The sequence below is a fragment of the Pseudomonas canadensis genome, from assembly GCF_000503215.1.
In the GTDB taxonomy this organism is placed as follows: domain Bacteria; phylum Pseudomonadota; class Gammaproteobacteria; order Pseudomonadales; family Pseudomonadaceae; genus Aquipseudomonas; species Aquipseudomonas canadensis.
The window spans coordinates 346,030-572,944 of sequence record NZ_AYTD01000011.1 but is presented as its reverse complement, the minus strand read 5'-3'; the positions used below and the strand labels follow the sequence as shown (position 1 = coordinate 572,944).

At 60.9% G+C, this 226,915-nt stretch carries 210 protein-coding genes, 2 tRNA genes, 5 pseudogenes and 1 riboswitch (2 of these 218 running past the window's edge); of the genes and pseudogenes, 89 read left to right on the top strand and 128 right to left on the bottom strand.

The genetic code is table 11. The features are described 5' to 3' along the window. The 5 genes from U367_RS0107750 to U367_RS0107730 all read right to left on the bottom strand — a co-directional run. Positions 1 to 118, bottom strand: the start of a protein-coding gene (locus U367_RS0107750; protein ID WP_028616424.1) for a hypothetical protein. The gene continues 839 nt to the left of window position 1, outside the view; the window shows 118 of its 957 coding nt (coding positions 1-118); it begins with the start codon at positions 116 to 118; its stop codon lies off the left edge, out of view. Positions 119 to 128: 10 nt separating this feature from the next. After that, the gene (locus U367_RS0107745) at positions 129 to 872 is read right to left on the bottom strand and encodes a hypothetical protein (protein ID WP_028616423.1); all 744 of its coding nucleotides are present in this window, start codon (positions 870 to 872) and stop codon (positions 129 to 131) included. A gap of 138 nt (positions 873 to 1,010) precedes the next feature. Beyond that, positions 1,011 to 1,232, bottom strand: a complete 222-nt coding sequence (locus U367_RS0107740) for a hypothetical protein (protein ID WP_028616422.1) — start codon at positions 1,230 to 1,232, stop codon at positions 1,011 to 1,013. A 41-nt stretch (positions 1,233 to 1,273) separates the two neighbouring features. After that, a complete protein-coding gene (locus U367_RS0107735) occupies positions 1,274 to 1,627 on the bottom strand; it encodes a thioredoxin family protein (RefSeq protein ID WP_028616421.1) in 354 nt (117 codons plus the stop codon). 75 nt (positions 1,628 to 1,702) lie between these two features. Beyond that, positions 1,703 to 1,951 carry a hypothetical protein gene (locus U367_RS0107730; RefSeq protein ID WP_028616420.1) on the bottom strand — a complete coding sequence of 83 codons (249 nt, stop codon included), beginning with the start codon at positions 1,949 to 1,951 and terminating at the stop codon, positions 1,703 to 1,705. Between the two features lie 332 nt (positions 1,952 to 2,283). Here U367_RS0107730 and U367_RS0107725 point away from each other — a divergent pair, with 332 nt between their 5' ends. From U367_RS0107725 to U367_RS0107690, 8 genes are all read left to right on the top strand, one after another. After that, on the top strand, positions 2,284 to 3,132 hold the full coding sequence (locus U367_RS0107725) for a transporter substrate-binding domain-containing protein (protein WP_028616419.1): 849 nt from the start codon (positions 2,284 to 2,286) through the stop codon (positions 3,130 to 3,132). A 51-nt stretch (positions 3,133 to 3,183) separates the two neighbouring features. Next, the gene (locus U367_RS0107720; RefSeq protein WP_028616418.1) at positions 3,184 to 3,846 is read left to right on the top strand and encodes an amino acid ABC transporter permease; all 663 of its coding nucleotides are present in this window, start codon (positions 3,184 to 3,186) and stop codon (positions 3,844 to 3,846) included. An 11-nt stretch (positions 3,847 to 3,857) separates the two neighbouring features. After that, complete coding sequence (locus U367_RS0107715) at positions 3,858 to 4,520, top strand: amino acid ABC transporter permease (protein ID WP_016976586.1); 663 nt, start codon at positions 3,858 to 3,860, stop codon at positions 4,518 to 4,520. Next, positions 4,517 to 5,299, top strand: a complete 783-nt coding sequence (locus U367_RS0107710) for an amino acid ABC transporter ATP-binding protein (RefSeq protein ID WP_016976585.1) — start codon at positions 4,517 to 4,519, stop codon at positions 5,297 to 5,299. Before U367_RS0107715 ends, U367_RS0107710 begins: the two co-directional genes overlap by 4 nt. Before the next feature lie 15 nt (positions 5,300 to 5,314). Then, a complete protein-coding gene (locus tag U367_RS0107705) occupies positions 5,315 to 5,704 on the top strand; it encodes a RidA family protein (protein WP_010210958.1) in 390 nt (129 codons plus the stop codon). A gap of 151 nt (positions 5,705 to 5,855) precedes the next feature. Beyond that, positions 5,856 to 6,620: an IclR family transcriptional regulator gene (locus U367_RS0107700; RefSeq protein WP_016976583.1), complete on the top strand. Its 765-nt coding sequence runs from the start codon at positions 5,856 to 5,858 to the stop codon at positions 6,618 to 6,620. A 9-nt stretch (positions 6,621 to 6,629) separates the two neighbouring features. Further along, positions 6,630 to 7,838 carry an amino acid deaminase gene (locus tag U367_RS0107695; protein WP_028616417.1) on the top strand — a complete coding sequence of 403 codons (1,209 nt, stop codon included), beginning with the start codon at positions 6,630 to 6,632 and terminating at the stop codon, positions 7,836 to 7,838. Positions 7,839 to 7,949: 111 nt separating this feature from the next. Further along, the gene (locus U367_RS0107690) at positions 7,950 to 8,858 is read left to right on the top strand and encodes a sugar kinase (RefSeq protein WP_028616416.1); all 909 of its coding nucleotides are present in this window, start codon (positions 7,950 to 7,952) and stop codon (positions 8,856 to 8,858) included. A gap of 49 nt (positions 8,859 to 8,907) precedes the next feature. Here U367_RS0107690 and U367_RS0107685 read toward each other — a convergent pair whose 3' ends face one another. The 18 genes from U367_RS0107685 to gloB form a co-directional block, all read right to left on the bottom strand. Then, complete coding sequence (locus tag U367_RS0107685; protein WP_003174397.1) at positions 8,908 to 9,183, bottom strand: peptidylprolyl isomerase; 276 nt, start codon at positions 9,181 to 9,183, stop codon at positions 8,908 to 8,910. 45 nt (positions 9,184 to 9,228) lie between these two features. Next, complete coding sequence (locus U367_RS0107680) at positions 9,229 to 11,724, bottom strand: hybrid sensor histidine kinase/response regulator (protein WP_028616415.1); 2,496 nt, start codon at positions 11,722 to 11,724, stop codon at positions 9,229 to 9,231. 135 nt (positions 11,725 to 11,859) lie between these two features. Beyond that, the gene (locus U367_RS0107675; RefSeq protein ID WP_028616414.1) at positions 11,860 to 13,818 is read right to left on the bottom strand and encodes an acetoacetate--CoA ligase; all 1,959 of its coding nucleotides are present in this window, start codon (positions 13,816 to 13,818) and stop codon (positions 11,860 to 11,862) included. Between the two features lie 13 nt (positions 13,819 to 13,831). Continuing rightward, complete coding sequence (locus U367_RS0107670; protein WP_028616413.1) at positions 13,832 to 14,605, bottom strand: 3-hydroxybutyrate dehydrogenase; 774 nt, start codon at positions 14,603 to 14,605, stop codon at positions 13,832 to 13,834. Positions 14,606 to 14,612: 7 nt separating this feature from the next. Further along, positions 14,613 to 16,004 (bottom strand): GntP family permease, encoded by a 1,392-nt coding sequence (locus U367_RS0107665; RefSeq protein WP_028616412.1) that lies wholly within the window; start codon positions 16,002 to 16,004, stop codon positions 14,613 to 14,615. Between the two features lie 285 nt (positions 16,005 to 16,289). Continuing rightward, the gene (locus U367_RS0107660) at positions 16,290 to 17,699 is read right to left on the bottom strand and encodes a sigma-54 interaction domain-containing protein (RefSeq protein ID WP_028616411.1); all 1,410 of its coding nucleotides are present in this window, start codon (positions 17,697 to 17,699) and stop codon (positions 16,290 to 16,292) included. A gap of 59 nt (positions 17,700 to 17,758) precedes the next feature. Then, positions 17,759 to 19,330: an ABC transporter ATP-binding protein gene (locus tag U367_RS0107655; RefSeq protein WP_028616410.1), complete on the bottom strand. Its 1,572-nt coding sequence runs from the start codon at positions 19,328 to 19,330 to the stop codon at positions 17,759 to 17,761. 10 nt (positions 19,331 to 19,340) lie between these two features. Continuing rightward, complete coding sequence (locus U367_RS0107650; protein WP_028616409.1) at positions 19,341 to 20,363, bottom strand: ABC transporter permease; 1,023 nt, start codon at positions 20,361 to 20,363, stop codon at positions 19,341 to 19,343. Next, the gene (locus U367_RS0107645; protein WP_016976573.1) at positions 20,363 to 21,424 is read right to left on the bottom strand and encodes a microcin C ABC transporter permease YejB; all 1,062 of its coding nucleotides are present in this window, start codon (positions 21,422 to 21,424) and stop codon (positions 20,363 to 20,365) included. Before U367_RS0107645 ends, U367_RS0107650 begins: the two co-directional genes overlap by 1 nt. Then, positions 21,424 to 23,283: an extracellular solute-binding protein gene (locus U367_RS0107640; protein ID WP_028616408.1), complete on the bottom strand. Its 1,860-nt coding sequence runs from the start codon at positions 23,281 to 23,283 to the stop codon at positions 21,424 to 21,426. Before U367_RS0107640 ends, U367_RS0107645 begins: the two co-directional genes overlap by 1 nt. Positions 23,284 to 23,413: 130 nt before the next feature. Beyond that, the gene (locus tag U367_RS0107635) at positions 23,414 to 23,695 is read right to left on the bottom strand and encodes a peptidylprolyl isomerase (RefSeq protein ID WP_010210937.1); all 282 of its coding nucleotides are present in this window, start codon (positions 23,693 to 23,695) and stop codon (positions 23,414 to 23,416) included. A gap of 539 nt (positions 23,696 to 24,234) precedes the next feature. After that, positions 24,235 to 25,839 (bottom strand): ABC transporter ATP-binding protein, encoded by a 1,605-nt coding sequence (locus U367_RS0107625; protein WP_028616406.1) that lies wholly within the window; start codon positions 25,837 to 25,839, stop codon positions 24,235 to 24,237. Between the two features lies 1 nt (position 25,840). Then, positions 25,841 to 26,860, bottom strand: a complete 1,020-nt coding sequence (locus U367_RS0107620) for an ABC transporter permease (RefSeq protein WP_012723835.1) — start codon at positions 26,858 to 26,860, stop codon at positions 25,841 to 25,843. Between the two features lies 1 nt (position 26,861). Then, positions 26,862 to 27,938, bottom strand: coding sequence for a microcin C ABC transporter permease YejB (locus tag U367_RS0107615; RefSeq protein ID WP_016979726.1), 1,077 nt, complete (start codon positions 27,936 to 27,938; stop codon positions 26,862 to 26,864). Continuing rightward, positions 27,939 to 29,777 carry an extracellular solute-binding protein gene (locus U367_RS0107610; RefSeq protein WP_028616405.1) on the bottom strand — a complete coding sequence of 613 codons (1,839 nt, stop codon included), beginning with the start codon at positions 29,775 to 29,777 and terminating at the stop codon, positions 27,939 to 27,941. Beyond that, positions 29,774 to 31,603: an extracellular solute-binding protein gene (locus U367_RS0107605; protein ID WP_028616404.1), complete on the bottom strand. Its 1,830-nt coding sequence runs from the start codon at positions 31,601 to 31,603 to the stop codon at positions 29,774 to 29,776. The genes U367_RS0107610 and U367_RS0107605 overlap by 4 nt, the downstream gene beginning before the upstream one ends. Positions 31,604 to 31,897: 294 nt before the next feature. Next, a complete protein-coding gene (locus U367_RS0107600) occupies positions 31,898 to 33,313 on the bottom strand; it encodes a lytic transglycosylase domain-containing protein (protein ID WP_016979723.1) in 1,416 nt (471 codons plus the stop codon). A 98-nt stretch (positions 33,314 to 33,411) separates the two neighbouring features. After that, entirely contained in the window at positions 33,412 to 34,179 is a 768-nt protein-coding gene (gloB, locus tag U367_RS0107595) for a hydroxyacylglutathione hydrolase (protein WP_028616403.1), read from the bottom strand. Positions 34,180 to 34,244: 65 nt separating this feature from the next. On the opposite strand from gloB, the gene U367_RS0107590 reads away from it, so the two are divergent. The 5 genes from U367_RS0107590 (at position 34,245) to U367_RS0107570 (ending at position 39,328) form a co-directional block, all read left to right on the top strand. Next, positions 34,245 to 35,003 (top strand): methyltransferase domain-containing protein, encoded by a 759-nt coding sequence (locus tag U367_RS0107590; protein WP_028616402.1) that lies wholly within the window; start codon positions 34,245 to 34,247, stop codon positions 35,001 to 35,003. 30 nt (positions 35,004 to 35,033) lie between these two features. Then, positions 35,034 to 35,486, top strand: a complete 453-nt coding sequence (gene rnhA / locus U367_RS0107585; protein WP_010210917.1) for a ribonuclease HI — start codon at positions 35,034 to 35,036, stop codon at positions 35,484 to 35,486. A 70-nt stretch (positions 35,487 to 35,556) separates the two neighbouring features. Then, positions 35,557 to 36,297, top strand: a complete 741-nt coding sequence (dnaQ, locus tag U367_RS0107580) for a DNA polymerase III subunit epsilon (protein WP_162834923.1) — start codon at positions 35,557 to 35,559, stop codon at positions 36,295 to 36,297. A gap of 185 nt (positions 36,298 to 36,482) precedes the next feature. Continuing rightward, positions 36,483 to 38,738, top strand: a complete 2,256-nt coding sequence (locus U367_RS0107575) for an Orn/Lys/Arg family decarboxylase (protein WP_028616400.1) — start codon at positions 36,483 to 36,485, stop codon at positions 38,736 to 38,738. Positions 38,739 to 38,746: 8 nt separating this feature from the next. After that, positions 38,747 to 39,328, top strand: a complete 582-nt coding sequence (locus U367_RS0107570) for a GNAT family N-acetyltransferase (RefSeq protein WP_073860002.1) — start codon at positions 38,747 to 38,749, stop codon at positions 39,326 to 39,328. Here the strand turns inward: U367_RS0107570 and U367_RS0107565 are convergent. Beyond that, the gene (locus U367_RS0107565) at positions 39,325 to 40,218 is read right to left on the bottom strand and encodes a LysR substrate-binding domain-containing protein (protein WP_028616398.1); all 894 of its coding nucleotides are present in this window, start codon (positions 40,216 to 40,218) and stop codon (positions 39,325 to 39,327) included. The genes U367_RS0107570 and U367_RS0107565 overlap by 4 nt on opposite strands. Positions 40,219 to 40,327: 109 nt before the next feature. Here U367_RS0107565 and U367_RS0107560 point away from each other — a divergent pair, with 109 nt between their 5' ends. Next, positions 40,328 to 40,672, top strand: coding sequence for a hypothetical protein (locus tag U367_RS0107560; RefSeq protein ID WP_028616397.1), 345 nt, complete (start codon positions 40,328 to 40,330; stop codon positions 40,670 to 40,672). 61 nt (positions 40,673 to 40,733) lie between these two features. On the opposite strand, the gene U367_RS0107555 is transcribed toward U367_RS0107560, so the two are convergent. Next, positions 40,734 to 40,970, bottom strand: a complete 237-nt coding sequence (locus tag U367_RS0107555) for a hypothetical protein (protein WP_016979714.1) — start codon at positions 40,968 to 40,970, stop codon at positions 40,734 to 40,736. Positions 40,971 to 41,197: 227 nt separating this feature from the next. On the opposite strand from U367_RS0107555, the gene U367_RS0107550 reads away from it, so the two are divergent. Beyond that, positions 41,198 to 41,755, top strand: a complete 558-nt coding sequence (locus U367_RS0107550) for an NADPH-dependent FMN reductase (protein WP_028616396.1) — start codon at positions 41,198 to 41,200, stop codon at positions 41,753 to 41,755. A gap of 114 nt (positions 41,756 to 41,869) precedes the next feature. On the opposite strand, the gene poxB is transcribed toward U367_RS0107550, so the two are convergent. Both poxB and U367_RS0107540 read right to left on the bottom strand, forming a co-directional pair. After that, positions 41,870 to 43,594 carry a ubiquinone-dependent pyruvate dehydrogenase gene (gene poxB, locus U367_RS0107545; RefSeq protein ID WP_032864146.1) on the bottom strand — a complete coding sequence of 575 codons (1,725 nt, stop codon included), beginning with the start codon at positions 43,592 to 43,594 and terminating at the stop codon, positions 41,870 to 41,872. Between the two features lie 77 nt (positions 43,595 to 43,671). Then, the gene (locus U367_RS0107540; protein ID WP_028616394.1) at positions 43,672 to 44,904 is read right to left on the bottom strand and encodes an NADH:flavin oxidoreductase/NADH oxidase family protein; all 1,233 of its coding nucleotides are present in this window, start codon (positions 44,902 to 44,904) and stop codon (positions 43,672 to 43,674) included. A gap of 72 nt (positions 44,905 to 44,976) precedes the next feature. On the opposite strand from U367_RS0107540, the gene U367_RS0107535 reads away from it, so the two are divergent. Further along, a complete protein-coding gene (locus tag U367_RS0107535) occupies positions 44,977 to 45,381 on the top strand; it encodes a MerR family transcriptional regulator (protein ID WP_028616393.1) in 405 nt (134 codons plus the stop codon). Between the two features lie 100 nt (positions 45,382 to 45,481). Here the strand turns inward: U367_RS0107535 and U367_RS0107530 are convergent, their stop codons facing one another. From U367_RS0107530 to metH, 4 genes and pseudogenes are all read right to left on the bottom strand, one after another. Continuing rightward, positions 45,482 to 45,979, bottom strand: a complete 498-nt coding sequence (locus U367_RS0107530; protein WP_028616392.1) for a DUF934 domain-containing protein — start codon at positions 45,977 to 45,979, stop codon at positions 45,482 to 45,484. Then, positions 45,963 to 47,621 (bottom strand): nitrite/sulfite reductase, encoded by a 1,659-nt coding sequence (locus U367_RS0107525; RefSeq protein ID WP_016979706.1) that lies wholly within the window; start codon positions 47,619 to 47,621, stop codon positions 45,963 to 45,965. The genes U367_RS0107530 and U367_RS0107525 overlap by 17 nt, the downstream gene beginning before the upstream one ends. Before the next feature lie 404 nt (positions 47,622 to 48,025). Beyond that, positions 48,026 to 48,235: a DUF2970 domain-containing protein gene (locus tag U367_RS0107515; RefSeq protein WP_028616391.1), complete on the bottom strand. Its 210-nt coding sequence runs from the start codon at positions 48,233 to 48,235 to the stop codon at positions 48,026 to 48,028. Between the two features lie 52 nt (positions 48,236 to 48,287). After that, positions 48,288 to 51,994 (bottom strand): annotated as a pseudogene (gene metH, locus U367_RS01000000129940) (methionine synthase). Positions 51,995 to 52,160: 166 nt separating this feature from the next. Between metH and U367_RS0107505 the strand changes: the two are divergent. Together U367_RS0107505 and nfuA are read left to right on the top strand one after the other, a co-directional pair. Further along, positions 52,161 to 54,452, top strand: coding sequence for a fatty acid cis/trans isomerase (locus U367_RS0107505; RefSeq protein ID WP_028616390.1), 2,292 nt, complete (start codon positions 52,161 to 52,163; stop codon positions 54,450 to 54,452). Between the two features lie 634 nt (positions 54,453 to 55,086). Continuing rightward, positions 55,087 to 55,671 (top strand): Fe-S biogenesis protein NfuA, encoded by a 585-nt coding sequence (gene nfuA, locus U367_RS0107500; protein WP_003190728.1) that lies wholly within the window; start codon positions 55,087 to 55,089, stop codon positions 55,669 to 55,671. Positions 55,672 to 55,863: 192 nt separating this feature from the next. Here nfuA and cobM read toward each other — a convergent pair whose 3' ends face one another. From cobM to acnB, 5 genes are all read right to left on the bottom strand, one after another. Beyond that, positions 55,864 to 56,610, bottom strand: coding sequence for a precorrin-4 C(11)-methyltransferase (gene cobM / locus U367_RS0107495; RefSeq protein ID WP_028616389.1), 747 nt, complete (start codon positions 56,608 to 56,610; stop codon positions 55,864 to 55,866). Positions 56,611 to 56,680: 70 nt separating this feature from the next. Continuing rightward, positions 56,681 to 57,073, bottom strand: a complete 393-nt coding sequence (locus tag U367_RS0107490) for a cobalamin biosynthesis protein (RefSeq protein ID WP_028616388.1) — start codon at positions 57,071 to 57,073, stop codon at positions 56,681 to 56,683. Further along, positions 57,070 to 57,774 carry a CbtA family protein gene (locus U367_RS0107485; RefSeq protein ID WP_028616387.1) on the bottom strand — a complete coding sequence of 235 codons (705 nt, stop codon included), beginning with the start codon at positions 57,772 to 57,774 and terminating at the stop codon, positions 57,070 to 57,072. Before U367_RS0107485 ends, U367_RS0107490 begins: the two co-directional genes overlap by 4 nt. 11 nt (positions 57,775 to 57,785) lie before the next feature. Further along, entirely contained in the window at positions 57,786 to 57,974 is a 189-nt protein-coding gene (locus tag U367_RS0107480) for a CbtB domain-containing protein (protein WP_012723860.1), read from the bottom strand. Between the two features lie 96 nt (positions 57,975 to 58,070). Continuing rightward, a riboswitch (cobalamin riboswitch) is annotated at positions 58,071 to 58,275 on the bottom strand. Between the two features lie 1,513 nt (positions 58,276 to 59,788). Next, entirely contained in the window at positions 59,789 to 62,398 is a 2,610-nt protein-coding gene (acnB, locus tag U367_RS0107465; protein ID WP_028616386.1) for a bifunctional aconitate hydratase 2/2-methylisocitrate dehydratase, read from the bottom strand. Between the two features lie 397 nt (positions 62,399 to 62,795). Between acnB and U367_RS0107460 the strand changes: the two genes are divergently transcribed. Continuing rightward, positions 62,796 to 63,266 carry a DUF1289 domain-containing protein gene (locus U367_RS0107460; protein WP_016979484.1) on the top strand — a complete coding sequence of 157 codons (471 nt, stop codon included), beginning with the start codon at positions 62,796 to 62,798 and terminating at the stop codon, positions 63,264 to 63,266. 3 nt (positions 63,267 to 63,269) lie between these two features. Here U367_RS0107460 and U367_RS0107455 read toward each other — a convergent pair whose 3' ends face one another. Beyond that, positions 63,270 to 64,133 (bottom strand): universal stress protein, encoded by an 864-nt coding sequence (locus tag U367_RS0107455; protein ID WP_028616385.1) that lies wholly within the window; start codon positions 64,131 to 64,133, stop codon positions 63,270 to 63,272. Between the two features lie 156 nt (positions 64,134 to 64,289). On the opposite strand from U367_RS0107455, the gene miaE reads away from it, so the two are divergent. Beyond that, complete coding sequence (miaE, locus tag U367_RS0107450) at positions 64,290 to 64,892, top strand: tRNA-(ms[2]io[6]A)-hydroxylase (protein WP_016979482.1); 603 nt, start codon at positions 64,290 to 64,292, stop codon at positions 64,890 to 64,892. On the opposite strand, the gene U367_RS0107445 is transcribed toward miaE, so the two are convergent. Further along, positions 64,848 to 66,047 (bottom strand): MFS transporter, encoded by a 1,200-nt coding sequence (locus U367_RS0107445; RefSeq protein WP_028616384.1) that lies wholly within the window; start codon positions 66,045 to 66,047, stop codon positions 64,848 to 64,850. The genes miaE and U367_RS0107445 overlap by 45 nt on opposite strands. A gap of 157 nt (positions 66,048 to 66,204) precedes the next feature. Between U367_RS0107445 and U367_RS0107440 the strand changes: the two genes are divergently transcribed. Beyond that, a complete protein-coding gene (locus U367_RS0107440; RefSeq protein WP_028616383.1) occupies positions 66,205 to 66,912 on the top strand; it encodes a winged helix-turn-helix domain-containing protein in 708 nt (235 codons plus the stop codon). Further along, positions 66,913 to 68,190, top strand: a complete 1,278-nt coding sequence (locus tag U367_RS0107435) for an ATP-binding protein (protein WP_028616382.1) — start codon at positions 66,913 to 66,915, stop codon at positions 68,188 to 68,190. It abuts the gene before it with no gap. A 200-nt stretch (positions 68,191 to 68,390) separates the two neighbouring features. Here the strand turns inward: U367_RS0107435 and U367_RS0107430 are convergent, their stop codons facing one another. From U367_RS0107430 to U367_RS0107415, 4 genes are all read right to left on the bottom strand, one after another. Further along, positions 68,391 to 69,194, bottom strand: coding sequence for a MipA/OmpV family protein (locus tag U367_RS0107430; protein WP_028616381.1), 804 nt, complete (start codon positions 69,192 to 69,194; stop codon positions 68,391 to 68,393). A gap of 5 nt (positions 69,195 to 69,199) precedes the next feature. Continuing rightward, positions 69,200 to 71,014 (bottom strand): serine hydrolase domain-containing protein, encoded by a 1,815-nt coding sequence (locus tag U367_RS0107425; protein ID WP_028616380.1) that lies wholly within the window; start codon positions 71,012 to 71,014, stop codon positions 69,200 to 69,202. Positions 71,015 to 71,108: 94 nt separating this feature from the next. Beyond that, the gene (locus tag U367_RS0107420; RefSeq protein ID WP_028616379.1) at positions 71,109 to 71,597 is read right to left on the bottom strand and encodes a GFA family protein; all 489 of its coding nucleotides are present in this window, start codon (positions 71,595 to 71,597) and stop codon (positions 71,109 to 71,111) included. Positions 71,598 to 71,630: 33 nt separating this feature from the next. Next, the gene (locus U367_RS0107415) at positions 71,631 to 72,521 is read right to left on the bottom strand and encodes a LysR family transcriptional regulator (RefSeq protein WP_028616378.1); all 891 of its coding nucleotides are present in this window, start codon (positions 72,519 to 72,521) and stop codon (positions 71,631 to 71,633) included. 131 nt (positions 72,522 to 72,652) lie between these two features. Here U367_RS0107415 and U367_RS0107410 point away from each other — a divergent pair, with 131 nt between their 5' ends. From U367_RS0107410 to dctM, 8 genes are all read left to right on the top strand, one after another. Beyond that, entirely contained in the window at positions 72,653 to 73,471 is an 819-nt protein-coding gene (locus U367_RS0107410; protein WP_028616377.1) for an FAS1-like dehydratase domain-containing protein, read from the top strand. A gap of 28 nt (positions 73,472 to 73,499) precedes the next feature. Next, entirely contained in the window at positions 73,500 to 74,663 is a 1,164-nt protein-coding gene (locus U367_RS0107405; RefSeq protein WP_028616376.1) for an acyl-CoA dehydrogenase family protein, read from the top strand. A gap of 10 nt (positions 74,664 to 74,673) precedes the next feature. Beyond that, the gene (locus U367_RS0107400) at positions 74,674 to 76,023 is read left to right on the top strand and encodes an MmgE/PrpD family protein (RefSeq protein ID WP_028616375.1); all 1,350 of its coding nucleotides are present in this window, start codon (positions 74,674 to 74,676) and stop codon (positions 76,021 to 76,023) included. A gap of 9 nt (positions 76,024 to 76,032) precedes the next feature. Further along, positions 76,033 to 77,226, top strand: coding sequence for a CaiB/BaiF CoA transferase family protein (locus U367_RS0107395; RefSeq protein WP_028616374.1), 1,194 nt, complete (start codon positions 76,033 to 76,035; stop codon positions 77,224 to 77,226). A 123-nt stretch (positions 77,227 to 77,349) separates the two neighbouring features. Further along, positions 77,350 to 78,165 carry an HpcH/HpaI aldolase/citrate lyase family protein gene (locus U367_RS0107390; protein WP_028616373.1) on the top strand — a complete coding sequence of 272 codons (816 nt, stop codon included), beginning with the start codon at positions 77,350 to 77,352 and terminating at the stop codon, positions 78,163 to 78,165. 102 nt (positions 78,166 to 78,267) lie between these two features. Then, positions 78,268 to 79,251 (top strand): TRAP transporter substrate-binding protein, encoded by a 984-nt coding sequence (locus tag U367_RS0107385; protein ID WP_028616372.1) that lies wholly within the window; start codon positions 78,268 to 78,270, stop codon positions 79,249 to 79,251. Between the two features lie 175 nt (positions 79,252 to 79,426). Beyond that, the gene (locus tag U367_RS0107380) at positions 79,427 to 80,059 is read left to right on the top strand and encodes a TRAP transporter small permease (RefSeq protein ID WP_028616371.1); all 633 of its coding nucleotides are present in this window, start codon (positions 79,427 to 79,429) and stop codon (positions 80,057 to 80,059) included. Further along, entirely contained in the window at positions 80,059 to 81,339 is a 1,281-nt protein-coding gene (gene dctM / locus U367_RS0107375) for a C4-dicarboxylate TRAP transporter large permease protein DctM (protein ID WP_028616370.1), read from the top strand. The genes U367_RS0107380 and dctM overlap by 1 nt, the downstream gene beginning before the upstream one ends. A 109-nt stretch (positions 81,340 to 81,448) precedes the next feature. On the opposite strand, the gene ampC is transcribed toward dctM, so the two are convergent. Then, complete coding sequence (ampC, locus tag U367_RS0107370; RefSeq protein ID WP_028616369.1) at positions 81,449 to 82,603, bottom strand: class C beta-lactamase; 1,155 nt, start codon at positions 82,601 to 82,603, stop codon at positions 81,449 to 81,451. Between the two features lie 128 nt (positions 82,604 to 82,731). Here ampC and U367_RS0107365 point away from each other — a divergent pair, with 128 nt between their 5' ends. Continuing rightward, the gene (locus U367_RS0107365; protein WP_028616368.1) at positions 82,732 to 83,607 is read left to right on the top strand and encodes a LysR family transcriptional regulator; all 876 of its coding nucleotides are present in this window, start codon (positions 82,732 to 82,734) and stop codon (positions 83,605 to 83,607) included. Here the strand turns inward: U367_RS0107365 and yghX are convergent. Both yghX and U367_RS0107355 read right to left on the bottom strand, forming a co-directional pair. Beyond that, positions 83,604 to 84,491: a YghX family hydrolase gene (gene yghX / locus U367_RS0107360; RefSeq protein ID WP_028616367.1), complete on the bottom strand. Its 888-nt coding sequence runs from the start codon at positions 84,489 to 84,491 to the stop codon at positions 83,604 to 83,606. The two genes, U367_RS0107365 and yghX, sit on opposite strands and share 4 nt — an antisense overlap. A gap of 43 nt (positions 84,492 to 84,534) precedes the next feature. Further along, positions 84,535 to 85,029: a PaaI family thioesterase gene (locus tag U367_RS0107355; protein WP_028616366.1), complete on the bottom strand. Its 495-nt coding sequence runs from the start codon at positions 85,027 to 85,029 to the stop codon at positions 84,535 to 84,537. Between the two features lie 135 nt (positions 85,030 to 85,164). Here U367_RS0107355 and U367_RS0107350 point away from each other — a divergent pair, with 135 nt between their 5' ends. Continuing rightward, a complete protein-coding gene (locus U367_RS0107350) occupies positions 85,165 to 85,719 on the top strand; it encodes a YceI family protein (protein WP_028616365.1) in 555 nt (184 codons plus the stop codon). Here the strand turns inward: U367_RS0107350 and U367_RS0107345 are convergent. Continuing rightward, positions 85,716 to 86,606, bottom strand: a complete 891-nt coding sequence (locus U367_RS0107345; RefSeq protein ID WP_028616364.1) for a DMT family transporter — start codon at positions 86,604 to 86,606, stop codon at positions 85,716 to 85,718. The genes U367_RS0107350 and U367_RS0107345 overlap by 4 nt on opposite strands. A gap of 90 nt (positions 86,607 to 86,696) precedes the next feature. Here U367_RS0107345 and U367_RS0107340 point away from each other — a divergent pair, with 90 nt between their 5' ends. Beyond that, entirely contained in the window at positions 86,697 to 88,022 is a 1,326-nt protein-coding gene (locus tag U367_RS0107340; protein WP_028616363.1) for an aminotransferase-like domain-containing protein, read from the top strand. A 28-nt stretch (positions 88,023 to 88,050) separates the two neighbouring features. Here the strand turns inward: U367_RS0107340 and U367_RS0107335 are convergent, their stop codons facing one another. After that, entirely contained in the window at positions 88,051 to 88,482 is a 432-nt protein-coding gene (locus U367_RS0107335; RefSeq protein ID WP_016979456.1) for a nuclear transport factor 2 family protein, read from the bottom strand. Positions 88,483 to 88,729: 247 nt separating this feature from the next. Between U367_RS0107335 and U367_RS0107330 the strand changes: the two genes are divergently transcribed. Together U367_RS0107330 and U367_RS0107325 are read left to right on the top strand one after the other, a co-directional pair. Beyond that, positions 88,730 to 88,948, top strand: coding sequence for a DUF6434 domain-containing protein (locus U367_RS0107330; protein ID WP_028616362.1), 219 nt, complete (start codon positions 88,730 to 88,732; stop codon positions 88,946 to 88,948). Continuing rightward, positions 88,945 to 89,418, top strand: a complete 474-nt coding sequence (locus U367_RS0107325; protein WP_028616361.1) for a RidA family protein — start codon at positions 88,945 to 88,947, stop codon at positions 89,416 to 89,418. Before U367_RS0107330 ends, U367_RS0107325 begins: the two co-directional genes overlap by 4 nt. A 117-nt stretch (positions 89,419 to 89,535) precedes the next feature. Here the strand turns inward: U367_RS0107325 and U367_RS0107320 are convergent, their stop codons facing one another. Next, positions 89,536 to 91,245, bottom strand: coding sequence for an amidase (locus tag U367_RS0107320; RefSeq protein WP_028616360.1), 1,710 nt, complete (start codon positions 91,243 to 91,245; stop codon positions 89,536 to 89,538). A 53-nt stretch (positions 91,246 to 91,298) separates the two neighbouring features. Then, the gene (locus U367_RS0107315) at positions 91,299 to 92,087 is read right to left on the bottom strand and encodes a helix-turn-helix domain-containing protein (protein ID WP_028616359.1); all 789 of its coding nucleotides are present in this window, start codon (positions 92,085 to 92,087) and stop codon (positions 91,299 to 91,301) included. A gap of 83 nt (positions 92,088 to 92,170) precedes the next feature. Here U367_RS0107315 and U367_RS0107310 point away from each other — a divergent pair, with 83 nt between their 5' ends. Next, on the top strand, positions 92,171 to 92,476 hold the full coding sequence (locus tag U367_RS0107310) for a DUF2834 domain-containing protein (protein WP_028616358.1): 306 nt from the start codon (positions 92,171 to 92,173) through the stop codon (positions 92,474 to 92,476). Continuing rightward, positions 92,469 to 92,903 carry an MAPEG family protein gene (locus U367_RS0107305; protein WP_028616357.1) on the top strand — a complete coding sequence of 145 codons (435 nt, stop codon included), beginning with the start codon at positions 92,469 to 92,471 and terminating at the stop codon, positions 92,901 to 92,903. The genes U367_RS0107310 and U367_RS0107305 overlap by 8 nt, the downstream gene beginning before the upstream one ends. On the opposite strand, the gene U367_RS0107300 is transcribed toward U367_RS0107305, so the two are convergent. The 3 genes from U367_RS0107300 to U367_RS0107290 form a co-directional block, all read right to left on the bottom strand. Beyond that, positions 92,900 to 94,066 (bottom strand): GGDEF domain-containing protein, encoded by a 1,167-nt coding sequence (locus U367_RS0107300; protein ID WP_028616356.1) that lies wholly within the window; start codon positions 94,064 to 94,066, stop codon positions 92,900 to 92,902. The two genes, U367_RS0107305 and U367_RS0107300, sit on opposite strands and share 4 nt — an antisense overlap. A 101-nt stretch (positions 94,067 to 94,167) precedes the next feature. Beyond that, positions 94,168 to 95,292: a sensor histidine kinase gene (locus tag U367_RS0107295; protein ID WP_028616355.1), complete on the bottom strand. Its 1,125-nt coding sequence runs from the start codon at positions 95,290 to 95,292 to the stop codon at positions 94,168 to 94,170. Between the two features lie 114 nt (positions 95,293 to 95,406). Then, entirely contained in the window at positions 95,407 to 96,618 is a 1,212-nt protein-coding gene (locus U367_RS0107290) for an MFS transporter (protein ID WP_028616354.1), read from the bottom strand. A gap of 98 nt (positions 96,619 to 96,716) precedes the next feature. On the opposite strand from U367_RS0107290, the gene U367_RS0107285 reads away from it, so the two are divergent. Then, positions 96,717 to 97,538, top strand: coding sequence for an AraC family transcriptional regulator (locus tag U367_RS0107285; protein ID WP_028616353.1), 822 nt, complete (start codon positions 96,717 to 96,719; stop codon positions 97,536 to 97,538). On the opposite strand, the gene U367_RS0107280 is transcribed toward U367_RS0107285, so the two are convergent. Genes U367_RS0107280 through U367_RS0107270 form a run of 3 tightly spaced genes read right to left on the bottom strand, consistent with a single transcriptional unit; the run spans position 97,531 to position 102,373 of the window. Then, positions 97,531 to 100,113, bottom strand: a complete 2,583-nt coding sequence (locus tag U367_RS0107280) for a bifunctional diguanylate cyclase/phosphodiesterase (protein WP_028616352.1) — start codon at positions 100,111 to 100,113, stop codon at positions 97,531 to 97,533. The genes U367_RS0107285 and U367_RS0107280 overlap by 8 nt on opposite strands. Before the next feature lie 26 nt (positions 100,114 to 100,139). Further along, positions 100,140 to 101,312 (bottom strand): MFS transporter, encoded by a 1,173-nt coding sequence (locus U367_RS01000000129935; RefSeq protein WP_050587846.1) that lies wholly within the window; start codon positions 101,310 to 101,312, stop codon positions 100,140 to 100,142. Between the two features lie 38 nt (positions 101,313 to 101,350). Further along, a complete protein-coding gene (locus U367_RS0107270; protein WP_028616351.1) occupies positions 101,351 to 102,373 on the bottom strand; it encodes an alpha/beta hydrolase in 1,023 nt (340 codons plus the stop codon). 166 nt (positions 102,374 to 102,539) lie between these two features. On the opposite strand from U367_RS0107270, the gene U367_RS0107265 reads away from it, so the two are divergent. Beyond that, positions 102,540 to 103,460, top strand: a complete 921-nt coding sequence (locus U367_RS0107265; protein ID WP_028616350.1) for an AraC family transcriptional regulator — start codon at positions 102,540 to 102,542, stop codon at positions 103,458 to 103,460. Here U367_RS0107265 and U367_RS0107260 read toward each other — a convergent pair. Further along, a complete protein-coding gene (locus U367_RS0107260) occupies positions 103,438 to 103,941 on the bottom strand; it encodes a GAF domain-containing protein (protein ID WP_028616349.1) in 504 nt (167 codons plus the stop codon). The two genes, U367_RS0107265 and U367_RS0107260, sit on opposite strands and share 23 nt — an antisense overlap. 50 nt (positions 103,942 to 103,991) lie before the next feature. Further along, positions 103,992 to 105,494, bottom strand: a complete 1,503-nt coding sequence (proP, locus tag U367_RS0107255; protein ID WP_028616348.1) for a glycine betaine/L-proline transporter ProP — start codon at positions 105,492 to 105,494, stop codon at positions 103,992 to 103,994. Positions 105,495 to 105,801: 307 nt separating this feature from the next. Between proP and U367_RS0107250 the strand changes: the two genes are divergently transcribed. Continuing rightward, complete coding sequence (locus U367_RS0107250; RefSeq protein WP_028616347.1) at positions 105,802 to 106,332, top strand: GNAT family N-acetyltransferase; 531 nt, start codon at positions 105,802 to 105,804, stop codon at positions 106,330 to 106,332. 143 nt (positions 106,333 to 106,475) lie between these two features. Continuing rightward, positions 106,476 to 107,879 (top strand): MFS transporter, encoded by a 1,404-nt coding sequence (locus U367_RS0107245; RefSeq protein WP_028616346.1) that lies wholly within the window; start codon positions 106,476 to 106,478, stop codon positions 107,877 to 107,879. Between the two features lie 37 nt (positions 107,880 to 107,916). On the opposite strand, the gene U367_RS0107240 is transcribed toward U367_RS0107245, so the two are convergent. The 4 genes from U367_RS0107240 to U367_RS0107225 form a co-directional block, all read right to left on the bottom strand. After that, complete coding sequence (locus tag U367_RS0107240; protein WP_028616345.1) at positions 107,917 to 108,837, bottom strand: bifunctional helix-turn-helix transcriptional regulator/GNAT family N-acetyltransferase; 921 nt, start codon at positions 108,835 to 108,837, stop codon at positions 107,917 to 107,919. 70 nt (positions 108,838 to 108,907) lie between these two features. Beyond that, complete coding sequence (locus tag U367_RS0107235; RefSeq protein WP_028616344.1) at positions 108,908 to 110,200, bottom strand: PQQ-dependent sugar dehydrogenase; 1,293 nt, start codon at positions 110,198 to 110,200, stop codon at positions 108,908 to 108,910. Beyond that, on the bottom strand, positions 110,197 to 110,622 hold the full coding sequence (locus tag U367_RS0107230) for a DUF2231 domain-containing protein (protein ID WP_028616343.1): 426 nt from the start codon (positions 110,620 to 110,622) through the stop codon (positions 110,197 to 110,199). The genes U367_RS0107235 and U367_RS0107230 overlap by 4 nt, the downstream gene beginning before the upstream one ends. Before the next feature lie 87 nt (positions 110,623 to 110,709). Next, a complete protein-coding gene (locus U367_RS0107225) occupies positions 110,710 to 111,033 on the bottom strand; it encodes a hypothetical protein (protein WP_028616342.1) in 324 nt (107 codons plus the stop codon). A 250-nt stretch (positions 111,034 to 111,283) separates the two neighbouring features. Between U367_RS0107225 and U367_RS0107215 the strand changes: the two genes are divergently transcribed. The 4 genes and pseudogenes from U367_RS0107215 to U367_RS1000000131960 form a co-directional block, all read left to right on the top strand. Beyond that, positions 111,284 to 112,312, top strand: coding sequence for a UV damage endonuclease UvsE (locus U367_RS0107215; protein WP_028616341.1), 1,029 nt, complete (start codon positions 111,284 to 111,286; stop codon positions 112,310 to 112,312). Between the two features lie 48 nt (positions 112,313 to 112,360). Next, positions 112,361 to 112,840: an AAA family ATPase gene (locus U367_RS0107210; protein WP_028616340.1), complete on the top strand. Its 480-nt coding sequence runs from the start codon at positions 112,361 to 112,363 to the stop codon at positions 112,838 to 112,840. After that, positions 112,837 to 113,631: a nucleotidyltransferase domain-containing protein gene (locus U367_RS0107205; RefSeq protein ID WP_028616339.1), complete on the top strand. Its 795-nt coding sequence runs from the start codon at positions 112,837 to 112,839 to the stop codon at positions 113,629 to 113,631. The genes U367_RS0107210 and U367_RS0107205 overlap by 4 nt, the downstream gene beginning before the upstream one ends. A 403-nt stretch (positions 113,632 to 114,034) precedes the next feature. Beyond that, a pseudogene (locus tag U367_RS1000000131960) lies at positions 114,035 to 114,283 on the top strand (LysR family transcriptional regulator); the annotation flags it as partial. Here the strand turns inward: U367_RS1000000131960 and U367_RS1000000132320 are convergent. Beyond that, positions 114,184 to 114,387: a hypothetical protein gene (locus U367_RS1000000132320; RefSeq protein ID WP_028616338.1), complete on the bottom strand. Its 204-nt coding sequence runs from the start codon at positions 114,385 to 114,387 to the stop codon at positions 114,184 to 114,186. The pseudogene U367_RS1000000131960 and the gene U367_RS1000000132320 sit on opposite strands and share 100 nt — an antisense overlap. A 30-nt stretch (positions 114,388 to 114,417) precedes the next feature. Between U367_RS1000000132320 and U367_RS1000000132315 the strand changes: the two genes are divergently transcribed. After that, positions 114,418 to 114,570 carry a hypothetical protein gene (locus tag U367_RS1000000132315; protein ID WP_162531429.1) on the top strand — a complete coding sequence of 51 codons (153 nt, stop codon included), beginning with the start codon at positions 114,418 to 114,420 and terminating at the stop codon, positions 114,568 to 114,570. Here the strand turns inward: U367_RS1000000132315 and U367_RS1000000132700 are convergent. The 3 genes and pseudogenes from U367_RS1000000132700 to U367_RS0107185 form a co-directional block, all read right to left on the bottom strand. After that, a complete protein-coding gene (locus U367_RS1000000132700; RefSeq protein ID WP_371857077.1) occupies positions 114,560 to 115,327 on the bottom strand; it encodes a methyl-accepting chemotaxis protein in 768 nt (255 codons plus the stop codon). The genes U367_RS1000000132315 and U367_RS1000000132700 overlap by 11 nt on opposite strands. A gap of 87 nt (positions 115,328 to 115,414) precedes the next feature. After that, positions 115,415 to 116,416 (bottom strand): annotated as a pseudogene (locus U367_RS1000000132695) (cache domain-containing protein); the annotation flags it as partial. 232 nt (positions 116,417 to 116,648) lie between these two features. Continuing rightward, the gene (locus U367_RS0107185; protein ID WP_028616336.1) at positions 116,649 to 120,623 is read right to left on the bottom strand and encodes a bifunctional nitrate reductase/sulfite reductase flavoprotein subunit alpha; all 3,975 of its coding nucleotides are present in this window, start codon (positions 120,621 to 120,623) and stop codon (positions 116,649 to 116,651) included. 518 nt (positions 120,624 to 121,141) lie between these two features. Here U367_RS0107185 and nirB point away from each other — a divergent pair. The 4 genes from nirB to U367_RS0107165 all read left to right on the top strand — a co-directional run bounded on the left by nirB (position 121,142) and on the right by U367_RS0107165 (position 126,154). Beyond that, positions 121,142 to 123,682 (top strand): nitrite reductase large subunit NirB, encoded by a 2,541-nt coding sequence (gene nirB, locus U367_RS0107180; RefSeq protein WP_028616335.1) that lies wholly within the window; start codon positions 121,142 to 121,144, stop codon positions 123,680 to 123,682. Then, positions 123,682 to 124,044, top strand: a complete 363-nt coding sequence (gene nirD, locus U367_RS0107175; protein WP_028616334.1) for a nitrite reductase small subunit NirD — start codon at positions 123,682 to 123,684, stop codon at positions 124,042 to 124,044. The genes nirB and nirD overlap by 1 nt, the downstream gene beginning before the upstream one ends. Before the next feature lie 256 nt (positions 124,045 to 124,300). Beyond that, a complete protein-coding gene (locus tag U367_RS0107170) occupies positions 124,301 to 124,744 on the top strand; it encodes an HIT family protein (RefSeq protein ID WP_028616333.1) in 444 nt (147 codons plus the stop codon). A 78-nt stretch (positions 124,745 to 124,822) separates the two neighbouring features. Continuing rightward, complete coding sequence (locus tag U367_RS0107165; RefSeq protein ID WP_028616332.1) at positions 124,823 to 126,154, top strand: HEPN domain-containing protein; 1,332 nt, start codon at positions 124,823 to 124,825, stop codon at positions 126,152 to 126,154. Between the two features lie 16 nt (positions 126,155 to 126,170). Here U367_RS0107165 and U367_RS0107160 read toward each other — a convergent pair whose 3' ends face one another. Continuing rightward, the gene (locus tag U367_RS0107160) at positions 126,171 to 126,734 is read right to left on the bottom strand and encodes a cysteine hydrolase family protein (protein WP_028616331.1); all 564 of its coding nucleotides are present in this window, start codon (positions 126,732 to 126,734) and stop codon (positions 126,171 to 126,173) included. Between the two features lie 102 nt (positions 126,735 to 126,836). Between U367_RS0107160 and U367_RS0107155 the strand changes: the two genes are divergently transcribed. Beyond that, positions 126,837 to 127,358 (top strand): GNAT family N-acetyltransferase, encoded by a 522-nt coding sequence (locus U367_RS0107155; RefSeq protein WP_028616330.1) that lies wholly within the window; start codon positions 126,837 to 126,839, stop codon positions 127,356 to 127,358. Here the strand turns inward: U367_RS0107155 and U367_RS0107150 are convergent. Next, the gene (locus tag U367_RS0107150; protein WP_028616329.1) at positions 127,312 to 127,977 is read right to left on the bottom strand and encodes a TetR family transcriptional regulator; all 666 of its coding nucleotides are present in this window, start codon (positions 127,975 to 127,977) and stop codon (positions 127,312 to 127,314) included. The genes U367_RS0107155 and U367_RS0107150 overlap by 47 nt on opposite strands. A gap of 111 nt (positions 127,978 to 128,088) precedes the next feature. Between U367_RS0107150 and U367_RS0107145 the strand changes: the two genes are divergently transcribed. Continuing rightward, on the top strand, positions 128,089 to 128,745 hold the full coding sequence (locus U367_RS0107145) for an O-methyltransferase (protein ID WP_028616328.1): 657 nt from the start codon (positions 128,089 to 128,091) through the stop codon (positions 128,743 to 128,745). 8 nt (positions 128,746 to 128,753) lie between these two features. Here U367_RS0107145 and U367_RS0107140 read toward each other — a convergent pair whose 3' ends face one another. The 3 genes and pseudogenes from U367_RS0107140 to U367_RS1000000132895 form a co-directional block, all read right to left on the bottom strand. Then, the gene (locus U367_RS0107140; RefSeq protein ID WP_028616327.1) at positions 128,754 to 129,041 is read right to left on the bottom strand and encodes a hypothetical protein; all 288 of its coding nucleotides are present in this window, start codon (positions 129,039 to 129,041) and stop codon (positions 128,754 to 128,756) included. 234 nt (positions 129,042 to 129,275) lie between these two features. Continuing rightward, a pseudogene (locus U367_RS1000000132900) lies at positions 129,276 to 130,220 on the bottom strand (methyl-accepting chemotaxis protein); the annotation flags it as partial. A 348-nt stretch (positions 130,221 to 130,568) separates the two neighbouring features. Beyond that, positions 130,569 to 130,841, bottom strand: a pseudogene (locus U367_RS1000000132895) (PAS domain-containing protein); the annotation flags it as partial. A gap of 162 nt (positions 130,842 to 131,003) precedes the next feature. Between U367_RS1000000132895 and U367_RS0107130 the strand changes: the two are divergent. Continuing rightward, a complete protein-coding gene (locus tag U367_RS0107130; RefSeq protein WP_028616325.1) occupies positions 131,004 to 133,202 on the top strand; it encodes an OsmC domain/YcaO domain-containing protein in 2,199 nt (732 codons plus the stop codon). Between the two features lie 264 nt (positions 133,203 to 133,466). Here U367_RS0107130 and U367_RS0107125 read toward each other — a convergent pair whose 3' ends face one another. The 4 genes from U367_RS0107125 to U367_RS0107110 form a co-directional block, all read right to left on the bottom strand. Then, entirely contained in the window at positions 133,467 to 134,633 is a 1,167-nt protein-coding gene (locus U367_RS0107125; protein ID WP_028616324.1) for a cystathionine gamma-synthase, read from the bottom strand. Further along, positions 134,630 to 136,006: a pyridoxal-phosphate dependent enzyme gene (locus tag U367_RS0107120; protein WP_028616323.1), complete on the bottom strand. Its 1,377-nt coding sequence runs from the start codon at positions 136,004 to 136,006 to the stop codon at positions 134,630 to 134,632. The genes U367_RS0107125 and U367_RS0107120 overlap by 4 nt, the downstream gene beginning before the upstream one ends. Positions 136,007 to 136,122: 116 nt before the next feature. Beyond that, on the bottom strand, positions 136,123 to 136,986 hold the full coding sequence (dapA, locus tag U367_RS0107115; protein WP_028616322.1) for a 4-hydroxy-tetrahydrodipicolinate synthase: 864 nt from the start codon (positions 136,984 to 136,986) through the stop codon (positions 136,123 to 136,125). 292 nt (positions 136,987 to 137,278) lie between these two features. After that, positions 137,279 to 138,670: a hypothetical protein gene (locus tag U367_RS0107110; protein ID WP_028616321.1), complete on the bottom strand. Its 1,392-nt coding sequence runs from the start codon at positions 138,668 to 138,670 to the stop codon at positions 137,279 to 137,281. A 208-nt stretch (positions 138,671 to 138,878) separates the two neighbouring features. Between U367_RS0107110 and U367_RS0107105 the strand changes: the two genes are divergently transcribed. Beyond that, the gene (locus U367_RS0107105) at positions 138,879 to 139,775 is read left to right on the top strand and encodes an SGNH/GDSL hydrolase family protein (protein ID WP_028616320.1); all 897 of its coding nucleotides are present in this window, start codon (positions 138,879 to 138,881) and stop codon (positions 139,773 to 139,775) included. Here U367_RS0107105 and U367_RS0107100 read toward each other — a convergent pair. The 6 genes from U367_RS0107100 to U367_RS0107075 form a co-directional block, all read right to left on the bottom strand. Then, a complete protein-coding gene (locus tag U367_RS0107100) occupies positions 139,772 to 140,254 on the bottom strand; it encodes a VOC family protein (RefSeq protein WP_028616319.1) in 483 nt (160 codons plus the stop codon). The genes U367_RS0107105 and U367_RS0107100 overlap by 4 nt on opposite strands. 77 nt (positions 140,255 to 140,331) lie before the next feature. Continuing rightward, positions 140,332 to 141,051, bottom strand: a complete 720-nt coding sequence (locus tag U367_RS0107095; protein WP_028616318.1) for an SDR family NAD(P)-dependent oxidoreductase — start codon at positions 141,049 to 141,051, stop codon at positions 140,332 to 140,334. Between the two features lie 29 nt (positions 141,052 to 141,080). Then, positions 141,081 to 141,701: a LysE family translocator gene (locus U367_RS0107090; RefSeq protein WP_028616317.1), complete on the bottom strand. Its 621-nt coding sequence runs from the start codon at positions 141,699 to 141,701 to the stop codon at positions 141,081 to 141,083. 66 nt (positions 141,702 to 141,767) lie between these two features. Then, the gene (locus tag U367_RS0107085) at positions 141,768 to 142,316 is read right to left on the bottom strand and encodes an ATP-binding protein (RefSeq protein ID WP_028616316.1); all 549 of its coding nucleotides are present in this window, start codon (positions 142,314 to 142,316) and stop codon (positions 141,768 to 141,770) included. An 83-nt stretch (positions 142,317 to 142,399) separates the two neighbouring features. Next, the gene (locus tag U367_RS0107080) at positions 142,400 to 143,038 is read right to left on the bottom strand and encodes a hypothetical protein (RefSeq protein WP_028616315.1); all 639 of its coding nucleotides are present in this window, start codon (positions 143,036 to 143,038) and stop codon (positions 142,400 to 142,402) included. Between the two features lie 77 nt (positions 143,039 to 143,115). Next, positions 143,116 to 143,472 carry a VOC family protein gene (locus tag U367_RS0107075; protein ID WP_028616314.1) on the bottom strand — a complete coding sequence of 119 codons (357 nt, stop codon included), beginning with the start codon at positions 143,470 to 143,472 and terminating at the stop codon, positions 143,116 to 143,118. Positions 143,473 to 143,588: 116 nt separating this feature from the next. Between U367_RS0107075 and U367_RS0107070 the strand changes: the two genes are divergently transcribed. Continuing rightward, complete coding sequence (locus tag U367_RS0107070; protein ID WP_028616313.1) at positions 143,589 to 144,362, top strand: NAD(P)-binding domain-containing protein; 774 nt, start codon at positions 143,589 to 143,591, stop codon at positions 144,360 to 144,362. On the opposite strand, the gene U367_RS0107065 is transcribed toward U367_RS0107070, so the two are convergent. Beyond that, positions 144,357 to 145,250 carry a LysR family transcriptional regulator gene (locus U367_RS0107065; protein WP_028616312.1) on the bottom strand — a complete coding sequence of 298 codons (894 nt, stop codon included), beginning with the start codon at positions 145,248 to 145,250 and terminating at the stop codon, positions 144,357 to 144,359. The genes U367_RS0107070 and U367_RS0107065 overlap by 6 nt on opposite strands. A 94-nt stretch (positions 145,251 to 145,344) precedes the next feature. On the opposite strand from U367_RS0107065, the gene U367_RS0107060 reads away from it, so the two are divergent. Continuing rightward, entirely contained in the window at positions 145,345 to 146,511 is a 1,167-nt protein-coding gene (locus tag U367_RS0107060; RefSeq protein ID WP_028616311.1) for an MFS transporter, read from the top strand. A 19-nt stretch (positions 146,512 to 146,530) separates the two neighbouring features. Here U367_RS0107060 and U367_RS0107055 read toward each other — a convergent pair whose 3' ends face one another. Both U367_RS0107055 and U367_RS0107050 read right to left on the bottom strand, forming a co-directional pair. Continuing rightward, positions 146,531 to 146,983, bottom strand: a complete 453-nt coding sequence (locus U367_RS0107055; protein ID WP_028616310.1) for a thiol-disulfide oxidoreductase DCC family protein — start codon at positions 146,981 to 146,983, stop codon at positions 146,531 to 146,533. Between the two features lie 34 nt (positions 146,984 to 147,017). Next, a complete protein-coding gene (locus tag U367_RS0107050; RefSeq protein ID WP_028616309.1) occupies positions 147,018 to 148,364 on the bottom strand; it encodes an MFS transporter in 1,347 nt (448 codons plus the stop codon). 245 nt (positions 148,365 to 148,609) lie between these two features. Here U367_RS0107050 and U367_RS0107045 point away from each other — a divergent pair, with 245 nt between their 5' ends. Then, positions 148,610 to 149,275, top strand: coding sequence for a TIGR02466 family protein (locus tag U367_RS0107045; protein WP_028616308.1), 666 nt, complete (start codon positions 148,610 to 148,612; stop codon positions 149,273 to 149,275). Here the strand turns inward: U367_RS0107045 and pdxR are convergent. After that, complete coding sequence (gene pdxR / locus U367_RS0107040) at positions 149,259 to 150,734, bottom strand: MocR-like pyridoxine biosynthesis transcription factor PdxR (protein WP_028616307.1); 1,476 nt, start codon at positions 150,732 to 150,734, stop codon at positions 149,259 to 149,261. The two genes, U367_RS0107045 and pdxR, sit on opposite strands and share 17 nt — an antisense overlap. An 85-nt stretch (positions 150,735 to 150,819) precedes the next feature. On the opposite strand from pdxR, the gene U367_RS0107035 reads away from it, so the two are divergent. Then, positions 150,820 to 151,584: a sulfite exporter TauE/SafE family protein gene (locus U367_RS0107035; protein ID WP_028616306.1), complete on the top strand. Its 765-nt coding sequence runs from the start codon at positions 150,820 to 150,822 to the stop codon at positions 151,582 to 151,584. Here the strand turns inward: U367_RS0107035 and U367_RS1000000132565 are convergent. From U367_RS1000000132565 to U367_RS0107020, 3 genes are all read right to left on the bottom strand, one after another. Beyond that, positions 151,581 to 153,074 carry a methyl-accepting chemotaxis protein gene (locus U367_RS1000000132565; protein ID WP_028616305.1) on the bottom strand — a complete coding sequence of 498 codons (1,494 nt, stop codon included), beginning with the start codon at positions 153,072 to 153,074 and terminating at the stop codon, positions 151,581 to 151,583. The two genes, U367_RS0107035 and U367_RS1000000132565, sit on opposite strands and share 4 nt — an antisense overlap. A 166-nt stretch (positions 153,075 to 153,240) precedes the next feature. After that, entirely contained in the window at positions 153,241 to 155,394 is a 2,154-nt protein-coding gene (locus U367_RS0107025) for a TonB-dependent siderophore receptor (RefSeq protein ID WP_028616304.1), read from the bottom strand. 183 nt (positions 155,395 to 155,577) lie between these two features. Next, positions 155,578 to 156,069 (bottom strand): Lrp/AsnC family transcriptional regulator, encoded by a 492-nt coding sequence (locus U367_RS0107020; RefSeq protein WP_028616303.1) that lies wholly within the window; start codon positions 156,067 to 156,069, stop codon positions 155,578 to 155,580. 121 nt (positions 156,070 to 156,190) lie between these two features. Between U367_RS0107020 and U367_RS0107015 the strand changes: the two genes are divergently transcribed. Both U367_RS0107015 and U367_RS0107010 read left to right on the top strand, forming a co-directional pair. Beyond that, positions 156,191 to 157,225, top strand: coding sequence for a histone deacetylase family protein (locus tag U367_RS0107015; RefSeq protein ID WP_028616302.1), 1,035 nt, complete (start codon positions 156,191 to 156,193; stop codon positions 157,223 to 157,225). Between the two features lie 58 nt (positions 157,226 to 157,283). After that, positions 157,284 to 158,711, top strand: a complete 1,428-nt coding sequence (locus tag U367_RS0107010; RefSeq protein ID WP_028616301.1) for an amino acid permease — start codon at positions 157,284 to 157,286, stop codon at positions 158,709 to 158,711. On the opposite strand, the gene U367_RS0107005 is transcribed toward U367_RS0107010, so the two are convergent. The 19 genes from U367_RS0107005 to U367_RS0106915 form a co-directional block, all read right to left on the bottom strand. Beyond that, entirely contained in the window at positions 158,689 to 159,723 is a 1,035-nt protein-coding gene (locus tag U367_RS0107005) for an alpha/beta fold hydrolase (RefSeq protein ID WP_028616300.1), read from the bottom strand. The two genes, U367_RS0107010 and U367_RS0107005, sit on opposite strands and share 23 nt — an antisense overlap. A gap of 204 nt (positions 159,724 to 159,927) precedes the next feature. After that, entirely contained in the window at positions 159,928 to 160,689 is a 762-nt protein-coding gene (locus tag U367_RS0107000) for a PIG-L deacetylase family protein (RefSeq protein ID WP_028616299.1), read from the bottom strand. 179 nt (positions 160,690 to 160,868) lie between these two features. Beyond that, positions 160,869 to 161,528, bottom strand: a complete 660-nt coding sequence (locus U367_RS0106995) for a glycosyltransferase (protein WP_028616298.1) — start codon at positions 161,526 to 161,528, stop codon at positions 160,869 to 160,871. Next, positions 161,525 to 162,124 carry an SAM-dependent methyltransferase gene (locus U367_RS01000000129925; protein ID WP_032864145.1) on the bottom strand — a complete coding sequence of 200 codons (600 nt, stop codon included), beginning with the start codon at positions 162,122 to 162,124 and terminating at the stop codon, positions 161,525 to 161,527. The genes U367_RS0106995 and U367_RS01000000129925 overlap by 4 nt, the downstream gene beginning before the upstream one ends. Continuing rightward, on the bottom strand, positions 162,121 to 162,879 hold the full coding sequence (locus tag U367_RS0106985; RefSeq protein WP_028616297.1) for a PIG-L deacetylase family protein: 759 nt from the start codon (positions 162,877 to 162,879) through the stop codon (positions 162,121 to 162,123). Before U367_RS0106985 ends, U367_RS01000000129925 begins: the two co-directional genes overlap by 4 nt. Continuing rightward, complete coding sequence (locus U367_RS0106980; protein ID WP_028616296.1) at positions 162,876 to 163,874, bottom strand: acyl-CoA dehydrogenase family protein; 999 nt, start codon at positions 163,872 to 163,874, stop codon at positions 162,876 to 162,878. The genes U367_RS0106985 and U367_RS0106980 overlap by 4 nt, the downstream gene beginning before the upstream one ends. Position 163,875: 1 nt before the next feature. Next, the gene (gene glgX, locus U367_RS0106975; protein WP_028616295.1) at positions 163,876 to 166,035 is read right to left on the bottom strand and encodes a glycogen debranching protein GlgX; all 2,160 of its coding nucleotides are present in this window, start codon (positions 166,033 to 166,035) and stop codon (positions 163,876 to 163,878) included. 119 nt (positions 166,036 to 166,154) lie between these two features. Then, positions 166,155 to 166,427 (bottom strand): DUF2934 domain-containing protein, encoded by a 273-nt coding sequence (locus tag U367_RS0106970; protein WP_028616294.1) that lies wholly within the window; start codon positions 166,425 to 166,427, stop codon positions 166,155 to 166,157. A gap of 24 nt (positions 166,428 to 166,451) precedes the next feature. Continuing rightward, entirely contained in the window at positions 166,452 to 169,187 is a 2,736-nt protein-coding gene (locus U367_RS0106965) for a malto-oligosyltrehalose synthase (RefSeq protein ID WP_028616293.1), read from the bottom strand. Continuing rightward, positions 169,184 to 171,268 (bottom strand): 4-alpha-glucanotransferase, encoded by a 2,085-nt coding sequence (gene malQ / locus U367_RS0106960; protein WP_028616292.1) that lies wholly within the window; start codon positions 171,266 to 171,268, stop codon positions 169,184 to 169,186. The genes U367_RS0106965 and malQ overlap by 4 nt, the downstream gene beginning before the upstream one ends. Continuing rightward, positions 171,265 to 173,010, bottom strand: coding sequence for a malto-oligosyltrehalose trehalohydrolase (treZ, locus tag U367_RS0106955; RefSeq protein ID WP_028616291.1), 1,746 nt, complete (start codon positions 173,008 to 173,010; stop codon positions 171,265 to 171,267). The genes malQ and treZ overlap by 4 nt, the downstream gene beginning before the upstream one ends. 20 nt (positions 173,011 to 173,030) lie before the next feature. Further along, complete coding sequence (gene glgA, locus U367_RS0106950; RefSeq protein WP_073860001.1) at positions 173,031 to 174,584, bottom strand: glycogen synthase GlgA; 1,554 nt, start codon at positions 174,582 to 174,584, stop codon at positions 173,031 to 173,033. 503 nt (positions 174,585 to 175,087) lie between these two features. Beyond that, positions 175,088 to 176,041: a D-2-hydroxyacid dehydrogenase family protein gene (locus tag U367_RS0106945; RefSeq protein ID WP_028616289.1), complete on the bottom strand. Its 954-nt coding sequence runs from the start codon at positions 176,039 to 176,041 to the stop codon at positions 175,088 to 175,090. Between the two features lie 26 nt (positions 176,042 to 176,067). Then, positions 176,068 to 177,069 (bottom strand): alpha/beta fold hydrolase, encoded by a 1,002-nt coding sequence (locus U367_RS0106940; RefSeq protein WP_028616288.1) that lies wholly within the window; start codon positions 177,067 to 177,069, stop codon positions 176,068 to 176,070. A gap of 44 nt (positions 177,070 to 177,113) precedes the next feature. Further along, positions 177,114 to 177,557 (bottom strand): YqaA family protein, encoded by a 444-nt coding sequence (locus tag U367_RS0106935; RefSeq protein ID WP_028616287.1) that lies wholly within the window; start codon positions 177,555 to 177,557, stop codon positions 177,114 to 177,116. Next, positions 177,554 to 178,000 (bottom strand): DUF411 domain-containing protein, encoded by a 447-nt coding sequence (locus U367_RS0106930; RefSeq protein WP_028616286.1) that lies wholly within the window; start codon positions 177,998 to 178,000, stop codon positions 177,554 to 177,556. The genes U367_RS0106935 and U367_RS0106930 overlap by 4 nt, the downstream gene beginning before the upstream one ends. A gap of 97 nt (positions 178,001 to 178,097) precedes the next feature. Next, positions 178,098 to 178,556: an SRPBCC family protein gene (locus U367_RS0106925; RefSeq protein ID WP_028616285.1), complete on the bottom strand. Its 459-nt coding sequence runs from the start codon at positions 178,554 to 178,556 to the stop codon at positions 178,098 to 178,100. A gap of 81 nt (positions 178,557 to 178,637) precedes the next feature. Continuing rightward, positions 178,638 to 180,632, bottom strand: coding sequence for a methyl-accepting chemotaxis protein (locus U367_RS0106920; RefSeq protein ID WP_028616284.1), 1,995 nt, complete (start codon positions 180,630 to 180,632; stop codon positions 178,638 to 178,640). A gap of 132 nt (positions 180,633 to 180,764) precedes the next feature. Further along, on the bottom strand, positions 180,765 to 181,760 hold the full coding sequence (locus U367_RS0106915; RefSeq protein WP_028616283.1) for an aldo/keto reductase: 996 nt from the start codon (positions 181,758 to 181,760) through the stop codon (positions 180,765 to 180,767). A gap of 118 nt (positions 181,761 to 181,878) precedes the next feature. Here U367_RS0106915 and U367_RS0106910 point away from each other — a divergent pair, with 118 nt between their 5' ends. After that, positions 181,879 to 182,790, top strand: a complete 912-nt coding sequence (locus U367_RS0106910; protein WP_028616282.1) for a LysR family transcriptional regulator — start codon at positions 181,879 to 181,881, stop codon at positions 182,788 to 182,790. On the opposite strand, the gene U367_RS0106905 is transcribed toward U367_RS0106910, so the two are convergent. Next, on the bottom strand, positions 182,787 to 183,692 hold the full coding sequence (locus U367_RS0106905; protein ID WP_028616281.1) for an AraC family transcriptional regulator: 906 nt from the start codon (positions 183,690 to 183,692) through the stop codon (positions 182,787 to 182,789). The genes U367_RS0106910 and U367_RS0106905 overlap by 4 nt on opposite strands. A 102-nt stretch (positions 183,693 to 183,794) precedes the next feature. On the opposite strand from U367_RS0106905, the gene U367_RS0106900 reads away from it, so the two are divergent. The 6 genes from U367_RS0106900 (at position 183,795) to U367_RS0106875 (ending at position 188,494) form a co-directional block, all read left to right on the top strand. Beyond that, positions 183,795 to 184,355 carry a carboxymuconolactone decarboxylase family protein gene (locus U367_RS0106900; protein ID WP_028616280.1) on the top strand — a complete coding sequence of 187 codons (561 nt, stop codon included), beginning with the start codon at positions 183,795 to 183,797 and terminating at the stop codon, positions 184,353 to 184,355. A gap of 33 nt (positions 184,356 to 184,388) precedes the next feature. Further along, positions 184,389 to 185,450, top strand: coding sequence for an acyl-CoA dehydrogenase family protein (locus tag U367_RS0106895; RefSeq protein WP_028616279.1), 1,062 nt, complete (start codon positions 184,389 to 184,391; stop codon positions 185,448 to 185,450). After that, positions 185,447 to 186,250 carry an ABC transporter ATP-binding protein gene (locus U367_RS0106890; protein ID WP_028616278.1) on the top strand — a complete coding sequence of 268 codons (804 nt, stop codon included), beginning with the start codon at positions 185,447 to 185,449 and terminating at the stop codon, positions 186,248 to 186,250. The genes U367_RS0106895 and U367_RS0106890 overlap by 4 nt, the downstream gene beginning before the upstream one ends. Then, on the top strand, positions 186,237 to 187,436 hold the full coding sequence (locus U367_RS0106885; protein WP_028616277.1) for an ABC transporter substrate-binding protein: 1,200 nt from the start codon (positions 186,237 to 186,239) through the stop codon (positions 187,434 to 187,436). The genes U367_RS0106890 and U367_RS0106885 overlap by 14 nt, the downstream gene beginning before the upstream one ends. Positions 187,437 to 187,447: 11 nt before the next feature. Beyond that, the gene (locus U367_RS0106880; protein ID WP_372514809.1) at positions 187,448 to 188,194 is read left to right on the top strand and encodes an ABC transporter permease; all 747 of its coding nucleotides are present in this window, start codon (positions 187,448 to 187,450) and stop codon (positions 188,192 to 188,194) included. A 111-nt stretch (positions 188,195 to 188,305) separates the two neighbouring features. Continuing rightward, positions 188,306 to 188,494, top strand: a complete 189-nt coding sequence (locus U367_RS0106875; RefSeq protein WP_010210250.1) for a hypothetical protein — start codon at positions 188,306 to 188,308, stop codon at positions 188,492 to 188,494. 6 nt (positions 188,495 to 188,500) lie between these two features. On the opposite strand, the gene U367_RS0106870 is transcribed toward U367_RS0106875, so the two are convergent. After that, complete coding sequence (locus tag U367_RS0106870; RefSeq protein WP_028616275.1) at positions 188,501 to 188,881, bottom strand: hypothetical protein; 381 nt, start codon at positions 188,879 to 188,881, stop codon at positions 188,501 to 188,503. Positions 188,882 to 189,118: 237 nt separating this feature from the next. Here U367_RS0106870 and pvdQ point away from each other — a divergent pair, with 237 nt between their 5' ends. The 3 genes from pvdQ to U367_RS0106855 all read left to right on the top strand — a co-directional run bounded on the left by pvdQ (position 189,119) and on the right by U367_RS0106855 (position 192,096). After that, positions 189,119 to 191,404: a bifunctional acylase PvdQ gene (gene pvdQ / locus U367_RS0106865; RefSeq protein ID WP_028616274.1), complete on the top strand. Its 2,286-nt coding sequence runs from the start codon at positions 189,119 to 189,121 to the stop codon at positions 191,402 to 191,404. A gap of 212 nt (positions 191,405 to 191,616) precedes the next feature. Beyond that, positions 191,617 to 191,690 (top strand) — tRNA-Cys (locus U367_RS0106860). 208 nt (positions 191,691 to 191,898) lie between these two features. Next, positions 191,899 to 192,096, top strand: a complete 198-nt coding sequence (locus U367_RS0106855; RefSeq protein ID WP_028616273.1) for a hypothetical protein — start codon at positions 191,899 to 191,901, stop codon at positions 192,094 to 192,096. Between the two features lie 38 nt (positions 192,097 to 192,134). Here U367_RS0106855 and U367_RS0106850 read toward each other — a convergent pair whose 3' ends face one another. The 6 genes from U367_RS0106850 to gcvA all read right to left on the bottom strand — a co-directional run bounded on the left by U367_RS0106850 (position 192,135) and on the right by gcvA (position 196,215). Further along, on the bottom strand, positions 192,135 to 192,389 hold the full coding sequence (locus tag U367_RS0106850; protein WP_028616272.1) for a hypothetical protein: 255 nt from the start codon (positions 192,387 to 192,389) through the stop codon (positions 192,135 to 192,137). Further along, positions 192,390 to 192,920, bottom strand: a complete 531-nt coding sequence (locus U367_RS0106845; RefSeq protein WP_028616271.1) for a GNAT family N-acetyltransferase — start codon at positions 192,918 to 192,920, stop codon at positions 192,390 to 192,392. A gap of 52 nt (positions 192,921 to 192,972) precedes the next feature. Then, entirely contained in the window at positions 192,973 to 193,515 is a 543-nt protein-coding gene (locus U367_RS1000000130455) for a hypothetical protein (protein WP_050587844.1), read from the bottom strand. Positions 193,516 to 193,615: 100 nt separating this feature from the next. Further along, complete coding sequence (locus U367_RS0106835; RefSeq protein WP_028616270.1) at positions 193,616 to 194,377, bottom strand: SDR family oxidoreductase; 762 nt, start codon at positions 194,375 to 194,377, stop codon at positions 193,616 to 193,618. A 29-nt stretch (positions 194,378 to 194,406) separates the two neighbouring features. After that, entirely contained in the window at positions 194,407 to 195,234 is an 828-nt protein-coding gene (locus U367_RS0106830) for a DMT family transporter (protein ID WP_028616269.1), read from the bottom strand. Between the two features lie 75 nt (positions 195,235 to 195,309). Then, positions 195,310 to 196,215, bottom strand: coding sequence for a transcriptional regulator GcvA (gene gcvA, locus U367_RS0106825; RefSeq protein ID WP_028616268.1), 906 nt, complete (start codon positions 196,213 to 196,215; stop codon positions 195,310 to 195,312). A gap of 209 nt (positions 196,216 to 196,424) precedes the next feature. Between gcvA and U367_RS0106820 the strand changes: the two genes are divergently transcribed. The 4 genes from U367_RS0106820 (at position 196,425) to U367_RS0106800 (ending at position 199,378) form a co-directional block, all read left to right on the top strand. Continuing rightward, the gene (locus U367_RS0106820; protein ID WP_028616267.1) at positions 196,425 to 196,889 is read left to right on the top strand and encodes a hypothetical protein; all 465 of its coding nucleotides are present in this window, start codon (positions 196,425 to 196,427) and stop codon (positions 196,887 to 196,889) included. Between the two features lie 123 nt (positions 196,890 to 197,012). Continuing rightward, positions 197,013 to 197,174: a hypothetical protein gene (locus U367_RS1000000132035; protein WP_162834921.1), complete on the top strand. Its 162-nt coding sequence runs from the start codon at positions 197,013 to 197,015 to the stop codon at positions 197,172 to 197,174. A gap of 268 nt (positions 197,175 to 197,442) precedes the next feature. Next, entirely contained in the window at positions 197,443 to 198,051 is a 609-nt protein-coding gene (locus U367_RS0106810) for a LysE family translocator (RefSeq protein ID WP_028616266.1), read from the top strand. 319 nt (positions 198,052 to 198,370) lie between these two features. Then, the gene (locus tag U367_RS0106800; RefSeq protein ID WP_073860000.1) at positions 198,371 to 199,378 is read left to right on the top strand and encodes a GlxA family transcriptional regulator; all 1,008 of its coding nucleotides are present in this window, start codon (positions 198,371 to 198,373) and stop codon (positions 199,376 to 199,378) included. A 180-nt stretch (positions 199,379 to 199,558) separates the two neighbouring features. Here U367_RS0106800 and U367_RS0106795 read toward each other — a convergent pair whose 3' ends face one another. From U367_RS0106795 to U367_RS0106775, 5 genes are read right to left on the bottom strand one after another with little or no spacing between them, the layout of a single operon-like run. Continuing rightward, a complete protein-coding gene (locus tag U367_RS0106795; protein WP_028616264.1) occupies positions 199,559 to 200,797 on the bottom strand; it encodes an NAD(P)/FAD-dependent oxidoreductase in 1,239 nt (412 codons plus the stop codon). Positions 200,798 to 200,800: 3 nt separating this feature from the next. Further along, entirely contained in the window at positions 200,801 to 202,372 is a 1,572-nt protein-coding gene (locus tag U367_RS0106790; RefSeq protein ID WP_028616263.1) for an aldehyde dehydrogenase (NADP(+)), read from the bottom strand. 60 nt (positions 202,373 to 202,432) lie between these two features. After that, entirely contained in the window at positions 202,433 to 203,380 is a 948-nt protein-coding gene (locus tag U367_RS0106785; protein ID WP_028616262.1) for a dihydrodipicolinate synthase family protein, read from the bottom strand. 42 nt (positions 203,381 to 203,422) lie between these two features. Continuing rightward, positions 203,423 to 204,349, bottom strand: a complete 927-nt coding sequence (locus tag U367_RS0106780) for a 4-hydroxyproline epimerase (protein WP_028616261.1) — start codon at positions 204,347 to 204,349, stop codon at positions 203,423 to 203,425. A 14-nt stretch (positions 204,350 to 204,363) separates the two neighbouring features. Then, positions 204,364 to 205,983, bottom strand: coding sequence for an APC family permease (locus tag U367_RS0106775; RefSeq protein WP_028616260.1), 1,620 nt, complete (start codon positions 205,981 to 205,983; stop codon positions 204,364 to 204,366). Between the two features lie 186 nt (positions 205,984 to 206,169). Here U367_RS0106775 and U367_RS0106770 point away from each other — a divergent pair, with 186 nt between their 5' ends. Continuing rightward, positions 206,170 to 206,928: an AraC family transcriptional regulator gene (locus U367_RS0106770; protein WP_028616259.1), complete on the top strand. Its 759-nt coding sequence runs from the start codon at positions 206,170 to 206,172 to the stop codon at positions 206,926 to 206,928. A gap of 87 nt (positions 206,929 to 207,015) precedes the next feature. After that, entirely contained in the window at positions 207,016 to 209,079 is a 2,064-nt protein-coding gene (gene treS, locus U367_RS0106765) for a maltose alpha-D-glucosyltransferase (protein WP_028616258.1), read from the top strand. A gap of 15 nt (positions 209,080 to 209,094) precedes the next feature. On the opposite strand, the gene ppk2 is transcribed toward treS, so the two are convergent. Further along, on the bottom strand, positions 209,095 to 210,012 hold the full coding sequence (gene ppk2, locus U367_RS0106760; protein WP_028616257.1) for a polyphosphate kinase 2: 918 nt from the start codon (positions 210,010 to 210,012) through the stop codon (positions 209,095 to 209,097). 184 nt (positions 210,013 to 210,196) lie between these two features. Between ppk2 and pstS the strand changes: the two genes are divergently transcribed. The 6 genes from pstS to U367_RS0106730 all read left to right on the top strand — a co-directional run bounded on the left by pstS (position 210,197) and on the right by U367_RS0106730 (position 215,311). Beyond that, positions 210,197 to 211,225: a phosphate ABC transporter substrate-binding protein PstS gene (gene pstS / locus U367_RS0106755; RefSeq protein WP_016978033.1), complete on the top strand. Its 1,029-nt coding sequence runs from the start codon at positions 210,197 to 210,199 to the stop codon at positions 211,223 to 211,225. Between the two features lie 73 nt (positions 211,226 to 211,298). After that, positions 211,299 to 212,264 carry a phosphate ABC transporter permease subunit PstC gene (gene pstC / locus U367_RS0106750; RefSeq protein ID WP_016978032.1) on the top strand — a complete coding sequence of 322 codons (966 nt, stop codon included), beginning with the start codon at positions 211,299 to 211,301 and terminating at the stop codon, positions 212,262 to 212,264. After that, positions 212,264 to 213,157: a phosphate ABC transporter permease PstA gene (pstA, locus tag U367_RS0106745; protein ID WP_028616256.1), complete on the top strand. Its 894-nt coding sequence runs from the start codon at positions 212,264 to 212,266 to the stop codon at positions 213,155 to 213,157. The genes pstC and pstA overlap by 1 nt, the downstream gene beginning before the upstream one ends. Before the next feature lie 76 nt (positions 213,158 to 213,233). Continuing rightward, entirely contained in the window at positions 213,234 to 213,995 is a 762-nt protein-coding gene (gene pstB / locus U367_RS01000000129915) for a phosphate ABC transporter ATP-binding protein PstB (protein ID WP_010210300.1), read from the top strand. Between the two features lie 27 nt (positions 213,996 to 214,022). After that, positions 214,023 to 214,721, top strand: a complete 699-nt coding sequence (locus U367_RS0106735; RefSeq protein WP_028616255.1) for a hypothetical protein — start codon at positions 214,023 to 214,025, stop codon at positions 214,719 to 214,721. Then, positions 214,721 to 215,311 (top strand): hypothetical protein, encoded by a 591-nt coding sequence (locus U367_RS0106730; protein WP_028616254.1) that lies wholly within the window; start codon positions 214,721 to 214,723, stop codon positions 215,309 to 215,311. The genes U367_RS0106735 and U367_RS0106730 overlap by 1 nt, the downstream gene beginning before the upstream one ends. A 39-nt stretch (positions 215,312 to 215,350) precedes the next feature. On the opposite strand, the gene U367_RS0106725 is transcribed toward U367_RS0106730, so the two are convergent. Further along, positions 215,351 to 215,956 (bottom strand): cysteine hydrolase, encoded by a 606-nt coding sequence (locus U367_RS0106725; protein WP_028616253.1) that lies wholly within the window; start codon positions 215,954 to 215,956, stop codon positions 215,351 to 215,353. A gap of 340 nt (positions 215,957 to 216,296) precedes the next feature. Here U367_RS0106725 and U367_RS0106720 point away from each other — a divergent pair. From U367_RS0106720 to U367_RS0106710, 3 genes are all read left to right on the top strand, one after another. After that, positions 216,297 to 216,383 (top strand) — tRNA-Leu (locus U367_RS0106720). A 287-nt stretch (positions 216,384 to 216,670) separates the two neighbouring features. After that, positions 216,671 to 217,030, top strand: a complete 360-nt coding sequence (locus U367_RS0106715; protein WP_050587842.1) for a hypothetical protein — start codon at positions 216,671 to 216,673, stop codon at positions 217,028 to 217,030. Positions 217,031 to 217,211: 181 nt separating this feature from the next. After that, positions 217,212 to 217,883, top strand: coding sequence for a DsbA family oxidoreductase (locus tag U367_RS0106710; protein ID WP_028616251.1), 672 nt, complete (start codon positions 217,212 to 217,214; stop codon positions 217,881 to 217,883). On the opposite strand, the gene U367_RS0106705 is transcribed toward U367_RS0106710, so the two are convergent. Beyond that, positions 217,861 to 218,142, bottom strand: a complete 282-nt coding sequence (locus tag U367_RS0106705; RefSeq protein WP_028616250.1) for a hypothetical protein — start codon at positions 218,140 to 218,142, stop codon at positions 217,861 to 217,863. The two genes, U367_RS0106710 and U367_RS0106705, sit on opposite strands and share 23 nt — an antisense overlap. 197 nt (positions 218,143 to 218,339) lie before the next feature. Between U367_RS0106705 and U367_RS0106700 the strand changes: the two genes are divergently transcribed. Next, on the top strand, positions 218,340 to 218,813 hold the full coding sequence (locus U367_RS0106700; RefSeq protein ID WP_028616249.1) for a GFA family protein: 474 nt from the start codon (positions 218,340 to 218,342) through the stop codon (positions 218,811 to 218,813). Here U367_RS0106700 and U367_RS0106695 read toward each other — a convergent pair. Next, positions 218,785 to 219,312, bottom strand: a complete 528-nt coding sequence (locus tag U367_RS0106695; RefSeq protein WP_028616248.1) for a DinB family protein — start codon at positions 219,310 to 219,312, stop codon at positions 218,785 to 218,787. The two genes, U367_RS0106700 and U367_RS0106695, sit on opposite strands and share 29 nt — an antisense overlap. 125 nt (positions 219,313 to 219,437) lie before the next feature. Here U367_RS0106695 and U367_RS0106690 point away from each other — a divergent pair, with 125 nt between their 5' ends. Next, complete coding sequence (locus U367_RS0106690) at positions 219,438 to 220,127, top strand: tellurite resistance TerB family protein (RefSeq protein ID WP_028616247.1); 690 nt, start codon at positions 219,438 to 219,440, stop codon at positions 220,125 to 220,127. Here the strand turns inward: U367_RS0106690 and U367_RS0106685 are convergent. The 4 genes from U367_RS0106685 to U367_RS0106670 all read right to left on the bottom strand — a co-directional run bounded on the left by U367_RS0106685 (position 220,124) and on the right by U367_RS0106670 (position 224,620). Then, positions 220,124 to 220,945 (bottom strand): hypothetical protein, encoded by an 822-nt coding sequence (locus U367_RS0106685; protein WP_028616246.1) that lies wholly within the window; start codon positions 220,943 to 220,945, stop codon positions 220,124 to 220,126. The two genes, U367_RS0106690 and U367_RS0106685, sit on opposite strands and share 4 nt — an antisense overlap. An 18-nt stretch (positions 220,946 to 220,963) precedes the next feature. Continuing rightward, positions 220,964 to 221,311: a DUF2493 domain-containing protein gene (locus tag U367_RS0106680; RefSeq protein WP_028616245.1), complete on the bottom strand. Its 348-nt coding sequence runs from the start codon at positions 221,309 to 221,311 to the stop codon at positions 220,964 to 220,966. Positions 221,312 to 221,376: 65 nt separating this feature from the next. Next, positions 221,377 to 224,091, bottom strand: a complete 2,715-nt coding sequence (gene mgtA / locus U367_RS0106675) for a magnesium-translocating P-type ATPase (RefSeq protein ID WP_028616244.1) — start codon at positions 224,089 to 224,091, stop codon at positions 221,377 to 221,379. Between the two features lie 235 nt (positions 224,092 to 224,326). Beyond that, positions 224,327 to 224,620 carry a hypothetical protein gene (locus U367_RS0106670; protein ID WP_016975784.1) on the bottom strand — a complete coding sequence of 98 codons (294 nt, stop codon included), beginning with the start codon at positions 224,618 to 224,620 and terminating at the stop codon, positions 224,327 to 224,329. A 431-nt stretch (positions 224,621 to 225,051) separates the two neighbouring features. On the opposite strand from U367_RS0106670, the gene U367_RS0106665 reads away from it, so the two are divergent. Both U367_RS0106665 and U367_RS0106660 read left to right on the top strand, forming a co-directional pair. Further along, the gene (locus tag U367_RS0106665) at positions 225,052 to 225,318 is read left to right on the top strand and encodes a metal-sensing transcriptional repressor (protein WP_028616243.1); all 267 of its coding nucleotides are present in this window, start codon (positions 225,052 to 225,054) and stop codon (positions 225,316 to 225,318) included. Between the two features lie 19 nt (positions 225,319 to 225,337). After that, positions 225,338 to 226,645, top strand: a complete 1,308-nt coding sequence (locus U367_RS0106660) for an MFS transporter (protein WP_028616242.1) — start codon at positions 225,338 to 225,340, stop codon at positions 226,643 to 226,645. Here U367_RS0106660 and U367_RS0106655 read toward each other — a convergent pair whose 3' ends face one another. Further along, a protein-coding gene (locus tag U367_RS0106655; protein WP_028616241.1) for a LysE family transporter crosses the window boundary here: on the bottom strand, positions 226,646 to 226,915 show its 3' end. Its footprint extends 342 nt past the window's final position; only the last 270 of its 612 coding nucleotides appear in the window; the start codon falls outside the window, past its right edge; it ends in the stop codon at positions 226,646 to 226,648.

The window sequence follows — 226,915 nt, the reverse complement described above, 5'->3', positions numbered from 1 at the left end:
CTGAAATCAGTGTCTGCTGTTTTTCGCGGTGATGGATCCACTGAATATCGCGAAATGCCAGAATCAACGTATCTTCCCAGGGCTGGTCAGTATTCTCTGTTGCAGTAGCAGTGCTCATATCCATCCCCTCAGTTAACCGCCACGCCACTGAATTTCACCACGTTATCCTCACCCTTGAGGCTGCGAAACCTGATCTTGAGTGCCGGGATGCTCTCCAGCTTCCCGCGCACGGGCTGGAACACCATCGTCACTCGGGTCGGCACATTGCGTACCAGCGCAAATGCGTTCCACTGGTCAGACTTAGATTGGCCGACCTGCAGTTGCTCGACATCCAGGGAGCCGCCGGTTTTTTCAAATAGGGTGCTTTGCTTAAGGTCGCGCATTTCGCGGTCGACATTGGTGTTGGTCAGTTCCAGCAGGCAGCTCGGTGCCTGGCCAATCTGCTCACACTCCAGCAGTTCGATGCGTACACCGTCGACCAGCTCTATACGCTTGCCAAACAGGTTGGCGCCGTCATTTTCAGTCATCAGCTTTTGCGATTGGGCAAATTCGAAAGTGGGTTTGGCGTACTCACTGCCCAAAATGAAAAAACCGCCGGCGAGCAATACGGCCAGGATCACCGAAAGCGTGCCTTTTATCGCATCCGGCAGGCGACGCGCCTGCCAGCCAATAGACAGTGCCGCGAGGAACAGGAACACGCTGATCACCAGAATCAAGTTTTTCCAGTTGAGAAAGCCAAAGCCGAACACGCTGGGATCGGGAAACACATAGGTGATCAGCGCCCACATGGCGCCCAGCGTTGCGCTGATACCGGCCATGACTTTGGTGATTGCAGCATTGAGGCGTTTTTGCGGAAGCAGAGGAGTGTCCATACGCAGAAGAAAATCCATCGAGGCGGTAGAGGTGGTGCCGAACATTAACTCAATGAAGGCATTGAGCTATTATCCAGTAAGTGGCCGCCCGGTAAAGCATTTCGATGCGCTGTCTATCACGCACGGGGCGTGATCGGTTTATGCGGGCGTGTGAAACGTAAGCGTTGTCAGAATCACCCCGCTGGGGTGCAGATCCGTCGACAAGCCTTCGATTAGCGGACGGGTGCCCAATGTGATGATCGCGATGTAGATCAGCAGGCAGAATGACTTGAGTCGCTCGAAATCATGCTGGGCGAGCTCAAGTTGCAAGGTGGGTGACGGGCGTTTCTCCAAGACTTCAGCTTCAATGGTCTTGAACATTGCCGACCTGGTGGCTGAGACTAATTTGAGCAGCTTAGACGCTAGGTCGTACCGTGCAAGAGGGGACGCTGGACGTAGCGGTCGAAAAGCTCTTCCACAGTTTTTTCCTGATCTTTAATGGGGTAGAAACCCTCGATAATTTCCATCAGTTCGCCCATGACGTAAACCAACAAGGTGGGCGTGCCCTTGACATGGGGGTGTTGCGGAGTGTTTGCGCAGTCCAGCACCAGGCTCACGATATCGGGATGCCTGGCAGCAATCCGTTCGAACAATGGGCCGGTGTCTGCGCACGCAGGGCAGCGAGCTGAAACGAACAATAGAAACACGGGGTGGGAGGTACTCAGTACCTTTTCATATTCCTCGGCGTTGGTAATGGTTGCGGTGGCAATTCCCATGATAGTGGTCCTCCTGGACAGTGCGAGTGTCTGCCCACGCTAAGTCGAGGAATCACTGCCGTCTACTGTCAACCTTCACAGGTCGCTATCGCGCTCCAGGCGTTCCCGCGCCTTGCGCGCCTGGCTTGCGCATTTCTTGTATTCAAGGTTGTCCCTCGAAGCCTTTGCCTGGCGGTAGCCGTGGTGGTTCTGGCTGGTGTAGTTGGTGCTCAGGGCTGCGTTGAGCTTGCGCAGTTCTTCCTTGCATTCGCGGCGGTCGTTACTGGCCCAAGCACTGCCGGCCACCAGAAAGGAAAGCAAGACCAGGGTGAGGCGGAACTTCATCAGGGCGGAGTCCTTGTCGGAATGAATGTGCCAAGGCTAGCCCAGCGTGGGGATTTTTCAACGCGCCAGACGCACTGCAACGGTGCGCGGTAACGCCGTCGTAGCGCACGCAACTGGGTCTGTCACCGCTGTGTGGGGCCTTGGGTAGCAAAGTGATTTCAGGTGCTGGCTTAACGCCTTATTGCACATCATCTTTTATCTAGTTGATTTAACACAGATTTATCCATGTCGTTTTTTTCTGTTGCCGCGTGTGGCACACTTTCTGCTGTCTATTCCGTTGTTACATACTAAGTTCCGGTATAGCGGAATACACAACTCCTGGAGTGCTTGTCATGCATCACCGACCTTCCGTGTTTAAAGCGTGTGTTTTTCTCTTCGCCGCATCGGCTTCCCTCGCAAGCATCGTGCAGGCGGCGGACAGCAAGCTCGATGATGTGCTCAAGCGTGGGCACTTGATCGTGGGTACAGGCAGTACCAATGCGCCGTGGCACTTCCAGGGAGCGGATGGCAAGTTGCAAGGGTTTGATATCGACATCGGCCGCATAGTGGCCAAGGGCTTGTTCAATGACCCAAGCAAGGTCGAGTTCGTGGTGCAGTCGTCTGACGCCCGGATTCCCAACCTGCTGACCGACAAGGTCGACATGAGTTGCCAGTTCATTACCGTCACCGCCAGCCGTGCCCAGCAGGTCGCGTTCACCCTGCCGTACTACCGCGAAGGCGTGGGCCTGCTGCTGCCGAACAACAGCAAGTACAAAGAGATTGAAGACCTGCAGGCTGGCGGCGACGGCGTCACCGTGGCTGTGCTGCAAAACGTGTATGCCGAAGAGCTGGTGCACCAGGCGTTGCCCAAGGCCAAGGTCGACCAATACGACAGCGTCGACCTGATGTATCAGGCCGTGAACTCCGGTCGCGCCGATGCCGCCGCCACCGACCAGTCCTCGGTCAAATACCTGATGGTGCAGAACCCAGGCCGCTACCGCAGCCCGACGTACGCCTGGAGCCCGCAGACCTATGCGTGCGCCGTCAAGCGTGGCGACCAGGACTGGCTGAACTTCGTCAACACCGCGCTGCATGAAGCCATGACCGGTGTCGAGTTCCCGACCTACAAGGCCTCGTTCAAGCAATGGTTCGGTGTCGACCTGCCGGAACCCGCGATCGGCTTCCCGGTTGAGTTCAAGTAAATCGAAAACCTGGGGCGTCGCTGACGGCGCCCCAATCAGGTACTGCTGACCATGAACTATCAGTTGAACTTTGCCGCCGTGTGGCGCGACTTCCCCAGCTTGCTGGCGGGGCTCGGCCTGGGCCTTGAGCTGGCGCTGCTGTCGATTGCCATCGGCTGTGTGATCGGCCTGATGATGGCGTTTGCCATGCTCTCCAAGCACCGTGCGTTGCGGATCTTCGCCTCGGTGTACGTGACGGTGGTGCGCAATACGCCGATCCTTGTGTTGATCCTGTTGATCTACTTTGCGTTGCCCAGTCTCGGGATCCGTCTGGACAAGATCCCGTCGTTCATCATCACCTTGTCGCTGTACGCGGGTGCCTACTTGACCGAAGTGTTCCGCGCCGGGCTGTTGAACATTCCCAAGGGCCTGCGGGAAGCCGGGTTGGCTATCGGTCTGGGCGAATGGCGTATCCGCGCCTACATCACCGTACCGGTGATGCTGCGCAATGTGCTGCCCGCGCTGTCGAACAATTTCATTTCGCTGTTCAAGGACACCTCGCTCGCCGCTGCTATCGCGGTGCCGGAGCTGACCTATTACGCCCGCAAGATCAACGTCGAAAGCTACCGGGTTATTGAAACCTGGATGGTCACGACGGCGCTCTACGTGGCTGCCTGTTACCTCATTGCCATGCTGCTCCGTTACCTGGAACAGCGTCTGGCGATCCGTCGTTAAGCGAGGTTTCCATGTACGAATCCCCCAGCTGGCTGCATGAGTTGTGGATCGCCCGGGATACCCTCTGGGCGGGCTTTCAAGCCAGTGTTTATGTGTCTGCGTTGGCGATTATCTTTGGCACCCTGATCGGCATTGTCGCCGGGTTGATCCTGACCTACGGCAAGTTCTGGATGCGTGCACCGTTTCGTCTGTATGTCGACCTGATCCGTGGCACGCCGGTGTTCGTGCTGGTGCTGGCGTGTTTCTACATGCTGCCGGCGCTCGGTTGGCAGATCACCGCGTTCCAGGCCGGTGCGGTCGGGTTGACGCTGTTCTGCGGTTCTCACGTCTCCGAGATCGTGCGCGGCGCGCTGCAAGCCATTCCCCGTGGGCAACTGGAAGCGGGCAAGGCCATCGGCCTGACGTTCTACCAGTCCCTGGGCTATGTGCTGCTGCCCCAGGCGCTGCGCCAGATTTTGCCGACCTGGGTCAATTCCTCCACGGAAATCGTCAAGGCCTCGACCTTGCTCTCGGTGATCGGCGTGGCCGAGTTGCTGCTCAGTACCCAGCAAGTGATCGCGCGCACCTTCATGACCCTGGAGTTCTACCTGTTCGCAGGCTTTATGTTCTTTGTCATCAACTACGCCATCGAGTTATTCGGGCGCTACATTGAAAAGCGGGTGGCCTTGCCATGAACCAACCTCACACCAACCAACCGCTGCTGAACATCCGTGGCCTGCGTAAGCAATACGGCCAGGTGGAAGTGCTCAAGGGCGTTGACCTGTCCATGCAGCGCGGCAACGTGGTGACCTTGATCGGCTCCAGCGGCTCGGGCAAGACCACACTGTTGCGTTGCGTCAACCTGCTGGAAGAGTTCCAGGGCGGCCAAATCACCTTGGATGGCGAGTCCATCGGTTACAGCGAAATCGCCGGCAAGCGCGTGCGCCACCCTGAGCGCGTCATTGCGCAGCACCGTGCGATGACGGGCATGGCGTTCCAGCAATTCAACCTTTTCCCCCATTTGACTGCGTTGCAGAACGTTACCCTCGGCTTGCTCAAGGTCAAGAAAATGGGCAAGGACGAAGCCGTTGCGCTGGCGGAAAAATGGCTGGACCGCGTAGGACTTCTAGAGCGTCGCAACCACTTCCCCGGCCAACTGTCCGGCGGCCAGCAACAGCGTGTGGCGATTGCCCGCGCCATTGCCATGAACCCCAGCCTGATGCTGTTCGACGAAGTCACCTCGGCCCTCGACCCCGAGTTGGTGGGCGAAGTGCTCAGCGTGATCAAGGGCCTGGCGGAGGAGGGCATGACCATGTTGCTGGTCACCCACGAAATGCGCTTTGCCTATGAAGTCTCGGACAAGATCGTTTTCATGAACCAGGGCCGCATTGAAGAACAGGGCACCTCGAAGGACATCTTCGAACGCCCGCAATCGCCGCGCCTGGCGGAATTTCTCAAGAACATTCGTTTTTAATCAGGAGCCTTTTTTATGAGCATTACTCGTTACGGTGCCGGTAGCACAGCCGGCGGTGGCCAACCCCGTCCGTTCGCCCGTGCGGTGGAAGCCGATGGTTGGTTGTACGTCTCAGGCCAGGTGCCTGCGGTGGACGGCGAAATCATCACTGGGGGCATCATCGAACAGACCCGTCAGACCATGCGCAACGTGGTGGCGATCCTCGAAGAAGCGGGTTACGAATTGAAGGATGTCGTGCGCGTCGGCGTGTGGCTGGAAGACCCGCGGGACTTCTGGAGCTTCAACAAAGTGTTCGGCGAATACTTCACCCCGGAACACGCTCCGGCGCGGGCCTGCGTGCAGGCCAATATGATGGTCGATTGCAAGGTCGAGATCGATTGCGTGGCGTACAAGAAAAAAGGCTAAATTGCCCGCCGCTTTCTCTCTAGGAGCGAGCTTGCTCGCGAAGATCGTCAACGATGACGCGCGTAGTCTGGATGAATGCGTTGTCCTTGGGTTTTTCGCGAGCAAGCTCGCTCCTACAGGGGCCTCAACCAACTTGGGACAGATGATTGCCATGACCGAAGACACCATCAAACGCCGCGCCAAAGGCCTGGACCGTGCATTCGATATCCTCGATTTCCTCAAGGAAATCGGCCAGCCCCTGCGCCCGAATGATATTGCCAGCGGCATCGGCAGCCCCAAGTCCACTGTCTATGAACTGGTTGCGTCGCTGCTTGAGCGGCGCATCCTGGAAACGGTGGGCAAGGACGGTCACGTCTACCTCGGCCGCCAGCTGTATTTTCTCGGCCAGGCGCACCTGCGCCATTTCGACCTGACCCGCGAGGCCGATCACGCCTTGCAGGAAATCGTCAGCCAGACCCACGAAACCGCGCAGATGTGCCTGCTCAACGGGCGCAAATACACGGTGGCGCTGATGCGTGAAGGCGAGCGGCATTTCCGTATCTCCTCGGACATTGGCGAAAACGCGCCGATCCCGTGGACCGCTTCCGGGCGCCTGTTGCTGGGGCACTTGAGCGACCAGCAGATCATCGACCTGATCGATCACGACGACTTCATCCTGCCGGACGGTCAGCGCCTGCCGCTGGAGACCTTCCTGGCGCAAATCCGTCAGGCCACCCTCGATGGCTTCTTCTCCTTCGACAGCGTTGCCGACACCTTTACCCACTGCTTTGCCGCCCCGGTGCGGGACGCGCAAGGCATCAGCATCGCGACGCTGTGTATCGTCGCCCCACGCGCCGATGCCACAAAAAACTACAACGACTATCGCCGGGTGTTGATCGACAGCGCCAACAACCTGGCCCGGCGTATCAACGAATAGGAGTTTTCCATGTCTGCCATCAATGCCGTTGAAAAGGGCGCCGCCGCCGTCGGGGCCCACCTGGTCCGTGACGTCAGCCTGCCCGCTCTGGTACTGCACCGTGACGCCCTGGAACACAACATCCGCTGGATGCAGGACTTCGTCAGCAAGAGCGGCGCCGAGCTGGCGCCCCATGGCAAGACCAGCATGATGCCGGCGCTGTTTCAGCGCCAGATCGAAGCGGGTGCCTGGGGGATTACACTGGCCAACGCGGTGCAGACTCGCGCCGCTTATGCCGGTGGCGTGCGTCGCGTGCTGATGGCCAACCAACTGGTGGGCGCGCCGAACATGGCGTTGATCGCTGATCTGTTGGCCGACACGGACTTCGACTTCCACTGCATGGTCGATCACCCGGACAACGTTGCTGACCTGGGTCTGTTCTTCGCCGCCCGTGGCCTGCGCCTGAACGTGATGATCGAATATGGCGTGGTCGGCGGCCGTTGCGGCTGTCGCAGCGAGCAGGAAGTGCGTGACCTGGCCAAGGCGATCAAGGCCCAGCCGGCCCTGGCCCTCACCGGTATCGAAGGCTACGAAGGCGTGATCCATGGCGAGCATGCGATCAGCGGCATTCGCGCCTTCGCCGCCAGCCTGGTGCGCCTGGCCGTGGACCTGCAGAACAACGGTTCTTTCGACCTGCCCAAGCCCATCGTCACGGCGTCGGGTTCGGCCTGGTACGACCTGATTGCCGAGTCGTTTGAAGAACAGAACGCTGCTGGCCGCTTCCTCAGCGTATTGCGCCCCGGCAGCTACGTGGCCCATGACCACGGTATCTACAAAGAGGCGCAGTGCTGCGTGCTAGACCGTCGCAGCGACCTCAGCGAAGGCCTGCGCCCGGCCCTGGAAGTCTGGGCCCATGTGCAATCGTTGCCCGAGCCGGGTTTTGCGGTGATCGCCCTGGGCAAGCGCGACGTGGCCTACGACGCTGGTTTGCCGGTGCCACTCAAACGCTACAAGGCCGGAATTTTGCCGGCGCAAGGTGATGACGTGGGCGAGTGCAAGGTCACGGCGGTGATGGACCAACATGCGTTCATGAGCGTGGCGCCGGGGGTTGAATTGCGTATTGGCGACATCATTTCCTTTGGCACATCCCACCCTTGTTTGACGTTTGACAAGTGGCAAGTCGGCTGCCTGGTGGATGAGCAGTTGCAGGTGATCGAGAGTTTGCATACCTGCTTCTAGACCGCGTCGCTCCCTTCGCGAGCAAGCCCGCTCCCACACTTGAAATGCATTCCAAATGTGGGAGCGGGCTTGCTCGCGAAGGGGCCATCAGCCCCAACCGAGATAATCGCCATGACCACCCAACCCCGCATCGCCCTGATCGGCGAATGCATGATCGAACTGCAACACCGCGCTGACGGCAGCCTGCACCAGAGCTTCGGTGGCGACACCTTGAACGCGGCGGTGTACCTGCGCCGCGAACTGGGCGCTACCGGCCACGTCGACTACGTCACTGCCCTGGGCGATGACAGCTTCAGCGATGCCATGTGTCAGCAATGGGCGCAGGAAGGCCTGGGCCTGGGCATGGTCCAGCACTTGCCTGGACGTTTGCCGGGTTTGTACTGCATCCAGACCGACGCCAATGGCGAACGAAAATTTCTCTACTGGCGCAACGAAGCCGCTGTGCGTGACTGTTTCACCACGCCCGCCGCCGAGCCGATCCTGGCCGCTTTGCCGGACTACGACGTGGTGTATTTCAGCGGCATCACCCTGGCGGTGTTGGGTGACATCGGCCGTGAGCGTTTGCTGCAAACCTTGGTCGAGACCCGTCGGCGAGGGGGCAAGGTGGTGTTCGACAACAACTATCGGCCGCGTCTTTGGGCCAGTGTTGAAGCGGCCCGCACGGCGTATCACCGTGTCTTGGCCGAGGTGGATATCGCCTTGTTGACCGAAGATGACGAGCGTGCGTTGTTTGGTTATGCCGACAGTGAACAAGTGTTCGCGGCGTATCCGGGGATTGAAGAGGTGGTGCTTAAGCGTGGGGCGGATGAATGCCTGATTCGTTGCAAGGGCGAGCGCTTTGCCGTGCCGGCGCTGAAGGTGGAAAAGGTGGTGGATACGACAGCGGCGGGGGATTCGTTCAGTGCGGCGTATTTGGCCAGCCGGCTCAAGGGTGGCTCGCCGGAGGAAGCTGCGCTGGCCGGGCATCGGCTGGCCAGTCGGGTCATCCAAGTACCCGGCGCACTCATTCCCCAAGCCTGACACCGCCTCTGTAGCAGCCGGCTTGCCGGCTCCTACAGAGGGGTGTTGATCAATCGCGGTAGAACACCTGCACCAGGTGATACCCGAACTTGCTCTTGATCGGCCCGTGAACCACCTTCACCGGCTTCTTGAAGATCACCGCATCAATCGCCCCCACCATTTGCCCTGGCCGCACTTCACCCAGATCGCCGCCGCGCTTGCCGGACGGGCAAGTGGAGTACTTCTTGGCCAGCACATCAAAGGCTTCGCCCTTGGCGATGCGCTGCTTGAGTTGTTCGGCTTCTTCGCTGGTTTTCACCAGGATATGACGGGCTTGGGCTTTCATTGATCTCTACCAGGTACGTGCAACGGCGCGCGATTATGCCTGAACTCATTCAACCACGCTGATCATGCTGCGGATTTTCGTGGCCAGCAGGTCGATGGAAAACGGCTTGGCCACCATGTCCATGCCGTCCTCCAGAAAGCCCTGGCGCTCAGCGGCTTTTTCCGCGTAACCGGTCATGAACAATACGCGCAGTCCAGGGCGGTGTTGGCGTGCGATCTCTGCCAGTTGCCGGCCATTCATGCCCGGCAGTCCGACATCGGTGACCAGTAAGTCCACACGCAAATCCGACTCCAGCAGCGGCAGTGCCGCCCGTGCATCCGCCGCCTGGTGGGCCGTGTAGCCCAGTTCATCGAGCACATTGACCACCAGCATGCGCACCGCCGGGTCGTCTTCGACCACCACCACGGCTTCACCGGCCAGGGCCACCGGGGCTTCACCGAGGCTGGCGGGCAAACTGCTTTCCAGTGCAGTGCCATACAGGCGCGGCAGGTACAGACGCACGCAGGTGCCCTGGCCCGGTTCGCTATGAATGGTCACGTGGCCGCCGGACTGTTGGGCAAAGCCATAGATCATCGACAGCCCCAGGCCGGTGCCTTGGCCGATGGGCTTGGTGGTGAAAAAGGGATCGAAAGCCTTGGCCAGAATCTTCGGTGCCATGCCGGTGCCGTTGTCGCACACACCGAGCATCACGTAGTCGCCAGCCTTGACCGGTTCAAGGGTGGCGATGTCGGTGCCGTCCAGGTAGCTATTGGCGGTTTCTATCAGGATTTCACCGCCGTCGGGCATGGCGTCGCGGGCGTTGATCACCAGGTTGAGCAGAGCGTTTTCCAGTTGGCTGGCGTCGGTGTTCACCGGCCAGATGTCGTGGCCCAGTTGTACCTTGAGCGCGATGTGCGCGCCTTTGGTGCGCCGGAACAAGTCTTCCAGCGAGGCGACCAACTGGTTCGGATCCAGCGGGCGCCGGTCCAGCGACTGTCGGCGCGAGAACGCCAGCAAACGGTGGGTGAGGGCGGCGGCGCGATGGGCTGAGGACACCGCCGCGTCAGTAAAACGACCGATCTCGTCACTGCGCCCGGCAGCGATATAACGCTGCATCAGGTCCAGGCTGCCGATGATGCCAGTGAGCATATTGTTGAAGTCGTGGGCAATGCCGCCGGTGAGCTGGCCGACGGCCTCCATCTTCTGCGCATGGCGCAGTGCATCTTCGGCGCGCTCGCGCTCGTACATCTCGTTTTGCAGGCGCTGGTTGGCTTCGGCCAGGGCCTGGGTGCGTTGGGCTACGCGTTCTTCAAGGTTTTCGTTGAGGTGACGCAGGGCTTCTTCGGTGAGTTTGCGTTCAGTCTCATCGATCACAAAAATGTAGAAACCATTCACCGAGCCGTCAGTGCTGAAGCGCGGCAGGTACTTCATCAAGGCGTGGCGTGGGCGGCCGTCGTGGTGCGGAGTAATGGTCATGAAGCTGCACGCCTTGCCCTTGAGCGCGGCGGCGATCTTGTCTTCACGTCCGGCATACACCTCGTCGCCGAGTACTTCGCGGATGGTCTTGCCGTACAGCTCCTGGGGCGTCATGCCGTACCACTCCAGGTACGCGCTGTTGTTCAGGCGAAAGCGCTGTTCATGGTCGACGTAACCGATCAGCACCGGCATGGCGTTGATGATCAGCTGCAACTCGGTCTGGCTCTGGCGCAGGGCCTGTTCGGTGTGTTTGCGCTCGGTCAGGTCTAGCGCGGCCCCGAGGAACCGTGTCGGCCGACCTTGATGATCCTTGTAGCAGCGGCCACGGGCGAACACCCAGCGTATCTGGCCATCGGCCTGCAACAGGCGGTATTCCTCGGCGTACTCGGTGCCGAAGGTGATGCAGTGCTTGATACTGCGCGCCACCATGCCACGGTCTTCAGGGTGTACCCCGTGCAGGTAGTCGCTGATCGGCAACAGGCGCGCATCGCTGGGGTTGACGCCGTGCAGGTAGGCGAAATGCGCGTCGGCGATAAAGCGGTCTTCACCGATATCCCAATCCCAGGTGCCTACCGCGTCGGTGGCGGCCAGGGCCAACTGCAAGCGTTGCTCGGTGTTGTGCTGGGCTCTGCGGCGTTCGTTGGTTTCGATGGCGGTGACGAGGATGCCGGCCACTCGGGTGCTTTCATCGCGGATCGGGCTGTAGGTCAGGTCCAGCCAGATTTCCGTGTCGCGATTGTTGCGCTGCAGCACGAAACGCTGCTCGCTGAAGGTGCGCACCTGGCCGCTGAGTACGGCGTCATAGATCGGCGCGGTAAAGCCTTCCAGCTCCGGCCAGGTCTGATGCGTCGGCTGCCCCATTGCTTCAGGATGTTTGTTGCCGGCCAACTGGGCGAAGCCGTCGTTGTAGAGTTGCGTGAGTTGGTCGCCCCACAGCAGGAGCATCGGCATCGGCGAGTGGACGACGATATCCACGGCGGTGCGCAGGCTTTGCGGCCAACCACTGGTCTCACCGAGCGGGCTTTGCGCCCAGTCCAGCCGCGCAATCAATGCGGCGGCTTCGCTACCGGTGGATGTTCCAATCATGAAAAAGCCCTGAGCGTAACGCTTTGAAAGATGACAACACCCATTATCCCGTGACTTGGGAATGGCTGACTACCCCCGAAAAATAGCATGCATTCGGGGTTTGTCTTAAAATGAGTGCGTCAGGGCTGAAGCCTTTCATCCTCGGGCGAGTTCAGGGCGGTCGCGGAACTGCTCCAGCGCCTTCGGGTTGGCCAGGGCGTCGGTATTCTTCACCGGCTCACCGTGCACCACATTGCGCACCGCCAATTCGACAATCTTGCCGCTGATGGTGCGGGGGATATCGGTGACAGCGAGGATCTTCGCCGGCACATGGCGCGGTGTGGTGTTGGCGCGAATCACCTGGCGTATCTGCTGCTCCAGCGCGTCGTCCAATTCCACACCGTCGTTGAGGCGTACGAACAGCACCACGCGCACGTCGTCCTGCCAGCGTTGGCCGATGGCCAAGCTTTCCTGCACTTGTGGGACTTTTTCCACCTGGCGGTAAATCTCGGCCGTGCCAATCCGCACACCGCCGGGGTTGAGCACCGCGTCGGAGCGCCCGTGGATCAGCAGGCTGCCGTTGGGGCGCTGTTCGGCGTAGTCCCCTTGGGCCCAGACGCCGGGAAACTGGCTGAAATACGAAGCCAGCAGTTTCTTGCGCTCCGGATCGTTCCATAGCCCGATGGGCATGGCCGGGAAATGCCGGGTGCACACTAGCTCGCCTTTTTCGCCGACCAGCGGCTGGCCCTGTTCATCCCACACCTCGATGGCCATCGCCAGGCTCTTGCACTGCATTTCACCGCGACGCACCGGCAGCACCGGGTTGCCGATCACAAAGCAGGAGACGATATCGGTGCCACCGGACATGGACGACAGGCACAGCTCGCCCTTGATCTCGCGGTACACGTAGTCGTAACTCTGGGGCGATAGTGGCGAACCGGTCGAAATCAAGCCTTTGAGACTGCTCAACTTGTGGCTCAGGCGCGGTTGCAAGCCGGCCTTTTCCAAGGTGGCGAGAAACTTGGGACTGGTGCCGAACACGCTGATCTTCTCGGCATCAATCAGGTCGATCAGCCGCTCGGGGCCTGGATGAAACGGCGAACCGTCATACAGCACCGCCGTGGCGCCGATGGCCAGGACCGACACCAGCCAGTTCCACATCATCCAGCCGCAGGTGGTGTAGTAGAACAGGCAGTCCTCGCGGGACAGGTCGGCATGCAGGCCGTGTTCCTTGAGGTGGGTGAGCAGCACGCCGCCGGTGCCGTGGATGATGCACTTGGGGACGCCGGTGGTGCCACTGGAATAGAGGATATACAGCGGATGATCGAATGGCACCGCGACGAATTCAGGCTCGCCGCCGGGCTGATAGAAGTCTTGCCATAGCGCGACGCGGGCGTGGGTCTGATAGTCCTCGATCCTTGCTTGGGGGCGTGCGTACGGCACGATGATCAACTGCTCCAGGGACGGCAGGCGTTCGAGGATTTCATTGAGCTTGGCGGTCTGGTCGATATCGTTGCCGGCATAACGATATCCGGCGCAGGTGATCAGCACCTTGGGTTCGATCTGGCCGAACCGGTCTATCACACCCTGGGTGCCGAAGTCCGGCGATGAGCACGACCAGATTGCGCCGAGGCTGGTGGTGGCAAGCATGCCCACCAGGGTCTGCCAGGTATTGGGCATACACGCCGCGACGCGATCACCCTGGACCACGCCGGCCGCCCGTAGGCTGTTTTGCAGGCCGGCGACATGGGCGGCCAGTTCGGCGTAGGTCAATTGCTCGCGCTGGCCGTCTTCACTGAGGGCGACCACGGCGGGGTGATCGTCGCGGCGGCGCAACAGGTGCTCGGCAAAGTTCAGGGTCGCGCCGGGAAACCATTGGGCGCTGGGCATTTCGGTGTCTTCGATCAGCACCGCGGTGGGCGGGCTGCGAAACTGCACGTCGAAGTACGTCACGATCGCCCGCCAGAAATCCGCGCGCTGGTCGATGCTCCACTGGTGAAGCGCCGGGTAGTCGCTGAGCTGCACGCTGTAGCGTTCGTTGATGTAGCGCCGGAACTGGTCCATCCGCGTGTGGGCGATGCGTTCCGGGGAGGGTTGCCAGAGGATCTCGGACATAGTGGGCCTCCTGTTATTGTGCCAGCCAGCCGCCGTCGATATTCCACGCCGCGCCGCGCACCTGGCTGCCGGCTTCGCTGCACAAGAACAGCACCAGCTCGCCCAATTGCGGCGGCGTGACAAACTCCAGGGACGGCTGCTTCTCCGCCAGCAGATCATGCTGCGCCTGCTGCGGGTCCACGCCGGTGGCCGCGCGATCGTCGATCTGTTTTTGCACCAGCGGCGTCAGCACCCAGCCGGGGCAGATGGCGTTGCAGGTGACGTTACTGGTAGCGGTTTCCAGGCCGACGACCTTGGTCAAACCAATCACGCCGTGCTTGGCTGCCACATACGCGGCCTTGCCCACCGAGCCGACCTGGCCATGCACCGAGGCGATATTGACGATACGCCCCCAGCCCTTGGCTTTCATGCCCGGCAAGCTCAAGCGTGTGCTGTGGAACACCGACGACAGGTTGATCGCAATGATCGAGTCCCAGCGCTCCGCCGGGAAGTCTTCCACTGCCGCCACATGTTGGATGCCGGCGTTGTTCACCAGGATATCCACGCCGCCGAATTCATGCTCGGCGTAGGCGATCATGTCGGCGATCTGCGCCGGGTCGCTGACGTCGGCCGGATGATGGCCGACCTTGCCGCCGAAAGCCTGAACCTGGGCGATCACCGCGCTGGCGTCGCCGAAGCCGTTGAGGATCAGGTTGGCGCCGGCCTTGGCCAGGCTCAGTGCAATCCCTAAGCCGATGCCGCTGGTGGAGCCGGTGACCAGGGCGGTCTTGCCGTTCAATGTCGTCATGAAAACCTCACACAATGCCGGTGGCGTAGAAAGTACCGATCACCACGAACACCGCGAGGGTCTTGATAATCGTGATGCCGAAAATGTCCTTGTAGGCTTCGCGGTGCGTCAGGCCAGTGACCGCCAGCAGCGTGATCACCGCGCCGTTGTGGGGCAGGGTGTCCATGCCGCCGCTGGCCATGGCCGCGACGCGGTGCAGCACTTCAAGGGGGATATTGGCCGCATGGGCCGCCGAAATAAAGCTCTCGGACATGGCCGCCAGGGCGATGCTCATGCCGCCCGACGCGGAGCCGGTGATGCCGGCCAGCAGGGTCACGGTGATCGCTTCGTTGACCAGCGGGTTGGGGATGCCCTTGAGCCAGTCCGCCAGCACCAGAAAGCCTGGCAGCGAGGCGATCACGGCACCAAAGCCGTATTCGGACGCGGTGTTCATTGCCGCCAGCAACGCGCCGCTGACCGCGCTCTTGCTGCCTTCGGCGAGCTTGCTTTTGATTGCCGAGAAGCCGAACACCAGCACCACGATAATCCCCACCAGCAATGCCGCCTGCACCGCCCAGATCGCGGTGAGCTTGGCGATTTCGGTGGTTACCGGGGTGGTCATGCCTGGCAGGGCAAGGCTGTGGGTCTTGCCGTACCACTGCGGGATCCAGTGCGTGAACAACAGGTTCATCACACCCACCAGGATCAGTGGTGACAGCGCGATCCACGGGTTGGGCAGTGCCAGGTTATCGGCGGTTTCCGGCTCGTTGCGCAGTTCGGTACCGTAGCCTTCACCGGCCCGTTGCGCCTTGTTGCGTTGGCGCGCCAGGTACAGCATGCCGGCGCAAAACACGAAGATCGTGCCGATCAGGCCCAGCCACGGCGCCGCCCAGGCGGTGGTGTTGAAAAAGGTGCTGGGGATGATGTTCTGGATCTGTGGCGTGCCGGGCAGCGCGTCCATGGTGAACGAGAACGCGCCGAGGGCGATGGTTGCCGGGATCAGGCGTTTCGGGATATTGCTCTGGCGGAACATCTCCGCCGCGAACGGGTACACCGCAAACACCACCACGAACAGCGACACGCCGCCGTAGGTGAGCAGGGCGCAGACCAGCACGATCACGAGCATCGCCTGACGCGTGCCGAGCAGACCGATCGCGGCAGCGACAATGGAGCGCGAAAATCCCGACAGCTCGATCAGCTTGCCGAACACCGCGCCGAGCAGGAACACCGGGAAATACAGTTTGATAAAACCGACCATCTTCTCCATGAACACCCCGGTAAAGGCGGGTGCGACGGCGGACGGATCGGTAAGCAATACAGCGCCGAGCGCGGCGATGGGGGCAAACAGGATAACGCTATAGCCACGGTAGGCAGCCAGCATCAGCAACGCGAGCGCTGCCAGGGCAATGATCACACTCATGGTGTGTCTCCATCGGATTGTTATTTTTGTGGGGTGAGGCTTTGGAGGAGGGCTATAGCGAGATATGTGCCAATTAGCTAAGTGTCTGAAATATATGAATAAATTACGGCGATTGGATTGACGCTATCAGATTTGTCCCATATTTGAGACTCATGAAGATCTAATGTGGGGGCGGGCTTGCTCGCGAATACGGGTATCAGCCAAGAATTAGGCGGCTGGCACACCGTATTCGCGAGCACGCCCGCTCCCACATGGGAATGTCTTCGTATGTAGAATTGTGTCTCTTTATTGAGACTGAGTGAGACCCAGCGCCACCATTTTCTTGTACAACGTCGACCGCCCGAGCCCCAACCGTTTGGCCGCTTCCACCACATTCCCCTCACAGGCCCGCAACGCCGTGCCGATCACCTGCCGATCAAACCGCTCACGCGCTGCGCTGAAGCTTTCTCCCTCAACCGCCGCTACCGCGCTGCTACGCTCCACCGGCGTAAAGGTGCCGATCGCCGCCCGGATCTCCCCGGCATTCAGCACCAGGTCATCACTCAGCAGCGCCGCGCGCTCCAATACGTTGCGCAGCTCACGGATGTTCCCCGGCCACGCATGCTGCGCCAGCAGCGCCAAGGCTTCACGGTCCAACTCATGCTGGCTGCGCAACTCCTCAAGAATCGCCTCGCTCAACGCCGGAATGTCCTCCAGCCGCTCACGCAATGGCGGCACCTGGATCGGCAGCACGTTCAGCCGGTAATACAGGTCGGCGCGGAACTCGCCCCGTTTGATCGCCGCTTCCAGGTCCATCGACGTGGCCGCGATCACCCGCACATCGCTGTGCAGCATTTCATTGGAGCCGACCGGCTCGAATTCCTTTTCCTGCAACACCCGCAGCAATTTGCTTTGCAACGGCAGGGGCATGTCGCCGATTTCATCGAGGAACAACGTGCCGCCCTGGGCAATCTGGAATTTGCCCGGACGGCCCTTGCGGTCGGCGCCGGTAAACGCACCCGGCGCGGTGCCGAAGAACTCGGCTTCCAGCAGGTCAGCGGGAATCGCTGCACTGTTGATACTGACAAATGCCTTGTGCGCACGGCTTGAGGCGCCGTGAATTGCCTGGGCGAGCAATTCCTTGCCGGTGCCAGTCTCGCCCAGCAGTAACACCGGCGATTCGGCGCTGGCACTACGTCGCGCACGGCGTTTGACTTCGAGGCTGGCGGCGCTGGTGCCGATAAAGTGCGCGAAGTTGTATTTGCTCTGGCGCGAACGCAGCAAGGAGCGCGTCGAGGCCAGTTCCTGCTGCATGCTCAAGTAACGCTCAATCAACGGGGACAGGTTGCGCAGTTCATCGAACAGCGCAAAACCAATCGCGCCGATCACCGCGCCTGCGTCGTTGTGGATCGGCAAACGCATCACCACCAACGGGCCTTTGGGCGTGTCCTGGATATCCAGCAGGATCGGCTGGTCGTTGCGCACCACCTGGCGTAACAGACTGTTGGAGATTACCTGTTCACACGGCTGGCCGATGGCTTCGTCGGCGCTCTTGAGGCCGAAACGCTTGGCGTAGCGCTCGTTCATCCACACGATATTGGCGTCGCGGTCGACAATCACCGTGCCTTCGCTGGACTGCTCGATGATCTCGAACAGCGACTGGATTGCCAGGCCACGCACCTGCTGATAGTCCTTGAGGTTATCGGTGATGTTCATGTTTAGGCTACCAACACAAATTGGACATGGAGTCGCGATCCTTGTGGGAGCGGGCTTGTTTATAAGGGAATATGCGCCGCTGCCAGCAGCTCTTTGGTGTACGGATGTTGCGGTGCATCGAACACCTCATGGCTGGCGCCGCGCTCCACCACCTGGCCGTCCTTGATCACGATCATGTCATGGGCCATGGCGCGCACCACGGCCAGGTCATGGCTGATAAACAGGTAAGTCAGGCCGTACTTGTCTTGCAGCTCGCGCAGCAACGCCACCACTTGCTTTTGTACCGTGCGGTCGAGCGCCGAGGTCGGTTCGTCGAGCAGCATCAGTGCCGGCTTGAGTACCAAGGCGCGGGCGATGGCGATGCGTTGGCGCTGGCCGCCGGAGAATTCATGGGGGTAACGGTGGCGGCTGGCAGGGTCGAGGCCCACATCCTTGAGTACCTGGATCACCTGCGCATCGCGGTCGGCCAGGCTGCACGGCGCGTGCACCTCCAGGCCTTCGCTGATGATCTGCTCCACGGTCATGCGTGGGCTGAGGCTGCCGTAGGGGTCCTGGAACACCACCTGCATCTGCTTGCGCCATGGGCGCATCTGCTGGTTATTCAGCGGGTCGAGGGCTTCGCCCTGGAAGCGGATGCTGCCGGTGGAGTCCAGCAGCCGCAGGATCGCCTGGCCCAGGGTGGATTTGCCCGAGCCGGACTCGCCGACAATCCCCAGGGTCTTGCCGCGTTGCACGCTGAGGCTGATGCCGTCTACAGCACGCAGGTAGGTCTTGCGCCGGAACAACCCGCCGCCGAGGGGGAACTGCACGGTCAGGTCGTCCACCTGCAAAACGGTTTCGCGTTCGTCACTGCACAGCGCATCACCGTCCGGTTCGGCGTCCAGCAGCAGGCGGCTATACGGGTGTTGCGGCGCATTGAACAGGCTCTGGCAGTCGGCCTGCTCGACAATCTCGCCTGCGCGCATCACGCACACGCGCTGGGCGATGCTGCGCACCAGATTGAGGTCGTGGCTGATCAGCAGCAGCGACATGCCCAAGCGTTGTTGCAGGGACTTGAGCAGCAACAGGATCTTGCGCTGCACGGTCACGTCCAGCGCGGTGGTGGGTTCGTCAGCGATCAGCAGTTCCGGCTCGCAGGCCAGGGCCATGGCGATCATTACCCGCTGGCGTTGCCCGCCGGACAGTTGATGAGGATAGGCCTTGAGCCGCTCCTGGGGTTTCTGGATGCCCACCAAGTCAAGCAATTCCAGGATGCGCGCCTGGGCTGCCTTGCCACCCAGGCCCTTGTGCAACAGCAGGGTTTCGCCGATCTGCTTTTCGATGCTGTGCAACGGGTTCAGGGAGGTCATCGGCTCCTGGAAGATCATCGCAATGCGGTTACCGCGTAGCTTCTGCAGGGTCGCCGCCGATGCGCCGATCAATTCCTGGCCGCGGTACTGGATAGAACCGGTGGTTTCAGTGCCGGCTTCGGGCAGCAGTTGCAGGATCGAGTGGGCAGTCACCGACTTGCCCGAGCCCGACTCGCCCACCAGCGCCAGGCACTCGCCGGGGCGAACGTCCAGGCTCAGGTTGCGCACCACGGTCTGGCCGCTGAAGGCGACGCTGAGGTCGCGGATTTCGATCAGGTTCATAGGCGGTCACTCATGAGCGTGGGTCGAAGGCATCACGCAATGCCTCGCCGATAAACACCAGCAGCGACAGGATCAGCGCCAGTGTGAAGAACGCCGTCAGGCCCAGCCAGGGCGCTTGCAGGTTCTGCTTGCCCTGGGCGATCAACTCGCCCAGGGAGGCGCTGCCTGCCGGCATGCCGAAACCGAGGAAATCCAGGGCGCTCAGGGTAGAAATCGCGCCGGTCAGGATGAACGGCAGGTAACTCAAGGTGGCCGTCATGGCGTTGGGCAGGATATGCCGGCGAATGATCTTGCCGTCACCCAACCCCAAGGCCCGTGCTGCCTTGACGTATTCCAGGTTACGCCCGCGCAGGAACTCGGCGCGCACCACGTCTACCAGGGCCAGCCAGGAAAACAGCGCCATGATCCCCAGCAACCACCAGAAATTCGGTTCGACAAAACCGGACAGGATGATCAGCAGGTACAGCACCGGTAGCCCGGACCACACCTCCAGCACGCGCTGGCCAATCAAATCCACCCAGCCGCCGTAATAGCCCTGCAATGCGCCGGCCGCAATACCGATGGCGGCGCTGATCGCGGTGAGCGCCAGGGCAAACAGGATCGACACCCGCGCACCAAAGATCACCCGCGCCAACACATCCCGCGACTGGTCGTCAGTGCCCAGCCAGTTCACCGCCGAGGGCGGGCTGGGGGCAGGGCGGGTCAGTTCGTAGTTGGGCGTGTCGTCGCTGAACGGGATCGGCGGGAACAGCATCCAGCCGCCGTCCTGCTCGATCAGCTTTTTCACGTAGTCACTGCGATAGTCGGCCTGGAACGGCAGCTGGCCGCCGAACTGTTGCTCGGTGTACCGCTTGAACACCGGGAAATACAGTTCGTTCTTGAAACTCAACACCAGGGGCTTGTCATTGGCGATCAACTCACCGCCGAGGGTCAGGATAAACAGGCCGATAAACAGCCACAGCGACCACCAGCCGCGTCGGTTTTTCTTGAAGCGTTCGAAACGGCGGCGCGCCACGGGAGACAGGTTAAGCATCAGGCGTTCCTCGCGGCGAAGTCGATACGCGGGTCCACCAGGGTGTAGCAGAGGTCACCGATGAGTTTTATCAAGAGGCCGAACAACGTGAAGATGAACAACGAACCGAACACCACCGGGTAATCGCGGGAGACGGCGGCTTCGTAGCTCATGCGGCCGAGGCCATCGAGGGAGAAGATCACCTCGATCAGCAGGGAGCCGGCGAAGAACACGGCGATGAACGCCTGGGGAATCCCCGAGATCACCAGCAACATGGCGTTGCGAAATACGTGGCCGTACAACACGCGCCTTTCGCTCAGGCCCTTGGCGCGCGCGGTCACTACGTACTGGCGCGTGATTTCATTGAGGAATGAGTTTTTGGTGAGGATGGTCAGCGTGGCGAACCCACCGATGACCAACGAGGTAACTGGCAACACCAGGTGCCAGAAATAATCGGCAATCTTGCCCACGGTACTCAGCTCTTCGAAGTTCTCCGATACCAGCCCGCGCACAGGGAACCAGTTCAGCGACGTACCGCCGGCAAACACCACGATCAGGAACATCGCAAACAGGAACGCCGGCATTGCATAGCCAATGACGATCGCGGTGCTGCTCCACACATCGAAGCTGCTGCCATGGCGCACCGCCTTGCGAATCCCCAGGGGGATCGACACCAGGTAGGTGATCAGCGTAGCCCAGAGGCCGAGGGAGATGGTGACGGGCATTTTTTCCAGGATCAGATCGATCACCGTCTTGCCGCGAAAGAAACTGTTACCAAAGTCCAACTGCGCGTAGCTCTTGAGCATCAGCCACAGGCGTTCCGGCGCAGGCTTGTCGAAGCCGTACTGTTTTTCGATGTCCGCGATCAACTTCGGGTCCAGCCCACGGCTGGCGCGGGAACCGCCGCTGATGCCTTCGCCGGACGAGCCGCCGACGCCACCGCCGCCAATGCCTTGCAAGTGGGCGATGGCTTGCTCCACCGGGCCGCCGGGGGCCGCTTGTACGATCACGAAATTCACCAGCAGGATGATCACCAGCGTCGGGATGATCAGCAGCAGGCGCCGCACGATATAGGCAAACATCAGCGCGCCCCTCCGCGTTTTTTCAGCTCAGCGTTCATTTGTTCGTTGGTCAGTGGGGTGGGGCTGATTTCCCACCAGGTTTCCAGGGCTTCGTCGTTTTTCGCCTCGATGGCCGGGCGGCCGAAGCGGTTCCACCACGCGGCGGACGTGCCGGGCGGGTAGTAATTGGGGATCCACAGGTAATTCCATTGCAGCACCCGGTCCAGCGCGTGGGCGTAGGTGAGCATCTGCGCTTGGGTGTCGGCCTTGACCAGACCCTTGATCAGGCTGTCGACGGCCGGGTCCTTGAGCACCATGTAGTTGTTGGCGCCGGGGTCAAAGGCGGCGGCCGAGCCGAAGTAGTTGTACAGCTCCATGCCGGGCGACGTGGTGACCGGGAAACCGGTGACGATCATGTCGTAGTCCCGTGCCATTACCCGGTTCACATACTGGGAGGAGTCGATGCGGCGGATATTCAGAGTGATGCCGATCTGCGCCAGGTTGCGTTTGTACGGCAGCAACAGGCGTTCCAGGCCGCTTTGCGCGTTGAGGAAGGTAAATTCCAGCGGCTCGCCCTCGGCGTTCACCAGTTTGTCGCCGTCCGGTTTCCAGCCGGCTTCCTCCAGCAAGGCCAGGGCCTGCAATTGCTTGTCGCGGATCATGCCGCTGCCGTCGGTGACCGGCGCCTTGAATACCTGGGTGAACACCTCGTCGGGCACCTGGCCGCGCAAGGGCTCAAGAATCGCCAGTTCTTCTGGGGTCGGCGGCTGGCTGGCCGCCAGCGGGCTGTTGGAGAAGAAGCTCTGCTGGCGGATGTACATGTTGCGCATCATCTGCCGGTTGGCCCATTCGAAGTCCCACAGCATCGCCAGGGCCTGGCGCACGCGGCGGTCCTTGAACATCGGTTTTTGCACATTGAACACATAACCCTGCGCCGGTTGCGGCATTTCCTTGGCCAAGTGCGCGCGTTGCAGGCGACCGTCATCCAGGGCCGGGCCGTTGTAGCCGATGGAGTAACCGGTGGCGGAAAACTCGCGGTTGAAATCGTAGGCGCCGCCACGCAATACCTGGCGGGCCACTTCGGTGTCGCCGAAATACTCCAGGCTCAGGTGATCGAAGTTGTACAGGCCACGGCTGACGGGCAGGTCCTTGCCCCACCAGTTCGGGTCGCGGGTAAAGGTGATGGTGCTGCCGGAGTCGATCTTGCTGACTTTATAGGGGCCGCTGCCGAGAGGCGCTTCATAGCCGCCGCCGTTGGCGAAGTCGCGGGTCTTCCACCAGTGTTCCGGGAAGACCGGCAGGGTGGCGATGTCCAGGGGCAGGGTGCGGTTTTCATTGCTGGAGAAATCAAAGCGTACCTGACGTTCGCCTTCGACTTCGACGTGCTTGACGTCGGCAAACAGGGTGCGAAAGCGCAGGCTGCCTTGGGTCATCAGCAGGTCGAAGCTGTAGCGCACGTCTTCGGCGGTGATGGGTTTACCGTCCGCAAAACGTGCCTTGGGATTGAGGAAAAAACGCAGCGACAGGCCGTCATCGGCGCGCTCCATTTTTTCGGCCACCAGGCCGTAAACGGTGTAGGGCTCGTCCAGGGAGCGCTGGGCCAGGGGCGCGTACAGCCAGCCGTCGACCTGGGAAACCCCGATGCCTTTGTCGATATAGGGCAACACGTGGTCAAAGCGCCCGATCTCGATGGCCGAACGGCGCAGGCTACCGCCCTTGGGGGCATTCGGGTTGGCGTAGTCGAAATGGGTAAAGCCGGCGGGGTACTTGGCCGGTTCGCCGTACACGGTCAGGTACGGTTGCGGTGCCGCGATCACGGCCGTGCTGGCCAGCAGCAGGGCCAGGGTTGAACTAAAAATGTAGGAAAAAGCCAATCGCATTGTCAGCCTTGAACGCCGTGTGAAGTATAAAAGGGATTTGTACGCTAACGGCATCAGCGTCGCCAGTCATCACATGCACAACGGCCCACCTGAAGGCGGGCCGTTGTTTAGAGCATCAGCGCAGACTGGATCAGTCCTGGCGGCTGGTGACTTCCAGCAGGTGGTAGCCGAACTGGGTTTTTACCGGGCCTTGTACGGTGTTGACCGGGGCGCTGAATACGACAGTGTCGAATTCCTTGACCATCTGGCCTGGACCGAACGAACCCAGGTTGCCGCCGTCGCGGCTGGACGGGCAGCTGGAGTTGGCTTTGGCGATTTCTGCGAAATCGGCGCCGCCTTCGATTTGGGCCTTGAGTTCGTTGCACTTGTCTTCAGTGGAAACGAGGATGTGACGGGCGGTGGCTTTGGCCATGGGGAGTAACTCCTTGAATGAAAAGGGTGAGCGTACCGGATTCAGGCGGTTATTTCTTGGCAAAGTTCCGTTGGGGTGGTTGGTGGTTGGTGGTGGTGTACATATCCGTTGCTGCGGTGATGGCTGGTATTGGTTCCGCCCTTACGGCGGGTCACTTTTGGAAAAGAGCCCCAAAAGTAACCAAAAGGGCTCTTGCCCCAACACTCGGCACCTCGCTTAGGCTCGGTGTGCCCTCACTCCGGCTTGAATCCGTGGGCCGCCGCGATGGGCCATCCTTGGCCCAGCGCGGCTAACCCGGCGTCCTGCCGGGTTACCCACGGATTCAAGCCTGCGTTCGGCCAGCGTGTTTGACGGGGCGCCTAAGATCAAAATCAAGATCAAGAGCGACTCGCTTCGCATCGTGGATACGCGGTCCTTGCCGGCGAAAAACGTGAGAACGCCGCATTCTGTCTGGTTCCCCGCGTCATCGTTAACGACCATCGCCAGCAAGCCGGCTCCTACAGGACCGCGTTTAGCAGCCATCACGCTACCAGCAAAAGCTAAACCCCAGGCACCAAAAACGCCGCCTCCAACAACTGCCGCGTATACCCATGCTGCGGCGCGGCAAAAATCCCCGCCGCATCCCCCTGTTCCACCACCTGGCCATGTTTCACCACCATCAACTGATGGCTCAACGCCTTGACCACCGCCAAATCATGGCTGATAAACAGATAGGTCAAGTTGTACTTGGCCTGCAAACTGCGCAACAACTCCACCACTTGCCGCTGCACTGTGCGATCCAGCGCCGATGTCGGCTCATCCAGCAAAATCAGGCGCGGCTTGAGCACCAACGCCCGGGCAATGGCAATGCGCTGACGCTGCCCACCCGAGAACTCATGGGGGTACCGATGCCGCGACTCCGGATCCAACCCAACTTCCTTGAGCGCCGCAATAATCGCCGCTTCCTGCTCCAATGGCGTCCCCATCTTATGGATACGCAACCCCTCGCCAACGATCTCACTGACACACATCCGCGGGCTCAAGCTGCCAAACGGGTCCTGGAACACCACCTGCATCTCCCGACGCAACGGACGCACCTGTTGCTGGCTGAGCTTATCCAATTGCTGCCCTTCAAAACGAATGCCGCCCTTGCTCGCGATCAACCGCAGAATCGCCAGGCCCAGGGTCGATTTGCCCGAGCCGCTTTCGCCAACGATTCCCAGGGTCTGCCCCTGGGGCAGGCTGAAGTTGATGCCGTCCACCGCCTTGACGTAATCGACGGTATTGCGCAAAAAGCCCTTCTTGATCGGGAACCACACTTTCAGGTCATCGACTTCCAGCAACGGAGGGCCGACTTCGTTGCCGGCCGGTCCGCCGCTGGGCTCCGCTGCAAGCAGTTCCTGGGTATACGGATGCTGGGGCGATTGGAACAGCGTTTCACAGTCGGCCTGCTCGACGATGCAACCCTTTTGCATCACGCACACGCGGTGGGCGATGCGCCGCACCAGGTTCAAGTCATGGCTGATCAGCAGCAGGGCCATGCCCAGCCGCGCCTGCAATTCCTTGAGTAGTTCGAGGATCTTCAACTGTACGGTCACATCGAGGGCCGTGGTCGGCTCATCGGCGATCAGCAACTCCGGCTCATTCGCCAGGGCCATGGCGATCATCACCCGTTGGCGCTGGCCTCCGGACAGCTCATGGGGAAGGGCCTTGAGGCGTTTGTGCGGTTCGGGAATGCCCACCAGGTCCAGCAACTCCAGGGTCCGCTGGGTGGCGACCTTGCCTTGCAACCCCTTGTGCAGGCCGAGTACTTCGTTGATCTGCTTCTCGATGGAGTGCAGCGGGTTCAACGAGGTCATCGGCTCCTGGAAGATCATCGCAATGCGGTTGCCGCGAATGTGGCGGATGGTTTTTTCTTTCAGCGTGAGCAGGTCCTGCCCGGCATAGTTGATGGTGCCGGAGGGGTGCCGCGCCAGTGGGTAGGGCAGCAGGCGCAGGATCGAGTGGGCGGTCACCGATTTGCCTGAGCCGCTTTCACCCACCAGAGCGATGGTCTCGCCACGTTTGATGTCGAAGCTGACGTTATTCACCACGCGGTGGTGATGGTCGCCCGTGACGAACTCGACGGAGAGGTCGCGGATTTCGATCAGATTGTCCTGATTCATCTCATTTCCTCGGGTCGAAGGCATCGCGAGCGGACTCGCCGATAAACACCAGCAAACTCAACATGATCGCCAGCACGGCAAAGGCACTCATGCCCAGCCACGGCGCTTGCAGGTTGGATTTGCCTTGGGCCACCAGTTCACCCAGCGACGGCGAACCGGCCGGCAAGCCAAAACCGAGGAAGTCCAGGGCGGTGAGGGTGCCGATGGCGCCGGTGAGAATGAACGGCATGAAGGTCATGGTCGACACCATCGCGTTGGGCAGGATATGCCGGAACATGATCGCGCCATTCTGCATGCCCAAGGCCCTGGCGGCACGCACGTATTCCAGGTTGCGCCCGCGCAGGAACTCGGCGCGCACTACGTCCACCAGGCTCATCCACGAAAACAGCAGCATGATGCCGAGCAGCCACCAGAAGTTGGGCTGCACGAAACTGGCGAGGATGATCAGCAGGTACAGCACCGGCAAGCCGGACCAGATCTCCAGGAAGCGCTGCCCGGCCAAATCCACCCAACCGCCGTAGAAGCCCTGCAAGGCCCCGGCGATCACGCCGATGATCGAGCTGAGCACTGTCAGCGTCAGGGCAAACAGCACCGACACACGGAAGCCGTAGATGACCCGCGCCAGTACGTCGCGGCCTTGGTCGTCGGTGCCCAGCAGGTTGACGCTGGAAGGCGGCGCGGGCGCCGGCACTTTCAGGTCGTAGTTGATGCTCTGGTAGCTGAACGGAATAGGCGCCCACAACGTCCAGGCATCCTTGGCCTTGAGCAGTTCCTGGATGTAGGGGCTCTTGTAATTGGCCTCCAGCGGGAATTCTCCGCCAAAGGTGGTCTCCGGGTAGCGCTTGAGCGCCGGGAAGTACCAGCCGCCGTCGTAGTGCACGGCCAGCGGTTTGTCATTGGCGATCAGCTCGGCGCCCAGGCTCAGCACGAACAGGATCAGAAACAGCCACAGCGACCACCAGCCACGTTTGTTGGCCTTGAACCGTTCGAACCGGCGGCGATTGAGGGGGGATAGATTCATCTCAATGCTCCCGGCTGGCAAAGTCGATGCGCGGATCGACCAGGGTGTAGGTGAGGTCGCCGATCAGTTTCACGATCAGCCCCAGCAGGGTGAAGATAAACAGCGTGCCAAACACCACCGGGTAGTCGCGGTTGATCGCCGCTTCAAAACTCATCAGGCCCAGGCCGTCGAGGGAGAAGATCACCTCCACCAACAAGGAGCCGGTGAAGAAGATCCCGATGAACGCCGAAGGGAAACCGGCGATCACTAGCAACATCGCGTTGCGGAACACATGGCCGTACAGCACGCGGTGGTTGGTCAGGCCCTTGGCTTTGGCGGTGACCACGTACTGCTTGTTGATCTCGTCGAGAAAGCTGTTCTTGGTCAGCAGGGTCATGGTGGCAAAGTTGCCGATCACCAGGGCTGTAATGGGCAGCGCCAGGTGCCAGAAGTAATCGAGGATCTTGCCGCCCCAGCTCAGTTCGTCGAAGTTGTTCGACGTGAGCCCGCGCAAGGGGAACCAGTCCAGGTAACTGCCACCGGCAAACACCACGATCAGCAGGATTGCAAACAGGAACGCCGGGATCGCATAGCCGACGATGATCGCCGAACTGGTCCACACATCAAAATGGCTGCCGTGCCGCGTGGCTTTGGCGATCCCCAGGGGGATCGACACCAGGTACATGATCAGCGTGCTCCATAACCCGAGGGAAATGGACACCGGCATCTTCTCCTTGATCAAGTCGATGACCTTGGCGTCACGGAAGAAGCTGTCGCCAAAGTCCAGCTGGGCGTAGTTCTTGACCATGATCCACAAGCGTTCCGGCGCCGATTTGTCGAAGCCGTACATCTTCTCGATTTCCTTGATCAGCGCCGGGTCCAGGCCCTGGGCGCCGCGGTAGCTGCTGGAGCCGGCCACCGACACTTCGGAACCGCCACCGGCAATGCGGCTGGTGGCGCCCTCGAAGCCTTCAAGCTTGGCGATCATTTGCTCCACCGGACCACCGGGAGCGGCCTGGATGATGACGAAGTTGATCAGTAGGATCCCGAACAACGTGGGGATGATCAGCAATAGGCGGCGAAAGATATAGGCCAGCATTTAATCGCCTCCGCTCGCCGGATCGGCGCTGGTGTCTGGGTCTGAGGTGACGGCGGGTTTTACGTCAGGCTTGGCCCACCAGGTGGCGGTGCCGACGTCGTAGCGCGGCGGGACTTTGGGGTGGCCCAAGTGATGCCAATACGCCACGCGGAACGTCTTGATGTGCCAGTTCGGGATCACGTAGTAGCCGAACTGCAACACGCGGTCCAGGGCTTTGGCATGCGCCACCAGGCTTTTGCGCGAGTCGGCGTCGATCAGCTCTTCCACCAGTTGGTCGATGGCCGGGTCCTTGAGACCCATGTAGTTGCGGCTGCCGGGTTTGTCGGCGCTGGAGGACTTCCAGAACTCGCGCTGCTCATTACCCGGCGAAGTGGACTGCGGAAAGCTGCCCACCAGCATGTCGAAATCCCGCGAGCGAATACGATTGATGAATTGTGAGACGTCGACCCGACGGATCACCAGGTCGATGCCCAGGTCGGCCAGGTTGCGCTTGAACGGCAGCAGGATGCGCTCGAACTCGGTCTGCGCCAGCAGGAACTCGATCTTCACCGGTTTGCCGGTGGTGTCGACCATCTTGTCATCGACGATGCGCCAGCCGGCTTCTTGCAGCAGTTGGTAGGCCTCGCGCTGCTGGGTGCGGATCATGCCGCTGCCGTCGGTCTTGGACGGTTCGAAGGCCTGGGTGAAGACCTCGGGCGGGATTTTGTCGCGCAGCGGTTCGAGGATCGCCAGTTCATCCGGGCCGGGCAGGCCGGTGGCGGCCATCTCCGAGTTTTCAAAGTAGCTGCGGGTGCGGGTATAGGCGCCGTTGAACAGCTGCTTGTTGCTCCACTCGAAATCCAGCAACAGGCTGATGGCCTTGCGCACACGTACGTCCTGGAACATCGGCTTGCGCATGTTGAACACGAAGCCCTGCATGCCGGTGGGGTTGCCGTTGGGGATTTCTTCCTTGATCAGGCGACCCTGGGCCACCGCCGGGATGTTGTAGGCGTTGGCCCAGTTCTTGGCGCTGAATTCCAGCCAGTAGTCGAACTGCCCGGCCTTGAGGGCTTCCAGCGAGACAGTGCTGTCGCGGTAGTAGTCGGTGATGCGGTTATCGAAGTTATAGAAACCCTTGGCGACCGGCAGGTCCTTCGCCCAGTAATCCTTGACCCGCTCGTAGCGGATCATACGCCCGGCCTTGACCTCGGCGACCTTGTACGGCCCGCTGCCCAGCGGGACTTCGAGGTTGCCCTTGGCAAACTCACGGGTCGCCCACCAATGCTTGGGCAATACCGGCAGTTGTCCGAGGATCAGCGGTAATTCGCGGTTGTTGGTGCGCTTGAACTTGAACAGCACCTTCAGCGGGTCTTCGGCGATCACTTCGTCGACGTCGGCGTAGTAGGTGCGGTAGATCGGCGAGCCCTCCTTGATCAGTTCCTGGAAGGTGAACACCACGTCTTCGGCACGGATCGGGTGGCCGTCATGGAAGCGGGCTTCCGGGCGCAGGTAGAAGCGCACCCAACTGTTGTCCGGGGCTTTTTCGATCTTGCCGGCGACCAGGCCGTATTCGGTGATGGGCTCGTCCAGGCTTTGCATGGCCAGGGTGTCGTAGATCAAACCAAGGTTATCGGCCGGCACGCCTTTGCTGATGTAGGGGTTGAGGCTGTCGAAGCCGCCCATGGCCGACTCGCGGAAGGTGCCGCCCTTGGGCGCATCCGGGTTGACGTAGTCGAAGTGCTTGAAGTCGGCGGGGTATTTCGGTGGTTCGTTGTAGAGCGTCAACGCATGTTGCGGGGCGGCTTGGGCCGCGGTGCACAGCAGCAGGCCGCCGAGCAGTGCAGTACGCAAATACATCATTGGGCTTTCTCCGAAGCTTTCAGCCACCACGCGCTCAGGCCCAGGCTATAGGGCGGCGTGGTGACAAAGGCGAACCGGTTGCGGTACGCCAAGCGATGATAGTTGAGGTACCAGTTGGGAATACTGTAGTGCTGCCACAGCAGCACCCGGTCCAGGGCACGGCCGGCGGCCAGTTGCTCCTCGCGGGTCTTGGCGGCCAGCAGTTGTTCCAGCAGGTGATCGACAATCGGGTTGGCAATGCCTGCATAGTTCTTGCTGCCCTTGATCGCGGCCTGGCTGGAGTGGAAGTACTGCCACTGCTCAAGGCCCGGGCTCAAGGTCTGGTTGAGGGTGATCAGGATCATGTCAAAGTCGAATTGATCCAGGCGCTGCTTGTACTGGGCGCGGTCGACGGTGCGCAGGCGCGCGTCGATACCGACGCTGAGCAGGTTCTCGACATAGGGCTGCAGGATGCGCTCCAGGTTCGGGTTGACCAGCAGGATCTCGAAGCGCAGCGGTTGGCCGTCCTTGTTGAGCAGGCGTTGGCCGGAGAGTTTCCAGCCGGCGTCCCCGAGCAAGGCCAGGGCGCGGCGCATGGTTTCGCGGGGGATACCGCGCCCGTCGGTCTGGGGCAGGCTGAACGGCTGGGTAAACAGGTTGGCCGGCAATTGCTCGCGGTAGGGCGAGAGCATCAGCCATTCATGGCCGGTGGGTACGCCGGTGGCAGAGAATTCGCTGTTGGGGTAATAGCTCAAGGTGCGTTTGTAGGCGCTGCTGAACAGGGTGCGGTTGGTCCATTCGAAGTCGAACATCAGCCCCAGGGCTTCGCGCACCTTGGTTTGGCTGAAGGTCGGCCGCCGGCTGTTCATGAACAAGCCCTGGCTCTGGGTCGGGATCTGGTGGGCAATCTGCGCCTTGATCACGTCTCCCCGGTTCACCGCCGGGAAGTTGTAGCCATTGGCCCAGTTTTTCGCCTGATGCTCGATATAGATATCGAATTCGCCGGCCTTGAAGGCTTCGAAGGCCACGTCGCTGTCACGATAGAACTCCACTTCGACCTTGTCGTAGTTATAGAAGCCCTGGTTGACCGGCAGGTCCTTGCCCCAATAGTCCTTGACCCGCTCGAACACCAGTTGCCGGCCAGGCGTGACCTTGCTGATGCGGTACGGCCCGCTGCCCAAAGGCGGTTCGAAGGTGGTGGCCTTGAAATCGCGGTTTTTCCAATAGTGCTGGGGCAATACCGGCAATTCGCCCAGGCGCAGGATCAGCAACGGATTGCCGGCGCGCTTGAACACAAAGCGGATGCGGTGCCGGTTGAGAATATCCACCCGCGCCACTTCCTGCAGGTTGGTGCGGTACTGCGGGTGGCCTTCGGTCAGCAGCGTGCGATAGGAAAACGCCACGTCGTAGGCGGTGATCGGCTTGCCATCGTGGAAGCGCGCTTCCGGGCGCAGGTTGAACACCACCCAACTGCGGTCCTCGCTGTACTCCACCGACTGGGCGATCAGCCCATAACTGGAGGTGGGCTCATCGCCGGAGGGTGCGTACAGGCCGGTTCCCACCATCAACGGCTCGTTCAACTCGTTGACGCCGTATTGCAGGAAATTAGGTGTGGAAACCGGGCTGGAGCCCTTGAAGGTATAGGGGTTGAGCGTATCGAAGGTGCCAAAGGCCATGACCCGCAATGTCCCGCCTTTCGGCGCTGCAGGGTTTACCCAATCGAAGTGGGTGAATTTGGCCGGGTACTTGAGGCTGCCGAACTGCGTATAACCGTGACTCTCGGTAATCGCCGCGTTCGCACCAAAGCTCAAGGCCAGACTTATTAGTAGAAGGAGGGGACGCTTCAAGTCAGGGATCCGATCCAGGCGGCTTGCGCTTTATGATCGGTACAGTAACAGCTTGTTCCGGTTGGAAAAAGCCGGTCGGCTGACGGAGATTCCATGTGGCGCTGGCTTGCGTGGTGAGCGGGCTTGCTGTGGTGAGCGGGCTTGCCCCGCGCTGGGTTGCGCAGCAGCCCCGTTGGCTATACGCATTGTTCCAGACAAAACGCATTGCATGGTTTTAGGGCTGCTGCGCAGCCCAGCGCGGGGCAAGCCCGCTCACCACAAAGCCCGCTCACACAAACAAGCTTTGTTTGTTAGTCAGCGTGGCCCGGAAACTACCAGCATCTGCCCCGGCTTCAGCGCCTGGCCAGTGCGCGGGTTCCAACGCTTGAGATGTTGCATCTCAACGTTGAAACGCTTGGCGACGATGTACAGCGAGTCGCCTTTCTTGACCTTGTATTGCACCGGCTTCTTGCTGTCAGCCTTGGCCACCAGCTTGCGCGTGTCCTGCATCACCAGGGTCTGGCCGACCTTGAGGGCCTGGCCGTTGAGCTTGTTCCAGCGCTGCAGGTCATGCACGTCGACCTTGTTGGCCTTGGCGATCAGCGTCAGGTTGTCGCCACTGCGCACCTTGTAGCTGCGGGTACGCCCGGCAACCCGAGCGGTCTCGACTTCGTCGAACACCTGCTTTTTCGGACGCATCGCCAGCAATTCTTCAGGCTTCATCGTCGAAAGGGTGCTGGTGAGCAGTTGCGCCTTGGAGCTCGGCACCAGCAGATGCTGCGGGCCATCCAGGGTGGTGCGCTGCTTCAGCGCGGGGTTGAGCTGGAACAGTTCGTCTTCGTCGATCTCGGCCAGCGCGGCAACCCGTGACAGGTCCATGCTTTGCTTGACTTCAACCACTTCGAAATACGGCGTGTTGGCAATCGGGTTCAGGTTGACGCCATAGGCCTCGGGCGCCAGCACCACTTGGGACAGCGCCAGGAACTTGGGCACGTAGTCCTTGGTTTCCTGGGGCAGGGGCAGGTTCCAGTAGTCGGTCGGCAGGCCGAGCTTCTCGTTGCGCTCGATCGCCCGGCTCACCGTGCCTTCGCCTGCGTTGTAGGCGGCAAGGGCCAGCAGCCAGTCACCGTTGAACATGTCGTGCAAACGGGTCAGGTAGTCAAGGGCGGCGGTGGTGGAGGCGGTGATGTCGCGACGGCCATCATAGGCGCGGGTCTGGCGCAGGTTGAAGTAGCGCCCGGTGGAGGGGATGAACTGCCACAAGCCGACTGCATCGCTGCGCGAATAGGCCATTGGGTTGTAGGCGCTTTCAATCACTGGCAGCAGCGCCAGCTCCAGGGGCATGTTGCGTTCTTCAAGGCGTTCGACGATGTAATGAATGTAGAGGCTGCCGCGTTCGCCGGCGTTCTCAAGGAAGGAAGGGTTGCTGGCGAACCACAGTCGCTGTTGCTCGATACGTGGGTTGACGCCTACACCATCCTGCAATTGAAAGCCCCGTCGCATACGTTCCCAAACATCCTGGGGCACTTCGGGAGCCGGTTTTTCCGAAAGCCAGATGACGGGTTTCTGTTTGATCTTGGCGCTGAGGTTTGGCTTGGGTTGCACGGTGGATTGTGCGGTGAAATTGCTTGATTGGCAGCCCGCCAGCGTAGCGGACACAGCCACCGCCACAGCTTGAGCCAGGCGGGTCAATGCGTCTGAATGGTTGGATTTACGAATAGATGACGACATTGGCTGGAAGTAAGTTCCGGGCAAAAATGTCGGGCGATTCTAGAAACCCGTTTGGTTCCGGTCAACCATTCAGAAATTACGTATCAGATTGCATCCCGTTAGAACTTATCTTTCCAAGCCCTCAAGCTAGCAAACACCTCGGCCCCAGAGCGGTTGTCGCGGCCATTCCGTTCGTCCGCTTTTTGTTTAACGGATGTTTCAGAGGTGCGCAGAAAGGGGTTGGTGCGCTTTTCCAGGGCCAGGTTGGAAGGCAGCGTGATCTCGCCACGTTCGCGCAATTGGCGGACGTTTTCCACCCGTTCGGCGATATCGGCGTTATCCGGTTCGACGGCCTGGGCAAACTTGAGGTTGCTTTGTGTGTATTCGTGGGTGCAGTACACCAAGGTGTCGGCGGGGAGTGCGGCCAAGCGCTCAAGTGAGGTGTGCATCTGTTCCGGCGTGCCTTCGAACAGGCGCCCGCAGCCGGCGGCGAACAGGGTGTCGCCACAGAACAGCACGCCCTGATGATAAAAGGCGATATGGCCCAGGGTGTGGCCAGGCACGGTATAAATGTCGAAGTCCCAGCCGAGCACCGTGATACGGTCGTTATCGTTCAAGGCTACGTCCCGCGCCGGGATCTTTTCGTTGGCCGGGCCGTAGACCTTGGCGTCAGTCACCCGTTTGAGTTGTTCGACGCCGCCGACATGGTCGTGGTGGTGGTGAGTGATCAGGATGTCGCTCAGGACCCACTCAGGGTTTAGCTTGAGCCAGGCCAGCACCGGCGCGGCATCGCCGGGGTCGACCACGGCGCAGCGCTGGGTGCTCGGGTCTTGTAACAACCAGATGTAGTTATCGGTGAAGGCGGGCAGGGCACTGATCTGTATCATTCTTCGATTCGCCAAGCTGAACACATTGGTGCATCTTAGAACGTCTAGGCGAGTTGGAGAATGCAATGACTGATAAAGCGTTCGCCCAGGCCGATCCTGAGTGGCTGGCCCTGATCAGCGCAGCCCGTGAATGGCTGTCCGGTCCGATCGGGCAATTTCTGCTGGACGAAGAACGACGCATGCTCGACGACGAGTTGGGCCGGTTCTTTGGCGGCTACCTGGTGCATTACGGCCCTTCGGCCGAAACGCCGCCGTGTGCGCCCCAGGTTCAGCGTAATGTGCGCCTGGGTGCACCGTTGCCGGGGGTGGAGATTGTCTGCGAGGAACAGGCCTGGCCGTTGAGCGAGCACGCCGCCGATGTGGTGGTGTTGCAGCATGGCCTGGATTTCTGCCTGTCGCCCCACGGCTTGCTGCGCGAAGCGGCGAGCAGCGTCCGTCCGGGTGGCCATTTGCTGATTGTCGGGATCAACCCCTGGAGCAGTTGGGGCTTGCGCCATGTGTTCGCCCACGACGCCTTGCGCCAGGCGCGTTGCATCTCGCCGCAACGGGTGGGGGACTGGCTGAACCTGCTGGGCTTCGCGCTGGAGAAACGTCGCTTCGGGTGCTATCGTCCGCCGCTTGCGTCGACCAAGTGGCAAGCCCGTCTGGCCGGCTGGGAGCGCCGCGCAGGTGCCTGGCAATTGTCGGGTGGCGGCTTCTATCTGCTGGTGGCGCGCAAGATCGTGGTCGGGTTGCGGCCAGTGCAACAGGTGCGCCGCGAGCCGATGGGCAAGTTGGTGCCGATGCCGATGGCCAAGGTCAACCGCAAGCAAAGCGACGCATGACCCTCTTTTTAAATGAATACCGAGCAACCGATGACCGATAGCGTAGAACTCTTCACCGATGGCGCCTGCAAGGGCAACCCCGGCCCTGGCGGCTGGGGCGCGTTGCTGGTGTGCAAGGGCGTGGAGAAAGAGTTGTGGGGCGGCGAACCCAATACCACCAATAACCGCATGGAGCTGATGGGCGCCATTCGCGGCCTGGAAGAACTCAAGCGCCGTTGCAACGTGCTGTTGGTGACCGACTCGCAATACGTGATGAAGGGCATCAACGAGTGGATGGTCAATTGGAAGAAGCGCGGCTGGAAGACGGCGGCCAAGGAACCGGTGAAGAATGCCGACCTGTGGCAACTGCTCGATGAGCAATGCAATCGCCATGACATCACCTGGAAGTGGGTGCGCGGTCACATCGGCCACCCTGGCAACGAACGCGCCGACCAGTTGGCCAACCGTGGCGTGGACGAAGTGCGCGGCTACAAGCAGAGCTGATGCCGACTCACGTGTTAATATCGCGACCCTTGAATCACACTACACCGTTGAGAGCTGAACCCTGATGGCCATCCGATCTGTTGTACTCGATACCGAAACCACCGGCATGCCGGTGACCGACGGCCACCGGATCATTGAAATCGGCTGTGTCGAATTGATGGGTCGCCGCCTCACTGGGCGTCACTTCCACGTCTACCTGCAACCGGACCGCGACAGTGACGAGGGTGCGATTGGCGTCCACGGCATCACCGACGAATTCCTCAAGGGCAAGCCGCGTTTCGCTGAAGTTGCCGATGAGTTCTTCGAATTCATTAACGGTGCGCAGCTGATCATCCATAACGCGGCGTTCGACGTCGGCTTCATCAACAACGAATTTGCCCTGATGGGGCAGACCGATCGTGCAGACATTTCCCAGCACTGCTCGATCCTCGACACCTTGATGATGGCCCGTGAGCGTCACCCCGGCCAACGCAACAGCCTCGATGCGTTGTGCAAGCGTTATGGCGTCGACAACTCCGGCCGTGAACTTCACGGCGCCTTGCTCGACTCCGAGATTCTTGCCGACGTCTACCTGACCATGACTGGCGGGCAGACCAGCCTGTCTCTGGCCGGTAACGCCTCCGATGGCAGCGGTTCGGCGGAAGGCTCGGGCAACCGTCCTTCGGAAATCCGCCGGTTGCCGGCGGATCGCAAACCGACCCCGATTATTCGCGCCAGTGAGCAGGACCTGGCCGAGCACGCGGCGCGGCTGGAAGCGATTGCCAAGTCGGCGGGTGCTCCGGCGTTGTGGACCCAACTGACCCAGCAATAACCCACCCTCCCTGTAGGAGCCGGCTTGCCGGCGATGGGCCCTTGAACCCTGCGATAGTTTCGAGGCCGCCATCGCCGGCAAGCCGGCTCCTACAAGGGGTGTGTTGCCTGTTCGAAATCTTCATTCGCCACATCCGCTTCCAGCTTCTACCCTTGAGTGCATAGCCCTCAGGACTACAAGCGCTGATGTATAAAGACCTGAAGTTCCCCGTCCTTATCGTGCACCGCGACATCAAGGCCGACACCGTTGCCGGTGACCGGGTCCGAGGCATCGCCCGAGAGCTGGAACAAGAGGGTTTCAGTATTTTTTCCGCAATGGATTACGCCGAAGGACGACTGGTGGCTTCTACCCATCATGGCCTGGCATGCATGCTGATCGCCGCCGAAGGGGCTGGTGAAAATACCCACCTGCTGCAAAATATGGTCGAGCTGATCCGCCTGGCGCGGCTGCGGGCGCCCAATTTGCCGATCTTTGCGTTGGGCGAGCAAGTCACCCTGGAAAACGCACCGGCTGACGCCATGAGTGAACTCAACCAGCTGCGCGGCATTCTCTATCTGTTCGAAGACACCGTGCCGTTTCTCGCGCGGCAAGTCGCGCGTGCGGCGCGCACTTACCTGGATGGCCTGTTGCCGCCATTCTTCAAGGCGCTGGTGCAGCACACCGCTGACTCCAACTACTCCTGGCACACCCCGGGCCACGGCGGTGGCGTGGCCTACCGCAAGAGCCCGGTGGGGCAGGCGTTTCATCAGTTCTTCGGGGAAAACACCCTGCGCTCGGACCTGTCGGTATCAGTGCCTGAACTCGGCTCGTTGCTGGACCACACCGGCCCGTTGGCCGAAGCCGAGGCCCGCGCTGCGCGCAACTTTGGCGCTGACCACACCTTCTTTGTGATCAACGGCACCTCCACCGCGAACAAGATCGTCTGGCATTCCATGGTCGGGCGTGATGACCTGGTGCTGGTGGACCGCAATTGCCACAAGTCGGTGCTGCACTCGATCATCATGACCGGCGCCATCCCGCTGTACCTGTGCCCCGAACGCAACGAACTCGGGATTATCGGCCCGATTCCCTTGAGCGAATTCAGCCCCGAATCCATCCGCGCCAAGATCGACGCCAGCCCGCTCACCCATGGCCGCCCGCCGAAAGTGAAACTGGCCGTGGTCACCAACTCCACCTACGACGGCCTGTGCTACAACGCCGAGCTGATCAAGCAGCAACTGGGCAACAGCGTCGAGGTGTTGCATTTTGACGAGGCTTGGTACGCCTATGCCGCGTTTCATGAGTTCTTCTCCGGGCGCTACGGGATGGGTACTTCGCGTACGCCAGACAGCCCGCTGGTGTTCACCACCCACTCGACCCATAAGCTGCTGGCGGCCTTCAGCCAGGCCTCGATGATCCATGTGCAGGACGGCGGCGCACGCCAGCTGGACCGTGACCGTTTCAACGAAGCCTTCATGATGCACATCTCCACCTCGCCGCAATACAGCATCATTGCCTCGCTGGATGTGGCGTCGGCGATGATGGAAGGTCCGGCCGGGCGTTCGCTGTTGCAGGAAATGTTCGACGAGGCGCTGAGTTTCCGCCGTGCCCTGGCCAACCTGCGCCAGCACATTGCTGAAGAGGATTGGTGGTTTTCGATCTGGCAGCCGCCATCAGTAGCGGGAATCGACCGCGTCGTCACCGCAGATTGGCTGTTGCACCCTGAGGATGATTGGCATGGCTTCGGCGACGTAGCCGAAGACTATGTGTTGCTGGACCCGATCAAAGTCACGCTGGTGATGCCCGGCCTCAATGCCGGCGGAGCCCTCAGCGATTGCGGAATTCCCGCAGCGGTCGTCAGCAAATTCCTCTGGGAGCGTGGTCTGGTGGTGGAAAAAACCGGGCTGTATTCCTTCCTTGTGTTGTTCTCCATGGGCATCACCAAGGGCAAATGGAGTACCTTGCTCACCGAGCTGCTGGAATTCAAGCGCAGTTACGACGCCAATGTCAGCCTGGCCAGTTGCCTGCCTTCGGTGTTTGCACAAGGGCCGGCGCGTTACCAAGGGCTGGGTTTGCGCGACCTGTGCAACCAACTGCACGGCTGTTACCGCAGCAATGCCACGGCCAAACACCTCAAGCGCATGTACACCGTCTTGCCGGAAATCGCGATGAAACCGGCGGACGCCTATGACCAATTGGTGAGGGGCGAAGTGGAGGCGGTTTCCATTGACGCCTTGCAAGGCCGCGTCGCAGCGGTAATGCTGGTGCCTTATCCGCCTGGCATCCCATTGATCATGCCGGGCGAGCGCTTTACCGAGTCGACGCGCTCGATCATCGATTACCTGGCGTTTGCCCGGACGTTCGATAGCAGTTTCCCCGGTTTTGTCGCCGATGTTCATGGGTTGCAACACGAAGATGACGGCAGTGGTCGTTGTTACACCGTCGATTGCATCAAGGGTTAAGGATGGTTATGCAAGCTGTAATGAACCCGAAGTATCCGGGGCTCAGTGTAAGGGTCGCCGACGAAGGCTTTGATGCCTACGTGTGGGGCAATGATTTCAGCTTTGAGGTCAGCGCCTACGGTGAGCCGCAGATGGGCAAGCGGGTCGATCAATGGCCCGTGGAACGCATCTTGCCGTACCGCAAGTGCTATGGCATCGACCCCGAAGAGTTCGCCAGTTTCCGCGATGCGCCCGACAGTGCGATCTTCATGGCCTACCTGGATGATCGCCCGGTGGGGCATATTGTGGTCAGCACCAACTGGAACGGTTTTGCCCATGTCGATGAGCTGGCGGTGGCCTTGCCTGCGCGGCGTCACGGGGTGGCGAAGGCGTTGCTGGATGTGGCGCAGTTCTGGAGTCGCAAAAAGAATCTGCCGGGCATGATGCTGGAAACCCAGAACAACAACCTCGGCGCCTGCCGTTTGTACGAGCGTTGCGGTTACGTGATGGGTGGGGTCGACCACCTGCGCTATCGCGGCATCGACCCGCAGACCCACGAAGTGGCGATATTCTGGTATCGGCTGTTCAAAAGCGAAGTCGACAAGACTTAACCCGCCAGCAGGCCCTCGGCCTTCTGCGTCACGATCTCCAGCAGCGCATTCAGCGCCGGCGAGGACGTGCCGTCCTTGAGGGTCAGCGCGTACAGGCTGACCATGATCGGCGGCGACACGGGGCACGCATCCAGCCCCGCCTCCCGTGCGCCAAAGGCGGTGAAGGGGTCAACCACCGCCAGGCCTTCTCCGGCTTCCACCATGCTGCGCATCATTTGGTAGGTCTGTACGCGCGTCTGTACCACCGGCAGCGGGCGCAGGGCCTGCAGCTTGGCATCCAGCAGGCGGCTGAGCGGGTCCTGGCCTTCCAGGCCGATCATCGATTGCCCGGCCAGGTCCTGTAGCGCGATGTATTTCTGTTTGGGCTTGAGCCAGCCATGGGGGGCGAGCAACTGCAGTTTGCCTTGGGCCAGTACCGTGCTGTGGATTTGCGGATGTTCCGGGTCATGCAGGCTCAAACCCACATCGGCTTCGTGCAGCAGCAGGCTCCTGACAATCTCTCGGGTCGGTTGGCTCGACAGGTTACACGGTGTGTCCTGAAAGCGTCGGCGCAACGCTGCAATGCTTTGCGGTAGCAGTTGACTGGCCAGGGGCGGCGTGCAGAGGGCGCGCAGAGTGGGGGCATGATGGTGTTTCAAACGGCTGGCCAGACGTTGCACCGGCTCCAGCGCTTCATAGACGTGGGCGATTTCGGCTTGCAGTTCCAGGGTTTCCCGGGTGGCCTGCAAACGTCCACGCACACTGGCGAACAGCATGAAGCCAAGCTGCTGCTCGGCGTCCTTGAGCGCCGCTTCCACTTCGCCCACGGAAAGTTGCAACCACTCGGCGGCCAAGCCTGGGTGTCCGGTCTGCAAGATGGCCTGAATCACTTCGATATGACGTAAACGCATCGCCGGAGTCTATGTGCAGCGGGCCGGGTATTCAATAGAATGGCTGCGCTGATCATCAACGACCACAGCCGGCTACCGGCGTTAACAACAAAAACAGGTCTGGTCTCATATGCCTTTACCCTCGATATGCCTCGGGGTAACGGTCAAGCAACTGCTGGTCCTGGTGACCGTCGGCTGTGTGGCTGCTTATCTCTTCGACACTCAAAGCGAAACTCCGCCGGAAAACCTGGCACTTGAAGCCTTTATCCGTTCCCAGGAGCAGGTAGTGGAGCAGGTGGGCTCGGTGCTGGGCATGGAGTTGGTCAGGCAGGTGGTCGCGCATCCCGGCTACAACTCCGCAGGCTACCAGCGTTCGCTGTATGCCGTTGACGGCGAGAGGGGGCGGCTGATGGTGACGCTGAAGAAGGTGCAGGGAGAGCAGAGCATTGAGGTCACGGAGATCCGTCGTCCGTGATCACCCCAGCCCAGTCAATGCCGTCAATGGCCAGGACTGAGCAGGTGGATAGGGCGAGATCTTATGAAGCGAGGGTGGTTTGCGATTCGCGCACAAGAATGGTGCCCGATTGGATCAATTTGAATTCGTCGCCTTCCAGTTTCTCTACACGGTCGCCAATGGCCAGCTTGTAGGTGGTGGTAGGTGCCGAGCCAGCCAGGTCGCCTTGCGCCGGGTTGGATTCCTGGAACTCATGCACCGAATACACGCGTCCTTCTGCGTCTCTGGCATGAAACTGTCCGACTAATACTGCTGCCATCTGTTTAGAACCTCTGGAGATAAACACTCGATTTGCGGTTCTGTAGACCGTCATGGAGCGGGGTAGTTTACTTACGGAATAAAAATACTATTCGCTGATATTTTCAGATGCTTCCTACGTGTCGCAGTGCCAGGCAAACGCCCGCAGGAATATCAAAACCTTCTGGTGAACACGCCGCGAAGACTCTATAACTACAAGCTCCTTTAGTCAGACGTCGGGAAACCCCAATGAGCAAGGTCTACACCGTCGCCGTCGTGGTCGGCAGCTTGAGAAAAGACTCGATCAACCGCAAGGTCGCACTGGCACTGGCCGAACTGGCCCCTGCCAACCTGAAGTTGAACATTGTGGAAATTGGCGATTTGCCGCTCTACAACGAAGATATTGACGGGTCCACACCGCCGGCAGCCTACAGTACTTTCCGCAAACAAGTGAGCTCATCCGACGCGGTGTTGTTCGTGACCCCGGAATACAACCGCTCCGTGCCCGCCCCGCTGAAGAACGCCATCGACGTCGGTTCGCGCCCTTACGGCCAGAGCGCCTGGAGTGGCAAGCCGGGCGCGATCATCAGTGTGTCGCCGGGTGCGATTGGTGGGTTTGGCGCCAACCATCATCTGCGCCAGTCCCTGGTGTTCCTTGATGTGTGGTGTATGCAGCAGCCAGAAGCTTACCTGGGGGGCGCGGGCAACGTGTTTGACGACGCCGGCAAGGTGTCGGAAAAGACCAAGCCGTTCCTGCAGGCGTTTATCGATGCCTACGGTAAATGGGTGGAAAAACAGCACGCTTGATTTGCAACGAGATCAAATTGTGGGAGCGGGCTTGCTCGCGAAAGCGGAGCGTCAGTCGATGTATTTATCAACTGACAGCTTGCATTCGCGAGCAAGCCCGCTCCCACATTGGGTTCAGCGCAACCAGTTGGTACGCGCCAGTTCGATCACTTCATCGCCACGGCCACTCATCACCGCCTTGAGCATATACAGGCTGAAACCCTTGGCCTGTTCCAGCTTGATGGTCGGCGGCATCACCAACTCCTGGGTCGCGGTGACCACGTCCACCAGCACCGGGCCGTCATGGGCGAGGGCGCGGCGCAGGGCCGGTTCCAGGTCTTCGGACTGCTCCACGCGAATGCCGAGGATGCCCATGGCGTTGGACATGGCGGCGAAATCCGGGTTTTTCAGCTCGGTACCGGCATCCAGATAGCCCGCAGCTTTCATTTCCATGGCAACGAATCCCAAGGAAGAGTTATCGAACACGATGACTTTCACCGGCAGTTTCAACTGCGCCAAGGAGATGAAATCCCCCATCAGCATGGCGAAACCACCGTCACCCGACATCGAGATCACCTGCCGATCCGGAAAGGCTGCCTGGGCACCAATGGCTTGGGGCATGGCATTGGCCATCGAGCCGTGGTTGAACGAACCGATCAGCCGGCGCTTGCCATTCATCTTCAAATAGCGCGCAGCCCACACGGTGGGCGAGCCGACATCGGCGGTGAAGATCGCATCGTCATCCGCCAATTCACTGAGCAGGCGTGCGACGTATTGCGGGTGAATCGGTCGATTGGCTTTCGAGGGTTGAGCGAGGTCGTCCAGCCCTTGGCGGGCTTTCTCGTAGTGCTTCAGGGAGGTTTCGAGAAAGCTGCGATCGGTCTTGCGCGTCAGGCGCGGCAGCAGGGCGCCGATGGTTTCGCTGACATCCGCGGCAATACCCAGGTCCAGTGTGGCGCGGCGGCCGAGCGCCTGCGGATTGCGGTCGACCTGAATGATCTTGGCGTCAGTGGGGTAGAACTGGCGATAGGGGAAGTCGGTGCCGAGCATGATCAAGGTGTCGCAGTCGAGCATGGCATGGTAGCCGGAGCTGAAGCCGATCAGGCCGGTCATGCCTACGTCGAACGGGTTGTCCCATTCCACATGCTCTTTACCGCGCAGTGCATGCACCACGGGAGCGCCGAGGGCGTCGGCCAAGGCCACCACTTGATCATGGGCGCCGGCACAGCCGCTGCCGCACAGCAGGGTGGTTTTCTGGCTGCTTTCCAGGATCTCGGTGAGGCGTTGCAGGTCCTGTTCCGCCGGCAGCGTGCGTGGCGCATGCAAGGTTGGCCAAGGCTTTAGCTTGTCTTCCACTTCCAACAGCGACACATCGCCCGGAATCACCACCACCGCGACGCCCCGATTGAGGATCGCCGAACGCATGGCGCGGTGCAGCACATGGGGCATCTGCTCGGGGTTAGTCACCAGTTCGATAAAGTGGCTGCATTCCTTGAACAGTTCCTGCGGATGGGTTTCCTGAAAGTAGTTCAGGCCGATCTCCGACGACGGGATCTGCGCGGCAATCGCCAGCACCGGCACATGGTTGCGATGACAGTCGAACAGGCCATTGATCAAGTGCAGGTTGCCCGGCCCGCAACTGCCGGCGCATACGGTCAATTCGCCGGTGGCCGCCGCTTCGGCGCCAGCGGCAAAGGCAGCCACTTCCTCGTGGCGCACATGCATCCATTCGATGCTGTCCATGGTGCGCAGGGCGTCGGTGAGGCCGTTCAGGCTGTCGCCGGTCAGGCCCCAGATGCGCTTGATGCCCGCCTGTTCAAGGGTGGTCGCCAATTGCTGGGCCAGGTTGATTTTCGCCATGAAGAACTCCAATCGTCAGTGAGGTTAAAAACTGCTGATCAATAGGGGACAGTTCGATCACGGCGGATGTTCATCCTTTAATGTGAAGATTGCGTCATGGCTGCGCGGTACTGCCGGGTGCGTCGCGCCAGAAACCATTGGTCGCGCACCAACGCCATGCACGGCGCAACATTGGCTTTGGGCAAATGGCCGCGGCTGAGGCGGCGCATCTGGTAGCGCACCACGGCGAGGATGGCGAGGGATGCCAGGGGTTTGCGCTTCCAGTCCATGGGTTTGAGTTGCGGGTTGGGGTCGCGGCCTTCGCGCCAGTGCTGGATCAGTTGCGGCTCCAGCGTCAGGGCCGTGGCGATCCCGGCCATGGCGACGCCGCTGTCCAGCACCTGTTGCACGATGGGCAGGCGGCGAATGCCGCCGGTGACCATCACCGGCATCTTGGCGATGGTCGCCAGTTGGCTGGCGAACTCCAGGAAGTACGCCTCACGTGCCAGGGTGCGACCGTCACGTGCTTCACCTTGCATGGCCGGCGCTTCGTAACTGCCACCGGATAACTCCAGCAGGTCGATGGGCAACGGGTTGAGCATTTCGACCACGGCGCGTGCGTCGGCTTCTGCAAAGCCGCCCCGTTGGAAGTCGGCAGAGTTTAGTTTGACGGCGACACAAAACGACGGGCTGACGTTAGCGCGCACTGCACGAATCACTTCCAGCAACAGCCGCGCGCGGTTCTCCAGGGAACCGCCCCAGCGGTCGGTGCGCTGGTTGCTCAGCGGTGAAAGGAACTGGCTGAGCAAGTAGCCATGGGCACCGTGGATCTGCACGCCGGTAAACCCGACTTGCTCGGCCAGGCGTGCGCTGGTGGCGAAGCGCTGGATCACGTCCTGGATGTCGTCTTCGGTCATGGCCTTGGGCGTGGCAAACATCTTCGAGAAACCGGCCAGGTCGAGCGCCACGGCGGACGGTGCAATGGCCTGCTGGCGCAGGTTGGCCGGCGTCTGGCGACCTGGGTGGCTGAGTTGTACCCAGAAGTGCACGCCGTTGTCGCGCGCCACGTCGGCCCACTCGCGAAAGCTCGCCAGGTGCTGCTCATCCTCAAGCGCCACGCCGCCGGGGCCGGTCATGGCGCGGCGGTCGACCATCACGTTGCCGGTGATCAACAAGCCGGGCTCGCCCTGCGCCCAGGCCTTGTACAACTGCTTCAATTCGCGCGACGGTGCCTGATTGCCATCGGCCATATTTTCTTCCATCGCGGCCTTGGCGATGCGGTTGGAGAGGACTTGACCATTGGGCAATTGCAGGGCTTCAAAGGGTGACATGGGTTGACTCCTGAGCGAGGGAGGCCTCAGGCTAAGCTTAAAGTTAACTTTAATGTCAAGCGCGGGGCGGTGATGAATATTGGTGAGCTGGCAAGGCAGAGTGGGTTAGCGGCTTCGCGGATCCGCTTTTATGAGGCTGAGGGGCTGATCAGCCAGGTGGGGCGCCAGGCCAATGGTTATCGACGATATGCGCCGCAGGCGCTGCAAACCCTGCAACTGATCCAGAGCGCGCAACAGGCAGGCTTTACCTTGCAGGAACTCAAGGCACTGATGCCGGCGCCGGGCGAGCACAAGCGCGAAGAGTTGATCGAGGCATTGGAGCGCAAGGTCGCGCAGATCGAAGAGATGCAAGCGCAACTGGCCCATAGCAAGGCGCAACTGCTGGGGGTGATCGAAGCGGTACGGGCGCAGCCGGAAGGTGTGCCCTGCAGCGTAGGGCAGAAGCAGGTATTAGGATTGATCAGCGAGAACCTGTAGGGGCGAGCTTGCTCGCGAAGACCTCACAGGCAACACGTTCATCCAGGACTCACGCGTTATCGTTGACGATCTTCGCGGGCAAGCCCGCTCCTACAGTAGTTTATTGGCGACGACGGAACAGCGGTAGCGGTTCATCCGTGGCGGCCTGGTACGTCACCGAGAAGTCCTTGAGGCTTTCCAGCGCTTCGTACGGGTCTTTGTCGGCGCGCAGGGCGAAGGCATCGAACCCGCAGCGGCGCAGGTAGAACAACTGGTCGCGCAGCACGTCACCAATCGCGCGCAGCTCGCCTTTGTAACCGTAACGGTCACGTAGCAGGCGTGCGTTGGAGTAGTTGCGGCCGTCGGTGAAGGCCGGGAAGTTCAGGGCGATGACCTGGAAGTGCTCCACGTCGTCACCGATCTCTTCGGCTTCTTCATCGGCGTCCAGCCACACGCCCAGGCCGCCGTCGCGGGCCTTGAGGGCGTGGCCGTGTTCGCGCCACAGGGCCAACGGCACGATCAGGTCGTCGCAGTTGGAGATGCCGTCGAAGCTCGCGTCCTTGGGCAGCAGGTGCCAGGTTTCATCGAGGACTTCGTTGTTCTTAATGATTCGCTGCATAGACGCGCTCCTTGAACAGGTCGATGCCGATGCGCTGGTAGGTGTCGATGAAACGCTCATCTTCGGTGCGCTGTTCGATGTAGACGTCGATCAGCTTGCCGATCACCTCAGGCATGGCTTCCTGGGCGAAGGATGGGCCGAGGATCTTGCCCAGGCTCGCATCGCGGCTGGCGCTGCCACCCAGGGACACTTGGTAGAATTCTTCGCCTTTCTTGTCCACGCCCAGGATGCCGATGTGGCCGACGTGGTGGTGACCACAGGCGTTCATGCAACCGGAGATGTTCAAGTCCAGCTCGCCGATGTCGAACAGGTAATCCAGGTCGTCGAAACGGCGCTGGATCGATTCGGCAATCGGGATCGACTTGGCGTTGGCCAGGGAGCAGAAATCGCCGCCCGGGCAGCAGATGATGTCGGTCAGCAGGCCGATGTTCGGCGTGGCGAATCCGCCTTCGCGCAACTCGCCCCACAGGGTGAACAGTTGGCTCTGCTCAACGTCCGCGAGAATGATGTTCTGCTCGTGGGAGGTGCGCAGTTGACCAAAGCTGTAGCGCTCGGCCAGGTCGGCCACGGCGTCCAGTTGCTTGTCGGTGATATCGCCCGGTGCAACCCCGGTAGGTTTCAGCGACAAGGTTACGGCCACGTAGCCCGGCTTTTTGTGCGCCAGGGTGTTGCGGCCACGCCAGCGGGCGAAGCCTGGATGCTCTTGGTCAAGTGCTGCGAGCTCGGCGTCCTGATTGCTCAGGGCCTTGTACTCAGGGTCGACGAAGTGTTTGGCGACGCGGTGCACTTCGGCTTCGGTCAGGGTGGTCTGGCCGCCGCGCAGGTGTTCCATCTCGGCGTCGACTTTCTGGGCGAACACCTCAGGGGTCAGCGCCTTGACCAGGATCTTGATCCGGGCCTTGTACTTGTTATCACGACGGCCATAGCGGTTGTAAACCCGCAGGATCGCGTCGAGGTAGCTCAACAGGTCCTGCCACGGCAGGAACTCGTTGATAAAGGCGCCGACGACCGGGGTACGGCCGAGGCCGCCACCTACCAATACGCGGAAGCCCAGTTCGCCGGCTTCGTTGTGCACCGGTTCCAGGCCGATATCGTGCACTTCGATGGCCGCACGGTCCGAGGTCGAGCCATTGATGGCGATCTTGAACTTGCGTGGCAGGTAGGCGAATTCGGGGTGGAAGGTGGTCCACTGACGGACGATTTCGCACCAGGGGCGTGGGTCGATCAGTTCGTCGGCGGCAACACCGGCGAATTGGTCGGTGGTCACGTTGCGCAGGCAGTTACCGCTGGTCTGAATGGCGTGCATCTGCACGGTGGCCAGTTCAGCCAGGATGTCCGGCACATCTTCCAGCGCCGGCCAGTTGAACTGTACGTTCTGGCGGGTACTGATGTGGGCATAGCCTTTGTCGAAGTCGCGGGCAATCTTGGCCATCATGCGCGTCTGGCGCGACGTCAGTTGGCCATAGGGCACGGCCACCCGCAGCATCGGCGCAAAGCGCTGAACATAAAGGCCATTTTGCAGGCGCAGAGGGCGGAACTCTTCTTCGCTCAGTTCACCTGCTAGGTAGCGTCGGGTCTGATCACGGAACTGCTTGACGCGGTCCTCGATGATGCGCTGATCGTATTCGTCGTATACGTACATATAGGTCCTGTTCTCGGCAAATCTGCGCGCACGGCCGCGCACTCCCAACGGAGCCGGCGCACGATACCAGTTTGCGTTTATGCGCAAAAGTGATGTTTGAGTATATGCAAATAACCAAAATGACTAATGAGAACGGTTATCGCGATACCCACATTTGTCATGCGGGCAATCGTCGACTTTACTGTGATCGTGTCTGAACGTTATCACCTATAAAACCGACAAGAGGCGATGCGATGAGCAATTCGACAAAAGCCCGTAAACCCGACAGTACCGTGGACGCCTGGGCCATTCTGTTCTTGATAATCCTGGTGGTTGGGACTGCCGTGTTCTGGGTCAGCCACCAGTAGTCATAGATACGGACCCCTGTAGGAGTTGGCTTGCCAGCTCCTACAGTCAGGTTGGGTTTACACGCCAGCCAGGTGCAGCACCAGTTGCACGATGCCAAACAGCGTCAGCGCGAACACCGCCGTAAACAAAACCCCCAGGATCACAAAGTGGCTGGGCTTGCCGTGGGTGAAATCCCGCGCGCGGTTCTTGCCGCTTTGCACGCCAAACGCGGCGGCCATGACGCTGTGGAGCATCTGCCAGAAGGTCGGTGGCTTTTGATCGTCCATGGGTCCCTCGACACCAGGTGTGTGAGGGACAGCATAGACAATCCAGCGACGCTTAGTTGTCGTAACCCAGGTTCGGCGCCAACCAGCGCTCGGTCACGCTCAGGTCCTGGCCTTTGCGCGCGGTGTAGCTCGCCACCTGGTCCTTGTCGACCTTGCCCACGGCGAAATACTGCGCCTGCGGGTGGGCGAAATACCAGCCGCTGACCGCTGCCGCCGGGAACATCGCGTAGTGTTCGGTGAGGAACACGCCGCTGCGCCCCGCTTCCATCTCGCGTGCCTCGGGGTCGAGCAGTTGGAACAAGGTGCCTTTCTCGGTGTGATCCGGGCATGCCGGGTAGCCGGGGGCAGGGCGGATGCCGCTGTACTGCTCCTTGATCAGCGCTTCGTTGTCCAGTTGCTCGTCCTTGGCGTAACCCCAGTAGTCTTTACGCACTTGCTGGTGCAGCCATTCGGCGCAGGCTTCGGCCAGGCGGTCGGCCAGGGCCTTGACCATGATCGAGTTGTAGTCGTCGCCCGCGTCCTGGTAGGCCTTGGCGACCTCTTCGGCGCCGATGCCGGCGGTGGNAAACCGCCGATGTAGTCGGTCACGCCGCTGTCCTTGGGCGCCACGAAGTCGGCCAGGGAGAAGTTCGGCTTGCCGTCGGTCTTGATGATCTGCTGGCGCAAGTGGTGCAGTTTGGCGATCGGCTGGCCGTCTTCGCCGTAGACTTCCAGGTCATCGTCCTGCACCTGGTTGGTCGGCCAGAAACCGAACACCGCACGGGCGCTGATGAGTTTTTCGTCGATCAGCTTCTTGAGCATTTCCTGGGCGTCGGCGTACAGCGAAGTCGCCGCTTCACCGACGACTTCATCAGTCAGAATGCGTGGGAATTTGCCCGCCAGGTCCCAGGAAATGAAGAACGGCGTCCAGTCGATGTATTCGGCCAGTACGTTGAGGTCGATATTGTCCAGGACCTTGGCGCCGGTAAAGGTCGGCACTACCGGCGTGTAGGTGCTCCAGTCGAACTGCGGCTTCTTGGCGATGGCCGCCGGGTAGCTCAGGCGTTCGGTGCGGGCGCTGCGGTTTGCGGTGCGCTCGCGCACTTCCACGTATTCCTCGCGGGTACGCTCCACGAAGCCGGCTTTCAGCTCCTTGGACAGCAACTGAGTCGCCACACCGACTGCACGCGAGGCGTCGGTGACATACACCACGGCATCGTTGCTGTACTTGGGCTCGATCTTCACCGCCGTATGCGCCTTGGACGTGGTAGCACCGCCGATCATCAGCGGCAGGTGGAAGTCCTGGCGCTGCATCTCGCGAGCCACGTGCACCATCTCATCCAGGGACGGCGTGATCAGGCCGGACAGCCCGATGATGTCGCACTTCTGCTCCTTGGCCACCTGCAGGATCTTCTCCGCCGGCACCATCACGCCGAGGTCGACAATGTCATAGCCGTTGCAACCCAGCACCACGCCGACGATGTTCTTGCCGATGTCGTGCACGTCGCCTTTCACCGTCGCCATCAGGATCTTGCCCTTGGCTTCCGGCTTGTCGCCTTTTTCCAGCTCGATAAACGGGATCAAGTGGGCCACGGCCTGCTTCATGACGCGGGCGGATTTCACCACCTGGGGCAGGAACATTTTGCCCGCGCCGAACAGGTCGCCGACGATGTTCATGCCAGACATCAGCGGGCCTTCGATCACTTCGATCGGGCGTGCAAACGACAGCCGCGATTCTTCGGTATCTTCAACAATATGCGTGGTGATGCCCTTGACCAGAGCGTGTTCCAGGCGCTTGTTCACGTCCCAGCCACGCCATTCCTCGGTTTCGGCCTCTTTTACGCTGCCGTCGCCCTTGTACTTGTCAGCGATGGCGAGGAGGGCGTCGGTGCCGTCCGGCGTGCGGTTGAGTACCACGTCTTCAACGGCGTCGCGCAACTCGGCCGGGATCTGGTCGTAGATCTCCAGCTGGCCGGCGTTGACGATGCCCATGGTCAGACCGTTGCGGATCGCATACAGCAGGAACACCGAGTGGATCGCCTCACGCACCGGGTTGTTGCCACGGAACGAGAACGACACGTTGGACACGCCGCCGGAGGTCAGCGCGTACGGCAGTTCGTCACGAATGTAGGCACAGGCGTTGATGAAGTCGACAGCGTAGTTGTTGTGCTCTTCGATACCGGTGGCGACCGCGAAGATGTTCGGGTCGAAGATGATGTCTTCCGGCGGAAAGCCGACTTCATTGACCAGGATGTCGTAGGAGCGTTTGCAGATTTCTTTCTTGCGCGCTTCGGTGTCGGCCTGGCCGGCTTCGTCGAACGCCATCACCACCACGGCGGCGCCATAGCGCTTGCACAGCTTGGCGTGGTGAATGAACTGCTCCACACCTTCCTTCATGCTGATGGAGTTGACGATGCCCTTGCCCTGGATGCACTTGAGGCCAGCTTCGATCACGTCCCACTTGGAGGAGTCGATCATGATCGGCACGCGGGAGATGTCCGGCTCGCCGGCAATCAGATTGAGGAAGGTCACCATGGCCTTCTTCGAATCGAGCATGCCCTCGTCCATATTGATGTCGATCACCTGGGCGCCGGCTTCCACCTGCTGCAAGGCGACTTCCAGGGCCTCGGTGTAGTTGTCCTCGCGGATCAGGCGGGCGAACTTGGCCGAGCCGGTGATGTTGGTGCGCTCACCGACGTTGACGAACAACGAGCTGCGATCGATGGTGAAGGGTTCCAGGCCCGACAGGCGGCAAGCCTTCGGGATATCCGGGATCTGGCGCGGTGCGTAACCGGCCACGGCCTTGGCGATAGCCTCGATGTGGCCCGGCGTGGTGCCGCAGCAACCGCCGACAATGTTGAGGAAGCCGCTCTGGGCAAACTCTTCGATGACCTTGGCGGTTTGTGACGGCAACTCATCGTATTCACCGAATTCGTTGGGCAGGCCGGCGTTCGGGTGCGCAGAAACGTGGGTGTTGGCCTTGTTCGACAACTCTTCCAGGTACGGACGCAGCTCGCTGGCGCCCAGGGCGCAGTTGAGGCCCACGGAAATCGGCTTGGCGTGGGCCACGGAGTTCCAGAACGCTTCGGTGGTCTGGCCCGACAGCGTACGGCCGGAGGCGTCGGTGATGGTGCCGGAGATCATGATCGGCAGTTCGATGTTCAACGCTTCGAACACACCTTGCACGGCAAAGATCGCGGCCTTGGCGTTGAGGGTGTCGAAGATGGTCTCGATCAGGATCAGGTCGGCACCGCCTTCGATCAGGCCTTGGGTGGCCTCGGTGTAGTTTTCCACCAGTTCATCGAAGGTCACGTTGCGGTAGCCGGGGTTGTTCACGTCGGGCGACAGCGAGCAGGTGCGGCTGGTCGGGCCGAGCACGCCGGCGACGAAACGCGGCTTGGCCGGGTTTTCGGCGGTCTTGGCGTCGGCAATCTTGCGCGCCAGGCGTGCGCCTTCTACGTTCAGTTCATAGGCCAGTTCTTCCATGCCGTAGTCGGCCATGGAGATGCGCGTGGCGTTGAAGGTGTTGGTTTCGAGGATGTCGGCGCCAGCATCCAGGTAGGCTTTTTCGATGCCACCGATCACGTCGGGCCGGGTGAGCACCAGCAGGTCGTTGTTACCCTTGACGTCGCTTGGCCAATCGGCGAAGCGTTTGCCACGGTAGTCATTTTCCTCAAGCTTGTAGCTCTGGATCATCGTGCCCATACCGCCGTCGAGGATCAGGATACGTTCCTTGAGGGCTTGATGAAGGGCTTGCAGACGAACGCTACGATCGGACATGGGACTACTCTGGTCAGGCATTTCGGAGGGCGTGAATCATAACAAACCTGTGCCGATTTAGAGCATGCGCAGTTTTTGCATGAATATCGTTCATGTTGGAAGGGGGCGTGGCCCGGTAGAATCACCGGCAAATTTTCAGCGTACGTATTGAATCGGGACCGGATACATGTCACTTCGCCTCATCACCAGTGCTGCCCTGGCACTGGTCGCCTGCATTGCGCAGGCCGACGGACCCGCCCCGGCGATTTCGTACACCCGCGACATTCAACCGATCTTCACCGAGAAATGCGTGGCTTGCCATGCCTGCTATGACTCCGCCTGCCAACTGAACCTGGGCAGTGCCGAAGGCGTAGCGCGAGGTGCGAGCAAAGTACCGGTCTACGATGGCGAGCGCAGCCAGGCGACGCCGACCACTCGGCTGTTCTATGACGCTTTCGGCAAGCAGGCCTGGCAGCAGAAGGGCTTTTACTCAGTATTGGATGCGCAGGGCAGCCAGGCTGCGCTGATGGCGCGCATGCTGGAGTTGGGTCATAACGCACCGCTGCAACCCAACGCCAAGCTGCCCGAAGAGATCGTACTGGGCCTGAACCGACAAAACATGTGCGCCATGCCCGGCGAGTTCACTGCCTACGCGGGTGCCCATCCCAAGGAAGGTATGCCGCTGGCGGTCACCGGCCTGACGGACCAGCAGTATCAGACCTTGCAACGCTGGCTCGCGTCCGGCGCGCCTATCGATGAACAAGGCTTGGCACCCAGCGCCAAGGAAGCACTGCAGGTACAGCAGTGGGAAAACCTGCTCAACCAGCCCGGGGCCAGGGAGAGCCTGGTAGCGCGCTGGTTGTTCGAGCATTTGTTCCTCGCCCATCTCTACTTCGAAAACGGCGAGCCGGGGCATTTCTTCCAGTGGGTGCGCTCGCGTACGCCGAGCGGGCAGCCGATTGACCTGATCGCAACTCGCCGCCCGAACGATGACCCAGGCACCCAGGTTTACTACCGCCTGTGGCCGGTGCAGGGCGTGATCGTGCATAAAACCCACATCACGTACCCGCTCAGCGCCGAGAAAATGGCCCGCATCAAAGCGCTGTTCTACGCCGGCAACTGGCAGGTCAACGCCTTGCCTGGCTACGGACCGGGCCGTCGCGCCAACCCCTTCGAAACCTTCGAGGCGATTCCAGCCAAGGCGCGTTACCAGTTCATGCTGGACAACGCCGAGTATTTCGTACGCACCTTTATTCGTGGGCCCGTGTGCCGTGGGCAGATCGCCACGGACGTGATCCGCGACAATTTCTGGACCCTGTTCCAGGACCCGGACCATGACCTCTACATCACCGATGCCCGTTATCGCGGCCAGGCCACGCCGTTGCTGGCCATGCCGGGGCAGAACGATGACGTAGGCAGTGTGCTGAGCCTGTGGCTCGCTTACCGTGACAAGCGTAATCAATACGAAGCGCTGCGCCGTGACAACTATGCGGACGTTCCCGCGCCAAGCTGGTCGTCGCTGTGGGCCGGGAATGACAACGCCTTGCTGAGCATTTTTCGCCACTTCGACAGTGCCTCGGTGACCAAGGGCTTGATTGGTGAAGTGCCGCAGACGATGTGGCTGTTTGACTATCCGTTGCTGGAGCGCACCTATTATCAGTTGGCGGTGAATTTTGATGTGTTCGGCAATGTGTCGCACCAAGCCCAGACCCGCTTGTACTTCGACCTGATCCGCAACGGCGCCGAGCAGAACTTCCTGCGCCTGATGCCTGCAGACTCCCGCGAAGACTTCCTCGATGACTGGTATCAAAACAGTGGCAAGCTCAAGTTGTGGATGGACTATGAGGCGATTGATGACGACAAGCCCACCGGCTTGCATCTGAGCGAAAACGATCCGAAGCGCGACTTTGCCAACCAGTTGCTCACGCGTTATGGCGATCTGAATGCCAGCCCGGACCCGATCAACCGCTGCACTGGCGCCTATTGCTCCCGTGATGGTATCGACCCGGCGTTGCAGGATGCCGAGCAAGCGCTGAGCCGCCTGACCTCACGCCCGGCCGCCGGGCTCAAGGTTATCGATCTATTGCCTGAAGCGACGATGCTGCGGGTTGAGACTGCCAGCGGTAAGCGTGTGGTCTACAGCATGTTGCGCAATCGTGCTCACAGTAATGTGGCGTTTCTGTTGGGTGAGGCTTATCGCTATCAGCCGGGCCTGGACACAGTGACCATCTATCCGGGTGTGTTGAGCAGCTATCCGAACTTTATGTTCAATATTCCGGCGCAGGACGTGCCGGAGTTTGTGGCTGAAATGGAGCGGGCCAAGGATGCCAAGCGGTTTGAGAAGATTGTGGATCGTTGGGGTGTGCGGCGTAGTCATCCGCTGTTTTGGCAGTATTTCCATGATTTGTCGGAGTACATTCGAGAGACAACGCCGGTTGAGGAGGGGGTGTTGGATATGAATCGGTATGAGAATTTGTGAGGGTTTTTTGGAGTGAATATCCGTTATTTGGGTGATGGCGGCTTATGGTTCCGCTCTTACAGCGGGTCACTTTTTGAAGAGCGCAAAAAGTAACCAAAAACGCTCCGCCCCAACACTCGGCACCTCGCCTAGGCTCGGTGTGCCCTCACTCCGGCTTGAATCCGTGGGTAACCCGGCGTCCCCCCCGGCTCCTACAGGACCGCGTTTGCCTTTGCTCTACACCACTCAAGCCGGCTGTCAGGCCGCTGTGCTTTTGCTTTTGATTTTGATCTTAGGCGCCCCGTTAAACACGCTGGCCGGAATTCGGCAGGGATTTGGGGGGTAAACCGGCAGGGATGCCGGTTTAGCCGCCCCGCGCCATGGATGGCGCGTGGCGGCGGCCCCCCAAATCACTGTCGGATTACGGGCATACCGAGCCTAGGCGAGGTACCGAGTGTTGGGGCAAGAGCCCTTTGGTTACTTTGGGGCTTTTCCAAAGTGACCCGCCGTAAGGGCGGAACCATACGCGGCCGTTACCCAAATAACGGATATGTACATCCCCCCCGCAAACAAACCTATCCCGACAAAAACACTAGGACTTTGTACCTGCGTAATAATTTGGCGTAAACTGCCGGCAAGCCTGTGAGGAGTTTCCATGACTGCCATAACCATTACTGACGCCGCCCACGATTACCTGGCTGACCTGCTGTCCAAGCAGAACACCCCGGGTATCGGCATTCGCGTCTTTATCACCCAGCCCGGCACCCAATACGCCGAAACTTGCATCGCCTACTGCAAGCCTGGTGAAGAAAAACCTGAAGACACCGCCCTGGGGCTGAAAAGCTTCACCGCCTACATCGACGCCTTCAGTGAAGCCTTCCTCGACGACGCCGTGGTCGACTACGCCACCGACCGCATGGGCGGCCAGTTGACCATCAAAGCGCCAAACGCCAAGGTGCCCAACGTCAACGCCGACAGCCCGGTGAACGAGCGTATCAACTACTACCTGCAGACCGAAATCAACCCAGGCCTGGCCAGCCACGGCGGCCAGGTCAGCCTGATCGACGTGGTCGATGACGGCATTGCGGTGCTCAAGTTCGGTGGCGGCTGCCAAGGCTGCGGCCAAGCGGACGTGACCCTGCGCGAAGGCATCGAGCGCACCTTGCTGGAGCGTATTCCAGAGCTTAAGGGCGTGCGTGACGTGACCGATCACACGCAGAAAGAAAACGCCTACTACTGAGTAAGGCGTTCACTGCGAACAAAAAAAACGGCGCCCCGTGAGCGCCGTTTTTTTATTCTTTAAAATCAACGGATTGTGATAGTTATCTGTCAAAGGAGATTAACTTTTGAGCCGGGCTTGCCCGCTCTCACAGGGTTCACCATATTTATTCAGTTAAAACAGTTATTTATGTTCTTAAGTTAATTTTGTTTGTTATGGGCGATAAAGGTGCGCATGGCCTGCCCGGTACAGCGATGACTCACTGAAACTGTCACTGGCCAGCACCCGGCCCACCACAATCAGCGCCGTACGCCGAAAGCCCTTGGCCGCCACTTTCCCGGCAATGTCGCTCAGCGTTCCTATCGCCCAATCCTGATCCGGCCAGGTAGCCCGGTGCACCACGGCAATCGGGCAATCCGCGCCGTAGTGTGGCAGCAGTTCAGCGACGATCTTCTCCAAGTGATTGACCCCCAGGTGAATCGCCATGGTGGTGCCATGCCGGGCCAGGCTGTCGAAGTCCTCGCCGGCCGGCATGCTGGTCTTGTCGGCATAGCGGGTCAGGATCACGCTCTGGGCGATGTCAGGCAGGGTCAGCTCCGCCTCCAGCAAGGCTGCACAGGCAGCCACGGCGGTGACGCCGGGGATGATCTGGAAGGGAATGCCCAACTCCCGCAGGTGGCGGATCTGTTCACCAATGGCGCCATACAGGCTTGGGTCGCCGGAATGGACGCGCGCCACATCCTGGCCCTTCTCGTGGGCGGCTTTGATCAGATCAATGATCTGCTCCAGGTGCAATTCGGCGCTGTTGGCCACAGTTTCCGCTTGATGACCTTCCAGTACCGCGGCCGGCACCAACGAGCCCGCATAAATAATCACCGGGCAACTGCGGATCAGCCGCTGGCCTTTGACGGTGATTAATTCCGGGTCGCCGGGGCCTGCGCCGATGAAGTAGACGGTCATGGGGAAATCCTGATGAAAAACGGGCGAGCATGAAGAATGCTCATGATCGGGAGGGGCGATTATCGGGTTTTCAGCCGGCGCACGCCAATGCAAAGGTGGCCTGGGCGGTTTTTTTGCGGGTGATCAACAGGCGGGCAGGGCCGCCGGCGAGGTGCTCGGCAAGGGCCAAGGCGGCACTTTCCGCGATGCCATAGCAGCCGGTGTGGGCGAAGGCGATCTCGGATTTGTGGCTCAGGCGATCTTCAAAGGTCGTCAGCTGCTCGGCGCTGAAACAGTGCAACGGCAGGTTCAGCGTTTCGGCCAATGCGAGTATTCCCGGCTCGTCTTTTTTCAAATCAATACTGGCCAGCGCAGTAATCTTATCGCGCTCGATACTGCCCTCGGCGAGGGCAGTATTAAACAGGCCCAGCAGGGTATGAACGTCACAACCCCGCTGGCACCCCAGGCCGACCACCAGGATCATGCCGAGTATTGATCATCACGGTTGCGGCGGAACAACCAGGCGCTGATCAGCCCCAAGGCCAGCCAGAAGGCGACATTGGTCAACTGTGAAGCGATCTTGAACTGCGCTTCCAGGGCCTCCGGGGCCAGCATCGAATGCACTTCCGGCTGTGGTGCGCCGATCACGTGCGGTACGGCGAGGATCGCTGCACCCAGTACTTTCAGCAGCCAGTTGCGACCAAACACGATCAAGGCGATGCCAGCAGCGGTAGACGCCGCAGTGCCGATCCACCAGGTCTGGCGCAGCGCCAGGTCGGCGGCGGCAGTGCCCGGCAGCTCAGGCGGCAGGCCCATCGTCGGTGCCAGCACGAAAGTTGCGTAACCGGCCAAACCCCACAGCAGCCCTTGGGCGGTGCGGGTTGGCGCACGCAGCGTGTAGAGACCGGCCAGCATCAGCGCAAAACCGACGGCGACCACCAGGTTGCCGCCCGTGGTGGACAGCACGCGCTGCCAGCCGTCTTCCGGCTCCCAAGCTTCGGCGTCATGGGTATGGGCGGCAGCACCTTCGGCGTGTTCGTGGGCCACTTCGGTAGCCGCCGGCGCTTTTTCAAAGGTTTCCGCCTGCAGAATCAGCGGGGCGACCCAAAAGCTTTGCAGCAGAGTCAGCAGCAAGGCGGCCAGCAGGCCGGTGAAACCTGCGGTTTGCGCGATACGCTTGATCATGTCGGCAGGCCTCAGTGGCACGGGAACGCGGCGCTGTGGCGGGTATCGTGGGCGGCGTTGTGTACGGCCTCGATGTGCGAGAAACCGGCGAAATACACCAGGCACGCGCCGAGGATCGACGCGCCGATGGCGGCGGTCAAGCGTTGGCTCAGGGTCGAGGTGCTGCTGGCGGAGTGCGAGGTGCTGCTGATGATCGACATGGCGCGTCCCTTTCAGGTGTCAGGGTGAAACGAGCGCATGAAAACCCCGCGAGCCGGGCACGCAGGGTTTAAACAGCGCCCGCCCACCGCGGGTTTGTTATCTGATTTTTTCGGGCCGGTCTCCGGGCTTGCGAGGGGCATTGCGCCTATTAAGCGTCGCCTTCCCATGCCTTGGAGGCACAGTGGATCTGACACTTCGCTCGCTTACCGTTGCGGGGGCAGCACCGGACTGGTCATATCGCTATGACGCACCGGTTTCCCGTTTCACCCTGTGAGGGGCACCCGAAACAAGATGTGTAGGAGAGCATGGGGGTGGGAGGGGAGTCAATTGGGGTGTGTACATATCCGTTGCTGCGGTGATGGCTGATATTGGTTCCGCCCTTACGGCGGGTCACTTTTGAAAAGAGCCCAAAAGTAACCAAAAGGCTCTTGCCCCAACACTCGGCACCTCGCTTAGGCTCGGTGTGCCCTCACTCCGGCTTGAATCCGTGGGCCGCCGCGATGGGCCATCCTTGGCCCAGCGCGGCTAACCCGGCGTCCTGCCGGGTTACCCACGGATTCAAGCCTGCGTTCNTGGCTGATATTGGTTCCGCCCTTACGGCGGGTCACTTTTGAAAAGAGCCCAAAAGTAACCAAAAGGCTCTTGCCCCAACACTCGGCACCTCGCTTAGGCTCGGTGTGCCCTCACTCCGGCTTGAATCCGTGGGCCGCCGCGATGGGCCATCCTTGGCCCAGCGCGGCTAACCCGGCGTCCTGCCGGGTTACCCACGGATTCAAGCCTGCGTTCGGCCAGCGTGTTTGACGGGGCGCCTCAGATCAAGATCAAGAGCGACTCGCTTCGCATCGTAGATACGCTTTTCGTTTTCTGTAGGAGCCGGCTTGCCGGCGAAAAACGTGAGACCGCCGCGTTTTGTCTGATTCCCCGCGTCATCGTTGAAGACCATCGCCGGCAAGAACTAGGCGTCCCCCCGGCTCCTACAGGACCGCGTTTGCCTTCGCCTTTGCTCTACACCACTCAAGCCGGCTGTCAGGCCGCTGTGCTCTTGCTTTTGATCTTGATCTTAGGCGCCCCGTTAAACACGCTGGCCGGAATTCGGCAGGGATTTGGGGGGTAAACCGGCAGGGATGCCGGTTTAGCCGCCCCGCGCCATGGATGGCGCGTGGCGGCGGCCCCCCAAATCNCGTCCTGCCGGGTTACCCACGGATTCAAGCCTGCGTTCGGCCAGCGTGTTTGACGGGGCGCCTCAGATCAAGATCAAGAGCGACTCGCTTCGCATCGTAGATACGCTTTTCGTTTTCTGTAGGAGCCGGCTTGCCGGCGAAAAACGTGAGACCGCCGCGTTTTGTCTGATTCCCCGCGTCATCGTTGAAGACCATCGCCGGCAAGCCGGCTCCTACAGGACCGCGTTTGATTTTGCTTTTGCTTCACACCACTCAAGCCGGCTGTCAGGCCGCTGTGCTTTTGATTTTGATCTTAGGCGCCCCGTTAAACACGCTGGCCGGAATTCGGCAGGGATTTGGGGGGTAAACCGGCAGGGATGCCGGTTTAGCCGCCCCGCGCCATGGATGGCGCGTGGCGGCGGCCCCCCAAATCCCTGTCGGATTACGGGCACACCGAGCGTGAGCGAGGTGCCGAGTGTTGGGGCAAGAGCCCTTTGGTTACTTTGGGGCTTTTCCAAAGTGACCCGCCGTAAGGGCGGAACCAATACCAGCCGTTACCCAAATAACGGATATGCACCCGGTCTCACCCATATCCCAGGCATAAAAAAACGCCGCGTACCTCACGATACGCGGCGCCTCTTCACATCAACACCTTAGGCTTGAATCACCGGAATGTTGGCGCTAGCTGCGATCTTGCGGAACTCAGCAATCTGGTCGAAGTTCAGGTAGCGATAAACGTCACTGGCCATGGTGTCCAGTTTCGCCGCGTAGCCCATGTACTCTTCGACGGTCGGCAGGCGACCCAGGGTAGAAGCCACTGCCGCCAGCTCGGCCGAAGCCAGGTAGACGTTTGCGCCGTCACCCAGGCGGTTCGGGAAGTTACGGGTCGACGTCGACACAACGGTCGAGTTCGGCTCTACTCGTGCCTGGTTACCCATGCACAGCGAGCAGCCCGGCATTTCCATGCGCGCGCCAGCCTTGCCGTAGATGCCGTAGTAGCCTTCTTCGGTCAGTTGGTGAGCGTCCATCTTGGTCGGCGGCGACAGCCACAGACGAGTTGGCAGCTGGCCCTTGACCTGCTCCAGCAGCTTACCGGCCGCGCGGAAGTGACCGATGTTGGTCATGCACGAACCGATGAACACTTCGTCGATCTTCTCGCCGGCAACGCTCGACAGCAGACGGGCATCGTCCGGATCGTTCGGTGCGCAGAGGATCGGCTCGTTGATCTCGGCCAGGTCGATCTCGATGATTTCAGCGTATTCCGCGTCGGCATCGGCTTCCATCAGCTCAGGATTCTTGACCCAGGCTTCCATCGCTTGGGCGCGACGTTCCAGGGTGCGTGGGTCGCCGTAACCTTCACCGATCATCCAGCGCAGCAGGGTGATGTTGGAGTTCAGGTACTCAGTGATCGACTCTTTCGACAGCTTGATGGTGCAACCGGCAGCCGAACGTTCAGCCGAGGCGTCGGACAGCTCGAAAGCCTGTTCCAGCGTCAGGTCGTTCAGGCCTTCGATTTCCAGGATGCGGCCGGAGAAGGCGTTCTTCTTGCCTTTCTTCTCTACAGTCAGCAGACCCGATTGGATCGCGTAGTAAGGAATGGCATGAACCAGGTCACGCAGGGTGATGCCAGGTTTCATTTTGCCTTTGAAGCGCACCAGGATCGATTCCGGCATGTCCAGTGGCATAACGCCAGTGGCTGCGGCGAACGCGACCAGACCGGAACCGGCCGGGAACGAGATGCCCATCGGGAAACGGGTGTGGGAGTCACCACCGGTGCCGACGGTGTCCGGCAGCAGCATGCGGTTCAGCCAGCTGTGGATGATGCCGTCGCCTGGACGCAGCGAAACACCGCCGCGAGTCATGATGAAGTCAGGCAGGGTGTGGTGGGTGGTCACGTCGATCGGCTTTGGATAGGCCGCGGTGTGGCAGAACGACTGCATGACCAGATCGGTCGAGAAGCCCAGGCACGCCAAGTCTTTCAGTTCATCACGGGTCATCGGACCGGTGGTGTCCTGGGAACCGACGGTGGTCATCTTCGGTTCGCAGTAGGTGCCAGGACGAACGCCTTTGCCTTCTGGCAGACCGCAGGCCTTGCCGACCATTTTCTGTGCCAGGGTGAAGCCTTTGCCGGTGTCGACAGGCGCTTCTGGCAGCTTGAACAGGTCGGTTGGGCCCAGGCCCAGTTCGGCACGCGCCTTGTCGGTCAGGCCACGGCCGATGATCAGCGGGATACGGCCGCCGGCGCGGACTTCGTCCAACAGCACCGGGGTCTTCATTTCGAAGGTGGTGATGACTTCGTCGGTGCCGTGTTTGCAGACCTTGCCAGCATGCGGGTACAGGTCGATCACGTCGCCCATGTTCATGTTGGTAACGTCAAACTCGATTGGCAGTGCGCCCGCGTCTTCCATGGTGTTGTAGAAGATCGGAGCAATCTTGCTGCCGAAGCAGAAGCCACCGGCGCGCTTGTTCGGCACGTACGGAACGTCGTCGCCGAAGAACCACAGTACGGAGTTGGTCGCGGATTTACGCGAGGAACCGGTACCGACCACGTCGCCGACGTAGGCGATCGGGAAGCCTTGGCCGCGCATTTCTTCGATCTGCTTCATCGGGCCGGTCTTGCCTTGCTCGTCCGGCACGATGCCTTCACGGGCCATTTTCAGCATGGCCAGGGCGTGCAGCGGGATGTCAGGACGGGACCAGGCATCGGGAGCAGGGGACAGGTCGTCGGTGTTGGTTTCGCCGGTAACCTTGAAGACGCGCAGGCTGATCTTGTCGGCCAGGGTAGGGCGGTTGCTGAACCACTCGCCGTCAGCCCAGGACTGGATCACGGCTTTGGCGTGCTCGTTGCCGTTACGGGCTTTTTCAGCCACGTCGTGGAATGCATCGAACATCAGCAGGGTGTGCTTGAGTTGGGCGGCGGCGACCGGTGCCAGTGTGGCGTCGTCCAGCAGCTCGACCAGGGTCACGATGTTGTAGCCGCCTTGCATGGTGCCAAGCAGTTCAACGGCGCGTTGCTTGCTGATCAGGGGGGAAGTGGCTTCGCCCTTGGCCAGGGCAGACAGGAAACCGGCCTTGACGTAGGCAGCTTCGTCAACGCCTGGTGGAATGCGGTTGGTGATCAGGTCAACGAGGAATTCTTCTTCGCCAGCCGGAGGATTTTTCAGCAGCTCGACCAGGCCTGCGGTTTGTTCGGCGTTAAGCGGCTGGGGAACAATACCCAGGGCTGCACGCTCTTCGATATGTTTGCGGTAGGCTTCAAGCACAGTTATTACCCTCATCAGTGGTCCCACGGGACGCTCATCCAGAAATGAACGGCACGCATGCGCTCGGGGGCTTTTTGGGCCGCAAAGCCAGCGCTGCCGGCATTCCTCACAGAAGCTGCTTTCAAAGTTTTACGCCTGCAGAACGGAGCTGATGAGGGTTGGCGAGGGCATTGACCTACCGAGTCATTGACCATCGCCAACACCGTTCTGAAGGAACGACTGTGCTCGTGACGCTTTGAAAACAGCTTCCAGCGGATTATTGGCGCCTTACAAGGCCGGATGATTCTACGGCAAAAAATTTCTAAAGGTAAGTTGCCTCGCCAAGTTTGCAGGGTGATGAAGGTTAGACAAAGGGCTAACATGGCGCATTGTTTCGCTGATTTGCGTGCCGTTGCCCATGTCCAACCAAACCATCAAGACCCCCTGCGTCGGCCTGTGTTCCACGGTCTACGGCGATCTCGTGTGCCGTGGCTGCAAGCGCTTTCACCATGAAGTGATCCAGTGGAACGGCTACGGCGAAGAGGAAAAACGTGCGGTCTGGCTGCGGCTGGAGCAGCTGTTGGTTCAAGTGATGGCCGGCAAATTGGAGGTCTTTGACCCCAAGACCCTGCGCGGCCAACTGGAACAGCGCAAGATCCGCTTCGTGCCGCACCAGTCCGAATATTGCTGGGCGTACCAATTGATCGCTCGCGGAGCACGGGTGATCAATAACCTGGAGGCCTACGGCATGGTGCTGTTGCCCGAGTTTCGCGACTGGCCCTTGCCGGACCTGCGCGATGCCATTGATCGGGAGTTCTTTATCCTTTCCGAAGCCCACTACCAGCGCTATATCGCGCCGGGGTTTCTCAAGGATGCGTTTGGCGCCTAGCTGTCAGGCGTTGGTGGCCTGTTCCACCAGGCGGTCCATCACTTCTTCGGGCTTGAGCACCAACACGTCGCTTTCCAGCGTATCCAGCACAACCTCTGCGGTGTTGCCAATCAATGCGCCGGAAATGCCCGTACGCCCCACGGTACCGATGATAGTCACCGCCGCCTGCAGCTTGTGGGCGAGATGCGGTATCAACACGTCCGCCGGCCCTTCCTCGATATGCAGGTGTTTGTCATCCACATCGAACTCCGCCTGAAACGCCCTGCATTGCTCGCGATAACGTGCCTCGATGGTCTCCCTGAGCTGAAACGTCGGGTCCGCCGCCGACAGCATCGGCGAGGGATGGGCGCTGATTACATGCAATTGCGCCTTGGCCAGGTGGGCGATATCAAAGCCATGGTCGATGATCGAATTATGCAGTGAGCGATGTTCACCATCGGTATTGCCGACATCGATCGCCGCCAGGATCACGCCGTCGGTCCACGGCGTAGCGGTCTTGACCAGCAACACCGCCGTCGGGCAATAACGCAGCAACTTCCAATCCGCAGGCGTCAGCAGTGCCTTTTTCAATGGGCTGTCCGGGAAGTGCTGTTTGATCACCAGCCCACAGCCTTCGGCCTGCTGCACGTCGATAATGGTTTCATGCAAGTTGGCATTCCACGCCTGCTCGGTGCTGACGCTGTAGCCGTCTTCCTGCAAGCCCGACTTGAGCAGGCTCAGCAGCGCCGAGTGCTCATGCTTTTTGTCGCAGACCAGCAAATGCAGGTGCGCGCCGGTGACCCCGGCAATCAGCTTGGCACGCTTGAGGGCCAGGCTTTCCGAATGCTCGGGCTCGATGACCACCAGGATGCTGCGGATGGCTTGCATGGTCGGGATCTCCATAAAAAAGGGCGGGGGCCTGGAACAACTATAGTTGCTGGCGCGCGCACGTCATGTTGATGCACATCAAGGCCGGTGGCTGGTGGTCTGCGGCGGGGTCGGTATAATCGCCGGCCTTTTGTGATCCTTTTGCCCGTGAGCCCGATGAACCTGCCAGAAATCCACGAATTCCTCGGTTGCCGCACCCCTGACGCCTGGGTCCAGGCCGCGCTGGCCGATCAGGACACCCTGCTGATCGACCACAAGAACTGCGAATTCAAAGCCGCCAGCACCGCCCTGAGCCTGATCGCCAAGTACTACAGTCATGTGGACCTGATCAACATGATGTCGCGCCTGGCCCGCGAAGAACTGGTGCACCATGAACAGGTCATGCGCCTGATGAAAAAGCGCAAAGTCGAGTTGCGCCAATTGAATGCCGGTCGCTACGCCTCGGGTTTGCGCAAAGTGGTGCGCACCCATGAGCCGGTCAAACTGGTGGATACCTTGGTAGTGGGCGCGTTTATCGAAGCGCGCAGTTGTGAGCGTTTCGAAGCATTGGTGCCACATTTGGACGAAGAACTCGGCAAGTTTTACTTCGGTTTGCTGAAAAGCGAAGCGCGGCACTTCCAGGGTTACCTGAAGCTGGCGTACCAATACGGCGACGCCAAGGACGTCGCCCAGGTGATCGAGCGGGTGAGGGCGGCCGAGCAGGAACTGATCGAATCACCCGACATCGAGTTCCGCTTTCACAGTGGCGTGCCAGCCTGAGGCCACGGCCACGCCGATCAGCGCGGTGATTCCGGCGAGCAGCAGGATCACCGCCTGCGTGCCCAGAGGCGCCGCCAACACTGCAATCGCCAGTCCCGCCAAGGGTTGCGGCAGGTTGTTGAGCAGGGTGATCACGCCCACGGTCTTGCCGAAGTCCTGCACGGGAATCACCCGCTGACGGGTGCTGCGCAGGTAGACGTTGAACATCTTGTCGAAACCGGTGACCAGCAGGAAGCCCACGGCGTAGAGCCACACGTCAGGGCTGACTGCCATGATCACCGCTCCGACTGCAATCATTGAATACGACAGCCCGCCCAGCACTTTCAGCGGCAGCCCGGCCCGCGCCAAATAAAACAGAATCCCGATGGTCACCAAGGCGCCGGCTGCCTGCAGCAGGGCATAGGTGTCCTTATCCTGCGCAAATTGGCCGGTCACCATCGCCGCAGATGTGGCCAGCGTGACGCCGATGATCAGGTTCACACCCACGGCCAGCGTGATGACCCGCTTCAATTCCGGCAGTCGGCGGATATGCCCGAAGGCAATCTTCAGTGGCCGCAGCCAGATATCCCGATGCTGCTCGAAGGTTTCCAGGCGTGTGGTGCTGGAGCGTTGCCACGCCCGCATCGCCAGGTCAGCCAATAAGAACAGCCCGGCCACCCCGAGTACGACCCAGTGCCAGGCCCATACTTCCAGCATCAGCGCCGCTACCAATGGCCCGAGCACCAGCCCGCTCTGGTCGGCAATCTGCGAATAGGAAAGTGTCTTGGCATAGCTGTAGTGGGGGAAGACATGAGGCATCAGCACTTCTCGCGCCATGATGCCCTGGGTGGTCAGCACACCGCAGAGCGCCGAGAGCAGGACGATCCAGAGGATACCTTCGAATACCCCGTACAAAATCACGGCCACCCCGCAAGCCAGCGCCCGGCAAACCTGGCTGATATGCAGGATGCGCACCGGTGCGAACTTGTCGCACAATGCGCCACACACCGGGAACGCGAGATAACGCGGCAGCGACTCGACGAAAAAGGCCAGTCCGGCCCAGGCCACGCTCTGGGTAGTCTGGAACACGATCAAGGGCACGATAAACAGCAGAATCTGGTCCGCCAGTCGCGACAAGAACAACGAAACAAAGAACGCCAAGTAATCCTTGCGCATACAACTCCCTGTGGATGGCGTTAAAGATTGCAGGTTATTTGTTAAAAACTCTTAAAAGCATGAAGCTTCGTCGGCCAATGCTGGCCCGCTGCTTTAGTTGCCCAGCTTGCCACCTATAATGCCCGCTCTTCAATCTGTGTCTGCATACTGAGAACTTATGGAAAACCTGGGGCTGGGCAAGGTCTTGCTCGTTGAGGACGACGAAAAACTGGCAGGGCTGATCGCGCACTTTCTCGCGCAGCATGGCTTTGAGGTGCGCGTGGAGCATCGGGGCGACGAGGCCCTGGCCGCGTTCCTGGAGTTCAAGCCGAAGATCGTCGTACTCGACCTGATGCTCCCCGGCCAGAGCGGCCTGCATGTGTGTCGCGGGATCCGCACCGTGTCCGACACGCCGATCGTGATCCTCACGGCCAAGGAAGATGACCTGGACCACATCCTTGGGCTGGAGTCCGGTGCCGACGATTACGTGATTAAGCCGATCAAGCCCCCTGTGCTGCTGGCGCGCCTGCGTGCGCTGCAACGACGCCAGGCGCCGGAGCCGACCGTACGAGGCTCGCTGGCCTTCGGACGGCTGGCCATCGATCGCAGTTGCCGGGTGGTCAGCCTGGGCGATGACAAGATCGACCTGACCACCATGGAGTTCGAGCTGTTGTGGTTGTTGGCCAGCAACTCGGGGACGATCCTGTCCCGCGATGACATCCTCAACCGTATGCGTGGCATTGCGTTCGACGGTCTCAACCGCAGTGTCGATGTGTACATCAGCAAACTGCGTGGCAAGCTTAACGACAATCCGCGCGAACCGGTGTGCATCAAGACCATCTGGGGCAAGGGCTACCTGTTCAACCCGTTCGCGTGGGAGGCTTAGATGCTGCGGCTCTATATCCGCCTGTACATCATCCTGGCGCTGGGCCTGGCGGGGGCGATCTGGCTGGTCAACTACACCTTCGACGAGCTGCTGCCCGAAGCCAATGAAACCTATAACCGCGAAGCCTTGCGCGGGCCGGCCTATGGTTTGGTCGAGCAGTTGCGGCCCTTGCGGGGTGACGCCCGTCAGGCACGCCTGGCCGAGCTGCAACCCCATTACGGCCTGCACCTCAAGCTGGTGCAGCGCGATGAACTGGCGCTGGATCAGCGTGAGCAACAGTTGCTGGCGGCCGGGCAGTTGGTGGTGCGGGGCGACTTCATGGAGTTCATCGCCAATATCGACGGCGGCCCGCAATTGCTCAATATCAAGCTGCCCGACGAGCCGAAATGGCTGTACTTGTGGGCCTACAGCCTGCTGGGGCTGAGCCTGGCGATCGTGCTGTATTTCTGGGTGCGCCCGCACTGGCGCGACCTGGAGCATATACGCCTGGCGGCCCAACGTTTCGGGGATAACGATCTCAGTTCGCGCATCCTGCTGCCGCGTCGTTCCACCGTGCGCGAGCTGGCCGGGCACTTCAACCAGATGGCTGAGCGCATCGAAAGCCTGATCGCCAACCAGCGTGAACTCACCAACGCCGTGTCCCACGAACTGCGGACGCCAATTGCGCGGCTGTCGTTCGAACTCGACCAGCTCAAACAACAGACCGATCCACGCCAGCGCGGCGAATTGATCACCGACATGTATGCCGACCTTGGCGAGTTGGAAGAAATGGTCTCCGAACTGCTCACCTACGCCAGCCTGGAGCGTGGTGCTACCCAAGTCACCCGCGAGAAAATCGAGGCCCACAGCTGGCTCGACAGCGTGATCGGCAGCGTGGCGCTGGAGGCTGAAGCGGCGGGTATCCAGCTGTCGTTGCGCACGTGCGAGGTGGACTTTATTCAGATCGAGCCGCGCTTTATGGCGCGCGCGGTAATCAACCTGTTGCGCAACGCCATCCGTTACGCCGAACGCCGTGTGGAAGTGTCGCTGGTCAAGTTCGGCAGCGGCTACGAAGTGCGGGTGTGTGACGACGGCCCCGGGGTACCGGAAGAAGGCCGCTCGAAGATCTTCCAGCCCTTCATGCGCCTGGACGCCAGCCGCGACCGCCGCACTGGCGGCTTCGGCCTTGGCCTCGCGTTGGTGCAGCGGGTGTCGCAATGGCACGGTGGCCAGGTGCAGGTGCTGGACTCGGAATGGGGCGGCGCCTCATTCCGAATGACGTGGGCGTATGCCGAATAATGGGGGCAGCCGGGATTATTGTGGTGAGCCGGCCTGTTGTGGTGAGCGGGCTTGTTGTGGTGAGCGGGCTTGCCCCGCGCTGGGTGGCGCAGCCACCCCAATAAAACCACCGCATTTTTTCAGACAAAATGCGGGGTCTGGTTTTGGCGCTGCTCCGCAGCCCCGCACGGGCAAGCCCGCTCACCACAGTTAACGACCTGTTAGAAGCTGTATTCCAGCACCCCCATCACCGACGTCTGCAACCGCCGCTCCACAATCGGGCTCTTGCCCGCTTCATCCGCCAGGTACTGCACATCCAGCAAGGTCGAGAACTGGGTGTGCTCGCTGATCGGCAGGCTCCACACCAGGTTCATGCCATTACTGATATTGCCCGCACCGGCTTTATAGGCTTTGAAGCGGCTGCGGGCGGCTTGGCCGGTGGTCACGCCGTACCAGGTCTGCAAGTAGTCACGGTCACCGAAATGGCTGCTGAGGCTGGCGTCGACGGAGCCGAAACGACCTTCATACAGGTTGGTGCCCAGACTCAATTCCAAGTGGGTGAACGCCTTGCCGCTGTCCTTGTGATCATCTTCCTTGAGGGCATGTTCCAGCGTGGCACCTATAATCACGCCGCCCAGGTTGTAGCTGGCACTCACACCCAGCTGCGGGCGTGACTTGATCTCGCCCATACCCTTGAGGCGCTTGGAGCCGAGGTGCATGGACTCGCTTTTGTCCTTGCGCGAAGCGCTGGCACCGACGTAGGCACTGAAGCTCAAGGCATTGCCTTCGTAGCCCCAGCCGAGGCCCTTGTCGGTGTCGAGGAAAATCCCCCAAGGGCTGACGATGGCACCGCCAAACACTGGGGCGGTCATGCGTTCATCGCTGCCGCTGTAGCGCGGAAGATTGGCCACACCGGCCTTGAGGCTGTAGGTCCAGTCCTCGGCCAGTGCGCTGTTGGCGCCCGCGAGTAAACACAGTGAGGTAATGGACAGACAGAGGTTTTTCGGGCTCATCAGGGTTTTCATGTCGGTTAGAAACTCAAGGGTGGATGGGTACGTTTGAAGGAGTAGCCCGACGCGCTCAGGCCGTTGATCTGGCGGCTCACGGTGTCACCCAGGCCATAGCCGTTGCCGGCCAGTACGGCGTGGGCGTTGTCCACGGGCAGCAGGATGTAGTCGGTCAGCGGTTCGTCGTGCAGTTGGCCGCGAATCACCAGAAAGCCTTCTTCGAGGCGCACGCTGATGCCGCTCAATGGCGCGTCGGGTTCGTGGGTGTTGAGTACTTGGTAGGTGCCGACGGTGTCGGCCCAAGCCAAAGGCAGCGGCGGCGGGTCGATGCGTTCGCCAATGGCGATGCGCTGGCCGTGGCTGCGCGCGGTGAGCATCTGCCGGCCTTGCACGGTGATGACGTCGAGTTGGACCTGGCCTAGCTCACCGAGATCCTTGAGCCAGAAACCGAAGACTTTCTTCTGGGCGCGCAGCCAGCCGTGATCGTCGCGCAATAGTTCGAAGTTGAAACCGGCCAGTTCGCCAAGCAGCCGCTGGTCATCATCTTTGATCCGGAACACGCCCCAGGCGGTGGCGTAGAACCCGGCCAGGCGCTTGCGGTCGATGGCGGCTGGCACCTGGCGCAGCTTGAGTCCGTGGCGGGGTGCCTGGCAGTCTTCGCTGCAGACCTGCTCGCCGGTTTGCGCCTGGAGCATCAGGCGCAGGGTGTCGGTTGCCAGTGTGGCGACCAGATCTTCGGCATTGCTTTCGTTGGCCATGATGATCACGGCCAGTTGATGGTCCGGCAGCAGGGTCAGCTGTGCGGCGAAATCATCGCCACCACCACTGTGCTGGTAGGTGCGCACCCCTGGGCCGATCGGCTCGTCACCGCAGGGCGCCAGAAACCACGCCAGGCCGATCTGGCAATCGAAGTCCAGGGCGTTGCCGGTATTTTGCTGGGTAAACATTTCATCGATGGAGCGGCTGGTCATTACCCGGTTGCCTTTGTAGAGGCCTTTGGCAAACAGCATCTGCACGTAATGGCTGAGGTCCCTGGAGCTGGCCCACAAACCGCCGGCGGCGATGTCGCGCAGTTGCGCATCGGTGCTGGCGACGCCTTCCTGATAGCCCTGGGCGCGATAGCCGATTTGCGCAGCCGTCCCGACAAAGCTCGCGTGGTCCATCTCCAGCGGTTTGAGCAGGCTGTGTTGCAGCTGGGCTTCAAACTCCTTGCCGCTGCTGCGCTCGATGGCAGCGCCCACCAGCGCATAACCCAGGTTGGAATAGGCCACTTGCGTACCGGGCGGTGTGCTCAACCAGACGCCGGACAGGCGCATTGGCATCTGCCCCATGGCGTAGTTGTTGCGCAGGTCACGCAGGTGTTCACTGGGCAAGCCGGACTGATGGCTGAGCAGGCGACGCAAGGTGATGTCGCGGTCGGCGGCCTGCTGGTCGGTATGGAAGCGCGAGCGCACATAGAACTCGCGCAGGGTCTGCTGGATCGGTGCATCCAGCGCCAGTCGCTGTTGTTCAACCAGTTGCAGGGCCGCGCTGGCGGTGAGCAGTTTGGAGATCGCACCGGCCCGGAAGGCGGTGTTCGGCGTCGCTGGCAAGCCCTTGGTTTTGTCGGCCATGCCGAACCCGCGAGTCCAGATCAACTCCTGGCCGTTGACCAGTGCAATCGACAAGCCGGGCACATTGGCCTGGGCCATGTCGCGGGGAATCCGGGTTTGCAGGTAGCGGATGATCGCGCTGTAGTCGCCCTTGGGAATCGGCGGCGGGGCAGGTGACTGCCCCTGGCAGCCAATGCTGCCCAACAGGCAACCGAGCAACGGAAGACCGCGCAATGTGCGAAGCATGACGAGCACCCGACAGGTGGTTTGGATGCTCGAATGCTAGGGCTGCGGCGCCCGAGGGTCTTTGACAGCTTTGTCGAGAAACTGTCAAAGACTGTTAACGGGCCACGCCGTGACGCTCATGCCATTGAGCGATCGACTCTTCGGGGTACTCATCGAACTGCAGGTCGCCCTTGCGTAGCGTGACCTCTACCCAGGGCGCCTTGGACCCCAGCATCAAGTGCGTATGCTCCGGTGGCACCGGCAATGGCGTATCGACGGCCGAGGCAAACGGATGGATCAGCTCCGGCCATTCCGGGCTGAACAGCCACAACGCGCTGCCGCATTGCGAGCAGAAATGCCGCTCGGCCGTACTCGCATGGGCGCGGCTGGCGCCTTCGGGCTTGAGCTTGGCGTGGTAGACCGAAATGAATTTGCGCCCGCGCACCTTCAGGCTCTGGGTGTCGCCGGCCAGGTTGATCGCATAGCCGCCACCGCCCTGGGTCTTGCGGCAGATCGAGCAATAGCAACGCTGATAAGGGTAGGGATGGGCACTGGCAAGGCTGAACGTGACGGCGCCGCAATGGCAGGATCCTTCAAGCTGCATGGGCTGACTCCTTTGGCAAGGTGACTGTTCAGCTTAGGCGCTTTGCGGCATCAACGTGGCAATCAGCGCACGAATGGTGCCGGGCAACGCTTCCAGCTCCCGCACCAGGATGCTGCGCTCGCGGATCGCCCAGGGCTCATCCAGTTTTACGGCGACCAATTGCATGGTGCGGCTGTGTCGCACGGCGGCCGACTCCGGAATGATGCCGATCCCCACACCGGCCTCGACCATCCGGCAGATCGCCTCGAAACTCGACACCTGGATACGCAGCGAGAGATGTTTGCCCAGCCGCTCGACGTGTTCGCGCAGGAAGCTCAACAAGGTACTGCCTTCGTGCAGGCCGATATGCTGGTAGGCGAGGGTCTGTTCCAGTGTGACTGAGGGTTGGTCCGCCAGTGGATGGCCGACCGGCACCATCAGCACCAACTCATCGGTGCTGAAATGCAGCACCTGCAAACCTGCCGCTTCCACGGGGCCGGCGATGATGCCCATGTCGCTGGTGCCATCGAGCACGCCGCGCACGATGTCGCGGGACAGGCGTTCCTGCAGGTCGACGGTCACGCCGGGGCGCTGTGACAGAAAACCTGCCAGCACTTCGGGTAGGAATTCGGTGACGGCCGTGGTGTTGGCAAAGATGCGGATATGCCCGGCGGAATCCACGCCGTATTGGGTGAATTCGCTCTTGAGGTAGTCCACCTGACGCATGATCAGCCGCGCATGGTGCAGCAAGCGTTCGCCCGCCGGGGTGATCTCCACGCCACGGCTGTCGCGGTAGAGCAGGCGGGTGTCGAGTTGGCCTTCCAGGGCTTTGATCCTTGCGCTGGCGGCAGCCGGCGAGAGGAACGCACGCTTGGCGCCCTGGGTCAGGCTGGGGGATTCGGCGATATGGATAAACAGGCGCAGGTCGGCCAGATCGAAGTGCATGCAAGGCTCCCGGTACAGGATGGCGGCGTTCAGCATAACCGAACGCCGGTTTATTGAAATGCAAATTCTCAGAAGGGCGATAGGCTTGCATGATCCGGGGCAGACACTCACTGCCCGAGGACCTGCACCCGATGAGCGCCACCGATTGGATCGGCCGAAGCGAAACCGCCCACGACCACCTTAGCCATAACCTGCTCAAGCGTATCGCCGCTACGTTCGGTGAAGAAGTGCCCGAAGACGGCGCGGACATCCCGCCGTTGTGGCAGTGGTGTTTCTTCCAGGACCCGTTGCCGGAAACTGCGCTGGGCAGCGACGGTCACCCGGCCCGTGGCGGATTCCTGCCGCCGGCCGACAACCGCAATCGCATGTGGGCCGGTGGGCGCATCGAGTTCCTGCAGGCACTGCGGGCCGGTGAGGCGGCGACGCGCGTGTCGACCATCACCCAGGTCGAAGAAAAAACCGGTCGCACCGGTTCGCTGCTGTTTGTCACCGTGCGCCACGACTATTCCCAGGACGGCCGCCTGGCGATCCGCGAGGAACAGGACATCGTCTACCGCGAACCCACGCCGCCCAAATCCGGCAGCGGTGACGCGCTGGAGCAGGGCGAATGGTCTGAAACCGTCGATCCCACGCCCACCCTGCTGTTTCGCTACAGCGCAGTGACCTTCAACGGTCACCGCATTCACTACGACTACCCCTATGTCACCGGCACCGAAGGTTACTCAGGCCTGGTGGTGCATGGGCCGCTCATCGCCACCCTGAGCCTGCGCGCATTCTTACGCGCCAACCCTGGCGCAACCTTGCGCCGTTTTGCCTATCGCGGCGTGCGCCCGTTGATTGCGCCGCAGCCGTTTGAAGTGGGCGGCCGCGTGACCGAAGCCGGCGTGGCACAGCTGTGGGCCGGCAACGTCGATGGCCTGGCGCAGCAAGCCAGCGTGCATTTCGAATAATCCAAGAACAACAGGCGGAGAGCCGTTAATGAACCCGAATGACAATGAAGAACTCAATGCCATCCGCGAAGGCGTGCGCGCCTTGTGCGCTGAATTCGATGCCGCTTACTGGCGCAGGATTGACGAGGAAAAGGGTTTCCCCGAAGCCTTCGTCAAGGCGCTGACCGACGCTGGCTGGCTGTCGGCGATGATCCCCGAAGCATACGGCGGCTCCGGACTGGGCCTGGCTGAAGCCTCAGTGATCCTTGAAGAAGTGAACCGCTGCGGCGGCAACTCCGGCACCGTACATGGCCAGATGTACAACATGTTCACCTTGCTGCGGCACGGCAGCGACGCACAGAAACGCTTCTACCTGCCCAAGCTCGCCAGCGGCGAATTGCGCCTGCAATCCATGGGCGTGACCGAGCCCACCACTGGCACCGACACCACCAAGATCAAGACCACGGCAATCAAGCGTGGCGACAAGTATGTGATCAACGGCCAGAAGGTGTGGATCTCGCGGGTCCAGCATTCCGACCTGATGATCCTGCTGGCGCGCACCACGCCCTTGGCCGAGGTGAAGAAAAAGTCCGAGGGCATGTCGATTTTTCTGGTGGATCTGCGCGAAGCCATCGGCAACGGCCTGACCGTGCAGCCCATCGCCAATATGGTCAACCACGAAACCAACGAGCTGTTCTTCGACAACCTGGAGTTGCCGCTGGACAGCCTCATTGGTGAAGAGGGCAAGGGCTTTAAGTACATCCTCGACGGCCTCAACGCCGAGCGCACGCTGATCGCCGCCGAATGCATCGGTGATGGCCGCTGGTTTATCGAAAAGGCCAGCGCCTATGCGCGTGATCGCGTGGTGTTTGGCCGGCCCATCGGGCAGAACCAAGGCGTGCAGTTCCCGATTGCTGAAGCGCATATCGAGATCGAGGCGGCCGACTTGATGCGTTGGCGCGCCTGTGAGGAATACGACAGCGGCGCCAATGCCGGGGCCAGTGCCAACATGGCCAAGTACCTCGCGGCCAAGGCGTCCTGGGAGGCGGCCAACGCCTGCCTGCAAACCCACGGCGGTTTCGGGTTTGCCTGCGAATACGATGTGGAGCGCAAATTCCGCGAGACGCGCCTGTACCAGGTGGCGCCGATCTCCACCAACTTGATCCTGTCCTACGTGGCCGAGCATTTGCTCGAACTGCCACGCAGCTTCTGAGGGCCTGACCATGAGCCATACCCAAGCTTTGTGTCGGTTCCTGGCCGAACTGGATTACGCGCAACTGCCGGAAGACGTCCTCGCGCGCACCGAAGATTTGTACCTGGACTGGTTGGCCTCGGCACTGGCGAGCCAGGGCGCGCACCCAATTGCGTTGTTCGAGCGTTACGCGCAGAAAATGGGCCCGAGCAGCGGCCCGGCGCAGGTGATCGTCAATGGCGGCAGCACCAGCGCGTATTTCGCCGCGCTGGTCAACGCGGCTTCATCCCATCTGGTAGAGCAGGACGATCTGCACAACAGCTCCGTCCTGCACCCGGCGACCGTGGTGTTTCCGGCCGCGCTGGCGGCCGCCCAGGACCTCGGCAGGTCCGGTCGCGATTTGCTGCTGGCTTCGGTGGCCGGTTATGAAGCGGGTATCCGCATCGGCGAATTCATGGGCCGTTCCCACTACCGCATCTTCCACACCACGGCCACCGTCGGCACGTTGGCGGCGGCGGTAGCCGTAGGCAAGTTGCTGGATTTCAGCGAAGAACAATTCATCAACCTGCTCGGCAGCGCGGGTACCCAGGCGGCCGGCTTGTGGGAGTTCCTGCGTGATGCCGCTGATTCCAAGCAACTGCACACGGCGAAAGCCGCAGCGGACGGCTTGCTCGCCGCTTACCTGACGGCGGATGGGCTGACCGGTGCGCGCAATATTCTTGAAGGCGATCAAGGTCTGGCTGCCGGTATGTCCAGTGATGCCGAGCCGGCCAAATTGTCTGCCGATCTCGGCAGTCGCTGGGCGTTGCTGGAAACCTCGTTCAAGTTCCACGCCTCATGCCGCCATACCCATCCGGCCGCCGATGCGCTGTTGCATTTGATGCAGCGCGAAGGCCTGCAGGCCGAACAGATTGCCCACGTGGAAACCCGGGTGCACCAGGGCGCCATCGATGTATTGGGCCGCGTGAAAGTACCGACCAGCGTGCACCAGGCCAAGTTCTCCATGGGCACCGTGCTCGGCCTGATTGCCGTGCATGGCAAGGCCGGTCTTACAGAGTTCCATGAGCTGGCGTTGACCGATCCAGCGGTCTCGGCGTTTCGCGACAAGGTCAGCATGACCCTCGACGCCGAAGTCGACCGCGCTTACCCGCAGCGCTGGCTCGGTCGCGTTACCGTCACCACGCTGGATGGCCGCACGCTGCACGGCGCCATCGACGAGCCCAAGGGCGATCCGGGTAACACCCTGAGCCGTGCGGAGCTGGCCGATAAATTCCAGCGCCTCAGCCAATTCAGCAACGCCCGCACACCGGCCCAGGCCAATGCCCTGATCGACAAGGTCTGGGACCTGCGCAACGCCGTATCCATGGCCGACTGGCTTTGAGGAACTGTCATGACTAACCCAAGACCGCTGGACGGCATCACCGTTGTCAGCCTGGAACACGCGATTGCCGCGCCGTTCTGCACCCGTCAACTGGCCGACCTGGGCGCTCGCGTGATCAAGGTCGAGCGCCCCGGTGCCGGCGATTTTGCCCGTGGCTACGACGAGCGCGTGCGCGGCCTGGCTTCACACTTCGTGTGGACCAACCGCTCCAAGGAAAGCCTGACCCTGGACCTCAAGCAGGACGAGGCCGGCGATATTCTCGACGCCCTGCTGGCTGACGCCGATGTACTGGTGCAGAACCTGGCGCCCGGCGCCGCCGCGCGCATGGGCCTGTCGTTCGAGGCATTGCATGAGCGCTTCCCGCGCCTGATCGTCTGCGATATTTCTGGCTACGGCGAAGGTGGACCGTATGAAAAGAAAAAGGCCTACGACCTGCTGATCCAGAGCGAAGGTGGCTTTCTATCGGTGACCGGTGGCCCCGGTGAAGACCAGATGGCCAAGGCCGGTTGCTCCATCGCCGATATTTCGGCGGGCATGTACGCCTACAGCGGCATCCTCTCGGCGCTGCTGCTGCGCGGCAAGACGGGAAAGGGCAGCCGCATCGACGTGAGCATGCTGGAAAGCCTGGTGGAATGGATGGGCTACCCGATGTACTACGCGTTCGACGGTGCACCGCAGCCACCGCGTGCCGGGGCAGCGCATTCGACGATCTATCCCTATGGACCGTTTCCCACCGGCGACGGCGGCACCGTGATGCTCGGCCTACAAAATGAGCGCGAATGGGCGGCGTTCTGCGACAAGGTGTTGCTCACCCCGGCATTGGCGACCGACGAGCGTTTCTCCGCCAACTTCAAGCGCTCGGCCAATCGCGACGTGCTGCGCCAGATCATCGTCGACAGCTTCACGCAGTTGGATGCGGAGGCGGTGATCCTGCGCCTGGAAGACGCGCAGATCGCCAGCGCCCGGGTCAACGATATGCAAGGCGTGTGGGACCACCCGCAACTCAAAGCCCGCGACAGCTGGCGCGAAGTCGATAGCCCGGCGGGGCCGTTGCCGTCGCTGCTGCCACCGGGACGCAATGCCGCGTTTACCCCGCGCATGGACGCCGTGCCCGCGTTGGGGCAGCACAGCCAAGCCATTCTCGACCAGCTCGGTTTCAGCGCCGACGCCATCGAAACCCTGAAAACCCGCGGCGTCATCTGACCCCGCGCCCCGTTGTAGGCGCCGGCTTGCCGGCGATGGCGGCCTTGAGCATGCACTGATTTCAAGGGCCTCATCACTGGCAAGCCAGCTTCTACATCGGGCGTGACAATAAGGAATTGTGTGATGCCAAACCCTCTTGTGCGCTCTGCGTTGTTTGTACCCGGTAGCCGACCGGAGCGATTTTCCAAAGCCTTGGCCAGCGGTGCCGACGCGGTGATCGTGGATTTCGAGGATGCGGTGGAAGAGCCGCTCAAGCGCCAGGCGCGGGATAACCTTGGGGCGTTTTTGACGGCCAATCCCGCCGCCCAGGTGTGGGTGCGGATCAACGCGCCGGAACATGCCGGGCATTTTGAGGATGTGGCGTTCTGCAAGGCGCATCCGAATGTGGCGGGTGTCCTGTTGCCGAAGGTCGAAAGCGCAGCCCAGGTCGCCGTAGTGGCGGCCACCGGCAAACTCATCTGGCCGATCATCGAGAGTGCGCGGGGTTTGCTGGCGGTGGCCGAGATCGCCCATGCACCGCAGGTGGAGCGCCTGTCATTCGGCGGGTTGGACCTGGCGCTGGACTTGAACCTGAGCAGCAATTCTGCGGCCGCCCAGTTCGCCCTGGACCAGGCGCGCCTGGCGCTGATCGTGCATTCCCGTGCCGCCGGTCTGGTCGCACCGCTGGATGGCGTGCACCCGGCCATCGATGACCCTGAAGGCCTGCGCCGCTCGATCCGGCATGCCTATGAGATGGGGTTTGCCGGGGCGCTGTGTATCCACCCCAAGCAGGTGGCCGTGATTCACCAGGCGCTGGCGCCAAGCGCCGAAGACCTGGCCTGGGCCCAGCGCGTGGTGGATGCCGGCGCCCATGGGGCAGGGGCCTATCAGATCGATGGGCAGATGGTGGATGCGCCGGTGTTGCTGCGCGCGCAACGACTGTTGGCGGCTCAGATCTAGCGTTCGTCCAGACCGAACGCAGGTATCAAAAAATCGAAATTCACTACACGCGTGACATCAGGCACCTTGCCCTACAACACAACAATAAGAAGGTGATTTCCCATGCTCAAGCTTTCCCGGGCGCTGCTGTGCGCCGCCACCTTGTTTGCCGCGGGCCTGGCCCAGGCGGCAGACCCGATTGTCATCAAATTCGCCCACGTGGTCGCCGAAAACACCCCCAAGGGCCAGGGCGCGCTGCTGTTCAAGAAACTCGCCGAAGAACGCCTGCCCGGTAAGGTCAAGGTCGAGGTGTATCCGAACTCGTCGCTGTTCGGCGACGGCAAGGAAATGGAAGCGCTGCTGCTGGGCGATGTACAGATGCTGGCGCCGTCCCTGGCCAAGTTCGAGCAGTACACCAAGCAAGTGCAGATCTACGACCTGCCGTTCCTGTTCAACGACCTGGCCGCCGTCGACCGTTTCCAGGCCGCCCAGGGCAAGGAACTGCTGACCTCCATGCAGGACAAGAACATCCTCGGCCTGGCCTATTGGCACAACGGTCTCAAGCAACTCTCGTCGAACAAGGCGCTGCATGAGCCCAAGGACGCCCGTGGCCTGAAATTCCGTGTCCAGGCTTCAAGCGTGTTGGAAGAGCAGTTCAAGGCGATCCGCGCCAACCCGCGCAAGATGAGTTTTGCCGAGGTGTATCAGGGCCTGCAGACCGGCACCGTGAATGGCACCGAGAACACTTGGTCGAACTATGAAAGCCAGAAGGTCAACGAGGTGCAGAAATACTTCACCGAGTCCAACCATGGCCTGATCGACTACATGGTGATCACCAACGCCAAGTTCTGGAACGGCCTGCCACCGGACATCCGCAGCACGCTGGAGCAGATCATGGTCGAGGTTACCGTCGAGGTGAACAAGCAGGCCGAAGCGCTGAACCAGTCAGCCAAGCAGAAGATCGTCGATTCCAAGACCAGCGAAATCATCGAACTGACCCCAGAGCAACGCCAGTTGTGGCGCGAAGCCATGCGCCCGGTGTGGCAGAAGTTCGAGGGTGAGATCGGGGCTGACCTGATCAAGGCCGCCGACGCGTCCAACCAGTGATCGATTGCTGAAACAAACCCGACTCCTGTGGGAGCGGGCTTGCCCGCGATGGCACCGCCTCGGTGTTCCTGAAAGACCGAGTCGCCCGCATCGCAGGCAAGCCAGCTCCCACATTGATCCGGTTTCGTCAGTGACTTGTTGTGAATACCCCCGTCTAGTTTCGCGAGGTTTTGCCATGCAAACGCTAAGGCGCGTCTGGGAGCACCTGGAGGAAGGTTTTATCGCCTTCCTGCTGGCCGCCATGACCCTGGTGACATTTGTCTACGTCATGCTCAACAACATCTACACGCTGTTTTTTGCCCTGGCCGACAAGTGGGCCTTCAGCAGCAACTTCTTCAATGCCCTGGGTGACCACACCATGACCTGGGCCCAGGACATGACCTGGAGCGTGGCGCTGACCAAGGCCATGTTCGGCTGGCTGATCTTCTTCGGTATTTCCTATGGCGTGCGCACTGCCGGCCACCTTGGCGTGGACGCACTGGTGAAGTTGACCAGGCGCCCGGTGCAACGCGTGCTCGGCATGCTCGCCTGCCTGTGCTGCCTGGCCTACGCCGGGCTGTTCATGGTCGCCAGCTACAAGTGGGTGAGCGCCGTGATGGGCGCGCATATCGGCGCCGAGGACCTCGATCAGTACGGCATCGATGTGGGCGATATCGTGATCATCGTGCCCATCGGTTTTGCCATGGTGTTCATCCGCTACCTGGAAATTATCTACCGCATCTTTACCCACCGTCAGGTCGGGTTGGGGCTGGCCGATGAGGCTGGTGAGGCCAGCAAGTTGGCCGGCAGCCATGAGGAGCGTCACTGATGGCCGTGCTCTGTCTATTCCTGTTGTTGTTCGTGTTCATGTTCCTCGGCGTGCCCATCGCGATTTCCCTGGGCCTGTCCGGCGCCGTGTCAATCCTGATGTTCAGCCAGGACTCGGTGAGCTCCCTGGCGATCAAGCTGTTCGAGACCTCCGACGCCTATACCTTCCTGGCGATTCCGTTCTTCCTGCTCTCCGGTGCGTTCATGACCACCGGCGGCGTGGCGCAACGCCTGATCGACTTTGCCAACGCTTGTGTCGGCCACATCCGTGGTGGCCTGGCGATTGCGGCGGTGCTGGCGTGCATGTTGTTTGCCGCGCTGTCCGGTTCGTCTCCGGCAACGGTGGCGGCGGTGGGCTCGATTGCCGTGGCCGGCATGGTGCGTTCCGGTTACCCGAAGGAGTTTGGCGCCGGGATCATCTGTAACGCGGGCACCTTGGGCATTCTGATTCCGCCGTCGATTGTGATGGTGGTGTATTCGGCGGCCACCGAAACCTCGGTCGGCAAGCTGTTCATGGCCGGCGTGATTCCAGGGGTGCTGCTGGGCCTGATGCTGATGATCGCGATCTACATCGTGGCGCGCATCAAGAAGCTGCCGGCCCAGCCACGGGCGACCTTGCGCGAGTGGCTGACCTGCGCGCGCCGTGCCTTTTGGGGCCTGTTGCTGCTGGTGATCATCCTCGGCGGCATCTACAGCGGCATGTTCACCCCGACCGAAGCCGCGGCGGTGGCGGCGGTGTACTCGGCGTTTGTCGCGCTGTTCGTCTACAAAGATATGAAGCTGCGCGATTGCCCCAAGGTGCTGCTGGAGTCCGGGCGCCTGGCGATCATGCTGATGTTTATCATCGCTAATGCCATGCTCTTTGCCCATGTGCTGACCACCGAACAGATTCCCCAGGAAATCACTGCGTGGGTGCTGTCTGAAGGTCTGACGCCGATTGGCTTTTTGATCATGGTCAACGTGGTGTTGCTGATTGCCGGCAGTTTCATGGAGCCGTCAGCCATTGTGCTGATCCTGGCGCCAATCTTCTTCCCGATTGCCATGAAGCTGGGCATCGACCCGATTCACCTGGGCATCGTGATGGTGGTGAACATGGAGATTGGCCTGGTTCACCCGCCGGTGGGGTTGAACCTGTTTGTGACCTCGGCGGTGACCGGGCTGACCCTGGGGCAGACTATCCGGGCGGCGTTGCCGTGGCTGATGATCTTGTTGGTGTTCCTGATCATGGTCACGTACTTGCCGTTTATCTCCCTGGCGTTGCCGCACTGGCTTGGTATGTAGTCGCCCCCCTGTAGGAGCCGGCTTGCCGGCGATGAGGCCCTTGAATTCGGTACAGCAATCAAGGACGCCATCGCCGGCAAGCCGGCTCCTGCAAAGGGCGCTGGGTCCTTTAATGGTCCAGCGAACTCAAGATCGCATGGGCCACTTTCACTCGCTCCCCGTTCGGGTAGTTCTTGTTTGCCAGGATCACCACCCCCATCCCCTTGCTTGGCACATACGCCACGTACGCACCGAACCCATTGGTCGAGCCGGTTTTGTTCACCAGCGTGTCGGCATGCGGCGCTTGTGGCGGGGTCAGCCAGTTCACCGGATGCGGTTCCATCGCCATTTTTGTCGAGTTGCCCTCCACCAGGGCGTCCAGCTTGATCGGGTAAGGGTACATCTCCCAGCCCAGCCCCTGGGTCATGCCCTCGACAGTGTAGTAGCCGGTGTGTGTGGTGGTGATGGCTTGTTGCAGCACTGGGTCCAGTGTCGCCGGGCGCATATTGACCTCTACGTAATGCAACAGGTCCGAAGCGCTGGTCTTGATGCCATAGGCCTCGCTGTCCATCGCGCCGGGGCCGACTCGCACGGGTTGTCCGTCCTTGCCATAGCCCTGGGCGTACAGGTTCATCTGGCTCTTGGGAACAGTGACGAAGGTGTGCTTGAGCCCCAGTTTCGCAAGCAGGGTTTTCTCCATCAGTTGATCAAACGGCTGCTTCAGGCTCTGCGCCGCCAGGTAGCCGAACAGGCCCAGGCTCGGGTTGGAATACAGGCGTTGGGTACCCGGGGCGAAGTCGGGTTTCCACTGCTGGAAGTAGCTGATCATGTGCTGGGTGTTGTCCGCCGCGCGGGGAAATTGCAGCGGCAGGCCACTGGCGGTGTAGGTGCCCAGGTTGAGTAGGCTGATGTGGTCGAACTTGCCGCCGCGCAACGCTGGCAGGTACTGGCTGGCCGGGTCGGTGAGGGTCAGTTTGCCGCTCGCCACGGCATAGCCGGCGAGGGTGGCGGTGAAGGTCTTGCTGACCGAGCCGATTTCAAACAGGGTGTTCTCACTGACAGGCTGTTTGGCGTCTTTACTGGCAACGCCGTAGTTAAAGTATTGCGCCTTGCCGTCCTTGACGACACCGACAACGAGGCCTGGAATAGACTGTTGCTGCATCAGCGGCTTGACGCTGGCATCCACCACGGCGCGCAGGTCGTCGGCGGCCAGGCAGTGGCCGGTGGCGAGAAATAACGCCAGGGCGCCCAAGTTACGCACTCCGGACAGGGAGAGTTGAGGCATGATATCGCTTCCATGAGAGTGATCGATTGAATGAAGAGCCTGCGCGGGCGTGGCCAATGTAGGCAGTTCGCGGGCGTTGGGCAAACGATGATATCTCGCACCTGCCATTAGATTAATTGGGGTCAAGCATGCTGCGCTCCCATCTTCCCCTCAATGCCTTGCGTGCCTTTGAAGCCTCGGCCCGGCATTTGAGTTTTACCCGCGCCGCCATCGAGTTATGCGTGACCCAGGCGGCGGTCAGCCATCAAGTCAAAAGCCTGGAAACGCAGTTGAACGTGACCTTGTTCAAGCGCCTGCCCCGTGGCCTGATGCTCACCAGCGAAGGCGAAACCCTGTTGCCGGTGGTGCGCGACTCGTTTGACCGCATCGCCCAGACCTTGAGCCAATTCGAAGGCGGGCATTACCGCGAAGTGCTCACGGTGGGCGCGGTCGGCACCTTTGCTGTGGGCTGGTTGCTGCCACGGCTGCCCGAGTTTCAGGCGCGTTACCCGTTTATCGACCTGCGCCTGTCCACCCACAACAACCGTGTCGACGTGGCGGCCGAAGGCCTGGATTATGCGATCCGCTTCGGCGCGGGTGCCTGGCACGGCACCGACGCCTGTGAGCTACTGGCAGCGCCTCTCACCGTACTTTGCGTGCCGCCATTGGCCGAGCAACTGCACGCACCGGAAGACTTGCTCAAACACACCTTGCTGCGCTCCTATCGCACCGATGAATGGAACCTGTGGTTTCAGGCCGCCGGTCTACCCGCTGATACTTTAGTGCCGCGCAGCATCGTGTTCGATTCTTCGTTGGCGATGATGGAAGCCGCCTTGCAAGGCATCGGAGTGGCACTGGCGCCGGCGATGATGTTTTCGCGGCAACTGGAGAGCGACGTGATCCGCCAGCCCTTCGACGTCGGCATTAGCACGGGCAGCTATTGGTTGACGCGTTTGCAGTCGCGCGCTGAAACGCCAGCGATGCTGGCGTTTAAAAGGTGGATGTGTGAAAGCGTAAACGCTTAAACCAGGTACTTGTTGAACCAACCCAACGTTCTTTCCCACGCCAGATTCGCCGCCGCCTCGTCATAGCGTGGCGTCGAATCATTATGGAAGCCGTGGTTGGCGCCCTTGTAGATATACGCCTCATACGTGGTGCCGGCGGCCTTGAGCGCCTGCTCATACGCCGGCCAACCCTCGTTGATCCGCGTATCCAGCTCACCGAAATGCAACATGATCGGCGCCTTGATCCGTGGCACGTCCTTGGCTTGCGGCTGGCGCCCATAAAACGACACGGCCGCACCTAGTTCCGGGTAGGCCACCGCTGCCGCGTTGGTCACGCCGCCGCCATAACAGAAGCCGGTAATCCCGACCTTGCCCGTGCTGCTGTCGTGTTGCATCAGCCATTCGATGGCGGCGAAGAAGTCGTTCATCAGCTTGGTCGGGTCGACGGTCTGTTGCAGGGCCACGCCTTTTTCATCGTTGCCGGGGTAACCGCCCACCGAGGTCAGGCCATCCGGGGCCAGGGCGATGAAGCCGGCCTTGGCCAGGCGCCGGGCGACGTCTTCGATGTAGGGGTTGAGGCCGCGGTTTTCGTGGACCACCACCACCGCTGGCAGCTTGCCCGTGGCTTTGGCTGGGCGCACCAGATAGCCGCGCACCGTGCCGTTGCCTTTGGGCGAGGGGTAGGTGATGTAGTCGGCGACGATGTCCGGGTCGGTGAATTTCACTTGTTCGGCCAGCGCGTAGTTGGGGCTCAGGGCCGCCAGCAAGGCCGAAGCGGTGAGGCCGCCAAAGGTGAACAGCGCAGCGCGGTCGAGGAATTCGCGGCGGTTGATCTTGCCGTGGGCATAGCCGTCGTAGAGTTCCAGCAGTTCGGGGGCAAAGTCTTTCGCGGTCAGACGAGTCATCGGTGCATCCTCGATTAGCGGTGGCGGTCAATGTAGCCCAGGATCAGCCCTCGCGACCATGGGCGACGGCGGCCAATTGACCGGTGTCGACGCGCACGAAGATCGAATCGCCGATGGCGGTCAGTACGTCACCGGCGTACACCTCGCAGATCACGCGGGTCTTGCGTCCCACGTCACCGTCGACCCGCGCGCGCAGGGTGAGGGTGATGCCCATGGGCGTCGGCTTGATGAATTTGATCCCCAGGTTGCCGGTGACGCAGTCGATGCGCGGCAGACTGCCGGGTTCGCGCCCTTCGGCGCGGTAGTGGTAGGCCATGGCGGTCCAGTTGGAGTGGCAGTCCACCAGCATGGCGATCAGGCCGCCGTAGACCAGGTCGGGCCAGCCGCTGTAGTGGGCTTCGGGCAGGTGCTCGGCGACGAGGTGGATGCCGTCCGCGTCCCAGCGGCTCTTGATATGCAGGCCATGGGGGTTGCTGCCGCCGCAGCCGTAGCAGATGCCTTCCGGCGCGGTAATGTCCTGGAGTGAAGGGGGGTGCATGCAGAGTCCTTATATGTGCGTGTGCGACTACTCTGTTTAGCAGGACAGGCGCCGGATGGGAATAAATCCCTGGTGTGGCGTGTTAGCTCAGTACCTGTGTCCTTACCTCTAGCGGAGCGTTGCATGAAACGTCTTATGTCCCCGGTCGCCGTACTGGCCTTGATCCTTGCTTATGGTGCCAGCGCCCAGGCGGTGGAGTACAAGGACGTCAACCGCACCGCCAGCCAGATCAGCTTCACCTACAAGCAATTGGGGCAGCGGGTGTATGGCACGTTCAGCGAGTTTGAAGGCGCCTTGACCTTCGACACGCAAAAACCGGAGGCCGGGCATGCCTTGCTCAAGATCCAGCTGGCCAGTATCGACGCGGGCAGCCCGGACGCCAACGGCGAGCTGCAACGCGCGTCCTGGTTTGATACCGCGACGTTTCCGGTGGGCGTGTACGAATCCACCGGCGTCAAAGCCTTGGGCGACAACCGCTACACGATCAGCGGCAATCTGACCATCAAGGGCACCACGCGCCCGGTGGACGTGGACGTGGTGCTCAAGGAGCAGAGCGGCATTGGCGTGTTCGACGGTGAGTTCGTCCTCAAACGTGGCGACTTCAAGATCGGCGAGGGTGAGTGGGCCGGCAACAGCGTGGTATCCAATGACATCAACATCAAGTTCAAGATGGTTGCGCCGCAGCGTTAACGCGCGAACTTCTTTGCGCCGGCCACGCAGCCGATCACCGCGACCGTCACCAGCACCATGCCCAGGCTGACCTGCTCATGCAGCAGGCCTGCCGCCAGCGCCAGGCCGAAAAATGGTTGCAGCAACTGCAACTGGCCGACGGCGGCAATGCCACCCTGGGCCAGCCCGCGATACCAGAACACAAAGCCGATCAGCATGCTGAACAGTGACACATAAGCCAGGCTCAACCAGGCGGGCAGGCTGATGCCGCTGAAACTCGACGGCGCAAGCATCAGGCTCAACGGCACCACCACCGGCATCGACACCACCAGCGCCCAGCAGATCACCTGCCAACCGCCCAGGCTGCGCGACAGCTTGGCGCCTTCGGCGTAACCCAGGCCGCACACCAGCACTGCCAGCAGCATCAGCAGATCGCCGGCCGGTGCGGCGCTCAAGCCTTGGGCGACGGCATAACCCATCACCAGCACACTGCCCAGCACGGAGAACAGCCAGAACACCGGCCGCGGTCGCTCGCCGCCGCGCAACACGCCAAACACGGCGGTGGCGAGGGGCAGCAGGCCGATGAATACGATGGAGTGGGCCGAGGTCACGTATTGCAACGCCAGGGCGGTGAGCAAGGGGAAGCCAATCACCACGCCTAGGGCGACAATCGCCAGCGGCACCCACTGATTGCGCGCGGGGCGTTTTTCCTTGAATAGCCACAGCAAAGACACGCCGAGGACGGCGGCGATCGCGGCACGGACCGTGGTGAGAAACACTGGGTCGAATTCCATCACGGCCAATCGCGTGGCAGGTAATGAACCGCTGAAAATCACCACGCCGATAAAACCGTTGATCCAGCCCTGGGTACTGGTGTCCAGGGTGTTGAGAGGGGATGTACGTTCCATGAGGGAGTGCCCGAAGCAGGAGGGGTTGCGTTCAGGCCATCCTAGGGGCGAGCATTAAGACAATCAAAAAATTGTCATGGATACATCCCAATGCCGCGCGCCCGCTACAAGTCCTTGGTCGACACCTTTGCTGGAGCCATCCGCAGCGGCCAAATGCCGCCTGGCACGCGCCTGCCGACGCATCGTCAATTGGCCGCCGAGCATGGCCTGGCACTGGTCACCGCCAGCCGCGTGTACACCGAGCTTGAGGCCATGGGCCTGGTCAGCGGCGAACCCGGGCGTGGCACCTTCGTGCGCGAAATCTCGTTGCCGCCCGGGCAGGGCAGTGGTCAGATGACGGTGACGGCGGGCATGCTCGACCTCAATTTCAACTATCCCTCGTTGCCGGGCCAGGCAGACCTGTTGCGCACAGCATTGCGCCAACTGGCGCTGTCCGGCGACCTTGAAGCGCTGTTGCGTTACCAGCCCCACGCCGGGCGTCTGCATGAGCGCGCGGCCTTTGCGCGGCACTTATTGAACCGTGGGCTTACCGTGGAGCCCGACCAAGTGCTGCTGGTCAGTGGCGCGCAACATGGCTTGGCGGTAACGATGATGGCGTTGCTCAAACCCGGTGATGTGATTGCGGTCGATGCGTTGACCTATTCGGGCTTCAAGGTACTGGCCGAAACCCTGCACCTGGAAATTGTAGCGATCCCGGTGACGCCGACCGGCCCGGACCTGGAAGCCTTGCAAAACCTGTGTCGCAAGCGCCCGGTGCGCGCCGTATACAGCATGCCGACCCTGCACAATCCCCTCGGTTGGGTGATGGATCTGGCCCAACGCGAACGGCTGGTGTCCATCGCCCGTCAGCACAATCTGATGATCATCGAAGACGCGGCCTACGCGTTCCTCGCTGAAGACCCACCGCCCCCGGTGGCGACGCTGGCGCCGGAACGCACGGTGTATGTGGGTGGGCTGTCAAAAAGTGTGGCGACGGGCCTACGCGTGGGGTTTGTCGCGGCGCCGATGGAATGGGTAAAGACGCTGGAGCGCACCCTCATGGCCACCACCTGGAATGTACCCGGCGTGATGAGCGCCATGGCGGTGGCATGGCTGGAGGATGGCACCGTGGCACAGCTTGAGGCGCAAAAGCGCGAGGACGCCCAGGCACGCCAGGCTTTGGCCGCTCAGGTGTTCAAAGGGCTGACCACCATCAGCCATCCCTCGTCGTATTTTCTATGGCTGCCGTTGGCGGAAGACGCCCGGGCCGATCAGGTCGCCATGACCTTGCAGCGCGACAATATTTCAGTGTCCACCGCCGAGCCGTTTGCCGTCTCGGGACATGTCCCGCACGCGTTGCGGTTGGCCTTGGGTTCGGTGCCGATGTCGGCACTGCGCGAAGCGTTGCTCAAGGTGCGCAAGGTGGTGGCGTGGTGAGCCGGTTTCGGCGGCTCACCGCTGGACATCAGTACTTGTAAGCCTGACGCCCGATCAGCAACCATTTGCCTTTCTGTTTCTGCCAGACCTGGAAGTTGTCGATGTCGGTAGGCACTTCAACGCCGCTGTTCACGGCCAGGGCATGGAAGTGGTTGCGTACCAGCGCGGTGTCGCCTTGCAGGGTGATGGTCTGGTTCTGCATTTCCAGGGTCTTGAAGGCGCTGGTATGGGTTTCCAGGTCAGCGATGAATTGGTCTTTGTTCTGCACCTTGCCGCTGGAGTGGCCGTAGGTGAGTTTGTCGGCCGTCAACGCGTGAAGTTGCTTGAGGTCCAGGTGCAGCATGGCTTGGGTCAGTTGGTCGACCGCTTGTGCCACATCCTTTTCGGCAGGGGCAGGCGCGGCTGCGACATAACCGGTGAACAGGCACAGAAATCCGATCAGCACTTTGACGTTTTGCATGGGTGTTTCCTTATTGTTGTTGGGGGCTGGCACGACAGCTTAAGTCGTCGTACAACCATGCAATATTTCGGGTGGGGAAGGAAAGTGAAATTTCGAAATATGTTGAATAGATTAGGCCTTAAGGCGTTATAAAACACACGCAAACTTATACGATGTCTCAACACGTCGATCTAATTATGCCTCGCTTCCTGTGCAAGTAGCACATCGCTATGTTACTGCCGAAACCTGACACTGCCCGAGAGACAAAATGGATTTTGACTGGCACAGCGACATGCTCACCCGCGCCACTCCGGTAACCCCACACTACAAAAACACTCAAAACGTGCGCCGCTTCATGCGTGAACACTGCGGCCCAGGGTTCAAATTCGACCGGCCGTTCATGGCCTGGATCCGCAACGAGGTGCCCAAGACTCTGGGCGACGTGGTGGACGAGTGGCAACGCCGAAACGAGGATTCACGCCCATGACACCCGACGAAAAATACCAGGCCGCCCAGCAACGCCTCGGCTATCAGTTGGATGAATTCAAAGTCGGTGGCAACTACACGCCACTGGTCCGGGACGCCAACCACCTGTACATCAGCGGCCAGATTCCCCGGGTCGGCGATGCCATCGTGCTGCCGGGCAAGGTCGGAGACACCTTGACCTTGGCCCAGGCGCAAATCGCCGCCGGTATCAGCGCGTTGCGCTGCCTGGGGTTGCTGAAGCAGGCCTTGGGTTCGCTGGACCAGGTCAAGGCAATCCTGCGCATCACCGTGTACGTGCGCAGTGCCGAGGAGTTTGACCAGCAGAGTGAAGTGGCCAACGGCGCCTCGGATCTGTTGCACGAGATCCTTGGCAGCGCCGGGGTGCATACGCGTACGTCGGTGGGGGTGATGCAACTGCCGAAGTCGGCGGCAGTGGAGATCGATATGATTGCCGTCGCCCACAGCGCTTGATGTGACACGCGATTCAACTGTAGGACCCGGCTTGCCGGCGATGGCGTTGGTCCAGGCTGCGCAACCATCACAGTTAGACCGCTATCGCCGGCAAGCCGGCTCCTACAGGGAGGGTGTTTAGTCAGTTGCCAGCGGGGGTGTGCGCGGTGGAATCAGGCGTTTGCTGCCGATTGACTCGTACGCCGAAGCAAACCGCAGCAACGCCGAATCGTCATATGCCCGTCCGGCAAACGTCAGCCCCACTGGCATGCCGATATCCGCCATCACGCCCATCGGCACTGTGACGGTCGGTACGCCCAGGTGGCGGATGGCGAGGTTGCCGTTGGCGACCCACACGCCGTTGCTCCAGGCGATGTCAGCCGACGCTTCATTCACGTCAGCATCCGCCGGGCCTACGTCAGCCACGGTCGGGAACAACACGGCGTCGAGACCGAGCGTGTCCATCCAGTCTTCCAGGTCGATGCGGCGGGTCTGTTCCAAACCGCGCAGGCCATCGGGGACCGTGCTGATCTCGTTCCACGGGGTGATGCCGCGTTCGGCCATGCGCACGTATTCGTCCATGCCCGCGGCCAGGTCGTCCTCACGGTTGGGCAGGGTGCCGGGGTCGTGGGGGAAGATTTTCGGGCCGTCCACATCCGCCAGGCGGTTGAGGGCCGGGTCATTGTTGGCACGCAGGAAGTCATCAAAGGCCCAGGCCGACAGTTCCCACAGTTCATCGTGGAGGAACTCCTTGGAGACCAGTCCACGGGTGAACACGGTGGGTGCGCCAGGGCGGTCGCCTTCGCAGTTGGACACCAGCGGGAAGTCTACGTCGATGACTTCGGCACCGGCCGCAACCAGCGCCTGGCGCGCGTCGTTCCACAGGTCCATCACGCTGGCGCGGGTGTTGATCTTCTGCCCGGTAGGACCGCCGATGCCGGGTTTTTCACTGGTGCCTGCGTCAGGGTCGGCGTTGATGTACATGCGCGGCACACCAAAGCGTTTGCCGGCGAGGGATTCGCAACTCACGGCCAGTTCAGCGTAGGACGCCGGGCGCACCGAGGCGACGCTCGGGATCGGCACCCACGGCTGCAAACGCCACAGGTCGCCACGGGTGTCCGGGTCTTCGGCCACCACCACATCGAGCACTTCCAACAGGTCGGCCATGGTGCGGGCGTAAGGCACGACCACGTCCATGGTCGGTGTGAGCGGCCAGTTGCCGCGCACCGAAATCACGCCACGGGACGGGGTGTAGGCGCACAGGCCATTGTTGGACGCCGGGCCGCGTCCGCTGGACCAGGTTTCTTCGGCCACGCCAAACGCGGCAAAACTGGCCGCCGTCGCGGTGCCGGCGCCGTTGGACGAACCGGAGGCAAACGGCGCCGTCAGGTAGTCGGCGTTATACGGGCTTTCCGCCCGGCCATACACACCACGCTGCATGCCGCCATTGGCCATCGGCGGCATGTTGGTCTTGCCCAGGCAGATGGCGCCGCCGCCGCGCAGGCGTTCGATGGTGAATGCATCACGCTGGGCGACCAGGCGGGCAAACGCCGGGCTGCCGGAGGCGGCGGTCAGGCCCTTGACCAGGTAGCTGTCTTTGGCGGTGTAAGGAATGCCATCCAATGGCCCCAAGATTTCGCCTTTGGCCCGGCGTGCATCGGACGCCTCGGCTTCTTTCAGGGCGTCGGGGTTGCGCACCACCACGGCGTTCAAGGCGGTGGCGGTCTGCGGGCCGTCATAGGCCTCGATACGCGCCAGGTAGGCCTTGACCAGTTCAACCGCCGTGGTCTGGCCGGATTCAAGCGCAGCGCGCAATTGGGCAATGGAGACTTCGGTAACTTGCATCACGTTTTTTCGCCGCCTTCAAGTGGGGGTATGGCGGCAGTCTACGTACAGATATTTCACAAAACCAGCGCCGCATACTCCGCATAGGCACCACGCATCACCTGCCAGGTGGCCTCGTCAGCGGGAATCAGATGTTCGATCCGCAGGGAGGTGAGGGTAATGTCCTGGGGCATGCCAAACGTGGTGAAGGTGGACAAAAAACTCAGTTCACCCTGGCGTGAGCGCACGCGGGTCAGTACCAGCGGCGGCATGTGCGCGGGCAGTTCGGTGTTGGCCGGTGTCGGCAAACTCGCCAGTAATGCGGCCAGTTCGGGATTGCCCAGCGCTTCACGGGTGGCGCGCTGCCAGGCCAGGGCGCGGATCTCCTCGGCATTGATCAGGTGATCGCCCAGGCCGCCCGGCTGCAGCAGCGTCGACAGCAAGTTCACGCCCTCAGCGGCATCCGCCCGGATGCCCACTAATTCAAACAGCAGGCCGGTACTGGCATTCGCCGCCAGCACTTCCCACTGGCTGCCCAACAGGATGGCAGGGGCCGGATTGTTGGCGTGCAGCACATGGCTGACGGCTTCGCGGATTGCTGCCATGGCCGGCGAGGCGAGCGGGGTGGCGGTGTAGCGCGGCGCATAGCCGGCGGCGAGGAATACGCGGTTGCACTGCTCCAGCGGTGCCTCCAGTGCCGTCAACAGATTATGCAATGTGGCGGTGCCTGGTTTGGCGCGACCGGTCTCGATGCAACTGAGGTGACGCTGGGAAATGCCGGTGATCAGGGCCAGGTCGAGTTGGCTCAGCTTGGCGTGCCGGCGCAATTGGCGCAGCTGTTCGCCGGCAGTAACAAGGTTGTCCATGGCGGAATCATGACCTCCGAGGTCATTGCGAGGGTCCGAACCTTATCACTAACGTGGGCTTCCATCACTTCAAGGAAGAGACCATGAGCAGTCGCTTTATCGCCCTGGCCGGTTTGCTGGGATTTTCGTTCTACACCCTGGCGACGATGCTGACAGCCGAACAGTCGCTGTGGGCCTTTGGCCGTGAACTGATGTCACGGCCGGACACCGCGCAGGTGGTGATCGACCTGTATTTGATGGCGGTGCTGGCGTGTGTGTGGATGTACCAGGACGCACGACGTCGCGGGCGCTCGGTGGTTTCGTTGCTGCCGTATTTTGTGCTGACGGCAGTGTTTGTGTCGGTGGGGCCGTTGCTCTATCTGGTGGTGTACGGGGGGCGTGATGAATGAGCTTTTGCACGTCTACGCACTCTGTGTGCTGGTGCTGTGCCTGAAGATGTTTGCGATTTCCTGTTATCAGGGGATCTTTCGGATACGGCGCCAGGCGTTTACCAACCTGGAGGATGCAGCGTTCTTCAAGCGTGCTGCGCATTCAGCGGAACTGCCGCAAGTGATGAGGGCGACCAAGGCCTGGGCGAACGACTTGGAGAATATTCCACTGTTTTTCGTGTTGGGCGGGCTGTGTATTGCGTTGGGGGCGAGCGGCGCTGTGACGGCAGGGTTATTTGTCTGTTTTACCCTTGCACGGGTTGCGCATACGGTGATGTATTTGGTGGGGTGCCAGCCCTGGCGGACGCTCGCGTATGGGCTGGGCGCAATCTGCCTGCTCGGGCAGGGCGCCACTGTGGTTGCCAGGCTGATGGTGATTTCCACTTAACCATAGGGTGCGGTTCCCGTTCTATCCACCAACCGGATGCTATCGCGCCCGCCACGCTTGGTTTCATACAGCGTGGTGTCGCCTTGCTCGATCAACGCCGTGAGGCTCGGTGGCGGCTGGTCGAACAGGTTGGCGCCGATGCTCAGGGTTACCGGCGCCGGCGTGGTGAAGGTCTGCGCGGCCAGCTTTTGGAATTGGTCACGCAGGCTGCTGCCCAGTTCGACGATTTGCTCGGTGCACGCCGGGTTCAGCAGGATCACGAACTCATCCCCGCCCAGGCGTGCGGCCAATGCTCCCTGGGGCACCACGCTGCGAATCATCTCGCTCAAGGCGATCAGCAAACGGTCGCCGGCGGTGTGGCCGTAGAGGTCGTTGACCGACTTGAAGTTGTCGATGTCGATCAGCAGCAACGCGCCGGGTTGCGCCGGCGAGACCTGGGCCAGCAGGCGCGGTGCGCGCAGGTCGAGGGCGCGGCGGTTGTACAGGGCGGTCAGTGGGTCGCGGGCGGCGAGGCGGGCAATCTGTTGTTCGCGTCGGTAGCGTTCGGAGCCGGTCATCGACAACGCGATCAGCATGATCGCCATGGCGCCTTCCACCAGGGAAATCTGGATGATCTCGCCCTTGAACGCGGCGAGGTCGATCAAGGTGCCGGGAATCAGCACCGACAGCGCCTTGGCCACATAAAACGCGCCGTGGATCAACAGCACATAGCGTAGTTGCACGGCGCCGATGCTCAGGGATTTGCCATGGGGCCGCAGTAAAAAGCTGGCGCGCAGGGTCGGCAACGCCACCAACAGCGACTGTACCGCCAGCATGGCTTTAGACCATGAAGGATCACTCGGCAGCATCAGCATGCAAAACCAGGCCACCAGCATCAGCAGCCACACGGGCGACAAGCGTGTTTGCGTGAATCGCGCCACACCGAGCAAGAACAGGAAATGCGCGGTCACCAGCAAGCCGTTGGCGAACCAGATGCCGATCATCAAATAGCCGTTGATGCGCAGCAGGGCGAGGGTGGAGCCGATGCTGATGGTGGCAAAACCGGCGCTCCAGCACAGCAGCGAAGGTTCGCGCACGCTGCGCCATTCAACGGCCAGGTACAGGGCGGCAGCGGCTGCCAGGGCAACGGTGAGTGCCAAAATCGTAGGAGGGTCGAGCGTCATGTGCTGCCGGGTCTGCCAGGGTTGCGTTGAAAACCGCGATTGTAAGCGTTCGCGCGAGGTTTTCGGAGGCTTACTGGCGAACGGCTATCAACGCATTCAATTTAACGCACTGGCAACGTCGCGCGGAACACCGTTCCCGACGCCAGATCTGACTCGACCTCAATTAAACCTTGATGGGAGGTGACAATTTCAGAGGCGATGAACAAGCCCAATCCAAGACCTTCCGCTGGGCCGTGTTCAATGACCGACCGTTGGGAAAAGCGCCCCATGGGATTGAAGATGAACGGCAGGACATCGGCAGAAATGGGGTTGCCACCGTTGCGCACAGTGAACACCACCGTCTCTGCGCGAGTCGCCAACTCGACTGTGATGGGTAACTGTGCATCGCCGTGTTGCACGGCGTTACTGATGATGTTGGAAAATACCTGCTCCATGCGCGGGCCATCAAAGCTGCCAGTCGCCTGGGCTTTTGCTTCGAAGACGATGTTCGAAGCCGGGTGAAAGGCTCGGATCTCCTCGACAATGCGTTCACAGATCGGTGCAAGATCGACCTCAGTACGCTTGACCGGAATGCCTGGCCCCATCTGACAACGTGTCAAATCCAGCAGATCACCGACGATCTGGCTGGCACGTTGCACACTGGTATAGATCTGCGTGGCCACACGGCTGCCGCGCTCGTCCACAGTCGGCGAGCGCCGGAGCATGTCGGCGCCCAGCAGAATCGCGCCCAACGGCGTGCGCAGGTCGTGGCCGAGGATGCCCAGGAAAACATTGCGCGACGCTTCTACGGCACGTGAGTAACTGGCGATGGATTCTGCCAGTGCCTGGTCGATGGCTTCATGGAAGCGGTTCATGTCGTCGACTTCCAGCGCCGTACCGTGTTTGACCTGATCAAGCCACTGGCTGAGCACGCTGGTGCGCAACGCGCGGTATTCAGACACCATCTGGTCGATGGAGAAACCCGCCATCAAGCGTGTCACCGCGTGGGTTTCAGCCGGGCTTTCTTCGTCATTCTGCGGCGCCAGCCCTTGCGCCTTGTCAGTTTGCTCCTGCACGGTCTGGGTGGTGCGCAGGTCACTCACGATGGCGCGAAGCATCTGCTCGGCATGATCGCGCAAGCCTTCACGGTCGAGGTCGGCCCCAGGCGTCTGGATGGTGCGGGCAAAGTCTTCCCACGCCTGAAGGATCGGCTCGAGGTTCGCGAGAATGAAGTCAGGCAGGCGCATACGGGAGGTCCTTGGATGGGCAGAAGCTCACGGGAAACTGCCAAACAAGGATTTAAGCACGGAATGGCTATACGCAGGCGTCCTTGCCTGCGTCAGTCGTGGGCGTAGGCGCGATCAAATGCCTTTGGTGGAGGGTAACAAGACCGTCAGAATGCCCACCAGCGGCAGGAACGAACACAGCTTGTAGACGTACTCGATACCGTGGGTATCAGCGAGCAAACCGAGCAAGGCTGCGCCAATCCCGCTGAACCCGAACATCAGGCCGAAGAAGATCCCGGCGATCATGCCCACGTTACCCGGCACCAGTTCCTGGGCATACACCACGATGGCCGAGAAGGCCGACGCGATGATGAACCCGATCACCACGCTCAACACCGCCGTCCAGAACAGGTCGACGTAGGGCAGGGCCAGGGTGAACGGCGCGGCACCGAGGATGGAGAACCAGATGACTTTCTTACGGCCGATCTTGTCGCCGATCGGGCCGCCGGCGAAGGTGCCGACGGCCACGGCGCCGAGGAACAGGAACAGGTACATCTGGGAGCTTGCGACCGACAGCTGGAATTTCTCGATCAGGTAGAAGGTGAAGTAGCTGGTCAGGCTGGTCATGTACCAGTATTTGGAGAACACCAGCACGGCCAGCACCACCAGGGCGAAGGTCACGCGGCCCTTGGACAAGCCGTGGGTGGCTTTGCCGCCTTGCTTGAGCTTGAACAGGTTGAGGTGGTTGCGGTACCAGCGGCTCAAACCGTAAAGCACCAAGATGGCGAACACTGCAAACAACCCGAACCAGGCGATATTGCCCTGGCCGTAAGGAATGATGATCGCGGCCGCCAGCAACGGGCCGAAAGCACTGCCGGTGTTGCCACCGACCTGGAACGTCGACTGCGCCAGGCCGTAGCGACCGCCGGACGCCAGGCGCGCAACGCGGGAGGTTTCCGGGTGGAAGGTCGACGAGCCGACGCCCACCAGGCCTGCTGCAAGCAGAATCGCCGGGAACGTGCCGACAAACGCCAGCATCAGAATGCCGATCAAGGTGCAGACCATGCCCGCCGGCAGCAGCCAGGGTTTCGGGTGGCGATCGGTGTGGTAGCCGATCCACGGCTGCAGCAGGGATGCGGTCAGCTGGAACGTCAGGGTGATCAGGCCCACCTGGGTAAACGACAGGCCGTAGTTGGCCTTGAGCATTGGGTAGATCGACGGCAGCACAGCCTGGATCAGGTCATTGATCAAATGCGCCAGGGCGCAGGCGCCGAGAACACGCATGACCAAAGGGCTGGCTTGGGGTGTGGTGGTTGCAGCGGCGGGTGACGCGGTGAGGGTCGACATGCAGGCATTCCATACAAGGCAGCTAATCAGAGGCGGCAACTTCTTAAGGTCGCCATCCATTACAAAATGATTCGGCGTTCATGCTAGATTCGTCAGGGATGCCTGTCTCGCGTAATTCGGGCGACAACCATCGCAAAAAGGGCGAAATCATCAAACCACTGAACGAATTCCTCCAGGAAATCAACGAAGGTGCTTGGGCGGTCATCAGTTCCGCCACGGATTATCCGGAAAACTGGGTGATCCCCGACCACAGCCACGAGAAGCACCAACTGCTCTACGCCATCGAAGGCGTGATGGTGGTGTACTCGGCGCTCAACCAATGGACGGTGCCGCCCAATCGCGGGATCTGGATGCCCGCCGGGCAGGTGCATTCCCTGCGTTGCGTGGGCACCCTGAAAATGCGCAGCGTATTTGTGCGCCCGGATCGTTTCCCGAACATGCCCGGCGAGCCGAAGACGGTGAGTATCTCGCCGCTGCTGAGTGAACTGATCAAGGCCTCGGTGAGCCTGAAACCGCCGTATGCCGAGGACTCGCGGGATGCGCGGATCATGCACCTGATCCTCGACGAGCTCGCCATCCTGCCGGCCTTGCCACTGTCCTTGCCGCAGCCCGCCGACCCGCGCCTGCAGCGCATTTGCCTTGCGCTGCAGGAAGAGCCCGGCGACGCCTCCACGGTCGCCCACTGGAGTGAGCGCCTGAACCTGGATCAGAAAACCATCCAGCGCCTGTTCCGCAAGGAAACCGGCATGACCTTCGGCCAGTGGCGCCAGCAGGCGCGGCTGCTGCTGGCATTGGAGAGGATTGCGGTGGGGGAGAAGGTAATCGATATCGCCCTGGAACTGGGTTACGAAAGTCCGAGCGCTTTTACCAGCATGTTCAAGAAACAGTTCGGCAAGACGCCGAGTCATTTCTTCAGGTAGGCGCCTGCGTGAGGTTGGCGTGCAGGTCCAACAGACCGTTGAACGCCTCAATGTCCAGCGGTCGGCTGAGGAAATAGCCTTGGCCCTCCTCACAGGCCACGCTCTTGAGTAATGCCAAGTGCTCGGCGGTTTCGATGCCTTCGGCTGTCACCGTCAGTGCCAGGGCCCGGCCCAGGCCGACAATCGCCTGGATGATCGCCTTGTCATCGTCGCTTTCTTCCAGGCGGGTCAGGAAGCTGCGGTCGATCTTCAAACCATCGAATGGGAACGCCCGCAGGTAGCTCAGGGATGAGTAACCGGTGCCGAAGTCATCCATGGCGATACGCAGGCCCAAGTGCTTTAGCGTATGCATGACCTCAAGTGCACCGTCGGTATCATCGAGCATGACGCTTTCGGTGATTTCCAGTTCCACCCGTGCCGGGTTGATACCCGACGTCGCCAATGCCTGGCGTGCGCGCTCGACCAGGTTGCCGCGCTTGAATTCGGTGGGCGACAGGTTCACCGACACAAACAGATGCTCTGGCCATTGGGCGGCACGCGCGCAGGCGGTTTCGAGTACCCAGTCGCTCAACGCCAGGATCAGCCCGGACTCCTCGGCAATCGGGATGAAGGTGTCAGGCGCGATCAGCCCACGCACGGGATGTTGCCAGCGCACCAGGGCTTCGGCGCCGACCATTTGCCCGTCGGCGATGCGATAGCGCGGCTGGAAATGCAGGCGCAGCTCGCCGTGTTTGATCGCATAGCGCAGGTCGCTCTCCAAGCGGCGGCGTTCGATAATCCGCGCGTTCATGTCGCCGGAGTAGAACCGCCAGGTATTGCGCCCCGCAGCCTTTGCTTCGTACAAGGCAATGTCGGCGTAGCGCAGAAGTTCCGTGGCTTCACGGGTATCGGTGGGGGCGATGGCGATTCCGATGCTGGCGCTGACAAACACCTCCTGCTCGTCGATTCTGATCGTACGCTCGATGGATTCGATCAAGCGCTTGCACAGGGCTTCGACTTCGTCTTGAGTGCCTGCATCGGTCAGGATCAGTACAAATTCATCACCGCCGATTCGCGCGACCAAATCCCCATGGCGAACACAGTCCGCCAGGCGGGCCGACACTTCATTGAGCACCCGATCACCGGCAGCGTGCCCAAGCAAGTCGTTGACCGGTTTGAACCGGTCGAGGTCCAGGCTGAGCATGACCAACGGCTGCTCCAAGGACGACAAGGCCTTGAACTTGCCCTCCAGAAACGCCTGCAGGCGCGTGCGATTGGGCAGCCCGGTGAGGGCGTCATGCTGGGACAGGAACTCGATGCGTCGACGGGCCTCGACTTCTTCCGTTACATCGGTGGCCGTTCCGCGAAACCCGCCACATGGCATCTGCCGTGCGGCCAGTCGAGTGCTGCGTTCCAGCCCCAATGCATCGACGTACCGACACTGCACGCTGATATCCGGGCGACGTTCGGGGGCGCTGAGCCACTGGGAGAGCAGGCCGCTTTCGGTCTCCAGCAAATCGTTCATTGTGGCGCCGATCCAAGCGTTGCGCACCAGCCCGGTCACGCCTTCAAAGCGTTCCGACAGGTAGGTAAAGCGCCAGCCGGCGTCGATTTCCCATACCCAATCGGAACTGGCTTCCACCACATCGCGAAAGCGGGCTTCGCTGGTGGCCAGGGCGTTCTGACTGTTCTGCAGCGATGAATGACTGGCGTCCAGGGCAAGTGCGGCGGCGGTGGTGCGCCGCGAAATGACCCAGGTCATCACGCACACCAGCAGCGCAGCCAGGCCCAGCAGCGGCAGGCCTACGCCCATCAGGCGCAAGCCGGGACGAGCCGGCTCCCAGTGGAGGCTGCCGGCCGAGCCGTTGGCGCCGAGGGGGAAGAGCAAGGTCTTGCCGATTTCATCGGCGGTGGCGACGTGCAGTTTGTCCACGCCGAATTCATCGCCGATCACCGACAGTTTGGCGCTGTCGAGGATATCGATAAAGATCAGCACCGACGCTGTTCGGCCGTCGGGCAACACCGTGGGGTCGGTACCGGGGGTGATGGCGGCGGCAGCTACCAGTGCAGGGCTGCCGTGCACATTGATAAAAGCCGTGGCGGGTGTCTCATTGTCTGCGCCCGCGCGAGCCTGCTCAAGAATCTCGGTGATGGGCCCACCGAGCCACTGGTTGAGTTCGACGGTCTGTAACTGGCCGTCAACGACGGCATACACCGTGCGGTTGGCGTCGTCGACCACGAACAAGCCTTGAAAGCCGAAATCATCGAACAGCGTGGCGCCGATGTTGCCACGGACAAAGGCCCAATCAGCGTCTACCGTCATATGCAAATGCTTGTAGGCGTCACTCCAGAAGGCGTAGTCCTTGACCGTCACCCGCAGGGACTTTTCCAGCGACTGCACGGCTTTGCGGGTATAGAACGCACTTTCAGCCTGCTCGGAGCGGTCCAGTTCATGGGCCAGATAGACCAACGAGTAGGCCGCGGCGGCAAACACCACAGCCAGCAAGGCCATGAACCTGAAGAGTGAGGTGCGCGCCAGCGACAGACTGGTGCGATCGGAAAGCGAGCGGACGATAGGGGCGAGAGCGTTCGGCATAGTTTCCCGCAGGGCGTCGCTGCTTGTCAGGGGTATCCCTTGCTATCGGCAGCTCTGGCAAAACATTTAGACCGCCGGGGAGGGTGGCTGCTGGCGCGCGTTGCCAACCATGTCAATAGGGCCGCGACGCTCAGCACCGCAGCACTCAACTCGAATGTCGCCTGATACCCGCTCAGGTCGAACATCAGGCCGCCCACGATAGCGCCGGAAGCGATGGCCAGTTGGATGATCGCCACCATCAAGCCACCCCCTGTCTCGGCGTCGTCGGGCAGGGTTTTTGACAGCCAGGTCCACCAACCCACGGGGGCGGCGGTGGCGACCAGGCCCCAGAGCCCCAGTAATAGCGTGGTTATCGCTGTGGAACTGCCAAACATGACCAGCGCCAGCGCAATCCCGGCCATCACCAGCGGAATAATGCCCAGCGTCAGGAACAGGCTTTTTTTCAGGAAACGCTCAATCACCAACGTCCCCGCAAAACCAGCCAATCCCAGCACCAGCAAGATCAACGACAGCCCGGACGCACTTACCTGGGTGACGGCCTCCAGAAACGGCCGCAGGTAGGTGAACAACATAAACTGGCCCATGAAAAACACACTCACCGCCAGCATGCCCAAGGCCACCGGCGTGCGTTTCATCAAGTGCAGCAGGCTGCTGTTTTTGGCGACGCCTTGAGCCTTGATTGAAGGCAGGCTGATCATCAACCAGGCCGCTGCCAACGTCGCGACGGGGACGACGCAAAAGAACGCCCCGCGCCAGCCGATCAAGCCGCCGACAAAACTGCCCAATGGCGCGGCGATCACCGTCGCCAAAGCGTTGCCACCATTGACGATCGCCAGCGCACGCGGCACCTGGGGCTCAGGCACCAGGCGCATGGCCGTGGCGGCCGACAATGACCAAAAGCCGCCGATGGCCACGCCGATTAACGCACGGCCGAGCATGAACACCGGGTAATTCGGTGCCAGCGCCACCACGGTGCCAGAAACAATCATCAGCACGGTCAAGGCCAGCAAGAGGCGCTTGCGCTCGACCCGCGCCGCTACGCCTGCGATCAGCAGGCTGGTAAGCAACGCAAACAGACCAGACACCGAAATGCCCTGGCCGGCTTGCCCCTCGGTAATCTGCAAGTCGGCCGCCAGGGGCGTGAGCAGGCTTACGGGCATGAACTCGGACGCCACCAGGGCAAAGGCGGCCAGGGACATCGCGAGCACAGCGCCCCAGTTTTTCGGGGTGTCGGAGATCACTTCAAGTTGCTCCTGAAAAAGCTGGTCAGCTTGTCGAACGGGATCAGGCCGACTCGGTCGTACAGGTCCACATGGCCGGCATCCGGGATGATCACCAGTTCCTTGGGCTCGGCAGCACGCTGGTAGGCGTCCTCGCTGAACTCAAGGGAATGTGCATTGGCACCGGCAATCAGCAGCAGTGGTCGTGGGGAAAGCGTCTCGATGTCGTTGAACGGGTAGAAATTCATGAACTTAACGTTGCTGGTCAGCGTCGGCCGCGTGGTGTTTTGCGGCGAGGCACCCGCCGGGGTGAACGCACCACGCGGCGTGCGATAGAAGTCGTAGAACTCATCGCCCACGGCATCGCCGGTCAGGGTCTGAGGCGTGCCGCCGGTGTAGACGGTGTTGCCACCCTGGAACTCTACATAACGCTGGTTGGCGGCTTGCAGCAGTACTTGCTGGCGCTGCGCCAAGGTCACGCCGCGTTTAAGGCCGTTACGGTTGGCTGCGCCCATGTCGTACATACTCACCGTAGCGATGGCTTTGAGGCGCGGGTCGATCTTTGCCGCTGCGATGGCAAAGCTGCCGCTGCCGCAAATGCCAATCACGCCGATGCGCTCGCGGTCGACCATCGGGCGGGTGCCGAGGTAATCCACGGCGGCGCTGAACGCTTCACTGTAAAGATCGGGCAACACGGCATTGCGCGGCTCGCCAGCGCTTGCGCCCCAGAACGACAAGTCCAAGGAAAGGGTGACAAAGCCCTGCTCGGCCATTTTGGTGGCGTACAGATTCGCGCTCTGTTCTTTGACGGCGCCCATCGGGTGGCCCACGATGATTGCCGCATTTTTTGAAGAGGGGGCAAGGTGCTTGGGCACAAACAAGTTGCCTGCGACCGTCATGCCATATTGATTGTTGAAGGTGACTTTTTCGACGGTCACCCGCTCGCTTTGGTAGAAGTTGTTAGCACCATTGGACATATCGGCTCCCAGTGTCGACATTGAGGTCACCAGCAAACTCAGGGTGAGCAAGAGGCTTTTCATCGGGGGTTCCTCGAGAAGGTTGGTCCGCGCATTTTCCCGAGTGAGAGCAGGGTTCTGTAGTGCGTTTGACTGGAATACTTGCCTGATCCTCTGAGTCTTGTAGTTTGCCGGGGACGGCCATGGGCGCGACGGGGTAAAGTCCGATGAAGAGAGGAAAGAGCCTGTAATGACCACTCATCAAACATCCTTGAATGCGCTGATCCAGGCCATCGGCTCGCGCGTGCACGCGCCCGGTGACTACCCCATGCCGATTCCGGGCCTGGGTTTTTATCACCGTGATCAGCCTGCAACACCCGTCGTGTGCATGGTGGAACCGTGCATCGTGCTGGTCGCCCAGGGTGAAAAGCAGTTGTGGGTCGGTGGCGAGGGCTACCCGTATGACACGTCACGCTTCCTGGTGACCTCCCTGGACATTCCCGCCAACTCCGAAGTGCTGGCGGCCAGCCCAGAGCAACCGTGCCTGGGGCTCACGTTGAAGCTGGACTTGCGCATATTGGCCGAGCTGATCGCCCAGAGTGAGCTTCCGCCAACGCGGGAGCGGGCAGTGTTGAAGGGCGTGGGTATCGGCACGGTGACCGAGGGCATGCTGGCATCGTTTGCGCGCCTGGTGGCGCTGCTCGATGAACCTGAAGCCATCCCGGTGCTAGCGCCGTTGATTCAGCGCGAAATCCATTACCGGCTACTGAAAAGCGACCAGGCGAACCGATTGCGCCAGATCTGCTCCGTCGACGGCCAGGGGTATCGGATTGCCAAGGCCATCGATTGGCTGAAGCTCAATTACACCGCGGCCTTGCGCGTAGACGAGTTGGCCGCGCGCGTGCAAATGAGCGCAGCGACGTTTCACCATCACTTTCGCCAACTGACGGCAATGAGCCCGTTGCAGTATCAGAAGTGGCTACGCCTTAACGAGGCGCGGCGCTTGATGTTGAACGAGCATCAGGACGTGTCCAGCGCGGCGTTCAAGGTGGGCTATGAAAGCCCCTCTCAGTTCAGTCGCGAATACGGCCGGTTGTTTGGGGTGCCACCCAAACGTGATATCGCGGCGCTGCGTGGCAGGACCGAGGTCAATGATCGGACGTCAAATTAGCAAAGAATATGCACCCGATCAGCCGCGCAAACAGGTTCAGGGTTTCCGGCAGGTTGGGGTCCTCAAACAGCATCGCTCTTGAATCGAGCGCGCACAGAGCGCCAAACAGGCGGCCATCGGGCAGGAAAATCGGCGCGCCGGCATAGCTCTCAATGGCGAATTGCTTGACCACCGGGCGGGCTGCGAAGCGGCCGTTCTGGCTGATCTGCGGGATGAACAGGGTTTGCGGGTTGATGCAGAACTCGCTGCACAGGGTGGTTTCCAGATCGAGCACATCGTCGACATGGATGCCCATGTCCCCGGTGTCGTGCACCGAGCAGACTACCCATTCCAGGTCGGTGAACTTGGCGATGCCGGCAAAGCGCATCCCCGTCAGGCGGGTGACCAGTTGCAAGATGCTGGTGGTGGCTTCTATTTCGGCGATGGCAGCACGCTCATCGGCGCTGAGCAGGGACTGTGGTGCGGTGACGCTTGGAACCATGGGGATACTCCAGTAGCGTGGCGGCCCGAGCCGCCACGCGCTTTCAGGTGTTAGTTGATACGCGGATGTTGCTCGGCCAGGTTCTTGCGCTTGGCCTCCAGTTCGGCAATTTCGGCATCGATGTCTTCGATCTTCTGCTCGATATTGTCGTGATGCTCCTGCAGCAGTTCCTTGGCTTCTTCCATGTCCGAAGCGGCCGGCGCTGCGCCACGCAGTGGCTTGTTGGCGGTTTCCTTCATGGTCAGGCCGGTGATCAGGCCGACCACGGCAAACACCATCAGGTAGTAAGCAGGCATAAACAGATCGTTGGTGCTTTCCACCAACCAGGCTACGGCGGTCGGGGTCACGCCAGCGATCAGCACCGACACGTTGAATGCACTGGCCAACGCGCTGTAGCGCAGGTGAGTCGGGAACATTGCGGGCAGCGTCGAGGCCATCACGCCGATGAAGAAGTTGAGGATCACGGCGAGGATCAGCAAGCCCGCGAAGATCAGGCCGATCTTACCGCTGGTGATCAACATGAACGCCGGGATGGACAGGAACAACAGGCCGATACTGCCGGCGATGATGAAGGGCTTGCGGCCGATCTTGTCACTGATGAAACCAATGAACGGCTGCACGAACAGCATGCCGACCATGATCGCGATGATGATCAGCACGCCGCTGTTTTCTTTGTAGTGCAGGTTGTGCGACAGGTAGCTCGGCATGTAGGTGAGCAACATGTAGTAGGTCACGTTGGTCGCCGCCACGATGCCGATGCAGGTCAGCAGGCTGCGCCAGTGCTTGGTCGCTACTTCCTTGAACGAGACTTTGGGGCCGTGGGTCAAGCCTTCGCGGTCGCCTTGCTCCATTTTGTCCATGTGCTGCTGGAAGGCTGGGGTCTCTTCCAGCGCATGACGCAGGTACAGGCCGATAATGCCCAGGGGCAGGGCAAGGAAGAACGGCAGGCGCCAGCCCCATGACTCAAAGTCAGCTTCGCCCAATATGCTTGAGATCAGCACGACAACGCCCGCGCCCAGCACGAAACCGGCGATGGATCCGAAGTCCAGCCAACTGCCGAGGAAGCCACGCTTGCGGTCCGGGGCATACTCGGCGACGAAGATCGAGGCGCCGGTGTATTCACCACCCACCGAGAAGCCCTGGGCCATTTTGCACAGCAACAGCAAAATCGGCGCCCAGATACCGATGGAGGCGTAGGAGGGGATCAGGCCGATGGCAAAGGTGCTCAGGGACATGATCACGATGGTCGCGGCGAGGACCTTTTGCCGTCCGTATTTATCGCCCAGAGCGCCGAAGAACAGGCCACCCAGGGGACGGATCAGGAACGGCACCGAGAACGTGCCGAGTGCAGCGATCATTTGTACGCTGGGTGAGGCGTCGGGGAAGAACACTTTGCCGAGCACATAGGCGACGAAACCGTAGACGCCAAAGTCGAACCATTCCATGGCGTTACCCAGGGCAGCGGCGGTGATTGCCTTGCGCACCTTGGTGTCGTCGACGATGGTGATGTCTTTCAATCCGATGGGCTTGACGCTTTTCTTACGTAATTTCATGCGGGACACTCTAAAGCAGAACAGGGGAGGTGCCATCGTTGCGATGGCACCGCTCTGTCAGTTCAGATACAAGCGGACATGAAATAATTCACCACTATTTTGCTTTTTTTGCATTCTTTGTGGTGAGCAGGCTTAGTGGTGATCGGGCTTGCTGTGGTGAGCGGGCTTGCCCCGCGCTGGGCTGCGAAGCGGCCCTAAAACCAGGCACCGCATTTTTGTCTGAAGAAATGCGGTGATTACATTGGGGTGGCTGCGCCACCCAGCGCGGGGCAAGCCCGCTCACTACAACTAAAGGAGAGGAATCCGAATGCCTGCTGCCGCTTCGCGCCTGACCTACCGCCGCCCACAACCCGGTGACGTGCAGCGATTGTTCGCGATCTACGGCGATCCGCAGACCAACCTGTTCAATCCCGCCGGCCCCATGGCCAGCCTGGAGGTTGCACAACGCCTGCTCGATCACTGGCTCAAACAGTGGGCTACCCAAGGCTACGGCTGGTGGGCGATTGCACGCGTCGAAGCGCCGGATCACATCATCGGCTTTGGTGGAATCGCGCCAATGGATTACCTGACCGAAAGACGCATCAACCTGGGTTACCGGTTTGCGGTGCAAGCCTGGGGGCAGGGCTACGCCACCGAGTTGGGCCGTGATGCATTAAAGCTGGCCTTCGAAACACTTGGCTTGCCCGAAGTGTTCGGGTTGGTACGTCCGGATCACGCGGCATCCATCCGTGTACTGGAAAAGATCGGCATGCAGCCTTTCGGTACGCTCGATGATGTGCCGGGCAAGGCACCCAGCCTGGTACTACGCGCTCGTCATCCTACAACTGCTTTTGCCTGACATTTCACAGACCCGCGCAATACCTCGATAAACGGCAATCTTTGAGATTGACAGTGTTCAGGCGTCCCGATATAAAAGTCGCAGTTGTACGACGACATATGACGTTACATGTGTCCTACCTAACAAAAATAAAAAGTGATGCCATGAACTTGAACGAGCCCATCAACGCTCACCGCGTTGGCCAAGCTGTAGGCAACTATCGCTGGACCATCTGCGCGATGCTGTTCTTCGCGACTACCGTCAACTACCTCGACCGCCAGGTGCTCAGTCTCTTGGCCCCTCAGTTGTCCACGCAATTTGGCTGGAGTAACACCGATTACGCCAATATCGCGGCGGTGTTCCAGTTTGTCTACGCGATCTCCATGCTGTTTGCCGGGCGTTTTGTCGACAAGATCGGCACCAAGGCGGCTTATGTGGTGGCAATCGGTATCTGGTCCACGGGCGCCGTCATGCATGCGTTCTCGGTGCCGATGGGCGAGGGCATCGCTGCCATCAGCGGGGCGATAGGCCTGGCGGTGATCCCGGTGTCGATTGCGGGCTTCATGCTGTCCCGTGCGGTGCTGGCGATTGGCGAGGCGGGCAACTTCCCGATTGCGATCAAGGCCACCGCCGAGTACTTCCCCAAGAAAGAACGCTCGCTGGCCACCGGCATCTTCAACTCCGGCGCCAACGTGGGCGCGATCCTGGCGCCGATTTGCGTGCCGTTGATCGCCGGTCTCTGGGGCTGGGAAGCCGCGTTCATCGTGATTGGCGCGTTGGGTTTCGTGTGGGTGGCGGTGTGGATCGCGCTCTACCAAAAGCCGGATGAACAGAAGCGCCTGTCGGCGGCGGAGCTGGCTTACATCCGCAGCGACCAGACCGTGCAACCCTTCACCCAGGCACCGGCCGGCGCCGTGGAGAAGAAAGTTTCGTGGTTCAAGCTGCTCACTTATCGCCAGACCTGGGCCTTTGCCTTCGGCAAGTTCATGACCGATGGCGTGTGGTGGTTCTTCCTGTTCTGGTTGCCCACCTACCTGTCGGCGCAGTACGGCATGAAAGGCGCCGATATCGTCATGCCGCTGGCGGTGCTGTACAGCATGACCATGGTCGGCAGTATCGGCGGCGGCTGGTTCCCGAGCTACTTCATGGCACGCGGCGATGCGCCCTACGATGGCCGCATGAAAGCCATGTTGGTGATCGCGCTGTTCCCGCTGGTGGTGTTGCTGGCGCAGCCATTGGGCTATATCAGCTTCTGGGTGCCGGTATTGCTGATTGGCGTGGGCGCCTCGGCGCACCAGGCGTGGTCATGCAACATCTTCACCACGGTGTCGGACATGTTCCCGCAGAAAACCGTGGCCTCGGTGGTCGGTATCGGCGGCATGGCCGGCGGCCTGGGTGGCGTGGTAATGACCAAGATCGGCGGTTGGGTGTTCGACTACTACAAGTCCGTCGGCGACATCCATACCGGCTACATGATCATGTTCGCCATCTGCGCACTGGCCTACCTGGTGGCCTGGAGCGTGATGAAGACGCTGGTGCCACGTCACAAGGAAATCACTGACCTGTAAGGTCTTATGTCCCGCGCCGCAACGGCGCGGGACCACTTTACAGCGTGAGCGCCCAGGTCTGGCTGACCAGGGATTTGCCGAAGCTGTCTATCGTTTCTTCCTCGACCAACGCGAACCCGGCCTTCTGATACAGCTTGCGTGCATCGCCGAGGACGTCCACCGTCCACAGTTGCATGCGTTGGTAGCCGACCTGCCGGGCAAAGCGCACACACTCATCCACCAGCCGTTGGCCGATGCCCATGCCGCGCGCACTGGCGTCCACGTAGAGCATGCGCAGTTGGGCTGTGGTTTCGCCGTGGCGGATAACGAACACCGAACCCACCACTTCGCCGTCCTTTTCCGCGATCCAGCAACGCTCGCAGGTTGGATCAAATGCCCTCAGGTACTTGGCGACCGTCTCCGCCACTAATGCTTCGAATTCCCAGTTCCAACCATATTCACGGGCATACAATGCGGTCTGTTGTTGCACCACCACGCCCATGTCGCCTGGCTGTGGGTCGCGTAGCAGATAGCTGGGCGCCGTGCCTTGCAGCAGGGCCTGGATGCGCTTCATAGCGTCGATGAGTTGCCGCTGTTGGGCTTCCGGCAGGTTGTCGAGCAGGGCGATGACTTCGCTTTGGGTCTGCTGTTCCAGCGGCGCCAGCACCGCACGGCCGTGGTCGGTGAGGTGCAGTTGCACCGCTCGGGCATCGGTGGCGGAGCGGACTTTCTGGATCAGGCCCTTCTTTTCGAAACCACTGGTCAATCGGCTCAGGTAACCCGCGTCGAGGCTGAGCATCTGGCACAGGTCGGCGCTGGTGAGATCACCACGGGTGGACAATTCGTACATCACGCGGATTTCGGTGAGCGAATAGTCGCTCTGCAGCAGATGTTCCTGCAGCACGCCGATCTGGTGGGTGTAGAAGCGATTGAAGCCGCGCACGATGCCGGCGCGTTCGACAAGCAGGGGAGTGGACATGCGGGAATGCTCGAATGGTTGCCTGAAGCAATTATATTGTTGCTTAAGGCAACCATGTCAAACACTTTGCTTAGCGGTTACGCGTCACCCGCCAAAGGGTGTTGGCCAAGTCATCGGCAATGATCAGCGCACCTTTGGGGTCCACCGTCACACCGACCGGGCGGCCACGGGTCTTGCCGTCGTCTCCGCGAAAGCCGGTGGCAAAGTCGATCGGTTCGCCGGACGGCTTGCCGTTGCTGAACGGCACGAAGATCACTTTGTAGCCCACCGGGTTGTCGCGGTTCCAACTGCCGTGCTCACCGACAAACACGCCGTCAGCGAACTGCTCGCCCATTTGCGGGATGGAGAAGTCCACGCCGAGCGCTGCCACATGGGAGCCCAGGCTGTAATCCGGCTTGATCGCGGCGGCGACCTTGGCCGGGTTCTGCGGTTGGGCGCGCGGGTCGACATTCTGGCCCCAGTAGCTGTAGGGCCAGCCATAGAACGCGCCTTCACGCACCGAGGTCAGGTAGTCCGGTACCAGGTCGGGGCCCAGTTCGTCGCGTTCGTTGACCACGGTCCAGAGTTGCCCGGTGTCCGGCTGGATCGTCAGTGCCGTCGGGTTGCGCAGGCCTGTTGCATAAGGCTTGTGCGCGCCAGTGGCGGCGTCGATCTGCCAGACCATTGCGCGATCGATCTCCACTTCCATGCCACGTTCGGTAACGTTGCTGTTGGAGCCGATACCCACGTAAAGCTGACTGCCATCTGCACTCACCGCCAGGGATTTGGTCCAGTGGTGGTTGATCTGCGCCGGCAGGTCGGTGACCTTGGTGGGCGGGCCAGATGCCTTGGTCTGGCCGTCGGCGTAGTCGAAACTCACCAGCGCATCCTGATTGGCCACGTAGAGCTTGCCGTTGGCAAACGCCAGGCCGTACGGCGCGTTGAGGTTTTCGGCGAACACGGTCTTGAGTTCATAGGTGCCGTCGCCATCGGCGTCACGCAGCAAGGTCAGGCGGTTGCCGCCCTTGACCTTGGTGTTGCCTTCGGCCTTGATCAGGCTGGCGATCACATCCTTGGGCTTGAGTTTGGCCGCGCTGCCGCCACGGCCCTCGGCGACGAGGATGTCACCGTTGGGTAGCACCAGGGTCTGGCGCGGTATGGCCAGGTCGGTGGCGATAGCGGTCACGCTGTAGCCTTCCGGGACCTTGGGTTTTTGCTCGCCCCACGGCACTGGTTCGGCAATCTTCATGCTCGGCAGCAGGCTGCTTTGCTGCTCCGGCAGTTTGGGGTCAGGGCCGCGGGCCTGGGTCTTGTCGCCTTCGCCACCGCAGGCGGTCAGCAACAGGGCGGCGCTCAACAGGGTCAGGGTGCTGGACGTTTTCATTTGGCATCTCCCGAACGCAGGTCAGACAGGCCGATCCACGCAGCCACCAGTGCCAGCAGCGTAACGATCACCGACAGCACCAGGCCGGCGGGCATCATGGCGTATGCATCCTTGGCATGCTGGAAAGCATTGATCAAACCCAGTACCCAGGCCGCCAGCAGCAACAGGAAGTAAGTGGCAGGTCGTCCGGATTTGCGCCGCGCACGAAGCAGGTTGACCAGCGCGAACAACAGCGCGAACCCACTGAACACCAAGGCGCCGGCAATCAGCCAGGAAGCGAAGTTGGCCCATTGAATCTGGTAGGTCTGGCCGTAGGCAACGTCGCTGAGCAGGGCACCCAGAAACAACGGTACGCTGCCAGCCAGCAAGAGTGCATGCAGCGGGCCTGGCCGTGTTGCGTAGTAGGCGGGGGGGATAGTCATGGGGGGCGGCTCCTTATCGTTCAGCGCTCCTGGATTCAGGGCGCAATGACTTCGCATAGGAAAGGAGCGTGGCGTTCGCGGGAAAGTTCACTGGGGTTTCATGTCCAGATGTTTTTCAAACCATTGGGCATAAGGCGTATTGGCAACCTGACAGCGATTGAAGTCCGGGCTTCCATCGCTCCACCAGACGGGGCCGCGTTCGCCAAGGTCGACCTTGGCACCGTGCACCTGGTGTCGCGCCACCCTCAGTTGTTGCGGGTCACCCGAGGCCTTGGCCGCCTTGACGGCACGGCGCGCGTCCATCAATGCATTGACCAGGCGCTGGCGGGTGTCTTCGTCCAGCGCCGGGTTGGTGCAGCGCCAGAGTTGGCCCTTGACCACAAAATAGCGCCCATCCGGCGTGCTAATCATGGTGCCAGCGTACCACCCGCAGTACGCCCCACATCATCGAAAACACAATCGCCATCCATCCGGCAAACAGGCTGAAGAGTGTCATTGCAAGGTTCATAGCCACCTCCGTTGCGTTGTCGTCTCGCTGTTGTCCTTATAGGTGACTGCCTGCGAAAACCAGGATTCAACTTATTTTCCAGAGTGAACCCCTGGCGGTGTTACCCACCTAAGCTCTTATAATTCCCACGATTGTTCACCTCCAGGCCTCTCCATGACCCACCCTCGAATCGGCTTCGCGTGCCAGTACAAGCACCCCGAACGCCTGCTGTCGGCCAGCGCCTTGAAGTTGATCGAAGGCCCCTTCAACCCGCGCACCACCACGTTGCGCTGGATGGACAGTGTCACGCCCCAAGTGGCCCGCGACAAATTGGTGGAGGTGGTCACCCACAACCTGGCGGCTCAATTGCGCCTGTTGGCGTATGTCGCCGAATTGCCGCCAACCTTGCGCATGCTGCGCCTGAGCAGCGATCTGTTGCCGTTCTACAGCCATCCGAAAATCGCCGCGGTGTACAAGGACCCGGCCATCGAGCATCAGTTGGTGGAGGGGTTTGCCGCGATCGGTGACTTGGCGCGCGCTGCGGATATCCGCCTGTCGTTCCACCCCGGCCAGTACTGTGTGCTGGGTTCGGAGAACCCTGGCGTGGTGGAAAACAGCCTGGCCGAATTCGAATACCACGCCGACATGATCCGCATGATGGGCTACGGCCGACGCTTCCAGGACCTCAAGTGCAACGTGCATATCGCCGGTCGCCTTGGTGTGGCGGGTACCCGCGCGGTGTGGGCGCGCCTGTCGGAAGTGGCGCGCAACTGCATTACCTTCGAGAACGACGAGAAGACCTACGGCCTGGACCACTGCCTGCAAGTCGCGGACCTGGCGCCAGTGGTGCTGGACATCCACCACTGCTGGATCAATGAAAACGACTACATCGACCCCCACTCGGAACGGGTCGCCCGTGTGATCGAAAGCTGGCGCGGCGTTCGCCCGACCATGCACTACTCCCAACCGCAGGAGAGCCTGCAGGAGCTGGGGTTCGACGCCGAGCACAAGCTGGAAATGGACGCGCTGTTGCAGGTGGTTTCCAAGCGCGACCTCTACGCCCACAGCGCGCAAATGTGGAACCGCTGGACCAACGATTACGCGCTGCAGTTTCTCGACCGCTTCGACATCATGCTCGAAGCCAAGGACAAGAACGTCGCGGCCCTCGCGTTCTACGCGCACTGGCAGCGGCGCGTTGTGTGATCAACCCCCAGCGTGCATGCTGGCTGGCCTCACATAAGGAACCTTGCCATGCCAACCCTGCATTTGCTCTGCGGCAAGATCGCCTCCGGCAAGTCCACGCTCGCAAAGACCCTGGCCACCGAGCACGCGGCCATTGTACTCAGCGAAGACCACTGGCTTGCCACGCTTTACCCCGGTGAAATCCGCTCCATTGCCGACTACATCCGTTGTGCCCAGCGAATACGCGGCGTACTGGGCCCATTGGTGATCAATGTGCTGCAGTCGGGTACCAACGTGGTGCTGGATTTCCCTGCCAACACCTTGGCTAACCGCGAATGGCTGCTGGGCTTGGCACAGGTCGCCAAGGTCCGGCACTGCCTGCATTACCTTGAACTCGACGACGCCACCTGCCGGGCCCGGCTGCACGCGCGCAATGCCCAGGGTGAGCATGACTTCGCCGCCACTGATGCCGAGTTCGATCTGATTACCCGCCATTTCTGCGTGCCGACTGAAGCAGAAGGCTTGGTGATCGAGAGGCATCGCCCATGAGTGCATCGCAACCCATGGGTGTGGACGCCGAGGGTTTTATCCTCACGGTTCCCGACGCCCCCGTGCAGCGTGAGTTTCAGCCTTTGCTCGAGGATGCCTGCGGCCTGCTCTCGCAGCCAGGCTTGGGGGTTGACGGCATTTATGTCTATGGCAGTGTTGCACGCGGCGATGCGCTGCCGGGTGTATCCGATCTTGATCTCACGTTGGTGCTGAGCGAGCCGCCTACCGCTGCGAGCCTGGAGCGGTTGGAACGGATTCGGTGCGACCTGGCGCTGCGGCACCCGTCAGTCACCAAGGTCGATTTCGATATCGGCAGCCGCGCGCAGGTACTGGCTGTTGAGAATAAACATCGTTGGGGGTTCTGGCTCAAGCACCATTGCCGGTGCGTATGGGGCAATGATCTGGCGGTGCAGTTCGAGCGGTTTCGGCCATCACTGGACATCGCCTTGGCTGTGAATGGTGACTTTGAAGCGGTGCTGAGCGCCTACCTCAGCCGCATTGCGCGTGCCGACACCGAACACGAGCGGCTTCGCCTGCAGCGCGAAGCGTCACGCAAGCTGATCAGGGCGACCCAGATAGTGTGCGGGGTAGAGGGGGCGACTTGGCCGCAGACATTGGAGGAGTATGTGGCGCTGTTCGTGCAGAGGTATCCGATGCGGGTGACGCAGGTGGCGTTTTTTCTGTTTGAGGCTCGAAACCCGGGTGCTGACAGTGAAAGGTTCTTGGCCCGGCTTCAAGCGTTTCTGGGGTGGATGGTTTTACAGCGAAGTCATACGGCCGTTCCTCTGTAGGAGCTGGCTTGCCAGCGATGGCGACCTAACAGCCGACCACAATCTAACTGTCCCCCCGCGATTCAAAACTGTGGGAGCTGGCTTGCCTGCGAAGACGGCCTAACAGCCGACCACGCTCTGACTGTTGCCCCGCGATTCAAAACTGTGGGAGCTGGCTTGCCCGCGAAGACGGCCTGACAGCCGACCAGAATGTTGGATCAGACTAGGTACATATCCGTTATTTAGGTAACGGCTGCTAATGGTTCCGCCCTTACGGCGGCTCACTTTGGAAAAGCCCCAAAGTAAGCAAAGGGCTCTTGCCCCAAATCCCTGTCGAATTCCGGCCAGCGTGTTTGACGGAGCGCCTAAGATCAAGAGCAAGAGCGGCTCGCTTCGCATCGTGGTTAGCGTGGGGGGATAGTACCTGGGGATGTCGCAGCCGCCGCTGAGCGAGCAGATCCAGGTGCTGGAGCAGGCGCTCGAGGTCACGCTGTTCGAGCGTTCGCGGCGGGGGGAAGCAGGGAATATCGACCTGGCCTTTGCCCGGCTGGACGGCGACCTGGGCCCGACGGTTCAGTCGCTGCCGTTGCGGGAAGACCGCTTGATGGTGGCTTTGCCCTGCCACCATGCTTTGGCCGCGCGTACGCGCACCAGCCTGTCGAGCTTGGCCAGCGCGCTGTATTCGGCGAGCCTGCGCCATAAGGTACGGGCGGGCGCCGTGCGCGGAATCTTCCAGTCGATGGTCGAGCTTTCCGATAACGCCGACCTGATGGGCAAGTTCCTGGGCTGCCCTGCCCGAAGCTGTTCATGTACGGCGAGCAGAACGCCGGGCTGTCCTACCTGCCGCACATCCAGGCCCACGGCGTGCGGCTGGCGCCGATTGTCGAGTGCGGGCGCTTCCCGATGTATTCCAACCCTGGCGCGATGTGGCAGCAAATCGCTGACTTTCTCAGGACTTGAATCGCCCCACCAAGCCATTTAGCTCATCCGATAAATTCGACAACCGCCCAGAGTCGTCCTGCGCCGAGTTGGCCAGGCTTTCCACCAGCCGCGCCTCGTCGTAGATCTGCTGGATATGCCGGTTGATCTCCTCGGCCACGCTGTGTTGTTCCTCGGCGGCGGCGGATATCTGCAGGTTCTGGTCACGGATCTCATTGACCGACGTCTGGATGCCTTCAAAGCTGTCCCGCGCGCTTTCGATGGACGACACGCTGGCCCGCGACAAGTCCAGGCAACTACCCATCTTCTGGGTGACTTCCTGGGTCTTGTTTTCCAGGGTGCCGAGCAGTTGCTCGATCTCACCGGTGGAGTCGGACGTGCGCTTGGCCAGGGCACGCACTTCATCGGCCACCACCGCGAAGCCACGGCCCTGGTCACCCGCACGGGCGGCTTCGATGGCGGCGTTGAGCGCCAACAAGTTGGTCTGTTCGGCAATCGCACGGATGGTGCCGAGGATCTGGTTGATGCTGCGGCTGCCGGCTTCCAGTTCGACCATGGCCTGGGATGACTCGGTCAGGCGGCGCCCCAGGCGGTTGACGTTGTCGGTGGTGACTTCGATCTGCTGCTTGCCCTCGGCCACGCGCCGGTGCCCGTTCTCGGCGGATTCCGCCGCGCCACTGCAGGAGCGTGCGACTTCGTTGGCCGTGGCGACCATTTCGTTGAACGCCGTAGAGACAAGTTCTACCGCCTCACGCTGGCGCCCGGCCGCCTCGTTCATGTTGTGCGCCACCTCGCTGTTGACCTTGGAGGCGTTCTGCAAATTGGCCGAGGCGGCGCCGATGTGTTGGATCAGTTGGCGGATCGCCGCGAGAAACTTGTTGAACCAGCCGGCCAGTTCGGCGGTTTCATCCTTGCCCTGGACCTGCAGTTCGTGGCGCAAGTCGCCTTCGCCCTGGGCGATGGACTGCAAGCCGGTACTGACCTGGCCGATGGGCTTGACGATGACCTTGGAAAACGCTGCCGCGATCAGCCCGAAGATCAGCACCAGCACCGCGACGATGATGGCGGTGAGGTAGGTCATGCGCGTGGCTTCGGCCATGACTTCACGGTGTTCGATCAGCCCGATGTAGCGCCAGCCGAGGCCGGGGGAGGTCCACACGTTGGCCATGTAGCGCACGCCATCGATCACCACTTCAGTGGAGCCCTGTGCGGTGTCGGCCAACTGTGCGTAGGCTGTGCCCAGGTCTTTGAGCGGCTTGAAGTTGTGGGCGGCGTTGCGCGGGTCGACCAGCACCACGCCGTCCTCGATCAGCATCACGTAGCCGCTTTCGCCCAGTTTGATGCTCTTGAGCAGTTCGGTGAGGTTTTTCAGTGAGACGCTGACCACGAACACGCCCTTGGCCTTGCCGTTTTCCAGCAGGGCGCGCGCGGTACCCACCAGGGCGACGTCATCTTTGTCGTAGTAATACGCGGGGGTGCGCACGGTCTTGCCGGGGCTGGCCATGGCCGCCTTGTACCAGGGGCGGGTGCGCGGGTCGTACTTGGCCAGTTGCGGGTCATCCGGCCATTTGGCGTAGGTGCCGTCTTCCAGGCCGATGGACAGGATGGCCGCCGCTGGGTGTGTGGCGCCAAAGCGCGCGAAGCGGTCGATCACCGCTTGCGCCTCGGCGGGCATGGGCTGGCTGGCCGCGTCGGCAGGCTGGTAGTTCTTCAGCGTGTTCACTGAGGTGTATACAGGATCAGTGGCCATTTGATCGACGTTTTGCAGCGTACCGTCGAAGAACTGGCGGATATTGCCGTCGATCTGACGGATTTCCCGGGTGCTGCCGTCGATAAACTGATCCACCGCCTGGGTCCGCGTGTTCATGACCGAAATCACGGCCACCAGGCTTACCGGGATGAAAGCAACGGAGACAAATGCGAGTACCAGCTTATTTTTTATTTTCATCGAGACGACCATCAGCGTGAAGGGCGGCCAAATCGTCGCGCACCTCGATCAGGATTGCGGCGATTTGCTATCACTGATGTTTCGGCCCGGTCCCGGTAAATCTTTAGGGTTTTTTGTACACAATACAAAGTGCTTATTGTTCTGTATCCAATCAATACACATCACGCAGATAACGCTTCTGCTCACTTAACTGCCGCCAGTACTCCACGGCACCCTCGACGCCAAGCCCGCCGTGGGTTTGCGCGACTTGGCGCAGGGCCTGGTCGACATCTTTGGCCATGTGGCTGGCGTCACCGCAGATGTACAGCTTGGCGCCATCCTGCAACCAGCGCCACAGCTCGGCCCCCTGTTCGCGGATGCGGTCCTGCACGTAGACCTTTTGCGCCTGGTCGCGCGAGAACGCCAGGCTCAAGTGGTTGAGCAGGCCGTCGCGCTGCATGCCTTGCAGTTCGTCCTGATAGTAGAAATCGCTGGCGGCGTGCTGTTCGCCGAAGAACAGCCAGTTGCGCCCCTGATGACCCAGCGCGCGACGTTCCTGCAAGAACGCGCGAAAGGGCGCGATACCGGTGCCGGGTCCGATCATGATCATGGGTACGTCGCCGTCAGTGGGCGTGCGAAAGTGCTTGGACGGCTGCACGAACAGCGGCACTTCGCCGTCGCCGACCCGGTCAGCCAGGAACGTCGAGGACACACCCTTGCGCTTGCCATAGCGCACGGCAGCCACGGTGAGATGCACTTCCTGCGGATAGGCCTTGGCACTCGAAGCGATTGAATACAAGCGTGGTTGCAAGCGCTTGAGGGTGCCCAGTAATTCATCCGCCGAGCACTCGATGGGGTATGCCTGCAGCACATCCGCCAGTTGCCGGCCCCACAGCCAGTCATTCAGTTCGGCCTTGTGTTCGGGGTTGAGCAAGTGCTTGAGGCCAGGGTTGGCGCTGCGCTCGGCGATGAAGGCCAAGGTGTCGCTGCTGGGCCGGGCGATTTCGAAGTGTTGGGTCAAGGCCTGTTGCAGCGGCACATCGCCGAAGGTCTCGATGTTCACGCTGGTATGGGCGTTCAGGCGGGTGAGGTCGAGCAGTTCGTTGACCAGTTCGGGGCAGTTGCGCGGCCGTACGCCCAGCGCATCGCCGGCTTCGTAGGTCAGCCCGGAGCCGGCCAGGTCGAGGGCGAACTGACGGGTTTCCTTGTGGGGACTTAGCGGGTTCAGGTGACGGTTGAGCAGCAGGCGTGAGCCGTACAATTTGGTTTTACCGGCGGGGGTGGCGGGCGCGACGGGCTTTGTCGGGGCGAGGGTTTGCTGGAAACGCACCAGCCACGCATCGGCCAGTGCTTCGAATTCGGTGTCGCAGTCGACGCGTTCCAGCAGGCGGGTGGCGCCCAGTTCCAACAGGCGTTGGTCGAGTTGCTTGCCGTGGTTGCAGAACTGGTCATAGTTCGGATCACCCAGGGCCAGCACTGCAAAGCGCAAGGACTCCAGGCGCGTCTCGGCAGTGCTGAGGCTGTGCCAGAAACCTTCGCCATTGTCCGGTGGGTCGCCGTCGCCAAAGGTGCTGCTGATCAGCGCCAGGGTGTGGGTGCTTGCCAGTTTGCTCGCCGGGAAATCCGACATCGCGCTCAGTTCCACGGCAATGCCCGCGTCGCGCAGCCGTTTGGCAAAACGCTCGGCCAAAGCTTCGGCGTTGCCGGTTTGCGAGGCCCACAACAAGGTGACGGCTGGGGAGGGCGCTGCGAGGGATTGCGTATGGCTGAACAAACCGCCGAGCAAGCCGTTCAACCACAGCCGCGCGGCATCGGCCAGCGGTGCATTGGCGGGCATGGTCGGCACGCCGACCGCCTGGCGTGCGGCGTTGGACTGCAGGCCGCTGAGAAAGCCGGCGAGGTAGGTGCGCTCATTCTCGCTCAAGGGGGGCGCGGGTAGGTTGCGGATGCCGGCGATTTCGGCGAAGGCGTCGAGGCGCGACATGGCGGTGTCCTCTGCTACGGGGGAAGGGCGGTCCAGGAATTGGTGTTCGATCAGCTCGACGCCGGCCAGGGCGACGGCGCAGTACTTGAACTCCGGCTGTAAGGAAATCGGGTCCACCGCGTCGTTGGTCACCGCGTTGATTGCCAGGTTTTCACCGAATAAATCGTTCCAGTGGAACGGCGCAAAACAATTGCCTGGCCGCACACGGTCGGTGACCACGGCGGGCAGCACGGCGCGGCCGCGCTGGGAGCGTATCTCGACTCGATCCTTGTCCTTGATACCCAATCGGCTCGCGTCTTCGGGGTGTATTTCCACAAAGGGGCCGGGGTTGAGTTTATTCAGGGTTGCAACCTTGCCGGTCTTGGTCAGGGTGTGCCATTGGTGCTGCACGCGGCCGGTGTTAAGCACGAAGGGGAATGCGTCTTCCGGCATTTCTGCGGGTGGCATATGGGGGCGGGCGAAGAACTGGGCTTTGCCGTTTTCGGTGGCGAAGGCGAGGGTGCCTGTGTCCAGGTAGCGGATCGGGTTGCGGTCCGCGCCATCCTCCGCCGCGCAAGGCCATTGCAGCGGCTTCTCACGCAGGCGCGGGTAGCTCGCACCACGCAGGTCGTAGCCGGTCTTGGGGTTCCAGGCGCGTTTGATTTCTTCAAACACGTCGGCGGCGGATGCATAGGTGAACGCATCGGCAAAGCCCATTTCGCAAGCGACCCTGGCAATGATCTGCCAGTCGGGCAGGGTCTCGCCGGGCGCATCCACGGCCTTTTGCATCAGGCTCAGGTTGCGCTCGGAGTTGATCATCACCCCTTCGGCCTCGGCCCACAGCGCGCCGGGCAACAGGATGTCGGCGTAGCGGTTGGTCTCGGTGTCGAGAAAAGCATCCTGGGTGATCACCAGTTCGGTGGTTTGCAGGCCTTTGATCACGGTCTGCCGGTTAGGCACGCTGGCGACCGGGTTGGTGCAGATGATCCAGCAGGCCTTGATCTGCCCGGCGGCCATCTGTTCGAACATCGCCACGGTGCCGCTGCCAGCCTGGCGCGGCAGGCTGTCGTGGGGGATCTGCCACAGGTCTTCGATAAAGGCGCGGTCGGCCTCGACCAGCACCGAACGTTGCCCCGGCAGTCCAGGGCCCATGTAACCCATTTCGCGCCCGCCCATGGCGTTGGGTTGACCCGTGAGGGAAAACGGCCCGCTGCCCGGACGGCAGATGGCACCAGTGGCCAGGTGCAGGTTGCACAGCGCGTTGGTGTGCCAGGTGCCGTGGGTGCTCTGGTTGAGACCCATGGTCCAGCAGCTCATCCACTCGGCGGCCTGGCCGATCCAGTCGGCGGCTTGGCGGATATCGGCTTCGGCCAGGCCGGTGATGGCGGCGACTTGATCTGGCGAATAGTCCTCCAGGAATTCCGGCAGCGCCTCCCAGCCTTCGGTAAAGGTGGCGATAAAGGCAGGGTCGGTGTGGCCGTTTTTGACCAGCAGATGCAGCAGACCATTGAGCAACGCCAGGTCGGTGCCGGGTTTGATCGGCAGGAACAGGTGGGCCTTGTCTGCCGTGGCACTGCGCCGTGGGTCGACCACGATCAGCTTCGCCCCGGCCTTGACCCGGTCCATCATGCGCAAGAACAGGATCGGGTGACAGTCAGCCATGTTCGCGCCGATCACGAAGAACAGGTCGGCGCGATCGAAGTCTTCATATGACCCCGGCGGGCCGTCGGAGCCGAGGGAGAGTTTGTAGCCACTGCCGGCGCTGGCCATGCACAGCCGCGAGTTGGACTCGATGTTGGGGGTGCGGACGAAGCCCTTGGCCAATTTGTTGATCAGGTACTGGGACTCCAGCGACATCTGCCCTGACACGTAGAATGCCAAGGCGTCCGGGCCGTGCGTGTCGAGGGTGTGACGCAGGCGGTGCGCGGTTTCGCGGATGGCGTTGTCCATGTCGATACGCACCGGGTCATGCTCCCGGGCCTGGCGTACATAGGCGTTTTCCATGCGCCCGGACTCGGCGATGGCTTGCCCGCAGGTGGTGCCCTTGGTGCACAGGCGGCCAAAGTTGGTGGGGTGGTCCTTATCGCCGATCACCTTGACCACTTTGTTGTCTTGCACCTGCATGACGATGCCACAGCCCACGCCACAATAGGGACACACACTGCGTATGCTTTGGTTGGCCATCTGAAACCTGCGTAAACAAAAAAGGCGCCTTGCAACCCTCCGTTCAGAACGGGGATTACACGGCGCCTTTGTCGTGAGAGGGCAGTCAGCGTTGACTGCTTGGTTGGGGTGTTCCTAGCAAGTCACGCGCCAGGTTTTTGAACTGCCCCTTGATACCGAGGCGCCGTCGGCGCGGGGCAAGCCCGCTCACCACAGAAAACCATTCATTCATGGCGAGTCATGCACTTTTATGACGCGAGATGCACCAGTTGGAGGCGCTGGAGGTGGTGCTTGGCATCGCCGACTCCCCTGTTGAGCCGTGAACACAGGCCTTGCATCCGCTTGGCACAGACCCTGCAAGCTCCCCCTCAACCCACTTCGGTCAACGACGATCGACACCAGGGGCAATAGCGGAGAATCCGGCGCAGTCGTCCGATCCGAACCCGCATAAGAACAGGCAAAGACGCCTGGAACCGCAAGGTTTCAGGCGTTTTTTTTTGCTTTTTTAAAACCGTGATGAGCTTTGTCGGGTGCTTACTATGAACCATCTCAAAACCTTGATCGTCGTCGGCAATGGCATGGTCGGCCACCACTGTGTGGCGCAATTGATCGAGCGCGGCGCGCTGGATCACTACCGTTTGCATGTGTTCAGCGAAGAGCCGATGCGCGCCTATGACCGGGTGCACCTGTCCGAGTATTTCACTGGCCGCGACGCCGAGTCGCTGGCCTTGTCCGACGCCTCGCTGTACCAGACGCCGGGTGTCACCCTGCATCTCGGCGTACCGGTGCTGGAGATCGACCGCGCCCGCTGCGAGGTGATCACCGCTGACGGCTGCGTCGCCTATGACAAGCTGGTGTTGGCCACCGGCTCCTATCCGTTTGTGCCGCCTATCGAAGGCGCCGAAGGCGATTCACGGCTGGTGTATCGCACCCTTGAAGACCTGGACGCGATTCGCAAGGCAGCCGCCAATGCACGACGCGGCGTGGTGGTGGGCGGCGGCCTGTTGGGCCTGGAAGCCGCCAATGCCCTGAAAAGCCTCGGCCTTGAGGCCCATGTGGTGGAGTTCGCGCCGCGCTTGATGCCGGTGCAACTCGACGACTTTGGCGGCCTGGCACTCAAGGCGCAGATCGAACGGCTGGGCGTGGGCGTGCATTTGTCGCGCGCCACCCAATCCATCAGCGCGGGTGAGCAGTACCGCTACCGCATGAATTTTGCCAATGACGAGTTCCTTGAAACCGACCTGATCGTATTCTCCGCCGGTATCCGCGCCCAGGATGCACTGGCACGCCAGGCCGGCCTGGACATCGGCCCGCGTGGCGGAGTGGTGATCAATGACGAATGCCTGAGCATCGACCCGAACATCTACGCGATTGGCGAATGCGCGTCCTGGAACGGCAGCCTGTTCGGCCTGGTCGCGCCGGGCTATCAGATGGCCCGTGGCGTTGCCGCACTGCTGTGCGCGCAAACCGCCGAGCCGTTTGTGGGTGCCGACATGTCGACCAAACTCAAGTTGCTCGGCGTCGACGTGGGCTCCATCGGCGACGCCCATGCCCACACGCCGGGCGCGCGCAGCTACCAGTTCATCGACGAAGCCAGCGCCAGCTACCGGCGCCTGGTGGTGGATGCGTCGGGCAAACATGTGATCGGCGCGGTGTTGGTGGGCGACAACAGCTACTACGACACCCTGCTGCAATACATGCAAAACAGCATCGCGCTGCCGTCCGAGCCGGCCAGCCTGATCCTGCCGTCGTCCAACGGCGCACCGACCCTCGGCCCCGGTGCGCTGCCGGAATCGGCCACCGTCTGCTCCTGCCACAACGTGACCAAGGGCGCGATTTGCTCGGCCATCGACGGCGGCTGCAGCGACCTCGGCCTGCTCAAAGCCCAGACCAAGGCCTGCACCGGTTGCGGCGGCTGCGCCGGTTTGCTGAAGCAGGTGTTTGAACATGAACTGATCGCCCGTGGCGTCAGCGTCGACAAGAGCCTGTGCGAACACTTCGCCTACACCCGGCAGGAGTTGTACGCCCTGGTACGCGTGGAAGGCATCCTCACCTTTGACGAACTGCTGGCCAAACACGGCCGTGGTCACACCGGCTGCGACGTGTGCAAGCCGGCGGTGGGCTCGATCCTGGCGTCGTGCTGGAACCAGCCGATCATGGATGCGTCCCTGGTGCCGTTGCAGGACACCAACGATACGTTCATGGCCAACATGCAGAAAAACGGCACCTACTCGGTGGTGCCGCGTATTCCAGGCGGCGAAATCACCGCGGATAAACTCATCGTGATTGGCGAGGTCGCGAAGAAATATGACCTCTATACCAAAATCACCGGCGGCCAGCGCATCGACCTGTTTGGTGCACAACTGCACGAACTGCCGGATATCTGGAGCGAACTGATCGCCGCCGGGTTTGAAACCGGGCACGCCTACGGCAAATCCACGCGTACGGTGAAGTCCTGCGTGGGCAGCACCTGGTGCCGTTACGGCGTGCAGGACAGCGTGAAAATGGCGCTGTTGATCGAGGACCGTTACAAGGGCCTGCGCTCGCCGCACAAGCTCAAATTCGCAGTGTCCGGCTGTACCCGCGAATGCGCCGAAGCCCAGAGCAAAGACGTCGGCGTGATCGCCACCGAGAAGGGCTGGAACCTCTACATCGCCGGCAACGGCGGCATGCGCCCACGCCATGCGGAGCTGTTCGCCACCGACCTGGATGACGCCACGCTGATCCGCTACATCGACCGCTTCCTGATGTTCTACATCCGCACCGCCGACAAGCTGCAACGCACCTCGGTCTGGCGCGAAAGCCTCGAAGGCGGCCTGGATTTCCTCAAGGACGTGATCCTGCACGACAGCCTGGGCCTCGGCGCAGAGCTGGAAGCGCAGATGCAGCTGGTGGTCGACCGCTACGAATGCGAATGGGCCAACGCCCTCGCAGACCCGGAAAAACTCAAGCGCTTCCGCACCTTCGTCAACGACAAACGCCCCGACCCGGACATCCACTTCGTCCAGGAGCGCGGCCAACGCCGGCCGATCATGGCCGCCGAACTCAACCTGATTCCCGTCACCGAGGAGATTGCCTGATGAGCCAAGCCAACCCGCAACGCAACCTGACCACCTGGAAAGGTGTGTGCAGCGAGACCGACCTGGTGAGCAATTCCGGCGTGGTGGTGTGGCTGGACGGCGCGCAAGTGGCGCTGTTCTACCTGCCGGGTGCGCAGGACCAGACGTTGTTCGCCATCGACAACCATGACCCGGAATCCGGCGCGAATGTGATCGGACGCGGCTTGATCGGCAGTATCAAGGGCGACCTGGTGGTGGCGGCGCCGATCTACAAGCAGCATTACCGGCTCGAGGACGGGCAGTGCCTGGAAGCGCCTGATCAGAGGCTGCGGGTTTGGCCGGTGCGGTTGAACGCTGGGGTGGTGGAATTGGCATTGGATTGATGCTGTGTGCAGGGTCTTGCGTCGAGCCGACTTACTGCGGTGAGCGGGCTTGCTTGTGGTGAGCGGGCTTGCCCCGCGCTGGGGTGCGAAGCAGCCCTAGAACCAAACCCCGCGGGTTGTCTGAATAAACACGGTGATCTTACTGGGGCTGCTTCGCACCCCAGCGCGGGGCAAGCCCGCTCACTACAACAAGCCCGCCAGTTGCTGAAGTCGCGTTAAGATGCCGCCTGGACCTCACTCAGATCAAGGACACTGTATGCCGCTTATCACGGAGCGCGTCGCGCTCGCCCGCAATGGCGCCAACGAAAAAGTCATTTGCCGCATGGCTTCAGGCTGGGCGGTCATGGGTGATGTACAGTTTCTACCCGGTTACTGCCTGCTGCTGCCTGACCCGGTCGTTGCCAGCCTGAACGACCTGGACACCGAGGCCCGCACAGCCTATCTGTTGGACATGGCCCGCCTTGGCGATGCGGTGTTGCAGGCTACCGGTGCGTTGCGCATGAACTACGAGATCCTGGGCAATTCCGAGCCGGAGTTGCATTGCCATCTCTTCCCGCGCTATGCCTCGGAACCGGACGACAAACGCACGATGCCGGCGTGGTTTTATGATTGGAAAAACGCGGTACCGTATACAGAGCATGAACATGGGACGTTGTGCCGAGCTATTGCCGAATTGTTGGAAAATCCGTCAACCTACTAAAAAGCCTTCGGGGACTGGTCCGCTTCCCGTCATCGTATTGGCGTTGTCTACTAATATCGCAGGTGTTAGGAACTTGTTATGGATGGCAAAAACCTCGTTAAGTATTTGCAGCAATCGGTCTCGGCCACCACGATAATATCGTCGAGTAAGCAAGATAAAACATTCAACTTGTATGGGAAGCCCTACAGGCTTGTGGCTTGGGACGAAGTAGAATATCGAAAGGGTCTGAAAGGGGCATTGAAAATTTTTCAAAATAATTGCCCAACCCTCACTGAAGAAAGTTTTTCCAATGCAGTTGCTAAAGTATGCGTGTCCATGAGTACTTGTGAAGAAGCAGCTGATGCGTTGATTGACCACCTTGCCGGATTAATCAAGAAGCGCACTACGTGCATACCAATTCAAGGTATTGATATGCGCGTCCCATCAATGGATCTTGGGTTTGGCGTTCTCTATCGGCGCGATGAAGGACTCCTTCCAGAGTTGTTAAAGGATGGCACAGCACGTTTTAGTTCTCAGCATGATATCAATGCTTTGGATTCATCACATTGCTATCTTGAAGTTGAGTCTGTCACGGATGACAGAGAGGCTATCACCAGAGCGCTTGAACTCGCGGAATACCTTTGTGCCTTGCTTTCACTGCATGTTGGATCTTCCTCCTACAGAGCCTGGAAACGTTCAAGTAACTGGTATGACAAAGATTATGGTGATTTTTTTCCCAGGCGCAGAAAGGTTTCGATATGGGGTTCCGAATCGGGAGACTCTACTGTTTATTATCAATACAACGATACCGAGAGCCCGTTCCATAACTTCCCGTACGAACTGAATTTCAGGCTTCTGAATCCCGGGCTTGATGGGTATCAGGCTATTTGTGAACCCTTATCTATGCTTCAACCTGAGGAACCCGTCACCACTTACCATTTGGTAGATGAGTCCGTCCGCAAGATCATCGTAGAGGAATATCGGCCGCTTCTTCAGAGTTACCTGAAGAAAACATCGGTTGAGAAGTCCGTCGCTCAATCCATTTATTGGTTTGGTAAAGCGGTTAATGCTGATACCAATGAGCAGCAATTCTTGTTTTTCGCAATCTCATTAGAGTGCCTGCTCACTGGCAAGGAGGTGCAGACATTTATGACTTCAATGGGCAGTATCACTCAAAAAATATCGGAGCGGGCTGCGTTTATCTTTTCTGAATTGCCCGCTGAGCGCTTGGGTATCGAAAAGGAAATAAAACTACTCTATGGTATTCGAAGTAAAATCGCGCATGCGGGAGAGCGGGCAGATAATCAAGAAGTGTTGAGAATAGAGACGTTGACAAGAGCCTTGATATTAAAAGTTTCCAATCATGAGTTTACAACGTTCGAAGAGATTACCGAGTGGGTCAAAATGAAGCAATACGGTTTTCCGGATTAAGGTAAATCCATCCTCTTCATCCCGTGCATGCCAGGATTTCGTCGACCTCGGCAATCTTGGCATAATCCATCGCCAGGTTGCTCAGCGACAGCGCATGCACATCTTCCGCGGGCCACAGGCGCCCGGACAAATCGGTTTGGTCGAAGGTGTAGCAGGCATCCGAAACCACCGTCACCGCAAAACCCAGGTTGCCGCCTGAGCGTGCCGTGGCCTCGACCGAGTTGTTGGTGATCACGCCGGCGATCACCAGTTGCCGGATCCCGCGCGCGTGCAGCCAGCGTTCCAGTCCTGAGGCGACGAAGGCATCCGGAACGTTCTTTTCGGTCACATGCTCATGCGCCAGCGGTTGCAGCGCCGGCTGGAATTCGCAGCCCGGCTGGCCCGGCCAGAACACCGAGTCGGGCGAGCGGGACATGTGCCGGATGTGAACAACAGGGCGGTCGGATTGACGCCAGGCAGTCAGCAGACGCTGTATCTGCACTTCGGCGTCGGGGTTGTTGCGTCGTCCCAGCTTTGGTCGGTTCATGCCTTGCTGCATGTCGATGATCAGCAGTGCGGCGTTGATGGCTAACGATTGCATGGCACCTCCTTTTGCGGGTTGGGCTCGAAACATACCACGAGGGTAAACGGTCATGAAGGTTGGGTTTACTTGAAGGACATTGACTGAATAAGGAATAGATCAATGATCCGCAAAGCATTACCTGGCGACGCCAACGCCATCGCCCAGGTGCATATCCGCAGTTGGCAGGAAGCCTATCGTGACATGATGCCTGCCGAGTTCTTGAATGGGCTGGATGCAACGCTGGCTCGGCGCGAATCCTTTTGGGTTCGCTCGATTGAGTCGGGCGAGTCCGACGTGTGGGTCGCGGAGCTGGACGGGCACGTTGTGGGCTGGATATCGGTCGGTGCCAGTCGTGACGAAGAAGCTGCCGGAGCAAACACCGGTGAGGTCATGGCCATTTATGTTTTAGCCAAGTATTGGCAAGCCGGCGTTGGGCTGGCGTTGTGGAATGCGGGCCTGCAGTTCCTGAGGGAGGAGGGGTTTCAGGGTTTGACGCTTTGGGTCTTGAGCCGAAATGAAAGGGCTATCCGGTTTTATCGCAGGATGGGCTGTGTCGAGGACGCGGGGAGTGAACGTAATCTTCAGAGGGGAGGTGTCACTCTGGTAGAAATGAGGTATCGGTTGCCCTTTGGACCAGGTTGAGCACATTCACATACGCACGAAACATTTCAGCCATCCCCTCGGCATAAACCGCGATCTCTTCAGCCGTTCGCGGACTGTTGGAGAACTCCTTCCCCACTGAACTGAGCGTGGTCAGGATCAAATCACTGGCTACCGTACGCGTGTCAACCGACACCTCAGGCAACAACTCCAGCATGAACCCCTTGAACGCCTGCCGTCCCGCCGCGCGCACCTCCAGGGCCTCCGGCGCATCACGATAGAGCGGCGCCGCGTCACTCAGCGCACCGCGCATCTGCGCTTCTTCGCATTCCGATTGGATAAAGGCGTGCACCAACGTTCGCAGGCGATCCAGTGGCGTTTCGTCGCGTTTCTCCAGGATGTCGCGCAGCATCTGGGTGGTCTGCTGCCACTCATCACTCTGCAACCGGAACAGAATCGCCGCTTTGTTGGGGAAGTACTGGTACACCGACCCCACGCTCACGCCGGCCTTTTCCGCGACCCGTGCAGTGGTGAAACGGGTGGCGCCTTCCTTGGCCAAAACCTGAATAGCCGCTTGCAGAATCGCCGCCACCAACTCGGTGGAACGGGCCTGTTGCGGGTGTTTGCGCGTGGAAATACGTGGGGTCTGGCGGCTGGTCATACGGGGCTCCTGAAGCAGGGCTAATGCGAATAGCGAAGGATGCGAATGACTCGCATACTTTTAATGCGACGAATTAGTCGCATCTTAGTCCCACCTCACTGGAAATCAATTATGTCGAGCCTGACCACCGCGCCTCTGGCGCCCCTTATCGAACGTCTTTATGCCCAGGCCAATGCGGCCACCAGCCCGCTGGTGAACTCGGTATCCAAGGAAGAACGCGAACGGCTAATGCACAGCAAAACCGAATACATGGCGCTGTATTCGATGCTCAAGGACCTGTGGCTGCCCGTGTCGCGGGACACCGGCAAGCTGCTCTACATGCTGGCGCGCAGCAATAAGGCGCGGGCGATTGTGGAGTTTGGCACTTCATTTGGGCTGTCGACCTTGTTCCTGGCTGCCGCGCTGCGTGACAACGGCGGCGGTGTGCTGATCGGCAGCGAATTCGAAGCGTCGAAGATCGCCCTGGCGCGCGAGCATTTCATCGAAGGCGGCGTGAGCGACCTGATCCACATTCGCGAAGGTGACGCGCTGGTGACCCTGGCCAGCGACTTGCCGGATGTTGTCGATCTGTTGCTGCTGGACGGCGCCAAGGCGCTGTATGGCGACGTGCTGAACCTGGTGGAAAACAACCTGCGTCCTGGCGCACTGGTAGTCGCGGACAACACCGATTATTGCCCTGAATACCTGGCCTATGTGCGCGCCCCGGAGAACGGTTACTTGTCGGTGCCGTTTACCGATGACATCGAACTTTCAATGCGCCTGGGGTAAGCGAGTATTCAGCGCTTGCTGGCCGCCAGCCTTGCAGCGAACAACACAAAGATCATACCGGTGGTGTGGTCCATCCACTGGATGACCTTTTCGCGACGCAGGAAAGCGGAAAGCGACTGCGTGGCGCCGATCAATATTGGAGACCACAGCAGACAACCGGGGTTGATCCCCAGCTTGGCTTGCAACGCCTGGCGCTTGCCTTCTACCGTGGCAGTCCTGAGCACCAGCGCCATATCGAGGCCGGGCGTGAGGGTCAGCAGCGTAGCGGCGGCGAGGAGGATATTGGTAATGGGCATGGGGGGATTCATGATGGGTGGAGGTTTGCCTAAGCAAATCTCCATTATCCTGGGATGAGCGATTTTCCTGTGGTGAGCAGGCTTGCCCTGCGCTGGGCTGCGAAGCGGCCCCATCGATGAGCGACGTGGTGTGTCTGGCTATGGGGCTGCTTCGCAGCCCAGCGCGGGGCAAGCCCGCTCACCACAACAAGCCCGCTCACTACAGAAAGCGGGCTTGCTACTGTAAACGTAGGCTCAGCGATTGAACCGCTCAACCAACGCATATTGGGTGGACGCGTTGTTCGTCAGCTCCTTGCTCAGGTCCGTGGATTGATGGGCTTGTATCGACGTCTGGTCGGCCAGTTCGGCGATGGTGGTGATGTTGCGGCTGATTTCCTCGGCGACCGCGCTCTGTTCCTCGGTGGCGGCGGCGATCTGGGTGGTCATGTCAGTGATATGGGACACCGCTTCGCTGATGCCGACCAGCGCCTGGTCCGCCTCCAGCACCCAAGCCACACCTTCCTGGGCCTGGCGCTGGCCGTGTTCCATGCTTTGCACGGCATTGTTGGAGGACGCCTGCAGCTGGGTGATCAACCCATGGATCTGGGTGGTGGACTGGGACGTGCGTTGTGCCAGCTGCCGCACTTCGTCGGCCACCACGGCAAAACCACGGCCTTGCTCGCCGGCACGCGCCGCTTCGATGGCTGCGTTGAGGGCCAGCAGGTTGGTCTGGTCGGCAATGCCCTTGATCACGTCCACCACGCTGCCGATTTCGTCGCTGTCCTTGGCCAGTTGCGCCACGGTCGCGCCGGTTTCGCTGACCACCGCAGACAGGCGTTCGATCGCCTCACGGGTGTCGCGTGCCACTTCGCGCCCGCGCCCGGTCAGGACGTTGGCTTGCTGGGTGGCGTCGGCGGTGCGTTGCACGTGGCTGGCGACTTCCTGGGTGGTGGCGGCCATCTGGTTGACGGCGGCCGAGACCTGTTCGGTTTCGACACGCTGGCGGTCCAGGCCTTTGGAACTAGCGGTGGCCAACTGATCGGATTGCCCGGCCAAGGCACTGAGTTGCTCGGCGCTGTCCTGCAAGCGGGTGAGGCAGGTCTTCAGGCGTGCGTTCTGGCTGAGGAACGCCGTTTCGAGACGTGCCTGTGGTCCGCTGGCGTCGCTGTACATCTGCGCGATCAAGGCATCCGAGGTCGAGGGCTCCACACCGTGCAACAGACGCAACGTGCTGCCTTGACGCCAGCGTGAGCAGAGCACGCCCACCGGGATTGCGACTGCAACGGTCACAGCAATGGCGACGGGCGCGCTGAGGAACAAACCGGCGAGGCAGCCGGTAAGCCCGGTTGCCACATACGGCACACAACTGATGGCCGCCGGCAGCCAGGCATCCTGCCGCGGAACGGCCGGTTTACCTTGGCTGATGCGGCGGTACAGGGCCTGGGCCCGACGGATTTCATCCGCCGTGGGCTTGACCCGCACGGACTCGAAACCAACGACTTTGCTGCCATCGAATATGGGGGTGACGTAGGCGTTGACCCAATAATGATCGCCGTTTTTCGAGCGGTTCTTGACGATGCCCATCCAGGGCAGGCCTTGTTTGAGTGCACTCCACATGTGCGCAAACACGGCGGGGGGCACATCGGGGTGACGGACGATGTTCTGCGGCGCGCCAATCAAGTCAGCGCGTTCAAAGCCGCTGATGTCGACAAACGCGTCGTTGCAGTAAGTGATGACACCTCGGACATCCGTGGCGGAGATGAGTTTTTGCGAAGGCGCGAGGGAAATCTCACGCTGTGTTACGGGCTGGTTATTGCGCATTCCGACTACTCCCTGGTTGCCCTCAGTCCATCGGCGCCATCTGCGAAAAGGTTAATCCACATTGGTCAATTCGCCAGCCACTGGTCAAAAGCCTGAAACTTCCTGCCGAAAAACCTCATAATGGCGGCCATTTTTGTTTAGCCGTTATTCTGGTGTGCCCCCATGGAAATCAAGGTCAATTTTCTCGACAACCTCCGGCTTGAAGCCAAGTTCGACGACTTCACGGTGATTGCCGACCAGCCCATCCGCTACAAAGGCGATGGTTCGGCACCGGGGCCGTTCGATTACTTCCTGGCGTCGTCGGCGTTGTGCGCGGCGTACTTCGTGAAGCTGTACTGTCAGACGCGCAATATTCCCACTGAGAATATTCGCCTGTCGCAGAACAACATCGTCGACCCGGAAAACCGCTACAACCAGATCTTCAAGATCCAGGTCGAGCTGCCGGCCGACATTTCCGACAAAGACCGCCAAGGCATCCTGCGTTCCATCGACCGTTGCACGGTCAAGAAAGTGGTGCAGGCCGGGCCTGAGTTCGTCATCGAAGAAGTCGAAAACCTGGACGCTGACGCGCAGGCGTTGTTGATGCCCAACTCGACGTCAGAGGGTGGCACTTATATCGCCGGCAAAGACCTGCCGCTGGAACAGACCATTGCCAACATGTCCGGCCTCCTGGCCGGCCTGGGCATGAAGATTGAAATCGCGTCGTGGCGCAATATCGTGCCCAACGTGTGGTCGCTGCATATCCGCGATGCACATTCGCCGATGTGCTTCACCAACGGTAAGGGCGCGACCAAAGAGGGCGCCTTGGCGTCGGCACTGGGCGAGTTCATCGAGCGGCTCAACTGCAACTTCTTCTATAACGATCAGTTCTGGGGTGAGGAACTGGCGAATGCGCCGTTCGTGCATTACCCGGATGAGCGCTGGTTTCAGCCGGGCCCTAACGACGAGCTGCCAGGTGAAATCCTCGACGCCTACTGCCTGAAGGTCTACAACCGCGAGGGCGAACTGCGTGGTTCGCACCTGTTCGACACCAACTCGGGCAATGAAGAACGCGGCATTGTTTCGCTGCCGTTCGTGCGCCAATCGGACGGTGAAGTGGTGTACTTCCCGTCCAACCTGATCGAAAACCTCTACCTCAGCAACGGCATGAGCGCCGGCAACACCTTGGCCGAAGCCCAGGTGCAGTGCCTGTCGGAGATCTTCGAGCGCGCCGTGAAGCGTGAAATCATCGAAGGCGAGTTCGCCTTGCCGGACGTGCCGGCCGAGGTGCTGGCCAAGTACCCAGGCATTCTCGCCGGTATCCAGGGCCTTGAAGCCCAAGGCTTCCCGGTGCTGGTGAAAGACGCGTCCCTGGGCGGTGAATTCCCGGTAATGTGCGTGACCCTGATGAACCCGCGCACGGGTGGCGTGTTCGCCTCGTTCGGCGCGCATCCAAGCCTGGAAGTGGCGCTGGAACGCAGCCTCACCGAACTGCTGCAAGGCCGCAGTTTCGAAGGCCTCAACGACTTGCCGCAGCCGACCTTCGAAGGTCAGGCGGTGACCGAGCCGAATAACTTCGTCGAGCACTTCATCGACTCCAGTGGCGTGGTGTCGTGGCGCTTCTTCAGCGCGCAGTCGGATTACGAATTCGTTGAGTGGGACTTCACCGGCGAAGGTGCCGATTCGAACGCCCAGGAAGCCGCGACCCTGTTCGGGATTCTCGAAGGCATGGGCAAGGAGTCCTACATGGCGGTGTACGAGCACCTGGGCGCCACCGCGTGCCGCATCCTGGTGCCGGACTATTCGGAAATCTACCCGGTGGATGACCTGATCTGGGACAACACCAACAAAGCGCTATTTTTCCGTGAGGATATCCTCAACCTGCACCGCCTCAACGAGGAAGAGTTGCAAGCGTTGGTCGAGCGCCTGATCGAAAGCGAGCTGGACGACTACACCGATATCACCACCCTGATCGGCATCGAATTCGATGACAACACTGCCTGGGGTCAGCTGACCATCCTGGAGTTGAAACTGCTGATCTTCCTGGCCTTGCAGCAATATGAAGAGGCCAAGGAGTGCGTGGAGATGTTCCTGCAGTACAACGACAACACCGCTGAGCGTGGCCTGTTCTACCAGGCGATGAATGCGGTGCTGGAGATGGAACTGGACGATGACCTGGAACTGGCGGACTACGAAGCCAACTTCCGTCGCATGTTTGGCAATGAGCGGATGGATGCGGTGATTGGTTCGGTACAGGGCGATGTGCGTTTCTATGGTTTGACGCCGACCAGCATGAAGCTGGAAGGGCTGGATCGGCATTTGCGCTTGATCGACAGCTACAAGAAGCTGCATGCGGCGCGTGCCAACGTCACCTCAGCCTGACACAACTTTCTGTGGGAGCTGGCTTGCTGTGGTGATTGGCTTTGGTATGGTGAGCGGGCTTTTGTGGTGAGCGGGCTTGTCGAATCGTCGCACCGCCCGCGCTGGGTGGCGAAGCCGCCCCAATAAAAACGCCGCATTCTGTCAGGCAGAATGCGGCGTCTGGTTTTAGGGCTGCTTCGCAGCCCAGCGCGAGCAAGCTCGCTCACCACAAAAGCCCGCTCACCACAGCAGGCCGGTTCACCACGCAGGCCAAGCTAAACTACTTTAGATAAGTGCCAAGGCTTGCGCCAAATCCGCGCGAAGATCCTCCACATCCTCAACCCCCACCGACAAGCGTACCAACCCATCCCCAATCCCCAGCTGCGCCCGCGTTTCCGCCGGGATGCTTGCATGGGTCATGATCGCCGGGTGTTCGATCAGGCTTTCCACGCCGCCAAGGCTTTCGGCCAGGGCGAAGATCTTGACGTTTTCCAGGAAACGCGTGGCGCCGGCCAGGTCGCTGTTCAGGTCAATCGAAATCATCCCGCCAAACCCACGCATTTGTTCGCGCGCCAGTTCATGCTGGGGATGGGACGTGAGGCCCGGGTAATAAACCCGTGCCACTTGCGGTTGCTGCTCCAGCCAGGTGGCGAGGTCCAGGGCGTTGCTGCAATGGCGTTCCATGCGCAGCGCCAGGGTTTTCACGCCGCGCAGGGTGAGGAACGCGTCGAAGGGCCCGGCGATGGCGCCGACCGAGTTTTGCAGGAAGCCCAGGCGCTCCGCCAGTTCGGGGTTGTCGCCGACAATGGCGATGCCGCCGATCACATCGGAGTGGCCGTTGAGGTATTTGGTGGTGGAATGCACCACGACATCAAAGCCCAGCTCCAGAGGACGCTGGATCCACGGGCTGGCGAAGGTGTTGTCGGCCACACAGATGATGCCGCGATCACGGCAGATACGTGCGATGGCGCTCAGGTCGGTCAGGCTCAGCAGCGGGTTGCTGGGGGTCTCGACCCAGACCATGCGCGTGTCGTCCTGCAGGCTCGCTTCAAACGCCGACAAATCGCTCAGGTCGACAAAGCTGAAACGGTGCCCGGCGCTGCGTTGGCGCACTTTATCGAATAGCCGGAAGGTGCCGCCGTACAGGTCATTGCCGGACACGATATGGGCGCCGGCATCCAGCAACTCCAAGACTGTCGAAATCGCCGCCAGCCCGGACGCGAAAGCAAACGCCTGGCTGCCGCCCTCCAGGTCGGCCACGCAGCGTTCCAGGGCAAACCGCGTGGGGTTGTGGGAGCGGCCGTAGTCGAAGCCTTTGTGCACGCCGGGGCTGTCTTGCAGGTAGGTAGAGTTGGCGTAGATCGGCGGCATCAGCGCGCCCGTGGTCGGGTCGGGGGACTGTCCAGCATGGATCACACGGGTGGCAAACGCGCTTTTATCGGACTGACTCATGCAAGGGATCTCCGTAGGTGGTTGAGCAGGTCGACGCGGGTGATCAGGCCGTGGAAGCCTGACGCGTCGGCAATGATGGCGACCAGGCCGCGATCCAGCTCCGCCTGCAGTTCGGCCAGGCTAGCGCTGGGTGCCAGGGTTTGCAGGGTGTCGGTCATGGCGCTGGAGACGATCATGGAAAAGTGCGTGGCGTCCTGGTGCAGGCCCAGCAGGATGTCGGATTCATCGATCACACCGACCAGTTTTTGACCGTCCACCAGCACTGGCAACTGCGAGACATCCGCCAGGCGCATGCGCTGGAAGGCGGTGAGCAGCGTGTCGTCGGGGCTTACGCTGATCACGCGGCCGTCTTCGAAGCGCCGCGCGATCAGGTCGCGCAGGTCGCCGTAGTGCTTGTAGTGCAGCAGGCCGGCGTCATTCATCCATTGGTCGTTGTAGACCTTCGACAGGTAACGGGTGCCGGTGTCGCAGACAAAAGTCACCACGCGCTTGGGCTCGGTCTGTTCGCGGCAGTAACGCAGGGCGGCCGCGAGCAGGGTGCCGGTGGAGGAACCGCCGAGAATGCCTTCGGCCTTGAGCAACTGCCGGGCATGGTCGAAACTTTCTTCGTCGCTGATCGAATAGGCGTGACGCACGCTGGACAGGTCGGCAATCGACGGAATGAAGTCTTCGCCAATGCCTTCCACCGCCCAGGAGCCCGGCGTTTCCATTTTGCCACTGCGGCTGTATTCGGCCATCACCGAGCCCACCGGGTCGGCCAGCACCATGGCCAGTTCGGGTTGCACGCGCTTGAAGAAGCGCGTCAGGCCGGTGAGGGTGCCGGCAGAGCCGACGCCGACGACGATCGCGTCGACATCATGCTGGGTCTGCGCCCAGATTTCCGGCGCGGTGCTGGTTTCATGGGCCAGGGGGTTGGCCGGGTTGTTGAATTGGTCAGCGAAGAACGACCCCGGAATATCCTTGGCCAGGCGCGCGGCCACGTCCTGGTAATACTCGGGGTGGCCCTTGCCCACATCGGAGCGGGTGATGTGCACCTCGGCGCCCATGGCCTTGAGGTGCAGCACCTTTTCCGTGGACATCTTGTCGGGTACCACCAGGACCACCCGGTAGCCCTTGGCCCGACCGACCAGTGCCAGGCCCAGGCCGGTGTTGCCGGCGGTGGCTTCGATAATCGTGCCGCCGGGGCGCAAGCGGCCGTCGCGTTCGGCGGCGTCGATCATGGCCAGGCCGATGCGGTCCTTGATGGAACCACCGGGGTTCTGGGATTCAAGCTTGAGAAACAACGTGCAGGGGCCGGTATCGAACCGGCTGACCCGAACCAGCGGCGTGTTGCCGATCAATTCGAGGACGGCGGGGCGGGAAAGCGTGGGCATGTCGTCACCTGAATACGAATGGGTTGGACAGCAAAAGGCAAAGCATGGGTTCGACGATAGGCCGGGATCGGTCCGGTCGCAACCGGACGGTCCGTTGGCTGTCTGTTTTTGGCGCATTAGCCGGCCGGGTTCAGTACCTGCTGCAAGCGCGTGACGACGGCGCTACTGGCGGCCTGCATGGGTGCGCGCAATTCGCTGCCGATCAAGCCTTGCACAGCCAGCGCGGCTTTTACCGGTGCTGGATTGGGCTCCATGAACAGCGTGTTGATCAGTGGCAGCAACTGGAAGAATGTCGCTCGCGCTTCAGCCAGTTGGTTGTCGCGCACTTGCTGGAAAAGCGCCACAAATTGCTCGGTGTGCAGGTGGGCCGAGGCCGCAATCGCACCGGTCGCGCCGAGGCACAGTGCGTTGAAAATCTGTACGTCTTCGCCACACAACACGTCCACGTCACCGCTGGCCAGCAGTGCAAGGGTGTTGCCCAGGTTGCCACCACAATCCTTGATCGCCACGATGCGCTTATGGGCGACGATGTTGAGCAGGGTCGCCTGCTCGAAAGTAGCGCCAGTGCGGTAGGGAATGTCGTAAAGAATGATCGGCACGCTGGAGGCATCGGCCACCGTGCGGAAAAACGCCTCCAAACCCGCTTGGGACGGGCGGATGTAACTCGGCGCCGGCACCAAAAGCCCAGCCACCGGGCGTTGCAGGATTTCACGCTGGAAGTGCAGCAGCTCAATCTGGTTATAGCCCGCCAGGCCCATCACCACGCGGTGCGCCGGCACCCATTGCAACACCGCATCGAGAACCGCCAATTGTTCCTGACGACTCAGCGACGCCGCTTCCCCGGTGGTGGTGCACACCATGATCCCGGCCACGTGTTTTTCCAGCAAGTGGCTGACCAGGCGGTGCAGGCCAATGAAATCAATGGCGCCGTCATGGAACGGTGTGACCACGGGAACCCAGATACCTTGAAACGATGACATGCACTTTCTCCTGATGATTGACCGCTGGAGTCACCGTCAGAAGGGCAGAGGGAATTGTGCAAGGGAGGAAGGCCGTCGCGCTCAATGTCCTGTCAGCTCATCTGACGGGACAGCGCGCCCCGGTCACATGAGCGACTGTTTCTTCGATTTGAGGGCGTGCGCAACGCAACCTTGCGCCTTGGCAGGGGAGCCAATGACGGAAAGGTTAACGGAGGACATTGCGGACATTGGCTGACACACCCTGAATAAGGCTTCCATCTTCATGGAATATTGCAGAGTGTGTCAACGGGGCTTATTCGAATTTATCGATACGCGTGTCGGAGTAGTAGAACGCGTTCTTGTCCGTGCTCGACTCGTAGAAGTAGGCGTAGTCGGTCAGGTAGTACAGGTGGTTCACCCGGTTGTATTCATCGTTGTCGAAGCTGCACTTAAGGGCCTTGGCCGCCCCGAGCAGGCCAGGGTTGAGCTCGCTGGCTTGCAGTTCGCGTTCAACTAAGCAGCGGGTAGTCTGGACTTTGGTACGGCTGCCAATCAGGCTGTTGAGGCTGGCGCGGGTGGTTTGGTAGACCACGGTTTCGCCAACTGGCAGGGCCTTCCAATTGCCGGTGAAGCTCAATTGCGTCAGCGCCTCGCTTTCTGCCATGCCCGAGGAGCTGTAGGTGTTTTTTGCCACCAGCGGGATGAGGTTACGCCAGCTCACCGTGTGGCTTTCATAACCCTGCCCGCGGGTGGCGATGGCCAATTGCTCGCTCGCCGCGTCTTGGCTGATGAAGTCCGCACTCTGAAACTGGCTGGTTTCGCCCTTGAGCGTCGACGTGCCGGTCATATGCACGTATTTGAAGGCGCGCGCGGGTTTGTCCAGGTTCAACTGCGTGATTGCGGCTAGCACCTGTGGTTGCACCGAGGTCAGTGCGATGTTCATCGGCGCCTTCAGGCGTGGTTTGAACACCGGCAGCGCGGCGATTGTCTGTGGCGTCGCGCAGACTTTATTGAACAACAACTCATAGTCGGCATTGCTGCCGGCGATCTTCTGCGGCGTGGGAAAGCTGTCGACACGGCCGTCGCTGACGCGATTGTCGGCGTCCATGTCGTAGCCGGCCAGTTCCTTATAGGTCCCGCCCGTGCAAGACACCGCAAAGTGTTCACGCTTCTGGGCATAGGGGGCGTTGTAGGGCATGTCGTTGAGCACCGCCGGTTCGTCGAAGGCGGCCCAAAAGCGCGTTTCGCCATTCACCGTCTTGATGCTGTTGGCGTCAATCAATACCTGGCTATCGTGCGCGTTGGCCTGCACCAGGCGCCAGTCTGGCTTTGGCGTTTCGGCACAGGCGCGTATGAACGTCTGGTTGGCAGCCAAGGTCGCGCGCAATTGCGGCGACAACTTGCGCGCCGCGCTGTAACGGCCAGCGCTGGCCGGGTAGACCCGTTGTGAGCCGTCCAGGTACAGCAAGTGCAGTTGCGGCGATGAGCAAGCGGCCTCGAATTGCATGGTGCGCCGCAGACCACTCGGGCCGCCCGGCATCAGCAGCTCGAAGCTGAGCGAGTCGCCCTCGCGCACGATGCTGTTTTCAACCAAGGGCTGGGTGAGGGTGTCGGCGAACATGCGGTCGACTTGGTTTTTCTGGGTGGCACAACCGGCCAGGGTCGCGAGGCTACCGATGAGCAAGAGAGAAGTAATAACGCGCACGAGAGCCTCGTTGAGTCCATTCAGGGAGATAAGAGTGGCGGCCGATTGAGCCGAATCTGTAGCCGGATGTTGCGAGACAAAAGCCTAACGAGCATGACGGCATCTGTACAGCACTAGCATGGCCGCCGCCGGATATGTGCGGGTCGCAATCGTCCAGCCGTACTTTCTGCCAGCCGATAGTCTATTCGGACATTCCGGGAGAACCTTGATGATCCGACGCGCGTGTTTGGCCACTTTGCTGACCCTGTCTGTGTCGACCGCCTTTGGCGCCTCGACCTACGATCATTTGTATGCCTTTGGCGACAGCTATTCCGACAATGGCGCGGGCGAAGCACTTACCTCCCGACTTGCCGCGCAGCAGGTCAAGGACGCCCAGGCACTGCCTGGCCCGCTGTACTGGAAGGGACGCTGGAGCAACGGCCCAACCGCCGTCGAAGGCCTGGCCCAGGCGTTGAAGACACCGCTGACCGACTACGCCGTGGGCGGCGCCAAAAGCGGCCACGGCAACTACTACACGTGGCTGATGCCGACCCAGGACACAGGCGTGCTCGGCCAAGTCGCCGAGCACTTGCAGGCCGCCAAGTCCCACAAGGCCGACCCCAAGGCGCTGTATTTCATCTTCATCTCGGCCAACGATTTTTTCGAATGGGCCGACTTCTCCCATCCTGAAACCATCGAGGCCTTGAGCGAGTCGAGCCTGGCCAACATCCGCAACGCCACCGAGCAACTGGTGGCCGCGGGGGCCAGGCATGTAATGGTGGTGGGCACGACGGACCTCAGTCACGTGCCCGCCGTGGTGCAGGGCAACCAGGTCGACAACGCGAAGCACTACCAGCAATTGCTCGCACAGAAGCTCCCGGCCATATTGGCGCAGATTGGCGTGGCGAAGGTCACCTACTTCGATCACCTGGCGTTCAGCGACGCGCTACGCGCCAATCCGCAAGCCAATCGATTCACGGACCTGGACACACCGTGCCAGGCCACCTACCCGGACGTGAAACCGGTGTGCGCCGATGCCGATGCGCATTACTATTGGGACGAATGGCACCCCACCCGCAAGGTCCACGCCCTGGCGGCAAAGGCCATGCTCAAGGCATTGCCTTAGCCGGCGGCCACCGCCGCTTCAATGGCAGCGATGTCGATCTTCTTCATGGTCATCATTGCGTCAAAGGCGCGCTTGGCGACGGCCGGGTCCGGGTGGGTGACGGCGTCCGTCAGCACGCGCGGTGAGATCTGCCACGACAAACCCCACTTGTCCTTGCACCAGCCACAGGCGCTTTCCTGGCCGCCGTTACCGCCGATGGCGTTCCAGTAACGATCCGTCTCGGCCTGGTCATCAGTGGCCACCTGAAATGAAAACGCCTCGGTATGGGGAAAGATCGGCCCGCCGTTGAGGCCGATGCAGGGGATGCCCAAGACGGTGAAGTCCACGGTTAACACGTCGCCCTGTTTGCCGGACGGATAATCGCCGGGTGCCAGGTGCACGGCGTTGACTTTGCTGTCCGGGAAGGTCATGGCGTAGAAGGTGGCAGCCTCCAGGGCGGTGCCGTTGTACCAGAGGCAGAGGGTGTTTTTGCTTTTCATGGTCGGTCTCCACAGGAAAATGGCTGTGTGGAGTCTAGACGGCGAGTTCGTCTCGGGTCATGTCGCGTACTCATGGGTCAAAAGCGCTCGTCCAATATCGCCGGCAAAGTGATGTCCTTGACGAAGCTGGCCGAGGACAGGCTCAACGTCATGCGTACCACCTGCACCACATCGTGCACAGGAATCGAGTGGCCTTCATCCCGCTGCGCGGCTTGCTCGCGCGGCGTGCCCAGGGGATCCTCAGTGTTCAAGTACCCCAGATTCAGACAGGTGATAGCCAGGCGCTGCTGGCGATAGCCTTCACGCAACGCATCGGCAATCCCGCGCAAGGCAAACTTGGAGGCCCCGAAGGCGACCTCCGGACGGCCACTTTGCGGCAGGCCGGAAGTGGAGCCGGTCAGGATGATCCTCGGGTTTTGGCTTTTAAGCAGCATCGGCAACAGGCGCTTGATCAGCAGCAGGGTAGAGGTGATGTTGCAGGTGACGATGGCCTCGATCTGCTCATCATCGTCGGCCAGGAAGTTGTAGGCCGGGTCGAAAGCAAACTCTTCCCAGATGCCTAGGTTGTAGATCAGCGTGTCCAAGCCGTTATCGGCAATCGCCTCGGCGATGACGTGCGCAGCCTGGGTGGGTTTAGCGAGATTGGCCTCGATCCACTGCACCTCGACGCCGTTCTTGTGAGCCAACTGCTCGGGGCGGCTGCGGGACACGCCGATCAGCGTATCCCCAGGCTCACCGAGCCCTTCGATCAGGGCTTTGCCCAATCCTTTGCTTGCGCCTACCACCAGGGTTTTCATTGCATGTCTCCTTGACTGTAAAACGTGATTTAAGCCCTGCGCGCCATCAACAACACCGTCGCCGCCGCCGACAGCAAGCCTGCGCAGCACCGATTGAAAATCCGCTTGCCCCGCGGCTCGGCAAACCAGCGGCGCATGTGCAAGCCCATATAGGCGTAGGCGCTGATGGCGATCCACTCCAGCACCAGGAACATTGCGCCGAGCAGCGCGAATTGCGGGGTGATGGGCTCGCCGGGCACTACAAATTGCGGGAGGAAGGCAGTGAAGATCAGGATTGCCTTCGGATTGCCCGCCGCCACCAAAAACTCCTGCCGCGCCAACGCCCACAATCCCACCTTGGCCGTCGCGGACTGCGCCTCTGCCTCCGGATTGGCCCGCCACAACTGAAACGCCAGATAAAACAGATATGCCGCGCCCAGGATCTTGATCCCGTAGAACAACAGCTCCGACGTTTGCAACACCACCGCCAACCCGGCGGACGCGAGGGCGATCATGCCGGCGAAGGCCAGCAAACGGCCGATGCCCGCCAAGCATGATGTGCGGTAGCCGTAGCGTGTGGAGTTGCTCACGGACAGCAGGTTGTTCGGGCCCGGCGCCATGTTGAGGGCGAAGCAGGCGGGGAGGAAAAGGGCGAGGGTGGCGAGGTCCATGGCGGCTCCGGGTTCGCGGGGGCGGGGAGGTGTGAGGATAAGGGGAGTGGAAGTCGTTGGACAGCCTCAGCCGTTCTTGTTTTGAGCTATCGTGGCATTTGCGACATCAGCGGCCATCTGTTCAGCACTGCGCATCCCGTCAATCCGTAAGAGCGGTACCGTCTGCTGTGATAGCCATGCCTCATGCCACGCCCGGTTACGCCCTGAGAAATTCGGATCATCGTACTGCGAAGCCCATTCCCGAAAAGCCACGTGTATCGCGTACATATCACCACCGGGTGCGATCCGCTCGCCAAAACGCGCCTTCTCGCGGGCAGCCAGGCGTTCGAGGCGAACGGGCGTGGGGGTGGCGACGAACACGATCAAGTCAGCATCGGCAATCAACGCATCGCCCCACACCATGCAAGAACCACTCAGCACCCAGCCGTCGTCACCGAGTGCTTGTTGCATCAGGGAAACGCGGTCGCTGGGAGGTCGCTTGGTTGTGAAAGGAGGGTTGGTGGGCATCCAGTAAAAGTCATCGACGTCGACGTGTCGTATACCGAGCCGCGTGGCGAGGTTGTGACCCAGCGTGGTGACGCCCGCGCACGATGCTCCTGTGATGTAGATCCGCATTTTTCCTCCATGAATACAAGCCGGGTCCCAGGTCAGGGATATGTCCGATAAGCAGGACGACTCTGTCGTCCTGCCCAGGCATTTCAGGGCAAAGGTTTCGGGTTGACGGTGTACCAACCCGACGGGGTTTTGGCACATATCTGCGGCCTGAGCGGTGTTTCAACGGTGTTGTTGCCTTGAGCGGAAAGTTGGCGAACGGCAATCACGCAACCTGCCTTGAACGTGCTGATTTTGACCATCTGAAGTTCCATTTCATAGTCTTTGCCGGGCTCGGGAATGAGTGTGACAGGCGCGGGAAAGCAGGACATTTGCGAACCGCCCATGGCGAACCCTGCAATAAAGGGTTTACCCGCCGGAATGACGTGCTCGTCAAACACTTTGGGTGACTGGTTGATGGCTTTGCTTGCCTTGCTCGCAGGCATGCCAATCACGCTGTTCTGACTGTCAGTGGCCCTGAAAGGGTAGAGGCCCGCAGAGTCGACATGGGCTGTTTGCCAGCCGGCTTCTTCGGGCGTTTTGGTCAGCAGGGACCCGTTGTAAAACGCCTCGCAAGTCTGGCCGCTGAGGAAGCCCGCGTTGGTGGTGTCCCCCGTGATGAAACGGACGCGGGCTGAGTTGGCCGGGTCGTATTGGCTGATCTGGGTTTCGTTGCGAACGTCGGTTTTGGTGGTGGCGCAGCCGATAAGCGTCAAGCTGAACGCCAGGGGAAAGAGAAAACGCATGGTTAACCTTCATATTCTGTAAGAGTGGGGCTTGAGAGGCAGCGATTGATGCCTTCGCCTAGGCGTCGGGTTGAGGCCTATTGATCAGCGTTCCAAACCGCCAGTTCATAGCCATCCGGATCGGTGAAGTGAAACCTGCGTCCACCAGGGAACGAAAATGTCTCGCGGGTGATGACAGCCCCCAGGGCTTTGAGTCGCTGCTGCGTGGCATCGAGATCATCGGCGTACAAAATAACTAACGGGCCACCCGGCCGAACCGGCTCCCCCGTGGTGAACCCGCCTGTCAGACGCCCATCGCTGAACTCCGTGTAGAGGGGGCCGTAATCGACGAACGTCCAGCCGAACGCGCCGCCGTAGAAGGCTTTGCTGCGGGCAATATCGCTGACGTTGAATTCGATGTTGTCGATTTGCCGATCTTTACCTTGAGCGCTCATGCGTGCCTTCCTGGCCGATGTTAAGAGCGGCGAGTGTAGCGTGAACGTCCGCCTGCATGAAGACGGGAATCGTGCCTATGATGCACCCGACTACAGAATTAATCGGAGCGGACAGCGTGCTGAAGATTGGAATCCTGGGCGTCGGTGAGCTGACGGAAAAGGTGGTGATCGGCCTGCGGCGCAGTGGGTTTGGCGGGCGGGTGTTGCTTTCTGCGCGTAACCACGAACGTGCGCAGCAGCTCGCTGAACAGTGGGACTGTGAGGTGATGGCTGACAATCAACAGGTTGTCGATGGGGCGGACTTGTTAGTCTTGGGCGTGCGCCCGGAGGTGGTCGATCAGCTTTCGAATGAAGTGCAGCTTAGACCTGAGCAAACGCTGGTGTCGTTGGTAGCAGGATTGAAGCTGGCCGAGCTTCAACGCCGGTTCCCGCAGGCGCGTGTCGTGCGCGCCATGCTGTCCTATGCCGCCCAGATCAACCAGACGACTGTGGTGATCACGCCCGGTGGCGAACCCTATGCAACACTGCTGGGCGCGCTCGGTTCATTGGTGGTGCTGGACGAGGAAGAGGCGTTCGAACTGGCCACTGTCGCGGCCTGCATGAACGGTTGGTTCTATTTCTTCCTGAGTGATCTTCAGCAGTGGTTTACCGACAAAGGCCTGTCCAAGGATCAGGCTGCCCAACTGGTGATGGGCAACCTGCAAGACTGCTTGGCCAGCGCCCGTCACCAGCCATCCGCGAGTCTGGAAGGGTTGGGTAGCGCGATTGCGACACCGGGCACCTTTACCGCGGCTGGGTTGGAGGTGTTGAGAAACAAAGGCGCGACACAGGCATGGCGCGAGGCGGCTGACGAGGTGCTTGAGCGGCTGCACAAGCCTGCACGTTTATAGCCGGTGATGTTCCAGCAAGAAATCCACAAACACGCGGATCCGCGCGGGCATGCTCGCACCGCCGACAAACACCACGTGGATCGGCTCCCGGTCGCCGGGGTTCCAGGATTCCAGCAGGGGCACCAGGTGACCGCGTTGCAGGTCTTCTGCAACCGTGAACTCGCCGATGCGTGCGATACCGGCGCCTAACCGCGCCAGTTGAGCGAGTGCTTCGCCACTGCTGCATTCGATATTGCCGTTTATCTTCAGGGAAAACTCCCGGCCGTCACGGGCGAAGGGCCAGTCGGATTGCGCACGGCGGAAGTTGAAGCGCAGGCAGTTGTGGCGCAGCAAGTCGTTGGGTTCCAGAGGTGTGCCGTGTTGCGCGAGGTACTCCGGCGACGCCACCAGGACCTGGCCGGTGTCGCCGATGCGCCGTGCTGTCAGCGGGCTGTCTGGCAGGTCGCCAAAGCGGATCGCGACGTCAGCCTGGCCGCCGAGGATGTCGACCACTTCGTCGCCCAAGGTCAGGTCCACCACAATGTTCGGGTAGCGGGCGCTGAACGCCGCCACCAACGGCACGATGGCCATGCGGCCGTGGCCCAGGGCCGCACTGACCCGCAGCCGGCCTTTGGGCGCGCCTTGGTCGGCGATGGCTTCTTCGACTTCCGCCATGTCGGCCAGGATGCGCCGGGCGCCGCGAAGGTACGCCTCGCCTTCGGCTGTGAAGGCGAGGGCGCGGGTCGTACGAATCAACAGGCGGGTGCCCAGGCGTTGTTCTGTGCGTGCGATGACGCGGCTGACGGCCGAGGGCGTCAATCGTAATGCCCGCGCTGCTGCCGACAGGCTGCCTTCCTGCGCCACCATTGCAAATACCGCCATCTCACCCGACCTGCCGTTGAAATCCATTTTTGCCTCGTGCGCAAAGGTGATTGCCAATTAAACGGTCTAGTGCCGTCAAAGCGTTGATCGTAGCATTTGCGGCATAAATGAGGAGTCTTCCATGCGTATCAATCCACCCCTTGTAGCCCTTGCTGTCGGTGCCTTCGGCATTGGCGTCACTGAGTTCGCGCCCATGGGCATGTTGCCCACAATCGCCAATGACCTTGGCGTTTCGATTCCCACTGCGGGGCTGTTGGTCAGCGCCTACGCCCTGGGGGTATTGCTCGGCGCGCCACTGATGATCTTGACCACTGGCAAGATCCCCCGTCGTCACTTGCTGGTCGGGCTTATGGCCATTTTCACCCTGGGTAACGTGATGTCGGCGCTTGCAACCGGCTATTACGACCTGTTGATTGCCCGCGTCATCACTTCGCTCAACCACGGTGCGTTTTTTGGCGTCGGTTCCATCGTCGCGGCTAGTGTGGTCGCGCCGGACAAGCGCGCCGGAGCTGTCGCCGCGATGTTTATGGGCCTGACCCTGGCGACCATTGGTGGCGTGCCACTGGCGACCTGGTTTGGTGAACTGCTTGGCTGGCGTACGGCGTTCTGGGGCATTGGCGGACTGGGCCTGGTAACCATGGTCGCGCTGTGGTTCGCGCTGCCTAACCTGCCGCTGCCGAAAAGCGACGGTGTGCTGGCCGAAATCAAGGTGCTGGGGCGCGGTTCGGTACTGGCGGCACTGGCCCTGACCGTGGTGGGCTCCAGTGCTATGTTCACCGTGTTTACCTATATCGCGCCGATCCTGAGCAACCAGACCCATGCGTCTACCCCCTTTATCACGGCCATGCTGGTGCTGTTCGGCGTCGGGTTGACCCTGGGCAATATATGGGGGGGCAAGGCAGCAGATCGCTCGATCGACCGGACCCTGATCGTCTCGCTGAGCGCACTGATTCTGGTCCTGCTGGCCTTTGCATTCCTGATGCGTTGGCCGATACCGGCAGCGGTGAGCATCCTCATCTGGGGTATCGCCAGCTTCGCCGTCGTGCCGCCGTTGCAGATGCGTGTGATGGAAGCGGCCAAAGATGCGCCGAACCTGGCCTCGGCCGTGAACATCGGCGCCTTCAACTTCGGCAACGCGATTGGCGCAGCAGTGGGTGGCGCAGTGATCAACGCAGGGCTGGGCTACCCGGCGATTTCCCTGGCCGGCGCCGCGATGGCGGGCTTGGGGTTGCTGATGGTCGTGACGTTCGCCTGGGGTTCTCGAGCGCGCATGGCTGCGGCGGTTTAGCAGGTGCGCACCAAAGGGTTCACTGCGGCGCCTTCAGAAAACGCTGTTCATGGTCTGGATGCGGCAACAGGCAGGTGTCGTACTGCCCAAAAATCCGATAGCGATTGCGTGCGACGCGGTCGTAAGCCCAGTCCCGAAGCGCGCGTGGGATGATGCGCAACAGCAGCAATGGACGCCACACGGCAGGCAGTTGCGCAACGATCTCGAACACGGCGTCCGAACGCACCCAGTAATGGTGGTTACGAATGACCGCCAGGGTGTCGAACTGATCCAGGGGCAGCCCCGCCCAGGCCAGCAACGCCTGGCCTTCGGGGGACTGCACCGCCGCCAAGCGCACGCGCCGTTGGCGGTCGTGACGGATCAGGAACCTCGCCCAACCGTTGCACAGCTTGCACACGCCGTCGAACAGCACCACGGTTTCGCCAGGCTTGAGCAACGGCGCGAGGGACGGGCGGGTTTGGGAGGCGGGCATAAGCGTGGGTCCAGTCGTGCCGTGTGAGCCTGGATCATACCCGTGTTCGCGAAAGCAAGGGCGCCGCGTCTTTTTCCTCCGAACCCACGTCATGCAAGGAAATCCTCGACGTCTCCGGCAACGCCAACCCACCCGCCAACGCCAGCAACGCCACGGCAATCAGGTAAAACGCCGGTGACAGATTGCTGCCGGTGGTGCTGATCAACCAGGTCGCCATCAACGGCGCGGTGCCGCCGAAGATCGTATAGGCCAGGTTGTAGGTGATCGCCGAGGCGGTGTAGCGCGTGCGGGTCGGAAACGTTTCCGACAGCAAGGCTGCCGTGACCACCCCACACAGCACGGCCCCCACCGCCAGCAGCATCACGCCGACAATGGACGCCGCGAACGAACCGGAGCTGGCCATCAGGAATGACGGATACACCACGACCATCAACAGCACGCAGGCGGTCATCACGGTGACACGACGCCCGACCCGATCCGAATACAGCCCCGCCAGCGGGCAAATCGCCGCCGCGAAGATCAACGCAATCAGCGACACCAGCAACGCCATCGCCCGACTCAAGCCGCCCGCCACTTGCAGATAGGTCGCGAAATACGTGGTGAACATATAAAACGACAGCGCCGTCAGTGACACAAAAGCGCCCAGGCAGCAGATCGCCGCACCATGGTTGCGCAGGGTTTCCTTGAGCGGGGAGTGGGCCACCGTGTGTTCTTCCTTCACGGCCTGGAAGGCGGGCGTCTCGTCCAGCTTCCAGCGCAGGTAAAGCCCCACCAGGCCGAGCGGCGCGGCGATCAGGAACGGCAAGCGCCAGCCCCAGCTGCCCATCGCCTCGGCGGATAACGACGCTTCCAGTGCATACGCCACCACCGCGGCGGCAGCGAAGGCGGAAAACGTCGACACCGGCACGAAGCTGCCGTACCAGGCGCGCTTGTCACTGGGCGCGTGCTCCATCAGATAGGCACAGGCCCCGGCATATTCGCCCCCGGCGGAGAACCCTTGGGCGCAGCGAATCAGCGACAACAGGATCGGCGCCGCTACGCCGATGGCTGCGTAGGTCGGCAGCAGGCCGATCAGGGTGGTGGCGCCGGCCATCAAAAGGATCGTCATGGCCAGCGTGCGTTTGCGGCCGATACGGTCGCCGAGCATGCCGAAGAAAATCCCGCCCAGTGGCCGGAAGGCAAACGCCACGGCAAACACGGCGAAGGTCTTGAGCAATGCCACGCTGGCGTCGCCGCTGGGGAAGAATTGCTGGGCGATGGTGGTGGCAAGGAAACCATAGACGGCGAAGTCGAACCACTCGACAAAGTTACCGATGCCGGCGGCGATAATGACCTTTCGCAAGGTCTGGGGGCTGACCTGTTCGGTGGATGGGCTCGTCATGGGGTGAGGCCTCGGGATAGGTGCGGGGATGGCTGATTATCGGGGCTGGCGGTTGGGCGGCGGGGCCCAAAAGAGTCGTCCGCGTAGTCAGTAGCGACTTGGTCGAGTTGGGGGAGGCAGGAATTGGGCCAGGTGAGGCAAGGAGCGGGTGCGCAACTTTGGTTAAGACTTTAACAATGGTTTACATCGCTGAACCTTTGATGCCGTTATGGTTTGTGGCTACTGGCAAACATGATGATTACCCCATGCAGTCGAGCGACAAACTTTTGAATCCGGAGCTGATCAATATCCGGCGGCTGTTCACAACGCCCTTGGCCAGCATCCAATACCCGAACGCCGACACGCTCAACGCCGAGCTCAAGGCGCTCGTCACCCACCGCATGGCCCAGGATCAGTGCGGCGCCCAGCGCAGCAACGATGGCGGCTGGCAATCCGCGAACGATTTTCAAGCGTGGGGTGGGGACGCCTGCGGCGCGTTGGTGGCATTCGCCACGCAGTTCGCGACTGAACTGACCGCGGTTCATCACGAAGGCTTCGGATTAACCGTGCCCGGTTTCGAGTGGAAGCTCAACGCGTGGGCCAATGTGAACGAGGCGGGCCACAGCAATGCGCTGCATGGGCACCCTGGCGCATTTTGGTCGGGCGTTTACTGGGTCGATGCAGGAGGCCGTGAAGAGGACGCCACCGTCGGCGGCGACCTGGAATTCGTTGATCCGCGAGGCATGGTGGCCTCGACCTACAATCCCGCCTTGCGCATGCGGGTCGAGGATTGCCTGACCGCCGGGTTCAGCAGCACCTGCGTTGCCAGCAGCGGGACATTGATCATGTTTCCGTCCTGGTTGATGCACTCGGTACGACGCTTTGAGGGGACGCGGCCGCGGATCTCCATCGCGTTCAACTTTGGGGTATGAGAGGCGCGCGGACTGCTCCCATGACCTGCCGAATGACTTGCGCAAGTATCCTGATGCCTTCATCAATCTGCTGCACAGTAAGCCCGGCATAGCCCAGTATCAGGCTTGCCGGTCGTTCTCTTGCCGACGTGAACAACGGCGATAGCGGATACACACCTATCCCGCGCTCAAGCGCCATCGCCTGCAATGCGCTTTCATCCCGGGCATGCAGGGTTGGCAATAGCAATACACCGTGCAACCCGGCCGCCATGCCCTCCAGTTTTCCAAGCCCCGCCAAGTGGCGGTCGACGGCATCCAGCAGGGCTTTTCGTCGGCCTTCGTTGTCACGGCGCAAGCGGCGTAGATGGCGTTCGTAGGCGCCACTGTCGATCAACGAGGCAAGCACGTTTTGCTCCCAACGGGTTTCGTTGCGATCGGTCAACCGTTTGGCCTCGCGAAACACGCCCACCAGTTCGCGCGGCAGTACCAGGTAACCCAACCTCAGTTGCGGCGAAAGCGCCTTGGAGAAGGTGCCGACGTAGATCACGCGGGCCTCGGCATCCATCGATTGCAAGGCGTCGATGGGACGCTGGCCATAACGGAACTCGCCACCGTAATCGTCTTCGATGATCCAGGCGCGATGGCACTTTGCCCAGTTCAGCAGTTCGACGCGTCGCGCGATGGACAGCACGGCGCCCATGGGGAATTGGTGCGACGGAGTGACGTAGGCCAACCGTGCGCGCGGGTCATCCAGCAACAGGTGTGTCTGCAAACCGGATGCATCCACCGGGATGGGCAAGGCCGTTGCGCCGGTGGCCTCGAAGCAATAGCGGGCCATGCGGTAGCCGGGGTCTTCGAAAATGAAGGCGTCGTCAGGGTTGAGCAGCAAGCGGGCACACAGGTCTAGCCCTTGCTGGGAGCCGTGCACCACCATTAGCTGCTCGGTATCGCAGGTCAAGCCACGGGCGCGGCGCAGGTAGCCTTGCAGCGCCTGGCGCAAAGCGGCTTCGCCTTCGGGCTGGCCGTAAGGCCGCGTAGGTTGGCGTTTGATCAGTTCGGCTCGATAGGCGCGGTTCCAGCCCAGTGCCGGAAAGTCCCGCGAGGCGACCGCTCCGTATCGGAAGTCGATGCGCGCGGTGGGAGAAATCATGTGATAGGGCGTGAGAGCGGCAACCCGCTGCCCATAGCGCGACAATGGGGGTGGCGGGCTGTCGTGGGGCACGGTGCCAACGACAGGAAGCGCAACGGTAAGGGCTGCGACCCTGGCGGCCTTGCCCACGGCGGTCACCACAAACCCTTCGGCAGCCAATTGCTCGTAGGCGGCGGTGACCGTGGTGCGCGAGACCCCAAGCGTCTCCGCCATGGCACGGGTGGAGGGCAGCTTCGCGTCGGGCGCCAGGGTGCCGTCCTCTATCTGCGCTCGCAGCTTGGTGTAGAGGCGGCGTTCCGCGCCGCGCCTGGGGTTCGATAACTGGCCCATGGAAAAACCTCAAAACTGGTACTTTTTGCGGTGCCGGTGATGCGCGAGATTATGACGTCTCTTCTCTGCGAAATGAATGCACGCCATGGAACTTGAGCTGACAACCACGACGATCCTGGTGACCTTTGCCGGGGTCTTTTTGATCTGCTTTATGAAAGGCGCCTTTGGCGGCGGCTTTGCCATCGTCGGTATTCCGCTGCTGTCGCTGGTGATGGACCCGATCACTGCCGGCGGCTTGCTGGCGCCGTTGTTCATCGCCATGGACCTGTTCGGCCTGCGCTATTGGAAACCGTCGACCTGGTCAAAGCCCGACCTCACGTTACTGGTACCTGGGTTGGTGGTCGGAATCGGCGTTGGCTACCTGCTTTTTCGCGTATTGGATCACCGTGCGATTGCCATCGTGATGGCGGTGGTCACGCTGGTGTTCGTCGGCCTGTGGTTCAGGGCCGGGGGAAATGTCAGTGTGAAGCCGCGCTCAACACCGAAGGCCGTGGCCGCTGGGGTCACCTCGGGAATCACCACCATGGTTGCGCATTCCGGTGGGCCCCCGTTGGCGATGTACTTGCTGCCACTGGGCCTGAGCAAACAGGTTTACGCCGGGACCACCAGCCTGTTTTTCACCGTGGGCAATGTGCTCAAGGCGATTCCGTGGTTGATCCTCGCCAGGCCTACCGGCAACGTGTTGGGTCTGGCGCTTATCTGTTTGTTCGCCGTGCCCAGTGGCGTGTGGCTGGGCTGGCGGCTGCATGCGCGATTGGATCAGCGCCAGCTCTATCGCGCCTGCTATGGCTTGCTGAGTATCACGGCGCTGAAGCTGCTGTGGGACGGGATTGGGGGCTACTGGGCCTAGGGGTGGAACCTACGTCCCAACGCATCCAGCCGCACTGCAATCGGCGGTAATCGCTCGCTGCTGCGCGCCAGGGTTTCCACATCGTCGGCGGTGCTTTGCGCAATGCTCTGCACCGACTGCAACCGCCCGACAATCTCCAGGTTCGCCGTGGTCTGTTCGCGGGTGGTGGTCACGATCCGTCCATTCAGATCGTCGATGTGCGCAATGTCGCTTCCCACCGCGCGCAGCATGTCGACGGCTACCTGACTGTCTTCAACGCAACGCTCCACGCCTTGGCGGCTGTCGTGCATGGCTTCCACGGCCTGGCGGCTGCCGTGTTGCAGGCCTTCGATGATGGTCTTGATTTCCTGGGTGGACACCGCCGTGCGCTGCGCTAGGCTGCGCACTTCGTCGGCGACCACGGCAAAGCCGCGGCCTTGCTCGCCGGCGCGGGCGGCCTCGATGGCCGCGTTGAGGGCGAGCAGGTTGGTCTGGTTGGCGATGCTGTTGATCACTTCGAGCACGGTGCCGATCTGCTCGGCTTGCACGGCCAGGCCCTGCACCGTTTCGTGGGTGCCGTTGAGGCGTGTGGCCAGTTGGGTGATTTCCTGCTGGGCACGGCTGACGCTTTCCTGGCCGCGCTGGATCTGTTGACTGGCCTTGCCGGCGTGGTCCACCGCTTGCTCGACATGCACGGCGATATGGCCCATGGCGTCTTCCATGCGCTGCATCGAGCCGGTCATCTGGGTGATCTGCGCCAATTGATGCCGAGCGCCTTTTTCCAGGGTACCGCTGGCGCTGGCCAGTTCCTGGCCGAGTTGGCCGAGGCCGTGGGAGTCGCGGGCGACGCCGTCGATCAGGTGCGTGATCTGTTGCAGGAAGTGGTCGAAGCGCGTGGCCAACGACACATGCACCTTGCCTTCGCCATGGGTGGTTTGCGCGCTGAATTGGGACGTGACTGCGAGCATCTTCTCCAGCATTTCCTGGCTCTCGACCGCTTCGGCTTGGCTGTGCACGGCGAGGTAGAGCAGGGCGACGGTTTCCATCACCACGTAGAAGGCGTGGACGAACACCATGGTCCAGCCGCCGTGATGCTCCATCACAAACACCGGGAACCCTTGGTGTTGCAGGGCATGGAAGACCACGTGATGCACGGCGATGGTGGCGGCGGCGACCAGGATCGGCAGCCAGTCACGATAAAACGTCAGCACCGCCAAAAGCGCGAAGATCCCGAAGTGCGATTCGATCACGCCCTGGGCCTGGTTGATGTGCAGTGCCGCCATGATCATCAGGCCCGCGCCGAGGGCACAACGCATCACGCGGGTGCTGCCTATCGCACGGTACAGCGCCGTGAGCACCACGCTGGTGCCGCCGCCGATGATGGCGGCTTGCATCAAGGTGTCATGCCAGAACGCCAAGCCTAGGGAGAACAGGAACATCAACCAGATCAACGCCAGCATGATGCGGTCGGCTTTACGGTAGTGCTCGAAAAAACGCGCGCGGGTGGGCATTCACACTTACTCCCTGTGGTCTGGCCGAATCAAAGTGAGGGGCAGGGTGGAGCGAATCAGGTGTTTTTAGTTTTTATTGGATTCAGTGATGCCAACGGTTATCGGCATCCGGCGGCGGGACTTGAGGAACGGCTACCCGGGCGGGTAGCCGTTGATCGGATCACGATCAGAAGCTGTATTTGGCCGTGACGCCAAAGCTGCGCGGGTTACCGTAAGTGTCGGTCGAACCCCAGATCGGGCTGGTGGCGATGGCCGAGTAATAGGTGCGGTCGAAAATGTTGTTCACGTTCAACTGCAGGTCCAGGTGTTTGTTCACCTGGTAACCGGCCATCACGTCGGCAACGGCATAACTGCCTTGTTCCAGGCGATAGGTATTGCTGTTGGCGAGCACCACATCGTTGTACATGCGGCTCTGCCAGTAAACATTGCCACCGATGCGCAGTTTTTCCAGTGGGCCCTGGAAGCGGTAGGAGGTGGTGAGTTTGAACAAACGTTCCGGGGTGTCGGTGTCGAAACGCTGGTTGTTGTTGGCCGCATTGGTGTCCTTGATGTAATGCGCACGGGTGTAGGTGAAACCGCCGCCGACCTGCCAGTTTTCGGTGAGTGCACCTTGCAGCTCAAGGTCTATGCCTTGGCTACGTACCAGGCCGGAGGCTTCGTAGCACGCCATGATCGGGCAACCGGCTTGGCTCTCGGGCAGGGTCGCACGGTTTTTCTGGTCGATCTGGAACACCGCCAGGCTGGCGTTGAGCGCGCCGTTGAAGTATTCGCCCTTGATACCGACTTCATAGTTTTCGCCGACGATGGGCTTCAGTGGCTTGTCCGAGAAGTCGCGGCTTGTCTGCGGTGTGAAGATGTCGGTGTAGCTCGCGTACACGGAGTACTGGTCGTTCAGGTCATAGATCACGCCGGCGTAGCGCGTGAGGTTACGGGTGACTTTGTAGTCGCCGTCGCCTTGGCGGTCATCGTAGTCATACCAGTCCACGCGCGCGCCGAGGATCACCTTGAGCGGGTCTGCGAGGTTCAGGCGGGTGGTCAGGTAAACGCCGTCCTGGGTGGTGATGCTGTGGCCTTTGCCGTCACGTACGAAGTCCGGTTTTGCCCCATTGAGCGGGTAATTGGTGTCGTAGGGGCTGTATTCCTTGGACGTGGCGTCGTAGATGCGCTTGCTGGTACCGACCACCACTTCATGGGTGCGCCCGAACGCTTCGACCGGGCCGCTGAGGAACGTGTCCAGGCCGTACTGCTTGTCGTCCTGGTGCGATTGATAGGCGGTGCGCGCCAGTGTGGTCTGGTAGCGCGACTGGTAGGTGCCGGTGAACACACCGTCCAACTGAGAGGAGGAACCTGCGATGTGGAGCTTCCAGTCGTTGGCGAAGCGATGTTCGATATCACCGAAGACAGTGTCGATGGTCAGCTTCTTGTTTTCCCAGTCGGAGCCGGGGTTGGTGGAGCGGGGCAGGTTCAGGTGATGGCCGTCGGTGCCGATGGGCAGGCCGCCCCAGAAGAAGTTGGTCTGGTCTTCCTGGCGCGAGAAACCCAGGGTGGCGGTGGTGTTTTCGCTGAGGTCAGCTTCACCGATGGCGTAGAACAGGCCGTGGTCGCTTTCTTCGCCTTTGCGGAAACTGTTGGCGTCGCGGTAGGAGCCTACGACGCGGCCACGCAGGGTGCCGCTGTCATTCAAGGCGCTGGAAGCGTCGAATTCGCCGCGATAATCGTCCCAACTGCCGGCGGCACCGGTGATCGATACCTGCGGCGTGGCGGTCGGGCGCTTGCGCACAAAGTTGATCGCCGCCGAAGGGTTGCCGGCGCCGGTGACCAGGCCGGTGGCGCCACGGATCACTTCTACACGGTCGAACATCGCCAGGTTGGGCTGCACGCTGTTGGCGTAGCCGGAATAGGAGCTGGGGATGCCGTCAAACATCATGTTGTCGATGTCGAAGCCACGTGATCTGTACGTCTGCCGGCCAGGACCGCTGGACTGGCTGAGGAACAGGCCGGGCGTGTTCTTGACCACGTCGTTGACGCTGGTCATGGCCTGGTCGTCCATGCGTTGGCGGGTGATGACCGTGACGGCCTGGGGTGTTTCACGCATGGTCAGCGGGAGTTTGGTGGCGGTCGCCATCTCGCCGGTGGTGTAGGACTGGGTGCCTTCGGTGGTCTGACCCAGCTGTTCAGTGCTGATCTGGGTGGCACCCAATTCGAGCGGGGCGGTTTTTTCCGCCTCAGCGGCGAAGGCCGCCGTTGAACTTGCAAGACAGACGGCCAACGCCATCAGACTGGGTGAAAAACCTTTGCCGCCGTGTTGTTGCACAGACATGGAACTGACTCTCCCCGAATGCCTTCCATGGCGAATAATAAAGATGTTGATAATTATTCGCATCAGTGTGGCAGATTGAGTTCGAAGGAAAAAGCCTTCGGAGAGAATTAGTTAACGTTTTTTTCACAATTGACTGGCAGCGATTTGCTAAATCGGCCCCAGCAAACGCGATCTCATGGATGACTATTCATGCCTTGGAATGGCCACCCGACTCGTCGCCTTGACTTCCCTCAGCGCCAGACTCGATTGAATCGACGCAATCCCCAACTGGCGCCGCAACACGCTCTCGACAAACTCGCTGTAGCTGTCCAGATCTTCCGCGAGGACCTGCAACAGGTAATCCGCATCACCGGTGATCTTGTGGCACGACAGCACCTGCGGCAGCTCCTTCACCACCGCTTCGAACGCATCCGGTGCATGATCGGTGTGGATCGCGAAACGCACATGCACGAACGCCATGATGTTCAGCCCGAGCAGCTTGCGATCGAGATTGGCCTGGTAGTCTTTGATTACACCTTCCTCTTCCAGGCGTTTACGCCGACGCCAGCAGGGCGTGAGGCTCAGGGATAGACGCTCGCTCAACTGCGCGTTGGAAATACTCGCATCTTCCTGCAGTAGCGCGAGGATGGCGAGATCGGTGTCGTCAAGAACGACCTGCTTGGTTTTATTTTTCATAACTGGGCGCTGTAGGGGTAAATATTTCCGATAAAACTAACAGTGCCGCAAATAAAAGCAAAGAAAGCCCGAGGCTGCCAGAACAAAATAGACCCTGTCTTTTACTGGCGGATGCCCACTCATGTTGACTGTTTTTAGCGAAGCCCACCGTTTGCACCACGGCACTGAACTGAAGGACGGCGTGCTCAAACCGTCGTTCGAACAACCCAGCCGCGCCGACACCGTGCGCGATCGCGTCAGGCAGGTGGGCCTGGGCGATATCATCACGCCGCGCCGCTTTGACCGGGCCTGTTACGTCAACGCGCACAGCGAACGCTACGTGGCATTCCTCGAGTCGGCCTGGGCCGAATGGACCGCCATTGGCCGTAGCCATGATGCATTGCCCCTGGTGTGGCCGGTGCGTGACCTGGCCAACCATCAAGTCCCGGACTTCATCGACGGCAAGCTCGGTTTCTTCGCCATGGACGCCGGCTCGCCGATTACCCGCACCACCTGGGATGCGGTCAGAACCAGCGCCGATATCGCCTTGACCGGCCTGGCGCTGATCGACGAAGGCCATCACAGTGCATTCGCCCTGTGCCGCCCACCAGGTCACCACGCAGCCCGCGAATACATGGGCGGTTATTGCTACCTCAACAACGCAGCGATTGCCGCGCAGCAGGCTATTACTCAAGGCGCCAAGCGCGTGGCGGTGCTGGATGTGGATTTCCACCACGGTAACGGCACGCAAAATATTTTCTACGACCGCCCTGACGTGTTGTTCATTTCCCTGCATGGCGATCCGGCAGTCTCTTACCCGTACTTTTCCGGCGCAGCCAGTGAGCGCGGCGCGGGCGCAGGGGAGGGCTTCAACCTGAATTATCCGTTGCCGAAAAACACCACGTGGGCGCACTACCAGACCGCTTTGATCAATGCGTGCCAGCAACTGCGCGACTTCGCGCCCGAGGTGCTGGTGATCTCCCTCGGCGTTGACACCTTCAAGGACGATCCCATCAGCCACTTCCTGCTCGACAGCCAGGACTTCCTCGGCATGGGCGAAATCATCGCCAGCGTCGGCGTGCCCACCCTGTTCGTGATGGAAGGCGGCTACATGGTCGATGAAATCGGCATCAACGCCGTCAACGTGCTGCACGGTTTTGAAAGCAGCACCCGATAACAACAACCCGTCGTCTTTTCTTCTGCCAAAACTCAAAAACATAACAAGAGGTTTTGTGATGAAAACAACCACGTCCGGGCTTTGTGAAAAGCCAGCGTTGCAACGCACCCTGAGCAACCGCCATATCCAATTGATGGCCATGGGTGGTGCAATCGGCACCGGCCTGTTCATGGGCTCCGGCAAGATCATTGCGCTGTCCGGCACCTCGATCATCCTGATCTATATGATCATCGGGCTCTTCGTGTATTTCGTGATGCGCGCCATGGGCGAGCTGCTGCTGTCGAACCTGAACTTCAAGAGCTTCGCTGACTTTGCCGGCGCCTATCTGGGGCCGCGTGCAGCGTTCTTTCTCGGCTGGTCGTATTGGTTGAGCTGGAGCGTGGCGGTAGTGGGGGATGCGGTGGTGGTCGGTGGCTTCTTCCAGTACTGGTTTCCCCATGTGCCGGCCTGGATGCCGGCGGTGGGCATGTTGCTTACGCTGTTTGCGTTGAATGTGCTGACGGTGAAGTTGTTTGGCGAAGTGGAATTCTGGTTCGCGATCATCAAGATCATCGCCGTAGTGACCTTGATTGGGGTGAGCGTGGTGTTGATCGCCAGCTCGTTTGTCTCGCCGACGGGCGTCACCGCTTCGCTGATGCACTTGCTGGATAAACAGGCCGCGTTTCCCAATGGTTTGTTCGGCTTTTTTGCCGGGTTCCAGATGGCAATTTTCTCCTTTGCCGGCACCGAACTGATCGGCACTGCCGCCGCCGAAACCCGTGCGCCGGAAAAAACCTTGCCCAAGGCGATTAATTCGATCCCGTTGCGCATCATCCTGTTCTACGTGCTGGCTCTGGCGTGCATCATTGCGGTGACCTCATGGCAGCAAGTCTCGCCGAGCAAAAGCCCGTTTGTTGAGTTGTTCCTGGTGGCGGGTTTTCCGGCAGCGGCGGGCATCGTCAATTTCGTGGTGCTGACCTCCGCGGCGTCGTCGGCCAATAGCGGCGTGTTTTCCGCCAGCCGTATGTTGTTCGGCCTGGCTGACCTGGGGGATGCGCCGGGGATCTTCCGGCGTTTGTCGAAGAGCAGCGTGCCGTTTATCAGCCTGGCGTTTACGACACTGCTGATGTTGCTGGGGCTGGTGTTGCTGTTTGTGGTGCCAGAGGTGATGACCGCCTTCACCATCGTGTCGACAGTGTCGGCAATCCTGGTGATTTTTACCTGGTCGACGATCCTGGCGTCCTACATCGCCTACCGCAAGAAGCGTCCGGACCTGCACGCCAAATCCCTCTACAAAATGCCTGGCGGCGTACCGATGGCCTGGTTTTCCCTGGGGTTTCTCGCGTTTGTGCTGGGCCTGTTGGCGTTGCGGCCGGATACACGCTTGGCGCTGTGCGTGATGCCGGCCTGGTTTATCTGGCTGGGAGTTGCTTATCAGTTTTCACGCTTTAAGGGAGGCCATTGGATGAAGGCGCCGCATTCGGTCACAAGTGATCCGCATCAATGACCGCCTTGGCAAACGCTTCGGGCGCTTCCTGAGGCAGGTTGTGGCCCACGCCGCCGTTGATCAGGCGGAACTCATACTTGCCGGTAAAACGTTTGGCGTAGTCCTCGGGCTGCGGATGCGGTGCACCGTTGGCATCGCCTTCGAGGGTGATGGTCGGCACGCCAATCGAAGGCGCCTGGGCGAGTTTCTGCTCCAGGGGATCGTACTTCGTCTCACCTTGGACCAGGCCCAGGCGCCAGCGGTAGTTGAACACGCTGATCGCGACGTGATCCGGGTTCTCCAGGCCCTTGGCGCTGCGGTCAAAGGTGGCGTCATCGAACTTCCATTGCGGCGAAGCCAGTTGCCAGATCAGCTTGGCGAAATCGTGGGTGTTTTTCTGGTAGCCGGCTGCACCGCGCTCGGTGGCGAAGTAGAACTGATACCACCATTGCAGTTCAGCTTTAGGCGGCAAAGGGTTCTTTCCCGCCGCCTGGTTGCCGATCAGGTAACCACTGACCGACACCAGCGCCTTGACCCGTTCCGGCCACAGCGCCGAAACGATGTCGGCCGAGCGTGCGCCCCAGTCGTAGCCACCGAGTACGGCTTGCTTGATCTTCAGCGCGTCCATGAAGTCGATCACGTCACTGGCCAGGGCAGCCGGTTGGCCGTTGCGCAGGGTGTTGTCCGAGAGGAAACGCGTACCGCCATAACCCCGGGCATAGGGGATCAGCACGCGATAACCCTTGGCCGCCAGCAGCGGTGCGACCTGGGCGTAGCTGTCGATATCGTAGGGCCAGCCATGCAGCAGGATCACCGCCGGGCCGGTGGCCGGGCCAACTTCAGCGTAGGCCACGTCCAGCAGGCCGGCCTTGACGTGCTTGAGGGCACCAAAGGCGGTTTGTGGGCTGGCGACGGCGCGGGTAGGCGCCTCGGGCATTTCGGCTCGGGCCATGCCCAGAATGCCGAATTGCGACAAGACCACGGCCAGGAAAAGGGAGTGGCGGTTGAAACGGCGAGTCAACTGAGTGTGCATGGCGAGCCTCCTGCGGCTGGATGTGTGCCTGGTGCTCAGTTGAACGCCGGGCTGTATCTGGCCTGTTTCAGGAAACCCGTTGAGTTAAAGGCTGTGTATCGCAGTGAGCTCTGTACACACTGCGATACAAACCTTGCAGACGTTGAATTGAGAAGCCCCCAGTCACCCCTTCAGCAGCCGCTGCCAGGTAGGACGGATCGGCGGCTAAGACAGCACGATCTCATAGGGTTCACGCATTCTCTCCAGCAGCACCTGGGCCAGCATCGGTGCCAGGCCGATCTGCGGGTCGCCAGCCAACTGGCTGGCATAGGCATGGGCTGCATGGAGCTTGCGTGCGACGGTCCACGTGTCCAGACGCACCTTGCGTGCGCGTTGCCAGGGGATGATTGCGCCTTCCCGAGCGGGCCAGTGCCAGGCCCAGATCGGCAGTTCATACAGACGCGCGCTCACCAGGCTGCAGGCGTTGGCGCTGGCGCGGCCGACGGTTTCGTGGTCGTCATTGCCGTCATTGCGCCAAGTGCTGAACACGACATCGCCCGGTTGCAAGTAGCGCGCGATGAATTGGCTCAGTTGCGCCTCGCGGCCGGCGAGGGCATCGTCACAGAAGCCGCCGCGAATCCACTTCAGGCTGTGCAAGGGCATACCCAGGCGGCGTAGGGCCTCGACACTTTCCTGGGGCCGTACCACGCTCAGGCGGCTGGCGGGCCAGACGTCGGACCCTGGGTGGCTGGCGCTGCCATCGGTGATCGAGATGAGTTGCAGTGGATGCTCCAATGTACTGAGCAATTGCAGCAGGCCGCCACAGGCCAGCACTTCGTCACCGGGATGGGGGGCGATGATGACCACACGCGCGCCCGGTGGCACCAATGAGGACGGGGAGATAGGAGGGATTTGCGCCAACTGCGGGGCGCTGTTCCAGATTTGCTCGGGGCCGCGACGGCCGTCGCTTAAGGAAGCAAGCTTCATGGGGTGTCACATCCTTGTCGGTTGATGCTGGGTCGTGGTCCGTTGACGGGACGACACTCTTCTATCCACTACAGGCTCCGCCGCAGTGGCTGCATGGCACTCCACCCTTGGAACGCCAGCAAGGCGTCATCAGCATAGACAAGGATCTGTCGGTTTTACATTTTGTAATGTCGTTTTTTTCAAGTAGCGTGCATCAGGGTCTTCAAGTAATCACCGAAACCACCCTGGGCGCGGGCGTCCAGGCGCGCACTGGTGATCACCTGCGGGGTATGGCTCCAGGCGATGGAGGCGCCGCACAACTCCAGGTTACGCACCAATTGCACATCCTCATGGCACGCCAGGGGTTCGAAGCCACCGGCGCGGACATAGGCACCGGCGCTCACTCCCAGGTTGGCACCGTGGATATGCCGATGGCCGTCCCGCGCCTCGTAAGCCTGGTTATAGCGAATCTGCGCTGCAGAGTCGAAACCTTCACCCCAGGCGTCCACGGTGACCGTGCCACACACAGCATCGGCCCCTAGCGCCAATTGGGCCACCAGCCAATCAGGCGCCACGCGGCTGTCGGCGTCGGTGCAGGAGATCCAACGTGCACCCTGGTTGAGCAGATGCCGCGCGCCCACGCCACGTACGTGTCCCACGTTGCGCGCCTGGGCTTCCAGGCATTGCACTGGGTAGGCCTGGGCAATCACGGCGCTGTCATCGCTGCAACTGTCGAGTACAACCAAGACAGTCACTTCCTCACCCAGTAAACCTGGATGGCTGGCCGCGATCAATGCCGCGCTCAGGCAGTCCGCCAGCAAGGCCTGTTCATTATGTACCGGGATCAGAATGCCGATCATCGCAAGCCCTCTAGGGTGGCGACCGAAGTGCCGTCACGGCTCCACAAGTCGAGTAGGAAGTCGTGTTCGTGGTGGCTGCAGACGTTAGGCATGTCTAAACGCTGATGGAGCAGGGTGTGCACCTGCTCGGCGGTTTGTGGGCAACCTTCGATGTCGGGGCGCCAGTGACAGGCCAGCACTTGGCCGTTGTCGGTCAGCGAAGCGCGAGCACGATCTACCAGCGCGCTCAGGTCATCGCCGTCGAGGTAATAACACAATTCGCTAAATACGATCAGGTCGAACTGGCCCGCGGGCCACTGTTCGGGCAATCGACTTTGCTGCACCTCGGCATGCGCAAAGCCCAGCAAGCGACCGCGTGCCAGGGCGACGGCGGCCGAGGCTGTGTCGCAACACAGCAGGCGGTCACAGCGGGGCGCGAGTTCGAAGCTGAGTTCGCCATTGGCGCAACCGGGCTCGAACACCGAGGCATAACGTGGCCGGGTGAGCACCGCCAGGGTCAACGCGCGTTTGCGCCGTTCGTACCAGCGTTGGCGAAAGGCCCAGGGGTCGTCGTTATTGGCGAACAATTGGTCGAAATACGGTGTGGCCACACTCATACGAATACCACTTCAAAGGGCTGCAAGAGGCGCTCCACCACATAGGGCGCCAGCACGGGCGCCAGGCCGATCTGCGGATCACCCTCCAACTGGCTGGCGAAGGCATGGATGGCGTGGCGTTTGCGGGCTACCGCTTCACAGGTCAATGGAATCTTGCGGGCGCGGTACCAAGGCACCTGGTCATCCTCGGGCGTTGCCCAGTGCCAGGTCCACACCGGCAGTTCATACAGGGTTGCGCCGACCGCAAGGGAGGCCTTGGCGCTGGCACGGCCGACGGCTTCATGGTCGCAATGACCGTCTTCGCGCCAGGTGGTGAATACGACGTCGGTGGGTTTGAGGTAACGCTGGATAAACGCCGCGAGTTCATCCTCCCGCGCCGCCACCTTACTGTCGGTAAACCCCGCACGCAGCCATTTCAGGCTGTGCAGCGGCAAGCCGAGACGATGCAGCGCCTGGGCCGATTCCTGGGGGCGCACGACGCTCAAGCGCTCGACTGGCCAACGCCGCGAGCCGGGATGACTGGCGCTGCCATCGGTCACCGAAATCAGTTGGATCGGACGGCCAAGTGCCGCGAGCCCCTGCATCAAGCCACCACAACCCAACACTTCATCATCCGGATGGGGGGCGATGATCACCGCCCGGTGGCCTTCGGGAACCAATTGCGCAACGCTGATCGGCGGCAGCTCGGCCATCTTTGGCGATGCCTGCCAGCGATGCAGCGGCGTGCCTTGGCCAACGATTGGATTGGGTTTCATAACTGCCACCTCCCTGTGGGTTCGCCGGCGACCAACTCGCCAAGGCCGGCCAAGTCGCGCTCGGCGTGACTCTGGCGTACATACACCGGCAAGTCCGCCATCAACTGGGCGAAATGCGGATCCTTGCAGTACGGCCCCGCACCCACAGCGCGTCCGACGTGGTGAATCACTTGTTCGACGGTGTCCTCGATACAGGCCCGAGTCTGTTGCGCCAGCTCCCTGGCATTGGCCTCGGGTTCGCGGTCGACCTGTTCCGCGCTGGCGCGCAGTACACAAGCGGCGCTGTTCAGTGCGCTGTCGACCGCCCCGAGGTGGGCGAGGGCGTGGGGCTCGGGGCGTTTGCTGCACTGCTCACGCAGGGCTTCTGCCAGGCGTTGGGCCGCGCCGTACCAGCAGGCGGCAATGCCAATGCCGCCTTGCCAGAAACCGGGGCGCGCGAGGTAATCACCCGGTCCGCCCACGGCCAGCCCCCAGGCCTCGTCGAACACTATTTCCACACTGCCGGTGGCGGCCATGCCCACGGCGTTCCAACCTTCGTCCGTCACCACGATACCGGGTTGATCCATAGGCACCGCCACCAACTGCTGGCGGTCTTCTTCGTCCCAGGCCGTCAGCAAGCCATGGCTGACCACCGCCGCGCCGGAACACCAGGCTTTACGCCCTTGTACCTTCAGGCGATGGCCATCTTTGAAAACGCGCACCTTGGCGGTCGGGGGCTCAGCTGCCCACATGCCCCAAATGCTGCCCAAGGGGGGTAAGGGGCTATTGAGTTCGGCAATGATTGCCAACGCGTCGGTGTGGCCCTCGAACAGCTTGCACAAGCGCAGGTCATGGGCAGCCACCTGTGCCAAGCGGCTGAACCGTTCCAGGGTCTGACCGCTGCCCGGTAAGGGCAGTTGGTCCAGGCCTTCCTCCTGAAGCGCCTTCAGGGCCGCGCCCAGGGCTTGCGTGTCCGCGTAGCCCCGGTAGCCTTGAAGGAATCCATGCAGTGCCATTTCACACCTCGTCTTCACGCTGCAATTCAAACAGTAACAACGAACGCCCAGTCACCGCGTACTCATGATCAAAATCAAAGCGTTCCTGGCCGCGTACCGCCGGGGAGTTGGTGTCGAGCATGCAGGTCCAGAACTCGCCTTCGGGCACCGGCGGCAGGCGGAAATTGACCATGTCGTGGTGGGCATTGACCACCAGCAGCAAGGTGGCATCGGCGCCGGCACGGCGTATCCCGGTTTCCTGGGCGCGGCCATCCATCAACATGCCCAGGCAGCGGCCGTGGCTGTCTTGCCACTGTTCGGTGGTCATCTCATTGCCATCCGGCGCGAGCCAGGTGACGTCCTTCACGCCGATGTCTTCGTTGTAGTCGCCCACCAGAAAGCGCCCACGCCGCAGAATCGGATAAGCCAGGCGCAGCTTGATCAGACGCTTCACAAACTTGAGCAAGGCCTTGCCGTCGTCGTCCAGGTCCCAGTTGACCCAGCCGATCTCGCTGTCCTGGCAATAGGCGTTGTTGTTGCCGTGCTGGGTGCGTGCGAACTCATCACCGGCCACGATCATCGGCGTGCCTTGGGCGAGCAGGAGGGTGGCGAAGAAGTTGCGCATCTGGCGCAGGCGCAGTTCGTTGATTTCCGGATCGTCAGTCGGCCCTTCGACGCCATGGTTCCAGGACAGGTTGTTGTTACTGCCGTCCTGGTTGTTTTCGTCATTGGCCTCGTTGTGCTTGTCGTTGTACGACACAAGGTCGTGCAGGGTGAAGCCGTCGTGGGCGGTGATGAAGTTCACCGAACTGTAGGGACGACGGCCACGATGGTTGAACATCTCGCCCGAAGCGGTCATGCGCCCGGCAAAGTCCGCCAGTTGGCCGTCATCGCCTTTCCAGAAAGCACGCACGGTGTCGCGGAAGCGGTCGTTCCATTCCACCCAGCCCGGTGGGAAGTTGCCCACCTGATAACCGCCGGGGCCGCAGTCCCACGGCTCGGCGATCAATTTGAGCTGACGCAATACCGGGTCCTGACGACAAGCGACCAGGAAGCTGTGACGTTCATCGAAACCATCGCGGTAACGGCCAAGAATAGTCGCCAGGTCGAAGCGGAAACCGTCGACGTGCATCTCATTGGCCCAGTAACGCAGCGAGTCGGTGACCATCTGCAATACGCACGGATGGCTCAGGTCCAGGGTATTCCCGGTGCCGGAATCGTTGATGTAGAAACGCTTGTCATCCGGCATCAGGCGGTAGTACGAAGCGTTGTCGATACCGCGCATGGACAGGGTCGGGCCGCGCTCGTTGCCTTCGGCGGTGTGGTTGTAGACCACATCGAGGATCACTTCGAGCTTCTGCTCATGCAGGTGCGCGACCATCTCCTTGAACTCGGCGATCTTGCCGCTGGCCAGGTAGCGCGGGTCGGGGGCGAAAAACGCGATGCTGTTGTAGCCCCAATAGTTGGTCATGCCTTTTTGCAGCAAATGCTGGTCGTTGACGAAGGCATGCACGGGCAGCAGCTCGACTGACGACACACCCAACTGGCGAATGTGCTTGAGCACGTCGTCTTCCATTAAGCCAGCGCAGGTGCCGCGTACGGACTCGCCCACGGAAGGGTGGCGCATGCTGATCCCGCGCAGGTGGGTCTCGTAGATGATCGTGCGGTCCCACGGCACCCGCACCGGCTGGTCGTTGCCCCAGGTGTGTGCTGGGTCGATGACTTTGCATTTGGGCACGAAGGGTGCGCTGTCGCGTTCATCGAAACTGAGGTCGTCATCCGGGTGACCGATGGTGTAGCCGAACAGCGCCTCGGACCATTTCAATTCGCCCACCAGCTGCTTGGCATAGGGGTCGATCAGCAATTTGTTGTGGTTGAAACGGTGGCCGTTGGCGGGGTCATACGCACCGTACACACGGTAGCCGTAAATCAGCCCTGGGTGGGCGTCGGGCAGGTAGCCGTGGAAGGTTTCGTCGGTGTATTCCGGCAGTTCGATGCGCTCCAGCTCGACTTCGCCTGAATCATCGAACAGGCACAGTTCGACCTTGGTCGCGTTGGCCGAGAACAAGGCAAAGTTGACACCCAGGCCGTCCCAGGTCGCGCCAAGGGGGAAGGGCAAACCTTCACGAATCCGCGACGGCTCGTTGCCCGGCGTCGAAGGGGTTTTATCGGGTTTGCTCATTGAGTTGCTCCTGCAAAGGTCTTTTTTCGGGCCGAATGCGGCCGTGCTGACGAAATTTCAGCTGGGAGTCTGGAAGGTGAAATCACCTCTTGCCGACAGCGCCGGCAAGAGGTGAGGGGTCAAGGCTTGGGCTTTTTGGGCGCCGGTGGTTTTTTAGCGGCCGGTGGCGCCGGCTTGCTGGCCGCAGGCGCCGCTGGCTTGGCTTTCGCCTGCGGCTTGGGAGCGCTGGCCTTGGGCTTGGCCGCTGCCTTGGGCTTGCTTGGCGTCAGCGCTTCGGCTTCCGCCAGTTTGCGCGCCATCTCCCAGTGGCGTGCATCTTCACCATGGGGTTTGCCTTCGGACTCCCAGATCTGATGCGCCAGTTCGCGTATGCGTTTGTCTTCAGTACTCATCACAATGCTCCTCACAGAAAATTTTCAGCTTTCTTGATCATCAGGATTGATAAAGACATTGACCGGGAAATCCCCCAGGGCAGCGCTAACCAACAGCTCCTTGTCTGGTGTGACTGCACCTGTATGAAAAAGTCCCTTCCAGTTTTGCGTTGTGGCGGCGAACGGTAATTTCACCCGTGTATCGCCCCAAACCTGCGCATTGATCTGAGGGTGCACACCGTTTTCAAGCAGGTGATGGGGCCAGCGTGGCACCAACACCAGCAGGTACTTGCCCTGGTGTTCGCGAGAGAATGCGACCACCCGGTCAGCGTGCTCGCCGACCACTTCCAGCGGCGTGTAGGTGCCGCTGCGGAACACTTCAGGCAGGGCCTTGCGCAAGGCCAGCACCTGAGCAATCAACGCCTGTTTGATACGCCCGTCGCGCCAGTTGAACAACAGTTCGCCGATGTCCGGTGGGGTCGCCAGCGCCTGTTGCCGTGCGCTGAAATCCACCGGGCGACGGTTGTCCGGGTCTACCAGGCTGAAGTCCCAGAACTCATCGCCCTGGTACAGGTCCGGCACACCCGGCACGGTCATACGAAGCAAGGATTGCGCCAGGCTATTCAACGCGCCCGCCGGGGCAATCACCTGAGCGGCATTGCCGATGGCGGTACGCAGCGCGTGGCCTTCATCGCTGAGCAACAGCCGTGAAAGGAACGTTTCGACACCTTGTTCATAGGCTTCGTTGGGCGCGCTCCAGCTGCTCTGCAACTTGGCTTCGCGCAGGGCCTTTTGTTGCCACTGCCACAGGCGCTGCTGGTAGCCGTCAAACTCAGTGCCCTGATCCAACGGCCAACTACCGAGCAAGACTTGATAGAGGATCAATTCGTCGCCGGCCGAGGGCGCGGCGTCGGTTCGCAATGGAGCGGCCAGGGTGCGCCAGTGTTCCACCTGTTCAACAAACCACGGCGCGCACTCACTCAGCACCGCCAGGCGCGCACGGGTGTCTTCGCCGCGTTTGTGGTCGTGGGTGGCAGTCGCCAGGAGGTTGTCGGGGAAGGTCTGCAAACGCTGCTGGTTGACAGCATGAAAGTCGGCCAAGGGCGCGCTGAACTGCTCTGTGCTGAAGCCCACGTCGTTGCGCGACAGCAGTACCGCCGAGCGATAGAACGCGGTGTCCTCCACGGCCTTGGCGGCGGCGGGCGACGTCAATTGCTGGAAACGCACGCAAGCATGCTTGAGGATCTTGCGTTCACGGCCTACCGGGCGATTGCGCCAGGGTTGACCGCCCAACCATTTTTCCAGGTGATCGAGTACCGGCCAGTCGCCTTCGCCTAAGGTGGAGCGTGCGCCGTCCATGGCGTGTTGGAACACTTGGTCGTCAGCGTCGCTGCGGCCACGTGCGCTGATGTAGGTGCGGTACACCGGGAAATGCACGATCAGTTCCTGCAACGCGCGGCGGATGGCGCCTAGGGTCAGGTCGCGGGTCATCACATCGTCGCGGGCTACTTGCAGCAGGGCCTGGGCCACACTTTCGAAGTCGCCGCCGAGTGAGCCGTTGAGGATTTGCTGGCGCGCCAGTCGCGCTTCCTCGATGAAGGCCGAGGGCCGTTCGCTGTGACGGGTCCACAGTTCGGCCAAAGGTTCAAAACCGTCCGGGTGATGTTGCAGCAGCGACAGCTGGTTCATGAATTCGTAGCCGGTGGTGCCGTCCACCTGCCAGTCTTCGCGCAGTGTTTCGCCTTCACCGAGGATTTTTTCCACGAAGATCGGTAAATGCCGCTGCGGTGACAGCGAATCCACCCGGCGCCGCAGCTTGCGGCAATACCCGCGCGGGTCGGCCAGGCCGTCGATATGGTCGATACGCAGGCCATCCACCAAACCTTCGCTGATCAGTTCGAAAATCTTGCCGTGGGTGGCTTCAAATACGGCGGTGCGTTCCACGCGCAAGCCGCCCAGTTCATTGACATCGAAGAAGCGCCGCCAGTTGATATCGTCCGCTGCGGTGCGCCAACTGGCGAGTCGATAGGCCTGTTGTTCGAGCAGGTGGTGCAGGCGGTCAAAATCGAACGTCGCCAACTGTCTGTTGATGGCCTGGCGTACTTCGTCTTCAGTGGCCCGCTCGGCCAGGGCTTGTTTGAGCCAGGCGGCCTCGTGGTAAGCATCGTCCTGATAGGCCAGGGCGCTGAAGCGGTCGGACAAGGGCTTGAGTAATTCATCGCTACCCAAAATCACCGCGTAATCCCGTGGGCAGATCGGAAAGCGATGCTCGTAATGCTCGACGTAGAACGCGCCGTGGGTGGCATCGAACTGCAGGGTCACCGTGCCAGTCTGCAAGGCTTCACCGTAGTCGCTGCCGAGGAACGGCATCAGCAACTGGCCTTTGAGCAGCGGGTCGGGCGAGTGCCACTGGATATCGAAGAACTCGCTGTAGGGGCTCATGCGTCCCCATTCCAGCAGGTCCAGCCACCAGGGGTTATCCGCACCGCCCACGGCCATATGGTTGGAGACGATGTCGAGGATCAGCCCCATGCCGTGTTCACGCAACGCGGCGACCAGGCGGCGCAAGGCGGCTTCGCCACCCAGTTCAGGGTTGACGCGTGTGGGGTCCACCACGTCATAGCCGTGCATGGAACCGGCGCGGGCGCTGAGCAGCGGTGAAGCGTACAGGTGGCTGATGCCGAGGCGGGCGAAGTAGGGCACTAGGGGCACCGCGTCGTCCAGGGTAAAACCTTTATGAAATTGCAGGCGCTGGGTAGCGCGCAGGGGCAGTGCTTTCATCGGTCACGCTCATAGGCTTGGTTGCGCGCGACGGCCAACAGTTCGAGGCGGCGGGCGGCCCCGGCATTGTCGAGCAGGCTGGAGGCCTCACCCACAAAGCGACGGCGCCAATTGGGGTGGGTGTCGGTGGTACCGGGCAGGTTGGCCTGCTCCTCGACGCCGAGCGCATCCTCCAACGGCAACAGCACCAACGGTGCGCGGGTGTGGCCGAGGTAGCGCACGCTGGCGTCGATCATGTGGTCGGTCTCGTTGCGGATCTCATCGACGAAGTTCTGCGGGTCCTGGCTCAAGGCCTGACGCAGTGCCTGGCGTTCGCGCAGGCGGTGTTCGCTCCATTGCTCCACGGTAGGCGCATCGATAAGGCCGAGCTGGATGTTCCAGTCGATATCGCGGCTGTGCCACCAGCCGTTGAGCGTCGGCAAGTCGTGGGTGCTGGTGGTGGCCAGGGCGTTGTCCGTCCAGTCGAGGATCGGCTTGAACTGGCCGTCGTGGTTTTGCTCGAACAGCAACACGCGCATGCCGAGGATCGAGCGGGCGATGAGTTTTTCGCGCAGGCCGTCCGGCACCGTGCCCAGGTCTTCACCGAGCACGATGGCTTGGTGGCGATGGGATTCCAGGGCCAGCAGGCGCAACAGGTCGTCCACTGGGTAATACAGGTAGGCGCCTTCACGCGGCGAGGCGTCCATGGGCATCACCCACAGGCGTTGCAGGCCCATCACGTGGTCGATACGCAGGCCACCGGCATGGGCGAAGTTGGCGCGCAGCATCTCGATAAAGGCGCGGAAGCCGTTGCGCTTGAGGCCTTCAGGCGAGAACGCGGAGATACCCCAGCCTTGCCCGGCGCGATTGAGAATGTCGGGTGGCGCGCCCACGGTCAGGTCCGCGAGCAGTTCATCCTGACGACTCCAGGCTTGGCTGCCGCCGCCGTCGGCGCCCACCGCCAGGTCGGCGATCAATCCGACGCCCATGCCGCTGCCGCGAGCGGCTTGTTGCGCGCGCTCCAGGCAGCGGGCGATCAGCCATTGGCTGAAGGCGAAGTAGCCGATCTCATCCTGGTTTTCTGCGGCAAAGGCTGCGAGTGCCGGACTCTGTGGGTTGCGCCAGTCTTCGGGCCAGTGGCGCCAGTCAAGATCCTCACCTTTGGCGGCGCGCGCGGCTTGCACCGCTTCGAAGCGGCAATGGTTTTCCAGCGCTTCACCACCGGCCTGGCGGAAACTCAGAAAATCGGCGTGTTGTGGATGCTGGCCGTGGCGGAAGTCTTCGTACAGCTTCCGCATCAGACGCTGCTTGGCCTTGGCAGCTGTGGGCCAGTCGATCAGGCTGTGTTGTTCCAGGTCGTGCAGTTCATCCGTCAGGCCGAGGGATTCAATGGCGTTGCGCACTTCGCGCTCACCCAAGATGCAACCCGGCGAGGCGTACAAGCTGTTGAGGAACAAGCGACTGGAGGGCGAATACGGGCTGTAGCGCTCGGTGTCGGCGCTGAACATGGCGTGCATCGGGCTGATTGCCAAGGCATCGGCACCGCGTTCGGCAGCCGAACGGGCCAGATGTTCCAGGGCCAGGGTATCGCCAAAACCGCCATCGCCCAGGCGGCGCAAGCTATACAGTTGCGCGCTGAGGCCCCAGGCACGGGCGGGGCGACTGTCGACGGCTTCGGCGACGCTGTAGCAGTGGGTGGGGGCGACGGCCAGGGTGAACGTCTGCCCGGCGATATGCACTTGGTGATAACCCAGGGCGATGACGCCGGGCAACACCGCGTCGCCATCGAGGCGCAGCTCCAGGGTTTCACCGTCTTCGAGGCTGACCCGGCACAGGGTGTCCGGGTCAAAGTAACGGGCCAGATCCAGGCTTTCGCCGCTGTCGATGGTCATCAACGGTGGCAGGTGTTTGTCTTGTTGTGCCTGCTCCAGTTCAAGCAGGCTGGCGTCGATCTCTGCATCGCTGTCGGCCGGGTGGCCCAGGCCTTTGAGAACGGCGCGCAAAGCGTCGGGTTTCACACGTTGCGGGCGGCCGTTTGCGTCGATCCAATCGACGGCCAGGCCCGCTCGGCTGGCGAGGATTTCCAGGTTCGCTTCGCTCAAGGGTGCTCTCCAACAGGGGATAGGGTAACGCGTGCGCTACACGCCAGCAGCTGGGCGCCGAGGTTGGCAGGCGTTTCGAAAAGGACAGCGCCCGCCGCTGGGTGATCCAGCGGCGCGGCACTCAGGTTGAGGTCGATCTGCAACAGGCTGCCGTTACCCAGGCGCCAGCGTGCGCTGACGGCCCCCTCGGCCAGCACCTGCGCACCCAGCGCGAGGCTGCCCGGCAAGTGCGGCACGATATGGTGGTGGCGCAGGTTCAGCAGTTGGCGGTAGAGCTGGGCGTGCGGGTTGTCGGTAAACGACGGGGCCGATTGTTCAAAGGTGGTCGCGTCGTTGGGATCGGGAATGCGTTCACGTCGTTCCGGGTCCTTGAACGCGGCGAAATCAGCAAACTCATTGCGCCGTCCTTCACGTACCGCTTCGGCCAACTCGCCGTGATGGTCGGTGAAGAACAGGAATGGCTCGCTGGCGTTGACTTCGTCGCCCATGAACATCAGCGGGATCATCGGTGACAGCAACAGGAGGGTGGTCGCCGCGTTCAACGCTTGCGGCGAGCACAGCTGATGCAGGCGCTCGCCCAGGGCGCGGTTGCCGATCTGGTCATGGTTCTGCAAAAACGCCACAAACGCGCTTGGCGGTAGGTGCCCACTGGGTTCGCCGCGTTCATGACCATGCCGGGTGGTATGCCCCTGGAAGATGAAGCCTTCGCCCAGGCAGCGCGCCAATTTGGCGGTAGGCTCTTCGGCGAAGTCACTGTAGTAGGCGTCGGTTTCGCCGGTCAGCAGTACGTGCAGGACGTTATGAAAGTCATCATTCCATTGCGCGTCAAAATCGTGTTGGAGCAGGCTGGCTTGATTGAGCTCGTTTTCCAGCATCAGCCAGACGTGTCGGCCGGTGTCGATTTGTTCGCGAACGCGGTGAGCCAGTTGTTTCAGAAAATCCGGGTTGTCGATGGCATGTACCGCGTCCAGGCGCAGGCCGTCGAAACGGTATTCCAGCAGCCACATCAAGGCGTTATCCAAGAAGAAATCCCGCACTTCACGCCGGTCGAAGTCGATACCGGCGCCCCAGGGCGTGTGCACGTCTTCCTGGAAGAAACCTTTGGCGTACTGGCCGAGGTAGTTGCCGTCGGGGCCGAAGTGGTTGTAAACCACGTCGAGGATCACCGCCAGGCCGTGTTCGTGGGCGCTGTCGATCAGGTGCTTGAGTTGATCAGGCGTGCCGTAGGAAGCCTGGGGGGCATAGGGTAGGACGCCGTCATAGCCCCAGTTGCGTTCGCCGGGGAATTGCGCCAGCGGCATCAATTCAATCGCGGTCACACCCAGCTCGGCGAGGCGTGGCAGGTGCTTCTCGACGCCGGCGTAGCCGCCCATTGCGCCGACATGCAGCTCATAAATGACGGCTTCGTGCCAGGGACGGCCTTGCCACTGGCTGTGGCGCCATTGATAGGCGAGGGGATCGACAACTAGGCTCCAACCGTGCACATCCGAGGCCTGGGCCCTGGAGGCAGGGTCGGGTACATCCACTTCCCCGTCGATATTGAAGCGGTAGCGCGTGCCCGCCGGGCACGCTATTTCGGTTTCAAACCAGCCATCCGCCTGCGGCAGCATGGCAATGGACTTGCCGTTTTCCAATTCAACGCTGACATAAAACGCGTCTGGCGCCCACAAGGCAAAACGCGTGTGTTGCGCGTCCAGCATGATTGCGCCGTGGGGCCAGGTTTCCAGAGTCCGTAACGGCATCTATAGAGACCTCCCGTTGATTATTTAGCGGATTTCCCCAAGGCCTTGGCCACAAGCTGTTCGTACAGTTCGGCGTAGGGTTCCACCGCCTGGCTCCAGTTGAACGGTTGCGTCATCGCTCGGCAGCGCATGGCATTGAGCAGGCCAGGGTAGGCAAACACCTTGAACGCGCGGCTCAAGGCTTCTTTGTAACTCTCGACTGTGGATTCATTGAACAGGAAGCCTGTCACGCCATTTTCGATGGTGTCGGCCAAGCCGCCGGTATTACGCGCAACGGGCAGCGAGCCGAAGCGCTGGGCGTACATCTGGCTCAGGCCGCACGGCTCGTAGCGCGATGGCATCAGCAGGAAGTCACTGCCGGCGAACATGCGCCGGGCATCGGTCTCGTTGAAGCCGATACGCACACCGATCTGCCCAGGGAAGCGCAGCGCCAGTTCACGCATGGCGTTTTCTTCTTCCGGCTCGCCGCGACCGATGATCGCGATCTGCCCACCTTGCTCGACAATAAAGCTGGCCACGGCTTCGGTCAGGTCGAGGCCTTTTTGAAACACCAGGCGTGAGACCACGGCGAACAGCGGGCCGGTGGATTCACTCAGGCCAAACAGCTCGCGCACTTGGGCCGCGTTGACCGCTTTGCCTTCCCAGTCGCCGATGTTGAAGTTGTGGGTCAGGTGCGGGTCGGTGGAGGTTTCCCAGCTGTCTTCAATGCCGTTGGGAATGCCGCTGAGCAAGCCTTGCTGGGTCTTGCTGGCAAGAAAGCCATCAAGGCCGCAGCCGAATTCCGGCGTGGTGATTTCCCGGGCGTAGGTGGCGCTCACCGTGGTGATGTGGCTGGAATACGCCATGCCGGCCTTGAGGTACGACATCTTGCCGTAGAACTCCATGCCTTCCTGCTGCAAGGCGTGGGGTGGAATGCCCAGTTCCGGCGTCGAGGCCAGGCTGATCACGCCCTGATAAGCCAGGTTATGAATGGTGAACAGCGTCGGCGTGCGTGACCCACGCCAGTGCATGTATGCCGGCGCCAGGCCAGCGGGCCAGTCGTGGGCGTGCACCAGGTCCGGGCACCAGTGGATTTGCGCAAGGTTGGCGGCCATGTCGGCGGCGGCCAGGCCCAGGCGGGCGAAACGAATGTGGTTGTCCGGCCAGTCGCGGCCGTTATTGGCGCCGTAGGGTGTGCCTTCGCGCTCGTACAGCTCGGGGCAGATCAGGACATAAATGACCAGGCCGTCCTTGAGGTCCATGCGCCCGATCTTGCACGGCGGCAGCGCGGCGTGGCCACCCAGCTCACCGATGATATGGATCGGGTTATCGCTCTCCATCACCTGCGGGTAACCGGGAATCAACACCCGCACGTCGTGCAGGTGGGCCATGGCGCGGGGCAGGGCCGCGGACACGTCGCCCAGGCCGCCGGTTTTCACCAGGTCGGCAAATTCAGAGGTCACGAACAGGACTTTCTTGCGATTAGGATTCTGACTCACGATCGGCCGCACAGTGGTGGGCAGGTCGACCAACGAAGGTCCCCCTACCGGCTGACTGACACGCTCTCCCTGAATATCTACAGCGGCACTGATCATAGTTCTCTCCCACATGTTGGTCGGCTAATGGCCCGCTGCCATTAGCTCCGATGGCCACATCCTGCGGCCAGGCGCACAAGCACTGTACAAACTGGCAAGGCGTATGCCAGTTGCACGGTTAGCCAAAAAAGATTGGATGGACGGGCATTTCGCGTGAACCACGCGTGCACGCCTTACCTTAAAACTGGACCTACGGCAGAGTTGGAAAGTTTCGATTTTTTGCGGGGTTTTTGTTTTCGAACGGACCCATCGGTCATGAGTCTAGGACAGATCCTAGAGCGCGTAGGGTTTCTGGGGGAATTTTGTAGGACAAAAACTTGTAACCATATGCTCTCGTAGAAAACACCGGTATGCAGGGAGCAGGCTTGCCCTGCGCTGGAGTGCGAAGCGCTCCCGACCGGATCTCGACATCAGCGCCGCTTAGCGCCCCAGCGCAGGGCAAGCCTGCTCAACACAAGGTTCAGTGAACACCAAGCGGGTGCGGGTTGCCCTTGAATGGTGCGTCAGCCCAGCACGCGAATGGGCACGCCGCTCGCCCACGCGTGAATATCTTCGATCATCTGCGCGTAAAACTGCCGGTAATTCTGTTCACTCACATACCCCACATGCGGCGTCGCCAGCACATTGGGCAGGCGGCGGAAGGGGTGATCCACCGGCAACGGCTCCTCGGCATACACATCCAGCGCCGCTCCCGCCAAGCGACCGTTTTCCAACGCCTGCACCAGCGCCGACTCATCCACAATCGGCCCGCGCGCCGTATTGACCAAGCGAGCGCTTGGTTTCATCCAGCTCATTGCTTCGGCATCCACCAACCCACGGCTGCGGTCGCTGAGCACCAGGTGGACGGTGAGAATATCCGCCTGTTCAAACAACGCTTGCTTGCTGACCCAGGTCACGCCCGATTCCGCCGCGCGTTCCGGCGTGAGGTTTTCACTCCAGGCAATCACCCGCATGCCGAACACCTGGGCAAACTGGGCCACTTTCTGGCCGATGCTGCCGAGGCCGAGAATGCCTAGGGTCTTGCCATGCAGGTCACCGCCCAGGCCAATCTGCCAGTGGCCGGCGCGCAAGGAATTGGCCTCGGCCAGCAGATTGCGGGTGGAGGCCATGATCAGCGCCCAGGTCAATTCCGGCGCAGCGTGTTTATAGCTGTCGGTGCCGCAGACCGTGATGCCCAGCGCCTTGGCCGCAGGAATGTCGATGGCCGCGTTGCGCATGCCGCCAGTGACCAGCAATTTAAGTTTGGGCAGACCTTGCAGCAGGGTCTTGTCGAAGGTCGAGCGTTCGCGCATCACGCAAATCACCTCGAAGCTCTGCAAACGCTCGATCATGGCGGCGGTACCGGCCGGGTAATCGTGCAGGAAATGCACCTGGCCCACGGCCTCAAGCACCGACCAATCCACCACGCCACTGGCCACATTCTGCCAATCATCAATGACTGCAATCTGTACCGACATTCACGAGTGCCTCGAAAAAGGTTGGATTAAAGGGCGTTCAAACCCTGCAACAGCGCTTTATGAAACTGGGCCGGTTCCTCCATCTGCGGTGCATGCCCCAAGCCCGGGAACTCCACCAGGGTTGCATGGGGAATCAACTTGGCCACTTGCTTGCCCAACACGGCATAGTTGCCGAGCTTGGCCTTGACTGCCGGCGGTGCAACGTCCTTGCCAATAGCGGTGTTATCGGATGTGCCGATCAGCAGCAGTGTGGGCATTTGCAGGTTCTTGAACTCGTAGTACACCGGCTGGGTGAAGATCATGTCGTAAATCAACGCCGAGTTCCATGCGACCAGGGTATGCCCCGGGCCGTTGCTCAGGCCGGCGTACATGTCTACCCAACGCTCGTACTCGGGCTTCCAGCGTCCGACGTAATAGGTGTTGAGTTGGTAGTTGCGAATGCCGTCGGCGCTGACTTTCAGTTCACGCGCATACCATTGGTCGACGGTGAGCGACGGCACGCCCAGCGCCTTCCAGTCTTCCAGGCCAATCGGGTTGACCATCGCCAGCTGTTCGGTCTGCTCGGGGTACATCAGCGCATACCGGGTGGCGAGCATGCCACCGGTGGAATGACCAATAACGGTGGCCTTTTGAATGCCGAGTTTTTCCAGCAGTTGATGGGTGTTGGTCGCCAACTGCTGGAAACTGTATTGATAATGGTCGGGCTTGCTGGAGCTGCAAAAACCGATCTGGTCCGGCGCAATGACCCGGTAACCGGCGTCGCTCAGGGCCTTGATCGAGCCTTCCCAGGTGGCGCCGCAGAAGTTCTTGCCGTGCATCAGCACCACGCTGCGGCCGTTGGCCTGCCCTTTGGCGGGCACGTCCATATAGCCCATCTGCAGGGACTTGCCCTGGGATTGAAAGTCGAAATGCTTGAGTGGATAGGGGTATTCAAAGCCTTGCAGCTCGGGGCCATAGGTGGCAGCGAAGGCGGGTGCGGTACTGGCGGCGAGCAGGCCGGCGATGCAAAAAGCGCGGATCAGAGGCATTGGCAAGGCTCCGAGAAGGGTGCTCGGATGCTGTTGCGGGGCGATTAACTGGGGATTAACACCCAGTGCAAGGTCACGGCAGCGAGTACGCCATAACGCAGGCTTTTGGCCAGCGTCACCAGCAGCAGGAATCGCCACAACGGCTCACGCATCACCCCGGCCACCAAGGTGAGTGGGTCGCCAATGATTGGTACCCAGCTAAGCAACAACGTCCAATGGCCCCAGCGCTCGTAATGGTAACGAGCCTTGTCCAACTGCTTGTCACTGACGGGAAACCAGCGCCGCCCCTTGAAGTGCTCAACCCAACGCCCCAACCACCAGTTCACCACGGAGCCCAGCACATTGCCCAGCGTGGCAGCGCCCAGCAGCAGCCACAGGCTGTAATGCCCGCTGAGCAGCAGGCCCACCAGCACGGCTTCCGATTGCAGAGGCAACAGCGTCGCGGCGCCAAACGCCGCGAAGAATAACCCTAGATAGCCGGCGATCATTGCGCCGGGTATTGCGCCACCACCACGTCTTTGCCTTCACGGGTCAGGCCGATGACTTGATAGTCCTCGCTGCGGCCTTCGACTTCCATGCCCGGTGAGCCCATGGGCATGCCCGGCGCGGCGACGCCCAGCAGGTCATCGCGATTGCGCAACGCCAGCACCTGTTCGGCGGGCACGTGGCCTTCGACGAACTTGCCGTCGATCACGGCGGTGTGACACGAACCCAGGCGCGGCGCCACGCCCAGGCGTTGCTTGACGGCGCTCATGTCGGCTTCGACGTGGTCATTGACCTTGAAACCGTTGCTTTCCAGGTGACTGATCCATTTTTTGCAGCAACCGCAGTTGGCGTCACGGTGCACGTCGATGGGAATCAGGTCGGCGGCCTGGGCCAGGGTGGTGGTGAACAGGGCTGACAGCAGGGCCAGGCGCAATGTGGTTTTCATAGGAACTCGCGTGTAGGAGAAGGCCGTCGGGATGGCGGCGATCATGACGCTGTCATCGCAGGCAAGCCAGCGCCTACCGGTTGGGAATGTTTCCAAATTATACGAAGGGAGGGTTTTCCAAGCGGTGCTTGAGCTGGTCCAGGGCAATGGTAGACAACTCGATCATGCGTTCATGCAAGGTGGCCAGTTGCAGCTCGGTCTCGTAGGTCAGCACCCGCTTGAACAGCGTGCCGCCCTGATGAGGCAGCAGGTAGTAGTGAATGGAGCCATCAACGGCCAGGGAGGTGAACACCGTCTTGAACTCGCCAGGGCGCCGGGCGATCTGCACGCGGTAACTCATGGGCACGCGCACCCCCAGCAAGTCAATGAACTCGGTAAAACGTGCACCGGCAGGCAATGAACCGGCGTTGCCGGTATCGGCGCTGAGGGACGTGGGGTGCCATTCGTGCCAGCGATCCGGTTGGGTCACATACTCGTAGACGGCTTCGATAGGGGCTCGGATAAAGCGTTCCTGACTGATCCGCTCCAAACGGACCGACTGCTCGGCAGCTCGCATGGCACACCTCCTGTGTTGCGACTAGGAGCTGTCAGAATAGTCCCACTCCCGCACATTGCACGGGAGTGTTTCAGCCGTTTATCAGCGCACCTTGAATCGACCCATCAAGGCAATCACCCGGCCATTCGCCTCCAGCAGGCTTTGGGTATTGGTTTCGGTGGCATGGCCGCTCTGCACCAGTTCTTCGACCATTTGTCGGATCTGCACCATGCTGCGGTTGATCTCCTCGGTCACCGCGCTCTGCTGCTCGGCCGCCGTGGCGATCTGGGTGCTGAGGTTGTTGATATGGCTGACCGAACCGGCCATTTCATCCAGGCCAGTGTTTACCCGTGCCGTGGCATCCGCCGCCGACTGGCAACTGGCCTGGGTGTTTTCCATGGCGGCCACCGAGGAGCTGACGCCCGCGGTCAGGCGCGTGAGCATGTCGTTGATCTGCGAGGTGCTGGCCTGGGTGCGGGCAGCCAGCGCACGCACTTCATCGGCCACCACCGCAAAGCCCCGGCCTTGCTCGCCAGCACGCGCGGCTTCAATCGCCGCGTTGAGGGCGAGCAGGTTGGTCTGGCCGGCAATCGCACCAATCACACCGAGGGTTTCAGTGATGCGTGCGGCGTCCTGGCGCATGTTTTCCACGCTGTGGGTGGCGCTGGACACTTCGCCGATCAAGGCGCTGACGCTGGTGGATGCTTCACCCACCACCACGCGGGAGCGGTCGGCATGCTCGTTGGCGCGCTGGGTGAACGCGGCGGTTTCGGCGGCGTTTTGCGCGACGGTGTCGGCGGTGGAGCTCATTTCGGTAATGGCGGTGACCGTCTGATCGGTCTCCGAGGCATGTCGCACCAGGATCTGATTGGTGTGCGCCGAGGTCCGTTGCAGTTGCTCAAGGCTCGACGACATGGCGCCGGTGGCCTGGGTCACTTCACCAATCATGTTCTGCAGGTAGACGATAAAACGGTTCACTGAGTGGCCAATGGCGCCTAGCTCGTCTTCGGCACGGATGGTGATGCGTCGCGTCAGGTCGGCATCGCCGGCAGACAGCGCGTCGATATTGGATTTCAGCGATTTCATGCGCTGCACCAGTTGGCGGATCGCATACACCGCGAGCAGCACCAGCAGCAACACCATGGGGATTTGCAGCAGAGCCAGGGTGCCGAGTACGTCATCGCGCTGTGCAGTGATCAGCGAGGTAGACAGGGCGGTGGCGAGGAACCACGGCGTGCCACCGATCGGGCGCATATAGAAAGTGCTGGCCACGCCCTGATTGTCGAACTCGCTACGCTGCAGCGCCTGGTCTCGATTGGTCAGGGCCTTGCTGACCTGGGCGGCAAACGCCGAGGTGCCGGTGAGTTCGCTGATGTTTTTCAACACCACCGGGCCGCTGATGCGCGAACTGTTGCTGATGATCTTGCCGTCGCCCTCGAAGATCAGCATTTGCCCGCCGATGTCTTTTTCTTTACTGGCTACCAAGTCATTAAAGAAGCCCAGGGTCACGTCGATGGTGGCGACGCCGTACGGCACGCCGTCGCGCTGGATTGCCATGGCGCAGTTGGTGCGTGGCTCCTGGCTGGCGTCGTCCTTATAAGCGGCCGCCCAGGCGCACTGGCCACGCGGGGAGGCCAGGCCGCCTTTGTACCAGCTCTGGTCGTAATAGTTGGGGGCGGGGTCGCTGTTCCAGAAAGTGTTGACTGCCAGTTTGCCCGAAGCATCCCGGTGCCAGAACGTGCTGTGCTTGTTGCGCCCCGGTGTGCGCTGGTTGGGCAGCGGCCAGATCCCGCCACCGAAGACTTTCAGCTCGCCGTACTGGTCGACCAGGCCAGGCAGGACCTTGTCGATGGCATCGCTGTCGAGCAACGGGATGGTCTGGGTGATGCTGCGTTGCTGGGACTGAACCTTGTTCAGCTCGCCCTGGATCTGTTCAGCCACCTCGGCGATGCGGTTGAGCACCACCTGTTCTTCGGTGTGACGCAACGTGGGCGCGACCAACTGGCCGATGCCCACTACGGTCAACACAAATAACACCAGGACGAACAGCACCAGGAACAGGGTATAGCGGGCTTGGATGGAGCGCAGTGGGGGCATGGGGTCGTCCTTACGAAGCATTTATCACCGACGTGGCTTTGTTGGAGCTTCGTCGGGCTATCGGCTTGGCGAGGAGGAGCTTTAGGTACGGTCGTGCAAGAAAACGAGCGCCTGGCGAGGGCGCTCCTTCGGTCAGATATCCAGCATGGCCATTACCGCTTCCGGGTAACGCAGGCCAGCGGTTGCCTCGACAGGGAAGATCGCTTCCAGCGCCGCCAATTCGGCCGGGCTGAGGCTGATCTCGAGGGCGGCAACGTTCTCTTCCAAGTACTTGCGCTGCTTGGTGCCGGGAATCGGAATAATGAAGTCACCCTGCGCCAGTACCCAGGCCAGCGCGAGTTGACCGGCACTCACGCCTTTGTCGGCGGCCAGTGCCTGCACTCGCTTGACCAGTTCCAGGTTCTTGCCGAAGTTTTCGCCCTGGAAACGCGGGCTGAAGCGGCGGTAGTCATCGGCACTAAAATCATCCGGACTTTGCAGGGCGCCGGTGAGGAAACCACGCCCCAGCGGGCTATAAGGCACAAAAGCAATGCCCAGACGTTGGCAGGCGGCGAGGCAGCCGTTGTGTTCCTGATCGCGGCTCCACAGCGAATATTCGCTTTGCAGGGCGCTGATGGGATGCACGTTATGGGCCCGTTCCAAGGTCGCGGCGGACGCTTCGCTCAATCCCAGATAACGCACTTTGCCTTGTTGCACCAACTCGGCCATGGCGCCGACGGTTTCTTCGATGGCGACATCCGGGTCGATGCGGTGCTGGTAGTACAGGTCCAGTGTGTCGACGCCGAGGCGTTGCAGCGTGCCGTCAATCGCCTTGCGAATGTACTCGGGGCGACCGTTGACGCCACGCAACGCCGGGTTGGCCGGGTCGCGCACAATGCCGAATTTGCTGGCCAGGAACACTTGGTCACGTTTACCCGTGATGGCTTTGCCGATCAGTTCTTCATTGGTGTGCGGGCCGTAGATGTCGGCGGTATCCAGAAAGTTGACACCGAGTTCCAACGCGCGGTGCAGGGTCGCGGTGGCTTCCCGGGTGTCGCTGCCGGGCGTGTAGAAATCGCTCATGCCCATGCAGCCGAGGCCGATGGCGGAGACGAGGGGACCGTTGGTACCGAGTGGACGGGTGTGCATGGGGTCAGCTCCTGGTTGGGAAGGCCTGCATTGTCACGCTCGACAAAATCGGGATAAACCGGCTAAAAGCACTAACACTATTCGGTATTTCTAAATAATCAGCTCAAGGAGCCGGCGCTTGGACCGTTTCAACGCGATGCGCGTGTTCACCCGGATCGTCGAACTGCGGGGCTTTGCCAAGGCCGCCGACAGCCTGCAACTGCCCCGTGCCTCGGTGACGGTGCTGATCAAGCAATTGGAGGCGCACCTCGGCGTGCAACTATTGCAACGCACTACACGGCAGGTTAGCCCGACACTGGATGGCGCCGCGTATTACCAGCGCTGTGTGCAATTGCTGTCGGACCTTGAGGAAACTGAAGCGGTGTTTTCCGCCAGTCGGCAGAACCCACGTGGCACGTTGAGCATTGATATGCCGGCGGGTATTGGCCGGTATCTGGTGATACCCGCACTGCCCACGTTCACTGCCCTGTATCCGCAGATTGAGTTGGAAATCGGCTTGAATGACCGGCCGGTGGACCTGATCCGTGAAGGCGTCGATTGTGTGCTGCGCGGTGGCCTGGCGCTGGACGATTCACTGGTGGCGCGACCGCTGGCGATGATGGATCAAATCACCCTGGCCAGCCCCGCTTACCTCGACCATATGGGGGTGCCCGACACGCTCGACGACTTAGCCCACCATCAGATGGTCGAATACGTCTCGGCCGCCAGTGGCAAACGGTTTGGCTTGGAGTTTCTACTCGCCTCCCAATTGCGCACGCTCAATTTGCCAAAGGTGGTCGCAGTCAACAGCGCCGACGGCTACTTCTGCGCTTGCGAAGCAGGCTATGGGTTGATCCAGGCGCCGTACTATCACGCCAGAGAACGACTGGCCCAAGGCACCCTGGTGGAAGTACTGCCCCGGTTTGCCGTGCCGACAATGGCCTTGACGGCGCTGTACCCGCCGCACCGCCAACTGTCCCAACGCGTGCGGGTGTTTGTGGATTGGCTGGTCGAACTCTGCGCCACCCCCGGCACCGGTTTGCGACGCTAAGCCTGTGCCTTTCGATAGGCCCCAGGCTGTTGCCCCGTCACCTTGTGAAACGCCCGGGTAAACGCCGCCACTGACTGATAACCCACCGCCAGCGCGACATCCGCCACCGTCTGGTCCTGCTTGAATAACTGGCAGGCATGGCGCATGCGCATCATCAGTAGCACCTGGCCCGGTGACTGCCCGCACAGTTCATTGAAGCGCTTGAAAAACGCCGAACGCGACAGCCCGGTACAGGCGGCCATGCTTTCCAGAGTCCAGGCATCGGCCGGGTGCGCGATCAACTGTTCCAGCAAACCGGCAAACGCCGGCTGCCGACCCAGCGCCGCCAGGCCGCCCAGTTCGCTGTTATCCAGCACCTGTTGGCGCAGTACATATAGAAACAGCAGGTGGCAAAGCCGTTCCAGCAAGGCCGAGGAGGGCGCAGGCAGGCGCTGGCATTCTTGCAGGATCAGTTCGAACAGGTTGCGCGCGGCAGTCAGCGAGGGATCGCCCGCCCGCAGGATGATCCACGCGGGCAGGGTGTCGACAATCATCGCCGACAGACCGGACTGGAAGTGAAAGAACCCACACACCAGGCCGACGCCATCGCTGGCGGCGCTGTCCAGGGGCACCATTGGCACACGCGGGCATTCCTGCGCACCCACCGCCGTGGGCTCGCCGGAGAGGCGATATTCAAGGTCGCGCAGCAGGAACACCGCATCGCCGTTGTCGAGGCGATGAGGCGTGGCGTCGCCGTCGATATGCAGCCAGCACTGGCCCTGCACGATCAGGTGGAAACTCGCGCTCGCCAGGCCGTGGGTGCTTGCATGCCAGTCGCCGCAATAACGACCTACATGGAATAGGCTGGTGTCGAGTTCGAGGCTGTCTAATAACCAATCGACAAGTGCACTGGACGAATTCATCTAATGGAAAGACTCAAGAGCAAGTAATCGCTACTTTAGACTATTGAGGCGATTTTTTATAACCAACAGACTGGATACACGAACCCATCAGGAGACTGCTCCATGTCCCGTGTACCCTTGCTCACCCCTGAAACCGCGCCGGAAGCGGCCAAGCCTTTCCTGGAAAACGCGCTGAAAGGCTCGGGCTTCATCCCCAATTTGCTTGCGGTGCTGGCCAATGCGCCGGCCGCGCTGGAAACTTACATCACCGTCTCCGCTTTGAACGCCAAATCCGAACTCGGCCTCGCCGATCGCGAGGTGGTGCAACTGATTGCCGCCACCACCCACGGCTGCGATTTCTGCGTGGCCGGCCACACTGCGGTGGCGCGTAACAAAGCCAAGTTGCCGGAAGCCGTCATCGAAGCCCTGCGTCAACGCGGCGAGTTGCCCAATGCCCGCTATGAAACCCTGGCTGCCTTTACCCGCGAAGTGATCGCCACCCGGGGTGATGTGAGCGATGCGGGCTATGACGCATTCCGCGCCGTCGGTTACACCGAAGGCCAGGCCCTGGAAGTGATTCTGGGCGTCAGCCTGGCAACCCTGTGCAACTTCGCTAACGTGTTTGCTCGTACCCCGCTGAACCCCGAGCTGGCGCAATACCGTTGGGAAAAACCCGCAAGCTGAAGTTGGCCCACCCGCTGTAAAGGAGAAACAGGAATGCTTGACCCCATCTTGAGCCGTTGGCTCGACATCCAGGCGCAGGCCTTGGACGTGGGCAGTTGCGATCCACAGGAAGTGCTGCCGCGGCTGGCAGAGGCCAACGTGTTGCGCATCGGCGTGCCGGCTCAACTGGGCGGCCTGGGCGGCGATGTGGCTGGCGCCGTGGAGGCCATCGCCAATGTCGCCAGCCATTCCCTGGCGGCGGCGTTCGTGTGCTGGGGCCAGCGCTCGTTTATCGAGTATTTGCTGCAGAGTCCGAATGCGCGGCTGCGTGAACAGCTGTTGCCGGATTTGCTCAGCGGCAAGTTGGCGGGGGCGACAGGACTGTCAAATGCGATGAAGTTCTTGTCGGGCATTGAGACCCTGCAGATCAGTGCCGAGCCGTCCAACGATGGCTGGACCCTCAACGGCCGCCTGCACTGGGTGACCAACCTGCGACGGAACGGTTTTGTCGCGGCGGCGGCCATCGAACTGGCGGAGGGTGGCGCGCCGTTTATCCTGGCCATTCCGGACTCGGTGGCGGGCTTGCAGCGCTCTCGCGACCTGGAACTGCTCGGCTTGCAGTCAAGCAACACCGCCGCCCTGGATTTGCATGGCGTGGAGCTGAGCCGCGATTGGCTGCTGCATGAAGACGCACGCACATTCCTGCCGGCGGTGCGCCCGGCGTTCCTGGGCCTGCAGTGCGGGATGTCCATCGGGTTGGCACGTCGTTCCCTGGCGGAAGTCGCCAACCATCTGGGCGCGACCCGTACGGTACTGCGCGAAGAACTGGAAACCCTGCGCGTGACCCTGGATCACTTGGTCCGCGACTTGAAAAGCGGTCTGCTTGCCGGGCGTTTCGCCGCCGAACCGGTGCCGCTGTTCAAGCTGCGCATCGCCCTGGCGGAGACTGCCGCCAGCGCCGTGCAACTGGAGTTGCAGGCCAGCGGCGGCAAGGCCTATCTCACCGCCCACGGCAATGGTTTTGCGCGACGTTGGCGTGAGTCGGCGTTTGTGCCGATCGTGACCCCAAGCCTGGTGCAATTGCGTACTGAACTGCAGCGTCAGGCCAACCTATGACAAGTGCCGTACTGAGTGCCCAGGGGATTTGCCTGGGCTATGCCAGCGGGCCGGTGTTACAGCACTTCGACCTGCACTTGCAACCCGGTGAAGTGGTGTCGATCCTCGGTCCCAGCGGCGTGGGCAAGTCCAGTCTGTTGCGCGTCCTCGCCGGTTTGCAGGCACCGCAAGGCGGCAGTGTGCGCGCGTTGGGCGAGCCCTTGAAGGGTCCCCATCCACGCGTGGCGGTGGCGTTCCAGGACCCGAGTCTGTTGCCCTGGCTAAGCCTGGAAAAGAACGTCGCCTTTGGCCTGGATTTCGCCCGGCAACCCCATTTGAGCGCTGACGAGCGCCGCCAGCGCGTCGACCATGCCATTGCCGCCGTCGGCCTGGAGCATGCGCGCCAGCAATTCCCGGCGCAGCTGTCCGGCGGCATGGCCCAGCGCACCGCATTGGCCCGTTGCCTGGCGCGCCAGCCTCAGGTGCTGTTGCTGGATGAACCCTTCGGCGCCCTGGACGAAGTGACCCGCGCCGACATGCAACACCTGCTGCTCAAGGTCAACCGCGAACAGGGTTCGGCGGCGGTGCTGATCACCCATGACATTGACGAAGCGCTGCTGCTGTCCGACCGCATCCTGCTACTGGGCAACCGCCCGGCGCGGACGTTGGGCGAATGGCTGATCGACCTGCCGCAACCCCGCGAAGAACAGGTGGAAGCCATCGGCGCGCTGCGCATCGAGATCCTTAAAACCTTACGGCAGGCGAGCCGCCCTCAACCCAACCCCCTTGATCTGCTGGAGCCTGCCCATGTGCCTGGATGACCTGACCCATTCGCGCCGCGACTTTCTCAAACTCTCCGCCGTACTCAGCGCCGCCGGCGCGTTGCCGCTGCTCAGCAGTTTGCAAGCCCGCGCCGCCAGCGAGCCGGATGCGCCGGTGCGCATCGGCTACCTGCCGATCACCGACGCTACGCCGTTGTTGGTGGCGCACAACAATGGCCTGTTCGACGCTGAAGGCATCAAGGCTGAGCGCCCGGTGTTGCTGCGCAGTTGGGCGCAGGTGATCGAGGCGTTCATCTCGGGCCAGGTCAATGTGATTCACCTGCTATCTCCCATGACTGTATGGGCACGTTACGGCAGCAAGGTCCCGGCCAAGGTGGTGGCCTGGAACCATGTGGGCGGTTCGGGCCTGACCGTGGCGCCGGGCATCACGGACGTGAAACAGCTGGGCGGCAAATCGGTGGCGATTCCGTTCTGGTATTCGATCCATAACGTGGTGGTGCAGCAGTTGTTCCGCGACAACGGCCTCACGCCAGTGGCGCGGGCGGCGGGCAGTGCGATTGCGGCCAATGAGGTCAACCTGATCGTGTTGCCGCCTTCGGACATGCCGCCGGCCCTGGCCAGCCAGCGCATCGATGGGTATATCGTCGCCGAGCCGTTCAATGCCCTGGCGGAAAACCTCAAGGTTGGCCGCGTGCAACGCTTTACCGGCGACGTGTGGCGCAATCACGCGTGCTGCGTGGTGTTCATGCACGAACACGACCTGGTCAACCGCCCGGAGTGGTCGCAGAAGGTGGTGAACGCCATCGTCAAGGCGCAGGTCTGGACTCGCGATAACCGCGAAGAGGCGGTGAAGTTGCTGTCCAAGGACGGCCCGAATCGCTACACCCCGCATGCCGAGCCGGTATTGAGCAAAGTACTCGCACCCGCCGCAACTGACCGTGCCGCCTACCTGGCAGACGGTGCGATCCAACACGGCAATTGGGATGAACACCGTATCGACTTTCAACCTTATCCATTCCCCAGCTACACCGAGGAGTTGGTACGGCGTTTGAAAGACACGCTGATCGAGGGCGACAAGAAATTCCTCGCTGACCTCGACCCGGCGTTCGTCGCCAAGGACCTGGTGGACGACCGCTTCGTGCGCAACGCCATCGAGGCCGTGGGCGGCATGAAGACCTTTGGTTTGCCGGACGGCTATGAGCGGCATGAGGAGATCGGCGTTTGAACAACCGTGAAATCCCGGGCTGGTTGCTCGGGTTGAGTGGCTTGGCGGGGTTGCTGTTGCTCTGGTGGCTGGGGGTGAAGGTGTTTGGCGCGACGGAGGGGTTGTCTGCGCGTTTTTCCCTGGCCGCCACCTTCAGTAGCCTGTGGGAATTGCTGGGGCGCGGTGAGCTGTATGTGCATATTGCTGTGAGCCTGAAGCGCATTTTTGTCGGGTTGTTCCTGGCGTTGTTGGTAGGCGTTCCGTTGGGGCTGCTGGTGGGCAGTTCGCGCAAGCTGGAAGCGGCGACCACGCCGGCCTTTCAGTTCCTGCGCATGATCTCGCCGCTGTCGTGGATGCCCATCGTGGTGATGCTGATGGGGGTAGGGGATCAGCCGATCTATTTCCTGCTGGCGTTTGCCGCCGTGTGGCCGATCATGCTCAATACCGCTGCCGGCGTGCGGCAGTTGGACCCGCGCTGGCTACAGCTGAGCAGCAGCCTGAGTGCGACGCGCTGGGAGACCTTGCGCCGGGTGATCATTCCTGGAGTGGTCGGGCACGTGCTGACCGGCGTGCGTTTGGCCATCGGTATCTTGTGGATCGTGCTGGTGCCATGCGAAATGCTCGGGGTCAGTGCCGGGCTGGGCTACTACATCCTCGACACCCGTGATCGGCTGGCCTACTCGGAGCTGATGGCGATGGTGCTGCTGATCGGGTTGCTGGGCTTTGCGCTGGATGCCTTGGCGCGTTGGCTGCACCAGCGTTGGGTGCACGCCGGTTGATTGGTCGAGCCAAAGTTTTTCATCGCCTGTAACATGAGCGCCTGTCGGACCTGTTCGCCCTTGCGCGTAGGACAGGTTCGACGCTTCATTTTCAAGGTTCAGGAACCCGTCATGACACAAAAGCAGCGTTTGAAATATTCGATTCTGATTGCCCTGGCCGTACTGGCGACGATGTTTGGCCTGTCCTATTTGCAGAACACCGGGGTTATCAGTGAGAAGACATTCCAGACCATCGCCATTGCCGTCGCAGTGGTCGTGGTGGTGATCAACGGCATCATGCGCCGCAAGGTCAAGCTATAAGGGCGATCAGGCTCGGCCTTCGAGCACCTTGGCAGCCTCTTCATGGAGGCTGTAGCTTTTATCCGCATTGAGGGTGATCACGCCCTCGCTGCACAGGCGCTTGAGCACCTCGCGCACGCTGAGAAACGACAACGGGATGCCCAGCTCCAGCAGATGACTGTGCACACCGCGTACCCCGAGGGTGCGCCTGTTGTCGGCGGCGGTGAGCAAGGCGTCGATGACCTTCAGCCGGATCAGGCTGGTGCGCAAGCCAAAACACTTGAGCAGGTGGCGGATACGCTGGTTGCCTTGTTGTTCGGGCGTTTTGCCGAACGCTTGTGCGCCGTTGCCGAAACTGGCCTCGGCAGCCGGTGAATGTCCATCCGTGGGCACTTGCGGGTTGTACATGCAAAAACTCCTTATCAGAGCCTGATCAGGAAAAAATGAGCGCTCTTAGTTGATAAGACGAACGAGCGAGCGAAATCATGAAGTCCCGGATGTAGAAATTTTGTCAGTATCGGTTTTGTCACATCTGCGCGGCCTTAAATAAACGCGCTGTCGCGCTAAATTATTCCTGGTGATTTGCGTTCTTACGGTGGGGTCATTACCCCTTGTGAGGCGGTTAAATCTGACGGTGGAGTTTGCGTGATTATTTCCAATGGGTTGTCCAGGGTATGTGTGGCGGGCGTGTTGCTGGGGTTGAGCCTGGCCGTCTCGGCGCGGGAACAAGTGACGCAAGCCTCGGCGGATATCCGGCGTACCAGTTATGGCGTGCCGCACATTCGCGCCAACGATGAGCGTGGCCTGGGCTTCGGCATCGGCTACGCCTACGCCCAGGACAACCTGTGCCTGCTGGCCAATGAAGTGGTCACGGTGAATGGCGAGCGCGCCAAGTTCTTCGGCCCCGAGCAGGCGACCCTGGAAGAGCGCAACAACCTGGCCAGTGATGTGTTTTTCACGTGGCTCAATACGCCGGAGTCGGTCGCCGCGTTCTGGAAAGCGCAAAGCCCGCAGATCCAACAGCGTATCGAAGGTTACGTGGCCGGCTACAACCGCTACCTGAAAGAGCAGGGCGCTCCGGCGCAGTGCCAGGCGGCGTGGGTGCGGCCCTTGGTGGCTGAAGACTTGGTCAAGCTGACCCGTAGGTTATTGGTGGAAGGCGGTGTCGGCCAATTCGCTGAAGCCCTGGTCGGTGCGACGCCGCCCCAAGCCACAGCCAGTGTATCGACCGACTCGAAAGCCTTTGAATTGGCCGCCGCCAATCAGCAGCGCTTCGCCTTCGATCGTGGCAGCAACGCCGTAGCGGTGGGCCGCGATCGTTCGTTCAACGGGCGCGGCATGCTGCTGGCCAACCCGCACTTCCCGTGGGTGGGCGGCATGCGCTTCTATGAAATGCACCTGACCATCCCCGGTCAGCTGGATGTGATGGGCGCTGCGTTGCCGGGCCTGCCGGTGATCAATATCGGCTTCAACCAGCATGTGGCGTGGACCCACACCGTGGACACGTCCAAGCACTTCACCCTGTATCGCCTGACCCTGGACCCGAAGGATTCCACGCGCTATCTGCTCGATGGCAAATCCGTGGCCCTGGATAAAACCACGGTGACGGTGCAGGTCAAGCAAGCCGATGGCAGCCTCAAGGGCCAGTCGCACACCGTCTATAGCTCGCAATTCGGCCCGGTGGTGCAATGGCCGGGCAAGCTCGACTGGGACAGCCATTACGCTTTCAGCCTGCGTGACGCCAACCTGGGCAACGACCGCGTGCTGCAACAGTGGTACGCGATGAACCGCGCGGGCAGTCTCGACCAACTGAAAACCTCGGTGCGCACCCTGCAAGGTATCCCGTGGGTCAACACTCTGGCCGCCGATGACCAGGGCCAGAGCCTGTACATGAACCAGTCGGTGGTGCCCAACGTCAGCGCGGCCAAACTCGCACAATGCAGCGACCCCCGTGCCGGCCTGCAGATGATCATGCTCGACGGCGCCCACAGCGCCTGCGCCTGGGACGTTGACCCACGCGCAGCCCAGGCCGGCATCTTCGCGGCCGACCAACTGCCGCAACTGCAACGCACCGACTACGTCCAGCACTCCAACGACTCGGCCTGGCTAGCCAACCCCAAGGCGCCGCTCACCGGCTTCTCCCCGGTGATCAGCCAGGACCACATCGGCCTTGGCCCACGCGCGCGTTTTGCCTTGCAACGCCTGCAATCCCTGGACAAACCGATCAGCGTCACCGACCTGCAAAACATGGTGATGGACAACGAGGTGTACCTGGCGAGCCAAGTCATGCCCGACCTGCTCGCATTCTGCGCCAAACACCTCGGCGCCGACGCCACTGCGCTGCAACCCCTGTGCACCCACCTGAAAAACTGGGACCAACACGCCAACCTCGACAGCGGCATCGGCCTGGTGCACTTCATCAACCTGGTGCAACACCTGCAGCAAATTCCCGATGCCTGGCGCGTCGCCTTCGACCCGGCGCAACCCCTCACCACGCCACGTGGCCTGGCTATCGAGCGCACCGATGTCGCCAAAGCCCTGCGCGAAGCCATGCTGGCGTCCACCGCCGACGTCGCTAAACTCGGCCTCACCGCCGAAAGCACCTGGGGCGACCTCCAAGTCTCCGGCCAAACCCCGATCCACGGCGGCCCGCAAGAACTGGGGATCTACAACGCCATGCAAACCGTGCCCCGCGCCGACGGCAAGCGCGAAGTGGTCAGCGGCACCAGCTACCTGCAAATCGTCACCTTTGACGACGAGGGGCCCAACGCCCAAGGCGTACTCGCGTTCTCCGAGTCCAGCAATCCGGCGTCAAAACACGCCAAGGACCAGACCCAAGCCTTCTCCCAGAAAAAGCTCAGCCCGTTGCCCTTCACCGAAGCGCAAATCAAGGCCGACCCGCACTATCAACAGCTGCGCATCAAGGAGTAGGGCAGGTACGCAACCCCTTGATGCCAATACGAAATATTTTTGAAATCAAGGGGTTGCACGCTTTGGCAAATACGTACATAATGGCGCCCATCGAACGCAATGAAGCATTAAAAACTTCAATGTATTCAATGAGTTAGAGTAGAGGCAGGGTTTTACAGCCCACTCAAGTTTTTATCCGGTGAGTGTCAGCAGTCAGGACATTGATCGTTTGAGGCCGAGTAGCAAAATGGTTATGCAGCGGATTGCAAATCCGCCTACGCCGGTTCGATTCCGACCTCGGCCTCCACTCTTAGAAACCCCGTAGATTAGCGTCTACGGGGTTTTTTATTGGCTTCGAAAACGTTTTGGAAGTCTGGTGCGTTAGGAATTGACTCTGAAACGCCTTGCCATTGCGCAAGGCTTTCTGCCGTTCGTCAAGTACATCGCACTCGCAGACCACTACCTGATCCCATGTTTAAGCGCCGATATCCCGAGCGTAAGAACGGAGAGCCAGCATGGAAATCAATGAAAATGCCCCTGGGAATATTTCTCAGCAGGATGTAACCCGCGGCACCGACAATGAGACAGGGCACGATCCGAAGCGCGATGAGGAGGGTGTTCCGTTGCCACCGGACGATGACGCGCCTCTTGAAGAGGACATGTCGGATGTAGACGCCGCTGATTCAGTGGCGAGCGAGCATCCCGACAACTGAACATTTGTAATTCAATGAGCCCGACCGCTGCGTCGGGCTTATAGGACCTGAGACCTGACGATCCTCTGGTCTTTGACTTCACCTGCATACGCCCGCAATTTCTCCTGCTGCGCCGCCAGCAGCGCGCAAATCTTCATCAATGCCACTGCCTCATCCGGCGTCTTGCCGCTGGCCGCCAAAGCGCTCAGCTCAACCACCGACCACCCAATCACCGCCGACGCATCTTCCAGGTCGTAGAACAGTTCCTGCTGCGCCGTCCTGGGCCCGTCGAGGCCTTGTATCAACTCATCCATTTATCCATCCTGCCGCTGCAGTTCAAGCCCCATCACATCCATCCCGATTTCAGCCAGGTCCGTCTTGAACGGAATTTCTCCGATCCACTTGAACCCAAACGCCTCATAAAACCGTCGTGCATCGGGATTGGACTTGAGCACCGTCAGCCACAGCGAGCGCTCACCACGCTCTACCGCCTGGTCGCAAATGAACTGCATAAATCGCTTGCCATACCCGCGCCCGGCGGCGGATTTGAGAAAGTAGATCTTGCGCAGTTCTGCGCCAGCTTCGCCTGTTATGGGCGCCGGCGCCGACCAGTTGACCTTTGCCAGGCCTACGACTTGCGCGTTGTCATCTGAAGCGAGCAGCCATAGAGGGCTGTCGGATGTTTCGAGTGATTGGCGTAAGGCGTCGTGGGAAAAGTCCCGATCAAGGAACGCCTGCAATCCGGCAGGCGACCAGATGTGTGCAAAGTGTTCTCGATAGGTGGTGCAGCCGACTTCGCGCAAGGCTTCAAGATCGGCTGGGGTCGCTGGATAGATACGGAGCATGGTGGTTCTCGTGTCAGTCGGTTGCCAGGCGGTGATCATGCGACATTCGCGCTTAAGGAACGAGGCTATCGTCGAAATCTTCACGTTCGATGGTTGTATAAGCTTGCTCGCGAATCCCGCCTTCGGAATAGGTACAAAGCCGCCGTGTGGCTTTTTTTCCCTGCGGACGCACGACCACTCCCTCGCTCATCTCGGGGTCGTTGGGTTCTCCGGGTGTAAAATTAGTGCGCACCATACGGTCGAAAACGGCGTAGGTTACCCCATGATTGGTAAAGCGCAGATGAGCTTCGCCTCCACCGGAGTAGGCCGTGGAACTGAGCCAGAAGTGACCCTTCGGTGGGCTCGGTTTTTCGGGGTAGCTCAACTCGATTTTGCCGGGCGTACCAAATCGGTATTGCACATAGCCGGTTGTCGCTGAGAAATCGTGTGATGCGCAAACCGAGATCATTTTCGGCCCGGAGTCGCAGCCGAACAGCAGTGTTTCTTGCGTCTTGCACAGATAGTTCTGTTCCGACGTCCCCGCAAGCGCATCGAGGGCAATGGCACCCATCGTCAGGAAGCAAATGCCCTTTAGCATCGTGACGTTAATCCCCATGAGTTTTCCCGTTTTTTTCAATGGAACCGTTATCAGTATTTGTTCTGGTTGGATGCTCGATGACGCAGTGTGTGTTCCCAGTCAAGCGTGTGCAAATGTCTCACTTGCCCCCAGTCACATCCAGAAAGGTCCCGGTAACAAACGACGCCTCTTTACCTGCCAGCCACAGTATGGCCCGCGCCACTTCTTCGGGCTCGCCGCCCCGGCCCATCGGGATGCTTTCCTTGACGCGATCCACGCGACCCGGTTCTCCGCCGCTGGCGTGCATTTCGGTGTAGATATGCCCTGGGCGAACGCAGTTGACGCGGATGCCGTCGCGCGCGACTTCCTTGGATAGCCCGATGGTGAAGGTTTCCAGTGCTCCCTTCGACGCTGCGTAGTCGACGTACTCGTTGGGGCTGCCCAACCGCGCGGCGCCCGAGGAGACGTTGATCACGCTGCCGCCGTTGCCGCTGTGTCGAAAAGACATGCGCTTCACGGCTTGCTGCGCGCAGAGCATCGGGCCGATGGCATTGATTGCGAAGATGCGTTGCATGCGGGCAAAGTCGAGGTCTTCAAAGCGCGATTGAAGCGCGATGATTGCGGCGTTGTTGACCAGAACGTCGATGCGGCCGAACGTCTCGTCGATGGCTCGGAACAGATGCGCGACCTGTTCCGGGTCGGCACTGTCGGCGCGTATGGCCAAGGCGCGTCGTCCGAGCGCTTGCACGTCAGCCACCACGCCGAGTGCGGCGGCCTCATTGTTGATGTAGCTGATGACGACGTCATAGCCTTGCGCTGCGGCGAGCCGCGCCGTTGCCGCGCCTACACCCCGGCTACCGCCGGTGATCAGAATCAGGGGAGCTGAAGGGCCGGTAGCCATGTCTTGAACCTTTTATGAGGGAGGTGAATTTAGCCAATTAGCATCGTGCCGGTGGCAATCACTGCGCACGCCAGGACTTTGCGGACAGTCAGTGTCTCGCCCAGGAAGAAATAACCGATCAACGCCGCAAACAGTACGCTGGTCTCGCGCAAGGCCGAAACCGATCCCATCGGCGATTCAGACATGGCGTAGATAACAATGCCGTAGGCCAGCAGGGAGACCAGTCCACCCATCAAGGCGGTGATGAGCCCCGGGCGCGGGGCAAGCAGGCTGCGTGCGCCGCGCAGACCGATATAAACCAGCGGCATCAGTACGCCCCAGAGGGCGCACATCCAGGCGGTATAGGCCAGCGGCGCACCTGAAAGTCGCGCGCCTATGCCATCGGTGACGCTGTAGGCTGCGATGAAAAAACCCGTGCCCAAGGCGTAAGGCAAGCTGGGGACCGCGAGCCTGCGCTGCCTGAAAGCCAATGAAATAATGCCGCTCGACACCAGTGCAATGCCGAACAGGGCGCTGGTGCTGAGGGTTTCGCCAGCAAACACCATGGCGAACAATGTGATCAAAATGGGCGAGGAGCCGCGGGCGATCGGGTAGGTTTGCCCCAGATCACCCACCTTGTAGCTGCGCACCAGGAACAGGTTATAACCGACGTGCAAGACACCCGAGAGCGCGGCGTAAGGCCAACTGGCAGCGGCAGGCGCTGGGAGGTACAGCGCAAAGCCCATGCTGACGAGGGCGACCGACAGGCACATCACGGTCATCGACCAGAGCCTGTCGGTGCCGACACGCAGCAGCGCGTTCCAGCTGGCGTGCAAGAGGGCGGCGAAGAGGACGAGTAATACGATAGGAAAGGGCATGCGCCATGTTAAGCAAACTGGCGGCTGGACAACAGCGAAGTCCCTTCATCCTGGCATGAGCCATTCCTCATACTGTCAACGATAGTGTTGCTGGGCCTGAGTCGACTCCGCCAGCAGCCAGTTACGAAAGCTGATGATGTGAGGCTGTGTTTCGAGCCCTTTGGGACAGACAAAGAAATAGGCGACCGGTGAGGCGAACGGCACATTGAACAGCCTCATGAGGCTGCCGTCGTTGATTTCGGCCTCGACATGGCCGCTACGGGCCAAGGCGATGCCCTGGCCCAGCAAGGCGGCTTCTATGGTCATGTTGGTGTCAGCAAACCTGACGCTTTCCTTGAGTGTCGAAACGCCCACGCCGACGTGCTCGAACCAGGCTTCCCACTTGGGCACCAGGTCTGCGCCGTCACGCGTAAGTAGCGGGTAACGCAACAATTCGGCGGGCTCGTTCGGGGTGCCAAAACGGTTAAGCAGGTCAGGGCTGGCCACCGGGAAAATTTGCTCCCTGAGCATGAACTCCGAATGCAAGGCGGGGTAATGACCGTTGCCCAGGCGGATCGCGACATCTGAATCCGCGCTGGAAAAGTTGATCGCTTTGTCACTGGTTTCCAGCGTGATTAGAATTTCCGGGTGCTGCTGCGACAGACCTGGCAACCGGGGCAGCAACCATTTCAGTGCGAAAGAATAGGTGGTGCTGACCTTGAGCCGAACCCTGCCTTTTTGTTCTCTAAGGTCCGTCAATGTGGCTTCCAGGTTCATGAAAAACTCGCGCACGATAGGCGCCAGTGCCGCACCGGCTGGGGTCAGCCGCAAAGACTTGCCGCGTTGGAAGAGTTGTAACCCCCAGAGGTCTTCAAGGTGCTTGAGTTGGTGGCTGACGGCGCTCTGGGTCACATGCAATTCTTCTGAGGCTGAAGTGAACGTCGCATGTCGGGTCGCGACTTCGAACGCGCGAAGCGTGGCAGTGGGGGGGAGATCTCTCATTGGTGGGTCCCGGCGAGCCTTGTTGTAATCAGTTTTTCCATGAGTGTAGGCTCATGCCAGCCGAATGGTGTGCGCTCATTGAAGCCGGACAGCCTGGCGTTGTGAATTGTTGTGAAGCACAGGTTAATGGCCCATTGCCCATGCTAACGTCGGCGCCAGGCTATCGTCAGCACGACGATTTCATTCATACCTTCAGGGGAGCAGCGCCGATGTCTACTACCGTAACGCCCGCCGGCAGCGGGGCAAACACGCCTAAAGCGTCACCTTCGGCGTTCGATGACAAGTTGAACATTGCCAAGTCCAGCAAAGTGATTGCCGACTATATGCGCCAGACCGGCAAGTCGGCCATCACCAAGCAGGAGCTGACCCAGTTGGCCAACAATGCCTCGGGCAAAGTGCCTGCCGAGGTGTCCGATGCTGCCAAGTACATGGAGCGTCACCCTGACGTGTTCACCGCCATCGAAACCCACGACGTGGCCGGTGCCGATAACCTGTCGGGCGTGTGGAACTTCGATTGGGCGGCCAACGGTGGGCTGAAAGGCACCGCCACCGATGCCATTGCCAAGATGCAGGATACATTCGATTTTGCGATCGCCAAGTCGGCGCAAATCACCGAAATCAGCACTGCCAAAAAAGCCGAGCTGGACTCGACCAAACAACGGCCGCAGAACTGACGGCAGCTTGTACCGCCGGGCTTACAAACCCTACCAACAGGTTACACGATAGCCGTGACGCATTTGAGTTGGCACTGTCATATCCGGCGAGAAGTTAATCTCGTCAAGTAAGAGAGTGTGGTCATGAAGTTGAGTTATCTAACCAAGGCGGCAGTGGTTGTCGCGCTGTTGTCGACCTTGTCGGGCTGCTGGATGTTCATGCCGCCGGGTGGCGGCGGTGGTGGTGGTCACGGTGGAGGGCACGGGCAAGGCGGCGGCCCTGGCGGTGGTGGCGGCCCGCGCTGACGGGTAGAGATAGGAGGCAAGCCTTGATGAAGGGCTTGCCTCTTTTTTTGCCTCTGATAAACCCCAGGCAAAGAAAAGCCCGCGTGGGGCGCGCGGGCTAAAAGGATGTTCATTAGGAGCTGGATTCACCCTATTCCTCTATCTGTGAAAGGTTTGTGAAAGCTTTGGCAAAAAAGTGTATGCCTCAATCGTGACGTGGCTGTACGGGGCAGGGCAGTCCATAACCCTCTACTGTCGCTGGCATACCCCTCCGCTTGGATGCCGCGTTATGTTCATGTCTACCAGCCTGTTGTCTGCTTTTGTGCTGTTTGCCTTTGTGTCTTCGATCACCCCGGGGCCCAATAACACTATGTTGCTTGCGTCGGGCGTGAACTTCGGGTTTCGCCGCTCGATGCCTCACGCGCTGGGGATCAGCATTGGTTTCATGCTGCTGGTGATTTCGGTAGGCCTGGGGTTGGGCGAGGTGTTCAAGGTGTTTCCGTGGGCGTATACCGTGCTGCGCTACGTGGGCGCAGCCTACCTGCTGTACCTGGCGTGGAAGATTGCGACGGCGGGCGGCATGTCCGACAGCCCTGATGAACAGGGCAAGCCCATGACCTTCCTTGGCGCGGCGGCGTTCCAATGGGTGAACCCCAAGGCCTGGATAATGGCGTTGGGAGCAATCACCACCTATACGCCGGCTGAAGGCTACGTCACTAATGTGCTGGTGATTGCACTGGTGTTCGCCGTGGTCAACCTGCCCAGCGTCTGCGTGTGGGTCGTGTGTGGCAGCGGCTTGCGCAATGTGTTGCGTGAGCCGCGCTGGTTGCGGGTGTTCAATTGGTCGATGGCGGCGTTGCTGGTGCTGTCACTGTACCCGATGCTGGTTGTCAGCTGAGGGCCGCTTCAGACGGGTGAGATGGTTGCCAGCAGGCCGATGCCGATGGTGAGTACCAAAAAGCCGAACAGGAAAAGTGCCATCTTGGTCATAAGGCCTCCGAAGGGAAGGGGGTGGGGATGGCGCTATTGTCCGCCCAGGAGGCGTTTCGATACAGATGCAGATGGCAAAGAAAAAACGGTATCAGATGCGCTTGCGGCTGTTCTGCCGGGGGCTTTGAAGGGTTAAGGTTTTTTCAGGCTCAGTGCCTGAGACAGCCAACGCATTTGCCCCTAAGATGGAGCCCAGTGCATCAACAATAAGAGTGGGCCAACCCTCGATGGAAAGACGTCAATTCAGCGGTGGCATGAAAGGCAAGAACCTGCGCTACCTCAACGAAACCTCGCAGCCGGCGTCGGTCACCCGCGTCGGCTTCCTGTTGCTCGAACACTTCTCCCTGCCGGCCTTCACCCAGACCCTCGACACGTTCGTTACCGCCAACCTGCTGCGTCCCGACCTGTTTGCCTCGCGTACGTTCGGCTGTGATGAGGGTGAAGTCATCAGCGACCTTGGTCTGGTGATCCGCCCGGATGCACGCCTGGACGTGGTGGCGCTGCAAGACCTGGAACTGCTGGTGATCTGCGGCGGCTTTCGCACGGAACTCAAGGCCGGCGAAGACTTCATTCATTTGCTGCGCGCTGCCGCCGAACAGGGCATCAGCCTCGCCGGCCTGTGGAACGGTGCTTGGTTCCTTGGCCGTGCCGGACTGTTACAAGGCTATCGCTGCGCCATCCACCCGGAACATCGCCCGGCACTGGCAGAAGTGTCCAAGGCCACCCACGTCACCAGCGAACCCTACGTGATCGATCGCGACCGCCTTACCGCCTCGAGCCCGTCTGGAGCCTTCCACATGGCGCTGGACTGGATCAAGGGCCTGCATGACAAGGCCCTGGTCGAGGGCATCGAAGACATCCTGGCCTTCGAAGAATCCCGCTACCGGCGCATCAAGCCCACCGAAAATGTCAGCGTCAGCGCGCCCCTGCGTGAAGTGGTGAAGCTGATGGACGCCAACCTCGAAGAACCCCTGGAGCTGGACCAGTTGGCCGTCTACGCCGGCCGCTCTCGGCGCCAGTTGGAACGCTTGTTCAAGGAACAACTGGGTACCACGCCGCAGCGCTACTATATGGAACTGCGCGTGACGGAAGCGCGGCGGCTGTTGCAGCACACCGAGTTGTCACAGGTGGAGGTGCTGGTGGCGTGTGGGTTTGTTTCGCCGAGTCATTTCAGCAAGTGCTATAGCTCGTATTTCGGATATCGCCCCTCGAAGGAGAAGCGGTTGGTCAAGTGAGGTGTGGCTGACTCATCAACTGGGGAGCATGCATCTACCTGTGGTGAGTAGGCTTGCCCTGCGCTGGGCCGCGAAGCGGCCCCACTGCAGGCACCGCAGTTCTTCAGTCGGAAATCGGCCGTCTGGGTTTAGGGCTGCTTCGCAGCCCAGCGCAGGGCAAGCCTGCTCACTACAGAGAGCTCAGAATCGGTCCAGGCGATAGGGTGCCAATGATGGCGCTTGCCCCCCACGCGCTAACTCACCAACCCACTCCGCCGTCACCGCCGCCTGTGTCAGCCCTAAATGCTGATGCCCAAACGCAAGCAGCACCTTCCCGTCACACACCCGGTCAATCACTGGCAGCGAGTCTGGCAATGACGGCCGAAACCCCATCCACGGCGTTGCACCTTCTGCACTCAAGTCCTCGCGAAACAACCCCTTGCTCAACCGATGCAGTTGCCAGGCACGCTCCATATTCGCAGGCCGATCAAGGCCGGCGAATTCCACCGTGCCGGCCAGGCGCAAGCCGTCGGTCATGGGCGTCATGATGAATTTACGCTCCAGGGAGGTGACCGCAAACGGCAGACGGTGGTGTTCATTGGGCAGCATCAGGTGGTAGCCGCGCTCGGTGTCCAGCGGGACTTTTTTGCCGGTCAGGGCGGCGGTCAGTTTGGCCGAATGGGCGCCGCAGGCGATCAGGACCTGACGCGCGCTCAGCGGTTCCTGGTCAGTGGAGAGTGAGATGCCCTGTGCGTCGACGCGGCCATCCAGCACCTGGCGTTTAAGAAACTGCACGCCGCTGGCTCTGGCTGCCCGCACCAGTTCGCAGACCACGTGGTAAGGATCAAGAAAGTGCCCGGTGCCGGGAAAAAACAGCCCGCCCTGAATGTTGTCGCTCAACTGCGGTACAGCCCCGCGTATGGCATCGCCGGACCAGAACGCCACCGGCACCTGCTGCTGTTGCATGCGCTGCTGCAAGGCATTGAGGGCTTCCCGTGAATCCGCCCGTTCAAACACCAGCAGCGAGCCATCCTCACGCAGCAACTCCGCGCGCCCAATGCTGTGCAGCAAGCGCTGCCAGGCGCCCAGGCTGCCTTCATTGAGCGCGCGGATACCCGCGACCGTGCGTTGATAGTTCGCCGGACGCAGGTTCAGCAGCAAACGCACGAACCAGGGCAGGGCGTGCGGCAGGTATTTCCAGTCCAGGCGCAGTGGGCCCATGGGGTCCAGCAGCATGCCGGGCAAGCGCTTGAGGATCGATAGGTCGGCGATGGGAAACACTTGCTCGGTCGCCAGGTGCCCGGCGTTGCCGTACGACGCGCCCATACCCGGTTCCTGCGGGTCGACCACCAGCACTTGGCGCCCCTGACGAGCCAGTTGCAGGGCACAGGCGACGCCGATGATGCCGGCGCCGACCACGATGATATCCGGATCGGACATGGCCTACGCCTCCCTCTGGCCATCGAGCAAGCGCCGCAGCAGCAAAGGGTTGCCGTGCTGGAGCGCGGCAGGCAACAGTGCATCGGGGAAGTCTTGATAACATACGGGGCGCAAAAACCGTTGGATCGCCGCCGTGCCCACCGACGTGCTGCGCGAATCGGATGTGGCGGGAAAGGGCCCGCCGTGAACCATGGCATCGCAGACTTCCACACCCGTCGGCCAGCCGTTGACCAGCAGGCGACCGGCCTTGCGCTCCAGAACCGGCAGCAGGGCTTTGGCGCTTGGCAGATCGTCTTCGTCCAGATGCAGGGTGGCGGTCAGTTGGCCTTCCAGGTGTTCGGACACCTGGCGCACTTCTTCATTGTTGGCGCAGACGACTATCAGCGACGCCGCGCCGAAGACTTCGGCCTGCAGGTGTTGATTGGCCAGGAACGCTTGCGCCTGGGTCACAAACACATGGGCCTGGCCCTGGTTCGGGCCCGTCGCCGGCAAACCCTGTGCGACAACCTTGGCGTGTTCGGTCAATGCGCCCACGCCGGAATCGTAGGCACTGGCGATACCGGGTGTGAGCATGGTCTGCGCCGCGCAACTCGGCAGCAACTCACTGGTGGTGCGGATGAAGCGATCCAGGGCCGGCCCTTGCACCCCGATCACCAACCCTGGGTTGGTGCAGAACTGCCCGGCACCCTGGGTCAATGAAGCCACGAAGCCCTGGGCCAATGCTTCACCCCGGGCGGCCAGTGCCGCCGCAAACAGGTACACCGGGTTGATTGAGCTCATTTCCGCATACACCGGAATTGGCTCGGCCCGTGCCTGCGCCGCCTGTGTCAACGCCACGCCACCGCTGCGCGAGCCGGTAAAGCCAACTGCCTTGATGCGCGGATCGGTGACCAACGCAATCCCCACCTCGCGACCTGAACCGTACAGCAACGAAAACACGCCCTCGGGCAAACCACAGGCCTGAACGGCTTGCGCCACCGCCCGGCCCACCAGTTCACTGGTGCCTGGATGCGCGCCATGGGCCTTGACCACCACCGGGCAACCGGCGGCTAGCGCGGAGGCGGTATCGCCACCCGCCACGGAAAACGCCAGGGGGAAGTTGCTCGCACCAAACACGGCCACCGGGCCCAGCGCGATATGGCGATGGCGCAGGTCTGGGCGAGGCAGCGGCTGGCGTTGCGGCTGTGCGGGGTCCACCCGCACATCCAGCCATTCCCCGGCGCGTACGGTGCGGGCGAAGGTGCGCAGTTGGCCGCAAGTACGCCCGCGCTCGCCTTGAATGCGCGCGTGGGGCAGGCCGGTTTCGGCGACGGCACGTTCGATCAGCTCATCACCCAGGGCTTCGATTTGCGCGGCGATGGTCTCAAGGAATGTGGCTCGAACCTCCAGCGAGGTTTCGCGGTACCCATCAAACGCGGCCCACGCCAGAGCGCACGCCTTGGCCACTTGTTCGCCGTTGCCGCCCGGATAGGCCGGTTCCATGGGGGTGTCGGTCGCGGGATTGACCGCCCGGATCGCCTCGCGATTGCCGGTAGTGGCGTGCTGACCGATCAGCATTTTGCCCGTCAGAGTCATGGGATCGTCCTGGTAGAAAAGAGGTTGGCCGCTGCGAGAACCGCAGCGGCGCGCAAGGGGTCAGGCGACGTTCTGTTCCGCCGACCAGGTGGCGTACCACTGGCGGAACAGCGCGTACTGGTTTTCGGCGTAACGACGTTGCGCGTCGCTGAGCGCGTCGGTGTCGTTGAAGTGCAGGGCGTAGCCTTTATCACCGTTGAGCACCATCAAGTGCTTGTAATACAGCACCAGGTCGCAGCCTTCATCGAACGACGACAGCACCGCCAGCGCCGCTTCCAGCTCATGGGCCTGGCGACGGGCCTTGGCATCGCCCTTGGCGGCTTTTTTGCTCAAGGCCACCAATTGCAACACTTCCCGGGGCAGCGCGTTGCCGATGCCGGTAATGGCGCCGGTGGCGTTACAGTTGACGAAGCCGTGCACCACCTGGGTGTCCACGCCGACCATCAAGGTCACGTTATCGTCCTGGGAGGTGATGTGTTCGGCGGCGTAGCGCAGGTCGGCACCGCCGCCAAATTCCTTGAAGCCGATCAGGTTCGGGTGTTCGCGGCGCAGTTCGAAGAACAGGTCGGCGCGGGTGGCGAACCCGTAGTAGGGGCTGTTGTAGATCACCGCCGGCAAATTCGGCGCGGCCTTGAGGATGGCCGAGAAGTGCGCCTTTTGCGCGGTGGCCGAGGCACCACGGGACAGCACGCGCGGAATCACCATCAGGCCATGGGCGCCGACCTTGGCCGCATGGGCAGCATGGGCCACGGCTTCGCGGCTGTTGACCGCGCCGGTGCCAACGATGGTCGGCACACCGGCTGCCACCAGGCGTGCCACGCCTTCCTGGCGTTCGGCCTCGGTGAGCAACGGCCAGTCGCCCATGGAGCCGCAGTACACCACGGCACTCATGCCGATATCGATCAACTCGCGGCCCTTGGCGACCAGGGCGTCGAAGTCCGGCTTGCGCTCGGCGGTGCACGGGGTCATCAGGGCGGGGATGCAGCCGGTGAAGATGTTGTCGCTCATTGTTCTAACTCCTTGGAACGTTCAGTACAAACAGGGAAGGGTTCAGATGCCCCAGGCAAAAGGGTCACGCTCGTCGATCAGCAAGGTGCTGTCGGCGGTCATGTAGGCGCTGCCAGTGATGAAGGGGCGGATGTGCTCGCCGTCCCATTCGTAGCGGCCTTCGAATTGGCTGCCGGTGATGCTGGCCTGGGTCCAGGTTTCACCCGGCTTGAGTTTTTCATCGGCGGCCAGGCAGGCCAGCTTGGCGCTGGTGCCGGTGCCGCAGGGCGAGCGGTCGTAGGCTTTACCGGGGCACATCACGAAGTTGCGGCTGTCGGCAAGGTCGTCATCGGCGAACAACTCGATGTGATCGATCAGTGCACCGTCTGCACCGTGAATGCCTTGCTCTTCCAAGGCCTTGAGCATCGCCCAGGTGTAGTCGGTAAGCGCATCCACGTTGTCCATCTGCAAGCGTTGGCCATGGTCCGACACCAGGAAAAACCAGTTGCCGCCCCAGGCGATATCGCCGTAGGCCACGCCATGCCCCGGCACTTGCACCGGCACCTGCTGGCGCAGGCGATAGGCAGGCACATTGCGCAGGGTTACGCTGCCGTCTTCGTGCAGCGTGGCCGCCACCGGGCCAACGGGCGTGTCGATCGTGTGCACGCCGGGCTGGATACGGCCCAGGTGGTGCAGCGACGCAACCAGACCGATGGTGCCGTGGCCGCACATGCCGAGGTAACCGGCGTTGTTGAAGAAGATCACGCCACAGATCGCGCCTGGCGTAACGGGCTCGCAATACAGCGCGCCCACCAGTACATCATTGCCACGCGGCTCCAGCAGGCAGGCGCGGCGCCATTGATCATGCTCGGTGCGCAGGCTGTGCAGTTGATCGGCAATCGTCGCGCCGTTCAGCGCCGGGAAACCGCTCATGACCAGGCGCGTCGGTTCGCCGCCGGTGTGGGAGTCGATCACATGCAGTCGCTTCATAAAAGGCTCCTGAATCAGTAAGTCGCGGGTGTCAGCGGCGCGTGAGGTTCGTCGACCGCTTCGCTTTCATCGGCTTCGTGTTCCAGCCGTACCAGGTGAGCCGGCACGCCAGTGGCTGCGCCCCAGTAGTAAATGCCGAGTGCGCAAACGGCGACGACAATCGTGTCGAGCGGGTGGCTGATCACGCCGATGCCGCCAAAACTGCCGAGCTTGGACAGCAGGATCGTCACCGCGTAAAAGCCGATCAGCCAGGCAGACGAGCGCACTTGCTGCTTGAGGTTGATGTGTGCGGTCGGCACCCAGCGTGCGCACAGCAGGTACACCACGAACATCAGGATCTGCAGGCCGAGCAGCCACGACACCGTGCCCCAGCCAGACCAGTACACAATCAGTGCGGCGATGATGAACGACAGCGGGCCCAGCACCGCCATGCCCTTGACCCGGAACGGCCGCGCCATCTGCGGTGCATTGCGACGCAGCGCGGCAACAGTAACCGGGGCCACGGCGTAGCTGAGGATCAGCGCCGCAGACACCACATTGATCAGTGCTTCCCAGGACGGGAACGGCAGGGTCCAGAACACCGACAAGCCAAAGGTCAGCCATAGCGCGGGCCGTGGAATGCCGGACTTCTCATCGATACGCGTGAAAATCTTGAAGAACGTGCCGGTCTGCGCCCAGCCATACACCACACGGGGCGTGGCATTCATGTAGATATTGCCGCAGCCGCTGGGGGAGATCACGGCGTCGGCCACCACCAGATAGGCCAACCAGCCCACGCCCAACGCCAGGGCGATATCGCGGTAGGGCAGCGCCAGTTCCTTGCTGATCCCGGCCCAACCATTGGCAAGCATTTCCGTGGGCACGCCACCGAGGAAGGCGGTTTGCAGCAGCACGTAGATCGCGGTCGACAACAACACCGAAAGGATCAAGGCAATTGGAATCGTGCGTTGCGGGTTCTTCACTTCACTGGCCACCGAGATGATCGGCGTCAGCCCCAGGTAGGCAAAAATCACCCCGCCGGCCGACACCGCCATCTCGATGCCCGACAGCCCAAACGGCGCGAAACCCTGCACCTGGAAGTTCGCCGGTTTGAAGAAGGTGAAGAGCACGCCGATCACCAGCAACGGTACGATGAACTTGAACACGCTCACCAGGTTGTTGGCGATGGCGAAGGTCTTCACGCTGCGGTAATTGAGCACGAAGAACAGGCACAGCAGGGCGAATTGCACCAGCCAACCCAAGGTGGTCGGGTCGCTGGAACCGGCCTTGGTCAGCTCCGGAAACCACGCCGCTGCGTACTGCCGCGAGGCGACCACTTCGATGGCCACCAGGCTGGAAAACGCAATCAGGGTAATGAAACCCATCAGGTAGCCCAACAGCGGGCCATGGGAGTAGACCGGGTAGCGCACCACGCCGCCGGCACGCGGCAATGCGGCGCCCAGTTCGCAGTACACAATGCCCAGCAGCAGTACCGCGAAACCACCGATGAGCCAGGAAATAATGCCCGCCGGGCCTGCGATTGCGGATACGTGGCTGGCTGCGAACAACCAGCCCGAACCAAAGATGGCACCCAACCCGATAAAGGTCAGGTCCATCAGGGAAAGCTGTTTCTTGAACTTGCCTTGAGCTGACATAGCGTCGCCTTCTTGTGAGTTATTGGATAGGCATGCAGTGGCCATAGAGTGAACTCATGAACGGCGGCGCGATTGATGTTTTTTGCTGGCATCGATGACGAAATCAGCACAGTTTTGGTGGCTCGACAGGGCGCCGGGCATCGGGCAATCTGCTAGTCGTCCAGGCAAACAATGGGAGCAACCGTCATGATGCAGAGCGCGTTTGCGACCCTTTGCCAAGGGAGCAACCCCCAAGACATCGAACAGTTATTGGGCAGTGTCACGCAGCTATTGCCGATGCTGGACGTGATCCCCAATGCGGCGATTTTCATCAAGGACACCCGGGCCCGCTATGTGCTCGCCAACCGCACCCTGGTGCAGCGCTGCGGCCTCAAGCAGTTGCAACCGCTGCTGGGCAAGACCAGTGCCGAAGTCTTCCCCGCACAACTGGGGCCGGGGTACACCGAACAGGACCGGCGCGTGCTGGAGCAGGGCTTTGTGCTGGAAGATCAGCTGGAACTGCACTTGTACGGCACCCGCGAACCCGGCTGGTGTTTGACCCACAAGTGGCCGCTGTACAACCATTCGGGCGCGATCATTGGCCTGGCCGGTATCTCGGTCGACCTGCAGACCGCCAGCGAAAGCCACCCGGCGTACCAGCGCCTGGCCGCCGTGGACGCGCACATCCGCGCGCACTTCAACCGTCGTGTGCCCTTGGGTGAATTGACACGGATCGCAGGGATTTCGGTGGCGCAGTTGGAGCGCTACTGCAAGCGCGTGTTCCACCTCACGCCACGGCAGATGATCCAGAAAGTGCGGCTGGAGCATGCGCACCAGCTGTTGCACACCGATCTGCCGATCACCGAAGTGGCGTTGCAGTGCGGGTATACCGACCACAGCGCGTTTACCCGCCAGTTCAAGGCGTCGACGGGGTTTACGCCGAGGCAGTATCGGCAGTTGGAGTAGTCGCCCCACATTGCAATGCAACGAATGGCCCCGGTTGTGGCTCCTATGCTTACGAGCAACCTTTGGACGACAACAGGGATCAGGCATATGACGGCGGCTGAAAACAACCATGTGAACTGGCTGGTGGAACAATCGATGCTGCACGCGGCACGCCAGCGGGCCAAGCTCTATTCGGGCCAGGGCCGGTTGTGGCAACAGCCGTATGCGCAGACCCGGCCCCGTGATGCTTCGGCCCTGTCGTCGGTGTGGTTTACCGCGTACCCGGCGTCCATCGTGACCCGCGAGGGCGGCACGGTGCTGGAGGCTTTGGGGGATGAGGCGCTGTGGCAGGCGTTGTCGAAGATCGGCATCCAGGGCATCCACAATGGCCCGCTGAAGAAGTCCGGCGGCCTGAAGGGCACGCAGCACACGCCAACTATCGATGGTAATTTCGACCGCATCAGTTTCGAGATCGACCCGCAGTTGGGCACCGAGGCGCAGTTGCAGGCGTTGACGCGCATGGCGGCGGCGCACAATGCGGTGATCATCGACGATGTGATCCCGTCCCACACCGGCAAGGGCGCGGATTTCCGCCTGGCCGAGATGGCCTACGAGGACTATCCCGGCCTGTACCACATGGTAGAAATCCGCGAGGAGGACTGGGCGCTGTTGCCCGACGTCGCTGAAGGCCGTGACGCGCAGAACCTCAGCCCCGCCCAGGTCGATGCGTTGCGTGACAAACACTACATCGTCGGTCAGTTGCAGCGGGTGATCTTCTTCGAACCCGGCGTCAAGGAAACCGACTGGAGCGCGACGGACGTAGTGCTGGGCGTGGACGGCAAGCCGCGTCGCTGGGTGTACCTGCATTACTTCAAGGAAGGCCAGCCGTCGCTGAACTGGCTGGACCCGACTTTTGCCGCACAGCAGATGATCATCGGTGATGCGCTGCACGCCATCGACGTGATGGGCGCGAAGATCCTGCGCCTGGACGCCAATGGTTTTCTCGGTGTGGAGCGCAAGCTGGACGGCACGGCCTGGTCCGAGAGCCATCCACTGTCGATTACCGGCAACCAGTTGCTCGGCGGTGCGATTCGCAAGGCGGGCGGTTTCAGTTTTCAGGAGTTGAACCTCACCGTGGACGACATTGCCTCGATGTCCCATGGCGGTGCCGACCTGTCCTATGACTTCATCACCCGCCCCGCGTACCAGCACGCGCTGCTGATGGGCGATGCCGAGTTCCTGCGCCTGATGCTGCGCGAAATGCACCGCCAGGGCATCGACCCAGGCTCGCTGATCCATGCGTTGCAGAACCACGATGAGCTGACGCTGGAGTTGGTGCATTTCTGGACCCTGCACGCCCATGATACGTTCCTGTACCAGGGGCAGACCTTCCCCGGCAATATCCTGCGTGAGCACATTCGCGAACAGATGTACGAGCGTCTGGCAGGTGAGCACGCGCCGTATAACCTCAAGTTCGTGACCAATGGCGTGTCGTGCACCACCGCGAGCATTATCACGGCGGCGCTGGGCATTCGTGATCTGGAGGCGATCACCGCTGCGGATATCCAGCAGATCCGCCAGATCCATTTACTGTTGGTGATGTACAACGCGATGCAGCCGGGCGTGTTTGCCTTGTCGGGTTGGGACTTGGCGGGCGCGCTGCCGCTGGCGGCTGAAGAGGTCGAGCACTTGATGCAGGATGGCGATACCCGCTGGATTCATCGCGGGGCTTATGACCTGGTGGACCTGAACCCGGATGCGGAGCTTTCGGCGGGCCATATGCCGCGTTCGAAAAGCCTCTATGGCAGCTTGAACAGCCAGTTGCAGGATCCGGAATCCTTCGCCTCGCAACTGCAGAAAATCCTCGCTGTGCGCCGTGCCTACGACATCGCCGCCAGCCGCCAAATTTTAGTGCCGGAGGTTGAAAACTCGGCGTTGCTGGTGATGGTCCATGAATTACCGGCCGGCAAAGGCACGCAAATTACCGCGCTGAACTTCGGTGCCACACCCATCACCGAAACCCTGCATTTGCCGGATATCGCTGCCGGGATGGTGGTGGACATCATCAACGAGAGGGTGGAGGGCGACCTGACGGCGGAGGGTGAATTCACCATCACCCTGGATGCGTACGAAGGGTTGGCGCTGCGGGTGGTCAGTAGTTCGCCACTGTGACCACCCCCCCCAAGATCAATAGAGCTGGGGCACGATCAATTCCGGCGGGGTCGGGTTGCGCGAGTAATCCTCCTGCCGCACGCGCTGCGGCAGTTCGATCACCGGTAGCTCGACTTCCTCATACGGCATCTGCCCAAGCAAGTGGTGGATGCAGTTGAGCCGGGCTTTTTTCTTGTCATCGGCCTGCACCACCCACCACGGCGCTTCGGCAATGTGGGTGCGCTCGAGCATGATTTCCTTGGCTTTGGTATAGGCTTCCCAACGGCGACGCGACTCCAGGTCCATGGGGCTGAGTTTCCATTGCTTGAGCGGGTCGTGAATGCGGCTGAGAAAACGCAGGTGCTGCTCCTGGTCGGAAATCGAAAACCAGTACTTGATCAGTTGAATACCGGAGCGGGCGAGCATGCGCTCGAACTCGGGCACGGTGCGGAAGAATTCTTCGTACTGGTCCGCGTTGCAAAACCCCATGACCTGCTCGACGCCAGCGCGGTTGTACCAGCTGCGGTCGAACAGCACGATTTCGCCGGCGGCTGGCAGGTGCGAAACGTAGCGCTGGAAGTACCACTGGGTCTGCTCGCGGTCATTCGGCGCGGGCAGGGCGGCGACTCGGCAGACCCTGGGGTTCAGGCGTTGAGTGATGCGCTTGATCACGCCTCCTTTACCGGCGGCATCGCGCCCTTCGAACAGGATCACCACTTTGTGACCGGTCTTTACCACCCAGCTCTGCAATTTCACCAGTTCGCCTTGCAGGCGGAACAGTTCGCTGAAATAAATCCTGCGCGCGGCTTTCTCGGCGCTTTCACCGACGTGCTCGTCAAACAGTGCGTTGAGGTCGTGCCCGTCTTCGGATAACTCCAGTTCCAGCTCTTCGTCACTGTGATCCAGCAATTCACGATGGATGCGCTGCATCAAGGCATCTTCTATTGAGGACATGGGCGGAACTCGCGTGGTGGGGATGGCAAAGTCTTAGTCGCATTTTGTTACTAACCAATGACATCAAATGCCGTGATTGCGGTGGGAGAGGGGGACAACCAGGCGTTTTGCCACTCCACGTTCATAAAACCGTAACAAGAATGTTGCAGAGTTCCCGGGCCCGAAATCACAAGGATTTTCCTTAATGAAACGTCTGATGAAGTCTGCTGCACTCGCCGTTGCGGTTTCTCTCAGTGCCACCTCGGTGTTTGCTGCCGAGAGCATCCGCCTCACCGGTTCCGGTGCGAGTTTCCCAGCCCCGATCTACCTCACCTGGTTCAAGGATTTCAGCAAGAAGACCGAGGGTGTCACCGTTGATTACCAATCCAAAGGTAGCGGTGCGGGCGTACAGGACTTCCTGAACAAAACCGTCGACTTCGCCGCCAGCGACTCGGCCATGAAAGACGAAGACATCGCCAAGGTTGCCGAAGGCGCGCAACTGCTGCCGATGACTGCCGGTGAAATCGTGTTGGCGTTCAATCTGCCGGGCAATCCTAAAGAGCTCAAATTGCCACGCGATGTGTACTCCAACATCTTCCTGGGCAAGATCACCAAGTGGAACGATCCGAAGATCGCTGCCGCCAACCCAGGCCTGAAACTGCCAGACATGCCGATCACCGTAGTCGTACGTGCAGACTCCAGCGGCACCACCGCTGTGTTCACCAAGCACTTGGCAGCGATCAACCCTGAGTTCCAGAAAGACCTGGGCGAAGGCAACACCGTCAACTGGCCCGCCAGCGACAAGTTCATCAAATCGCCGAAGAACGATGGTGTGACCGCCACTGTGCGCCAGACCCCAGGCGCGATCGGCTACATCGAATACGGCTTCGCCAAACTGGCTAAGGTTGACTTTGCCCAGCTGCAGAACAAGGCCGGCAAATACGTGGTACCGAACGCCGAGAGCGGCGCCGAAGCCCTGGCTGCGGTGAAAATGCCGGAAAGCCTGGTGGCCTGGCTGCCGGACCCGGATGGCGCCAAGTCCTACCCGATCACTTCCTACACCTGGATGATCTTCCGCAAGGACAACGGCAACCCAGCCAAAGCCAAAGCCATGCGTGAAATGGTCGAGTACAGCCTGACCGAAGGTCAGAAAATCGCCGACTCGATGGGCTACATCCCACTGCCTCCATCGGTTGTCGATCAAGTTCGCAAAGCTTCCGCCAACATCCAGTAAGGCCGCCAGGCCGCTCCCGGTATGGGCTGTCAGCCATGCCGGGAGCGTTCCCCCCTTGTTCCGGAATTAGCCAATGAACACACCTTTTGTCGTACCGGTTAACCCGGATTCTGCGTGCCAGCCACCCTCTACGAAGGATTTCCTGGTTGACCGCACCTTCCGTGCACTTGCACGCATAGGCGTAGTGCTGGTGCTGGCGCTGGTTTTCGCGCTGGTCTTCGAAGTAGGACGCAAGGCACTTCCCGGCATGGAAAAGCACGGTTTTGATGTGCTGTTCGGCAGTGTCTGGGACGTTAACCAAGGCAAGTACGGCATTCTGCCAGCTATTTGGGGCACGCTTTACAGCGCCCTCATCGCGTTGTTGATCGCAGGTTTTTTCGGCGTCAGCATGGCGATTTTTCTCACCCAGGATTTCCTGCCGGCAAAACTCGCGGCGGTGTTTCGCACCATCGTTGAACTGCTCGCAGCCATCCCCAGCGTGGTCTACGGCCTCTGGGGCATATATGTGGTGATCCCGGCCATCCGCCCGCTGACTGCGTGGCTGAACACTGAACTGGGCTGGATCCCGTTTTTCGGCACATCCCTGAGCGGACCGGGCCTGCTGCCGGCGGCGCTGGTGCTAGCCATCATGATTCTGCCGACCATTGCCGCTGTTTCCCAGGATGCTCTCACCGGTGTGCCGATGAAAACCAAGCAGGCCGCCTACGGCATGGGCACCACCCACTGGGAAGCGATTCTCAAAGTGATGGTGCCATCCGCCGCGACCGGCATCTTCGGTTCCCTCGTGCTAGGCCTCGGTCGCGCCCTGGGTGAAACCATGGCCCTGGCCATGCTGGTGGGCAACGCGAACAACATCTCGCTTTCGCTGTTTGCACCGGCCAACACCCTGGCGGCCTTGTTGGCGCTGAACTTCCCCGAAGCCGGCCCGAACGAGATCGAAGTGTTGATGTACGCCGCACTGGTCCTGATGTTTATCACGCTGCTGGTGAACATCATCGGTTCGATGATCATGGTCTACGCCCAGCGGGGTACCAAATAATGACTGATCTCTCTACGCCTATCACCGCCATGCCTAGCCTGCAGCGCCGGTTCGAAGGCCGCGCATTGCGCAGCCTGGTGCTGACCACGCTGGTGTGGCTCGGTGCGCTGCTGGCCAGTGTGCCGTTGATTTCCGTGCTCTACATGCTGATCACCCGTGGCGGCGCACGCCTGAGCCTGGAAGTGTTCACTGAACTGCCACCCACCGGCTTCGAGACCGGCGGTGGCTTCGGCAACGCCATGGCCGGTACGTTCGTGATGGTCGGTATTGCTGCCGCCATCGCCGTGCCGGTTGGCATCCTGGCTGCCATCTTCCTTGCGGAGCTGGGCCCGGACAGCAAACTGGCCAACGCCTCGCGCTTTGCCGCCAAGATGCTCACCGGCTTGCCATCGATCCTGGCGGGTGTGTTCGCCTACGCCTTGGTGGTGATGACCACCGGAACCTACTCGGCGCCGGCCGGTGGTGTGGCGCTGGCGGTGCTGATGCTGCCAATCGTGGTGCTGACGGCTGAAGAGTCGATGAAGATGGTGCCCAAGATCATGAAGGACGCGGCGTACGGCATGGGCTGCACCCGCTCGCAGGTGATCTGGAAAATCGTCTTGCCCACCGGCATGCCCGCGATCCTGACCGGCGTGATGCTCGCTGTAGCACGTGCCGCCGGCGAAACCGCACCTCTGTTGTTTACCGCGCTGTTCAGTAACTACTGGATCTACCACGACGGCAGCCTGGCGGTCATGAATCCGACGGCGTCGCTTGCCGTGTTGATTTACAACTTCTCCGGCATGCCTTTCGACAACCAGCTCGAGCTCGCATGGGCGGCCTCGTTGGTGCTGGTAATGATCGTGCTGGTCGTGAATATCGTGAGCCGTATTTTCGGCAAGCCCAAGTACTAAGAACGGGAGCACCTGAATTTTGAACGTCTCAACTGCGCAAAAAGCCGCTCCGTTTGTCACCCAGGCACCTGTGGTCATGGACTGCAAGCTGGACAAGATTTTCTACGGCAACTTCATGGCGGTGCGTGATAGCCATGTGCCAATCGAGAAAAACAAGATCACCGGCTTCATCGGGCCGTCCGGCTGTGGCAAGTCGACTGTGCTGCGTAGCCTCAACCGCATGAACGACCTGGTGAAAGGTTTCCGTTTCGAAGGCCACGTGCATTTCCTCGGCCAGGACGTGTACGGCAAGGGCGTTGATCCGGTGGTCGTACGCCGTTACATCGGCATGGTGTTCCAGCAGCCGAACCCTTTTTCGATGAGCATTTTTGACAACGTGGCCTTTGGCCTGCGCCTGAATCGCTATAAGGGCGACCTGGGCGACCGCGTCAAGCACGCGCTGCAAGGCGCGGCGTTGTGGGATGAGGTCAAGGACAAGCTCAAGGTCAGCGGCCTCTCGCTGTCCGGCGGCCAGCAGCAACGCCTGTGCATCGCCCGCGCCATCGCGACCGAGCCGGAAGTGCTGCTGTTGGACGAACCTTGCTCGGCGCTCGACCCTATCGCCACGCGCCGTGTCGAAGAGCTGATGGTCGAGTTGAAAAAGGATTACACCATCGCGCTGGTCACCCACAACATGCAGCAGGCGATCCGTGTGGCCGACACCACCGCGTTTTTCTCGGTGGACATCTCCCAGGGCACCCGTACCGGTTATCTAGTGGAAATGGGCCCGACCGCGCAGATTTTTGAAAACCCGCGTGAGCAAATGACCGGGGACTACATCAGCGGCAAGTTCAGCTGAACCATGCACCGTCTTTCAGGAATGCCAATGCCTGCAACACATCGTCTTGATCTGGCGGCGATCGAACGCGCACTGCGTGAGGTCCAGGCCCGTTTTGCCCAGCTCAGCCGGGACTTCACCGAGCCACGCGACCCGCTGACAGACGAAGTGCTGCAGAATGTGCTTGAAGGTTATGCCCTGATTGACGACTATGTTGCGCGCGGTGTCGACCTGTTCGACCTCCAGCAACTGAACCTGATGCTGGAGATCAATGCCACGGTGCTCTGTGGCAAAGACCCGGTACGCCGGCAGGAATACGCGCAACACCTGGCAGCGACCGAAGTGCACTTTTTCAACAATGTCGAAGGTGGCATCAAGGATCTGTACAACTGGTATTGCAAGCACCATAACGAATCCGTATGGAAGCGAGCAGCCGGGGTCTACGTGCGGGTCCTGAGCAAGCCGCAGTTATTCATTGAAGGCAATCACCGCAGTGGGTCGCTGATCGTCAGTTACCTGCTGATGCGCGAGGGGTTACCACCGTTTGTGCTGACCCTGGACAACGCCGAGGGTTATTTCAACCCGTCCTCGGTGATACGCAACTCCGCCAAGCATGGCGTCATGGCCTTGTACGAATTGCCCAAGATCAAGAAAAAATACGCAGCGTTCCTGGAAGATAACGCCCCAGACCCAACCGAGTTTTTCCTGAGCGACACACCAGCGCCCGCCCACCTAGGGGGCCATTGATGGGAAGGTACCCAGTGCTCGACACGATCAAGCGTGTGTTCAAGCGTCAGCGAATCCGTATTTCGTTCGACATCGACGACACACTGGCCTGCCAGCTCCACCACAGTGCGACCGAACACAGCCGCTTGCCGGCGTGTGTGCACCGTTGGTTGGGTGAGCCCCTGCGCAGCGGAACGCGCTCTTTGACCCGTGAGCTGCGTCGCCAGGGCTGCAGTGTCTGGGTCTACACCTCGTCCGGCCGCACGCCGTCCTACATCCGCCGTTGGTTGTTGCTGTACGGCATCCATGTCGACGGCGTGGTCAACAGCGTGCGACATAACCAGGCCCTGACCGAACGCGGGCTGACGAGTACACCGTCAAAATTCCCACCGGCCTTCGATATCGATTTGCATGTTGATGATTCTGAAGGTGTTCAGCTTGAAGGCTTCGACCACGGGTTTCGCGTGGTGGTCGTGGACCCGCAAGATGAGCAGTGGGCGCAGCGTGTGTTGGAGGCTGTTGCACAGGTCCAGGCGCAGCTGGCTCGCCAACAGCCCCAGAGGCACAAAGTCCCTGTACGGGCTTATCCAGGGCTGACGTTGAACGGATAAAACAAATGGGGCGACTGATTGATCAGTCGCCCCTCGTGTTTACTGGTTGTTCAACGCCCCAAGAAACTCAGTATGGCGCAACACCTTCGAAAACATCGACAGCGTGAAGTTTTCGGCCGCCTTTTGCTGTTCGTCGGTGAACGTCGCTGTGCAGTCGGCCAGCGTCACCACGTTGTAACCCTTCTCATAACCTGATCGAACTGTGCCTTCGACGCAGCAGTTGGTCAGGAATCCCGCCACCACCAGGTTCTGGATGCCATTGTTGCGCAGCACCAAGTCCAAACCCGTGGTTGCGAAGCCATCCAACCCGCGCTTGCCTTCCACAAGTATATCCCCGGGCTCATGGCTGATCGCCTCGGTCATCTCGGCGCCCCAACTGCCGGAAAGGAAAGCTGCGCCATCGGCAACGCCCTTCAAGATTCCATAGTCACGCTTCGTCAGTTCCGGGTAGCCCTCAGCGAACTGGATCGGCAGGTGAATGATCTTCACGCCCAGCGCGCGTGCCTGTTGCACGGTCGTCGCGGTGTTGGCCAACATGTCGGACTGGTGCATCACGTCTTTGACGGCGTCATGAAACACGCCACCTGCGGTGGTGAAGTCGTTTTGGAACTCGATCAGGACAAGTGCGGTGGCGTTTGGATTCATGATGAGGCTCCGAGAGATATCACTGAATTGGACCCTTCAGAGTATATTCACTGAATCCAAGAAACCAGCGCCAGCGACGGAGTCTGTCGTCGAGTAGTTACGGGGACGCACGCTTCACCTGCTTCCTGGAGCGTGATGTCCATTGCGTTGGCAGGGCGCCACGATAGCGGGTCAGGTGACACACGTAGTTGGATGACATTGCGGTTTTACATCAGATGCTTACCTAGCTCACTGATCTACCAAGCTTTTTTACCGACTTGCTGAAGCAAGAAAGCTGCCCCGCGACCTTGCGTCAAAGCGACTGGATCTATATATTCCCAACCCTGCAACACGCGCTGCCGCCCGAATGGCGAAACTGGTAGACGCATGGGACTTAAAATCCCCCGCTCGTAAGGGCGTCCCGGTTCGATTCCGGGTTCGGGCACCATCATTTGGTTTCACGACCTCCCAGGACGTCGCTGAAGCCCGCAAAGAACCTGCCTTGCGCAGGTTTTTTTGTGCCCAGGTTTTTAGCCGGATGTACTCCTGCCCCTCGCTGAGCCCACCAAAACGCTGACGAGTCTTTTTGAACAGATACTTAGCTGTGATTTCAAGATTCAGTCAAAGCGCGTACGAAGTAACACTCAAGAAATCAGGACGTTTCTGACGCTGACAGTGCTTCCACAGGGCCGCTGTCGCGGTATTAACTTGGGCACCTTTATTGAGGGTCTGCTCATGTCTGAAGATTTGCTTAAATTGTTCTCTACCGAGGTCATGCAAAACGGGCCGGAGTCGACGCTGCCTTGTAACTTGAGCGACCAGTGGCTTGAGGTTTTATCCGCGCAGTTGGAGGATTTTTTCGAGAATGATTTGGATGAGTGCCTTTCACTCCCCATGATGGCGGTACTTCATATTCTGTTCGCGAAAAATAAAGGGGAGGCGATCTCGGAAACTCACGACAGGCTTTTTGATCATCTTTGCAACTATCGGATAGAGCTGGGGTTGGAAGAGATCAGACGGAAAACGGATGTGAGTGTAGAGCCCGCCAGTTTAGAGGCCATCCTCACGAATCGCACAGTGACCTTTGAGAGATAGGTCGATTGATTACTTCGAAGTACAAATGATGTGCCCGGCCCTGCATTTATTCACCCAACACAACCTCCTAGAGTTCATCCCATTCGCCGCCCCGTCATTTCGGCAGGGTGTGAACTGGAGAACGTCTGATGCCCTGTGTAAATACAACTGAATCGCGCAATAACCTGGTGGAGTCCACATCGTGACGCGTCCTGTCAGTATCGACTTCGTGTCGGATGTCATGTGCCCTTGGTGTGCACTCGGCGCTGTAGCGCTGCAACAGGCTATCGAGAATCTTGCGGGCGAAGTTGCGGTGGAACTGACCTTCAAACCCTTTGAGCTGAACCCGGATATGCCGCCCGAGGGAGAAAACGCCGTTGAACACATGATGCGTAAATATGGCCGCACGAGAGCCGAAGTTGCCGCGCGCAATGACGTAGTGATCGCCCGTGGCAACGCCTTGGGCTTCACGTTCGACTTGGCGAAGCGTACTCATTTCTACAACTCTTTCGACGCCCATCGGCTGTTGCTCTGGGCGTTAGTTGACGGTCGCCAAGTGGCGCTGAAGCACCTTCTGTTCAAGGCGCATTTCAGTGATGGGGAGAACATCAGCAGCCGCGACACCTTGGTGCGTCTTGCCGGTGAGGCGGGGCTCTCGACCGTACGCGCCCAAGGGGTGCTGGACAGCGGGGAGTTCGCCGTTGAAGTCCGTGAGCTTGAAGACTTTTATTTCAGGCGCGGCGTCAGTTCTGTCCCGGCCATGGTACTGAATGGGCGTCACCTGGTGGCTGGCTCACAATCCGTCGAGGAATACGAACAAGCCATCAGGCAAATAGCAGGTGACGCCGTGATTACACGAACGGCTGACCACTGAACCCGCGTGGCAAACGCTGCAAACCTGGCAGGTCGGTAAGGCGCTGCGTCCACGCGCTGCGCCAGTCAACGTGGGTCTGAGTCTTGGCTTTTCGATTGGCACGGCGAGCGGCGTTGCGCTGGGTCCGACGCGCTTCTTTATAGGCATCGGTATTGCGGCAGGTACGGCATTTGACCCGGTTCAGCTCGGTGCTGGAAGGGAGGTTGGTGCCGTGGTGGCCACAGGCCAAGTGACCTGCAACCTTGAAGTGAATGACCATGTAAGCGTCTCCTTCTTGGGGGTACGCACATCGGTAGACCCACGATGCGCGCGGGGAGGGCGGGGTTTTGAAAAACCTCGACACCTAGGGTTACGACCCCAACAACCAGACAGCGTTCGGTTTTGGCTATAGACCTGTTCAAGCCTGGGACCTGAGGCTAACCTGCCACGCTACCCATCAAGAATAAGGAAGCAATGATGAGCGTCGACTCCCTGCCAATCGAGGGCAGTTGCCGTTGTGAGCGTGTGCGCTTCAGCGTGAGTGCCGCCCCGGTGATCACTATGGCCTGCCATTGCACCGGCTGCCAGAAGATGTCTTCCAGCGCGTTCTCATTGAGCGCGCTGATTCCCGCCAGCGGCTTCACGGTGACCCAGGGTTGCCCGGTGATCGGCGGTATGCAGGCCGTGGATCGCCATTATTTCTGTCCCCATTGCATGAGCTGGCTGTTCACGCGACCCCATGGCATCGATGAGTTCGTCAACGTGCGCGCCGCCTTACTGGATAACGCCAGCGGTTACGTGCCGTTCATGGAGACCTGGACCCGCGAGAAGCTGCCGTGGGCCTCCACCCCAGCGGTGGAAAGCTTTGCTCAGTTGCCCGAGCCTCAGGAATTTCCGCGCTTGATGCAGGCCTACGCCGAGTTCAGTCGATCAACGCCAGCAAGTCAGTAGTGCCCACATCCAACCCCGCCTGGGTCAGCAAGGTTGTGGCCTGGCCACGGTGGTGGGTCTGGTGATTGAAGAAGTGCACCAACAGGCTGAAGAAGTTTTTATCGGCGCTCACGCCGCGCATGTTGCTGTAATGCAGGCGATGGTCCAGGTCGATCTCCTGCACGGTGTGGCTCCAATCGACAATGAGTTGATCCAGCCAGCTGCGATGGGCTGCCAGCTCGCGTATATCCGCGAAGGCCAATTGTTTGAGATCGGCAGGGGCAGAAACTGCATTCAGCGGAGCCAATGCTGCGTAGCCTGCTGGATGCTGCGCAAAACGCTTGAGCCAGACGGTATCGCCCAGCGCCAAGTGGTTAAGCGTACCGAGGATCGAGCCGAAAAACGCCCGTCGATCCCTCGCCAACTCCGCGGCCGTCAGTGTCAGGGCCGCGTCATAGAGCTTGCGGTTCATCCACTGGTTGTAATTTGCCATCAGTGCGATGTGCTCAGTCCGGTTCACTTGGGTTTTCTCTGGAAGTCGCGATAGCGTCATGATAGGCCGTGACCGCCCGGCGGTCATGGTGTTCCGGCAAGGCCGGGCTATGGTTGATAGACGCCAACGCTGCGCCCTCGGAGGGTGACACCATGAACACCAGTGATTTACTTGAACAACTCTTGCGCGCCGGGCAAGGCGGCAGTGCGTCATCCGGCGGACTGGGTGGGCTCCTCGGTGGGTTATTGAAAGGCACCAGCACCGGTAATGCTTCGGCCGGTGGCGGCCTGGGTGGGTTGTTGGGAGGCTTGGGCGGTATGTTAGGCGGTGCGTCTGCGACACGTCCGACGCAAGGGCGTTCCGGTGGGATGAACTACGCCGCACTGGCGTCGTTGGGGATGGCGGCATTTCAGGCGTATCAAAGCTGGCAACGCCAGCAAGCCAGCGCGCCGCAGCAAGCGATCCAAACGGTTGACCAACTCGAAGGTGCACAGGCTGAAGCGCATAGCCATGGGGTGTTACGTGCGCTGATTGCAGCGGCCAAGGCCGATGGCAAGATCGATGAGCAGGAGCAGCAGATGATCTCCGCCGAGATAGGTCGCCATACCGATGACATCCAATTGCAGCAATGGCTGGACGCCGAAGTCGCCAAGCCGTTGGATGCAGCGGACTTTGCTGAATACGCTCATGACCCGGCGTTGGCGTCAGAGATCTACCTGGCCAGTGTGATGTTGGTGGACGATCAGCAGGACGCCGAGCGCAACTACCTGGATGACCTGGCGGGGCAGTTGCAAATCGACGCGCAATTGCAACTGCACCTGGAACAACAAGCCAAGGCCTAGAACCGTAATGTGGCCCCGGTGGTGAGCCATTGCGCGCGCTCACCGATCAGGCTGCGCCCGACCACCAGGTCCACGTCGACAAATTCGCCGACGTGAAACCTGGGCCCGGCCTGCCATGCCTGGTCACCGCCATCCTGGCCGTAACGCTCGGCGATCAGCGTCAATGAATGCGCCACCTGGTACTCAAGGCCAGTGCCCCAGGTCAGGCGGTGTTTTTGGTCGCCGTCGTTGTAGGCGTGGGACCAACCGGCATTCAGGTTCAACCGCAGTGGCTCCAGTGGCTGCCATGTCAACGGGATATTGAAGTCGGCGCCATCAAAGCCATGTCGGCGGTCGTGTGCAAAATGCGCACCGGCTGACACGGCCATTTCCAGCCCCAGATCTTCCCGCGACCATACGTGCGCCTTGAGCTGTGGGTTCACTTGGGTTTCGCCCTTGTCTGCGCTGGTAGCGCGGGACAGGGCTGCGCCCCATTGCACCGAAGGCAGCGCCGCAAAGGTGCAGGCAGGCGACAGCGTTTCAGTGTGAGTGCTGCCATCGTGGCGGTTGGCGGTGTGCCAGGCGTCGACATTGCATTCGCCCGGCGCATTGATCGCGCCGTCATCGACCACGTAAGAACCACCGGCCGCATTGGCCTTGGACAGCAAGGCAATCGCCAACAGAATGCCCAGGGTAAGTCCGATAAAGATCAGGTTGCGCTGCAACGCGCGACGCTTGGCCGGTGGTAGCAGCAACAGAGTATGACGCGCACCTCGGTAGTGACGCGCACGGTATTTGGCGAACCCGTCCTGGCGGGGTTGCGTGTGTTTTTTGTGCATGATGCACCTCGCATGAATTCAGCTTTCTACGGTCAGCACCGAAATGCCGCTGGCTTTGGCCTGGCAGACCAGCTCGCAAGTGTCGTCACCACCGGGTAGGGCGATGACCACGTCCGGGCGGCTGTCGGTCAGCATGAAATGGTTGCGCTGGCGTTCCGCCTGCTTGCCGTGGCGTTGCCAGTTGGGCGGGTAGCGCACCACGTCGATGCTCAGTTCCCGTGCCCAGTCCTCGACGTCGCTGCCGAGGAATTGGTTGCCGCCGTGGATCAATACCTGCACCGGGCGCAGGCGGTGGTAAGCGTCCAGCACTTGGCGGGACATTTTGGTGTCGGCGTAATGACGACCTGCACAGATCAAGACGCGCATAAGGTGATTCCTTGTGTTGCACGGTGGCGGCCGGGCGACCGCCACCGTTTAAACGGCGGGGGGGATCAGTACCACTGCTTGAAGCGGCGGATGTAGATCGTCTTCATCAGTTGGGCCACGCAGCAGTAGCTGAGCAGGGTGCCCACCAGCCATGGGAAGTACGCCAGCGGCAGCGGTTGCAGGCCTACCAGGGTGCCCAGTGGCGAGAACGGCACGTAGATCCCCAGCACGATCACCACACAAGTCATCATCAATACCGGCCAGGCGGCGGTGCTCTGGAAGAACGGGATCTTGCGGGTCCGTAGCATGTGCACGACCAGGGTTTGCGAGAGCAGGCCCTCGATGAACCAGCCGGACTGGAACAGGGTCTGCATTTCCACACTGTTGGCGGCGAACACGTACCACATCAGTGCAAAGGTGGTGATGTCGAAGATCGACGAGGTCGGCCCGATCCAGATCATGAACCGGCCGATGTTCTTCGCATCCCACTTACGCGGCTTGGCCAGGTACTCCTTGTCCATCTTGTCCCACGGCAAGGCGAGCTGGGAGATGTCGTACATCAGGTTCTGCAACAGCAGGTGGATCGACAGCATCGGCAGGAACGGAATGAACGCACTGGCCACCAGCACCGAGAACACGTTGCCGAAGTTGGAGCTGGCCGTCATGTTCAGGTACTTCATGATGTTGCCGAAGGTTTCGCGGCCCTTGAGCACGCCTTCTTCCAGCACCATCAGGCTCTTCTCCAGCAGGATGATGTCGGCCGATTCCTTGGCGATATCGGTGGCTGTATCGACCGAGATACCCACGTCGGCATCGCGCAGTGCCGGTGCATCGTTGATTCCATCACCGAGGAAACCCACGGTGTGGCCGTTGGCTTGCAGCGCCTTGAGCACGCGGGACTTCTGCAGCGGTGTCAGCTTGGCGAACACGGTGCGTTCTTCCACGCGGCGCAGCAGCGTGGCGTCGTCCATGGCTTCAATTTCAGCTCCCAGCAGCGGCTGGCCTGGATCGAGACCGACCTGGCGGCAGATCTTGCTGGTGACCACGGCGTTGTCGCCGGTCAACACCTTGATTGCCACGCCGATCTGTTGCAGGGCCGCAATCGCAGGGCCGGCGGTTTCCTTCGGTGGATCAAGGAAAGTCAGGAAGCCCTGGATCACCAGGTTGCGCTCGTCGGCAGTGGTGTACTGTTGGCGTGCCATCGATTTAGGAATGTGGCGGGTGGCGACCACCAGCACACGGAACCCGTCTTCGTTGTAGTCGTTGGCAATCGCCAGCAGTTCTTCACGGCGACGCTCGTCCAGCGGCACGGCGGCGCCCGCTTCCATGACATGGGTGGAAATGCTCAGCATCTCTTCCACGGCACCTTTGCACACCAGCAGTTGGTCATCGGCAGCATCCTTGACCACGATGGATAGGCGACGGCGCACGAAGTCGAACGGCAATTCATCAACCTTGCTGTAGGCGAACGGCACCTTGAACTTCGGGTTCTGCTCCGAGAATTCCACCACCGCCTGGTCCATCAGGTTCTTCATGCCGCTCTGGTGATGGCTGTTGAGCCAGGCCAGGGACAGCACGGCATCATCACGCTGGCCGAAAGCGTTGACGTGGTGTTCGAGGATGATCTTGTCCTGGGTCAGGGTGCCGGTCTTGTCGGTGCACAGCACGTCCATCGAGCCGAAGTTCTGGATCGCGTTGAGGCGCTTGACCACCACTTTGCGCTTGGCCATGGCGGTGGCGCCCTTGGCCAGGTTGGCGCTGACGATCATCGGCAGCATTTCCGGGGTGAGGCCGACGGCCACCGCCAGGGCAAACAGGAACGCATCGCCCCAGTCGCCCTTGGAGAAGCCGTTGAGCAGGAACACGATCGGCACCATCACCAGCATGAAACGGATCAGCAACCAGCTGACGCTGTTCACCCCGCGATCGAACGCGGTTTGTACTCGGGAACCGACAATCGCTTTGGCCAGGGAGCCAAAGTAAGTGCGCGGCCCGGTGGCGACCACCACGGCTTTTGCACGGCCGCTGACCACGTTGGTGCCCATGAAGCAGATGTTCGGCAGGTCCAGCAGGTTGCCCTGGTCGGCAACCACTGGCCCGGCGGATTTCTGCGTGACGTTACCCAGGGTGTCGTACTTTTCCACCGGCAAGGCTTCGCCGGTGAGCACCGCCTGGCTGATGAACAGGTCGCGGGATTCGATCAGGCGGATGTCCGCCGGGATCATGTCGCCGGCCGACAGCTGCACGATATCGCCGGCCACCAGCTCGCGCATCGGCACTTCGCGCAGGGTCGGTTGCGAACCTACCTGCTCACGGCGCAACACGGTGGCCGTAGTGCGTACCATGGCTTTCAGCGCTTCGGCGGATTTGGCCGAGCGGTGTTCCTGCCAGAAGCGCAGCAGGCTGCTGAGTAGCACCATGGTCATGATGATGATGACTTTGGTTGGGTCAGCGTCTTCGCCTTCCTGCATCGGCAGCCAGCAGTCCGTGAAGAAACTGATACCGGCCAGGGTCAGCAGCACATAGATAAAGGGGTTATTCAGTGCCTGCAGGAACTGGACGATGGCGTGAGGCGGCTTATCGTGGGCAACTTCGTTGTAGCCTTCACGTTGCAGGCGAGCGGAGGCGTCCAGTTCGGTCAAGCCGTCCTGGGTGGCACGTACGTTCGCCAGGGTGGCCGACAGGCCGTTGTGGGCTTCGCGGGCGGCACGCATCGACAGTTTGGTGTCGGCGTCGGTGCCATTCTTTTTGTGCAGAGGCGGGTTTTTTACGGCGCTCATTGTCTGTACTCCTGTCGCCAATTTTCGACAAAACATACCCGGTACTTACCTGAATACAGGCGAGCGAAAGCATGCCGAGTCGCTAACTTCGCGATCGGTTTAAATAAGGTGTTCACATAACTTCTACAGTGCCCGCTAACAGCGCGTTAGTTAACTAGCGCGCAGCGGGCTACTACTGGACGTGTTCATAAAGAACTCCAGAACATGGATCAGGAAGTTGCTGTTTCCAGCCGGGTCAGGCGGCGCGAGCGCTCACATAAAGACCGAGCATCAAGCTGGCCTGTGCCAGGCTGGAAACCTTGGGTCTCTGTGGGTCTTGAGGGTCGGCGTGATCCCAGTGCTGCACCAGTTGGCCGCTTTCCGGGCAGATACGCCAATGCGCCAGCGGGTAGGCCGGGCGCACTTGAGGGGAGGGTGCAGCAAAAGCAGAGCGGGTAGGCGAAAAACCTACGGGCTCACGGCACAGCTTGGCGCGCAGGGCGGCCGCTAGTGTGCGTACATCAGGCAAAACAAGGGCTTGGAAGGTCATAACACACCTCGGGACCGGACGAGCGACCGGCGAGGCAGTTACGGTGGAGCATCGAGCTCTAGCGCAGCTTACCGGACCGGGGTGGCGAGTCCTGTCATATTCTGGGTTTGGCGCCCGATGCCCGCGTAAGCGGTGCTCGGACAGCGACTAGATACTGTGTCCATTGGCTTCTTTTGTGAGGTTTAAAAAAGGCCCCAGTTGCGGGCACGGGCAATCTACTCACGACGCCGCAGGATGTCAACGCTTAATGTATTAATTCATTACAAGTTCAGAGTTCGTTCAGACAGAAGGCCTGTTTCATTTCGTTAGGTACTTACACTTAGTCAGGGTTTCGAGTGTGAGGGTATTTATTCTCCGCTAAGGAGATGAGCGGGCTTGCCCGTATCCCCCCTGGGAGGATACGATCAGCGCATCGCCGAAGGAGCCTCTCAATGAGCGAACATGCCCACCAAACCCACGAAGCCATCGTTAAACGCCTCAAGCGTGCCGAAGGTCATTTGCGCAGCATCACCAGCATGATCGAGGGGCAGCGCCCGTGTGTGGATATCGCCCAGCAATTGCACGCGGTGGAGAAAGCCATCTGCCAGGCCAAGCGCACGCTGATCCAGGACCATATCGACCATTGCCTGGAAGGCAGCGTGACGCTGGATGGCCAGGCCTCGTTGGCCGAGCTCAAGCAACTGACCAAGTACCTGTAGGCCGCGAGGGGAGATTCCCATGTTCGATGTGCTGAGCAATAAGACGTACCGGCGCCTGTTCTTCGCTCAGATTATTGCGCTGATCGGCACTGGCTTGACGACGGTGGCCCTGGGGCTGCTGGCATTCGACCTGGCGGGTGATCAAGCCGGTACCGTGCTCGGCACGGCGTTGGCGATCAAGATGGCGGCCTATATCGGCGTTGCGCCGGTGGCGGCAGCCTTTGCGGAGCGTTTGCCGCGCCGGGCGATGCTGGTTAGCCTGGACCTGATCCGCGCCCTGGTCGCCTTGGCGTTGCCGTTTGTCACGGAGATCTGGCAGGTCTATTTGCTGATTTTTGTGCTGCAGTCTGCCTCGGCGGCATTTACGCCGACCTTTCAAGCGACCATTCCCGAGATCCTCCCCGATGAAGCGCAGTACACCAAGGCCCTGTCCCTTGCGCGCCTGGCGTACGACATGGAAAGCGTGATCAGCCCGATACTCGCGGCGATGTTGCTGAGCATCATCAGTTTCCACAGCTTGTTTGCCGGGACGTCAGTGGGCTTTTTTATCTCGGCGCTGCTGGTGTCTTCGGTGCTGCTGCCGCAGGCCAGAGCGGCGGTGCGGCGGGGTATCTATGACCGCACCACCCGTGGTCTGCGGATTTTCCTGGCGACCCCGCGTCTGCGCGGTTTGCTCGCGCTCAACCTGGCGGTGGCGGCCGCGAGTGCGATGGTCATCGTCAACAGTGTGGTGCTGGTACAGTCGGGATTTGCCTTGCCGCAACGCTTCACGGCGTTTGCACTGGCAGCGTTCGGGGCCGGTTCGATGATGGCTGCATGGGCGTTGCCGAGGGTGCTGGCGCGCCTCAGTGATCGCACCGTGATGATTTCAGGCGCCGGCTTGCTGATCATGGGGCTCAGCGTGGGTGTCTACCTGTCGGATTACCGACAAATGCTGCTGTTGTGGTGGATGCTGGGCCTGGGTTATTCCCTGGGGCAGACCCCAGGCGGGCGCCTGTTGCGTCGCTCCGCTCATGCCGAAGACCGGCCTGCGTTGTTTGCTGCGCAATTCGCGTTGTCGCATGTCTGCTGGCTGCTGACTTACCCCTTGGCCGGCTGGCTCAGTGCCAACTTCGGAATGTCGCAGACATTTGCCAGCCTGGCGTTTGTGGCTACCTTGGCACTGATCGCCTGCGCCAGCCTCTGGCGGCCAGAACATGAGCAACCTGCGGTGGTGCATGAACACCCTGATCTGCCCGGGGGGCATCCGCACTTGGCACGCAATAAAGCGGGAATGCACGGGCATGCCTACGTCATCGATGACCTGCACCGCCGCTGGCCAGCTTGATCAAATGCCTTGCGCGGCCAATATCGCCAGATAGATCAGCACCAGCCCACAGGCGGCATAACTGATGCGCTGCCAGGTGGGCGAGGCATTCTGGCGCAACAAGTTGACCAGCCCCGCGAGCAGAAAGCACGACAGCACCGACGCCAGCATGAAGCCGGCAAAGAACATCAGCGTCTGCCCGTGGCTGGGCGTGGTGCCGACGATGCCTGACAGCGCGCTGCCCAACGCGCCCCAGTAAACAATGTTTTTCGGGTTGGCCAGGGAGATCGC

Coding starts and splice junctions, on each gene's coding strand:
- U367_RS0107645 (WP_016976573.1), bottom strand. CDS start 21,424: ATGTTTGCCTATATCGTGCGGCGCCTGCTGCTGATCATCCCGACGCTG.
- U367_RS0106870 (WP_028616275.1), bottom strand. CDS start 188,881: ATGTACAACCCGCAAGTGCCCACGGATGGACATTCACCGGCTGCCGAG.
- rnhA (WP_010210917.1), top strand. CDS start 35,034: ATGACCGATAGCGTAGAACTCTTCACCGATGGCGCCTGCAAGGGCAAC.
- U367_RS0107045 (WP_028616308.1), top strand. CDS start 148,610: ATGCAGTCGAGCGACAAACTTTTGAATCCGGAGCTGATCAATATCCGG.
- U367_RS0107400 (WP_028616375.1), top strand. CDS start 74,674: ATGAGCCATACCCAAGCTTTGTGTCGGTTCCTGGCCGAACTGGATTAC.
- U367_RS0107435 (WP_028616382.1), top strand. CDS start 66,913: ATGCTGCGGCTCTATATCCGCCTGTACATCATCCTGGCGCTGGGCCTG.
- U367_RS0107270 (WP_028616351.1), bottom strand. CDS start 102,373: ATGAAAAGCCTCTTGCTCACCCTGAGTTTGCTGGTGACCTCAATGTCG.
- dctM (WP_028616370.1), top strand. CDS start 80,059: ATGGCCGTGCTCTGTCTATTCCTGTTGTTGTTCGTGTTCATGTTCCTC.
- U367_RS0107080 (WP_028616315.1), bottom strand. CDS start 143,038: ATGCGTTTTCTCTTTCCCCTGGCGTTCAGCTTGACGCTTATCGGCTGC.
- U367_RS0107050 (WP_028616309.1), bottom strand. CDS start 148,364: ATGACGAGCCCATCCACCGAACAGGTCAGCCCCCAGACCTTGCGAAAG.
- U367_RS0107480 (WP_012723860.1), bottom strand. CDS start 57,974: ATGTCGATCATCAGCAGCACCTCGCACTCCGCCAGCAGCACCTCGACC.
- U367_RS0107215 (WP_028616341.1), top strand. CDS start 111,284: ATGACCCACCCTCGAATCGGCTTCGCGTGCCAGTACAAGCACCCCGAA.
- U367_RS0107125 (WP_028616324.1), bottom strand. CDS start 134,633: ATGAGTCAGTCCGATAAAAGCGCGTTTGCCACCCGTGTGATCCATGCT.
- U367_RS0107505 (WP_028616390.1), top strand. CDS start 52,161: ATGTCACTTCGCCTCATCACCAGTGCTGCCCTGGCACTGGTCGCCTGC.
- U367_RS0107385 (WP_028616372.1), top strand. CDS start 78,268: ATGCTCAAGCTTTCCCGGGCGCTGCTGTGCGCCGCCACCTTGTTTGCC.
- U367_RS0106790 (WP_028616263.1), bottom strand. CDS start 202,372: ATGACTCTGACGGGCAAAATGCTGATCGGTCAGCACGCCACTACCGGC.
- U367_RS0106800 (WP_073860000.1), top strand. CDS start 198,371: ATGGAAAGACGTCAATTCAGCGGTGGCATGAAAGGCAAGAACCTGCGC.
- U367_RS0107655 (WP_028616410.1), bottom strand. CDS start 19,330: ATGAACCTGATCGAAATCCGCGACCTCAGCGTCGCCTTCAGCGGCCAG.
- U367_RS0107390 (WP_028616373.1), top strand. CDS start 77,350: ATGCCAAACCCTCTTGTGCGCTCTGCGTTGTTTGTACCCGGTAGCCGA.
- U367_RS0107240 (WP_028616345.1), bottom strand. CDS start 108,837: ATGTCCACTCCCCTGCTTGTCGAACGCGCCGGCATCGTGCGCGGCTTC.
- U367_RS0106830 (WP_028616269.1), bottom strand. CDS start 195,234: ATGCCCTTTCCTATCGTATTACTCGTCCTCTTCGCCGCCCTCTTGCAC.
- U367_RS0107295 (WP_028616355.1), bottom strand. CDS start 95,292: ATGCGCCTGCCTGACTTCATTCTCGCGAACCTCGAGCCGATCCTTCAG.
- U367_RS0106980 (WP_028616296.1), bottom strand. CDS start 163,874: ATGGCACTGCATGGATTCCTTCAAGGCTACCGGGGCTACGCGGACACG.
- pstB (WP_010210300.1), top strand. CDS start 213,234: ATGGACTGCAAGCTGGACAAGATTTTCTACGGCAACTTCATGGCGGTG.
- U367_RS0106930 (WP_028616286.1), bottom strand. CDS start 178,000: ATGAAAACCACATTGCGCCTGGCCCTGCTGTCAGCCCTGTTCACCACC.
- U367_RS0107550 (WP_028616396.1), top strand. CDS start 41,198: ATGAGCAAGGTCTACACCGTCGCCGTCGTGGTCGGCAGCTTGAGAAAA.
- U367_RS0107150 (WP_028616329.1), bottom strand. CDS start 127,977: ATGACCAGCCGCCAGACCCCACGTATTTCCACGCGCAAACACCCGCAA.
- U367_RS0106915 (WP_028616283.1), bottom strand. CDS start 181,760: ATGCACACCCGTCCACTCGGTACCAACGGTCCCCTCGTCTCCGCCATC.
- U367_RS0106665 (WP_028616243.1), top strand. CDS start 225,052: ATGAGCGAACATGCCCACCAAACCCACGAAGCCATCGTTAAACGCCTC.
- U367_RS0107075 (WP_028616314.1), bottom strand. CDS start 143,472: ATGAGCGCTCAAGGTAAAGATCGGCAAATCGACAACATCGAATTCAAC.
- U367_RS0107730 (WP_028616420.1), bottom strand. CDS start 1,951: ATGAAGTTCCGCCTCACCCTGGTCTTGCTTTCCTTTCTGGTGGCCGGC.
- U367_RS0106810 (WP_028616266.1), top strand. CDS start 197,443: ATGTTCATGTCTACCAGCCTGTTGTCTGCTTTTGTGCTGTTTGCCTTT.
- glgA (WP_073860001.1), bottom strand. CDS start 174,584: ATGATCAGTGCCGCTGTAGATATTCAGGGAGAGCGTGTCAGTCAGCCG.
- U367_RS0107715 (WP_016976586.1), top strand. CDS start 3,858: ATGTACGAATCCCCCAGCTGGCTGCATGAGTTGTGGATCGCCCGGGAT.
- U367_RS0106855 (WP_028616273.1), top strand. CDS start 191,899: ATGGAAATCAATGAAAATGCCCCTGGGAATATTTCTCAGCAGGATGTA.
- U367_RS0107455 (WP_028616385.1), bottom strand. CDS start 64,133: ATGCAAGCCATCCGCAGCATCCTGGTGGTCATCGAGCCCGAGCATTCG.
- pstA (WP_028616256.1), top strand. CDS start 212,264: ATGACTGATCTCTCTACGCCTATCACCGCCATGCCTAGCCTGCAGCGC.
- U367_RS0107100 (WP_028616319.1), bottom strand. CDS start 140,254: ATGAAAAGCAAAAACACCCTCTGCCTCTGGTACAACGGCACCGCCCTG.
- U367_RS0107660 (WP_028616411.1), bottom strand. CDS start 17,699: ATGAACATCACCGATAACCTCAAGGACTATCAGCAGGTGCGTGGCCTG.
- nfuA (WP_003190728.1), top strand. CDS start 55,087: ATGACTGCCATAACCATTACTGACGCCGCCCACGATTACCTGGCTGAC.
- U367_RS1000000132700 (WP_371857077.1), bottom strand. CDS start 115,327: ATGAACGAGGCGGCCGGGCGCCAGCGTGAGGCGGTAGAACTTGTCTCT.
- U367_RS0106970 (WP_028616294.1), bottom strand. CDS start 166,427: ATGAGTACTGAAGACAAACGCATACGCGAACTGGCGCATCAGATCTGG.
- U367_RS0107725 (WP_028616419.1), top strand. CDS start 2,284: ATGCATCACCGACCTTCCGTGTTTAAAGCGTGTGTTTTTCTCTTCGCC.
- miaE (WP_016979482.1), top strand. CDS start 64,290: ATGAACCTGCCAGAAATCCACGAATTCCTCGGTTGCCGCACCCCTGAC.
- U367_RS0106775 (WP_028616260.1), bottom strand. CDS start 205,983: ATGTCAGCTCAAGGCAAGTTCAAGAAACAGCTTTCCCTGATGGACCTG.
- treS (WP_028616258.1), top strand. CDS start 207,016: ATGACGGCGGCTGAAAACAACCATGTGAACTGGCTGGTGGAACAATCG.
- U367_RS0107460 (WP_016979484.1), top strand. CDS start 62,796: ATGTCCAACCAAACCATCAAGACCCCCTGCGTCGGCCTGTGTTCCACG.
- U367_RS0107120 (WP_028616323.1), bottom strand. CDS start 136,006: ATGCCCACGCTTTCCCGCCCCGCCGTCCTCGAATTGATCGGCAACACG.
- U367_RS0107355 (WP_028616366.1), bottom strand. CDS start 85,029: ATGCACCCCCCTTCACTCCAGGACATTACCGCGCCGGAAGGCATCTGC.
- U367_RS0107090 (WP_028616317.1), bottom strand. CDS start 141,701: ATGGACCTCGCCACCCTCGCCCTTTTCCTCCCCGCCTGCTTCGCCCTC.
- U367_RS0107720 (WP_028616418.1), top strand. CDS start 3,184: ATGAACTATCAGTTGAACTTTGCCGCCGTGTGGCGCGACTTCCCCAGC.
- U367_RS0107635 (WP_010210937.1), bottom strand. CDS start 23,695: ATGGCCAAAGCCACCGCCCGTCACATCCTCGTTTCCACTGAAGACAAG.
- U367_RS0107530 (WP_028616392.1), bottom strand. CDS start 45,979: ATGCAGCGAATCATTAAGAACAACGAAGTCCTCGATGAAACCTGGCAC.
- U367_RS0106995 (WP_028616298.1), bottom strand. CDS start 161,528: ATGATCGGCATTCTGATCCCGGTACATAATGAACAGGCCTTGCTGGCG.
- U367_RS0106820 (WP_028616267.1), top strand. CDS start 196,425: ATGTCTACTACCGTAACGCCCGCCGGCAGCGGGGCAAACACGCCTAAA.
- U367_RS0107170 (WP_028616333.1), top strand. CDS start 124,301: ATGCCGCTTATCACGGAGCGCGTCGCGCTCGCCCGCAATGGCGCCAAC.
- U367_RS0107420 (WP_028616379.1), bottom strand. CDS start 71,597: ATGCAGCTTGAAGGATCCTGCCATTGCGGCGCCGTCACGTTCAGCCTT.
- U367_RS0107335 (WP_016979456.1), bottom strand. CDS start 88,482: ATGCAAAACGTCAAAGTGCTGATCGGATTTCTGTGCCTGTTCACCGGT.
- U367_RS0107620 (WP_012723835.1), bottom strand. CDS start 26,860: ATGAATCTATCCCCCCTCAATCGCCGCCGGTTCGAACGGTTCAAGGCC.
- U367_RS0106875 (WP_010210250.1), top strand. CDS start 188,306: ATGACACAAAAGCAGCGTTTGAAATATTCGATTCTGATTGCCCTGGCC.
- U367_RS0106945 (WP_028616289.1), bottom strand. CDS start 176,041: ATGTCGGTACAGATTGCAGTCATTGATGATTGGCAGAATGTGGCCAGT.
- U367_RS0107490 (WP_028616388.1), bottom strand. CDS start 57,073: ATGATCCTGGTGGTCGGCCTGGGGTGCCAGCGGGGTTGTGACGTTCAT.
- U367_RS0107525 (WP_016979706.1), bottom strand. CDS start 47,621: ATGTACGTATACGACGAATACGATCAGCGCATCATCGAGGACCGCGTC.
- U367_RS0107415 (WP_028616378.1), bottom strand. CDS start 72,521: ATGCACTTCGATCTGGCCGACCTGCGCCTGTTTATCCATATCGCCGAA.
- U367_RS0107060 (WP_028616311.1), top strand. CDS start 145,345: ATGCGTATCAATCCACCCCTTGTAGCCCTTGCTGTCGGTGCCTTCGGC.
- U367_RS0107540 (WP_028616394.1), bottom strand. CDS start 44,904: ATGTCACCCTTTGAAGCCCTGCAATTGCCCAATGGTCAAGTCCTCTCC.
- U367_RS0106735 (WP_028616255.1), top strand. CDS start 214,023: ATGCCTGCAACACATCGTCTTGATCTGGCGGCGATCGAACGCGCACTG.
- U367_RS0106935 (WP_028616287.1), bottom strand. CDS start 177,557: ATGATCGCCGGCTATCTAGGGTTATTCTTCGCGGCGTTTGGCGCCGCG.
- U367_RS0107010 (WP_028616301.1), top strand. CDS start 157,284: ATGAAAACAACCACGTCCGGGCTTTGTGAAAAGCCAGCGTTGCAACGC.
- U367_RS0106700 (WP_028616249.1), top strand. CDS start 218,340: ATGAGCGTCGACTCCCTGCCAATCGAGGGCAGTTGCCGTTGTGAGCGT.
- U367_RS0107055 (WP_028616310.1), bottom strand. CDS start 146,983: ATGCCCGCCTCCCAAACCCGCCCGTCCCTCGCGCCGTTGCTCAAGCCT.
- U367_RS0106795 (WP_028616264.1), bottom strand. CDS start 200,797: ATGTCCGATCCGGATATCATCGTGGTCGGCGCCGGCATCATCGGCGTC.
- U367_RS0107575 (WP_028616400.1), top strand. CDS start 36,483: ATGTATAAAGACCTGAAGTTCCCCGTCCTTATCGTGCACCGCGACATC.
- U367_RS0106690 (WP_028616247.1), top strand. CDS start 219,438: ATGAACACCAGTGATTTACTTGAACAACTCTTGCGCGCCGGGCAAGGC.
- U367_RS0106680 (WP_028616245.1), bottom strand. CDS start 221,311: ATGCGCGTCTTGATCTGTGCAGGTCGTCATTACGCCGACACCAAAATG.
- U367_RS0107000 (WP_028616299.1), bottom strand. CDS start 160,689: ATGAAGCTTGCTTCCTTAAGCGACGGCCGTCGCGGCCCCGAGCAAATC.
- U367_RS0107410 (WP_028616377.1), top strand. CDS start 72,653: ATGAGCGCCACCGATTGGATCGGCCGAAGCGAAACCGCCCACGACCAC.
- U367_RS0107430 (WP_028616381.1), bottom strand. CDS start 69,194: ATGAAAACCCTGATGAGCCCGAAAAACCTCTGTCTGTCCATTACCTCA.
- U367_RS1000000130455 (WP_050587844.1), bottom strand. CDS start 193,515: ATGGGGATTAACGTCACGATGCTAAAGGGCATTTGCTTCCTGACGATG.
- U367_RS0107265 (WP_028616350.1), top strand. CDS start 102,540: ATGACCACTCATCAAACATCCTTGAATGCGCTGATCCAGGCCATCGGC.
- U367_RS0107250 (WP_028616347.1), top strand. CDS start 105,802: ATGCCTGCTGCCGCTTCGCGCCTGACCTACCGCCGCCCACAACCCGGT.
- U367_RS0106845 (WP_028616271.1), bottom strand. CDS start 192,920: ATGCTCCGTATCTATCCAGCGACCCCAGCCGATCTTGAAGCCTTGCGC.
- U367_RS0106965 (WP_028616293.1), bottom strand. CDS start 169,187: ATGAAAGCACTGCCCCTGCGCGCTACCCAGCGCCTGCAATTTCATAAA.
- U367_RS0107685 (WP_003174397.1), bottom strand. CDS start 9,183: ATGAAAGCCCAAGCCCGTCATATCCTGGTGAAAACCAGCGAAGAAGCC.
- pdxR (WP_028616307.1), bottom strand. CDS start 150,734: ATGGGCCAGTTATCGAACCCCAGGCGCGGCGCGGAACGCCGCCTCTAC.
- U367_RS0107340 (WP_028616363.1), top strand. CDS start 86,697: ATGCCGCGCGCCCGCTACAAGTCCTTGGTCGACACCTTTGCTGGAGCC.
- U367_RS0106900 (WP_028616280.1), top strand. CDS start 183,795: ATGTCCCGTGTACCCTTGCTCACCCCTGAAACCGCGCCGGAAGCGGCC.
- U367_RS0107230 (WP_028616343.1), bottom strand. CDS start 110,622: ATGACTATCCCCCCCGCCTACTACGCAACACGGCCAGGCCCGCTGCAT.
- U367_RS0106885 (WP_028616277.1), top strand. CDS start 186,237: ATGTGCCTGGATGACCTGACCCATTCGCGCCGCGACTTTCTCAAACTC.
- U367_RS0107675 (WP_028616414.1), bottom strand. CDS start 13,818: ATGTCCGAGATCCTCTGGCAACCCTCCCCGGAACGCATCGCCCACACG.
- U367_RS0107095 (WP_028616318.1), bottom strand. CDS start 141,051: ATGAAAACCCTGGTGGTAGGCGCAAGCAAAGGATTGGGCAAAGCCCTG.
- U367_RS0107310 (WP_028616358.1), top strand. CDS start 92,171: ATGAGCAGTCGCTTTATCGCCCTGGCCGGTTTGCTGGGATTTTCGTTC.
- glgX (WP_028616295.1), bottom strand. CDS start 166,035: ATGAGCAAACCCGATAAAACCCCTTCGACGCCGGGCAACGAGCCGTCG.
- U367_RS0107130 (WP_028616325.1), top strand. CDS start 131,004: ATGGAAATCAAGGTCAATTTTCTCGACAACCTCCGGCTTGAAGCCAAG.
- U367_RS0106890 (WP_028616278.1), top strand. CDS start 185,447: ATGACAAGTGCCGTACTGAGTGCCCAGGGGATTTGCCTGGGCTATGCC.
- U367_RS0107515 (WP_028616391.1), bottom strand. CDS start 48,235: ATGGACGATCAAAAGCCACCGACCTTCTGGCAGATGCTCCACAGCGTC.
- proP (WP_028616348.1), bottom strand. CDS start 105,494: ATGAAATTACGTAAGAAAAGCGTCAAGCCCATCGGATTGAAAGACATC.
- U367_RS0106780 (WP_028616261.1), bottom strand. CDS start 204,349: ATGAAGCGACTGCATGTGATCGACTCCCACACCGGCGGCGAACCGACG.
- U367_RS0107555 (WP_016979714.1), bottom strand. CDS start 40,970: ATGGCAGCAGTATTAGTCGGACAGTTTCATGCCAGAGACGCAGAAGGA.
- U367_RS0107300 (WP_028616356.1), bottom strand. CDS start 94,066: ATGACGCTCGACCCTCCTACGATTTTGGCACTCACCGTTGCCCTGGCA.
- U367_RS0107225 (WP_028616342.1), bottom strand. CDS start 111,033: ATGATTAGCACGCCGGATGGGCGCTATTTTGTGGTCAAGGGCCAACTC.
- U367_RS0106685 (WP_028616246.1), bottom strand. CDS start 220,945: ATGCACAAAAAACACACGCAACCCCGCCAGGACGGGTTCGCCAAATAC.
- U367_RS0107020 (WP_028616303.1), bottom strand. CDS start 156,069: ATGAAAAATAAAACCAAGCAGGTCGTTCTTGACGACACCGATCTCGCC.
- U367_RS0107210 (WP_028616340.1), top strand. CDS start 112,361: ATGCCAACCCTGCATTTGCTCTGCGGCAAGATCGCCTCCGGCAAGTCC.
- U367_RS0107610 (WP_028616405.1), bottom strand. CDS start 29,777: ATGATGTATTTGCGTACTGCACTGCTCGGCGGCCTGCTGCTGTGCACC.
- U367_RS0107690 (WP_028616416.1), top strand. CDS start 7,950: ATGACCACCCAACCCCGCATCGCCCTGATCGGCGAATGCATGATCGAA.
- U367_RS0106715 (WP_050587842.1), top strand. CDS start 216,671: ATGTCTGAAGATTTGCTTAAATTGTTCTCTACCGAGGTCATGCAAAAC.
- U367_RS0107260 (WP_028616349.1), bottom strand. CDS start 103,941: ATGGTTCCAAGCGTCACCGCACCACAGTCCCTGCTCAGCGCCGATGAG.
- dapA (WP_028616322.1), bottom strand. CDS start 136,986: ATGTCATCGTTTCAAGGTATCTGGGTTCCCGTGGTCACACCGTTCCAT.
- U367_RS0107565 (WP_028616398.1), bottom strand. CDS start 40,218: ATGCGTTTACGTCATATCGAAGTGATTCAGGCCATCTTGCAGACCGGA.
- U367_RS0107695 (WP_028616417.1), top strand. CDS start 6,630: ATGTCTGCCATCAATGCCGTTGAAAAGGGCGCCGCCGCCGTCGGGGCC.
- U367_RS0107105 (WP_028616320.1), top strand. CDS start 138,879: ATGATCCGACGCGCGTGTTTGGCCACTTTGCTGACCCTGTCTGTGTCG.
- U367_RS0107665 (WP_028616412.1), bottom strand. CDS start 16,004: ATGAGTGTGATCATTGCCCTGGCAGCGCTCGCGTTGCTGATGCTGGCT.
- U367_RS0107350 (WP_028616365.1), top strand. CDS start 85,165: ATGTCCCCGGTCGCCGTACTGGCCTTGATCCTTGCTTATGGTGCCAGC.
- U367_RS0106660 (WP_028616242.1), top strand. CDS start 225,338: ATGTTCGATGTGCTGAGCAATAAGACGTACCGGCGCCTGTTCTTCGCT.
- U367_RS0107185 (WP_028616336.1), bottom strand. CDS start 120,623: ATGGCCAACCAAAGCATACGCAGTGTGTGTCCCTATTGTGGCGTGGGC.
- U367_RS0107395 (WP_028616374.1), top strand. CDS start 76,033: ATGACTAACCCAAGACCGCTGGACGGCATCACCGTTGTCAGCCTGGAA.
- U367_RS0107740 (WP_028616422.1), bottom strand. CDS start 1,232: ATGTTCAAGACCATTGAAGCTGAAGTCTTGGAGAAACGCCCGTCACCC.
- U367_RS0107065 (WP_028616312.1), bottom strand. CDS start 145,250: ATGGATTTCAACGGCAGGTCGGGTGAGATGGCGGTATTTGCAATGGTG.
- U367_RS0107280 (WP_028616352.1), bottom strand. CDS start 100,113: ATGCCGAACGCTCTCGCCCCTATCGTCCGCTCGCTTTCCGATCGCACC.
- U367_RS0107325 (WP_028616361.1), top strand. CDS start 88,945: ATGACACCCGACGAAAAATACCAGGCCGCCCAGCAACGCCTCGGCTAT.
- U367_RS0106905 (WP_028616281.1), bottom strand. CDS start 183,692: ATGAATTCGTCCAGTGCACTTGTCGATTGGTTATTAGACAGCCTCGAA.
- U367_RS0107600 (WP_016979723.1), bottom strand. CDS start 33,313: ATGTCGTCATCTATTCGTAAATCCAACCATTCAGACGCATTGACCCGC.
- U367_RS0107160 (WP_028616331.1), bottom strand. CDS start 126,734: ATGCAATCGTTAGCCATCAACGCCGCACTGCTGATCATCGACATGCAG.
- U367_RS0107285 (WP_028616353.1), top strand. CDS start 96,717: ATGCCTGTCTCGCGTAATTCGGGCGACAACCATCGCAAAAAGGGCGAA.
- U367_RS0107205 (WP_028616339.1), top strand. CDS start 112,837: ATGAGTGCATCGCAACCCATGGGTGTGGACGCCGAGGGTTTTATCCTC.
- ampC (WP_028616369.1), bottom strand. CDS start 82,603: ATGCCTCAACTCTCCCTGTCCGGAGTGCGTAACTTGGGCGCCCTGGCG.
- treZ (WP_028616291.1), bottom strand. CDS start 173,010: ATGCCGTTACGGACTCTGGAAACCTGGCCCCACGGCGCAATCATGCTG.
- nirB (WP_028616335.1), top strand. CDS start 121,142: ATGAACCATCTCAAAACCTTGATCGTCGTCGGCAATGGCATGGTCGGC.
- U367_RS0107625 (WP_028616406.1), bottom strand. CDS start 25,839: ATGAATCAGGACAATCTGATCGAAATCCGCGACCTCTCCGTCGAGTTC.
- U367_RS0107710 (WP_016976585.1), top strand. CDS start 4,517: ATGAACCAACCTCACACCAACCAACCGCTGCTGAACATCCGTGGCCTG.
- U367_RS1000000132315 (WP_162531429.1), top strand. CDS start 114,418: ATGTACGGCGAGCAGAACGCCGGGCTGTCCTACCTGCCGCACATCCAG.
- U367_RS0106920 (WP_028616284.1), bottom strand. CDS start 180,632: ATGCCCCCACTGCGCTCCATCCAAGCCCGCTATACCCTGTTCCTGGTG.
- U367_RS0107405 (WP_028616376.1), top strand. CDS start 73,500: ATGAACCCGAATGACAATGAAGAACTCAATGCCATCCGCGAAGGCGTG.
- U367_RS0107700 (WP_016976583.1), top strand. CDS start 5,856: ATGACCGAAGACACCATCAAACGCCGCGCCAAAGGCCTGGACCGTGCA.
- U367_RS0107640 (WP_028616408.1), bottom strand. CDS start 23,283: ATGCGATTGGCTTTTTCCTACATTTTTAGTTCAACCCTGGCCCTGCTG.
- U367_RS0107330 (WP_028616362.1), top strand. CDS start 88,730: ATGGATTTTGACTGGCACAGCGACATGCTCACCCGCGCCACTCCGGTA.
- U367_RS0107315 (WP_028616359.1), bottom strand. CDS start 92,087: ATGGACAACCTTGTTACTGCCGGCGAACAGCTGCGCCAATTGCGCCGG.
- poxB (WP_032864146.1), bottom strand. CDS start 43,594: ATGGCGAAAATCAACCTGGCCCAGCAATTGGCGACCACCCTTGAACAG.
- ppk2 (WP_028616257.1), bottom strand. CDS start 210,012: ATGTCCTCAATAGAAGATGCCTTGATGCAGCGCATCCATCGTGAATTG.
- U367_RS0107590 (WP_028616402.1), top strand. CDS start 34,245: ATGACTGATAAAGCGTTCGCCCAGGCCGATCCTGAGTGGCTGGCCCTG.
- U367_RS0107745 (WP_028616423.1), bottom strand. CDS start 872: ATGGACACTCCTCTGCTTCCGCAAAAACGCCTCAATGCTGCAATCACC.
- U367_RS0106985 (WP_028616297.1), bottom strand. CDS start 162,879: ATGAAACCCAATCCAATCGTTGGCCAAGGCACGCCGCTGCATCGCTGG.
- nirD (WP_028616334.1), top strand. CDS start 123,682: ATGAGCCAAGCCAACCCGCAACGCAACCTGACCACCTGGAAAGGTGTG.
- U367_RS0107025 (WP_028616304.1), bottom strand. CDS start 155,394: ATGTCTGTGCAACAACACGGCGGCAAAGGTTTTTCACCCAGTCTGATG.
- U367_RS0106670 (WP_016975784.1), bottom strand. CDS start 224,620: ATGACCTTCCAAGCCCTTGTTTTGCCTGATGTACGCACACTAGCGGCC.
- U367_RS0107155 (WP_028616330.1), top strand. CDS start 126,837: ATGATCCGCAAAGCATTACCTGGCGACGCCAACGCCATCGCCCAGGTG.
- U367_RS0106725 (WP_028616253.1), bottom strand. CDS start 215,956: ATGAATCCAAACGCCACCGCACTTGTCCTGATCGAGTTCCAAAACGAC.
- U367_RS0107670 (WP_028616413.1), bottom strand. CDS start 14,605: ATGACGACATTGAACGGCAAGACCGCCCTGGTCACCGGCTCCACCAGC.
- U367_RS0107235 (WP_028616344.1), bottom strand. CDS start 110,200: ATGAAAACGTCCAGCACCCTGACCCTGTTGAGCGCCGCCCTGTTGCTG.
- U367_RS01000000129925 (WP_032864145.1), bottom strand. CDS start 162,124: ATGAGTGTGGCCACACCGTATTTCGACCAATTGTTCGCCAATAACGAC.
- U367_RS0107165 (WP_028616332.1), top strand. CDS start 124,823: ATGGATGGCAAAAACCTCGTTAAGTATTTGCAGCAATCGGTCTCGGCC.
- pstC (WP_016978032.1), top strand. CDS start 211,299: ATGAACACACCTTTTGTCGTACCGGTTAACCCGGATTCTGCGTGCCAG.
- U367_RS0106705 (WP_028616250.1), bottom strand. CDS start 218,142: ATGGTCATTCACTTCAAGGTTGCAGGTCACTTGGCCTGTGGCCACCAC.
- U367_RS0106730 (WP_028616254.1), top strand. CDS start 214,721: ATGGGAAGGTACCCAGTGCTCGACACGATCAAGCGTGTGTTCAAGCGT.
- U367_RS0107650 (WP_028616409.1), bottom strand. CDS start 20,363: ATGCTTAACCTGTCTCCCGTGGCGCGCCGCCGTTTCGAACGCTTCAAG.
- U367_RS1000000132035 (WP_162834921.1), top strand. CDS start 197,013: ATGAAGTTGAGTTATCTAACCAAGGCGGCAGTGGTTGTCGCGCTGTTG.
- U367_RS0107680 (WP_028616415.1), bottom strand. CDS start 11,724: ATGATTGGAACATCCACCGGTAGCGAAGCCGCCGCATTGATTGCGCGG.
- U367_RS1000000132565 (WP_028616305.1), bottom strand. CDS start 153,074: ATGCCCACCCGCGCGCGTTTTTTCGAGCACTACCGTAAAGCCGACCGC.
- U367_RS0106895 (WP_028616279.1), top strand. CDS start 184,389: ATGCTTGACCCCATCTTGAGCCGTTGGCTCGACATCCAGGCGCAGGCC.
- U367_RS0107445 (WP_028616384.1), bottom strand. CDS start 66,047: ATGCGCAAGGATTACTTGGCGTTCTTTGTTTCGTTGTTCTTGTCGCGA.
- cobM (WP_028616389.1), bottom strand. CDS start 56,610: ATGACCGTCTACTTCATCGGCGCAGGCCCCGGCGACCCGGAATTAATC.
- U367_RS0107440 (WP_028616383.1), top strand. CDS start 66,205: ATGGAAAACCTGGGGCTGGGCAAGGTCTTGCTCGTTGAGGACGACGAA.
- U367_RS0107570 (WP_073860002.1), top strand. CDS start 38,747: ATGCAAGCTGTAATGAACCCGAAGTATCCGGGGCTCAGTGTAAGGGTC.
- U367_RS0107305 (WP_028616357.1), top strand. CDS start 92,469: ATGAATGAGCTTTTGCACGTCTACGCACTCTGTGTGCTGGTGCTGTGC.
- gloB (WP_028616403.1), bottom strand. CDS start 34,179: ATGATACAGATCAGTGCCCTGCCCGCCTTCACCGATAACTACATCTGG.
- U367_RS0107345 (WP_028616364.1), bottom strand. CDS start 86,606: ATGGAACGTACATCCCCTCTCAACACCCTGGACACCAGTACCCAGGGC.
- U367_RS0107015 (WP_028616302.1), top strand. CDS start 156,191: ATGTTGACTGTTTTTAGCGAAGCCCACCGTTTGCACCACGGCACTGAA.
- U367_RS0107705 (WP_010210958.1), top strand. CDS start 5,315: ATGAGCATTACTCGTTACGGTGCCGGTAGCACAGCCGGCGGTGGCCAA.
- U367_RS0107085 (WP_028616316.1), bottom strand. CDS start 142,316: ATGCGGATCTACATCACAGGAGCATCGTGCGCGGGCGTCACCACGCTG.
- U367_RS0106835 (WP_028616270.1), bottom strand. CDS start 194,377: ATGGCTACCGGCCCTTCAGCTCCCCTGATTCTGATCACCGGCGGTAGC.
- U367_RS0107140 (WP_028616327.1), bottom strand. CDS start 129,041: ATGCCCATTACCAATATCCTCCTCGCCGCCGCTACGCTGCTGACCCTC.
- U367_RS0107560 (WP_028616397.1), top strand. CDS start 40,328: ATGCCTTTACCCTCGATATGCCTCGGGGTAACGGTCAAGCAACTGCTG.
- U367_RS0107535 (WP_028616393.1), top strand. CDS start 44,977: ATGAATATTGGTGAGCTGGCAAGGCAGAGTGGGTTAGCGGCTTCGCGG.
- U367_RS0107425 (WP_028616380.1), bottom strand. CDS start 71,014: ATGCTTCGCACATTGCGCGGTCTTCCGTTGCTCGGTTGCCTGTTGGGC.
- U367_RS0107365 (WP_028616368.1), top strand. CDS start 82,732: ATGCTGCGCTCCCATCTTCCCCTCAATGCCTTGCGTGCCTTTGAAGCC.
- U367_RS0106940 (WP_028616288.1), bottom strand. CDS start 177,069: ATGCCTCTGATCCGCGCTTTTTGCATCGCCGGCCTGCTCGCCGCCAGT.
- U367_RS0107485 (WP_028616387.1), bottom strand. CDS start 57,774: ATGATCAAGCGTATCGCGCAAACCGCAGGTTTCACCGGCCTGCTGGCC.
- U367_RS0107735 (WP_028616421.1), bottom strand. CDS start 1,627: ATGGGAATTGCCACCGCAACCATTACCAACGCCGAGGAATATGAAAAG.
- U367_RS0106850 (WP_028616272.1), bottom strand. CDS start 192,389: ATGGATGAGTTGATACAAGGCCTCGACGGGCCCAGGACGGCGCAGCAG.
- U367_RS0107035 (WP_028616306.1), top strand. CDS start 150,820: ATGGAACTTGAGCTGACAACCACGACGATCCTGGTGACCTTTGCCGGG.
- U367_RS0106770 (WP_028616259.1), top strand. CDS start 206,170: ATGATGCAGAGCGCGTTTGCGACCCTTTGCCAAGGGAGCAACCCCCAA.
- U367_RS0107245 (WP_028616346.1), top strand. CDS start 106,476: ATGAACTTGAACGAGCCCATCAACGCTCACCGCGTTGGCCAAGCTGTA.
- U367_RS0106785 (WP_028616262.1), bottom strand. CDS start 203,380: ATGAGCGACAACATCTTCACCGGCTGCATCCCCGCCCTGATGACCCCG.
- U367_RS0107380 (WP_028616371.1), top strand. CDS start 79,427: ATGCAAACGCTAAGGCGCGTCTGGGAGCACCTGGAGGAAGGTTTTATC.
- yghX (WP_028616367.1), bottom strand. CDS start 84,491: ATGACTCGTCTGACCGCGAAAGACTTTGCCCCCGAACTGCTGGAACTC.
- U367_RS0107145 (WP_028616328.1), top strand. CDS start 128,089: ATGTCGAGCCTGACCACCGCGCCTCTGGCGCCCCTTATCGAACGTCTT.
- gcvA (WP_028616268.1), bottom strand. CDS start 196,215: ATGAGAGATCTCCCCCCCACTGCCACGCTTCGCGCGTTCGAAGTCGCG.
- U367_RS0107290 (WP_028616354.1), bottom strand. CDS start 96,618: ATGTCGACCCTCACCGCGTCACCCGCCGCTGCAACCACCACACCCCAA.
- U367_RS01000000129935 (WP_050587846.1), bottom strand. CDS start 101,312: ATGTCCCTGGCCGCCTTTGCCCTGGTGGCGTCCGAGTTCATGCCCGTA.
- U367_RS0107005 (WP_028616300.1), bottom strand. CDS start 159,723: ATGCACACTCAGTTGACTCGCCGTTTCAACCGCCACTCCCTTTTCCTG.
- pstS (WP_016978033.1), top strand. CDS start 210,197: ATGAAACGTCTGATGAAGTCTGCTGCACTCGCCGTTGCGGTTTCTCTC.
- U367_RS0107615 (WP_016979726.1), bottom strand. CDS start 27,938: ATGCTGGCCTATATCTTTCGCCGCCTATTGCTGATCATCCCCACGTTG.
- mgtA (WP_028616244.1), bottom strand. CDS start 224,091: ATGAGCGCCGTAAAAAACCCGCCTCTGCACAAAAAGAATGGCACCGAC.
- U367_RS0106925 (WP_028616285.1), bottom strand. CDS start 178,556: ATGCGAGCTGCCGAGCAGTCGGTCCGTTTGGAGCGGATCAGTCAGGAA.